At 32.3% G+C, this 230,686-nt stretch carries 207 protein-coding genes, 36 tRNA genes, 3 rRNA genes, 7 pseudogenes and 2 riboswitches (1 of these 255 running past the window's edge); of the genes and pseudogenes, 60 read left to right on the plus strand and 193 right to left on the minus strand.

Annotation, left to right across the window (positions count from 1 at the left end; genetic code table 11):
* Positions 1 to 238: 238 nt before the first annotated feature.
* The gene (locus tag JG553_RS05825) at positions 239 to 1,144 is read left to right on the plus strand and encodes a transglycosylase domain-containing protein (protein ID WP_000184370.1); all 906 of its coding nucleotides are present in this window, start codon (positions 239 to 241) and stop codon (positions 1,142 to 1,144) included.
* On the opposite strand, the gene JG553_RS05830 is transcribed toward JG553_RS05825, so the two are convergent.
* Both JG553_RS05830 and harA read right to left on the minus strand, forming a co-directional pair.
* Positions 1,124 to 1,216, minus strand: coding sequence for a hypothetical protein (locus JG553_RS05830; RefSeq protein WP_001789987.1), 93 nt, complete (start codon positions 1,214 to 1,216; stop codon positions 1,124 to 1,126). The two genes, JG553_RS05825 and JG553_RS05830, sit on opposite strands and share 21 nt — an antisense overlap.
* 130 nt (positions 1,217 to 1,346) lie before the next feature.
* On the minus strand, positions 1,347 to 4,034 hold the full coding sequence (gene harA / locus JG553_RS05835; protein ID WP_001032766.1) for a haptoglobin-binding heme uptake protein HarA: 2,688 nt from the start codon (positions 4,032 to 4,034) through the stop codon (positions 1,347 to 1,349).
* Between harA and JG553_RS05840 the strand changes: the two genes are divergently transcribed.
* The gene (locus JG553_RS05840; protein ID WP_000927785.1) at positions 4,033 to 4,122 is read left to right on the plus strand and encodes a hypothetical protein; all 90 of its coding nucleotides are present in this window, start codon (positions 4,033 to 4,035) and stop codon (positions 4,120 to 4,122) included. The two genes, harA and JG553_RS05840, sit on opposite strands and share 2 nt — an antisense overlap.
* Positions 4,123 to 4,367: 245 nt before the next feature.
* Here JG553_RS05840 and JG553_RS05845 read toward each other — a convergent pair whose 3' ends face one another.
* Together JG553_RS05845 and acsA are read right to left on the minus strand one after the other, a co-directional pair.
* Positions 4,368 to 6,035, minus strand: a complete 1,668-nt coding sequence (locus tag JG553_RS05845) for a formate--tetrahydrofolate ligase (protein ID WP_000149403.1) — start codon at positions 6,033 to 6,035, stop codon at positions 4,368 to 4,370.
* 439 nt (positions 6,036 to 6,474) lie between these two features.
* Positions 6,475 to 8,181, minus strand: a complete 1,707-nt coding sequence (gene acsA / locus JG553_RS05850) for an acetate--CoA ligase (protein WP_000862083.1) — start codon at positions 8,179 to 8,181, stop codon at positions 6,475 to 6,477.
* Positions 8,182 to 8,349: 168 nt separating this feature from the next.
* Between acsA and JG553_RS05855 the strand changes: the two genes are divergently transcribed.
* Positions 8,350 to 8,982: a hypothetical protein gene (locus JG553_RS05855; RefSeq protein WP_001015996.1), complete on the plus strand. Its 633-nt coding sequence runs from the start codon at positions 8,350 to 8,352 to the stop codon at positions 8,980 to 8,982.
* A gap of 24 nt (positions 8,983 to 9,006) precedes the next feature.
* The gene (locus tag JG553_RS05860) at positions 9,007 to 10,176 is read left to right on the plus strand and encodes an acetoin utilization protein AcuC (RefSeq protein ID WP_001184005.1); all 1,170 of its coding nucleotides are present in this window, start codon (positions 9,007 to 9,009) and stop codon (positions 10,174 to 10,176) included.
* 97 nt (positions 10,177 to 10,273) lie between these two features.
* On the opposite strand, the gene ccpA is transcribed toward JG553_RS05860, so the two are convergent.
* The 12 genes from ccpA to JG553_RS05920 all read right to left on the minus strand — a co-directional run bounded on the left by ccpA (position 10,274) and on the right by JG553_RS05920 (position 23,966).
* Positions 10,274 to 11,263, minus strand: coding sequence for a catabolite control protein A (gene ccpA / locus JG553_RS05865; RefSeq protein WP_000219066.1), 990 nt, complete (start codon positions 11,261 to 11,263; stop codon positions 10,274 to 10,276).
* 72 nt (positions 11,264 to 11,335) lie between these two features.
* Positions 11,336 to 11,449, minus strand: coding sequence for a hypothetical protein (locus JG553_RS05870; RefSeq protein ID WP_001788994.1), 114 nt, complete (start codon positions 11,447 to 11,449; stop codon positions 11,336 to 11,338).
* A gap of 353 nt (positions 11,450 to 11,802) precedes the next feature.
* Positions 11,803 to 12,894 carry a bifunctional 3-deoxy-7-phosphoheptulonate synthase/chorismate mutase gene (locus JG553_RS05875; RefSeq protein ID WP_000066378.1) on the minus strand — a complete coding sequence of 364 codons (1,092 nt, stop codon included), beginning with the start codon at positions 12,892 to 12,894 and terminating at the stop codon, positions 11,803 to 11,805.
* A 460-nt stretch (positions 12,895 to 13,354) separates the two neighbouring features.
* A complete protein-coding gene (locus tag JG553_RS05880; RefSeq protein WP_001791758.1) occupies positions 13,355 to 13,459 on the minus strand; it encodes a hypothetical protein in 105 nt (34 codons plus the stop codon).
* A gap of 134 nt (positions 13,460 to 13,593) precedes the next feature.
* Positions 13,594 to 15,111 carry a coiled-coil domain-containing protein gene (locus JG553_RS05885; protein ID WP_000193919.1) on the minus strand — a complete coding sequence of 506 codons (1,518 nt, stop codon included), beginning with the start codon at positions 15,109 to 15,111 and terminating at the stop codon, positions 13,594 to 13,596.
* 73 nt (positions 15,112 to 15,184) lie between these two features.
* Complete coding sequence (locus tag JG553_RS05890) at positions 15,185 to 15,676, minus strand: DUF948 domain-containing protein (RefSeq protein ID WP_000383814.1); 492 nt, start codon at positions 15,674 to 15,676, stop codon at positions 15,185 to 15,187.
* Positions 15,677 to 15,749: 73 nt separating this feature from the next.
* Positions 15,750 to 17,063, minus strand: a complete 1,314-nt coding sequence (murC, locus tag JG553_RS05895) for a UDP-N-acetylmuramate--L-alanine ligase (protein WP_000150168.1) — start codon at positions 17,061 to 17,063, stop codon at positions 15,750 to 15,752.
* A gap of 23 nt (positions 17,064 to 17,086) precedes the next feature.
* Positions 17,087 to 20,911, minus strand: a complete 3,825-nt coding sequence (locus JG553_RS05900; protein ID WP_000118293.1) for a DNA translocase FtsK — start codon at positions 20,909 to 20,911, stop codon at positions 17,087 to 17,089.
* Between the two features lie 20 nt (positions 20,912 to 20,931).
* Positions 20,932 to 21,528 (minus strand): YtpR family tRNA-binding protein, encoded by a 597-nt coding sequence (ytpR, locus tag JG553_RS05905; RefSeq protein ID WP_001048368.1) that lies wholly within the window; start codon positions 21,526 to 21,528, stop codon positions 20,932 to 20,934.
* A gap of 28 nt (positions 21,529 to 21,556) precedes the next feature.
* On the minus strand, positions 21,557 to 22,414 hold the full coding sequence (locus JG553_RS05910; RefSeq protein ID WP_001091387.1) for a DUF1444 domain-containing protein: 858 nt from the start codon (positions 22,412 to 22,414) through the stop codon (positions 21,557 to 21,559).
* A 99-nt stretch (positions 22,415 to 22,513) separates the two neighbouring features.
* Positions 22,514 to 22,825 (minus strand): thioredoxin family protein, encoded by a 312-nt coding sequence (locus JG553_RS05915; RefSeq protein WP_000811163.1) that lies wholly within the window; start codon positions 22,823 to 22,825, stop codon positions 22,514 to 22,516.
* 64 nt (positions 22,826 to 22,889) lie between these two features.
* Positions 22,890 to 23,966, minus strand: coding sequence for a M42 family metallopeptidase (locus JG553_RS05920; protein WP_001024576.1), 1,077 nt, complete (start codon positions 23,964 to 23,966; stop codon positions 22,890 to 22,892).
* Between the two features lie 86 nt (positions 23,967 to 24,052).
* On the opposite strand from JG553_RS05920, the gene JG553_RS05925 reads away from it, so the two are divergent.
* Positions 24,053 to 24,364 carry a PepSY domain-containing protein gene (locus JG553_RS05925; RefSeq protein ID WP_000163826.1) on the plus strand — a complete coding sequence of 104 codons (312 nt, stop codon included), beginning with the start codon at positions 24,053 to 24,055 and terminating at the stop codon, positions 24,362 to 24,364.
* Positions 24,365 to 24,488: 124 nt separating this feature from the next.
* Here the strand turns inward: JG553_RS05925 and JG553_RS05930 are convergent, their stop codons facing one another.
* From JG553_RS05930 to JG553_RS05965, 8 genes are all read right to left on the minus strand, one after another.
* A complete protein-coding gene (locus JG553_RS05930; protein WP_000689580.1) occupies positions 24,489 to 25,331 on the minus strand; it encodes a YtnP family quorum-quenching lactonase in 843 nt (280 codons plus the stop codon).
* Between the two features lie 469 nt (positions 25,332 to 25,800).
* Positions 25,801 to 26,445: a tRNA (guanosine(46)-N7)-methyltransferase TrmB gene (gene trmB / locus JG553_RS05935; protein WP_001266157.1), complete on the minus strand. Its 645-nt coding sequence runs from the start codon at positions 26,443 to 26,445 to the stop codon at positions 25,801 to 25,803.
* 14 nt (positions 26,446 to 26,459) lie between these two features.
* Positions 26,460 to 27,251: a phosphotransferase family protein gene (locus JG553_RS05940; protein ID WP_000434765.1), complete on the minus strand. Its 792-nt coding sequence runs from the start codon at positions 27,249 to 27,251 to the stop codon at positions 26,460 to 26,462.
* A 549-nt stretch (positions 27,252 to 27,800) separates the two neighbouring features.
* Positions 27,801 to 28,649 carry a D-amino-acid transaminase gene (dat, locus tag JG553_RS05945; RefSeq protein WP_000411085.1) on the minus strand — a complete coding sequence of 283 codons (849 nt, stop codon included), beginning with the start codon at positions 28,647 to 28,649 and terminating at the stop codon, positions 27,801 to 27,803.
* A gap of 3 nt (positions 28,650 to 28,652) precedes the next feature.
* A complete protein-coding gene (gene sapep / locus JG553_RS05950) occupies positions 28,653 to 30,062 on the minus strand; it encodes an Mn(2+)-dependent dipeptidase Sapep (protein WP_000265417.1) in 1,410 nt (469 codons plus the stop codon).
* Between the two features lie 863 nt (positions 30,063 to 30,925).
* Positions 30,926 to 31,348 (minus strand): YtxH domain-containing protein, encoded by a 423-nt coding sequence (locus tag JG553_RS05955; protein ID WP_001051860.1) that lies wholly within the window; start codon positions 31,346 to 31,348, stop codon positions 30,926 to 30,928.
* A gap of 16 nt (positions 31,349 to 31,364) precedes the next feature.
* Entirely contained in the window at positions 31,365 to 32,060 is a 696-nt protein-coding gene (locus JG553_RS05960) for a pseudouridine synthase (protein ID WP_001217125.1), read from the minus strand.
* Complete coding sequence (locus tag JG553_RS05965) at positions 32,057 to 33,718, minus strand: putative polysaccharide biosynthesis protein (RefSeq protein ID WP_000004335.1); 1,662 nt, start codon at positions 33,716 to 33,718, stop codon at positions 32,057 to 32,059. The genes JG553_RS05960 and JG553_RS05965 overlap by 4 nt, the downstream gene beginning before the upstream one ends.
* A gap of 406 nt (positions 33,719 to 34,124) precedes the next feature.
* On the opposite strand from JG553_RS05965, the gene JG553_RS05970 reads away from it, so the two are divergent.
* Positions 34,125 to 35,393: a BaiN/RdsA family NAD(P)/FAD-dependent oxidoreductase gene (locus JG553_RS05970; RefSeq protein WP_000285019.1), complete on the plus strand. Its 1,269-nt coding sequence runs from the start codon at positions 34,125 to 34,127 to the stop codon at positions 35,391 to 35,393.
* 116 nt (positions 35,394 to 35,509) lie between these two features.
* On the opposite strand, the gene sasC is transcribed toward JG553_RS05970, so the two are convergent.
* The 4 genes from sasC to JG553_RS05990 form a co-directional block, all read right to left on the minus strand.
* Complete coding sequence (sasC, locus tag JG553_RS05975; RefSeq protein ID WP_001050546.1) at positions 35,510 to 42,070, minus strand: LPXTG-anchored aggregation protein SasC; 6,561 nt, start codon at positions 42,068 to 42,070, stop codon at positions 35,510 to 35,512.
* 342 nt (positions 42,071 to 42,412) lie between these two features.
* Complete coding sequence (locus JG553_RS05980; RefSeq protein WP_000836465.1) at positions 42,413 to 42,724, minus strand: rhodanese-like domain-containing protein; 312 nt, start codon at positions 42,722 to 42,724, stop codon at positions 42,413 to 42,415.
* 21 nt (positions 42,725 to 42,745) lie between these two features.
* The gene (gene leuS, locus JG553_RS05985) at positions 42,746 to 45,163 is read right to left on the minus strand and encodes a leucine--tRNA ligase (protein ID WP_001549041.1); all 2,418 of its coding nucleotides are present in this window, start codon (positions 45,161 to 45,163) and stop codon (positions 42,746 to 42,748) included.
* 287 nt (positions 45,164 to 45,450) lie between these two features.
* Positions 45,451 to 46,632 (minus strand): MDR family MFS transporter, encoded by a 1,182-nt coding sequence (locus JG553_RS05990; RefSeq protein WP_001025061.1) that lies wholly within the window; start codon positions 46,630 to 46,632, stop codon positions 45,451 to 45,453.
* 109 nt (positions 46,633 to 46,741) lie between these two features.
* On the opposite strand from JG553_RS05990, the gene mnmL reads away from it, so the two are divergent.
* Entirely contained in the window at positions 46,742 to 47,695 is a 954-nt protein-coding gene (gene mnmL / locus JG553_RS05995; protein WP_000526539.1) for a tRNA modification radical SAM protein MnmL/YtqA, read from the plus strand.
* On the plus strand, positions 47,692 to 48,255 hold the full coding sequence (mnmM, locus tag JG553_RS06000; RefSeq protein WP_000764419.1) for a tRNA 5-(aminomethyl)-2-thiouridylate-methyltransferase MnmM: 564 nt from the start codon (positions 47,692 to 47,694) through the stop codon (positions 48,253 to 48,255). The genes mnmL and mnmM overlap by 4 nt, the downstream gene beginning before the upstream one ends.
* A gap of 119 nt (positions 48,256 to 48,374) precedes the next feature.
* On the opposite strand, the gene JG553_RS06005 is transcribed toward mnmM, so the two are convergent.
* The 4 genes and pseudogenes from JG553_RS06005 to JG553_RS06020 form a co-directional block, all read right to left on the minus strand.
* Positions 48,375 to 48,776 (minus strand): transcriptional regulator, SarA/Rot family, encoded by a 402-nt coding sequence (locus JG553_RS06005; protein ID WP_000757543.1) that lies wholly within the window; start codon positions 48,774 to 48,776, stop codon positions 48,375 to 48,377.
* Between the two features lie 570 nt (positions 48,777 to 49,346).
* A pseudogene (locus JG553_RS06010) lies at positions 49,347 to 50,008 on the minus strand (transposase); the annotation flags it as partial.
* Between the two features lie 346 nt (positions 50,009 to 50,354).
* Positions 50,355 to 51,182, minus strand: coding sequence for an alpha/beta fold hydrolase (locus JG553_RS06015; RefSeq protein WP_000266096.1), 828 nt, complete (start codon positions 51,180 to 51,182; stop codon positions 50,355 to 50,357).
* Between the two features lie 2 nt (positions 51,183 to 51,184).
* A complete protein-coding gene (locus tag JG553_RS06020; RefSeq protein WP_001790712.1) occupies positions 51,185 to 51,304 on the minus strand; it encodes a hypothetical protein in 120 nt (39 codons plus the stop codon).
* Positions 51,305 to 51,415: 111 nt separating this feature from the next.
* Here JG553_RS06020 and JG553_RS06025 point away from each other — a divergent pair, with 111 nt between their 5' ends.
* The gene (locus JG553_RS06025) at positions 51,416 to 52,417 is read left to right on the plus strand and encodes a proline dehydrogenase family protein (protein ID WP_001196354.1); all 1,002 of its coding nucleotides are present in this window, start codon (positions 51,416 to 51,418) and stop codon (positions 52,415 to 52,417) included.
* Between the two features lie 121 nt (positions 52,418 to 52,538).
* On the opposite strand, the gene ribH is transcribed toward JG553_RS06025, so the two are convergent.
* The 5 genes from ribH to JG553_RS06050 form a co-directional block, all read right to left on the minus strand.
* Positions 52,539 to 53,003 carry a 6,7-dimethyl-8-ribityllumazine synthase gene (gene ribH, locus JG553_RS06030; RefSeq protein WP_001008551.1) on the minus strand — a complete coding sequence of 155 codons (465 nt, stop codon included), beginning with the start codon at positions 53,001 to 53,003 and terminating at the stop codon, positions 52,539 to 52,541.
* A 12-nt stretch (positions 53,004 to 53,015) separates the two neighbouring features.
* Positions 53,016 to 54,197 (minus strand): 3,4-dihydroxy-2-butanone-4-phosphate synthase, encoded by a 1,182-nt coding sequence (gene ribB / locus JG553_RS06035; RefSeq protein ID WP_001159022.1) that lies wholly within the window; start codon positions 54,195 to 54,197, stop codon positions 53,016 to 53,018.
* Between the two features lie 10 nt (positions 54,198 to 54,207).
* Entirely contained in the window at positions 54,208 to 54,840 is a 633-nt protein-coding gene (locus JG553_RS06040) for a riboflavin synthase (protein WP_000493892.1), read from the minus strand.
* A gap of 6 nt (positions 54,841 to 54,846) precedes the next feature.
* Positions 54,847 to 55,890 carry a bifunctional diaminohydroxyphosphoribosylaminopyrimidine deaminase/5-amino-6-(5-phosphoribosylamino)uracil reductase RibD gene (gene ribD / locus JG553_RS06045; protein WP_000077344.1) on the minus strand — a complete coding sequence of 348 codons (1,044 nt, stop codon included), beginning with the start codon at positions 55,888 to 55,890 and terminating at the stop codon, positions 54,847 to 54,849.
* Between the two features lie 126 nt (positions 55,891 to 56,016).
* Positions 56,017 to 56,152: riboswitch (FMN riboswitch) on the minus strand.
* A 218-nt stretch (positions 56,153 to 56,370) separates the two neighbouring features.
* Positions 56,371 to 57,873 (minus strand): FAD/NAD(P)-binding protein, encoded by a 1,503-nt coding sequence (locus JG553_RS06050; protein ID WP_001261681.1) that lies wholly within the window; start codon positions 57,871 to 57,873, stop codon positions 56,371 to 56,373.
* Between the two features lie 522 nt (positions 57,874 to 58,395).
* On the opposite strand from JG553_RS06050, the gene JG553_RS06055 reads away from it, so the two are divergent.
* Genes JG553_RS06055 through arsC form a run of 3 tightly spaced genes read left to right on the plus strand, consistent with a single transcriptional unit; the run spans position 58,396 to position 60,415 of the window.
* Positions 58,396 to 58,710, plus strand: a complete 315-nt coding sequence (locus JG553_RS06055) for an ArsR/SmtB family transcription factor (protein WP_000221179.1) — start codon at positions 58,396 to 58,398, stop codon at positions 58,708 to 58,710.
* Positions 58,710 to 60,002 carry an arsenite efflux transporter membrane subunit ArsB gene (gene arsB / locus JG553_RS06060; protein ID WP_000989123.1) on the plus strand — a complete coding sequence of 431 codons (1,293 nt, stop codon included), beginning with the start codon at positions 58,710 to 58,712 and terminating at the stop codon, positions 60,000 to 60,002. The genes JG553_RS06055 and arsB overlap by 1 nt, the downstream gene beginning before the upstream one ends.
* A 17-nt stretch (positions 60,003 to 60,019) precedes the next feature.
* Positions 60,020 to 60,415, plus strand: a complete 396-nt coding sequence (gene arsC / locus JG553_RS06065) for an arsenate reductase (thioredoxin) (RefSeq protein ID WP_000163235.1) — start codon at positions 60,020 to 60,022, stop codon at positions 60,413 to 60,415.
* 294 nt (positions 60,416 to 60,709) lie between these two features.
* Here the strand turns inward: arsC and sagB are convergent, their stop codons facing one another.
* Both sagB and JG553_RS06075 read right to left on the minus strand, forming a co-directional pair.
* Entirely contained in the window at positions 60,710 to 61,564 is an 855-nt protein-coding gene (gene sagB / locus JG553_RS06070; protein WP_001032833.1) for a peptidoglycan release complex glucosaminidase SagB, read from the minus strand.
* A gap of 275 nt (positions 61,565 to 61,839) precedes the next feature.
* Positions 61,840 to 62,064 carry a hypothetical protein gene (locus JG553_RS06075; RefSeq protein ID WP_000384171.1) on the minus strand — a complete coding sequence of 75 codons (225 nt, stop codon included), beginning with the start codon at positions 62,062 to 62,064 and terminating at the stop codon, positions 61,840 to 61,842.
* Positions 62,065 to 62,262: 198 nt separating this feature from the next.
* Here JG553_RS06075 and sigS point away from each other — a divergent pair, with 198 nt between their 5' ends.
* Positions 62,263 to 62,733 carry an RNA polymerase sigma factor SigS gene (gene sigS, locus JG553_RS06080; protein ID WP_000671063.1) on the plus strand — a complete coding sequence of 157 codons (471 nt, stop codon included), beginning with the start codon at positions 62,263 to 62,265 and terminating at the stop codon, positions 62,731 to 62,733.
* Between the two features lie 112 nt (positions 62,734 to 62,845).
* Positions 62,846 to 63,289, plus strand: a complete 444-nt coding sequence (locus tag JG553_RS06085) for a competence protein ComK (RefSeq protein WP_001153742.1) — start codon at positions 62,846 to 62,848, stop codon at positions 63,287 to 63,289.
* On the opposite strand, the gene JG553_RS06090 is transcribed toward JG553_RS06085, so the two are convergent.
* The gene (locus JG553_RS06090; RefSeq protein WP_001030465.1) at positions 63,276 to 63,719 is read right to left on the minus strand and encodes a hypothetical protein; all 444 of its coding nucleotides are present in this window, start codon (positions 63,717 to 63,719) and stop codon (positions 63,276 to 63,278) included. The genes JG553_RS06085 and JG553_RS06090 overlap by 14 nt on opposite strands.
* 295 nt (positions 63,720 to 64,014) lie before the next feature.
* Here JG553_RS06090 and sdpA point away from each other — a divergent pair, with 295 nt between their 5' ends.
* Positions 64,015 to 64,650: a CPBP family intramembrane glutamic endopeptidase SdpA gene (gene sdpA / locus JG553_RS06095; RefSeq protein WP_001168904.1), complete on the plus strand. Its 636-nt coding sequence runs from the start codon at positions 64,015 to 64,017 to the stop codon at positions 64,648 to 64,650.
* Between the two features lie 439 nt (positions 64,651 to 65,089).
* Here sdpA and JG553_RS06100 read toward each other — a convergent pair whose 3' ends face one another.
* Positions 65,090 to 65,803 (minus strand): transaldolase, encoded by a 714-nt coding sequence (locus JG553_RS06100; protein WP_001096494.1) that lies wholly within the window; start codon positions 65,801 to 65,803, stop codon positions 65,090 to 65,092.
* 259 nt (positions 65,804 to 66,062) lie between these two features.
* Between JG553_RS06100 and JG553_RS06105 the strand changes: the two genes are divergently transcribed.
* The 4 genes and pseudogenes from JG553_RS06105 (at position 66,063) to JG553_RS06120 (ending at position 69,357) form a co-directional block, all read left to right on the plus strand.
* Positions 66,063 to 66,365 carry a hypothetical protein gene (locus JG553_RS06105; protein WP_000091445.1) on the plus strand — a complete coding sequence of 101 codons (303 nt, stop codon included), beginning with the start codon at positions 66,063 to 66,065 and terminating at the stop codon, positions 66,363 to 66,365.
* Between the two features lie 255 nt (positions 66,366 to 66,620).
* Entirely contained in the window at positions 66,621 to 66,986 is a 366-nt protein-coding gene (gene crcB, locus JG553_RS06110) for a fluoride efflux transporter CrcB (RefSeq protein ID WP_001200542.1), read from the plus strand.
* A complete protein-coding gene (locus JG553_RS06115; protein ID WP_000623471.1) occupies positions 66,983 to 67,336 on the plus strand; it encodes a fluoride efflux transporter FluC in 354 nt (117 codons plus the stop codon). The genes crcB and JG553_RS06115 overlap by 4 nt, the downstream gene beginning before the upstream one ends.
* Positions 67,337 to 67,732: 396 nt before the next feature.
* Positions 67,733 to 69,357 (plus strand): annotated as a pseudogene (locus JG553_RS06120) (IS1182 family transposase).
* A gap of 62 nt (positions 69,358 to 69,419) precedes the next feature.
* Here the strand turns inward: JG553_RS06120 and JG553_RS06125 are convergent.
* The 3 genes from JG553_RS06125 to metK all read right to left on the minus strand — a co-directional run bounded on the left by JG553_RS06125 (position 69,420) and on the right by metK (position 72,691).
* Positions 69,420 to 70,253 carry an aldo/keto reductase gene (locus JG553_RS06125; protein WP_000453320.1) on the minus strand — a complete coding sequence of 278 codons (834 nt, stop codon included), beginning with the start codon at positions 70,251 to 70,253 and terminating at the stop codon, positions 69,420 to 69,422.
* Between the two features lie 211 nt (positions 70,254 to 70,464).
* Positions 70,465 to 71,373 (minus strand): nuclease-related domain-containing protein, encoded by a 909-nt coding sequence (locus JG553_RS06130; protein WP_000366154.1) that lies wholly within the window; start codon positions 71,371 to 71,373, stop codon positions 70,465 to 70,467.
* Between the two features lie 124 nt (positions 71,374 to 71,497).
* Complete coding sequence (gene metK / locus JG553_RS06135; protein ID WP_000933822.1) at positions 71,498 to 72,691, minus strand: methionine adenosyltransferase; 1,194 nt, start codon at positions 72,689 to 72,691, stop codon at positions 71,498 to 71,500.
* Positions 72,692 to 72,796: 105 nt separating this feature from the next.
* Positions 72,797 to 72,907, minus strand: a riboswitch (SAM riboswitch).
* 154 nt (positions 72,908 to 73,061) lie between these two features.
* Here metK and pckA point away from each other — a divergent pair.
* A complete protein-coding gene (gene pckA / locus JG553_RS06140; RefSeq protein WP_000109906.1) occupies positions 73,062 to 74,654 on the plus strand; it encodes a phosphoenolpyruvate carboxykinase (ATP) in 1,593 nt (530 codons plus the stop codon).
* Between the two features lie 135 nt (positions 74,655 to 74,789).
* Here pckA and tnpA read toward each other — a convergent pair whose 3' ends face one another.
* The 3 genes from tnpA to ytkD all read right to left on the minus strand — a co-directional run bounded on the left by tnpA (position 74,790) and on the right by ytkD (position 76,874).
* On the minus strand, positions 74,790 to 75,275 hold the full coding sequence (gene tnpA, locus JG553_RS06145) for an IS200/IS605 family transposase (protein ID WP_000093392.1): 486 nt from the start codon (positions 75,273 to 75,275) through the stop codon (positions 74,790 to 74,792).
* A gap of 374 nt (positions 75,276 to 75,649) precedes the next feature.
* Complete coding sequence (locus JG553_RS06150; protein ID WP_002868962.1) at positions 75,650 to 76,396, minus strand: alpha/beta hydrolase family protein; 747 nt, start codon at positions 76,394 to 76,396, stop codon at positions 75,650 to 75,652.
* Positions 76,397 to 76,400: 4 nt separating this feature from the next.
* Complete coding sequence (ytkD, locus tag JG553_RS06155; protein ID WP_000672014.1) at positions 76,401 to 76,874, minus strand: RNA deprotection pyrophosphohydrolase; 474 nt, start codon at positions 76,872 to 76,874, stop codon at positions 76,401 to 76,403.
* A 65-nt stretch (positions 76,875 to 76,939) separates the two neighbouring features.
* Between ytkD and yidD the strand changes: the two genes are divergently transcribed.
* Complete coding sequence (gene yidD, locus JG553_RS06160) at positions 76,940 to 77,197, plus strand: membrane protein insertion efficiency factor YidD (protein WP_000718107.1); 258 nt, start codon at positions 76,940 to 76,942, stop codon at positions 77,195 to 77,197.
* On the opposite strand, the gene menC is transcribed toward yidD, so the two are convergent.
* The 3 genes from menC to JG553_RS06175 all read right to left on the minus strand — a co-directional run bounded on the left by menC (position 77,194) and on the right by JG553_RS06175 (position 80,292).
* Positions 77,194 to 78,195 carry an o-succinylbenzoate synthase gene (menC, locus tag JG553_RS06165; RefSeq protein WP_000778523.1) on the minus strand — a complete coding sequence of 334 codons (1,002 nt, stop codon included), beginning with the start codon at positions 78,193 to 78,195 and terminating at the stop codon, positions 77,194 to 77,196. The genes yidD and menC overlap by 4 nt on opposite strands.
* Positions 78,196 to 78,199: 4 nt before the next feature.
* Positions 78,200 to 79,678: an o-succinylbenzoate--CoA ligase gene (gene menE, locus JG553_RS06170; protein ID WP_000348360.1), complete on the minus strand. Its 1,479-nt coding sequence runs from the start codon at positions 79,676 to 79,678 to the stop codon at positions 78,200 to 78,202.
* A gap of 158 nt (positions 79,679 to 79,836) precedes the next feature.
* Positions 79,837 to 80,292, minus strand: a complete 456-nt coding sequence (locus JG553_RS06175; protein ID WP_011443643.1) for a DUF4909 domain-containing protein — start codon at positions 80,290 to 80,292, stop codon at positions 79,837 to 79,839.
* A 302-nt stretch (positions 80,293 to 80,594) separates the two neighbouring features.
* Here JG553_RS06175 and JG553_RS06180 point away from each other — a divergent pair, with 302 nt between their 5' ends.
* The 5 genes from JG553_RS06180 (at position 80,595) to JG553_RS06200 (ending at position 84,057) form a co-directional block, all read left to right on the plus strand.
* A complete protein-coding gene (locus tag JG553_RS06180) occupies positions 80,595 to 81,245 on the plus strand; it encodes an excalibur calcium-binding domain-containing protein (protein ID WP_001795535.1) in 651 nt (216 codons plus the stop codon).
* An 80-nt stretch (positions 81,246 to 81,325) separates the two neighbouring features.
* On the plus strand, positions 81,326 to 82,321 hold the full coding sequence (locus JG553_RS06185) for a DUF4352 domain-containing protein (RefSeq protein WP_000070653.1): 996 nt from the start codon (positions 81,326 to 81,328) through the stop codon (positions 82,319 to 82,321).
* A gap of 75 nt (positions 82,322 to 82,396) precedes the next feature.
* Positions 82,397 to 83,023 carry a hypothetical protein gene (locus JG553_RS06190; RefSeq protein WP_000669046.1) on the plus strand — a complete coding sequence of 209 codons (627 nt, stop codon included), beginning with the start codon at positions 82,397 to 82,399 and terminating at the stop codon, positions 83,021 to 83,023.
* 40 nt (positions 83,024 to 83,063) lie between these two features.
* Positions 83,064 to 83,408: a DUF3969 family protein gene (locus JG553_RS06195; RefSeq protein WP_000627551.1), complete on the plus strand. Its 345-nt coding sequence runs from the start codon at positions 83,064 to 83,066 to the stop codon at positions 83,406 to 83,408.
* A gap of 97 nt (positions 83,409 to 83,505) precedes the next feature.
* Positions 83,506 to 84,057, plus strand: coding sequence for an SAV1803-related protein (locus JG553_RS06200; protein WP_000414205.1), 552 nt, complete (start codon positions 83,506 to 83,508; stop codon positions 84,055 to 84,057).
* Between the two features lie 217 nt (positions 84,058 to 84,274).
* Here JG553_RS06200 and JG553_RS06205 read toward each other — a convergent pair whose 3' ends face one another.
* The 5 genes and pseudogenes from JG553_RS06205 to JG553_RS06225 form a co-directional block, all read right to left on the minus strand.
* Positions 84,275 to 84,916: an ImmA/IrrE family metallo-endopeptidase gene (locus tag JG553_RS06205; protein ID WP_000494956.1), complete on the minus strand. Its 642-nt coding sequence runs from the start codon at positions 84,914 to 84,916 to the stop codon at positions 84,275 to 84,277.
* Positions 84,917 to 85,029: 113 nt separating this feature from the next.
* Positions 85,030 to 85,209, minus strand: a pseudogene (locus tag JG553_RS06210) (DUF1433 domain-containing protein); the annotation flags it as partial.
* A gap of 7 nt (positions 85,210 to 85,216) precedes the next feature.
* Positions 85,217 to 85,393: a hypothetical protein gene (locus tag JG553_RS06215; RefSeq protein WP_000375476.1), complete on the minus strand. Its 177-nt coding sequence runs from the start codon at positions 85,391 to 85,393 to the stop codon at positions 85,217 to 85,219.
* 10 nt (positions 85,394 to 85,403) lie between these two features.
* Entirely contained in the window at positions 85,404 to 85,787 is a 384-nt protein-coding gene (locus JG553_RS06220) for a hypothetical protein (protein ID WP_000070812.1), read from the minus strand.
* Positions 85,788 to 86,390: 603 nt separating this feature from the next.
* The gene (locus JG553_RS06225; RefSeq protein ID WP_001549059.1) at positions 86,391 to 86,534 is read right to left on the minus strand and encodes a transposase; all 144 of its coding nucleotides are present in this window, start codon (positions 86,532 to 86,534) and stop codon (positions 86,391 to 86,393) included.
* 202 nt (positions 86,535 to 86,736) lie between these two features.
* Here JG553_RS06225 and sprA1 point away from each other — a divergent pair, with 202 nt between their 5' ends.
* Together sprA1 and JG553_RS06235 are read left to right on the plus strand one after the other, a co-directional pair.
* The gene (gene sprA1 / locus JG553_RS06230) at positions 86,737 to 86,832 is read left to right on the plus strand and encodes a type I toxin-antitoxin system Fst family toxin SprA1/PepA1 (RefSeq protein WP_001801861.1); all 96 of its coding nucleotides are present in this window, start codon (positions 86,737 to 86,739) and stop codon (positions 86,830 to 86,832) included.
* A 122-nt stretch (positions 86,833 to 86,954) separates the two neighbouring features.
* Entirely contained in the window at positions 86,955 to 87,056 is a 102-nt protein-coding gene (locus tag JG553_RS06235; protein WP_001791893.1) for a hypothetical protein, read from the plus strand.
* On the opposite strand, the pseudogene JG553_RS06240 reads toward JG553_RS06235, so the two are convergent.
* The 12 genes and pseudogenes from JG553_RS06240 to splA form a co-directional block, all read right to left on the minus strand.
* Positions 87,034 to 87,216 (minus strand): annotated as a pseudogene (locus tag JG553_RS06240) (transposase); the annotation flags it as partial. The gene JG553_RS06235 and the pseudogene JG553_RS06240 sit on opposite strands and share 23 nt — an antisense overlap.
* Before the next feature lie 187 nt (positions 87,217 to 87,403).
* Positions 87,404 to 87,781 carry a DUF1433 domain-containing protein gene (locus tag JG553_RS06245; protein ID WP_001037045.1) on the minus strand — a complete coding sequence of 126 codons (378 nt, stop codon included), beginning with the start codon at positions 87,779 to 87,781 and terminating at the stop codon, positions 87,404 to 87,406.
* Positions 87,782 to 88,300: 519 nt separating this feature from the next.
* Complete coding sequence (locus JG553_RS06250) at positions 88,301 to 92,413, minus strand: SMEK domain-containing protein (protein ID WP_000831218.1); 4,113 nt, start codon at positions 92,411 to 92,413, stop codon at positions 88,301 to 88,303.
* A gap of 849 nt (positions 92,414 to 93,262) precedes the next feature.
* Positions 93,263 to 94,462: a restriction endonuclease subunit S gene (locus JG553_RS06255; protein ID WP_000072624.1), complete on the minus strand. Its 1,200-nt coding sequence runs from the start codon at positions 94,460 to 94,462 to the stop codon at positions 93,263 to 93,265.
* Complete coding sequence (locus tag JG553_RS06260; RefSeq protein ID WP_000028669.1) at positions 94,455 to 96,011, minus strand: type I restriction-modification system subunit M; 1,557 nt, start codon at positions 96,009 to 96,011, stop codon at positions 94,455 to 94,457. Before JG553_RS06260 ends, JG553_RS06255 begins: the two co-directional genes overlap by 8 nt.
* Before the next feature lie 163 nt (positions 96,012 to 96,174).
* Positions 96,175 to 96,309, minus strand: coding sequence for a hypothetical protein (locus JG553_RS06265; RefSeq protein WP_001791797.1), 135 nt, complete (start codon positions 96,307 to 96,309; stop codon positions 96,175 to 96,177).
* A 64-nt stretch (positions 96,310 to 96,373) separates the two neighbouring features.
* Complete coding sequence (splF, locus tag JG553_RS06270) at positions 96,374 to 97,093, minus strand: serine protease SplF (RefSeq protein ID WP_001038688.1); 720 nt, start codon at positions 97,091 to 97,093, stop codon at positions 96,374 to 96,376.
* Positions 97,094 to 97,243: 150 nt separating this feature from the next.
* A complete protein-coding gene (splE, locus tag JG553_RS06275) occupies positions 97,244 to 97,960 on the minus strand; it encodes a serine protease SplE (RefSeq protein ID WP_001038759.1) in 717 nt (238 codons plus the stop codon).
* 157 nt (positions 97,961 to 98,117) lie between these two features.
* Positions 98,118 to 98,837: a serine protease SplD gene (gene splD / locus JG553_RS06285; protein WP_001038704.1), complete on the minus strand. Its 720-nt coding sequence runs from the start codon at positions 98,835 to 98,837 to the stop codon at positions 98,118 to 98,120.
* Positions 98,838 to 98,957: 120 nt separating this feature from the next.
* Positions 98,958 to 99,677 carry a serine protease SplC gene (gene splC, locus JG553_RS06290; RefSeq protein WP_001038867.1) on the minus strand — a complete coding sequence of 240 codons (720 nt, stop codon included), beginning with the start codon at positions 99,675 to 99,677 and terminating at the stop codon, positions 98,958 to 98,960.
* 57 nt (positions 99,678 to 99,734) lie between these two features.
* A complete protein-coding gene (splB, locus tag JG553_RS06295) occupies positions 99,735 to 100,457 on the minus strand; it encodes a serine protease SplB (protein ID WP_001039447.1) in 723 nt (240 codons plus the stop codon).
* Positions 100,458 to 100,581: 124 nt separating this feature from the next.
* Positions 100,582 to 101,289, minus strand: a complete 708-nt coding sequence (gene splA / locus JG553_RS06300; protein WP_001039435.1) for a serine protease SplA — start codon at positions 101,287 to 101,289, stop codon at positions 100,582 to 100,584.
* A 963-nt stretch (positions 101,290 to 102,252) separates the two neighbouring features.
* Between splA and JG553_RS06305 the strand changes: the two genes are divergently transcribed.
* Complete coding sequence (locus tag JG553_RS06305; protein WP_001092763.1) at positions 102,253 to 102,819, plus strand: DUF4888 domain-containing protein; 567 nt, start codon at positions 102,253 to 102,255, stop codon at positions 102,817 to 102,819.
* A 473-nt stretch (positions 102,820 to 103,292) separates the two neighbouring features.
* Here JG553_RS06305 and JG553_RS06310 read toward each other — a convergent pair whose 3' ends face one another.
* From JG553_RS06310 to lukE, 11 genes are all read right to left on the minus strand, one after another.
* On the minus strand, positions 103,293 to 103,991 hold the full coding sequence (locus JG553_RS06310; RefSeq protein WP_000586140.1) for a BsaG family lantibiotic immunity ABC transporter permease subunit: 699 nt from the start codon (positions 103,989 to 103,991) through the stop codon (positions 103,293 to 103,295).
* The gene (locus tag JG553_RS06315; protein ID WP_000581552.1) at positions 103,988 to 104,749 is read right to left on the minus strand and encodes a lantibiotic immunity ABC transporter MutE/EpiE family permease subunit; all 762 of its coding nucleotides are present in this window, start codon (positions 104,747 to 104,749) and stop codon (positions 103,988 to 103,990) included. The genes JG553_RS06310 and JG553_RS06315 overlap by 4 nt, the downstream gene beginning before the upstream one ends.
* Positions 104,746 to 105,438, minus strand: coding sequence for a lantibiotic protection ABC transporter ATP-binding subunit (locus JG553_RS06320; protein WP_001096791.1), 693 nt, complete (start codon positions 105,436 to 105,438; stop codon positions 104,746 to 104,748). The genes JG553_RS06315 and JG553_RS06320 overlap by 4 nt, the downstream gene beginning before the upstream one ends.
* A 22-nt stretch (positions 105,439 to 105,460) precedes the next feature.
* Positions 105,461 to 106,834 carry a S8 family peptidase gene (locus tag JG553_RS06325; protein ID WP_000691541.1) on the minus strand — a complete coding sequence of 458 codons (1,374 nt, stop codon included), beginning with the start codon at positions 106,832 to 106,834 and terminating at the stop codon, positions 105,461 to 105,463.
* A 9-nt stretch (positions 106,835 to 106,843) separates the two neighbouring features.
* Positions 106,844 to 107,362: a flavoprotein gene (locus JG553_RS06330; protein WP_000504439.1), complete on the minus strand. Its 519-nt coding sequence runs from the start codon at positions 107,360 to 107,362 to the stop codon at positions 106,844 to 106,846.
* Between the two features lie 15 nt (positions 107,363 to 107,377).
* Positions 107,378 to 108,622 (minus strand): lanthionine synthetase C family protein, encoded by a 1,245-nt coding sequence (locus JG553_RS06335; RefSeq protein WP_000566596.1) that lies wholly within the window; start codon positions 108,620 to 108,622, stop codon positions 107,378 to 107,380.
* Positions 108,615 to 111,608 carry a lantibiotic dehydratase gene (locus JG553_RS06340; protein WP_001092605.1) on the minus strand — a complete coding sequence of 998 codons (2,994 nt, stop codon included), beginning with the start codon at positions 111,606 to 111,608 and terminating at the stop codon, positions 108,615 to 108,617. Before JG553_RS06340 ends, JG553_RS06335 begins: the two co-directional genes overlap by 8 nt.
* 64 nt (positions 111,609 to 111,672) lie before the next feature.
* Positions 111,673 to 111,816 carry a gallidermin/nisin family lantibiotic gene (locus JG553_RS06345; protein WP_000416756.1) on the minus strand — a complete coding sequence of 48 codons (144 nt, stop codon included), beginning with the start codon at positions 111,814 to 111,816 and terminating at the stop codon, positions 111,673 to 111,675.
* A 736-nt stretch (positions 111,817 to 112,552) separates the two neighbouring features.
* Positions 112,553 to 112,696: a gallidermin/nisin family lantibiotic gene (locus JG553_RS06350; protein WP_000416759.1), complete on the minus strand. Its 144-nt coding sequence runs from the start codon at positions 112,694 to 112,696 to the stop codon at positions 112,553 to 112,555.
* Positions 112,697 to 112,937: 241 nt separating this feature from the next.
* Positions 112,938 to 113,921 carry a bi-component leukocidin LukED subunit D gene (gene lukD / locus JG553_RS06355; RefSeq protein WP_000782464.1) on the minus strand — a complete coding sequence of 328 codons (984 nt, stop codon included), beginning with the start codon at positions 113,919 to 113,921 and terminating at the stop codon, positions 112,938 to 112,940.
* A 1-nt stretch (position 113,922) separates the two neighbouring features.
* Positions 113,923 to 114,843: a bi-component leukocidin LukED subunit E gene (gene lukE / locus JG553_RS06360; protein ID WP_000878802.1), complete on the minus strand. Its 921-nt coding sequence runs from the start codon at positions 114,841 to 114,843 to the stop codon at positions 113,923 to 113,925.
* Positions 114,844 to 115,740: 897 nt separating this feature from the next.
* On the opposite strand from lukE, the gene JG553_RS06365 reads away from it, so the two are divergent.
* The 3 genes and pseudogenes from JG553_RS06365 to JG553_RS13330 form a co-directional block, all read left to right on the plus strand.
* Positions 115,741 to 116,196 carry a DUF6978 family protein gene (locus tag JG553_RS06365; RefSeq protein ID WP_001086053.1) on the plus strand — a complete coding sequence of 152 codons (456 nt, stop codon included), beginning with the start codon at positions 115,741 to 115,743 and terminating at the stop codon, positions 116,194 to 116,196.
* 12 nt (positions 116,197 to 116,208) lie between these two features.
* Positions 116,209 to 116,997 carry a DUF1828 domain-containing protein gene (locus JG553_RS06370; RefSeq protein ID WP_000206350.1) on the plus strand — a complete coding sequence of 263 codons (789 nt, stop codon included), beginning with the start codon at positions 116,209 to 116,211 and terminating at the stop codon, positions 116,995 to 116,997.
* A 460-nt stretch (positions 116,998 to 117,457) separates the two neighbouring features.
* Positions 117,458 to 117,666 (plus strand): annotated as a pseudogene (locus JG553_RS13330) (DUF1828 domain-containing protein); the annotation flags it as partial.
* Between the two features lie 573 nt (positions 117,667 to 118,239).
* Here JG553_RS13330 and JG553_RS06375 read toward each other — a convergent pair.
* The 13 genes from JG553_RS06375 to JG553_RS06435 all read right to left on the minus strand — a co-directional run bounded on the left by JG553_RS06375 (position 118,240) and on the right by JG553_RS06435 (position 123,873).
* A tRNA-Ser gene (locus tag JG553_RS06375) sits at positions 118,240 to 118,328 on the minus strand.
* 54 nt (positions 118,329 to 118,382) lie between these two features.
* Positions 118,383 to 118,454 (minus strand) — tRNA-Glu (locus tag JG553_RS06380).
* Position 118,455: 1 nt separating this feature from the next.
* Positions 118,456 to 118,530: transfer RNA gene (locus JG553_RS06385), tRNA-Asn, on the minus strand.
* A 14-nt stretch (positions 118,531 to 118,544) separates the two neighbouring features.
* Positions 118,545 to 118,618, minus strand: a tRNA-Gly gene (locus tag JG553_RS06390).
* A gap of 15 nt (positions 118,619 to 118,633) precedes the next feature.
* Positions 118,634 to 118,709: transfer RNA gene (locus JG553_RS06395), tRNA-His, on the minus strand.
* A gap of 13 nt (positions 118,710 to 118,722) precedes the next feature.
* Positions 118,723 to 118,795, minus strand: a tRNA-Phe gene (locus tag JG553_RS06400).
* Between the two features lie 16 nt (positions 118,796 to 118,811).
* A tRNA-Asp gene (locus JG553_RS06405) sits at positions 118,812 to 118,887 on the minus strand.
* 21 nt (positions 118,888 to 118,908) lie between these two features.
* Positions 118,909 to 118,982, minus strand: a tRNA-Met gene (locus JG553_RS06410).
* Between the two features lie 471 nt (positions 118,983 to 119,453).
* On the minus strand, positions 119,454 to 120,008 hold the full coding sequence (locus tag JG553_RS06415; protein ID WP_000132889.1) for an RBBP9/YdeN family alpha/beta hydrolase: 555 nt from the start codon (positions 120,006 to 120,008) through the stop codon (positions 119,454 to 119,456).
* 322 nt (positions 120,009 to 120,330) lie between these two features.
* Positions 120,331 to 121,731 carry a protoporphyrinogen oxidase gene (gene hemY / locus JG553_RS06420; RefSeq protein WP_000167538.1) on the minus strand — a complete coding sequence of 467 codons (1,401 nt, stop codon included), beginning with the start codon at positions 121,729 to 121,731 and terminating at the stop codon, positions 120,331 to 120,333.
* 23 nt (positions 121,732 to 121,754) lie between these two features.
* Positions 121,755 to 122,678: a ferrochelatase gene (gene hemH, locus JG553_RS06425; protein ID WP_000162880.1), complete on the minus strand. Its 924-nt coding sequence runs from the start codon at positions 122,676 to 122,678 to the stop codon at positions 121,755 to 121,757.
* Between the two features lie 57 nt (positions 122,679 to 122,735).
* Complete coding sequence (gene hemE, locus JG553_RS06430; protein WP_000233526.1) at positions 122,736 to 123,773, minus strand: uroporphyrinogen decarboxylase; 1,038 nt, start codon at positions 123,771 to 123,773, stop codon at positions 122,736 to 122,738.
* Positions 123,763 to 123,873, minus strand: a complete 111-nt coding sequence (locus tag JG553_RS06435) for a hypothetical protein (protein ID WP_001790154.1) — start codon at positions 123,871 to 123,873, stop codon at positions 123,763 to 123,765. The genes hemE and JG553_RS06435 overlap by 11 nt, the downstream gene beginning before the upstream one ends.
* Positions 123,874 to 124,035: 162 nt before the next feature.
* Between JG553_RS06435 and traP the strand changes: the two genes are divergently transcribed.
* Complete coding sequence (gene traP / locus JG553_RS06440; protein ID WP_000737976.1) at positions 124,036 to 124,539, plus strand: signal transduction protein TRAP; 504 nt, start codon at positions 124,036 to 124,038, stop codon at positions 124,537 to 124,539.
* A gap of 123 nt (positions 124,540 to 124,662) precedes the next feature.
* Here traP and ecsB read toward each other — a convergent pair whose 3' ends face one another.
* On the minus strand, positions 124,663 to 125,886 hold the full coding sequence (gene ecsB, locus JG553_RS06445; RefSeq protein WP_001245769.1) for an ABC transporter permease EcsB: 1,224 nt from the start codon (positions 125,884 to 125,886) through the stop codon (positions 124,663 to 124,665).
* Positions 125,879 to 126,619 carry an ABC transporter ATP-binding protein EcsA gene (gene ecsA / locus JG553_RS06450; protein ID WP_000216878.1) on the minus strand — a complete coding sequence of 247 codons (741 nt, stop codon included), beginning with the start codon at positions 126,617 to 126,619 and terminating at the stop codon, positions 125,879 to 125,881. The genes ecsB and ecsA overlap by 8 nt, the downstream gene beginning before the upstream one ends.
* A gap of 133 nt (positions 126,620 to 126,752) precedes the next feature.
* On the opposite strand from ecsA, the gene JG553_RS06455 reads away from it, so the two are divergent.
* The 4 genes from JG553_RS06455 (at position 126,753) to prsA (ending at position 130,139) form a co-directional block, all read left to right on the plus strand.
* Positions 126,753 to 127,175 (plus strand): HIT family protein, encoded by a 423-nt coding sequence (locus JG553_RS06455; RefSeq protein ID WP_000004981.1) that lies wholly within the window; start codon positions 126,753 to 126,755, stop codon positions 127,173 to 127,175.
* 141 nt (positions 127,176 to 127,316) lie between these two features.
* The gene (locus JG553_RS06460; protein WP_000648118.1) at positions 127,317 to 127,682 is read left to right on the plus strand and encodes a YtxH domain-containing protein; all 366 of its coding nucleotides are present in this window, start codon (positions 127,317 to 127,319) and stop codon (positions 127,680 to 127,682) included.
* Between the two features lie 732 nt (positions 127,683 to 128,414).
* The gene (locus JG553_RS06465) at positions 128,415 to 128,972 is read left to right on the plus strand and encodes a DUF3267 domain-containing protein (RefSeq protein ID WP_000477959.1); all 558 of its coding nucleotides are present in this window, start codon (positions 128,415 to 128,417) and stop codon (positions 128,970 to 128,972) included.
* Positions 128,973 to 129,176: 204 nt separating this feature from the next.
* Positions 129,177 to 130,139, plus strand: a complete 963-nt coding sequence (gene prsA / locus JG553_RS06470) for a peptidylprolyl isomerase PrsA (protein WP_000782121.1) — start codon at positions 129,177 to 129,179, stop codon at positions 130,137 to 130,139.
* 120 nt (positions 130,140 to 130,259) lie between these two features.
* On the opposite strand, the gene yhaM is transcribed toward prsA, so the two are convergent.
* The 9 genes from yhaM to JG553_RS06515 form a co-directional block, all read right to left on the minus strand.
* Positions 130,260 to 131,201 (minus strand): 3'-5' exoribonuclease YhaM, encoded by a 942-nt coding sequence (gene yhaM, locus JG553_RS06475; RefSeq protein ID WP_001244175.1) that lies wholly within the window; start codon positions 131,199 to 131,201, stop codon positions 130,260 to 130,262.
* Entirely contained in the window at positions 131,198 to 134,134 is a 2,937-nt protein-coding gene (locus tag JG553_RS06480) for an ATP-binding protein (protein WP_000584648.1), read from the minus strand. The genes yhaM and JG553_RS06480 overlap by 4 nt, the downstream gene beginning before the upstream one ends.
* Complete coding sequence (locus JG553_RS06485) at positions 134,124 to 135,320, minus strand: metallophosphoesterase family protein (RefSeq protein ID WP_000238227.1); 1,197 nt, start codon at positions 135,318 to 135,320, stop codon at positions 134,124 to 134,126. Before JG553_RS06485 ends, JG553_RS06480 begins: the two co-directional genes overlap by 11 nt.
* Before the next feature lie 290 nt (positions 135,321 to 135,610).
* Complete coding sequence (locus JG553_RS06490; RefSeq protein ID WP_001791795.1) at positions 135,611 to 135,709, minus strand: hypothetical protein; 99 nt, start codon at positions 135,707 to 135,709, stop codon at positions 135,611 to 135,613.
* A gap of 382 nt (positions 135,710 to 136,091) precedes the next feature.
* Positions 136,092 to 136,436 (minus strand): YlbF/YmcA family competence regulator, encoded by a 345-nt coding sequence (locus tag JG553_RS06495; RefSeq protein WP_000290301.1) that lies wholly within the window; start codon positions 136,434 to 136,436, stop codon positions 136,092 to 136,094.
* Between the two features lie 68 nt (positions 136,437 to 136,504).
* Positions 136,505 to 137,629 carry a DUF445 domain-containing protein gene (locus tag JG553_RS06500; RefSeq protein WP_000992527.1) on the minus strand — a complete coding sequence of 375 codons (1,125 nt, stop codon included), beginning with the start codon at positions 137,627 to 137,629 and terminating at the stop codon, positions 136,505 to 136,507.
* A 178-nt stretch (positions 137,630 to 137,807) separates the two neighbouring features.
* Positions 137,808 to 138,272 carry an XRE family transcriptional regulator XdrA gene (xdrA, locus tag JG553_RS06505; protein ID WP_000375864.1) on the minus strand — a complete coding sequence of 155 codons (465 nt, stop codon included), beginning with the start codon at positions 138,270 to 138,272 and terminating at the stop codon, positions 137,808 to 137,810.
* 355 nt (positions 138,273 to 138,627) lie between these two features.
* On the minus strand, positions 138,628 to 139,251 hold the full coding sequence (locus JG553_RS06510) for a response regulator (RefSeq protein ID WP_001045133.1): 624 nt from the start codon (positions 139,249 to 139,251) through the stop codon (positions 138,628 to 138,630).
* Positions 139,252 to 139,272: 21 nt separating this feature from the next.
* The gene (locus JG553_RS06515) at positions 139,273 to 140,385 is read right to left on the minus strand and encodes a GAF domain-containing sensor histidine kinase (protein ID WP_000437967.1); all 1,113 of its coding nucleotides are present in this window, start codon (positions 140,383 to 140,385) and stop codon (positions 139,273 to 139,275) included.
* Positions 140,386 to 140,547: 162 nt separating this feature from the next.
* Between JG553_RS06515 and JG553_RS06520 the strand changes: the two genes are divergently transcribed.
* Positions 140,548 to 141,369: an RluA family pseudouridine synthase gene (locus JG553_RS06520; protein ID WP_000669376.1), complete on the plus strand. Its 822-nt coding sequence runs from the start codon at positions 140,548 to 140,550 to the stop codon at positions 141,367 to 141,369.
* Positions 141,370 to 141,831: 462 nt separating this feature from the next.
* Here JG553_RS06520 and fumC read toward each other — a convergent pair whose 3' ends face one another.
* The 9 genes from fumC to JG553_RS06565 all read right to left on the minus strand — a co-directional run bounded on the left by fumC (position 141,832) and on the right by JG553_RS06565 (position 150,764).
* The gene (gene fumC, locus JG553_RS06525; protein WP_000116224.1) at positions 141,832 to 143,217 is read right to left on the minus strand and encodes a class II fumarate hydratase; all 1,386 of its coding nucleotides are present in this window, start codon (positions 143,215 to 143,217) and stop codon (positions 141,832 to 141,834) included.
* Positions 143,218 to 143,412: 195 nt separating this feature from the next.
* On the minus strand, positions 143,413 to 143,808 hold the full coding sequence (locus JG553_RS06530) for a hypothetical protein (protein WP_000901021.1): 396 nt from the start codon (positions 143,806 to 143,808) through the stop codon (positions 143,413 to 143,415).
* Between the two features lie 776 nt (positions 143,809 to 144,584).
* Positions 144,585 to 144,737, minus strand: a complete 153-nt coding sequence (locus JG553_RS06535; RefSeq protein ID WP_000031108.1) for an SAS053 family DNA gyrase inhibitor — start codon at positions 144,735 to 144,737, stop codon at positions 144,585 to 144,587.
* Between the two features lie 24 nt (positions 144,738 to 144,761).
* Entirely contained in the window at positions 144,762 to 145,361 is a 600-nt protein-coding gene (locus JG553_RS06540; RefSeq protein ID WP_001251224.1) for a 6-phosphogluconolactonase, read from the minus strand.
* Between the two features lie 158 nt (positions 145,362 to 145,519).
* Positions 145,520 to 145,990: a tRNA (uridine(34)/cytosine(34)/5-carboxymethylaminomethyluridine(34)-2'-O)-methyltransferase TrmL gene (trmL, locus tag JG553_RS06545; protein WP_000181398.1), complete on the minus strand. Its 471-nt coding sequence runs from the start codon at positions 145,988 to 145,990 to the stop codon at positions 145,520 to 145,522.
* Positions 145,991 to 145,994: 4 nt separating this feature from the next.
* Positions 145,995 to 147,122: a tRNA epoxyqueuosine(34) reductase QueG gene (queG, locus tag JG553_RS06550; protein WP_000379978.1), complete on the minus strand. Its 1,128-nt coding sequence runs from the start codon at positions 147,120 to 147,122 to the stop codon at positions 145,995 to 145,997.
* Between the two features lie 150 nt (positions 147,123 to 147,272).
* Positions 147,273 to 147,995 (minus strand): amino acid ABC transporter ATP-binding protein, encoded by a 723-nt coding sequence (locus tag JG553_RS06555; protein WP_000590809.1) that lies wholly within the window; start codon positions 147,993 to 147,995, stop codon positions 147,273 to 147,275.
* Positions 147,988 to 149,445 carry an ABC transporter substrate-binding protein/permease gene (locus JG553_RS06560; protein WP_000649907.1) on the minus strand — a complete coding sequence of 486 codons (1,458 nt, stop codon included), beginning with the start codon at positions 149,443 to 149,445 and terminating at the stop codon, positions 147,988 to 147,990. The genes JG553_RS06555 and JG553_RS06560 overlap by 8 nt, the downstream gene beginning before the upstream one ends.
* A 257-nt stretch (positions 149,446 to 149,702) precedes the next feature.
* Positions 149,703 to 150,764: a PTS sugar transporter subunit IIC gene (locus tag JG553_RS06565; RefSeq protein ID WP_000063582.1), complete on the minus strand. Its 1,062-nt coding sequence runs from the start codon at positions 150,762 to 150,764 to the stop codon at positions 149,703 to 149,705.
* A gap of 492 nt (positions 150,765 to 151,256) precedes the next feature.
* On the opposite strand from JG553_RS06565, the pseudogene JG553_RS06570 reads away from it, so the two are divergent.
* Positions 151,257 to 152,576: pseudogene (locus JG553_RS06570) on the plus strand (ISL3-like element IS1181 family transposase).
* A 256-nt stretch (positions 152,577 to 152,832) separates the two neighbouring features.
* Here the strand turns inward: JG553_RS06570 and JG553_RS06575 are convergent.
* From JG553_RS06575 to bcp, 34 genes are all read right to left on the minus strand, one after another.
* A tRNA-Leu gene (locus JG553_RS06575) sits at positions 152,833 to 152,916 on the minus strand.
* A 38-nt stretch (positions 152,917 to 152,954) separates the two neighbouring features.
* Positions 152,955 to 153,029 (minus strand) — tRNA-Gly (locus JG553_RS06580).
* Between the two features lie 103 nt (positions 153,030 to 153,132).
* Positions 153,133 to 153,207, minus strand: a tRNA-Gly gene (locus JG553_RS06585).
* Positions 153,208 to 153,214: 7 nt separating this feature from the next.
* Positions 153,215 to 153,288, minus strand: a tRNA-Cys gene (locus JG553_RS06590).
* A 5-nt stretch (positions 153,289 to 153,293) separates the two neighbouring features.
* Positions 153,294 to 153,365 (minus strand) — tRNA-His (locus JG553_RS06595).
* Between the two features lie 11 nt (positions 153,366 to 153,376).
* Positions 153,377 to 153,449, minus strand: a tRNA-His gene (locus JG553_RS06600).
* 2 nt (positions 153,450 to 153,451) lie between these two features.
* Positions 153,452 to 153,525 (minus strand) — tRNA-Trp (locus JG553_RS06605).
* Between the two features lie 15 nt (positions 153,526 to 153,540).
* Positions 153,541 to 153,621: transfer RNA gene (locus tag JG553_RS06610), tRNA-Tyr, on the minus strand.
* A 5-nt stretch (positions 153,622 to 153,626) separates the two neighbouring features.
* A tRNA-Thr gene (locus JG553_RS06615) sits at positions 153,627 to 153,702 on the minus strand.
* Between the two features lie 7 nt (positions 153,703 to 153,709).
* A tRNA-Phe gene (locus JG553_RS06620) sits at positions 153,710 to 153,782 on the minus strand.
* 18 nt (positions 153,783 to 153,800) lie between these two features.
* Positions 153,801 to 153,876: transfer RNA gene (locus JG553_RS06625), tRNA-Asp, on the minus strand.
* A gap of 9 nt (positions 153,877 to 153,885) precedes the next feature.
* Positions 153,886 to 153,959, minus strand: a tRNA-Met gene (locus JG553_RS06630).
* 14 nt (positions 153,960 to 153,973) lie between these two features.
* Positions 153,974 to 154,066 (minus strand) — tRNA-Ser (locus JG553_RS06635).
* A 38-nt stretch (positions 154,067 to 154,104) separates the two neighbouring features.
* Positions 154,105 to 154,180 (minus strand) — tRNA-Asp (locus tag JG553_RS06640).
* Between the two features lie 10 nt (positions 154,181 to 154,190).
* Positions 154,191 to 154,280, minus strand: a tRNA-Ser gene (locus tag JG553_RS06645).
* 9 nt (positions 154,281 to 154,289) lie between these two features.
* Positions 154,290 to 154,363 (minus strand) — tRNA-Ile (locus JG553_RS06650).
* A gap of 28 nt (positions 154,364 to 154,391) precedes the next feature.
* A tRNA-Met gene (locus JG553_RS06655) sits at positions 154,392 to 154,465 on the minus strand.
* Between the two features lie 21 nt (positions 154,466 to 154,486).
* Positions 154,487 to 154,562, minus strand: a tRNA-Ala gene (locus tag JG553_RS06660).
* A gap of 17 nt (positions 154,563 to 154,579) precedes the next feature.
* A tRNA-Pro gene (locus JG553_RS06665) sits at positions 154,580 to 154,653 on the minus strand.
* A 9-nt stretch (positions 154,654 to 154,662) separates the two neighbouring features.
* Positions 154,663 to 154,736, minus strand: a tRNA-Arg gene (locus JG553_RS06670).
* An 18-nt stretch (positions 154,737 to 154,754) separates the two neighbouring features.
* Positions 154,755 to 154,843, minus strand: a tRNA-Leu gene (locus JG553_RS06675).
* Between the two features lie 10 nt (positions 154,844 to 154,853).
* A tRNA-Gly gene (locus tag JG553_RS06680) sits at positions 154,854 to 154,928 on the minus strand.
* 3 nt (positions 154,929 to 154,931) lie between these two features.
* A tRNA-Leu gene (locus JG553_RS06685) sits at positions 154,932 to 155,013 on the minus strand.
* Between the two features lie 3 nt (positions 155,014 to 155,016).
* Positions 155,017 to 155,092 (minus strand) — tRNA-Lys (locus JG553_RS06690).
* 5 nt (positions 155,093 to 155,097) lie between these two features.
* Positions 155,098 to 155,173, minus strand: a tRNA-Thr gene (locus tag JG553_RS06695).
* A gap of 16 nt (positions 155,174 to 155,189) precedes the next feature.
* Positions 155,190 to 155,265: transfer RNA gene (locus tag JG553_RS06700), tRNA-Val, on the minus strand.
* Between the two features lie 11 nt (positions 155,266 to 155,276).
* A 5S ribosomal RNA gene (gene rrf, locus JG553_RS06705) occupies positions 155,277 to 155,391 on the minus strand.
* Positions 155,392 to 155,463: 72 nt separating this feature from the next.
* Positions 155,464 to 158,398, minus strand: a 23S ribosomal RNA gene (locus JG553_RS06710).
* Between the two features lie 213 nt (positions 158,399 to 158,611).
* A tRNA-Ala gene (locus tag JG553_RS06715) sits at positions 158,612 to 158,687 on the minus strand.
* Positions 158,688 to 158,705: 18 nt separating this feature from the next.
* A tRNA-Ile gene (locus JG553_RS06720) sits at positions 158,706 to 158,782 on the minus strand.
* 91 nt (positions 158,783 to 158,873) lie between these two features.
* Positions 158,874 to 160,425, minus strand: a 16S ribosomal RNA gene (locus tag JG553_RS06725).
* The 16S, 23S and 5S rRNA genes sit together here with 28 tRNA genes alongside, the layout of an rRNA operon.
* Before the next feature lie 739 nt (positions 160,426 to 161,164).
* On the minus strand, positions 161,165 to 161,611 hold the full coding sequence (gene perR / locus JG553_RS06730; protein ID WP_000110011.1) for a peroxide-responsive transcriptional repressor PerR: 447 nt from the start codon (positions 161,609 to 161,611) through the stop codon (positions 161,165 to 161,167).
* Between the two features lie 96 nt (positions 161,612 to 161,707).
* Positions 161,708 to 162,658: a phosphoglycerate dehydrogenase gene (locus JG553_RS06735; RefSeq protein ID WP_000869455.1), complete on the minus strand. Its 951-nt coding sequence runs from the start codon at positions 162,656 to 162,658 to the stop codon at positions 161,708 to 161,710.
* A 5-nt stretch (positions 162,659 to 162,663) separates the two neighbouring features.
* Positions 162,664 to 163,119: a thioredoxin-dependent thiol peroxidase gene (bcp, locus tag JG553_RS06740; protein ID WP_000939521.1), complete on the minus strand. Its 456-nt coding sequence runs from the start codon at positions 163,117 to 163,119 to the stop codon at positions 162,664 to 162,666.
* An 80-nt stretch (positions 163,120 to 163,199) separates the two neighbouring features.
* Here bcp and JG553_RS06745 point away from each other — a divergent pair, with 80 nt between their 5' ends.
* Together JG553_RS06745 and JG553_RS06750 are read left to right on the plus strand one after the other, a co-directional pair.
* Positions 163,200 to 164,489: a glutamate-1-semialdehyde 2,1-aminomutase gene (locus tag JG553_RS06745; RefSeq protein ID WP_001011598.1), complete on the plus strand. Its 1,290-nt coding sequence runs from the start codon at positions 163,200 to 163,202 to the stop codon at positions 164,487 to 164,489.
* Positions 164,490 to 164,781: 292 nt separating this feature from the next.
* Entirely contained in the window at positions 164,782 to 165,876 is a 1,095-nt protein-coding gene (locus JG553_RS06750) for an FUSC family protein (protein ID WP_001236371.1), read from the plus strand.
* A gap of 89 nt (positions 165,877 to 165,965) precedes the next feature.
* Here JG553_RS06750 and JG553_RS06755 read toward each other — a convergent pair whose 3' ends face one another.
* From JG553_RS06755 to mutY, 4 genes are all read right to left on the minus strand, one after another.
* Positions 165,966 to 166,058: a hypothetical protein gene (locus tag JG553_RS06755; RefSeq protein WP_001791878.1), complete on the minus strand. Its 93-nt coding sequence runs from the start codon at positions 166,056 to 166,058 to the stop codon at positions 165,966 to 165,968.
* Positions 166,059 to 166,066: 8 nt separating this feature from the next.
* Positions 166,067 to 167,803: an SAV1866 family putative multidrug efflux ABC transporter gene (locus tag JG553_RS06760; RefSeq protein WP_000597238.1), complete on the minus strand. Its 1,737-nt coding sequence runs from the start codon at positions 167,801 to 167,803 to the stop codon at positions 166,067 to 166,069.
* A gap of 290 nt (positions 167,804 to 168,093) precedes the next feature.
* Positions 168,094 to 168,636 (minus strand): nucleoside tri-diphosphate phosphatase, encoded by a 543-nt coding sequence (gene ntdP, locus JG553_RS06765; RefSeq protein WP_000251253.1) that lies wholly within the window; start codon positions 168,634 to 168,636, stop codon positions 168,094 to 168,096.
* A 301-nt stretch (positions 168,637 to 168,937) separates the two neighbouring features.
* On the minus strand, positions 168,938 to 169,975 hold the full coding sequence (gene mutY, locus JG553_RS06770) for an A/G-specific adenine glycosylase (RefSeq protein WP_000284752.1): 1,038 nt from the start codon (positions 169,973 to 169,975) through the stop codon (positions 168,938 to 168,940).
* Positions 169,976 to 170,126: 151 nt separating this feature from the next.
* Here mutY and JG553_RS06775 point away from each other — a divergent pair, with 151 nt between their 5' ends.
* Positions 170,127 to 171,104: a metal-dependent hydrolase gene (locus tag JG553_RS06775; protein WP_000379098.1), complete on the plus strand. Its 978-nt coding sequence runs from the start codon at positions 170,127 to 170,129 to the stop codon at positions 171,102 to 171,104.
* A gap of 260 nt (positions 171,105 to 171,364) precedes the next feature.
* Here JG553_RS06775 and JG553_RS06780 read toward each other — a convergent pair whose 3' ends face one another.
* The 7 genes from JG553_RS06780 to JG553_RS06810 form a co-directional block, all read right to left on the minus strand.
* Positions 171,365 to 172,201 (minus strand): membrane protein, encoded by an 837-nt coding sequence (locus JG553_RS06780; RefSeq protein ID WP_000886468.1) that lies wholly within the window; start codon positions 172,199 to 172,201, stop codon positions 171,365 to 171,367.
* Between the two features lie 8 nt (positions 172,202 to 172,209).
* On the minus strand, positions 172,210 to 173,727 hold the full coding sequence (locus JG553_RS06785) for an ABC transporter ATP-binding protein (RefSeq protein ID WP_000535834.1): 1,518 nt from the start codon (positions 173,725 to 173,727) through the stop codon (positions 172,210 to 172,212).
* 14 nt (positions 173,728 to 173,741) lie between these two features.
* Positions 173,742 to 174,056 (minus strand): YfhH family protein, encoded by a 315-nt coding sequence (locus JG553_RS06790; RefSeq protein ID WP_000435806.1) that lies wholly within the window; start codon positions 174,054 to 174,056, stop codon positions 173,742 to 173,744.
* Positions 174,034 to 174,852 carry a recombination regulator RecX gene (gene recX, locus JG553_RS06795; protein WP_001124419.1) on the minus strand — a complete coding sequence of 273 codons (819 nt, stop codon included), beginning with the start codon at positions 174,850 to 174,852 and terminating at the stop codon, positions 174,034 to 174,036. Before recX ends, JG553_RS06790 begins: the two co-directional genes overlap by 23 nt.
* 260 nt (positions 174,853 to 175,112) lie before the next feature.
* Positions 175,113 to 175,922, minus strand: a complete 810-nt coding sequence (gene sgtB / locus JG553_RS06800; protein WP_000830380.1) for a monofunctional peptidoglycan glycosyltransferase SgtB — start codon at positions 175,920 to 175,922, stop codon at positions 175,113 to 175,115.
* 340 nt (positions 175,923 to 176,262) lie between these two features.
* Positions 176,263 to 176,778: a type 1 glutamine amidotransferase domain-containing protein gene (locus JG553_RS06805; protein ID WP_000163283.1), complete on the minus strand. Its 516-nt coding sequence runs from the start codon at positions 176,776 to 176,778 to the stop codon at positions 176,263 to 176,265.
* A gap of 130 nt (positions 176,779 to 176,908) precedes the next feature.
* Positions 176,909 to 177,070, minus strand: coding sequence for an SE1561 family protein (locus JG553_RS06810; RefSeq protein ID WP_001005407.1), 162 nt, complete (start codon positions 177,068 to 177,070; stop codon positions 176,909 to 176,911).
* A 223-nt stretch (positions 177,071 to 177,293) separates the two neighbouring features.
* Between JG553_RS06810 and yfkAB the strand changes: the two genes are divergently transcribed.
* Positions 177,294 to 178,445, plus strand: coding sequence for a radical SAM/CxCxxxxC motif protein YfkAB (gene yfkAB, locus JG553_RS06815; RefSeq protein ID WP_001089613.1), 1,152 nt, complete (start codon positions 177,294 to 177,296; stop codon positions 178,443 to 178,445).
* Between the two features lie 259 nt (positions 178,446 to 178,704).
* Here the strand turns inward: yfkAB and JG553_RS06820 are convergent, their stop codons facing one another.
* From JG553_RS06820 to JG553_RS06830, 3 genes are all read right to left on the minus strand, one after another.
* Complete coding sequence (locus JG553_RS06820) at positions 178,705 to 179,235, minus strand: acyl-CoA thioesterase (RefSeq protein WP_000184383.1); 531 nt, start codon at positions 179,233 to 179,235, stop codon at positions 178,705 to 178,707.
* Between the two features lie 89 nt (positions 179,236 to 179,324).
* Positions 179,325 to 180,581, minus strand: a complete 1,257-nt coding sequence (locus tag JG553_RS06825; protein ID WP_001795438.1) for an aminopeptidase — start codon at positions 180,579 to 180,581, stop codon at positions 179,325 to 179,327.
* A gap of 2 nt (positions 180,582 to 180,583) precedes the next feature.
* Positions 180,584 to 180,784 (minus strand): DUF1128 family protein, encoded by a 201-nt coding sequence (locus tag JG553_RS06830; RefSeq protein WP_000180461.1) that lies wholly within the window; start codon positions 180,782 to 180,784, stop codon positions 180,584 to 180,586.
* Positions 180,785 to 180,930: 146 nt separating this feature from the next.
* On the opposite strand from JG553_RS06830, the gene JG553_RS06835 reads away from it, so the two are divergent.
* The 3 genes from JG553_RS06835 (at position 180,931) to JG553_RS06845 (ending at position 183,172) form a co-directional block, all read left to right on the plus strand.
* Entirely contained in the window at positions 180,931 to 181,395 is a 465-nt protein-coding gene (locus JG553_RS06835) for a low molecular weight protein-tyrosine-phosphatase (protein ID WP_000228666.1), read from the plus strand.
* A gap of 6 nt (positions 181,396 to 181,401) precedes the next feature.
* On the plus strand, positions 181,402 to 181,677 hold the full coding sequence (locus tag JG553_RS06840) for a YtxH domain-containing protein (RefSeq protein ID WP_000428172.1): 276 nt from the start codon (positions 181,402 to 181,404) through the stop codon (positions 181,675 to 181,677).
* Positions 181,678 to 181,954: 277 nt separating this feature from the next.
* Positions 181,955 to 183,172 (plus strand): YihY/virulence factor BrkB family protein, encoded by a 1,218-nt coding sequence (locus JG553_RS06845; protein WP_000037075.1) that lies wholly within the window; start codon positions 181,955 to 181,957, stop codon positions 183,170 to 183,172.
* A gap of 115 nt (positions 183,173 to 183,287) precedes the next feature.
* Here the strand turns inward: JG553_RS06845 and vraR are convergent, their stop codons facing one another.
* The 5 genes from vraR to map form a co-directional block, all read right to left on the minus strand.
* Positions 183,288 to 183,917, minus strand: coding sequence for a response regulator transcription factor VraR (gene vraR, locus JG553_RS06850; RefSeq protein WP_000153530.1), 630 nt, complete (start codon positions 183,915 to 183,917; stop codon positions 183,288 to 183,290).
* Entirely contained in the window at positions 183,907 to 184,950 is a 1,044-nt protein-coding gene (gene vraS / locus JG553_RS06855) for a sensor histidine kinase VraS (protein ID WP_001017131.1), read from the minus strand. The genes vraR and vraS overlap by 11 nt, the downstream gene beginning before the upstream one ends.
* Positions 184,947 to 185,648, minus strand: coding sequence for a cell wall-active antibiotics response protein VraT (gene vraT / locus JG553_RS06860; RefSeq protein ID WP_000149064.1), 702 nt, complete (start codon positions 185,646 to 185,648; stop codon positions 184,947 to 184,949). The genes vraS and vraT overlap by 4 nt, the downstream gene beginning before the upstream one ends.
* A gap of 14 nt (positions 185,649 to 185,662) precedes the next feature.
* Complete coding sequence (locus tag JG553_RS06865) at positions 185,663 to 186,049, minus strand: hypothetical protein (protein WP_001110179.1); 387 nt, start codon at positions 186,047 to 186,049, stop codon at positions 185,663 to 185,665.
* Positions 186,050 to 186,265: 216 nt separating this feature from the next.
* Entirely contained in the window at positions 186,266 to 187,024 is a 759-nt protein-coding gene (gene map / locus JG553_RS06870) for a type I methionyl aminopeptidase (RefSeq protein WP_000636142.1), read from the minus strand.
* 527 nt (positions 187,025 to 187,551) lie between these two features.
* Between map and JG553_RS06875 the strand changes: the two genes are divergently transcribed.
* A complete protein-coding gene (locus JG553_RS06875) occupies positions 187,552 to 188,538 on the plus strand; it encodes an FUSC family protein (RefSeq protein WP_000999713.1) in 987 nt (328 codons plus the stop codon).
* Between the two features lie 430 nt (positions 188,539 to 188,968).
* Here JG553_RS06875 and JG553_RS06880 read toward each other — a convergent pair whose 3' ends face one another.
* From JG553_RS06880 to murT, 4 genes are all read right to left on the minus strand, one after another.
* Positions 188,969 to 189,382 (minus strand): hypothetical protein, encoded by a 414-nt coding sequence (locus JG553_RS06880; protein WP_001549145.1) that lies wholly within the window; start codon positions 189,380 to 189,382, stop codon positions 188,969 to 188,971.
* Positions 189,383 to 189,410: 28 nt separating this feature from the next.
* Complete coding sequence (locus JG553_RS06885) at positions 189,411 to 189,521, minus strand: hypothetical protein (RefSeq protein ID WP_001790257.1); 111 nt, start codon at positions 189,519 to 189,521, stop codon at positions 189,411 to 189,413.
* 85 nt (positions 189,522 to 189,606) lie between these two features.
* Positions 189,607 to 190,338, minus strand: a complete 732-nt coding sequence (gene gatD / locus JG553_RS06890) for a lipid II isoglutaminyl synthase subunit GatD (protein WP_000544969.1) — start codon at positions 190,336 to 190,338, stop codon at positions 189,607 to 189,609.
* Between the two features lies 1 nt (position 190,339).
* Positions 190,340 to 191,653, minus strand: coding sequence for a lipid II isoglutaminyl synthase subunit MurT (gene murT, locus JG553_RS06895; RefSeq protein ID WP_001250336.1), 1,314 nt, complete (start codon positions 191,651 to 191,653; stop codon positions 190,340 to 190,342).
* 291 nt (positions 191,654 to 191,944) lie between these two features.
* Between murT and ftnA the strand changes: the two genes are divergently transcribed.
* Entirely contained in the window at positions 191,945 to 192,445 is a 501-nt protein-coding gene (gene ftnA, locus JG553_RS06900) for an H-type ferritin FtnA (protein WP_000949467.1), read from the plus strand.
* Positions 192,446 to 192,526: 81 nt separating this feature from the next.
* Here the strand turns inward: ftnA and JG553_RS06905 are convergent, their stop codons facing one another.
* Positions 192,527 to 192,619, minus strand: a complete 93-nt coding sequence (locus JG553_RS06905) for a hypothetical protein (RefSeq protein WP_001790679.1) — start codon at positions 192,617 to 192,619, stop codon at positions 192,527 to 192,529.
* Positions 192,620 to 192,833: 214 nt separating this feature from the next.
* Between JG553_RS06905 and JG553_RS06910 the strand changes: the two genes are divergently transcribed.
* Complete coding sequence (locus JG553_RS06910) at positions 192,834 to 193,388, plus strand: 3'-5' exonuclease (protein ID WP_000613733.1); 555 nt, start codon at positions 192,834 to 192,836, stop codon at positions 193,386 to 193,388.
* A gap of 67 nt (positions 193,389 to 193,455) precedes the next feature.
* Here the strand turns inward: JG553_RS06910 and dinB are convergent, their stop codons facing one another.
* From dinB to gatC, 8 genes are all read right to left on the minus strand, one after another.
* Positions 193,456 to 194,526, minus strand: coding sequence for a DNA polymerase IV (gene dinB / locus JG553_RS06915; protein ID WP_000140176.1), 1,071 nt, complete (start codon positions 194,524 to 194,526; stop codon positions 193,456 to 193,458).
* Positions 194,527 to 194,772: 246 nt separating this feature from the next.
* Positions 194,773 to 195,303, minus strand: coding sequence for a DUF3267 domain-containing protein (locus JG553_RS06920; RefSeq protein WP_000548781.1), 531 nt, complete (start codon positions 195,301 to 195,303; stop codon positions 194,773 to 194,775).
* 169 nt (positions 195,304 to 195,472) lie between these two features.
* Positions 195,473 to 196,834: a 23S rRNA (uracil(1939)-C(5))-methyltransferase RlmD gene (gene rlmD, locus JG553_RS06925; RefSeq protein WP_001147868.1), complete on the minus strand. Its 1,362-nt coding sequence runs from the start codon at positions 196,832 to 196,834 to the stop codon at positions 195,473 to 195,475.
* A gap of 80 nt (positions 196,835 to 196,914) precedes the next feature.
* A complete protein-coding gene (locus JG553_RS06930; protein WP_001231451.1) occupies positions 196,915 to 197,862 on the minus strand; it encodes a diacylglycerol kinase in 948 nt (315 codons plus the stop codon).
* A 582-nt stretch (positions 197,863 to 198,444) separates the two neighbouring features.
* Positions 198,445 to 198,591 carry a hypothetical protein gene (locus tag JG553_RS06935; RefSeq protein WP_001797372.1) on the minus strand — a complete coding sequence of 49 codons (147 nt, stop codon included), beginning with the start codon at positions 198,589 to 198,591 and terminating at the stop codon, positions 198,445 to 198,447.
* A 39-nt stretch (positions 198,592 to 198,630) separates the two neighbouring features.
* The gene (gene gatB / locus JG553_RS06940; protein ID WP_000545371.1) at positions 198,631 to 200,058 is read right to left on the minus strand and encodes an Asp-tRNA(Asn)/Glu-tRNA(Gln) amidotransferase subunit GatB; all 1,428 of its coding nucleotides are present in this window, start codon (positions 200,056 to 200,058) and stop codon (positions 198,631 to 198,633) included.
* 12 nt (positions 200,059 to 200,070) lie between these two features.
* Positions 200,071 to 201,528, minus strand: a complete 1,458-nt coding sequence (gene gatA, locus JG553_RS06945; protein ID WP_000027928.1) for an Asp-tRNA(Asn)/Glu-tRNA(Gln) amidotransferase subunit GatA — start codon at positions 201,526 to 201,528, stop codon at positions 200,071 to 200,073.
* 1 nt (position 201,529) lies between these two features.
* A complete protein-coding gene (gene gatC / locus JG553_RS06950) occupies positions 201,530 to 201,832 on the minus strand; it encodes an Asp-tRNA(Asn)/Glu-tRNA(Gln) amidotransferase subunit GatC (protein WP_000170162.1) in 303 nt (100 codons plus the stop codon).
* Positions 201,833 to 202,198: 366 nt separating this feature from the next.
* Between gatC and putP the strand changes: the two genes are divergently transcribed.
* Positions 202,199 to 203,737 carry a sodium/proline symporter PutP gene (gene putP, locus JG553_RS06955; RefSeq protein WP_000957020.1) on the plus strand — a complete coding sequence of 513 codons (1,539 nt, stop codon included), beginning with the start codon at positions 202,199 to 202,201 and terminating at the stop codon, positions 203,735 to 203,737.
* Positions 203,738 to 203,825: 88 nt separating this feature from the next.
* Here putP and JG553_RS06960 read toward each other — a convergent pair whose 3' ends face one another.
* The 6 genes from JG553_RS06960 to purB form a co-directional block, all read right to left on the minus strand.
* Positions 203,826 to 205,025 carry a CamS family sex pheromone protein gene (locus JG553_RS06960; protein ID WP_000831698.1) on the minus strand — a complete coding sequence of 400 codons (1,200 nt, stop codon included), beginning with the start codon at positions 205,023 to 205,025 and terminating at the stop codon, positions 203,826 to 203,828.
* Positions 205,026 to 205,037: 12 nt separating this feature from the next.
* Entirely contained in the window at positions 205,038 to 207,041 is a 2,004-nt protein-coding gene (gene ligA / locus JG553_RS06965; protein WP_000774565.1) for an NAD-dependent DNA ligase LigA, read from the minus strand.
* Between the two features lie 3 nt (positions 207,042 to 207,044).
* A complete protein-coding gene (gene pcrA / locus JG553_RS06970) occupies positions 207,045 to 209,237 on the minus strand; it encodes a DNA helicase PcrA (protein ID WP_000992921.1) in 2,193 nt (730 codons plus the stop codon).
* Entirely contained in the window at positions 209,234 to 209,926 is a 693-nt protein-coding gene (gene pcrB / locus JG553_RS06975; protein WP_000272070.1) for a heptaprenylglyceryl phosphate synthase, read from the minus strand. Before pcrB ends, pcrA begins: the two co-directional genes overlap by 4 nt.
* Positions 209,927 to 210,097: 171 nt before the next feature.
* Positions 210,098 to 210,400, minus strand: a complete 303-nt coding sequence (locus tag JG553_RS06980; RefSeq protein WP_001165363.1) for a YerC/YecD family TrpR-related protein — start codon at positions 210,398 to 210,400, stop codon at positions 210,098 to 210,100.
* A 108-nt stretch (positions 210,401 to 210,508) separates the two neighbouring features.
* Positions 210,509 to 211,804: an adenylosuccinate lyase gene (purB, locus tag JG553_RS06985; protein WP_000572878.1), complete on the minus strand. Its 1,296-nt coding sequence runs from the start codon at positions 211,802 to 211,804 to the stop codon at positions 210,509 to 210,511.
* Positions 211,805 to 212,664: 860 nt separating this feature from the next.
* Between purB and scpA the strand changes: the two genes are divergently transcribed.
* Both scpA and JG553_RS06995 read left to right on the plus strand, forming a co-directional pair.
* A complete protein-coding gene (gene scpA / locus JG553_RS06990) occupies positions 212,665 to 213,831 on the plus strand; it encodes a cysteine protease staphopain A (protein WP_000827748.1) in 1,167 nt (388 codons plus the stop codon).
* A gap of 30 nt (positions 213,832 to 213,861) precedes the next feature.
* Positions 213,862 to 214,188 (plus strand): staphostatin A, encoded by a 327-nt coding sequence (locus tag JG553_RS06995; protein ID WP_000434933.1) that lies wholly within the window; start codon positions 213,862 to 213,864, stop codon positions 214,186 to 214,188.
* Between the two features lie 291 nt (positions 214,189 to 214,479).
* Here the strand turns inward: JG553_RS06995 and JG553_RS07000 are convergent, their stop codons facing one another.
* The 4 genes from JG553_RS07000 to JG553_RS07015 form a co-directional block, all read right to left on the minus strand.
* A complete protein-coding gene (locus JG553_RS07000; protein ID WP_000669862.1) occupies positions 214,480 to 214,653 on the minus strand; it encodes an NETI motif-containing protein in 174 nt (57 codons plus the stop codon).
* A complete protein-coding gene (locus tag JG553_RS07005; RefSeq protein WP_000011542.1) occupies positions 214,634 to 215,236 on the minus strand; it encodes a DUF2179 domain-containing protein in 603 nt (200 codons plus the stop codon). The genes JG553_RS07000 and JG553_RS07005 overlap by 20 nt, the downstream gene beginning before the upstream one ends.
* Before the next feature lie 270 nt (positions 215,237 to 215,506).
* Positions 215,507 to 216,328, minus strand: coding sequence for an ammonia-dependent NAD(+) synthetase (gene nadE, locus JG553_RS07010; RefSeq protein ID WP_000040873.1), 822 nt, complete (start codon positions 216,326 to 216,328; stop codon positions 215,507 to 215,509).
* Positions 216,321 to 217,790, minus strand: coding sequence for a nicotinate phosphoribosyltransferase (locus tag JG553_RS07015; RefSeq protein ID WP_000284431.1), 1,470 nt, complete (start codon positions 217,788 to 217,790; stop codon positions 216,321 to 216,323). Before JG553_RS07015 ends, nadE begins: the two co-directional genes overlap by 8 nt.
* A 183-nt stretch (positions 217,791 to 217,973) precedes the next feature.
* On the opposite strand from JG553_RS07015, the gene JG553_RS07020 reads away from it, so the two are divergent.
* The 3 genes from JG553_RS07020 (at position 217,974) to JG553_RS07030 (ending at position 220,043) form a co-directional block, all read left to right on the plus strand.
* Positions 217,974 to 219,050, plus strand: a complete 1,077-nt coding sequence (locus tag JG553_RS07020; protein ID WP_000897635.1) for a nitric oxide synthase oxygenase — start codon at positions 217,974 to 217,976, stop codon at positions 219,048 to 219,050.
* A gap of 19 nt (positions 219,051 to 219,069) precedes the next feature.
* A complete protein-coding gene (locus JG553_RS07025; protein WP_001177828.1) occupies positions 219,070 to 219,864 on the plus strand; it encodes a prephenate dehydratase in 795 nt (264 codons plus the stop codon).
* Between the two features lie 71 nt (positions 219,865 to 219,935).
* On the plus strand, positions 219,936 to 220,043 hold the full coding sequence (locus tag JG553_RS07030; RefSeq protein ID WP_001802312.1) for a hypothetical protein: 108 nt from the start codon (positions 219,936 to 219,938) through the stop codon (positions 220,041 to 220,043).
* Between the two features lie 10 nt (positions 220,044 to 220,053).
* Here JG553_RS07030 and JG553_RS07035 read toward each other — a convergent pair whose 3' ends face one another.
* A complete protein-coding gene (locus tag JG553_RS07035) occupies positions 220,054 to 221,616 on the minus strand; it encodes an SLC13 family permease (RefSeq protein ID WP_000323161.1) in 1,563 nt (520 codons plus the stop codon).
* Positions 221,617 to 221,820: 204 nt separating this feature from the next.
* Entirely contained in the window at positions 221,821 to 222,918 is a 1,098-nt protein-coding gene (locus JG553_RS07040) for a glycosyl hydrolase family 28-related protein (protein ID WP_000275730.1), read from the minus strand.
* 371 nt (positions 222,919 to 223,289) lie between these two features.
* On the opposite strand from JG553_RS07040, the gene JG553_RS07045 reads away from it, so the two are divergent.
* Both JG553_RS07045 and JG553_RS07050 read left to right on the plus strand, forming a co-directional pair.
* Positions 223,290 to 223,850, plus strand: a complete 561-nt coding sequence (locus tag JG553_RS07045) for a cysteine hydrolase family protein (protein WP_000149686.1) — start codon at positions 223,290 to 223,292, stop codon at positions 223,848 to 223,850.
* A 52-nt stretch (positions 223,851 to 223,902) separates the two neighbouring features.
* A complete protein-coding gene (locus JG553_RS07050; RefSeq protein WP_001140871.1) occupies positions 223,903 to 224,832 on the plus strand; it encodes a manganese-dependent inorganic pyrophosphatase in 930 nt (309 codons plus the stop codon).
* 194 nt (positions 224,833 to 225,026) lie between these two features.
* Here the strand turns inward: JG553_RS07050 and JG553_RS07055 are convergent, their stop codons facing one another.
* Positions 225,027 to 225,200 carry a hypothetical protein gene (locus JG553_RS07055; RefSeq protein ID WP_001790680.1) on the minus strand — a complete coding sequence of 58 codons (174 nt, stop codon included), beginning with the start codon at positions 225,198 to 225,200 and terminating at the stop codon, positions 225,027 to 225,029.
* Positions 225,201 to 225,251: 51 nt separating this feature from the next.
* Here JG553_RS07055 and JG553_RS07060 point away from each other — a divergent pair, with 51 nt between their 5' ends.
* Positions 225,252 to 226,631, plus strand: coding sequence for an aldehyde dehydrogenase (locus JG553_RS07060; protein WP_001021214.1), 1,380 nt, complete (start codon positions 225,252 to 225,254; stop codon positions 226,629 to 226,631).
* A gap of 119 nt (positions 226,632 to 226,750) precedes the next feature.
* Here JG553_RS07060 and pglS read toward each other — a convergent pair whose 3' ends face one another.
* Positions 226,751 to 227,779 (minus strand): 6-phosphogluconolactonase, encoded by a 1,029-nt coding sequence (gene pglS, locus JG553_RS07065; protein ID WP_000181322.1) that lies wholly within the window; start codon positions 227,777 to 227,779, stop codon positions 226,751 to 226,753.
* Between the two features lie 269 nt (positions 227,780 to 228,048).
* Between pglS and JG553_RS07070 the strand changes: the two genes are divergently transcribed.
* Entirely contained in the window at positions 228,049 to 228,450 is a 402-nt protein-coding gene (locus JG553_RS07070; protein WP_000205106.1) for a YolD-like family protein, read from the plus strand.
* Positions 228,451 to 228,467: 17 nt separating this feature from the next.
* On the opposite strand, the pseudogene JG553_RS07075 reads toward JG553_RS07070, so the two are convergent.
* Both JG553_RS07075 and JG553_RS07080 read right to left on the minus strand, forming a co-directional pair.
* Positions 228,468 to 228,676 (minus strand): annotated as a pseudogene (locus JG553_RS07075) (transposase); the annotation flags it as partial.
* 346 nt (positions 228,677 to 229,022) lie between these two features.
* A complete protein-coding gene (locus tag JG553_RS07080) occupies positions 229,023 to 229,196 on the minus strand; it encodes a hypothetical protein (RefSeq protein ID WP_000267034.1) in 174 nt (57 codons plus the stop codon).
* Positions 229,197 to 229,646: 450 nt separating this feature from the next.
* Between JG553_RS07080 and JG553_RS07085 the strand changes: the two genes are divergently transcribed.
* Positions 229,647 to 230,686 carry the 5' portion of a C45 family autoproteolytic acyltransferase/hydrolase gene (locus JG553_RS07085; protein ID WP_001188077.1) on the plus strand. It continues 1 nt past the right edge of the window, so only the first 1,040 of its 1,041 coding nucleotides appear in the window; the start codon lies at positions 229,647 to 229,649; its stop codon straddles the right edge of the window (only 2 of its three bases are visible, at positions 230,685 to 230,686).

Consider the following 230,686-nt stretch of genomic DNA (forward strand, 5'->3'; position numbering starts at 1 on the left):
ATGTTCACTCTATTAATGATACGTTCATTAATAAACGTAGGACATGTTAGTTATAAAGGTGTATTCATATTATTAAAAACACTAGTTCACAGCGACCACTAGCTCTCTGATGATTTCAAATAATATTACTTGTCCTTTTATCCTATTCTTTATGCATTTTCCCTAATTATAATTAACGTTAAAATAAAAGTCAAATTGCTTAAATATGGTATACTATACGTAATTTAGGAGGTTAAAGATGACGAATCAAGACAACAATCATCAATTGAATCATCGTATATATCATTTTGAAAAGATATATAAAGCTATCAAACATGTCATTGTTTTTATATTTATGATTTTCATTGCCATCGTTGCTATCGCTGTGATTGCGATGTCTTTATATTTTCATCATTTAACTAAAACGTCCGACTCATTATCAGATGATGCTTTAATAAAAAAAGTTCGACAAATACCTGGCGATGAATTATTAGATCATAATAACAAAAATTTATTATATGAGTATAACCATTCTCAAAACTCACTCATTATAGGCCCTAAAACATCAAGTCCAAATGTCATTAAAGCATTAACGTCATCTGAAGACACTTTATTTTATAAACATGATGGCATCTTACCAAAGGCGATTTTAAGAGCAATGATACAAGATATTTTTAATACTGATCAAAGTTCAGGTGGTAGCACAATTACACAACAACTTGTTAAAAATCAAGTTCTTACCAACGAAAAAACATATAGTAGAAAAGCAAATGAACTTCGCCTAGCAATTAGATTAGAACACCTACTCTCAAAAGATGAAATTATATATACATATTTAAATATAGTTCCCTTCGGTAGAGATTATAATGGCGCTAATATTTCCGGAATTGCATCCGCTTCATATAGTCTATTTGGTATTCCACCAAAAGATTTATCAATTGCACAATCTGCATACCTTATCGGTTTGTTGCAAAGCCCATATGGCTATACACCCTACGAAAAAGATGGAACGTTAAAATCGGATAAAGATTTGAAATATAGTATTCAAAGACAACATTATGTATTAAAGCGTATGTTAATCGAAGATCAAATCACTGAAAAAGAATACAACGACGCATTAAAATATGATATTAAATCACATTTGTTAAATCGAAAAAAGCGTTAATTGATGCTCACTTTTTAAAGTAACCACAACAATGAATCCAAATATTAAAAACAGCAGTAAGATTATTTTCAATTAGAAAATTTCTCACTGCTGTTCTTTTTATTTACTCTAAAGGAAAGCCATTAAACCAATCAATAGTTTATAAATTAATTGCTTTCACATTGTCTACAAAGTTAATCATACATATGCTATATTTAGTTAATTATTTAGATTCTTTTCTGAATTTAGGAATGAATAAAGCTAACATACCTAATAACGCATATAAGCCCCACCATGATTGGCTTGAAGTTGTTTCTCCAGTTTTTGGTAGCATTTTAGATTGACTAAGTTTGTTTTCTTTCGATGGTGTGCCGGCTTTTTCTTTTGTTTTCACTGTTTTATCTACAGTTTTATGAATATCACTCGGCAGATGTTCAGTTGTTTTTTTGTCAGTAACTTTGTCTGTATTATTATAATTTTGTTTCACTACGTCAAGCTTTGCTGCTTTTCCAGTATGATTATTTTTATCGGCAATATGATTCAGCTGTATGACTTTGTCTTTATTTTTATTAGAGTCTTTATCAGTATCGACATTAGATGACATACCAACGCTATTATCGGCATCTTTATCCACATTTCTATCAGTATCTTTGGCAATTTGAGTATCCATTTCTTTTAAATCATATTTATCGAAGTGATTATTATCCGACATATCGGATAAATGATCAACATCATGTTGCACATCTTTATCAATATTATTATCAGCATCTTTAACCACGTCAGACTCTGGTTCTATCACATCTGCTTTATCAGACGCATCTTTAGGATTTGTTGCAGTGCTGCTATTTTCAGCTACATCTGTATCAGCAACCTTACCTTCTTGTCCTGTTTGTACATTTAGCGGTTCACTCGTGTTATTTTGTGATGTATCATCATCTTTTGTATTGATATCCTGATTTATAATTCTGACATGATATTGACCTTCATAACCAATGTTTGCCACAACGACTTTAACAATCGCATTGTAAACTGCTTTGTCAGGTATATATGGGAAAATCAGCGTTCTAGAATTATTTTTAGGATCTTTAGAAACAGTAGTGACACGTTTACCTTCTACAATTAAATCTTTCCAGTAACTGTCATCCTTTGTTTTCATCACTACATATTTTTGACCATTTAAAGTTGCTGTATAGAATGGATGTTCAACAAAGCCGTCCATAACTGACTCACTATTTTCTTCACTTTCAAAAACAACAAAATGCGCTTCTTGTAAATCTGTTAATTGATCATTTGTAGGTGTAACATTTTCAAATTCCGTCACTGCTGATTTAACTTGATCAGCTAACTCTACTCTAGTTTGATCTAATTTCTTTTTATATTCCGCCTTATATTTTTCTGGCAATTTCTCTTGTAATTTTTCTAATTCATAAACTTGTCTTTCTAACGTTTTAGCTTTGTGATACGGAGCTAATAATTTTTGTAAATTGTATGTTTCTTCATCCACATAGTCGTCTGGGTTATTAGTAATAGGCTGTGCAAAGACCATTAGCGTATAATCATAGTCTTCATGGATGTTCTCACCATATTCAATAGATGACACAATTTTAACTTCTCTCGTACCATTAGATACTGGGAAACGAATATAGGCATAATCTTTATCAGAATCATATGATACTAATTCGACTGGTAACTTTTTGTCACCTTCATAAACTTCAAATTTCTTCCATGTTGAAGCTGTCTTTAAACCTAATTCAATTATTGGTCCTGTTTTTGTAAAAATGACAGTTGCTGGTTCAACAGTACTAGCATAATGATAGAACTGTCTTTCACCTTTATCATTTTTCATTTGAAAATCAATTGGTCGCCAATTATCAGCTGTATGTTCTTTATCGATGATAGCCGGGTTTTTAATTGCATCTTGTAGTGATTCATCTGCTGGTGGATACTGTTGATTAACATCCGACTGATTACTTGACTCATTCGTTTTATCGTTAGTATTACCATTAGAATTTGTTTCATGAGCTGGTTGGCTTGACGCTTGATCTGCATTCGTTGACGATTTTGGTTGTGCAGGTTGACTCATATTGGTCGTTGCCTGCGGTTGATTATTAGCATTGTTGATCGTTGATATATTTTGATTAGATGTATTCGTGTTTGTTTGATTACTTGCGACTGAACTTGATTGATCATTCGTTACTACTGCATCATTTGTATCTGATTTTACAAGTGAAGGATCGTTATAAATAGGTTTAGCAAATACTAATTTAGTATAATCATAATTTGTTTCTTCTCCATCATCAATTTGAGTCGAAGAAACAATTTTCAATTCTTGTGTGCCATCTGAAACTGGGAATCGAATATAGGCATGGTCTTCTGGTACAGGACTATATGATACAAGTCTCACTGGCAATTTTTGATTGTTTTCATAGACTTCAAACTTCTTCCATGTTGAAGCAGTATTGATGTCTAATTCAACTTCTGCTTTCTTTTTAGTGTAATACACATCTGCTGGATCTTTGATGCTGAAAAAGTGATAGTACTGCGTTTCATTGTTTTTATCTAATAACTGGAAATTGACTTGTTCTCTTGGACCTATATCATGTTCTTTATTTTCTAATGCAGGATCTTTAATTGCATCTTTAAGTGATTCATCCGCTGCAGGATAGTTTTTCGCAGTGTTTGCTGGTTGCGTAGCAGGTTGTGTTTGATTTGTATCCTTAGGTGGCTGAGTTGTAGTTGCATTATTATTTTGATTTTCCGAGATTTTATCTGAAGTATTTGTATTTTCTGCTGCTTGTGCTTGATGTTGAGAAGTAATTAAAAATAGTGTACTGACAATGACCGATGCAACGCCTAGAGTTGATTTTCTAATAGAATAGAAAGACCTTAATTTTGGGTGATGTTTGTTCATGTTGTTAACAACTCCTATAAGATTATATTTAATTGATAATAATTATCAATATCAATTATTAGTGTTAATTGTAGCGCATCCCAATTAAATATTGCAACCTATTTTATTAATTTTTTTTAATATGGAATATTCATTGCATCGCTTTCCTATTCTTCAAGCCCACTTTTTATCTTCATATACATTAATTAACCACCTTCAAACATTGTCGTTAGATTCGCCAAATTGAATCTATTTTTAGCACAGCAAAAAACCGAACTGCTGAAATAATGCATCTCCAACAGTCCGGTCTATTAAACTATTTACTTATCTTTATTAAACAATTGACATGATTTATTAGAATAACCCAATTGCATGACCATCATCAGTAACATCCATGTTTAATGCTGCTGGTTTTTTAGGTAAACCAGGCATAGTCATGATTGCACCTGTCAACGCTACGATAAATCCTGCACCTGTTTTCGCTTCTAATTCACGAATTGTAATTTCAAATCCTGATGGTGCACCTAACAACGTTTGATCATCTGAGAATGAATATTGTGTTTTCGCCATACATACTGGGTAATTATCCCAACCATTTTCTTTAAATTGTTTTAATTGTTTTTGCGCTTTACTGCTAAACGTTACTTTTGAACCGCCATAGATTTCAGTCACAATCTTTTCAATCTTTTGCTCTAATGGTAATTCTAATTCATATAAAGGTTTAAATGAATTAGGTTGATCAATGACTTCTAATACTTCATTTGCTAAGTCAACGCCACCTTTACCACCTTTTTCCCAAACTTCAGTTAAGGCAATTCGTACGTTATTTTCTTTAGCCCAAGATTTTACATATTCTACTTCTGCATCGGTATCATGTATAAATGCATTAATTGCAACAACCGGTTCTACACCGAATTTTTTAATATTATTAACATGACGCTCTAAATTAACAATTCCTGCTTTTACTGCTTCTACATTTTCTTCTTTTAAATTATCTTTCGCTACACCACCATGCATTTTTAACGCACGAATTGTCGCAACAACAACGACAGCTGCCGGATCAAATCCTGCTTCACGCGCTTTAATGTCCATGAATTTTTCAGCGCCTAAGTCTGAACCAAATCCAGCTTCCGTTACAACGATATCAGCTAAATCACGTGCTGTTTCAGTTGCTAAAATTGAGTTACAACCGTGTGCGATATTCGCAAATGGTCCACCATGAACTAATGCAGGTGTCCCTTCAATTGATTGTACTAAGTTTGGTTTTATTGCATCTTTTAAAATCATTGCAAGTGCACCTTCCACTTTTAAATCTGCAACTGTAACTGGCTTGCGATCTCTAGTGTAACCAATAGTAATACGACTAATTTTATCTTTTAAGTCTTTAATACTTCTACTTAAACATAAAATCGCCATAATTTCAGACGCTACTGTAATATTAAAGCCATCTTCACGTGGTACACCATTTGTAGGTCCACCTAACCCAACGTTTACATGTCTAAGTGCACGATCATTCATATCTAATACACGTTTCCACTCAATACGTCTTTGATCGATTCCTAATTCGTTACCTTGGTGAATATGATTATCGATAAACGCAGACAATGCATTATTTGCAGTTGTAATCGCATGGAAATCTCCGTTGAAATGTAAGTTGATATCTTCCATAGGTAAGACTTGCGCATAACCACCACCAGTCGCACCACCTTTGATACCAAATGTTGGTCCTAAAGCAGGCTCTCTTAATGCAACCATAACGTTTTTATTTAACTCATGGAATGCATCAGCTAAACCAACTGTAACCGTTGATTTACCTTCACCAGCTGGTGTTGGGCTCATCGCAGTTACTAAAACAACTTTCCCTTTGTTTTCTCTTGGCGTAATTTTATTAATGTCGATTTTAGCTTTGTAATGACCATAAGGTTCTAATGCATCCTCTGAAATACCTACTGATGCAGCAATATCCTTAATTGGTTGTAGTGTTGATTGATTCGCAATATCTAAATCTGATAAATGAGTCAACTTTTTTCGCCCCTTTTTGTTTAATTTATGCATTTATAATATGTAAGTTGTAGCTAAGAAATTTTTACTTACATTCATATAATAACGAACTGTTAAAAACTTGTCGACTAAATCGGGTTAGCGCTTTCATTTTTGCAATAAATTCACTTATTAAAGTTTTGTATTATACAACTTTTAGCGCTTGATACTATTGATAACTATATTTTTCTATTATTTAAAATAATCATCTTCCAAAGATCATATTAAAAATAAAAAGCAATATAAAGATATGCCATTATTGTTATGTCATCATTTTCAAATGCTTTCTACGAAATGATATGACACAAGTTAACAGTTCTTTATATTGCTTATCGTAAAGTAAACGATTATTTAAACATTGACATGAAATATGTTGTCACCCTTTATTCTTCGAAAAAAATCTTCAATAACATTCATGTCATTATTCCATTGTACTTAAATCCCCAGCATCTAAATTTAATTCCCAAGCTTTTAATACACGTCTCATAATTTTACCTGACCGTGTTTTAGGTAATTTATCTTTAAATTCGATTTCACGTGGTGCTGCATGTGCCGACAAACCTTCTTTAACAAATATACGAATTTCTTCTTTTAATTCGTCTGTTGGTTCATATCCTTTTCTCAGTGCAACAAACGCCTTAATTATTTCACCGCGAACCGGATCAGGTTTACCAATAATTCCTGCTTCGGCAACTGCTTCGTGTTCAACCAATTTAGACTCAACCTCAAATGGTCCAACTCGTTCACCAGCTGTCATAATTACATCATCAACACGTCCTTGGAACCAGAAGTAACCATCTTCATCTTTATATGCCGAATCACCAGATACATACCAGTCTCCAATAAAATATGATTTATATTTTTCTGGATTCTTCCAGATACGATACATCATTGATGGCCAGCCTTTTTTTATAGCAAGGTTGCCCATTCGATTTGGTGGTAATTCATTCCCTGCATCATCGATAATTGCAGCTTGAATACCAGGTAATGGTTTGCCCATTGAGCCAAGCTTGACGTCCATCGTTGGATAGTTAACAATCATATGTCCACCTGTTTCTGTCATCCACCAAGTATCTAACACCGTTAAACCGTATACTTTTTTCGCCCATTTTATAACTTCAGGATTTAAAGGCTCACCTACTGATAGAATCGAACGTAACGATGACAAGTCATATTTCTCAACAATATCGTCACCAGCACTCATTAACATTCTTAAAGCTGTTGGTGCCGTATACCAAATCGTCACTTTAAAATCTTCAATCATACTATACCACTGTTCTGGCGAAAAGCGACCACCAGCTATACAATTTGTAGCGCCATTTAACCATGGTGCAAAAATACCATAAGATGTTCCTGTAACCCAACCTGGATCTGCTGTACACCAATAAACATCATCTTCTTGTAAATCTAATACATATTTTCCAGAAATATAGTGCACTAACATTGCTTGTTGAACATGCAATACACCTTTAGGTTGCCCAGTAGAACCTGATGTATAATGTAAAATCAAACCATCATCCGACTTTAACCATTCAATGTCAAATTCATCGCTAGCAGTTTCCATCAAACTAATGAAGTCTATGTAATTGTCTTCTACATCCTCATCTACGACAACAATTTTTTTCAAGTTTGGTAATTTATCTACAGGTACTCGAGGTAACAATGCCTTATTAGTAATTAACACTTTAGCTTCACTGTTCTCTAATCTATCCGCAACTGCCTTTTCCATAAATGCTTCAAATAACGGCCCAACAATTGCACCAATTTTTAAAACACCTAACAACGCAAAATATAGTTCAGGTGTACGCGACATAAATATAAATACTCTGTCACCTTTGTCAACTTCTGCATGTTCAGACAAAACATTCGCTGCTTTATTAGATAACCGTTGCATATCTTTATAAGTATACGATTCTTTTCTGTGCTCATCTTTGTAATTTAACGCTATTTTATCCCCTAATCCTTGATCTACATGGCGATCTATGCATTCATATGCCATGTTCATTTTTCCAGTTTCACTCCAAGAAAATGCTTGTTCTACGTCTTTCCAATCAAAAGTATTATATGTTTCTTCATAATCTTTAAGGTTATGTTTACCTTGCGCTCCTTTATAAACTTCGACTTTCATTTGAAACTCCCCCTTTGTTATGTGAAAACGCTTTCTTTCTCAATATTATACATAACATTTCTAATTATTCAAAATTTTTACTTTTATCCTTTTTCTAGTATTAATTATTGTAAATTTTCTATATAATGAATTTAATACAATCACGACGTCGATTGAGGAGTTGAAAATATGAATCATTTAAAGACGTATCAATCCGAAGATTATTACATTCATGACAAGCAATTTGTTATTGAAGGTCCTTTAACACACGAAGATTTGAAAGCGCTTACTTTCGATGCGCATTTAACCGCATTTAGAGATGCTGAAGATCAGTATAAAGCTTTGTTAGAAATTACAACATTACCAGAAGGTAGAATTTATGTTGCTCGCCAAGATCAACTCATTGTGGGTTATGTCACTTTCCACTATCCTGATGAAATTGAGCGCTGGTCTACAGGTAAGCTTCCATATTTAATCGAATTGGGGGCAATTGAAGTCAGCATCAATTTTAGGCAATTACAACTTGCAGAAAAGCTGATACAACTTAGCCTTTCTACACCAGAATTCGAGAATTATATCGTTATAACTACAGAATATTACTGGCATTGGGATTTAAAAAATTCAAAGTTAGATGTATTTGACTATAAAAAATTAATGCAGCGGTTAATGGCAACTGGTGGACTTGAAATATTCGCTACAGATGATCCAGAAATAACAAGTCATCCAGCTAATTGTTTAATGGCAAGAATTGGCAAAAACATTACATTAGAACAGCAACAAGCGTTTGATGATATTCGTTATATGAATCGGTTTTTCTTTTAATTTTTGGAATATCGGAGGGATTATATGCAACAACATTCATCAAAAACTGCATATGTTTATTCAGATAAGTTATTACAATATCGATTTCATGACCAACATCCCTTCAATCAAATGCGTTTAAAATTAACAACAGAGCTACTTTTGAATGCAAATTTATTGTCTCCAGAACAAATAGTACAACCTAGAATTGCAACAGATGACGAATTAATGTTAATTCATAAATATGATTACGTCGAAGCTATTAAGCATGCTTCACATGGCATTATCAGTGAAGATGAGGCTAAGAAATATGGATTAAATGATGAAGAGAATGGTCAATTTAAGCATATGCACCGCCATAGTGCCACAATTGTTGGAGGCGCTTTAACTTTAGCAGATCTTATTATGTCAGGCAAAGTATTAAATGGTTGTCACTTAGGTGGTGGTTTGCATCACGCTCAACCTGGTCGAGCAAGTGGTTTTTGTATATACAATGATATTGCAATTACCGCACAATACTTAGCTAAAGAATACAATCAACGCGTTTTAATCATAGATACCGATGCACATCATGGAGATGGTACACAATGGAGTTTCTATGCCGATAACCATGTTACTACTTATTCTATCCATGAAACCGGAAAATTTCTTTTCCCAGGCTCTGGTCACTATACTGAGCGCGGTGAAGATATCGGCTATGGACACACTGTAAATGTCCCACTTGAACCGTATACAGAAGATGCATCATTTTTGGAGTGTTTTAAATTAACAGTTGAGCCTGTCGTAAAGAGTTTTAAACCTGATATTATTCTAAGCGTAAATGGTGTCGATATACATTATCGTGATCCACTAACTCATCTAAATTGTACGTTACATTCATTATATGAAATTCCATATTTTGTAAAATATTTAGCTGATTCTTATACGAATGGAAAGGTAATTATGTTTGGTGGCGGAGGCTACAATATTTGGAGAGTCGTACCACGTGCATGGAGTCATGTATTCTTAAGTTTAATTGATCAACCAATTCAAAGTGGTTATTTACCGTTAGAATGGATTAATAAATGGAAACATTATTCATCTGAATTATTACCTAAAAGATGGGAAGATCGTTTAAATGATTATACCTATGTCCCCCGCACAAAAGAAATTAGTGAAAAAAATAAAAAATTAGCTTTACATATAGCGAGTTGGTACGAATCTACTCGTCAATAAGTAACCTAATCTGCAACGATTTTAAAAGATAAATAAAAGGCATTCTTCCAACACCCATATAATTTGGGTCGTTAGATGAATGCCTAATTTTGTGAATTTATTTTGTAGTTCCTCGGTATTCAATTCTGTGAGGTAAAACTACATTTGGTTCTTCTATCTTTTCATCGTTCATATATTTTGTTAATAAGCGCATCCCTACTGCACCGATATCATATAATGGTTGAATAACACTAGAAAGTTGTGGTCTAACCATCTCAACTAATCGTGTATTATTGAAACTAATAATTTGTAATTCCTCTGGAACTTTAATACCAGCATCCATTGCACTATGCATAATACCAATTGCTTCTTCGTCGCTGATACATAAAATGGCATCTGGCAAATTGCCTTTCATTTTGGCAAAAGCTTTTACGCCTTCTTTATAACTTTCAGCACCAGAACAATTCAATGTATCACCTAATTGAAGGCCATTTTTATTTAACACTTCAGTTAAACCTTCTAAAACATCTTCTTGAGCTTTTTTAGAATGTTCTCCACCTACTAAAGCAAATGATTTAGCGCCTTTTTCAATTAATTCTCCCGTAATTTCTTTCGCAGCTTCAGTAAAATCAATATTAACTGATGCTATATGTGCATCCTTACCATTTGTTCCTGATACTACTACAGGTACAGATGATTGATTTATCAATTCTTTCATTTCTTCAGTAATTGTACCACCAAGGAAAATAATACCATCAACCTGTTTACTTAATAAGTTATTAAAAATTTCTTTTTCCTTTTCAGGATCGTTATCTGAATTTGAAATAATTGAGTGATATTTATACATTGTTGCAATATCTTCAAGTCCACGAGCAAGTTGTGAATAATAGATATTAGATATATCTGGAATGATCACACCTACTGTTGTTGTCTTTTTACTAGCTAAACCTCTAGCAACAGCATTTGGACGATAATTCAAACGCTTAATGACTTCGTTAACTTTATTTTTAGTTTCTGCTTTAACATTTTGGTTCCCATTAACAACACGCGACACTGTGGCCATAGAGACACGCGCTTCTCTTGCTACATCATATATAGTAACTGTCATAATTTCCTCCTTGTAAACGTTTTATTCATTATAATAACATGTTTTCATTTCATTTTCATAGTTTACCATATTTTAATTTACAGTAACATATTTTTGTTTGGAAAAATTTAGCGAAAAGCTTGAAATAAAAACAAACGCTAAATGATAACGAACGATATATTTTAATTTTATATAAACTTTTTTCATTTTTAATTGTAATGTTTTGAGAAAGCCTTTTCAAATATCAATTGCATTTGTTGAAAAATGTTCACATTTCAGCAACAAATGTGTGAATCTATTATATTTTACAGATAATTCATAGTTATAATTTTAATTACTGCTATCAGTCATAATCTTTAATAATTGTGAAATTGAACAAGTGTCGAAGTATTATAACAATCGTTAAGTGCAGTATACCTTTATTTCTATACAAAAAATAATAGCCACTCTAAAAGTAATATACTCTTAGAATGGCTGTAAGTTTAAAATTGTCGATTCAAAGATAATATTCTACTTCAACATGACATATTAGTTAAGTAGTCTATAGTTTCCTTGGAATATTATTTTAACTTTTTAGCGTTATATAAATCAGCTAAAGGCTTTAATTCATCATAAAATGCTTGGAATTCATCTAAATCCATTTGTTGACCCGCATCACTAAGTGCAACAGATGGATCTGGATGCACCTCAGCCATAACTCCATCAGCACCAACTGCTAATGCTGCTTTCGCAGTTGGTAACATGATATCTTTACGACCTGTACTATGCGTAACATCTACCATGACTGGTAAGTGTGTACCTTGTTTTAAAATTGGTACTGCTGAAATATCTAAAGTGTTACGTGTCGCCTTTTCATAAGTTCGGATTCCACGTTCACATAAAATAATGTTTTGATTACCTTGTGAAGCAATGTATTCAGCTGCATAAACAAACTCTTCGATTGTAGCAGATAAACCACGTTTTAATAGAATAGGCTTTTTCGTACGGCCAGCTTCTTTTAATAACTCGAAGTTTTGCATATTACGTGCACCAATTTGGAATACGTCTAAATACTCATCAGCCACTTCAAAATCATTTGGATTTACGATTTCGCTGACAACATTTAAATCATATTTATCTTTAATCTGTTTAAGTATTTTAAGTCCTTCAACACCTAGGCCTTGGAAATCATATGGTGATGTACGTGGTTTAAATGCACCGCCACGAATAAATTTTTCACCTTTAGCATGTAAGTTTTTAGCAACAGCTTCAACTTGTTCAAATGATTCAACTGAACATGGCCCAAATACAAATGATTTATTGCCGTCTCCTATAATGCCCCCATTATCAAATGTTACAATCGTATCTTCAGGTTTCAACTTACGTGATACATATAAATGTTTTTCATTTTCAGATTTTTGTAAATCTGTAGAGGCTTTGAAAATTTCTTTAAATAATTGCTTAATAGTATTATCGTTGAATGGTCCTTTGTTACTATCGATTAAGTCGTTAAGCATTTCTTTTTCACGTTGTGGATCATAAATACGTGTACCTTGTTTTAATTTTTCTTCCCCAATTTTTTGTGCTAGTTCACCACGTTTAGATAATAAGTCTAAAATTTGATGATTCAGTGATACAATCTCACTTCTGTATGATTCTAATTTATTACTCATCCTTACTCACCTCTACTAATTATTTCAAGTATATTCCACTTTAAAGCAATAAAATATAATGTTAAAAAATATTCTAACAATATCATATGTATAGTTCAACCCTAAATTGACAGAAAATAATCAATTTTCTAATTATATGATTCGAGACTGACATTTCGATTTTCTCAGTCATTATTGGAAAGTTATATTCTATATTGATATTTATTAGCAAATGTTAATCAATTAAATAAGTGTCATTATTATAGCTTATTTTGAGTCAACATTACTGCTTTTAAGAAAAATTTTCGTTTCTATCTTCTATTATAAATCTAAAATTCTCATACATTCAACCTAACGCTTAATAAAAATTAACAACCTTTGTCTTTGTATATTAATATAAATCTATAGTGAACATCACTCACCAACACATTCAGCTATATTTAAATTAGTGAACGTCATTGTACCTTCTAAAATTCATTGTTTATTTGATTATCGAATATTTTTCCATCTTCAGCTTAAAATGTGCAATATCACTATTGTTATCTAACGATGTTTCAAACAACATAAATACATGAAATGATCGCATTGCCTTTCAAAATAAACTGATGATATCAAAAAAGGTAAGCACCTGAATGCCTACCTTTTATTTTGAAATTCAATTTTTAAAAATATATTACATAGCTTACTGCTATGATTGATTATTCAACGATTTTAGTAATCTTAGTCATTGAATGTACGTTTCTCTATTTTACTTTTAGCTTTCTCAACTTTAGCATTTGGCGTTTTTGATGCATTGGATGATTTAGCATTTGTTGTTTTTGAATTCTTATTACTAGTTTGATTATTCTTTTGAGTTGACTTACTTGAACTACTTTGTTTCTTTGCACCTTGTGATGATTTCTTATTATGTTGCTTTTTCTGACCTGAAGTTTTATTTGTAGATGCTTTTGATGCATTTCGTTTATTTGAAGGTGTTGTTTTTTTAGATTGTTTACCTGATTTCTTGTCAACAGCTGTATTATTAGTTGTTTTTTCATCAGCTTTACGTGTAATAACACCATTTTCAAATTTAGCTTCTTTTTGTTTAACAGTGTCTTTATTATCTATATTAACCGTCTCTGTCTCTGATACATCATTCTTTTTAGTAACTAATTGAGGAATTTCTTTCAAGTCATTTTTAGCAACTGGTTTTTCTGCAAATAACGCTTCAGTTAATTGACTCTCTTTTGAACCTGGTGTTAATTTAGCTTGCTTCTGTTTTGCAGCGTTTGCTAATCTTTCAGCTTGTGACTCTGGTTTTGATACTTCTACCTTTGCTGCACTTGCATCTTTAGTTAATGTGTCACTGTCTTTCTCTGCTTGTGCTTCTTTTTTAGCTTCTTGAACCTCTTGTGCCTCTTGTGATATATCACTTAAATTATTTGCACTTGCTTCTTCTTTTATCGCTGCTTGTTGTGCTTTCAATGCCACTGCTTTTGGTTCTTCATTTGATACAGCTGCACTTTTATCTGTTTCTGCTTGTGCTTCTTTTTTAGCTTCTTGAACCTCTTGTGCCTCTTGTGATGTATCACTTAAATTATTTGCACTTGCTTCTTCTTTTATCGCTGCTTGTTGTGCTTTCAATGCCACTGCTTTTGGTTCTTCATTTGATACAGCTGCACTTTTATCTGTTTCTGCTTGTGCTTCTTTTTTAGCTTCTTGAATCTCTTGTGCCTCTTGTGATGTATCACTCAAATTATTTGCACTTGCTTCTTCTTTTATCGCTGCTTGTTGTGCTTTCAATGCCACTGCTTTTGATTCTTTATTTGATACAGCCACACTTTTATCCGCTTCTGCTTGTGCTTCTCTTTTAGCTTCTTGAATCTCTTGTGCTTCTTGTGATGTATCACTTAAATTATTTGCACTTGCTTCTTCTTTTATCGCTGCTTGTTGTGCCTTTAATGCCGCTTGCTCATTTTTAGATTTGTTTAAAAATCCTTCAACACGTTCTTTTGTATAGGCAACCGTTTCTTCAAGTTGCGTTTTTCTTTCTTCAAACTTTTGCGACAGTTCTTGTTCTTTGACTTTTAAATCATCTGCTTTTTGATAAACTTTATTTTTAAAATACAAACCTAAAGCTGAACCAACAAGCGCGCCAGTTATAAAACTAACAACAAAATCTTTACGGTTTGGTAGTGGTTCATTTTGATAAGTGTGTTTATTTTTTAATGTTCTTTTATCATTTTGTTGCTGCGTCATTTGTATATCCTCCTATAACAAATGCACTTAAATAAGTAACAACCTCATTTAAGTGCATTTGTTTAATTATTAATTATTTATCTACTCTAGAAGTATAGCTATGATTTGCATCAGTTGCTACATTATTAGCTTTGTAATTTGCACTTCCACGACGGTAGTGTCTATTTTGCCATTTGTCTGCAATTTCCATTGCAACATTTGACCATTGAACAACTTGTGAGATTTTATCTTCATTTTGAGAAATATTATGTGTAATTGAATTTGTTACACGATCTACAGAGCTGTTTAACGTTTGTACTGAGTCACCGATACCTTTAACAGCATCTACAACTGAGTTTAAACGATCTACTTTACCTTGGATATCCTCAGTTAAACGGTTTACTTTATGAAGTAAATCTGTTGTTTCACGAGTAATACCTTGAACTTGACCTTCTACACCGTCAAGTGTTTTTGCAACATAATCTAAGTTTTTCTTAACAGAATTTAATACAGCTACGATACCGATACATAAAATTAAGAATGCAATCGCAGCGATAATTCCAGCAATTGGTAAAATCCAATCCATTAAAAACGCCTCCTAATTAACATGTAATAATGTCATTAATAATAAATACCCATACTACTCTATTATAAACATATTAAAACGCATTTTTCATGCCTAATTTATCTAAATATGCATTTTGTAATTTTTGAATATCACCTGCACCCATAAATAAAATAACAGCATTATCAAATTGTTCTAATACATTAATAGAATCTTCATTAATTAACGATGCACCTTCAATTTTATCAATTAAATCTTGTATCGTTAATGCGCCAGTATTTTCTCTAATTGATCCAAAAATTTCACATAAGAATACACGATCTGCTTTACTTAAACTTTCTGCAAATTCATTTAAAAATGCCTGTGTTCTAGAGAAAGTGTGTGGTTGAAATACTGCAACAACTTCTTTATGTGGATATTTCTTTCGTGCTGTTTCAATTGTAGCACTAATTTCTCTTGGATGGTGTGCATAATCATCTACAATAACTTGATTTGCAATTGTAGTTTCATTGAAACGACGTTTAACACCACCAAACGTTTCTAATGCTTCTTTAATATTTGTAACATCTAGCTTCTCTAAATAACTAATCGCAATTACAGCTAATGCATTTAAAACTGTATGGTCACCATATTGTGGAGACAGGAAGTGATCATAAAACTCACCATCCACATACACATCAAAAGCAGTACCTTTATCCGTAATTTGAATATTTTGAGCATAAATGTCATCCGAATCTTTAAATCCATAATAATAAATTGGAACATCTGCTTCAATTTTACGTAGATGTTCATCATCACCCCAAGCAATAATACCTTTTTTAACATTATGTGCCATTTCTTGGAATGCATCAAAAACATCATTAATATCTTTAAAATAATCAGGATGATCGAAATCAATATTTGTCATAATTGCGTAATCAGGTTTATAACTTAAAAAGTGACGTCTATATTCACATGCCTCAAAAGCGAAATAATCACTTTCAGGCAATCCCATACCTGTGCCATCACCAATTAAAAATGAAGTCTTTTTATCACCATTCATAACATGTGATAATAAACCTGTTGTAGAAGTTTTACCATGTGCACCAGTTACAGCTACTGAAGTATATTGATCAATAATCTGTCCTAAAAAATCATTATAACTTACAACATCTAATTTCAATTGATGTGCACGTACTATTTCTTCATGGCTACTCGCGAATGCATTACCTTGTATAACTACCATATCTTCTTTTATGTTATTAGCATCAAATGGTAATATTTTTATCCCCTTATTTCTAAGAGCAACTTCTGTAAATACGTAGTTCTCAATATCCGATCCTTGAACTTCATGTCCTAAATCATGCATGATTTGTGCTAATGAACTCATGCCAGAACCTTTAATTCCGACAAAATGATAGTGTGTCATTATATAAAACTCCTTACTCATAATTATTCTTTATTTAAATCTGCTTCCGTAACATAAACATCCCTTGGTTTTGAACCATTAGCACTCGAAACATAACCGAGTTGCTCTAATTGATCGATAATTCTTGCTGCTCTATTATAGCCAATTTGGAAATGTCTTTGGATTAATGATGTTGAAATATGTCCTTCATTAACCATAAATGCACAAACATCATCAAATAATTCATCTTGTGATTGTGTTTGTGTTTTTTTCAACAATTCTTTTTCTTCAAATAGATAGTCCGGTTCTCTTTGTTGTTTGATAAAATCAACAACATCATCAATTTCGTCATCAGAAACAAATGTACCTTGAACTCTAATCGGTTTATTCATACCGCTACCAAGATATAACATATCGCCATATCCTAACAAGCGTTCTGCTCCACCACTGTCTAATATCGTTCTCGAATCTACACTTGATGATACCATAAATGCAATTCTTGTTGGTATGTTGGCTTTAATTAAACCTGTAATTACATTGACAGATGGTCTTTGCGTAGCTACTAACATATGAATACCACATGCTCTCGCTTTTTGAGCAATTCTAGCAATAGACTGTTCAACTTCTTGCGGAGCCATCATCATTAAATCAGCCAACTCATCAATTACAATGACAATTTTTGGCATTCTTTCATCATATGGTGCTTTTTTGTTAAATGCTGTTATATTACGTACATGGTAATGTGCAAATAACTTATAACGTCGTTCCATTTCTTCTACGGCCCATTTTAAACTCTGTGTAGCTGCTTTGACATCTGTAATTACCGGTGCAACTAAATGTGGCAAACCATTATAAGGAGCTAATTCAACCATTTTTGGATCGATAAGTAATAATCTTAATTCCTCAGGATGATTTTTATATAGTAAAGACATCAAAATACTATTGATACAAACTGATTTCCCTGATCCAGTTGCACCTGCAATTAGTGCGTGTGGCGTTTTAGCAATATCCATAAGTAATGGTTCATTATTAATTCTATACCCCATCGCAACTGTTAATTTAGATTCAGCATTTTTAAAACTTGGAGATTCAATAATAGAACGTAAGTTGACTGTCGTTGGATTTTGGTTCGGAACTTCAATACCAACACGACTAGTTCCTGGAATAGGCGCTTCTATACGAATATCTTTCGCTGCCAATGCCATTTTAATGTCATCTTGTAATGCCGTAATTCTTGAAACTTTAACACCTTTTTCAACTGATAATTCAAATCTTGTAACACTTGGACCTTCAGTTACATCTTGTACTTCTGCAGGTACATTAAAGTAAAATAATGCGTCATTCAGTTCTTTCTTTTTATCTGTAATCCAGTCCTCGTCCGACTCAATAACTTGTGGTTCTTCTAGTAATGAAACACTTGGCAATTTAATATTTGGGCCTTTACGAATCATCGGCTTAGATGTTTGTACAGCTTGATTTGTTGCAACATCTTGTTGGTTCGTCCGAGGTCTATTTTCATTAGCTGTATCTTCATTTTTATTTGAAAATGATGACTGTAAATCTTTTTGTTGATCATCATTATCTTGTTGTCCACTAGTATTGTTTGGATGTGTTGTTTCTTCGCTTTCTTCAGTTATGTCGCTTACTTCTGAAACTGAAGACGAAGTTGATTGATCAACTTGCTCATTTTCCAATTGATTATCATCTTGACTTTCTTCAAATATTTCCGTTTGAGTTGAATCAACAGAAGGTTTCTGCTCTGAATATTGTTGTGCATTTTGATAATCATTTTCTGTTTCTGCATGACCAATAAGTTGATTGTTCTCAACATTGTTTGATGTCATATTATTTGTTTTATATGCATTTGTATTTGACTCTTGTGAATCAGATCTTGATGATGGTGTGGCTTGACTCGCAGGCATTCTTTCACTCACAGCTTGCTTACTTTGTACAGGCTTTAATTCAGGCACATTGACTTTTGAATGCTTTTTACGATCCATCATACGCTTTTTATCAGATGGCGTCATGACAACATTAAATGGTCTTTTACTTAAAGTTGAAACCTTTTCAGTCTGTTTCTTTGGATTTACGTTTTCAATAGTTTTCTCTTCGACATTTTGTTCACTTTCAGCTGCTTCGTTTTGCACATTTTCTGTAATTTCTGCGTTATTCTTTTCTATTTCATTCATGCTTGAATCTTCCACAACATGATTATCATTCACATCATTCGTTTTCAATGAGTTGACACTTAAGTTTGTTTGGTCATCTTTTTTATGACGCGGTGCTAATTCAATTTCATTATCAACCGTTTTATCGATATTATTTACTTGAGATTCAGTTACTGCGTACTCTTGCGTTTTAGGAGCGTCTACATGCATTTCAGACGCGTTTCTATTGGTATTATCTTCGATATTTGAAGTAGTATCCTCATCTACTTCTGTATCATTTAATTCATAAAATTCTGCATCATCGATTTGACTTCCTGAATATTCTTCTTTATTCGTTGCTCCATCTTCTTCTGAATCAGCAATTAATCTGGATTGATTTTTTAGTTCATCTTTATCATTTACTTCAACGTTATGTTGTAGTGCTGATTGATGTTGAGACGTTACATTCGAAACCGTAACTTCATCATCTGACAATTGTTTTGTTGTCGATACTTGATTCAAACTAACTTCCTCATAATTGTATGGACTTTCATCTACATGAGTGTCATTAGTGTCTTCATTTTGTATTGACGCTTGTTTATTTTCATCATTTGATACAGTTTCATTCTCTATGCCATTTGTATGAAGCTGACTAGCATCTGTACTATTATCTGTTAAGTCACTATCATCATTTAATGAACTATCACCAACATAGCGTTCCGCTTGTTTAGCATACATTTCATCAATTGCACGTTGTATTGCATCTTGCTCTTCGTTTTTATGTTCTTCACGCTTTTGTTGCAACGCTTTTTTAAATCGACGCTTTTGAAGCACTTTACGTTCTCGTTCACGTCTAATTTCTTCAACAATTTGTGAAGCATAAATATTTTCAATTTTGATAGTATTATCAACTTTTGAATAATTAGGCATTGATTTTGTTGTTGATGATACATTTTCATCAGATGATTTAGATGCAGTTCCTTGTTTGACAACACTATCATTTTGTTTTTCTTGTTCTAATTGTTTATTTTGAGACGTTTGCGTCTTAGCTACATATTTATCATATTTTTGTTTATCTGACTCAACTTTTTCTGAAGGTTTACTTACAGGGATACGACCATTTTCTAACTTTTTAGGTTTCATTGTGCCAAAAATAGCTGACGGTACCTCTGAAGTCTTGAAACTTTCTTTGTGATAATCTGGAGTTGAATCTTTAGCACGATGATTTGTATTATTAGAATACATATTATGTGTTTTTGGCTTGTGCGTTTCCTTCTCAATACCATTAATTGCAGAAACATATGTACCTGGCTTATTCGTATGGTAATGTGAATGATCTTTATATTTTATACTTTGCTGTGATATTTTAGAATTCCCACGTTGTTCACTATAATTTTGTTCTTCAGTTGTTTGATTTCTTCTACGGCGATGTCGTTTTTGTGAACGAGAATCGTGGCTTTGTTTGCGATAGTCTCGATGGTATTGTTCTTTTTCATCTGAAATAGTATCTGCAGATTGTTCAACATTTTCATTTTCATAAGCTACGCTCATAGGAAAACGGAATTTTCCCCTCGGACGACTATAAATATCATTATTTTGAGGCAGTAATGAGTCATGATCGTTATCTATATTTTGTGATTCTTGACGTCTTTTTTTCTTTCTATGAATCAAGTCATCATTTGAATCATTATCTTCGCCGAATAATTTATCAAACCAGCTCATATTTTCACTACCTTCCTTAATTATTCAAAAAATGCTTGTCCAATTTCATAGCTGTCATTTAATACCATAATACCTTTTTCTTCAGGTGCATTAGGTAAATTCAATTCTTTCATTGAACAAATCATACCGCTTGAGGCAACACCACGTAATTCAGCATCTTTAATTACCATACCGCTAGGCATCACTGCACCTACTTTAGCAACAACAACTTTCTGTCCAGCTTCAACGTTAGGCGCGCCACATACAATTTGTAATGTGTCATTTCCAACGTTTACATTTAGTACACTTAATTTATCTGCATCAGGATGTTTGTCTTTAGTTTCAACGTAGCCAACTACAAATTTCGGTGATAGATCAGCATTTAATTTATAATCAAAACCAGCTTCTGAAATACGCTTTTGGAATACATTTACAAGTTCATCAGTTAATTTAATATGACCTTTTTCTTCAATTGTTATATCTTTTGAAATTTCAAAAATATTATAACCTACAACATTACCTTCATTAGTAATTTCAACAACATTACCTTTTTTATTGTAGTTTAATTCACCTTCAACTGGTTCAATTTGTAAAAATGCGACATCTCCTACATATTTAGGATTGTAAAATAAATTCATTATGACAAAACTCCTTATCCAATTATTTCTATTTATCTTTATTAAATTTACGACGATTTGCTTCTAAACGCTGAATCACGTTTGGATCTCTTTTTTGTTTATTATTTTTACCTAAAATAAATATCGGTTCAAGATGACCCTGTTTATATCCAAAGGATAATGATGTAATTGGAACTAGACCTTTAGTGAAAAATTCCATTGTTAAATGTGCCATCACATCATATCCTGTTTTATTGCGTATATCTGCAATAATTAACACATCTTGGTGTGGCACTGCTACGAGCATTTCGCCTTGACATTGTGCCTCAATTTCATTTAAAAATGCAGTATTTAGTATCCTACTTGCATCATACCCGTCATTTGAGTTAATAAAATAAAAAATATTACCTTTTACTTCATCAGTCGTATATGAATTTGACAATTTTCTAACATTAAACAGAGACATTTCTCTTATTTGTTGTTCAGTTAACTTCAAATCCTCTAACATGCTTTCGTCAATTAGACGATATGATTTCCCTAAATCGACTGCATAATAAACTGCTGTTTCTGCAGTATGCTCATCATAGATAAAAGGAACACCTTGTTTAGTTTTTTTATCAAAGCTAGTCGCTCTAATGACAGGCATAATTTGACTAGATGATATACTCTCAAGGGTTTTATCTGCCATTTGTGCAATAGCTTCATCAACGTAATAAACAATTTCATCTACAATTTTTTCTTTTTTATCTTCATATTTTGCGACTATAGCGTTAAGTTTAATCGTGATACCTTTGTTATTATCTGTTCGATAAATACGCAAAGTTTCTTCTTCACGATTAAATTTAAAATCAACGTCTAAATGGCTTAAACGTTCCTTTAATTTATCTCTCATTTGAAAGGTATTCATATGTAACACTCCTAATTTCGCACCTTATAATAGTTTACAATAAATCAACACATAGTAACAGAGAAAAACGAGTATTACCCCGTTTTTCTCTAGTCTAAATTACACGTATTGAGCTAAAAATGCATCTATCTGTTCAATTGATTTTCGTTCTTTTCCAATATAACTTCCAAGCAGTTCTCCATTTTTATATACTAGAAAACTTGGAATACCCATAATACCATTTTCAATACAAATATCCATAAATTTATCACGGTCTACTGATACGAAGTCAAACATAGGATATCTCGCTTCTAATTCCGGTAAATCTGGTTCTATCACTCTACAATCTGGACACCAGCCTGCAGTGAATTCAAATACTGTAGCACCTTGTTTTAAAGATTCAAATTGTTGTTCTGATTCAAGTTGTTTCATTTTTATGTCTCCTTAATTAATGATTATATATAACTATTTAGAGATAATAGTTGTTATTACCCGATTATTTATATTGTAATGTTTCTATTTGATTATTATCTAAATTACAAATGGCTTCTGAAAGTAAAGATCTAGCTGCAAAATAGTCTCTTATATCAAATACTGAGTCTGTACTATGAATATATCGTGCACATACACCAATAACTGCAGTCGGAATACCAATATTAGCTTTATGAATTTCTCCACCATCTGTTCCACCTGGTGACATATAGTATTGATGTTCAATGTCATGTGCTTCTACTAACTTTAATAAATAGTCTCTAAATACAGGCTTTAAAATCATTGTACCGTCTTTTATGCGAATTAACGTCCCTTTACCAAGTTCACCAGATAATGGTTGGTTTCCTTTAACGTCATTGGCAGGTGAACAATCAACTACAAATGCAACGTCTGGGTCTATCATCTCTGCAGATGCTTTCGCACCTCGTAATCCAACCTCTTCTTGAACATTTGCGCCAACATACAAGTCTACATCTAATTCTATATCTTTTAATAATTCTAGTATTTCAATTGCCAAGACACAACCATAACGATTATCCCATGCTTTAGCACTATATCGATGTTCAGATAACTGTGTGAATGGCGTGTGAGGTACAATTGTATCTCCTATATCTATTCCGCGCTCACGCACCTCATCTTCATTTTGAGCACCTATATCTAATGTTAAATCTTTAATTTCCGGTGCACCTTCACTACCAGTACGAAAATGTTTAGGTATATTAGAAACAACACCGATAATTTTATCGCCATTTCTATTTTTAATTACTAAGCGTTGTCCTTGCCAAATATCATTTGCAACACCACCTAAATTTGTGAATTGAATCATTCCATTTTTAGTGATATTTGTAATCATAAATCCGATTTCATCCATATGTGCTGCAATCATTACACGTTTTGCATTTGGATTTTTAGATTTTTTCACACCAAAAAATCCACCCATACGATTTTCAATAAATTCATCTACGTACGGCGCCATTTGCTGAGTCATATAATTTTTTACTTCTTCTTCAAAACCTGGTGCCCCATGAAGCTCAGTTAAAGTTTGAATTCGTTGTAATGTTACTTTTTTATTTATGTTCATAAAAGTTCTCACTCCTTATAAGTTATTATATCATCTTCAATATGGTAAACTAATGATATGAATTTGAAATCAAGGGAGCATAAATGATGACTAAACTGAAATATATAATTCCAACAATAATTGCAGTAGCCATTGTAATTATTTCTACCATTTCAATCATCCAATTTATTAATCGTAAACGCTATAATCCCGTTAAAGTACTTAATGAAGTAAAATCATATTTTATGAATGTCAAAGGCTCATATATCGTTTATGAACCATTCGTTCATCCTGAAACTGATAAATACCGTTTAGTTTATCAAGGTGGAATTACAACTATTAAAAATGGTCAAAATATTCATTATGATTTTTATGCAGATGCATATACTGGTGAAGTCATTAACATTGTAGAGCGTTAATACGAATTTTATCCATATTTGATTTGGATCGTAAAACTTAAAAATGAGCCACACCCTAATTAGTAAGATTGGATGTGGCTCAATTTTTTATTTTTGAAAATTTGTTTAGTAATACATCTTTATTTTAGTTATTATCAACTAATGTTTCACGTAAAATATATGCATCTATGTTTTCACCATTATCGCTGTATTTTACAGCAAAGTAGTTTTCATCATGATAAAACAAGAACCAATATTGTTGCTGAATAAAATATGGTATCATGCGTTCTTTTTCACGAATCGATTGCATAGGATAATCATCATATGCCGTTACCCATAGAGGATTTTTATGTGCAGTAGTTGGGAATATATCACCCATATGAACTGCTTTATCTCCTTGACTTTCAATCGTAATAATCGTGTGGCCAAAGCTATGACCTCCACTATGTTGCATCTTGATACCCAGAACCGGTTCAAAATGTTTTTCGAATAAAATCAACTTGTTACTATAATCGCCTTTATTCTTATCCCAGTAAGTTGATTTACTTCTTATATTAGGTGCAATAAACTCATGCCACTCATCTTGTTGCACAACATGAATCGCATTTTCAAAAATTGCATGTCCTGCTTGATCAGTCAAACCGGCAGCATGATCAAAATGCATATGTGTCATTAGCACATAATCAATATCCTTTGGCGTTAAATTATAATTTGCCAAATCAGCAATTATATGACTTTCTTCATCTACTCCAAAATTACGTAATTGCTTTTCAGATAATTTACCATTACCAATACCTGCATCTATAATCAAATTATATTGAGCCGTTTGAATCAAAATTGGATGTGTCGGTAAATTGATTTGATTTCGTTCATTTGCATTGTATTGCTTTGACCACAACGGCTTCGGAACAACACCAAACATTGCACCGCCATCCATTTTTGTATTGCCACCATTTAGATAATGAATAGATATATCCCCGATTTTCATAACATCACCTATTCTTTCTGTATTCGTTATTACAATTAGCATGTGTTTATTACATCATATCACTATTCATAAATGCGAACAAAAACGAAACGCCCCACACTAATACACTTCTAACTACTTATAAAGATTAATGCAATCATATTATATGTAAATGCATCATAACCATCGGCCTGTAATTTTAAATTAATAATTAAAATTTACAAGTAAAATGCAAGCTTTATTCTTTTAAATCAAAGGTATTTAGTATAACATTGTTCATAGGCGCATTATCTCCTTTAGTTATTTGTTTAGTCACTTTTAATTATAGAGATAATTGCGCTTTTTTTATATTCAAAATCAAAAAATCGGACAGATGAAAAGTTAAAAACTTTTTCCATCAGTCCGATTTATTATAGAACCTTTATCTATAGAACCATTATAGTACGAAAAAACACTTATGATTGTATGTGTACATACCCTCATAAGTGCTCTATTTTTGTGAATGGAATTTCGCTTCCATACGATAAATACGTGACCCTTTATCCGAAAATTTCTTTTCATATTCTGTTAAAATATTACTGCCATCGTCTTCTTGATGTAAATTTAGATTTATTTTTGTAAAATACATTCCAAATTGAGACATACTTTCTAAACTGTAGGCAAATAGTCCTCTGTTATCAGTTTTAAAATGTAAATCTCCTTCATCATTTAAGATTTGTTGATACAACGCTAAAAACGTATGATACGTTAAACGTCGTTTTGCATGACGATTTTTTGGCCATGGATCTGAAAAGTTCAAATAAATACGCGAAACTTCGCCGTCTTTAAAATATTCATTTAATTCAATGGCGTCATTACAAATAATCTTTAAATTTGTTAAACCCATCTCTTTAACTTTATCCAATACTTTATAAACGATACTTTTCTCACGTTCCATTGAAATATAGTTAATATGAGGATTTTGAGCAGCTAATGTTGTAATAAACTGCCCCATACCCGAACCAATTTCAATGTGTATCGGTTGCGTTTTATCAAACCATTCAGTCATTTTCCCTGCATGTTGACCGTCCATGTCAACCAATTCAGGATGATCTTTTAAATAATCTTCAGCCCATGGTTTGTATCGAACTCTCATATTTTATTCTCCTCTTAAATAAACATGTTACTATTCATAACTTCATTTAGGAATTTAAGCCAAGTGTTCATATCCTTATATCTTTTTTGCTCTTCATACCATTGAACAAGACCTATAGATTGAATTACCGTATACCATTTCATACGTTTATTTAAATTCAAGCTCTCTTGAACACCATATGTTTCAAGCCATTCAGACCATTGTTGTTGTGGAACATAGTTGTAAAGCAGCATTCCGATATCAATTGCCGGGTCTGCAATCATTGCACCTTCCCAATCAACTAAAAATAGTTCATCTCGATCGGATAATAACCAATTATTATGATTCACATCACCATGTACAACAGTGAAAAAACGCGAATCTAAACTCGGTATATGCTCTTCTAAATAGGTTAATGATTTTCTCACAATATGATGTGTTAAAACTTCTCTTGATAAAGAGGCATTAATTTTATTAAGCATAATCTCAGGAGTAATAGGTTCCATTTCCATACGCTTTAACATACTTAATAAAGGTCTAGAATTGTGTATCTTCTTTAATAAATGTGCAACTCTTGTTTGCTTCATTTCGTTTGAAGATAGTTCACGCCCATTTTTCCAATGTTGTGCTGTAACAACCTCGCCTGTTTCTATGCGTTTCGTCCATACTAATTTGGGCACAATACCTTCTGCTGATAATGCCGCAATAAATGGATTTGAATTTCGTTTTAAAAACAACTTTTGTCCATCTTGTTCAGCCATATATGCTTCACCAGATGCACCACCTGCTGAATCAAGTGTCCACCCTAATTGATAAAACTGCTCCAACTCGTCCACCTCACTTTCAATTAGAAAATGGCTCTAGAAATAGGTTTTTCAAGAGCCATATATTCTAATTTATAACACCATACTGGTACAAATATTATGTCCAGATAATTATTGTAAATCCTCAACCAATGCCTACATTACACGACTAAATTTAAATCGTAATGTCTGTCATTGACACCATACATTCTATAGTCACTTACTTGACATATAATGTTACCGTGTCTAAAACTACATGTTTTTGAATCTCTGTAGGCGATAAACTCTAGTTTTCAAAATAATTGCTATCCCATTTTCATGGTTAGCATAAATTTATGAACTGTAACATTTACGTACTTAGTAAAATATGATGCACATCATATTTGTAACTCATAGAAAATTTTATAATTTTTATCATTATATTTCAACTGAAAATGAGAAACAAAATGGCACTTTTTACTAATATGTGTTTTCTAAACAACACTTTTAAGCTTCGTTTTAAATTATAACATAATTCACTTACGAAAGTTGATAAATTTAAGTAATTTAATCTAAAAATATGATGAAAGAATTTTAAATACTGTGTGACTCTATATACTTTTCAAATCCTTCTTGTAGTTGACGTGTAATTGGGCCAACTTTACCATCATTAACTGGTTCACCATCTAATTTAATAACAGGTGTAACCTCAGCTGAAGTACTTGAAACAATAACTTCATCTGCGTTTTTCAAGAAATCTACAGTAAACGTTTCTTCTTTAAATGGGATGTTATAGTCTTCGGCAATTTTTTTAATTACAATTCGTGTAATACCATTAAGAATATAGTTGTTAATCGGATGTGTATAAATCACACCGTCTTTAATTGCATAAGCATTACTTGAAGATCCTTCAGTTACAGTTTCACCTCGATGTTGAATTGCTTCAACTGCATTATATTTCACAGCATATTCTTTTGCTAATACATTTCCTAATAAGTTCAAGCTTTTAATGTCGCAACGTAACCATCGGATATCTTCAACGGTAACACCATTCACACCATTTTCTAAATGATCATAAGGACGATCATAACTCTTTGTATAAGCAACAATTGCTGGTTCTACTTCAGGTGTCGGGAAGCTATGATTCCTTTCAGCTACACCACGCGTTGCTTGAATATAAATTGCCCCAGTTTCAATTTGATTCATATCAACTAATTTACGAGATAGTTCAATTAATTCTTCTACAGAATAATTTAAATCTAAACCAATCTCATTGGCACTACGTAAAAATCTTTCATAATGTTCTGTTACTGTAAATAACTTACCATTATATACTCGAATGTATTCATAAATACCATCGCCAAATACGTATCCTCTGTCGTTGTATGAAACCTTTGCTTCACTTGGACTTACAAACTCACCATTTAAAAAAATTTTTTCCATATATTATTCCTCCACGCATAATGAATAAATTGCTTCTAAGTAAATACTAGTTGCGTTAAATAACTGTTTTTTAGTGATATATTCATTTTTCTGATGCATTAAATCTTCAGAATCACTAAACATTGCGCCAAATGCTACACCCTTGTCTAAGTTTCTCGCATAAGTACCGCCACCTATAGTATAAGGTTCAGTCATATCATTTGTTTGATTTCTATATGCAGTAACTAACTTTTGTACAAAAGGATCATTTTTATCAACATAATGTGGTGGTTGGACTTTACCTAATTTCACTTCAAAGCCATATTGTTGAATCTCATTTGCAAAACGATCCATAGCTTTTTCAAATTCAAATCCTTCTGGGTAGCGTAAGTTGATACCGAAAAGACCTGCGTTTTCATTATCATATGTAATAACACCAATGTTAGTTGTCACGTCACCCATGACATCTGTATGGAATTTCATTCCCATCTTTTCACCAAAATCTGAATTAAATAAGTAGCGATTACTAAATGCTACAAACGCTTGTGCATTATTATCAAGATTTAATGATGCTAAGAATTTTAGTAAGTAAAGACCCGCATTCACACCGATAGATGGATCCATACCATGAACCGCTTTACCTTCAACTGTTAAAACTAGAATGCCACTATCAACAGTACTATCACCTTGTAAATGATTTTGTTCTAAAAAGTACTCAAAGTCTTGAATAACATCTGTCATATTTTCTTTAACAAGCACTCTTGCTTCTGCATGATCAGGTACCATGTTGTAACGTTCACCAGATTTAAAAGTTATTAATTCATAATCAGGTTCATCTTGATCTTCAGTAAGTTTATTTTGAACTAAATCAAATGTTGTAATGCCTTTTTCACCATGAATACATGGAAATTCTGCATCTGGTGCAAAACCTAATGTTGGCATTTCTTCTGTTTTAAAATAGCGATCCGTACATTTCCAATCAGATTCTTCATCCGTACCAATAATCATATGAATACGTTTCTTCCAATCCACATTCATATCTTCTAATATCTTAATTGCATAATAAGCAGCAATTGTTGGACCTTTGTCATCAAGTGTACCTCTAGCTATGATAGCATCTTCTGTTACAACCGGCTCGAACGGATTACTATCCCATCCATCACCAGCAGGAACAACGTCAACATGACATAAGATACCTAATACGTCATTTCCTTTACCTGCCTCAATTCTTCCTGCAATATGATCCACATCATGTGTTGTAAATCCATCTCTATGTGCAATTTCATACATGTAGTCTAATGCCTTACGAGGACCTGGACCAACTGGTGCGTCTTCTGATGCTTTTGCATCATCTCTCACACTTTCAATTGCTAATAATCCTTTTAAGTCATTAATGATTTGATCTTCGTATTGTTGAACTTTTTCTTTCCACATTCGAAATCGACTTCCTTTTTTCTATAAGTTAAATTCTATTTTACATGAAAAGATATAAAAACTACAATAAGATGTCAGAAAATAATAAAAAGGAACAAAACGATGCTATTGATATGACACAAATCATAAATAGCTGCTTTGTTCCTTTTTTAATTTATATATTTAAAATACACATATTCAAGAGCTCGAGATATAAGTCAATGTACTAGGCACACAATTTAATATTGACAGTAATTAACCGAACGAAAATGCGCCCCGGGGCCCCAACATAGAGAATTTCGAAAAGAAATTCTACAGACAATGCAAGTTGGCGGGGCCCCAACATAGAAGCTGGCCAATAGTTAGCTTTCAATAATGTGCAAGTTGGGGTAAGGGCCCCAACACAGAAGCTGGCCAATAGTCAGCTTTCAATAATGTGCAAGTTGGGGTAAGGGCCCCAACACAGAGAATTTCGAAAAGAAATTCTACAGACAATGCAAGTTGGCGGGGCCCCAACACAGAAGCTGGCCAATAGTCAGCTTTCAATAATGTGCAAGTTGGGGTAAGGGCCCCAACACAGAGAATTTCGAAAAGATAAAGAAATACGTTTTCTTTAGATATTAGTATTTCTTATGAATGAGTTTCACGCATGTATTCTTCTTTCTATATGCATATTAGCTATGACTAACGATAAAGAACCTGAAACACTAATAAATGTCCTATAGTTTACAATATTATATTGGCAGTAGTTGACTGAATGAAAATACGCTTGTAACAAGCTTTTTTCAATTCTAGTCAACCTTGCCGGGGTGGGACGACGAAATAAATTTTGCTAAAATATGATTTCTGTCCCACTCCCTTATCATTTCTGTCCTACTCACATCTTATTCTTTATCAGATAATGCATTTTTATTCTTTTTTAAATCTTCTTCAGTGACGATACGTAAATTATTATTTGGTGCTGCGCCACCTTCATCATCAAATTTACCTTTTTCAATACTTTCGTCAGTCTTATTGTCATATTCGGTAAATTTTGATTTTTCTTCTTTGAAAAATGCTTTTGGATTATTTTTTAATCTATTAGCATATTCTTTCGGATTTGTTTTTACTTCTTTAATTGTTTCATTAGCAATTGTTCCTAATTGCGTCGCTTTATCCTTAGCATTATCTTTATAGCTTTGAGGATCTTGTTTATATTTATTATATTCTGCTTTCAGCTTGTCACGACTATCTTTACGTGTAACAAGTACAGCTGCTACAGCGCCACCTATACCTAAAATCGCTTTAAATAAATTACCTTTTGCCATATCAATCGTCTCCCTTTTATTTATAATTTAATTTGTCAAAATCATTTTCAGTTAATAAACGATATTCTCCTGAATCTAAATTGCTGTCCAATTCTAAATCAGCAATTTTGATACGTCTTAAATGTAATACCTCATTTTGAATGCTATGAAACATTCGTTTAACTTGATGATATTTTCCTTCATAAATTGTTACGTGTGACGTTTGATTATCAATATAAGTTAATATTGCAGGCTTAACCTTGCCATCAGTCAGTGTTACACCCTCTTTAAAAGCTTGAATGTCGTCTTCAGTGATAGGATTTGCTGAAATAACTTCATATTTTTTAGAAACATGTTTGTTTGGACTCATTAATTCATGATTAAAATCACCATCATTCGTTATCAATAAAAGCCCTTCTGTATCTTTATCAAGACGACCAACCGGAAAAATATTTAGATGTTGGTATTCAGGTATTAAATCAATAACGGTTTTTGAATGATGATCTTCAGTTGCTGATATATAACCTTTTGGCTTATTTAACATAATATAGACATTTTCAATGTATTCTATTAATTCTCCACGAACTGTTATCTTATCGTTTTCTGGTTCTATATGTGTTTTTGGTGATTTAATTACTTGTTCGTTGACATTTACAAGGCCTTTTTTAAGTAACTGTTTGACCTCATTACGTGTACCGACGCCCATATTTGCTAAAAATTTATCTATTCTCATCGTAAAAACCTAACTCTACGTCTTAATTTTTCAGGAATTTCACCTAAGAATTCGTCCGCAAGACGCGTTTTAATTGTGATTGTACCGTAAATTAGAATACCTACTGTAACACCTAAAATAATAATGATTAAGTAACCAAGTTTAGTAGGTTCTAAGAATAGATTTGCAAGGAAAAATACTAATTCTACACCTAGCATCATAATAAATGAATACAAGAATATTTTTGCAAAATGAATCCAACTATAGCTGAATTTAAACTTCGCATATTTTTTAAGAATATAGAAATTACATCCAATTGCAAATAATAATGCGATACTAGTACTTAAAATTGCACCAGGTGTATGGAATAACATAATTAATGGATAGTTTAACGCTAACTTGATAACTACAGAAGCTAAAATAACATAAACTGTTAATTTCTGTTTATCTATACCTTGTAACATTGATGCCGTTACACTTAATAGTGAAATTAGTATTGCTACAGGCGCATAATAGAATAATAAGCGACTACCATCATGGTTAGGGTCATGACCTAAAACAATTGGATCGTAACCATAGAAAACTGTGAATAATGGTTGTGCCAAGGCCATAATTCCAATACTAGCTGGAACAGTTATAAACATTAATACACCAATAGATGTTCTAATTTGATGATGCATTTCATGTAAGCGACCTTCTGCAAATGTTTTTGTAATATAAGGAATTAAACTCACTGCAAAACCAGCACTTAATGATGTCGGAATCATTACAATTTTATTAGTTGACATATTTAGCATATTAAAGAATATATCTTGTAACTGTGAAGGTATACCAACTAAAGATAAAGCACCGTTATGTGTAAATTGATCTACTAAGTTAAATAATGGATAATTCAAACTTACAATAACGAACGGTATACTATAAGCAATAATTTCTTTATACATCTTGCCATATGACACATCTATATCTGTGTAATCAGATTCGACCATACGATCAATATTATGCTTACGCTTTCTCCAGTAATACCAGAGTGTGAATATACCAATAATCGCACCAACTGCTGCTGCAAAAGTAGCAATACCATTGGCTAATAAAATAGAGCCATCAAAGACATTTAGTACTAAATAACTTCCGATTAATATGAAAATCACGCGTGCAATTTGCTCAGTTACTTCTGACACTGCTGTTGGCCCCATAGATTTATAACCTTGGAATATCCCTCTCCATGTCGCTAATACAGGAATAAAGATAACAACCATACTAATGATTCTTATAATCCAAGTAATATCATCGACTGACCAACCGTTTTTATCATGAATGTTTCTAGCTAATGTTAATTCAGAAATATAAGGTGCTAAGAAATACAGTACCAAGAAACCTAAAACACCGGTAATACTCATTACAATAAAACTCGATTTATAAAATTTCTGACTTACTTTATATGCCCCAATAGCATTATATTTCGCAACATATTTCGAAGCTGCTAATGGTACACCTGCTGTCGCAACTGCAATTGCAATATTATATGGTGCATAAGCGTATGTGAACGGCGCCATATTTTCTTGTCCACCAATTAAATAGTTGAATGGAATGATAAAAAGTACGCCCAATACCTTGGTAATTAATATACTAATGGTAATTAAAAAGGTTCCACGCACCATTTCTTTACTTTCACTCATTACGAATCTCCCTATCTCATGTTTATTAAAGTTTTGTAAACTAAAAGCTGTTTCTCTGTAAAATCATTTTTCATTATTATGAATATATCACAAAACTTTATTTCATTGTCGTATATTCAATGAATTATCATAACAAAATTATCAACACATTGTCATTGAATACTAGATTTTGATTAGAATATTACGAAATTTCATATAAACATTATACTACTATTTGAGATGAACATCGCATAACAGTAGAAAAATCATTCTTATCATACACATACATCTTCATTTTTTATGAAGTTCACATTATAAATATATTCAACATAATTGTCATCTCATAACACAAGAGATATAGCAAAGTTTAAAAAAGTACTATAAAATAGCAATTGAATGTCCAGTAACAAATTTGGAGGAAGCGTATATGTATCAAACAATTATTATCGGAGGCGGACCTAGCGGCTTAATGGCGGCAGTAGCTGCAAGCGAACAAAGTAGCAGTGTGTTACTCATTGAAAAAAAGAAAGGTCTAGGTCGTAAACTCAAAATATCTGGTGGCGGTAGATGTAACGTAACTAATCGATTACCATATGCTGAAATTATTAAGAACATTCCTGGAAATGGGAAATTTTTATATAGTCCCTTTTCAATTTTTGATAATGAATCCATCATAGATTTTTTTGAGTCTAGGGGTGTTAAATTAAAAGAAGAAGATCACGGGCGTATGTTTCCAGTTTCCAACAAAGCACAAGACGTGGTTGATACATTAGTGACAACTATCGAACGCCAACATGTAACGATTAAAGAAGAAGAAGCTGTTAGTAGAATCGAAGTTAATACAGACCAAACTTTCACTGTACATACTCAAAATAATAGTTATGAAAGCCATTCGCTAGTGATTGCTACAGGTGGTACAAGTGTCCCTCAAACTGGTTCAACTGGTGATGGTTATAAGTTCGCACAAGATTTAGGTCATACCATTACTGAGTTATTCCCGACCGAAGTTCCAATTACATCAGCTGAACCTTTCATCAAATCCAATCGTCTAAAAGGTTTAAGTTTAAAAGATGTTGAATTGTCAGTACTTAAGAAAAATGGTAAAAAACGCATCAGTCATCAAATGGATATGTTATTTACTCATTTTGGTATCAGTGGTCCAGCTGCATTAAGATGTAGTCAGTTTGTTTATAAAGAACAAAAAAATCAAAAGACACAGCACATTTCTATGGCAATCGATGCATTTCCTGAATTAAACCATGAACAATTAAAACAACACATCACATCATTATTATCGGACACACCAGATAAAATCATTAAAAACAGTTTGCATGGTCTAATTGAAGAGCGCTACTTACTGTTCATGCTGGAACAAGCAGGAATCGATGAAAATACCACATCACATCACTTATCAAATCAACAATTGAACGACTTAGTAAATATGTTTAAAGGGTTTGTATTTAAGGTGAACGGGACATTACCTATAGATAAGGCATTTGTCACAGGTGGTGGTGTGTCACTTAAAGAAATTCAACCTAAAACAATGATGTCTAAATTAGTTCCGGGATTATTTTTATGTGGTGAAGTATTAGATATACATGGTTATACTGGTGGTTATAATATTACAAGTGCACTCGTAACAGGACATGTCGCTGGATTATATGCCGGACATTACTCACATGCATCAATGGAATAATAGTATAAAATTTGGTTCGATTCTCTTTAGTAGATCAACTTTTTCATTCAAATAAAAATGACCTTAATATAACTGAGTCACTAAAAAGTGTCGTTATATTAAGGTCATTTCGTTAATTATGATTCTTTTTCGTTTTTAGTACGTCTTCTAGCTAACAAAGCCGCACCTGTAATCAGTGCAAATTCTTTCAATGGTAAATCCATTCCTTCAGAACCTGTATTTGGAAGTTCTTTTTCAACTTTGCGCGATTCATGTGTCTCTTCTTTTTTAATAGGCGTACAAACTTTTGGAGCTGGCTGAATTTCTTTTGGTGATACTTTCGTCGCTTCAGCTGGTAATTTAATTGCTAAAATTTCATCAACAATGAATTGCGTGTGTTGTTTGATGTCATTTAATGTCGCATCTTCATCAATCATTCTATTGCCATCTGCAACATATTGATCAATTAATACTTTTACTTTAGCTAATTGTTCTGGTGTTGCGATCGCTTTGAATTTCGCATATGTTTGTTGAGCAATGTTATCAATTCGCAGTAAGCTATTTTCTTTTTCAGTAATTACTGCTTCTATATCGCTTAATGCAACATTAAATCGTTTTAAAACTGCATCAACATCAGCATTAGTGCGTGCTGTTTTTAATTCTTCATCCATTTGTAATTTTAAAGCAGTTATAGCTTTTAATGCATCAGCCTTATTACGATTACTTACTTTTCGATAATTTTGCACTAAAGCAGTGACGCGTGCAAGATCATCATTAATCGTTTTTTCAGCATCTGGCTTTTTAATAGGATGTACATCTAAATCATGTATTGTTTGTAGATTTAATGATGCTGTTTTATCAACTTGTGCATTGCTACGATCTTGATCAATTTGTCCAATAGCAGTGTCATAAATATTTTGTAACTGTGCTAATATACTATTTCTTTCTTCTACCGTTGCTTGAATATTCGCTTCAATTGCTTGTTTTTTATCGTTGAATAATGTTGTCAATTGTTCTCGAGCAGACGCCTTTCTGTTAATAACAGGTTCGATTTCACGAATTTCGTTTTTCTCATCATGCAATAAATATGCCACATCTGCATTAGTCACTGCACTAGCAATTTGTTGTTTAGCTTTAATTAACTCTTTTTCAACTTGTGCTATTGCAATATTTTGTTCTTCATCTGTCGCTTCGTTATTTGCTTTAATTAAATTAATTTTATTTGTAGCGATATTTTGAATTTGTTGTAATGCTGTTGCTTTAACTGTTGTCGCTGGTTTAATTTTTGAAATAATATTTTGAGCATTTATACTATCTTGATTAACTTGGGCAGTCTTATCTGCATGATTGATCTGATCAATAGCCTGATTAAGTGCTTGTTCTACTAAATGTTTAGCAGCTAGTCTTTCTTCTTCAGTTGATAAATCGCTTTGATCGATTAGTGCATTTTGAGCTTCGGCTTTTACACCAACAGATTGACGCGCTGCTGGTTTAACTTGAACTTTAGGTAAAATCACTTTGATGTTGTCGTTGCCATCAGTCTCAGTTCGATCCACTTCTGCATTCGTTTTGTTTTGTGCAATGTCATTTTTAATTGTATTTACAATTTTATTTAAAGTATCAATAGCAACATCTCTTTCATCTTGAGTAGTATCCAACGTATTTCGGATTGCATCGAGTTGATTTTTATTATTTTCTTCAATGCTATCAAGCGCAGCTCGTTTACGTCTTACTTTAGGTTTTATTTGCTCTATTGCCTTGATTGTTTGATTTCTAACATCAGTAACAGCAGCATCTTGATTTGTATTTTCTATTTCTTGTTGCGCTTGTTTGAGTGTGTCGCTAATTAATTGATTCGCTTCATCTAATTCATCAACTGTTGCATGTGGTGTATCTTTTATTGATTCTACTTGATTTTCTGCACTTGCTTTTATTGCTTGTTGTGCTTCAGGCTTAATTACAATATGAGGTTGTACACCTTTTAGTGTAGCAATGCCATTTGTTTCAACACGTTTCACATCATTATTCGCTATTGCTTGATCGATGTTTTGTAATGCACGTTTTTCATTATTCGCTAATTGATTTAAAGCAACTTGTTTTTCTTCATCAGTCGCATGTTCCGCTTGCTCAATTTCGCGCTTTTTAGCTTCATATTGTTGCTTAACTGCATCTCTAGCAGCTGCTCTAACAATATGGTCAGGCGTCACTAAAGCAATGCTATCAAGCGCTTGACTTGTTGTATCATCAACTTGTTGATTTGTTCTATTATTCGTAATATCTGTCATGGCTTGATTTACAAATTCATTGATTTTATCTAGTGCTACTTGTCTTTCTTCTGCTGTTGCTTCTTTATCCTGATTAATCTTAGCACGTAATTCATTCGCTTTTTGATTGATTTTTTCACGTGCAGCTGGTTTAACTTTTGTTTCAGGTTGAATAATTTTAATCGCTGATACACCATTTGTTGCTGCTTGATTCACCTGACTATTCGTTTGAGCTTGGTCAATAGCTGCAAGTGCTTTTTCTTTTTCTTTAGCTAATGCTTGTGAAGCAACTTCTTTCTCATTATCTGTTGAATCAAGACTATTATCAATTTGCTGTTGCTTTTCTTTAACAGCTTTTTCAATATCTGCAATTGCCTTTGTTTTAATTACTACTTCAGCTTCAACATTATCTATAGCATTTACCGCTTGATTTGTAGTTGTGTCTACCTGATCATTTGTTTGGTTTTGATTAATTTGATTAATTGCTTGATCTTTAAGTTGATTGATTTGATTAACAGCAGCCTGCTTTTCTTCGTCAGTTGCATTAGGTGTTTGTTTAACCGCTTCAATACGCTTCGCCACTTCAGCAGTGATTTTATCTCGCGCTGCTTGTTTTTTTACTACATCAACTTGAACAGCATCGATATTATTCTCTGCTACTGTCGCAGCTTGGTCTACTTCTGCATTTGTGTTAGCTTGTTTAATACTTTCAATAGCTTGTTGTCTGTCTTGATTTAAAGTATTGATCGCAGCATTTTTCTCATCATTCGTTGCATCTGGTGTAGCATTGATTTCAGCTAATTTAGCATTATAATGCTGATTGATTTGTGCTAATGCTGCAGGTTTTTTAACAATATTTGGCTGAATCGCATTAATTGCTTTTGTACCTAATTGTTGCGCTTGATCTACTTCCGCATTTGTATCAGCTTGATTTATATTATTAATTGCCGTTGCTAACTCTTGATCCACTTGATTTAAAGCCACTTGCTTTTCTTCAGTTGTTGCATTTGTGTTTTGATTAATTTCTTGCTTTTTAGCAGTTGCTAAATCATTTAATACACCTGTAGCAGTTTGTTTCTTCGTTACATGCGGTTGAACTGCGCCGATTTGATTGACTGCATCGTCTCTAATACTATTGACCATCGCAGTAGTAGACGTCACACCAATATCAGTTAATGCTCTATTTTTAAGTGTATTGACACGATTTATCGCTTCTTGTTTCTCTTCTCGAGTCGCGCCAGTTGTAGCATTGATATTTGTTATCGCCTCTCGCGCTTTATCATTTACAACATTGCGAGTATCCGTTTTAACTTGTGTTGCCGGTTGAATCACTACTATATTTTGTGTGCCCTGATCTTTTGCTTGTGCAACTTCTTGATTCGTATCTGCTGCATTAATATTTTGCTTCGCTGTGGCTACAGCTTGATCAAGTAATTGTTGTGCTGCTTGTTGTTCTTCGAGCGTCGCATCATTATTATTAAATATCGTATTATGTTGCGTTTCCGCACTTTTATCGATGGCATTTTTTGCATCTGTTTTTACTTTTGTAGCTGGTGTAATTGCTTGTATTCCTTGAATCGCATTTGTCTTTACTTGTTCAACATCAGCATTGGTATTAGCGTTTAAAATGTTTGTGTTTGCTGCAGTTACAGCAGCATTCACTTTGTCAATTGCTGCTTGTCTTTCTTCTTGAGTCGCATCAGGATTAGCATTGATCTCTGCGATATGTTGTTGTGCATCATGTGATACGGCATCCCTTGCAGCTTGCTTAACAACAGTTACAGGAGCAATTGGATTAATGGCATTTAGACCATCTCCTTTGGCGTTATCAACATTAGCATTTGTTGTTGCTTGATTGATTTGTTCTAAAGCATGGTTGGTTGCTTGAGTTAATTCGTTCAATGCTGCATTTTTCTCTTCCTGAGTTGCTTCTCTATTACTATTTATTTGTTGTCTTTTCGTTGCTGTTGCTTGGTTAATTGCATCTCTTGCAGCTTTTTTATGAGTTACTTGAGGAACAACTGCTCCAATAGTATTGATGCCATTATTTTTAGCTGTTTCAACGTCAGCATTTGTAGTAGCATTCGTAACATTATCAATAGCATCTGTTTCATCCGTAGCTAATTGATTTAGTGCATCTTGAATCTCGTCTTCAGTAGCATCTGGTGTTGCATTGATAATTTCCCTTTGTTTCGTTGCTTTATCACGTATTGCTTTTTTAGCATTTGGTTTAACAACCGGTGTTGCAGTATCCCCACTTAAGGTCTGTATACCTTGATCTTTGATTCTAGTAACGCCATCATCAGTCGTTTGGTCACCAATATTACCAATTATTTCATTTTTATGTTCCTCGATAACTTGTATTGCTGCTTGTTTTTCTTCATCTGTCAATTCATCATTTTGATTAACTAAATCTTCCATTTGGTCAACTTTTTTATTAACTGCATTTTCAGCATCAACACTTCGAATTAACGTATGTTGCATTTGATTAGTTAATGAATCAATATATGCTTGAGAAACTCTTTTATTTAATGGTACATTGTTACGATTTTCATCTAAAATCGTTTGTGCGCGTCGTTTCAGACCATTAAAGATATCTAATGACGCAAATGTATAATCAGCTTGTTGAATACGTCTGTCAACTTCGGCTTGTAATGCATCTTTATTCATGATGATATCGATAGTATATGGATTTGTACTTACAGTATGACTTTCTGCAGCTGAATTAATGAAATCTTGTGTATATGTTTTATACGTTAATGTCTCGTTAAATGTTACTGTTCTTGGTGTCGGCACATTATTTACACGTAATTTATATCTTAAATCGAGTATTTTATCAGGCATAAGTCGTGCCGGAGAGTTTGCTGTACCTCCTCCAGTACTTTTAATTGTTATCACACGATTTGCTGCATCATATGTAACATTCATATCATTAACATCAACGCCTGAATTGTTACTTGGAAAATCTTTAGTCAATGAATTGTTCACATATTCAACACCTTCAGGTAATTGAACTTGATATACAAAGTCATTTGTATCTAGAGAAGCACCAGAATTACCATTATTCTTTAATGATGTTGTTACAGTAAACTCTTTATTATTTGTTGCTGTTGGATCCATTGTTCGTCTTTCAACAAAAACATGTGACCCAGAATGAAGTCCGATAGAGTCAACAAAGCTATAGTATTTGTAACCATCTTTTAGTTGATAAATGCCACGCGCATCTGTTATTGCGTCATTTTTAGGTACAAATTGAATTTTGAGATTTCTCACATTATCAGGTACTTTAAATAAACGCAAAGTTGGACCGCCTTCAACAGTCTTTTCAGCAATCGTATCATTAGTATCAGCATTTTTGATAATAACATTTGTTGCGCCTTGACCGTTTTTAGTAGTCATTGTATTAAATTCAAAGATTAATTCAGAATTCGGATTTACTGTTAATGCTTTCTCGATACCATTAAAATCGCCATGGTCATTCGTATCAGTTCCATGTATACGACCTAATGCAATTACATTTCCTTGTGCTTGATAGTTCTTATTATCTCCTGAATCAAACATGCTCGTTCTTACCATTGCATGACTAAACACCCCTACTTTGCCACCATTGATTAGTGTGAAGCCCGGCAAGTTATTAACAACGTTTACTGTTGGCACAGAACGGTTGGTACTTGGTCTAATACCATTGTCATCAAATGACAGCACTTCGTTAGGTGCATTTTGTCCTGCATTATTGGCATTAGGATCAGTTGTTGGCGTATATGGCGCTGTAATTGCAACTGGTGCACCACCGTTTCCTACCGCTGCAGCCGCTGGATCTGCTGGAGTTGCATTAGGATCTGCCGGTGCCGCACGTCTACTTCTCTTTTTCGGTCTATTAGATGCTGGTTCAGCAATTGCAACTAGCTCTGGTTTATTTGAAGAATGACGAACATCTTCTTGAATTTCCTTTAAAGTTAGATGTCCTCCTGAACCATTTTCATTTGTTTTAGTTGGTACATTTAATGCGGTATTATTCGACACTACATCATTATTATTAGCGTTTGACACTGTCTCAGTTGCTGTTGTATTGCCATCTGTATGATTATTGTTTTGTGCTGAAGGCGTACTTGATTGCACTGATGTTGGCGTAGCTTGATTTACTATACTACCATTATTATGATTAACCAATGCTTGATTCGTTGCTTGATTGGTTGTTGCAGATTGATTAGGTGTATTCTGCGCACTATTTGCTAAACCTCTATTATTAGCAACATCTTTATCTTGTGAATTTACAGGTGTTGCTTGATTAGTATCGCTTTGTACATTATTATCCGTAGTTAAGGCTTGTGCACCATTTGGGTTTGAAAGTAATAAAACTGTTCCGATTAAAGTAGAGAATATGCCTACTTTATACTTCCTAATACTATATTTATTTTTCTTTAACAAATTCATTTCATTTTCCTCCTGGTTGTCTGTTCTCTGCTGTGTTGTTAAGAATTATGCTAAAAATATACGCTCCCTCATATTATATTTATAGCTATATTATATTTATAGCTATATTATTTTGTACAATATTTTAAGTTCACTCAATTTTATCATCATCATTTTATAAAATAAAGTTTTATTTTATTACAATTTAGTTTCCGTTTTGTAATTAAAATCTTAATAAAACATAACAAGAACGCTTTAGATTGTTTTGTAACAGAAAGTAATTCATACCAAAAAACACCAAGCAACCGAAACGTTACTTGGTGTCATTACAAATGTAATATTATTTTAAATTATGTCACTACTTTAAATACTTTTTATTTCCAAACCTTCATCGCCCCATGCGTGCATGCCGCCTTCGACATTTACGGCATCAATGCCATTTGCCTCTAAATATTCTACAACTTTAGCGCTTCGAACTCCACCAGCACATACAATATAATATATTTCATTTTTATTAAATGAATTTAAATTATCCGGAATGGTATCCATTGGAATTAACTTTGCATTAGGAATATATCCCATTGCTGTTTCTTCATCAGTACGAACATCAACAATTTGAACTGGTTTAGATTCTAAAAGTTTATTTTTTAATTCATCTGTAGTAATTGACTTCATTTCAAAGTCCTCCTTAAAACATTATTTAGCTACAATATTGACTAATTTTTGAGGAACAGCGATGACTTTCATGATGTCTTTACCTTCAATACTCGCTTTAACATTGTCATTAGATAAGGCAATTTCTTGCATTTCTTCTTTTGATGTATCTTTAGCAATTTTAATTTTAGCTCTCAATTTACCATTCACTTGAACAACGATTTCTACTTCATCATCTACAAGTAGTGCTTCGTCATAAGTTGGCCAAGGTTGGTACGTAATAGACTCTTCATGTCCTAATTTTGACCATAATTCTTCACCGATATGTGGTGCAATAGGTGCTAACATTTTAACGAAGCCTTCAATGTAAGGTTTATAAACTTCATCAACTTTATAACACTCATTAATAAATACCATTAATTGACTAATAGCAGTATTAAATCCTAATGTTTCAAAGTCTTCTGTTACCTTTTTAACAGTTTGGTTATAAACTTTATCTAAAGATTTATTATTTGTAGTTACAATTTTTGAACTCAATGTCCCATCTTCATTTACCATTAAACGCCATACGCGATCTAAGAATCGACGAGACCCATCTAATCCTTTTTCACTCCATGCAATTGCAGCATCTAAAGGTCCCATAAACATTTCGTAAAGACGCAAAGTATCTGCACCATGAGACTGTACTATATCATCAGGATTGATTACATTTCCTTTAGATTTACTCATCTTCTCATTACCTTCTCCTAAAATCATACCTTGGTTAAATAATTTTTGGAAAGGTTCTTTAGTAGGTACGATAGCCAAATCATAAAGGACTTTATGCCAAAATCTTGCATATAATAAGTGAAGAACCGCATGTTCTACTCCACCGATATATAAATCAACAGGTAACCAATGTTTTAATTTTTCAGGATCTGCTAACATATTTTCATTTTTAGGATCGATGTAACGTAAATAATACCAACAACTACCTGCCCATTGTGGCATTGTATTTGTTTCACGACGTCCTTTCATACCTGTTTTTTCATCTACAACATTTACAAATGAATCAATATTAGCTAGTGGAGACTCACCAGTCCCTGATGGCTTGATTTCATCTGTTTCAGGTAACAACAATGGTAGCTCTTCTTCAGGAACAGTTGTCATTGTTCCATCTTCCCAATGAATGACAGGAATTGGTTCGCCCCAATAACGCTGACGACTGAATAACCAATCTCTTAATTTGTAATTAACTTTCTTTTCGCCAGCACCTTTTTGCTCTAATAATTGAATAGCTTTAGTAATTGCCGCTTCATTTTCTAAACCATCAAGTTCACCAGAATTAATATGTTTACCTTCACCAGTGTATGCTGCTTCTTCAACATTTCCACCTTCGATGACTTCAATGATTGGCAAATCAAACTTTTTAGCAAATTCATAATCTCTGTCATCATGCGCTGGTACTGCCATAATTGCTCCAGTACCATATGTTGATAATACATAATCAGCAATCCAAATTTGTACTTTTTCACCAGATAAAGGATTAGTTGCATATGCACCAGTAAATACACCTGATTTATCTTTTGCTAAATCTGTACGTTCTAAATCTGACTTTTTAGAAGCTTCTGTTTGATAAGCTTTTACTTTTTCTTTATATTCATCTGTTGTAATTGAATTAACTAATGCATGTTCAGGACTTAAGACTAAGAATGATGCACCATAGATTGTATCTGGTCTAGTCGTAAATACTTCTACTTTTCCTTCCGTATTATCTACATCAAATGAAACTTTGGCCCCTTCAGAACGTCCAATCCAATTGCGCTGCATATCTTTTAAAGACTCAGGCCAATCTAAATCATCTAAATCTGCTAATAATTGATCTGCATATTCTGTGATTTTAAGTACCCATTGTTTCATCGGCTTACGATAAACTGGATGTCCACCACGTTCAGAGACACCATCAATCACTTCTTCGTTAGATAAAACAGTGCCTAATGCTGGACACCAGTTAACTGCAACTTCATCAACGTATGCTAAACCTTTGTTATATAACTGTATGAAAATCCACTGTGTCCATTTATAGTATTCTGGATCTGTTGTATTAACTTCACGATCCCAATCATAACTGAACCCTAATTCTTTAATTTGTCGTTTAAAAGTTTGGATATTTTTCTTTGTAAATTCACGTGGGTCGTTGCCAGTGTCTAAAGCATATTGCTCTGCTGGTAATCCGAATGCATCCCACCCCATCGGATGTAATACATTATATCCTTGCATTCTTTTATATCTTGAAATGATATCTGTTGCTGTATAGCCCTCAGGATGTCCAACATGTAAACCAGCACCTGATGGATATGGAAACATGTCTAAAGCATAAAATTTCTTTTGACCTAAGTTATCATTTGTTTTAAATGTTTTATTTTCGTCCCAATAGTCTTGCCATTTCTTTTCAATTTGATTGTGGTTGTAATTCAACACATTTCCTCCTATTCAATAAAAAAGACACCTCTAACTATTCTATTTACATAGGGACGACATTTGCCGCGTTACCACCCTATTTCACAAAAATTGTGCACTCATTTTAATAGTAAGAGATGTCATTCATTCAATTTAAAATTAATACGATTTACATTTAGTCCTTAACACTAGCTCTCAGCATCACTAGCTTTCTGTAGAAAAGCTCCAAACGAAATTAAATTATACAAATTAATATTATGTTATAACGACATTTATTTCAAGTCTATAACGTTAATTCTATTTACTCATTATGCATCTATTTTTTTAGGTTGCGTATTATTCTCCTTGAAAACCATTAATAATATTAATGCAAATACAAGTAGTAGCATCATACCGATAAACATCATGCGCATATTAAACGCATCAACTAATACACCACCAAGAAATGGACCAAATGCTTTTCCTACTGTAGCAGCTGAATTCACAAAACCTTGGTACTGTCCTTGCTTACCATCTGGCGCTAACTGATTGGCTATAGTTGGAACTGCTGGCCATACAAACATTTCTCCAAAAGTTAAAATAATCATACCGACAACAAATATTGTAAAGTTTTCGGCAAAACTCGTGACAAAGAACGACAACATAAAAATGATGATGCCGACAAACATTTGCTTCTTTAAGTTTCCTTTTAACAGATAGAGAATCGGTTTAATTAATGGTTGTGCTACTAAAATCATTATTCCGTTAATTGTCCATAAAACACTATATTGTGCCATTGAAATATTAATAGATTGTGTAAATGAAGCGATTGTAGACTCCCATTGAATATATGCAACCCAACAAATTGCAAACATTGCACAAATTAGTACTAATGAAATAAATCTTGCTTTATTCTTTTTACCAGTAATATCTAAATGAGTTGGATATTTAACTTTCGCATTAATTTCAATATTAAATTGCGTTACCGCGACAAGCGCAAACACAACATACATAATAAGATTGGCTAAAAAGATATAGTTAAAGCTAAATTCTGCGACAAAGCCGCCCATTGCAGCACCGACAGCCACACCAATATTTTGCGCTAAGTATATCGCATTAAACGTTTGTCTTCCGCCATTTGGCCACACTGCTCCAGCCATAGCGTATATCGCAGGAATAATCATTCCGCCACCAAACCCTAACATTACAAGCCATACAGCATACCAAGGCCACCCGTGAAAGAAATTAAGTAGCGTTGTACTACAAAGACAAGTGAAAGTTCCAATTAAAATCGTCTTGTATCCACCTAATTTATCAAATAGTGAACCACCTAATAAGTTTCCAATAACCATGCCAAATGAATTTATCATTAGCACTAAACCAGCAACAGTTAAACTTTTTCCAAGTTCTTGTTTCATATAAATTGTATTTAAAGGCCACAAAAAACTGGAACCAGTAATATTTAACGCCATGCCAATTACTAGCCACCAGACTGATTTAGGTATATTCATATTTCATAGTTCCTCTCTCTTTTTTGTCAAACTATAATAAACACTATAACATTAAAATATGTTAAAATCTGTACTTAGAACTCTTTTTTTATAGAAAGGAAAATGACATATGGGCAATCATTTCCAATACGCTTTTGAAAACAAACGTTATCACACATGGAATTACCATTTAAAAAATAAATTTGGACAAAAAATATTTAAAGTTGCATTGGATGGCGGGTTTGACTGTCCTAACCGCGATGGCACTGTAGCACATGGTGGATGTACATTTTGTTCTGCTGCAGGTAGCGGAGACTTTGCAGGTAATCGTGCAGATTCAATCGCAGTACAATTTAAAGAAATTAAAGAAAAGATGCATGAGAAATGGCACGAAGGAAAATATATTGCTTATTTTCAGGCATTTACAAATACACATGCACCGGTTGAAGTATTAAAAGAAAAATTCGAACCTGTACTTAAAGAACCGGGTGTTGTGGGATTATCTATTGGTACGCGTCCTGACTGTCTACCAGACGATGTTGTCGAATATTTAGCAGATTTGAATCAACGAACATACTTATGGGTTGAATTAGGACTACAAACAATCCATCAGTCAACATCTGATTTAATCAATCGTGCCCATGATATGAAAACTTATTATGATGGTGTGGCAAAATTACGTAAGCATAATATCAATGTATGTACACACATCATTAATGGCTTACCTGGCGAAGACTATGACATGATGATGGCTACTGCCAAAGAAGTTGCACAAATGGATGTACAAGGTATTAAAATTCATTTACTTCATTTGTTAAAAGGTACACCGATGGTAAAACAATACGATAAAGGTTTATTAACTTTTATGACTCAAGAAGAGTACACAAACCTAGTTGTGGACCAATTAGAAGTGATTCCCCCTGAAATGATCGTTCACCGAATTACCGGTGATGGTCCAATAGATATCATGGTAGGTCCAATGTGGAGTGTTAATAAATGGGAAGTATTAAATGGCATCGATGCTGAATTAGCACGTAGAAATTCTTATCAAGGCTTGCGTTACAAGTCTAAGGTGAAGCAATGAAATTAGAACGTATACTCCCTTTTTCAAAAACACTTATTAAACAACATATAACACCAGAAAGTATTGTTGTAGACGCAACTTGCGGTAACGGCAATGACACTTTATTTTTAGCCGAACAAGTACCAGAAGGACATGTTTATGGTTTCGACATTCAAGATTTAGCTTTGGAAAATACACGTGATAAAGTTAAGGATTTCAATCATGTTTCTTTAATAAAAGATGGACATGAAAATATTGAACATCATATAAATGATGCACATAAAGGTCATATTGATGCAGCCATCTTTAACCTAGGTTATTTGCCTAAAGGTGATAAATCTATCGTGACAAAGCCTGACACGACAATCCAAGCTATTAATTCATTGCTATCATTAATGTCAATTGAAGGTATTATTGTACTTGTTATATATCATGGTCATAGCGAAGGACAAATTGAGAAGCATGCATTGCTTGATTACTTGAGTACTTTGGATCAAAAGCATGCGCAAGTTTTGCAATATCAATTTTTAAACCAACGTAATCATGCTCCATTCATTTGTGCCATAGAAAAAATTTCTTAAGCATTTGCTGCGCTATACTATTTATAATTTAGGATTGAGTAGTCAACATTTGAAAAATTAATGCCAACAACAAAAAGAGGTTTTCAACTTAATGAAAACCTCTTTTTATGCTATTAAACTTACACAGCAATAATTGCGTTTAAACTATTTTGCATTGCTGTTGCTCTACTTGCAATCGCATCACTGATGAAATTCAACAACTCTACTTTCTCTTGTTGTAACTTTTCATTGAAATGAATAATAACTGTTCTTTCATCGTCAACAGGACGCTCTTTGTAAATCCATTCTAATTCAACTAAATTATTATACGTTCTCGTACGCTTATACGGTTTAACTTCAACAAATCTGTCCATTTCTTTAAGCGTCATAGAACCTTTTTGCCATAAAGTTAGTAAAATTAAAATTTCTTCTCTAGACATTTTGTATTCGCTTTCAATCTCGCTGAAAATTGAGTTAATGTCACCCAAAAGTGTTTCTAATTGCAAAATTCCAAATACAGTGTCGTTATTTACTTTTTTCATGCTAAACATCTCCCAATTAATAATCACATATTTAGCTACTATACAAGTATTAACAAACATCCCAACAATCCCAAAACTTGTATGTGCTAACTTATGCATAAAACTACAAGTGTAAATAAACTTGCTTTCTATTCAATTGTCAAAGTTGAATAAAATTAAATAAGTATAAAAACCAATAATCAATAGAGTTAATATTTAGAAATAAGATAATAGTACATAAAACAAATCACTCTATTACATATTAATTTTATAATTTATATACAAAGAAAATATATCAATATTACCATTAAATTGCAACAATTCTACATATATTTCTTCAAAAAAGATACGCATTGAATTTTTATTACATATAACTCTCATGAAAATTGATTAAACTAAATTAATTAGTTAGCCTTAAATTTAACAAATTAAATCAAACCGAATGAGGCTAAATTGGTTATTTTTCAAGATATGATTTGTATAAATCAAAACATTTCTTACAAATCAAATGTGTATAAAATGTGATATACATTTTCAACCTTAAAAAAGTTCTAAAAAAAGATGAGCATCTACTGTCTCATCTTTCAGTTCTTTTTTACGGGTCTGTTTTCTAATTTGAGCACAATCTTCGATTTCTTTATCTAAATGACTACCAATTAAATCTATTTCTTCTATTGTTAAATCGCTATCTCCATCTTCTTTTATCTCTGGTATTATTTTTTCTTCAACTAAGTCACGATATAGTGTTTTTGAATTCTCGTTCAATTTCGATTCGTGATTTTGAATACTTTCTTCCGCACCAATGTATATCTATTGGCACTAGCTTCTACTTTTGTACCATCAATAAAAATTGAATTATCATCAATAAGATTTTGCTTTAAACATTGACTATAGAACTGAATAAATAAAGATTCAATTAACGCATCAGTATTAGGATTCACTCTAAAACGATTAATAGTTTTATAAGAAAGTGTTTGATCTTGGGCTAACCACATCATTCGAATACTGTCATGAAGTAATTTCTCTATTCTACGACCAGAAAATACAGATTGAGTATATGCATATAAGATGATTTTTAACATCATTTTTGGATGATAGGATGTTGCACCACGATGATGTCTGAATTCATCGAATTCGCTATCAGGTATCGTTTCAACAATTTCATTAACATATCGCGAAATATCATTTTGAGGAATTCTAACGAAGTTTCTATTGGTAGTGTAAGTTGGGGTCATGTTATAATTTTTATACATAAGGCACCTCTTTAATTTAGTTTAGTAGTATTTATTAAATTATACGAAGGGACCCAACACAGAAAATTCATTTTATTGAATTTTACATTTATGTGCAAGTTGGGAAAAATGTCTTATTTTTTCAAAGTATTTAAAAGTAAAATTACATGTTAATACGTAGTATTAATGGCGAGACTCCTGAGGGAGCAGTGCCAGTCGAAGACCGAGGCTGAGACGGCACCCTAGGAAAGCGAAGCCATTCAATACGAAGTATTGTATAAATAGAGAACAGCAGTAAGATATTTTCTAATTGAAAATTATCTTACTGCTGTTTTTTAGGGATTTATGTCCCAACCTTTTTAGAATATTAAATTTCTACAATTTCGTCATCTTCAACAATAAAGCCCATTGTATTGACGCTGTTATTTAAGAAAGTCAGAATATAACGCATTACTTCATCACGTTCTGGCTCATTGTGAACCTCGTGGTAAAAACCTTGCCAAGCTTTAAAATATAATTCAGGTGTTTGATATTTTTCTTTAAACTCATCAATTGCCCTAGTATCAACAATTAAATCCTTCGTTCCATACATTAATAGCGTTGGCATTGGTTGAATGTCATGAATATGAGCCATCGTATCTTTCATCGTCTCATTAATTGTATTATACCAATGATACGTTGCTTTTTTTAACATTAAACCATCGTTAACTGTTTCTTCAACAATTTCTAAATTACGTGTTAAATCTTTTGGTTCTACACCAACATTAAAACGTGTGTCTTTTGAAATTTTACCTATATTTGAAACAAGTTTATCTTTACGATTTTTTCCATTCTTTTGAAGTTCTAGCATAGGAGAAATTAACATCATCCCCTCGATTGGCAATTCTACTTTTTCAAGTAAATTTAATAAAATCAAACCGCCAAGTCCTACCCCTAATACATAAGTAGGAATTTTATATTCATTAGCTATCTTTAACCAGTCTAGCAAACTTTCGTGATACGTTTGAAAGTTTTCAATTTGTCCTTTATTAGCTCTTGAAGTTTGACCTTGACCAGGCAAATCTCCCATAATCACATGATAGCCATTTCTTCTTAACATCGTAATAACATATGCATATCTTCCCGTATGTTCTAATATATTATGAGCAATAACAACGACGCCTTTCGCATCATTTTCAGCTTCCCACTTCCACATTATTATACTGCCCCTTTTTCATTAATCTTCAATAACATAATTATAGCAAATTCACTATGTAGATTTCTATTTATAGTATTATTGTTGTCCATATTATTATATATAAATGAAATCAACATCAATAATAGTGTAATTATACATAATTATTTTTGATTGTTTTTGATGAAAACGCTTTCTCGAATATTTTTTTCATGCTAAACTTATTGTAAACACAAGGGTTTGGAGGAGTAGCAATGGCACTATTAAAGAATTTTTTTATCGGATTATCTAATAATAGTTTTTTAAACAACGCAGCAAAAAAAGTGGGCCCACGTTTGGGCGCCAATAAAGTCGTTGCCGGAAATACAATTCCAGAGTTAATTAATACAATCGAATACTTAAATGACAAGAATATCGCTGTTACGGTAGACAATTTAGGGGAATTTGTCGGTACAGTTGAAGAAAGTAATCATGCTAAAGAACAAATTTTAACAATTATGGACGCGCTTCATCAACATGGCGTAAAGGCACATATGTCTGTTAAATTGAGTCAGTTAGGTGCAGAATTCGACTTAGAATTAGCTTACCAAAATTTAAGAGAGATTTTACTTAAAGCAAATACTTACAACAATATGCATATAAATATTGATACTGAAAAATATGCTAGCCTGCAACAAATTGTTCAAGTTTTAGATCGCTTAAAAGGCGAATTTAGAAATGTTGGTACTGTAATTCAAGCATATTTATACGATAGCCACGAATTAGTTGATAAGTACCAAGATTTACGATTACGTTTGGTTAAAGGTGCATATAAAGAAAACGAATCAATTGCATTTCAATCTAAGGAAGACGTAGATGCAAATTACATCAAAATAATTGAACAACGTTTGTTAAACGCACGCAATTTCACTTCAATTGCAACACATGACCATCGCATCATTAATCATGTAAAACAATTTATGAAAGAAAATCACATTGAAAAAGATCGTATGGAATTCCAAATGCTCTATGGTTTTAGATCAGAGTTAGCAGAAGAAATCGCAAATGAAGGCTATAATTTCACTATTTATGTACCTTATGGCGATGATTGGTTTGCGTATTTTATGAGAAGATTAGCAGAACGCCCACAAAACCTATCTCTTGCTGTAAAAGAATTTGTGAAACCTGCTGGCTTAAAACGTGTTGGCATAATTGCAGCTTTAGGAGCTACAGTTATGTTAGGTTTAAGTACAATTAAAAAATTATGCCGTAAATAGAGCAAGACATAAACAATAATTTAGGAGTCTGGAACAATAATCAATGTTCTAGGCTCCTAAATGTTATATTGGCAGTTCTGAAACATTTATAAATCTTTGATTATGAACTCACAACAGTGCTCTATGCTTTTATAGATTTTAATAAATTAGCCATTTCAATTGCACTTACTGCTGCTTCAGCACCTTTATTGCCAGCTTTCGTACCTGCTCTTTCCACAGCTTGTTCAATACTTTCAGTCGTTAAAATACCAAATATGACTGGTACATTAGTTTGATCATTCACTTTAGAAACACCTTTCGCGACTTCATTACAAACATAATCATAATGAGACGTAGCACCGCGAATTACGCATCCTAATGTAATTACTGCATCATAATTTCCTGATGAGGCTAATTTTTTAGCTACTAAAGGAATTTCAAACGCACCTGGCACAAATGCTACATCAATATTGTCTTCATTAACATCATGTCGAATCAAAGTATCTTTTGCACCTTCAAGTAATCTTCCAGTGATAAAATCATTAAATCGACTAACTACGATTGCAACTTTCAAATCTTTTCCAATTAATTTACCTTCAAAATTCATGTTAAAATCCTCCTATATTAAATGACCCATTTTTATTTTTTTCGTTTCCATATAATCATGATTATGTACCGTTTCTGGTACGATAACTTCAATTCTTTCTGCAATATCAATGCCATATTGTTTTAATCCCTCAAATTTACTTGGATTATTACTTAATAAATTGATATGTTCGATGTTAAAATATTTTAAAATCTGTGCAGCAATATGATAATCTCGCAAATCTTCATCAAAACCTAATGCTAAATTTGCAGTTACTGTATCATATCCTTGCTCAATTAATTCATATGCGCGTAATTTGTTTAACAATCCTATGCCACGACCTTCTTGAGGTAGATAAATAATCATGCCACCATGTTCATTGATATACTTCATAGACGATTCAAGTTGAGCACCACAATCACAACGTTGACTATGGAAAATATCGCCTGTAAGGCACGCAGAATGTAAGCGTACATTTTCATGTTGTCGAATTGCACCTTTTGTCAGTACAACTATCTCTTCATCTGTGTATGTCGCTTTAAAACCATACATATCAAATGTTCCGAAATCTGTAGGCATTTTCACTTTTGCCTTAAATTCAATTTCTGGTTCTAATTTTTTACGATATTCAATTAAATCATCAATCGTAATCATCTTTAATTGATGTTTTTCTTTAAACTTTTGTAAATCTTGTCCTTTCGCCATCGTGCCGTCATCATTCATAATCTCACAAATGACACCAGCGGGCTTGGCACCAGTAAGTTTAGCTAAATCAACAGCCGCTTCTGTGTGTCCATTTCTAGCTAATACGCCTTTATCTTGTGCTACTAATGGAAATAAATGACCAGGACGATTAAAATCTTTAGCTTCACTACTAGGATCAATGAGCTTTTTGGCAGTCAATGTACGTTCATAAGCACTAATTCCTGTTGTTGTATCTACATGATCAATACTCACTGTAAATTGCGTACCAAAGATGTCGGAGTTATCATCAACCATTTGTACCAAATCCAAACGTTGTGCAATATCTTTAGACACTGGTGCGCATATTAATCCCCTTGCTTCTTTCGCCATAAAATTAATGGTATTATCGTTCATCCATTCAGTAACCGCTACTAAATCACCTTCATTTTCACGATTCTCATCATCTACTACAATAATTGGTTCTCCATTTTTTAAAGCCATTAAAGCACTGTCAATATTATCGAATTGCATGCTACCCCTCCTAAAAACCAAATGCTCTTAATTTATCTACAGATAATTGGTCTTTATCTTTATTTAAAATATTTTCAACATATTTAAACAAAACGTCTGTTTCTAAATGTACTTTATCTCCTAATTTTTTGGATGATAAAATCGTTGAACGCCTCGTTTCTGGAATAAGATGAATGTCAAAACTGTTATCATGCTTATCAAATACCGTTAGACTAACACCATCCACAGTAATAGACCCTTGCTTAACTAACTGATTATTAATATGTTGGCTACATTGAATCGTAATAATTTTTGCATTGGCTGTTTCATTTATTTTTGAAACTGTTCCTAGTTCATCTACATGACCGAGGACAAAATGTCCACCAAACCTACCGTTACCACTCATGGCACGCTCTAAATTTACTTCTGATTGTCGCTTAACATCTGCTAAATAGGTTTTATTTTCAGTGCCTTTAATTACTTGAACAGTAAAAGATGTCTGATTAAAATCAATCACTGTTAAACATGCACCATTAACACTGATGGAATCACCAATATGCATATCTGCCGTAATCTTATGTGCTTCAATTTCAATCGTCCTGACTGATTGACGAATTTGAACACTTTTAACGACACCTATTTCTTCAACGATGCCAGTAAACATGCATCATCACTTCTTTCGTAAAGTTAATTTAACATTTTGATTTAATAACTCGGAATGAACAATTTCAAATTGGTTCGCATCTGGTATCTCAATCACATCATTTGTTTGATAAAATTGATAATTTCCAGATCCGCCAATTAATTTCGGGGCATAATAGAGAATAAATTCATCTATATAATTAGATTGGAGAAATTCTGAAGTAGTGGTTGGACCTGCCTCGACTAGCAAAGTTCCAACTCCTCTTTTATATAAATTGTGAAGAATTGTTGTTAAATCGCAAGACTTCAAGTAAATAATTTCAATATGTGTTTGATTGGTTGTTAAATTTGGATTTTCAGTATATATCCAAATTGGTGTTGATTCATCTTGATAAATTTGCTGATTAAAATGAATATTCCCAGACTTAGACAATATTACTTTTATAGGGTTTTTTCCATCTTGAATACGTGTAGTATATTGTGGATCATCTAATTCAACTGTACGTCTTCCAGTTAACACTGCGTCGTGTCGATGTCTTAACTTATAGACATCTTGTTTAACCTCTTTGTTAGTAATCCATTGACTTTGTCCATTATCATTCGCTTGTTTACCATCTAAACTTGCAGATACTTTCACTGTAATTTGTGGCAGTTGCTTTGCTTTTGCTTTAAAAAAGTCTTGGTATAATTGTGATGCCCGTTCATCATCAACGCATTCAACCTCAATACCGTGAGCCCGTAACGTCTCATCACCATGTGTGTCTAACGAATTGTCTTTTGTTGCGTATACTACTTTTGCTATCTTACAATCAATTATTTTGTTAACACAGGGTGGTGTTGAACCAAAATGACTACATGGCTCTAACGTAATATAAATCGTCGCACCTTCAGCATTTTGTTGTGCCATATCAAGTGCTTGAACCTCCGCATGCTTGTCACCTTTTCTCAAGTGTGCACCAATACCAACAATCCTACCTTCTTTAACTACAACAGCGCCAACGGGTGGATTAACACCTGTTTGACCTTGTACCATATTTGCAAGTTGAATCGCATAATCCATAAATTGACTCAAATGATCACCTCTATAAACAAAAATCCTCACATCATGAATTAAGATGCAAGGAGAAAAATTTATCGTTAAATAAGCCTATTTGTACACATTTTTACAAATACGCTACATTATCTTTGTCGATAATTAACATTCTTTCTCCCATCCAGACTTTAACTGTCGGCTCTAGAATCTCACTAGATCAGCCACTAATATGAAACATATTAGCAGGTCGCAGGCTTTATTTACTGCCGGTTGGGAATTTCACCCTGCCCCGAAAGAATTATATATGAAATTGTTATAGATTATTTGAGTACGTAGTATGTCAACTACATTTAAAATGATACTATATGTTTTCTGAAAAAACAATTAATGACGGTTTTAATTTAATATAATCTGAGTACTATAGGCATCTCATTGATATGATTCTTACTAACAGACATTAAAATCAAACCTTCAATTCGTCTCTATAGAGCGTTCTCTTTATTATCTTCTAGTTACAAATTATTGATTGTCACTGCGCTGTTGTTGCTCATTCGATTCTAAAGCATCATATAATTGAGATACTGTATGCGCAACTTGTTCTACAATCATTTTCACACCGTTTCGTAGTTTATTAACACCGTTTGTCATTTGACCTATCGCAATCATATTTGTTAATGTTCCAAACCTTGGACTAATAACTTGATTGGTTTCCGGAATGATTTGTATGCCTCCCATTGGGTGTGCTTGTACAATTTGTCTATTTTCAAGATTTCTAATTAATTGATCATCTTGATCCAATTCATTTAAATGACTTTTTGCACCTGTCGCGTTAATGACAACATTATATATGTCTACTGATTCTTGGTTTTTGTATGAAAAATAATACAACTTGCCATCATGTTTCACATCTTCTAAATCTTTTTTCAAAATTAAAGACTTATTTTCTATTAATTCAATAATTAGTTCAGCAGTTCTTGGAGGCATTGGATTTGAATTTAATTGAATCATCTTTGAGTATTTTTGATTAAATTGATGTTGGTCTTCAATACTTAAGCTATTCCATATCCAATTTAAATTCTCTTTCAAATGTTCAATCATACTTTGGAAAATGCCCATTTCTGTTGGACGCGCTAAATCATACTTCAAATCTGCAATATGATTTCCTGTACGTCTATGTACTAATTTTTTAAAATCAATGTCATATTCAGCACATTCTTTTAAAAATAAAGAAACTAAAGTATCAAGCGGTGCATTGCCGAAATGATGTTTTTTAATGTCATTTAATTTGTCTTTAGTTAAGTACTTGAATGTCACGTCTATCATTGTACCTCTTACACTTGGTAAATGAGCAGAACGACTCGTCATAGTAATTGGTAATTTTGGATGATGAGCAGCAACATAACGGACAACATCTAAACTGGCAAGGCCTGTACCAATAATCGCAATATCGTCCAGTTCATTTACTTCGTCTAACGTATTATATGTTGGATAAGGCGTAGCGATATATCCTTTTTTACCCTTTAAGTTATATGGATCATGGTAGGCAAATGTACCACATGTTAAAAATACATAATCGTACGCTTGCCATGATTGTCCTGAATTTGTAGTACATATGTAATAAGTTAAATTCGTTTCATCGATATTAGAATTTGTATAAATCTCTTGAACTTTATTATAATTAGTTGATATATTTGGATATTTTTTCGTGAACATAGATAAATAAGATTTCATATAATGTCCGAATACAAATCTCGGTAAATATGCAGGTTCATCAAAATTAAAATCAGTTTGTTGTTTATACCACTTCCAAAATTCAGTCTCATCATCTAAATTTAAACTCATCTTTTTCGAAGGCATATTAATTAGCAGCTCAGAACTATCATTTTGAAATGGTACGCCCTGTCCCATATTTACTTTATCATCGTATAAATCTATATCTAATTGATTAAACTTCGGGTGCTTAACTAACTCTCTCAATACACTTACACCAGCAGTTCCCATGCCTATTATTGCTACACGCATATATCATCCATCCTTTTGTAATTCAAAATATTATATTTAAACTATTACCTATAATTATAGCAATTTGGTATTTCCAATAAAATTTATTAAGGTAAGCTATTATTTCACTTTCACAACCATTAAACCATTTAAAACTTTTCATTTAATATCAACCTTAGTGTTTGTGTTAAAATATTTTTAACGAGGTGAATTAAATTGAAATTTATAGCAAAGATATTAATCTCATTAGTAATTCTATTTATGATTTTTAGTCGTAAAAACAAAGCTTCTTAATCAATACCCTTGATTACAAAATAAATTCAACTAAGGTGATTGGCCATACACTCAAGATATGGCTAATCACCTTTTTCAATGCAGAACAAAGAGTATATTTTGCAAAATCAATATCTATAATTTATCTTTAATACCCTTTTAATACTAAAACCAAATTTAAATTACATAGTCATATCGTGTAATATACCAAAGGAACATAGACATTCATCTATATAGATGATAATCTATTTAACGTCTAGGAGGTATGTTATGACGTATAAAGAACTAGCAACATTTTTAAAAGTTTTATCAGATTCAAGCAGATTAGAAATACTAGATTTACTTTCTTGTGGAGAGTTATGCGCTTGTGATTTGTTAGCACATTTTCAATTCTCTCAACCTACACTTAGCTATCATATGAAAGCATTAGTAAAAACCAACTTAGTTACGACACGAAAAATCGGAAATAAACATTTATACCAGCTCAATCATAATATTTTTGAGTCCGTAATTAATAACTTGTCTAAGGTTCATACCTCTAACCAACGATGTATTTGTCATAACCTTAAGACTGGTGAATGCTAATGATGACAACTTTAGCGACACTCATTTTTCTAGTAACTTTATTATTTGTATTATGGCAACCTAAAGGCCTAGATATTGGCATTACCGCACTAACTGGTGCCTTTATTGCTGTTATTACTGGTGTTGTAAGTTTTTCCGATGTTTTCGAAGTAACAGGTATTGTTTGGAATGCTACTTTGACTTTTGTCTCAGTCATTCTTATTTCATTAATATTAGATAAAGTTGGATTATTCGAATGGTCAGCTATTCACATGCTTCATGCTTCAAAAGGCAATGGTTTAAAAATGTTCGTTTATATCATATTATTGGGTGCCATTGTTGCTGCATTTTTCGCAAATGATGGCGCAGCGTTAATCTTAACGCCTATTGTATTAGCGATGGTTAAAAATATAGGTTTTAGTAAGCGGGCCATATTCCCTTTTATTATTGCGAGTGGTTTTATAGCTGACACAACTTCTTTACCTTTAATCGTGAGCAATCTAGTGAATATTATATCTGCTGATTATTTTCATGTAGGATTCGTTCGATATTTTAGTAGAATGATTATACCTAATTTATTCTCGCTTTTAGCAAGTATTATAGTATTGTGGTTATATTTTAGAAAAGCGATACCTAAAACGTTTGATGATAATAATATAAAGCATCCTAAAGATGCCATTAATGATTTAAAGCTATTTAAAATTTCATGGATTGTTCTAGTTATATTACTTTTCGGCTATCTAATCAGTAAATTTACTAAAATTCCGGTATCAATTTTCACTGGAATCATTGCTTTTATTTTTCTAATGTTGGCTCGTAAATCAAATGCTGTAAATATTAAGCAAGTCATTAAGGGCGCACCTTGGAATATAGTATTATTTTCAATTGGTATGTATATCGTCGTATTCGGCTTAAGAAATGCTGGCATTACTTTAATATTGGCTAAAATATTAGAATATATTTCCAATTACGGTCTATTTAGCACTATTTTGGGAATGGGCTTCATTTCAGCGTTTTTATCATCAATAATGAATAATATGCCTACAGTTTTAATAGATGCGATTGCTATTGGTCAATCAAATGTCCATGGCATGTTAAAAGAAGGCCTAATTTATGCGAATGTTATCGGTTCTGATTTAGGTCCAAAAATTACACCGATAGGCTCTTTAGCTACATTACTGTGGTTACACGTCTTAACACAAAAAGATGTTAAGATTTCTTGGGGCACATACTTTAAAACTGGTATCATCATTACAATTCCAGTACTATTTATAACCCTCATAGGGTTGTATCTAACACTTATCATATTTTAATTAATTAGGAGATTGTTATGACTAAAAAAACAATTTATTTTATATGTACAGGCAACTCATGTCGAAGTCAAATGGCTGAAGGTTGGGCTAAACAAATCTTAGCGGATGATTGGAATGTATATTCTGCTGGTATCGAAACACACGGTGTTAATCCCAAAGCGATAGAAGCTATGAAAGAAGTAGGCATTGATATATCAAATCATACATCAGATTTAATCGATAATAATATTATTAAAAATTCAAATTTAGTTGTTACATTATGTAGTGATGCAGACGTAAATTGCCCTTCTTTACCAACAAATGTTAAGAAAGAACATTGGGGATTTGATGATCCTGCAGGCAAGCCTTGGTCAGAGTTCCAACGTGTAAGAGATGAAATTAAAATCGCAATTGAAAATTTCAAATCACGATGAGAGTGGGACAGAAATGATAAAAAAACACTAATGATTTATTATGTAGTGGTTCTTTATCATTAGCTATAACTAATGTGTACTTAAAAATAGGAATACATGAGTAAAACTCATGCATAAGAAATACTAATTTCTAAAGAAAAAGTAATTCTTTATCGATGTCCTGCCCCACTTGCATTGGTGGGATTATCAATCAATGTGTTTTCTCTAATGCAAAAAGACGCTTTCTATCAAAACAAGATAGAAAGCGTCTTTTTAGTATGTCCGAGTCATAAAAACAACTCGTAGCTTATCAAATTACTTATTCAAATGTTTACTGTCATCTTTATACACAAAGTATTTGAAGTATTTTCCTTCAGTCTTCATGTTCTTATAAAAGTCAGCGATAATTGTTGCATTACTTTCTGCCCACTTAATATCTGTAGCATATTGATGTTCTCCTGGATTTTTTGGATTCCATCTCATACTATACAATGTATTTTGATCTGTGCTTGATAAGAAGTGCTTATGAATGAAATCAGCACCGCCTGAAATAGCTTTTTCAGGTGTATCCCAACCATGCTTTTTAGCATATTCTGCACCTGTTTTAATTGGGTCTTTATCAAGGGCTCCTACTCCATAGAAATTGTAGTACTTTTTGCCATCAATTTCGACTCCATTAGCTAATTCACTTTTAACTGCGCCAGTTTCTAATAATGCATGTGAAATTAAATAAACTTCGTTAACGTGCTTATCTTTAGCAGCTTTTAAGAAATCATCCGTATGTTTCAATAACGTTGGTCTATCTACTAACATACGTTTAATTCTATTTTTATCAATCCCTTGATACTTTGATAAATCTAAAAATTGATATTTTTGCTTTTCATTATCGATAAAAGTACCGCTATCCATTGCACTTTTAATTTCAGTTGCAGATGCATCTCTCCATGCATCATTCTTTTTATTTGATACCTGTTGACTCGTATAATTATTTATTTGTTTCTTTGCTGCATCGTTTAATGTAACATTTAACTTTTCAATCTTAATGTCGGATTTAACATGTTTGAAAAATATCTGATCGGATATCATTGAGAAAAATAAAAATGAGACAACAGCAAATATGACAACAAGTCCTATTATTCCAAAAATAGAACCTTTCTTGTGTTTATTCATATCCACACCTCTTAGGTCATTGTTGTTATACATTCAGTTTGACTACGATAATAAAGTTTAACATTATTAAAACCGTTTAACAATTTTATCTATGCATTGTTACATATTCATAAATAAACAGTAATGTAAATGAAACGTTTTAAACCATTTATCAACATTACTTTACGTTGATCTACGAATCATAAATGTTTTATCTTTTTGTATAACCTTTGAAAACCTTTATATCAATAATCTTATTATTCACGTATTAAAAAACAAAAAATTCTTTTGTTCGTTTACTTAGTTTCTTTTTTATAATCCATCATAATAAAACTTGCTGCATTTGATCTATTTTTATAATAGTACTGATTTAAATCAATCGTGCCTTCAATTTGACCATCACGATACATCATTTCATTAGTGAAGTTATTTATCATCACGAAATCAGCGCGATCTCTTATAACATCTAAATCGTCGTTTCGTGCAAAAAAATGTTCTAAATTTAAATGTGCGTAATCCATTGTTACCTCCCGATTACAAATTTTGTTCTATCTACTATTTAGCAAAGTAATAATACATCATATCACATTAAATTAATTACTTATGTCTTATATTTAACACTTAATTTAGCGATTACGCAAATGAATGATTTTTCTAAATATTTTATTCTAACTTTATCCGGAAATATTTGTTATACGTATAACTTGGAGAATGACTACTTGAAATTTAATGACGTATACAACAAACACCAGAAAATCATACACTATCTTTTAAAAAAATATAATATTAGCTATAATTATGATGAGTATTATCAACTACTCTTGATAAAAATGTGGCAATTGAGTCAGATATATAAACCCTCAAGCAAGCAATCTTTATCCTCTTTTTTATTCACTCGATTAAATTTTTACCTTATCGATTTATTCAGACAACAAAATCAATTAAAAGATGTCATTTTATGTGAGAATAATTCACCAACATTAACTGAACAACCAACATACTTTAATGAACATGACCTTCGTTTACAAGATATCTTCAAGCTTTTAAATCAAAGAGAAAGACTATGGCTCAAACTATACCTTGAAGGATACAAGCAATTTGAAATTGCTGAAATCATGTCATTATCGCTTTCAACGATTAAATTAATTAAGATGTCCGTTAAGCGTAAATGCCAACATAATTTTAATTAGTTTATTGTGAAATTTCGGTCGATGTGTTAATGATGTTGAAACACCCTAACATCTTCATATAAATTTATTTTAACCATTAAATTAACAACTTATTAAACGAGGAGTACTATATTTGCAAGACAATTCTACTAAATATCTACTTTATATCCAAACTGCTACTTCAAACCATCTCGAAACAAATTGTGTCTTTTTACATTGCGATTACATTCTTAAAGTTCCAATTAACAAACTCGTTTCATATTATGCGAAATTGCATTTATCATCACAAAGTGTGCTAATTGAGACTGCAAAAAACATACTAAATATTAATAAACTGGTTCCTATTTACATCAACCCAAAAACTATACTTTTTCCGTTAAAACATAAACGTGCACCGATACAAATTTATATCAATGCACATTATATTGTTGGTATGACTGCCATAGAGAATTCAACATTAATACATTTTCAAGAAGGCATTCAGCTAGAAGTTGATGAGCCATTTTCTCTAGTTTCAAAAAAATGTCATGAAAGTTTAGCTTTGAAGCACTTCATTGAAAATACTATTTCGAATTAAATTTAATTTCTAAAAGTTTCTTAGTAAAGTATGATGTCACAATTTTTATAAAATATATGCTAGCAAACATTAATAAAATCGCTCCAATAATTGTTAAAATAACAACAGTTGTAGATAAATCTACCTTAGGACTAACGAAAAATTGTACGCCAGATAGACTTGTAATTAGCCCAAATAAAAACAAACCTAATAAAGCAACATAAGCAAACATCATCACTACTAATGTAACAAACATACTATAACTTTTTGTTTCTTTATTTCGAAATACATTTTGTCTTAAGTAAGCATTAGCAAAGGTAACAGGCTTATTTAAGTTAACGCTGTCATCATCAGATATAGAAGACAATCGTTGATCTAATGCTTGTTTCTCCTTCTTGTTCAAAAACCATAATTGCTTTTTAACTTTTTTATCAAATGATGCTTTATTCATAATTAAGGATTTCTCTCCTTTATAATATTGACGTAATTTTAAACATTAGCGTCAATTGAAAGTGTATTTTATATATTTTACAGAAATATATGTATCAAATCTACAAAAATCCATATTACAATTTCATTTATGGTGATTTGACGCTAAAATACAGTCTGCTAATTTTTCAAACTAATGCTTTTTAGGTAGGTACAATGATAAATTTTAATCGTAAATATGTTTCATATATTATGAATCTAGCCTTAATCATATTGCATTCAAAATAATTTTAAAAAATGAAAAGAAAGGATTTAGCATGCAAAAATTCAAAGACTTTTTTTACGATGATTTATCGGTTACACGAGGAAATTATTTTTTAACTTTAATGGCAGCATTTTTTATTACTATCATTTTATTTATCGGCATAGTTGTCAGTGAAGTACATTTACTTTATAGCATGCTAATTGTATTAGTAGGTTTAATTCTATTGAGGCTATTCAAAATCAATTTATTCTCTTTTAAAAAATTAACATTGTCTCAAGTTATTTATATTATAGGCGGTGCACTATTAATTTATGGGTTAGATAATCTTTATTTATATTTTCATGACGTACCGGCAAATGAACAACAATTAGAGCAAGCAATACGAAATACACCATTCTATATTTCTATTTTCACTGTTACCATCATCCCCGCTATTGTGGAAGAAATTGTTTTTCGCGGTATGATAATAAGGGTTATCTTCAGAAAACACTTGTTTTTAGGGTTAATTGTGTCTAGTTTAGTTTTTGCATCATTACACGAATCTGACACTTGGATTGGTTATTTACCTTACTTATATTCTGGTTTGATTTTTGGCCTAATTTATATAAAAACAAAACGATTAGAAGTTGTAATATTCATGCACTTCTTAAATAACTTGTTAGCTCTGCTCTTTATAATATGGAGATAATTTTGAGATAACCTTTCATATTATTTTCAAATTATCTATCTGATATTTATTTTATTGAACTTGAGTCACCACTTAAACTCAAAAATACGTGTCATCAAGTGCAAAATAATTTAGAACTAATACAAACATAAAAACTTTTACTTTACGCTTAAAATCAAAAGTCACATACCTAGATATAAGTACAACTTGTATATTTTGTACTCTAATAGGTATGTGGCTTAAATAATATTTAATTCTTGAGTTGCATATAGTAACTGTTTTTATTCATTTTCTAAAATATGCAAGACTAATTTCCTTTTCTACTCCTGTTGAATCAATTTAGACTTTTTTATAACTCGAGCTTTTACTTAGCTGAATTTTGACTTCTTCTTCATTAATAACTATGATGGAAAAACCCCCATAAGCACAATGCCTATGAGGGTTTAAATATATTTATATATTATAGAATAGAAAGACCTGAAGATTGAATATCTTTCGCAAAGCCTTTAACTGTATCTACTGATAATTCGTTAATATCGCGACCTAAGTTTGTATTCACTTTTTTCACAACATCTGCTGGGCATGTAATAATATCTGCACCAATTTCATCAGCTTGAATCACATTGAATAATTCGCGGCAACTTGCCCATAATAATTTAACGCCGTCTTTACTATGCGTAACTTTTACAGCCTCTTTCATTAATGGTAATGGATCTACGCCTGTATCTGCAATACGTCCTGCAAATACTGAAACATATGTTGGCACACCTTCAGTTACTGCTTCAGTTATTTCTTTAACTTGTTCAATTGTGTAAACAGCCGTAACGTTTAATCTCACATTGTCAGCTGAAAGTTTTTTAATTAAAGGAATCGTTGATTCACCTTTTGTATTTACAATAGGAATTTTAACAAATACATTTTCGCCATATTGTTTTAAAATTGCTGCTTCTTTTTCCATAGTTTCTAAATCGTCTGCAAATACTTCAAATGAAATTGAAGCATCTGGAATTTCTTTCACAGCTTCTTCAGCAAAAGCTTTGTAATCTGTTACGCCCGCTTTAGCCATTAAACTAGGATTTGTTGTAAAACCATCCACTTGTTTGTTTTTATAAGCTGCTTTCATTTCTTCAATATCTGCACCGTCCGCAAATACTTCTACATTTAGTTTAGCCATATAATATAGCCTCCTTGATTCTTATTAAAATTTTAACAACATCTGCATGTCTTTTTCTTACAACCATTTGTAAAAAATGATTTTTATTTCTTTGTTATATAAAACATTTATATCACGCTTTTATAATATATAGCTAATTTTTTGCCTATATTTTTTAAAAATGACTTTAGCAAACATTGTGTCTACAAGTTAATAAAACTATTGTTTTATGATTGTTTATGATACGATATGTAAATGATAATCATCCAGGAGGTCTAGCATGTCTCGTTCAAAAAAATACTTTTACTTATCTAGCTTAATGATTATTTTAAGCTTTTTCTTTAATACAAATAACGTTTTCCTAAGTGGACTTTTTAATTCTTTTATTAAATTAATACTTTTCTGCAGTGTTATTAACTCAATTGTACTAATTTTGTCTATAATTTTTGCAGATCGTTCAATTAAATCACTAAAGCCTGATGCAGATTGGATTAGAATTGCGAGTAAAAGTTTGCCTTGGATTATTCTAATTGTTATTTTAGTACATATCTTTTCAATTGTTCGTACATTCGGTTTTATTTAAAAAAGTTAATATGTCATTGTAGCCTTAATACAAAACAATACAATGTATCATGCTATAATGAGTAAAACAATTTGATAACGTTGTTGCGTATAAAAAATATTAGATTTTCGAAATCATAACTATGCATCTAATCGCTATAGTTATACAACAAGATATAACATATAATGAGGTTTGATAATGCATCGACAATTTTTGTCGTCGCGTTGCCAAAACCTCTTTTTTAAATTCAAACTACTTCTTTTCGAGGTGAACCAAATGCAATATGTATATATTTTTATCGGTGGTGCTTTAGGCGCTTTATTACGTTACCTCATTTCTTTTCTGAATACTGACGGAGGTTTTCCAATCGGAACACTGATAGCCAATTTGACTGGTGCCTTTGTAATGGGATTGCTAACAGCCTTAACAATTGCATTTTTTTCAAACCATCCGACCCTAAAAAAAGCTATTACGACTGGTTTTCTTGGTGCTTTAACGACTTTTTCAACATTTCAATTAGAATTAATACATATGTTTGATCATCAACAATTTATAACTTTACTACTATATGCTGTAACAAGTTATGTCTTTGGTATTTTGTTATGTTACGTCGGTATAAAACTAGGTGGTGGTTTATCATGATATCAATCATTTTAGTCATGATTGGCGGCGGTTTTGGCGCAATTGCTAGAAGTGCCATTACTGATTATTTTAATCATAAATTTACTTCAAAGTTACCTATCGCAACATTGATAGTAAATCTAGTTGGTAGTTTTTTAATTGGATTAACTATAGGCTTATCAATTTCAATCTCATGGTTCCCTGCGTTCTTTGTTACCGGTTTTTTAGGTGGCTTAACAACTTTCTCAACGTTAGCCAAAGAACTTACACTAATGATGACGCCAAAATTTAATATTAACCTTTTTCTCAATTATTCACTTTTACAATTCATCATTGGATTTATAGCTTGTTATATTGGCTATCATATTTAAAAATAAAATGCTTCATTCAGCAAATAGGTAAATTACGACACCTTCCTGAACGAAGCATTTTTTAATTTTCATGCAAATTTTTAAGCACCATATAATGCCTACCAAATTTCAATAATCTTTGTTGCCGTTTAAATAATGTGAATGTCAATAAATTCTCCAAACTAGTCGAAAATAAAGGGAGTGGGACATAAATCCCTAAAAAAACAGCAGTAAGATAATTTTCAATTAGAAAATATCTTACTGCTGTTCTCTATTTATACAATACTTCGTATTGAATGGCTTCGCTTTCCTAGGGTGCCGTCTCAGCCTCGGTCTTCGACTGGCACTGCTCCCTCAGGAGTCTCGCCATTAATACTACGTATTAACATGTAATTTTACTTTTACATACTTTAAAAAATAAGACACTTTGCCCAACTTACACTACCAATAGAAACCTCTGTTAGAATTCCTCAAAATGATATTTCGCGATATGTTAATGAAATTGTTGAAACGATACCTGATAGCGAATTCGATGAATTCAGACATCATCGTGGCGCAACATCCTATCATCCAAAAATGATGTTAAAAATCATCTTATATGCATATACTCAATCTGTATTTTCTGGTCGAAGAATAGAGAAATTACTTCATGACAGTATTCGAATGATGTGGTTAGCTCAAAATCAAACACCTTCTTATAAAACTATTAATCGTTTTAGAGTGAATCCTAATACTGATGCGTTAATTGAATCTTTATTTATTCAGTTCCATAGTCAATGTTTAAAGCAAAATCTTATTGATAATAATTCAATTTTTATTGATGGTACAAAAGTAGAAGCTAATGCCAATAGATATACATTTGTGTGGAAGAAAAGTATTCAAAATCACGAATCGAAATTGAACGAAAATTCAAAAGCATTATATCGTGACTTAGTTGAAGAAAAAATAATACCAGAGATAAAAGAAGATGGAGATAGCGATTTAACAATAGAAGAAATAGATTTAATTGGTAGTCATTTAGATAAAGAAATCGAAGATTTAAATCATTCTATTGAGAACGAAGATTGTGCTCAAATTAGAAAACAGACCCGTAAAAAAAGAACTGAGATTAAGAAGTTCAAAAAGAAATTTGATGATTATTCCGAAAGAAAAAATAAATATGAAGAACAAAAATCGATTCTTAAAGATAGAAATAGTTTTTCTAAAACTGATCATGATGCAACTTTTATGAGAATGAAGGAAGACCATATGAAAAATGGCCAACTTAAGCCAGGATACAATTTACAAATAGCGACAAATTCTCAATTTGTTTTATCCTATGACCTATTTCAAAACCCGACAGATACTAGAACTTTAATTCCATTTTTAACAATGATTCAAAATACCTTCGGTTATTTGTAGCTGATGCAGGTTATGGTAGTGAGCAAAACTATATGGCCATTATAGATGATTTTAATAAAACGCCACTTATTACGTATGGCATGTTTATTAAAGATAAAACTAGAAAGTTTAAAAGTGACATTTTCGACACTCAAAATTGGAAATATGACGAACTTAATGATGAATTTATATGTCCTAATAACAAAAGAATAGGTTTTAAAAGATATGCATACCGTAATGATAGATATGGTTTTAAACGAGACTTCAAACTATATGAATGCGATGACTGTTCAGCATGTTCTTTGAGGCAACAATGCATGAAACCAAATTCAAAATCCAATAAGAAAATCATGAAGAATTATAATTGGGAATACTTTAAAGTCCAAATTAATCAAAAGCTTTCTGAACCAGAAACGAAAAAAATCTATAGTCAAAGAAAAATTGATGTAGAGCCTGTTTTTGGATTTATGAAGGCTATTTTGGGTTTAACTCGAACGTCAGTTCGAGGAATAAATAAAGTTAAACGAGAGCTAGGTTTTGTATTAATGGCACTTAATATAAGGAAAATAGCAGCTCAACGAGCTGTACATTATAAAATACATATCAAAAAAGCTGATTTCTATCAAATAATTAATAGAAATCAGCTTTTTTACATTGCCTAAGAACTTAATGTCCCAAGCCCTGACAATTCATCTAACCTTTTCATCAGTTGAGCGATTTTAATCTAGCCTTCAAATTTTTTTGGATCAGGTCCAATTCTCTTATCTTGATTTAAACCATCAATTCGCGTCATTTGTTCATCTGATAATTCGAAATCAAATATTTGGAAATTTTCAGAGATTCTGTTTGGTGTCACCGATTTAGGGATTGTAACCACAGCATGCTGCACATTCCATCTTAAAACAACTTGGGCAGGTGACTTTCCTAATTCTTGAGCAATGTCTTTAATTGTCTCATCATTTAAAATTTGTGCATTCATCAATGGTGACCAAGATTCCATCACGATACGTTGTGCTGCCAAATATAATTTCAATTTATGTTGGGTTAAATATGGATGATATTCAACTTGATTAATTACAGGTTTAATTGACACTTGTGCCAACAAAGCTTCCAAATGTTCAGGTTCAAAATTGCTGACACCTATATTTTTAACATTATTATTTTTATATAAATCTTCCATACCTTTCCATGTATCAACCATTACGGCTTCGTTCGTACCTGGCCAATGTACTAGATACAAATCTAAGTATTTTAAACCTAATCTAGATAAACTAGCTTCGTAAGCAGCTGCTACATTTTCACGACCGAAATCCTCAAAATATAATTTTGAAGTAATAAATAAGTCTTCTCTAGCAATACCAGTTGACTCCAATCCGGCACGAATGCCAGCACCTACTTGTTCTTCATTCCCATAAACTTTTGCGGTATCAATACTACGATATCCTTGTTCAATGGCATACTTAACACTTTCCATGCAATTTTCATCATTTTCCACACGAAATGTCCCTAAACCAATTTGTGGCATCGTGTTTCCATTATAAAATGTTTTAACCTCCATAAATATCGCCTCACCTTTTTGATGTATTATACCCTGTTATCATAACAAATCTGAGTTGAATACATGAGAAAAAACACTTAGAGCAATCAACCACTAAAATTCTAGTAATATCTCTCAAATATTAATCAAATTGTAAAAGTAATTCTGTTTAATTTATGACAAACTAAAAAAGCCGAAGTAACAACATATAGTCATCACTTCAGCCTAACATTTAATTGAATGATTCAATTTTATCCATCATTTGTTGTAAGTCTTCCACGTTGTATTGAATACGACCATGGAATACAAATTTGTTAAAGAACTCGTCTAATTGTTCAGCACCGACAAGCACTTTGACAGCACTATTTTGATTATAATTTGAAATCGTTACATCGCCTTCATTTTTAAGATTAAAGTATAAAATTGAAGTTGGTGTATATTTGGCACCTAATTCTTTTTGTAAGTCTTCAGCCAATTGTTTAATCGCCTCAATTTGATCTGAATAATTTACAAATGATAATGAACGTTTGTCATCATTTTGATCCATCACAATAGTTTGCGGTCTAGATTTATCTAAATCCAATGTATCAAATACTTGTTCCATTGGTGGTAAATCTTTAAATTGACCGCCACTAATACCATTATAAACATGACCTTTTAACAATTGAGAATCAATAATATAAAGACCAGTTCTTGTTAATACTAAATGACTAATTCGTTCAATATTATTAAAGCCATCCTTTGGTAAAAAGATATTTGCCATAATGTGCATATCTTCTGGTCGAATTCGTTTTTCTTTAACTAATCTTTCACGAATACCAATTAATCTCATGTCCGTTACATATTCACTATGATTTTTCGAGAACAATTTTAATGCGTCAATCTCACGATCTTTTGTACTAACCATGTGATTATAATCTTCTTGTTGTTTTGTAATTGTCTTTTTATTTTGAATACGCTCTTTCTCTAAAGCTTCTTCATGAGACTTTTTAATGTTTTGTTCTTGTTGTTCATACTTTTCTTCTGTTTGTCGCTTAACTTTTTTCTTACTACCTAAGGCAACTAAAAAAAGGACAAAAAAGATTAATGCAATGACTACTGCAATAATGAGTCCAATGACTATCGGTGAAGATAAATCCATCACAACAACGCTCCTTTTTAATATATGAATAACTTTAATTATAATAGAAAAGCTAAAGATTTTCGATACATATTATCATTTATATACCGAAAATCTTTTATTTAGCTATATTCAATTCATCTTATTATTTTACTGCGTCTTTTAATTCTTCCACTTTGTCTAATTTTTCCCATGGGAATAAGACATCTGTACGTCCAAAATGACCATAAGCAGCAGTTTGTTTGTAAATCGGTTGTTTCAAATCAAGCATTTTAATAATACCTGCAGGTCTTAGGTCAAAGTGTTTTCTAACTGCTTCGACAAGTTGCCCTTCAGAAACTTTACCTGTTCCAAATGTATCAATTGCAATTGACACTGGTTCTGCAACACCAATCGCATATGCCAATTGTACTTCACATTGATCTGCTAAACCTGCTGCAACAATATTTTTAGCCACATAACGTGCAGCGTATGCAGCTGAACGGTCTACTTTTGTAGGATCCTTACCACTGAAGCATCCGCCACCATGACGTGCATAGCCACCGTACGTATCAACAATGATTTTACGTCCTGTTAATCCTGCATCACCTTGAGGTCCACCGATTACAAAGCGTCCTGTAGGATTGATGTAGAATTTAGTTTGTTCATTAATCAAGTTTTCTGGAACAGTTGGATAAATGACATGTGCTTTAATGTCTTCTTGAATTTGTTCAAGTGTCACATCCTCAGCATGTTGTGTTGATACGACAATCGTATCAATACGTACTGGGTTATCATTTTCATCATATTCAACAGTGACCTGAACTTTACCGTCTGGTCGTAAATAATTTAACGTACCATCTTTACGCACATCTGATAAACGTTTTGCCAATTGATGTGATAAATAAATTGCTAGAGGCATATACGTCTCTGTTTCATTCGTTGCGTAACCAAACATTAAACCTTGGTCACCTGCACCTGTTGCTTCAATTTCTTCTTCGCTATCTTTATCACGATACTCTAATGCTTTATCCACGCCTTGTGCAATGTCAGGTGATTGTTCATCAATCGCAGTTAAAATTGCCATTGTTTCATAATCATAACCATATTTTGCTCTTGTGTATCCAATTTCTTTAATTGTTTCTCTAACAACTTTCGGAATATCAACATATGTTGTTGTAGAAATTTCGCCGGCGATCAATGCCATACCTGTTGTAACAGTTGTTTCACAAGCTACACGTGCATTTGGATCGTCTTTTAAAATAGCATCTAATATTGCATCTGACACTTGGTCAGCGATTTTATCTGGGTGTCCTTCTGTAACAGACTCTGAAGTAAATAATCGTTTGTTATTTAACATAGTTTGCTCCTTTAAATTTATATTACGAAAATTCTCTCTCTGTGAGCTAAATAAAAAAGACCTTCTAACTATTAATATAGAGAGAAGGCCTAATACGTCCATTCGCTCTTATCGTTCAGACCTATTTGTCTGCAAACGGTTTGGCACCTTTCTTTTATAAAAAAGAGGTTGCTGGGTTTCATTGGGTCCATGTCCCTCCACCACTCAGGATAAGAGAATCCGTTAAAAATAATAGTACCTAATTAATGAATTAATGTCAATTTTTCACAAATAAATTTACAGTAAAATATTGTAGATTAATTATGTTAATGTGTTATACTAATTAAATGTAAAGGCTTACATTTAAATTATCGCTTTGGAGGGATTTAGGATGTCAGTAGACACATACACTGAAACAACTAAAATTGACAAATTACTGAAAAAACCAACGTCACATTTTCAACTTTCGACGACACAACTTTATAATAAAATCTTAGACAATAACGAAGGGGTATTAACAGAACTTGGTGCTGTTAATGCAAGTACTGGAAAATATACTGGTCGTTCGCCTAAAGACAAATTTTTTGTCTCTGAACCTTCATATAGAGATAACATTGATTGGGGAGAAATTAATCAACCTATCGATGAAGAAACTTTCTTGAAGTTATACCATAAAGTACTAGACTATTTAGATAAAAAAGATGAACTATACGTATTTAAAGGCTACGCTGGTAGCGATAAAGATACAATGTTAAAACTTACAGTCATCAATGAATTAGCATGGCATAATTTATTTGCTAAAAATATGTTTATTAGACCTGAATCAAAAGAAGAAGCTACAAAGATTAAACCTAACTTCACTATCGTTTCTGCACCACATTTTAAAGCAGATCCAGAAGTTGATGGTACTAAATCTGAAACCTTTGTCATTATTTCATTTAAACACAAAGTCATTTTAATCGGCGGTACTGAATACGCTGGTGAAATGAAAAAAGGTATCTTCTCTGTAATGAATTATCTCTTACCGATGCAAGATATTATGAGCATGCATTGCTCAGCAAACGTTGGTGAAAAAGGCGATGTTGCATTATTCTTTGGTCTATCTGGCACTGGTAAAACAACCTTATCGGCTGACCCACACCGTAAACTAATCGGTGATGATGAACACGGCTGGAATAAAAACGGGGTCTTTAATATCGAAGGTGGCTGCTATGCAAAAGCAATTAATCTTTCCAAAGAAAAAGAACCACAGATTTTTGACGCAATCAAATATGGTGCAATTTTAGAGAACACTGTAGTTGCAGAAGATGGTTCAGTGGACTTTGAAGACAATCGTTATACAGAAAACACGCGTGCCGCTTATCCAATTAATCACATTGACAATATTGTAGTACCATCTAAAGCAGCACATCCAAATACAATTATTTTCTTAACTGCGGATGCATTTGGTGTTATTCCACCGATTTCAAAGTTAAATAAAGACCAAGCAATGTATCATTTCTTGAGTGGTTTCACTTCTAAATTAGCTGGTACAGAGCGTGGTGTGACAGAACCTGAACCATCATTCTCAACATGTTTCGGAGCACCGTTCTTCCCGTTACACCCTACTGTTTACGCTGATCTATTAGGTGAACTTATCGATTTACATGATGTTGATGTTTATCTTGTTAATACTGGATGGACTGGCGGAAAATATGGTGTAGGACGTAGAATCAGCTTACATTACACACGTCAAATGGTAAACCAAGCGATTTCTGGCAAATTGAAAAATGCAGAATATACAAAAGATAGTACGTTTGGTTTAAGCATTCCTGTAGAAATTGAAGATGTACCGAAAACAATTTTAAATCCAATTAATGCTTGGAGCGACAAAGAGAAATATAAAGCACAAGCAGAAGATTTAATTCAACGTTTTGAAAAGAACTTCGAAAAATTTGGTGAAAAAGTTGAACATATTGCTGAAAAAGGTAGCTTCAACAAATAAATTTGAATACTAAATCAAAACCACCCGTGTGAACGGGTGGTTTGTTCTGCGGCTATAAGCCTTCCTTACTGGCCAGCCCTAAAAGGGCACTGACAAGTCAGCCAACTGCACTACTATTCCAGCAACCCTAAAGGGTTACTCTTTTTTCTTTCTTTTTTTATTTTTCTCTCCAGTGAAAGGATCTAAATATTCTTCCATTGAGATTTGGTCTGCAACGATATCCTCTTGTAATTGATTACGAATATAATTTTCAATCACTTTTTTATTTCTACCTACTGTATCCACATAAAATCCTTTACACCAAAACTTTCTATTTCCATATCTATACTTTAAGTTAGCATGTCTATCAAATATCATTAAACTACTTTTTCCTTTTAAATAGCCAACAAATGATGATACCCCAAGTTTGGGTGGTATACTAACTAACATATGGATATGATCTTTACATGCCTCTGCTTCAATTATCTCTACACCTTTTCTTTCACATAATTGACGCAATATAATCCCTATATCTTTTTTTATTTTTCCATATATCACTTGTCTTCTGTATTTAGGTGCAAAGACAATATGATACTTACAATTCCATTTTGTATGTGCTAAACTGTTTGTGTCAGATGACATTAAATAGCATCTCCTCGTGTTGATTATTTTGGTTGGCTGACCAATATTTATTCTAGCACGTAGAGATGCATTTTTTGTGACAATGGTAGAACCTTTTCTGAACCATACGCATAGCGTATGGTTTTCTTTTTACAATTAAAGAGCCAACCGTTGTTATAGTCTAACAATGGTTGGCTCCTCTTATTTTATGTGCTAAAAATTTATAGGCAATTTTATTACAACAATGTACATTTAAGGTGACCTTCATGCCAAAATCGCATCACTCATTTAATGGAAGCAGCACGTCTTCATATAAAGTACCGATCCCTAATTCAACGCATGTAGTACCACATCTTCAAAGCTTGATAGTTCCCATGCGCACACCACGTTTCATACTAGCTATGCGACTCAACTTGGTTCATAAACTCTTTAATATAAGTCAATGTTTCAACCATCGCTGGTGGTCTTGGCACATGTCCTTCTGCCATTTGATAAAATGTTTCATGCGTGGCACCTTTTAACTCTAGTTGGTCCGCTAAATAATACGCATGATGAATACCAACTTGCTGGTCTTTCCCTCCATGTACAATTAATATTGGCGGACTGTTTTCATTAATGTTTGGAATCGCTTGGCGTGCCTCATATGCCGCTCGATCTTTTTTCGGATGACCAATCATTCTTCGTAGCATGCCTCTTAAATCGACACGTTCTTCATACATTAAATCAATATCTGAGACACCACCCCAGATTGTATAACTTGTTACTGGTAAGTCTTGAAATGTCAACAATCCTTGTAAACCACCTCGCGAAAAACCAACCATGTGGATAAATGCATGTGGATATTTATCATGTAGCAACCTTAATAATTGCGTCACATCATTTAAATCGCCACGGTAAAATTCGTCTTTGCCTTCACTCCCATTGTTACCTCGGTAGTATGGCCCAATCACTAAAGTTTGACTATCTGAAAATTGCATTAATCTACCTGCGCGCACACGTCCTACTTGACCTTTGCCACCTCGCAAATAAACTACAATGCGATTTACTTCATGATGTGGTGTCATCATTAAAGCTTTTACTTGTAAGTCATCTGACAAATATGTAATTTCTTCGAATTGATGCGTAAAATATTCAATTGGCATTCGTTTACGTTTGATAAAACCCAAGTGATTGCACCCTCTCTACGCATTTTAAAATGGTACTATCTTGCAGTAAGAAACTCCGTTGTGCGAGTTCAATATCATTGATACAGTTAAACAACACTGGCCCTGCTGTTTCTAAATAATCGTTCTTGCTTACCAATGATTCAACTTCGATAAAATATACATCTTTTACAAAATCAGTTTGATCATGTGTTTCAATGGTATATTGTGCTATGTAATAAATATTTTTAACTTTGGCGCCTGTTTCTTCATATAATTCACGTGTAACTGCTTCAGCACTACTTTCCCCGCGTTCCCTTTTACCACCAGGAAATTCAATCCCCCGTAAATTATGTTTGGTAAAAAGCAATTGATTTTTAAACGTTGGAATAGCTAGCACATGATTGCCATCTGCTATCTCATTATCCTTTTTAAATGTCAAATTAACTTGACGATTATCTTTATCCCTAAACTTCACGCGCATCACATCCCTACATTGTATGTTAATATAATAGTTAATTACTATCGTTGGAGGCATTAATTATGAAAAAGATATTCTTGGCGATGATTCATTTTTATCAACGTTTCATTTCGCCACTCACTCCACCAACTTGTCGTTTTTATCCAACATGTTCAGAGTACACTAGAGAAGCGATTCAATACCACGGTGCTTTCAAAGGCCTTTATTTAGGTATCCGTCGTATTTTAAAATGTCATCCGCTTCATAAAGGCGGCTTTGACCCTGTTCCGTTAAAAAAAGACAAGTCAGCAAGCAAGCATTCACATAAACATAACCATTAATATGGTTGTAATTGAGTTATATCCACTAAAGGGGGGCGAAATTCGAGTCGCCCCTCTTTTAATATGCCTGAATGCGCCACCACATCTTGTTCAAAATAATAACCTGCTGGTGTAACATCTCCTGGATAATCACCTTTACGAGCAAGCATCGCTGTAAAATAGCGGCTTAAACCATATTCGTACATGCCGCCAATAACCACTTTTGCACCATGACTTTTCAAAGTATCAATTGCCGTTTGCACTTTATCAATGCCACCTAGACGAAATGGTTTTAATACAACAACTTTCACATTGTATAATTCTATCAAATTAATTATGTCCAACAACGATGTTGCCTTTTCATCAAGGGCTATTGGAGGTATTGTTCCATCCGCTACTTCATCAAGCATGGAGATATCTTTAAATGGCTCTTCGATATAAAGAACCTGTTCACGCGCTAATAACTGTAACTGTGTGAAATCTTGACGATCCAAGGACTCATTTGCATCTATAACCAATTGAAAGTGAAAGTCTAATTCCCGTAACACTCTAATTTGATGCATGATTTGAGGCGTCCATTTTAATTTAATTCTGGTCGGCTTTGTTGCTTTTAATGACTCTAGTTGTTTATTTGATAAGCCGCTCGCTGTCGCTCCATATGCTACTGAAAATGAAGGCAGTACATGAAACATTTGATACAATGCCATGACAATAGTTGCCCTTGCAGCAGGCGTATTTTCCAATGAATCTACTAATTTTAGTGCTGCTTCATACGTTTCAAATGATTTATTTCTATTATCTTCGAACCATTGCTCAATTACATGTTTCACTGAGGCAATTGTTTCATGATCATACCAATCTGTTTGAAAAGCGTTACATTCCCCGAAATATGCATTTCCTTTGTCATCAATCAATTCGATAAACAAACAATCACGATGCGTTAAAGTGACTTTCGGTGTTACAATTTGTGACTTAAATGGCTCACTATATTTATAAAAATGCAAAGCTGTCAACTTCATCAAATCATCCTCTATACAACTTATTTCTTTGTAATTTACCTGTTGATGTATAAGGTAAAGTATCAACCTTTTCAAAGTGTTTCGGTACTTTATATTTCGCTAAATGTTGTGATAAATATGCAATCAATTGTGCCTTTGAAATGTCACTTTCACTGACAAAATATAATTTAGGCACTTGGCCCCAAGTATCATCAGGATGCCCTACACATACTGCGTCACTGATACCTGGAAATTGCTTCGCTACCGTTTCAATTTGATATGGATAAATATTTTCACCGCCACTAATAATTAAATCTTTACGTCGGTCATAAATCATGACATAACCTTCATGATCTATTTCAGCAATGTCACCCGTATTAAAATAACCATTTTCAAACGTACCCGTTAAATCTGTTGGATACAAATATACATTCATCACATTGGCGCCTTTAATCATTAATTCTCCATGACCTTCTTTATTAGGATTTTTAATTTTTACGTCAACATTGGCACTTGGCATCCCTACAGTGTCAGGACGTGCATGCAACATTTCCGGTGTTGCTGTTAAAAATTGCGAACATGTCTCAGTCATACCAAATGAATTATAAATTGGCAGGTTATATTGTAATGCCGTCTCTATCATAGTGGCAGATAATTTAGCACCGCCGAGTAATATTTTTTGTAAATTATAAGGTTCATGTAAACCTTGTTGCATAAGCCAATTTAAAGTTTGTGGCACAAGCGAAATGTGCGTGATTCGTTCATTTTTAATCATCGTTAAAATTTGTTCGGCATTGAATTTATCAACAATGCGCACAGTAAAACCTTCAATAACAGCTCTTAAAAGTACACTGAGACCCGAAATATGATAAATCGGCAAGACAGATAGCCAATTAGTGTCACGATCAAATCCCAAGCTCTCTTTACATCCGATTGCACTGGCATAATGATTACGAAACGTTTGTGGCACCGCTTTTTGAGGGCCCGTTGTCCCTGATGTAAACATAATCGATGCAATGTCATCTAAATTAAATGATGTATTTAATATGTTGGACGGCGACTCTTTCGGCACCACAGTTTCATTCGATGTTTCATATTGGATACCCATTGTGTTGTCCAACAAACTGTTCGTTGTAATATCCCTTCCAGCGAATTCAATATCATCCAGCGATACAATTTGAAACCCTCGTAATTCCAGTGGCAAGGTACAAAAAATCAATTGTACATCGATTGACTTCATCTGATTCGTCATCTCATTAGGTGTCAACCTTGTATTAATCATCGCAATTTCAATATTTGCCAACCAACATGCATGTATTAAAATGATCGATTGAATCGAATTATCTATGTATAGCCCAACACGAGATTGTTGATAAGCCTTGAGTCTTTTAGCCAATAGACTCGCTTCACAGTATAAATTTTGATAAGTATAAGATTCTTGACCGTCTGTTATCGCAATATGATGTCCATTTTGTTGTGCTTGTTTATATAACCAAAAGTCCATGCGTTATTCCTCCAAAATCATTTACATTATAATTATAACGATTTTATGACATTCTAGCAGTGGTTATGTTTAAAAATATAAAAAAGTAGACGAATTGATGCATTGATATGATTGTTATAATGCTCAATACATATCGTTATATCATTCGTCTACTATTATCAGTTATTTTTATTTAATTTTAGTGTCATTCTGTCATTTTGATGTGGTGATTTACCCATTGTTGCCACATCATCTGCAATGTCAATTGGTATACGGTTCATGTCTTGTAATGCACTTAAATGGAATACTTCATCATCTAAATTTTCAATGAGATATACATAATATGTTACCTTGTCCTTTTTATATTTTAACGTTTTCCAAAAGTCCGGCTTGCAATTCAATACATTATCCGGAATATATTCAATAAATAAGTAACGTTTGCTGCCTACTTTGTCTATGAAATATTTTGCAGTGCCTTTTTCTATACCTCTTATATGTGCATAGTCTGCTGAAAAGTAAATACTACCTATTGTTTCATTATGTTGTTGTATTTCAAATCGTTGGCCTACTATTTTATTATTTGTGCTACAACTACTTAAAAAAATCAGTAGATATAGCATTAAACATATTTTCATCCCCTTGAATTTTAAAAACTTTTTCAAAAGCAACACCTCTAAAAATAAATACAATATATTATAGCAAATAGAAATTATTATTTTGTTAAATTATGTTGTCATGTTCGTGTCATTTTGAGTCGTAATACAACTTTACAATTATTAAATTAACACTTCTACAATCCAAAAATATTTTTAAAGTTTTGAAAAAAATTAAAGTATTTCCACTACTAATTTGGTAAAATATGATTATGTGATATAGTGAAAGCGTTTTACACTTAATAACTCCCTCTTAAATGCATCCAGGTTTTATGTAGTAAATCATGAAAATAACATATAAATATAGAGGAGATTTACCTTTGAATACAGAGAACAACAAGAATCAAAACCAATCTGTTAAAAATTCTGAAAGACGCGGCATGTTAAAAGGATGCGGCGGTTGCCTTATTTCTTTTATTTTATTAATAATCTTATTATCAGCCTGTTCAATGATGTTTAGTAATAATGACAATTCCACTAATAATCAATCATCAAAAACGCAATTAACTCAAAAAGATGAAAATAAAAATGAAGATAAGCCTGAGGAAAAATCAGAAACAGCAACAGATGAGGATTTACAATCAACCGAAGAAGTACCTGCAAATGAAAATACTGAAAATAATCAACATGAAATTGATGAAATAACAACAAAAGATCAATCAGACGATGATATTAACACACCAAACGTTGCAGAAGATAAATCACAAGACGACTTGAAAGATGATTTAAAAGAAAAGCAACAATCAAGTAACCATCATCAATCCACGCAACCTAAGACCTCACCATCAACTGAAACAAACACGCAACAATCATTTGCTAATTGTAAGCAACTTAGACAAGTATATCCGAATGGTGTCACTGCCGATCATCCAGCATATCGACCACATTTAGATAGAGATAAAGATAAACGTGCATGTGAACCTGATAAATATTAAACAACAAGCGAATTGAATTCAAATTGTATTTAGCTTTATGCACTAATCACATAGTAAATAATGAGGGAGATTTTTTAGGCATGAGCAATCAATTCAAAAGCGAAGAAGAGCGAAGACAATGGGAACAATTCCAAGCTTTCCAAAATCAACAAAACCAACAGAACCAGCAATACGGACAAAAGAAATCTAAAAAAGGATGGTTCTGGGGCTGTGGTGGTTGTCTAGTATTATTTATTTTAATTATCATCGGTATTTCAGCTTGTACAGCTGGTATTACAGGTAACCTTGGCGGAAATAGTTCTAAAGAAACGAACAAAACCCATAAAATCGGTGAAACTGTTAAAAATGGCGACCTTGAAGTCACTGTAAATTCAGTGGAAACTATGAAATCTGTAGGACCATCTCTTGCACCAACAAACGCTAAAGGTATATTTGTCGTTGCTGATGTGACGATTAAAAACAAAGGTAAAGAAGCGTTAACAATTGATAGTTCAATGTTTAAGCTAAAATCCGGTGATAAAACATTTGAAGCAGATAATACAGGTTCAATGTCTGCTAATCAAAGTGACAATGGTAGTATAGAAAATTCATTTTTCTTACAGCGTATAAATCCAGATAGCACTGCTCAAGGTAAAATTGTTTTCGATGTGTCAGAAAACATAGCCAACGCAAAAGATAAAAAATTAGAAGTTATTTCTAGTTTATTTAGCGTCAAGAAGATTACATTTGATTTATCCGATGCTAAAAAAACATCAAAAGCTAAAAAAGACAAGCAAGATACAGAAGTAGCTGTTGCGAGTTCAAATAGCGATAATGTAAGTTATGAAGCTTCGGCTACTACACCTGCTACAACTTCTAGTGCGGATACTGATTCTGAAGATAGCGAAAAGTCTAGTAAAGATGAGGATAAGCAGAATGCGTCTAAAAGTGATAAATCTAGTGTAGAAAAAAGTGAATCTAATGAGGAAACTGCTCCTGTAGAGCCCATGCCCCATAGCAAACCTACCACTAGTGAAGCACCACCTAGCCAAAATATTCACAATGAAGATAGCATGTACGACGCTTCAACAGAATAAAATTTCAGGGTAGCTCGGCTACCCTTCTTTTACGGAAAAATTAATTATACATAATCAAATCAAGGAGATAAAAAAATGAAATTCAAAGCTATCGTTGCAATCACATTATCATTGTCACTATTAACTGCCTGTGGTGCTAATCAACATAAAGAAAATAGTAGTAAATCAAATGACACTAATAAAAAGACGCAACAAACTGACAACACTACACAGTCAAATACAGAAAAGCAAATGACACCACAAGAAGCCGAAGATATAGTTCGAAACGATTACAAAGCAAGAGGCGTTAATGAATATCAAACATTAAATTATAAAACAAATCTTGAACGAAGCAATGAACATGAATATTATGTTGAACATCTAGTCCGCGATGCAGTTGGCACACCATTAAAACGTTGTGCTATTGTTAATCGACACAATGGCACAATTATTAATATTTTTGATGATATGTCAGAAAAAGACAAAGAAGAATTTGAAGCATTTAAAAAGAGAAGCCCTAAATACAATCCAGGTATGAACAATCATGATGAAACAGATGGTGAGTCAGAAGACATTCAACATCATGACATTGATAATAACAAAGCAATTCAAAATGACATACCAGATCAAAAAGTCGACGATAAAAATGATAAAAATGCTGTTAATAAAGAAGAAAAACATGATAATGGGGCAAATAATTCTGAAGAAACTAAAGTTAAATAATGGCATACTTTGATTAATCGTAATTTTTAGGAGAAACGCTATGATAACATTTGAGAATATACAACAACTTGAGAAATACACCTTAATGACTATGCATGGTCTTTTTAATCAACTTAAACTCGGCATTATTTCAATCGAAAACGCAGAGCATACGCTTTTTACACCTTATATGTTGGAAACGCTCTCTTCCCTAGGCGTGAAAGACAGCATTGTCGATTTAATTCATAAAGGGACTGAATTAGAAGACTTTGCGGCATTTAATTTATCAATTGAAGACACAGTTACAGTCTGTTTACAAAGAACTGAAGAACTATTAAAACAATACAAAAATGTGGAATTCAATGACAAAATATTAATCAATTGGCGTATTATACAAGAGAAATAGACATATAAAAGTCGAATGTAACTACGTGAGTATTGATTTTATTCTTTGTAAATTACAAGCATTTCATATTATAAAGTTTGAAAAGAGGTATATTGAAATGGAGAAAAATGAATATATAGCTAAATATAATGAATATAGTCAATTATTAGACGCTACATACTCGCAAGCTGTAGCATACCTTTTAAGTAAATATGGCGCTGTAACCGATGATTATTATAAAGAAAAATCATACACGCGATTTTTAAATGGAGAAATCAAAAGTATTTCAAAAGGAAAATACACTAGAGCTAGCGAAGGATTATATTGCCATCATATAAGCGAGGACAAATTCCAAAATCTATCTGATCTAAGATTCATTTCCAAATTTAAGTACTCATACGACGTTCAAAAGAAAGAAAACTTAGTGTACTGTGATCTAATCGAGCATTTAATTTTACATGCAATTATTACAAAAGAATCCCATGGCCAATTTGGTGTAGCTGGATTATGTCAAATGATCAAACCAACAGTCATTGATTGGTACATTGGCGAATATAATCCAAAACCAGCATGGATGCAAGCCACCAAAGCACGTGCCTATTTGCCTGGAATATTAGTAGAGAAATTACTCATTAAAATTGACGATATGTTAAAAGGAATAGAAATATAAGATTTCCTTGAGTCTAGATAAATGATTAATGTAGATTTATTTTTTGCTGTTGAGATTTTGTTATAGATGTTTAAACCTGTAATTAAATATATTTTATAAAATAGACCACGCATACCTATCTATAAACGGACAATGTTTATAAATGAGTTTGCATGGTCTTGAATTGTATTAAATTTCTTTTGGTTTTAATAAATCGACTAGATTTTCACAATATTTATCAAATATGTATTCCTAAATTATACAGCCTTAATCCAGCAGCTACTTTCGAAACTTCCAACTTAGTTGATATAAGGTTCAATAGTTTGTTTCGTTCTTTTTCAGATAAACCAGAACTTAAATTGATATTATTGACTTCATAAAAATTATAGACTAATGCCTCTATTTGCTTTTTAGGCATAAGTAAGTCGACTGAAAACTGATTTACGTCGCTTTCATAAATCATTTCATGTAAATTCTTTAGACTATTATCGTTACTATCTCTCATTAAGTCTGTATTTTTAAATAAATAACGGCCCAATTCACGAGCTATTGAAAATCTTGTATTATTAATCGAGTGATTATTATTAATATAGATTGTTCTTCCACTTAAATAACCCGAAGTATTACCCTCCATTTTAATATATCTAACATTTAAATTAAGTTGAAATAATAGCTTGTCTATGTCAATAGCAAAGTGTTCAGAAGTAATAAAAAGTTGATCCATTTTGTCCTTTATAAATGCCTGAAATAATCGAACTATTTTTGATTCTAAAATATCTTCATAATGAACTTTCTCAATAACTTTCAATTGATTCCCCACCCTAACTAAAAAAATCGAACCTACATCATTTAATAAATTTATAACTATAGGTGTAAACATTATTAAAATAAAACCCCTCTACTACTATATGTAACGAAGGGACATGATTTCAAAATAAAATACCTTTTTTATAAATTTATTATAATATTTTTCATTATACTATACAACCGAATCTAATCTAACGATCCTGAAAAGAAAAATAACGGCGGTTCCGCTTCATATTCATTTTTGTCCAAGTGTTCTTTTTCAATTATTTGATTGACGGTTTTCCAATTTTTTACTTCATGCTCTTTTAAAAAATGGCTATGAAAAATTCTATCCCCATAGATTTCTTCATAGCCAATGCTAATTTGTTTCATGTCATTTCTTTAAAATTCCTAAAAATATATAAACTAAAAGCATAAGTAACACAGCAAAAATTGCCGAATATATAATTATTGAAAAAGCATTGCTTTGCATTGGAACTAAATAATTTAAAGTACAAAATAATAATAATGCTAAAATTCCAACTTTAAGTGAATATTTTAATCTATCCATAAAATCACCCTTACTGATATCCCCATTTTTCTCCTGTCAGAACGTATTCCCCGGCTGCATACTTTTTAGTTTTTAATTTTATATATATTCCCTTACTAGTATCAATATTCGATGCAGCTATAGATCCAAGGAAACCACCAACACCTGCGCCAACTAAACCTCCTGTTAGTGCAGAAATAACGCTAATAGCCCCCGCACCTAAAGCAGCTATTGTTTTTGTATATGCAGAAGAAAGATATAATGTTGCAGTATCTTTACCTGTTTCTACATATTGAGTTTTACCCGCTCTCAATTGGTCTTCAGCTTTATATTTTTTTATTTCTTCTTTTGTAAATATATCTTCCAGTTTATAACCTTTTTTCTCAAGTTCATCAAATAAATTTTGGTTACTCAAATATATTACCTTTGCTTGAGAATGGTCTAACTTATCTTCAGCATGAGCTACATCTGAATTATAAGATAATGAAATTGGACTAACAAATAATACACCAGCAGCTAATAATAAAGATTTTTAATTCGTTTTTCATTAGTTTCTTTTAGATGATTTTTGTATTTAGATTTCGTATAAACAGAAACTAGATTTTTTCATGATCGACCTATCTTTTGTCCAGATACAGTGAGACCCTTGTCATTTAAATGATTTTTAATTCGTCTTGTACCAAAGACTTTTCTATTAGAATTAAAAATATTTATGACGGCATGTTCTATGTTTGAATCATCTTTAGTGATTTTATTATCTTTTCTTTTTATAGAATCATAATAGGTACTTCTTAGTATTATCAGGACTTTACACATTGCTGATACTGAATATTGATGTGCATTCTTTTGAATGACTTCTATTTTTGCCCCATAATCAGCGCTACTTGCTTTAAAATATCGTTCTCCATTTTTAAATGTTGAACTTCTTTGCGTAATTTAATCAGCTCTTTTTCTTCATCCGATAAGTTATCTTGGTGATTGAATGTACCCGTGTTTTGATGTTGCTTTATCCATTTTCCTACATTTTATAACCGCCATTTACAAACGTCGAAGGTGTGAAATCATACTCGCGTATAATTTCATTCCTAGGCTTACCATTTTTATATAATCTAACCATTTGTAACTTAAACTCTGAACTAAATGATCTTCTTTCTCTTGTCATAATAAAATCGCCTACTTTCTTAAATTAACAATATCTATTCTCATAGAATTTGTCCAATTAAGTGTAGACGATTCAATCTATCAGCTAGAATCATATAACTTATCAGAAGCAAGTGACTGTGCTTGTATATTTGCCGATGATATAATAGTAGAGTCGCCTATCTCTCAGGCGTCAATTTAGACGCAGAGAGGAGGTGTATAAGGTGATGCTTATTTTCGTTCACATCATAGCACCAGTCATCAGTGGCTGTGCCATTGCGTTTTTTTCTTATTGGCTAAGTAGACGCAATACAAAATAGGTGACATATAGCCGCACCAATAAAAATCCCCTCACTACCGCAAATAGTGAGGGGATTGGTGTATAAGTAAATACTTATTTTCGTTGTCTTAATTATACTGCTAATTTTTCTTTTTGTAAAATATGCAAGGTTTTAAAGAGAAACATCAAGAACTAAAAAAGGCTCTATGTCAAATTGGACTGATGCGTTCAATATCCGAAGTTAAGCAACTAAACATTGCTTAACTTCCTTTTTACTTTTTGGAGCGTAAAGTTTTGAACATAATAATATTCGATTGCGCAAATGATTGTAACTTCCATAACCAAAAGATGTACGTTTAATTAATTTTATTTTGTTATTTATACCTTCTAAAGGACCATTTGATAAATTGTAATAATCAATGGTTACACTATTAAAAGTGTCACAAATTCTTATGAATCTGGCATAAACTTTGAATTAACTAAATAAGTAAGAAAACCTCGGCACTTTATCATTTTAATAGTGTCGAGATTTTTATAGATACTACAAATATTTATAACATAGTTAAACTCATCTAATGACTTATATTTTTGTTTCATCACAATATGAACAATTATTTATTGGACGTATTTTGCTCTTTTTTTATTTCAGAAACTGACTTAGGATTTTTATTAAATTTTCTACCCAATTCATCTGTATAAGAAATATCGGTATCAAATTGAAAATCATCAACAGATCTTATACCAGCTGTAAATGATAACTTTTTATCATTATTTATATAACCACTAATAGAATAACCATCCATTGGGTTTTCTTTAAAATTAGCGAAGCTTATATTTTTATAACCTTTCACATTGTACTTCATATAAATCGTTATTCTTTCTTTTTGTTCATCATAATATTTCTTTTCGTCATATTTCATCTTCAAAAAGATTCCGCCTAGAATCAATATTAAAATTATAATTACAATCATAAGATATTTTTTATTCAAAAATCAATCTCCTTTTCATTGTACTTATTGACGAACATTTTGAATAAATTAAGCATATTGAGTTTTACGATGATTGTATAAACGTTACAACCCATATGATTGTTGGTTTTAACATTAGTCAATTTTTCTTTCTTATAATCTTAAATCATGATTTGGTTTACTTTAACACTTAAATAATTATATTTTTATCCATTCTATTCATAACATTTATTCAATTGGACCTGAAAAGAAAAACAACGGTGGTTCCGCTTCATATTTGTCAATAGCGGTTTAAGATTGGCGTGTTTTAAATACTTAATCACTTTCAAAATCTTTTTAGTCAGTATGATTCTTCTATAATCTTAAAGATTTTCATATTATAATATTACACATTTTTTCGAAATCTTATTTAAACTTATTTACTAGTTTCCTTGTGGATTGTTGGTTGTGTTTTAGAAATTCACGTCACAAGTTCAATATAAATATTGTTTTTTTACTTTTTATAAAAGTTTGAGCGGTGGCATAAATATATAGATAAATCTAAAAATTACGCCTAATTTTTGACATGTCATTCTTAATTATTTTCTTATTATATTTGCCATCGTCATAAAAAACATTGTACCACCATTCTTGTCTATCTCGAAGAGAAATTTTTTCTAGATATATTTTCCATCCAATAGACAATTTTTTAGTATTAAGAAAGTTTAATAAACTTTCTTTTTTAATAAGTAAACATTCATTATCAAATTCGAGTAATTTAGAATTAATACATATTGTTTCACCAAATTTAGTTTTCCATACTCCTTCTTCCGTTTGTATTAATGAAAAATAATCTACTATTTCTTTACACGGAATATAAAAACTTATTGATTTGTCCTTAACAGAATAATCTAACTCCCAAAAATATTCATAAATAGCTGGACATAATTTACCATCTGATTCAGTTAAATATCCCTCTTTATAATTTTTATAAGCTTCGCTCCAATAATATTCATATAAATATATACTATGTGCTCGAGGAATATTAATACCTCTATCATAATTATTTTCATAACCTTTGATAATTTCATTACTATCTTCTTTATTATAAAAATATCCCATCGCTAAGAAATAACATGAGTCTCTATCTTCAAATGGTATTTCTTTCTCTCTCTTTTCAAAATTAAACTTTGAGCTTAAACATATATATCTATGATTGTCTATATCTATTTCTAAAAATAATTTTGTTTCATCAAAAACTTTGGTATTTTTTACCCATTCATTCGATTGATGCGAAGGAAGTGGTGAGGGTACTAGTATTTTTGATTCTTTATCAATTTCAAGTAATAGTAAAGTAGGATCAATATCTCTAATATAATCATCCCATAGTCCAGAATATTGAACATCAGGAAATTTATCTACAAGTTTAGCTAAAATTTCATAGTAAGCAATCCATTGATATTTTTTGCTAATTCTTTCAATTGAATTATTAAAGTTATCATAACGATTAACCCACATATCAAATTCACCATGTAATTTTGCATCATAACCCATTTCAAAAATCCTCATTAATGCTATATTACTTAAGTCTTGATCACTTTTAAAACCCTTTACCCAGTTTCGTACAGCATAACCAAATACATATCTGCCAAAATCGCCATATGCCCCAGTTCCTCTTCCATATTCCGTTGTCATTGAGTTTTTAATTTTATCGATAGAAAAATGTAAATGGCTATCTAATTTGTTTTTTAAAGATTTTATGTAATCGTCTATATTTAAATTCGAATATTCTTTTTTATACCAATTACTTTTATAAGGTGGCCTAATTTTTTCTAAATTTATATTAGATATATCTTTTGATAAACTAATATATTCAATTGTTTGCCTAGCATAATCTCTCATTAAAATATGAGGATATACCATTTCTTTATCAAATATTTCTTCATAAATATAATTAGCAATCTCTATATGTATTTCACAAATGTCGATTCGAAGTGTCGCCCCTAAAACAGAAGCATATAATCTTTCGACTATATATGGATCATTGTTATTTTCAAATAATTTTAATAAACCAATAATTTTAGTTGGAAATGTTTTGAATAATTTTACTAAAGATTTAGTACCGAGATCTCTTAATTTATTATTAGTTGCAGAAAATATCCACGTTAAAAAAATCATATATTTTTCCGCAGTTTCTTCATCTAATTTCTTATAGTTACTAAATAGCCAATTAATAATTTCAAAAACCTTTTCATTATTTATAGATATATATTGAGTCCATAAAAAATCTCTTTTTCCTAAATTGCATTGTTTCAATAATTTATGTAAAGCCCAAATATTTAACGGATGGTTTTTTTGAGGCATTTTTATTAATAAGACATCTAAAAAATTATTTCTAAATGCATCATAAGGAATAACATTATCGGATATATAGCATTTAGTATGTTTACTTATGCTACCATCTTTTCTCCATACTAAACTATTTATAAAAGAATATATCATGTTATAATTGTTTTTAAACTGTGGAAATACTTCAAATAGCTCTATATTAAATTCATTTGCTAATTTAATAAAAAGTTCATTAATAAGACCTCTATTATAAGATAAATCGTCTTCCTTTTGAAAATACCTTGTCACTTTTTCATCTGACTGTAATTTAGTTACTAAATCTCTTTTATCAACATTTCTATATTTCTCTAAAAGGTATTCTGATAAAAAGTAATCTCCCATACGCTCATACGAAAAATAAATAATCATTTCACCTTTATAGCCAGTATTTTTAATTAATATATTTTCATCTATTAGCGCTTCTAAAAATCTATTTGACTTTTGAACATACTCTTTAGCTATATTATTAACAACAGTATAGGATTCCTCATAATTTAGTTGATTAAATTCTGAGTCGTTCATTAATTCAACTAATCCTTTTATTACTTTTTGTACAACATTAATATTTTTATCAAAATCAAATTTATCTTCCTTAGATAAATTAATATTTACTGTCTTAAGAACATTTGTAAATAGCTCTGCAACACTTATAGTTTGGTCAAATTCCTTAAATTTATTTACACAGTACTCACACATTAGTTTTAAAAATAATGGATTGTTGAATTCTGGATTTAATATAGGTAACTTAGGTAGCTCTAATCCATAAAAATCACAAAAAGATACAATTGGATTATAGTTTTCTTCCTTACTAAAACCTTCATGCTGAAATACTACAATATTGTTATCTTGTATTGCGTTTTTGGGTAATATAACATCTTCAAAAGGGGTTCTAATAGAAAATATTAAAGCTATATTAGAATACTTCTTTATATGGTTGATAAAGCTTTGAAAATAATTTCCCCATAACCTTTTACCTTCACCTTCATTAAGCGCATCAATAATAATAAAAGCTCTTTTTTTTGTTTCTTTGGCCTTATTACTTATTGACCTTAAAAAATTATCAACAGAATTTGTAACTTCTAAATCATTAAGTATTTGATGCCATGGATCTTCATTTTTAGTAAAAAATTGTCCCAAAAACAGATAAATAATATGATTTTCATCTCTAAGTTTTTTAGATAGATGCGCTAAAAGGTGTGATTTTCCTATGCCAGCTTCACCTTGAACTAGCAAATAAGGATAAAACAAGCATTCTTTACATGTTTCTTTTAAATACGTTTGATATTTTAATAATACTTTTTCGATTTTACTCATATAAGTTTGAAGTTCTAATTTTTCATTCTCACTTATTTTGTATATATTACATTCATTATGTTCTGTCAGAAAAATATAAGGGTCAATATTAATTTCGTCTATCAATTCATAAATTTCACTTAAGTATTTTTTCTTTTCTTCAAACTCTTCTTCCAGTTCCAAATAATTATTGACTGATTGTTCTAAATTAGAGAATATTTTTTTGAAATTCAAATAAATATTCTTTGCGTATTTTGATTTCATCTTATCTAAAATATCATTTTCGATATAACCTTTTAATTCTTTTAGATATGAAATATTAGTATATTTAAAATTATTGGTAATAGAAATACCTTCTATAATTTTATTATTAATAGTATCGACATCATTATTCGCAGTATATCGTGAAGCTAAATTCGATATATTAAATTCTAATTTTTCATTAATAAATTCTTCTTTTAAATATGACAAAGAATCTTCAAATAAAAGCGGAGATAATTCTTTTTTTAATAATTCAATAGCGTGATCTTGCTTATTTATGTTTAAATTCAAAAACTCTTCGCATAAGTCTTGAGTTAAAATAATATCTTTTTTACTATCGAATAATATATTATGTGGATTTGAAAAATTCTTATTTTTAATATTATTATTTTGATTTCCAATAAATATAAACTTTAATCGATAACCTTCTTCCATTTTATTTGTTAAATACTCTTTTTTTAGAGTGTCCTCTATTTTTTGCTTTTTACACGTTGCGGTAACTTGAATAATAATTTTATTCGTATTATCTATAAGATCAAATGCTGGTGCATTTTTTTGTTTTTTATTATGATTCTCAAGTGAATACCCATATACAATATTTAACAGGTCTCTAAAAAAATATTCGGAATATATATGATTATTTAAAATATTTATCTTTCCTAGTTCTTCAATCTTAGTATTAAGTCTAATTAGTGTATCAAGAAATTTTTCTTGATTCGTTGATCGTTTCAAGTTTTAAGTCTCCTTTTAAAATGAATATTTCACTTCTTATAACTAATATTTAAACAAAATGATCACATAATAATATTTAATTTACAATATGCCACTACAGTGTCAACATTTTATAAACACTATTCATTTGAACATGGTCTAAAACGAATAGGACATTGTAAATGATTAAATAGTCTGTCTCTAGTTGATGTATATGGTCATTTGTTATGCAGATAATAATTAATCTAATTAATTTTTACGTTTTAGTTACTTGGTTGTGATTGAGGCTTTTTGTATCTAGTTGTAATATTCTCCTTTTTTAGAATCATAATAGGTACTTCTTGAAATTTTTAGAACTTTGCACATTGCTGATACTGAATATTGATACGCATTTTGTTGAAAGACTTCATTTTTTGTCTCAAAATTAGCACTGCTTGCTTTAAATCATCATTTTACATTATCAATCGATGTTTTTCTTTGCGTAATTTTATTAACTCTTTTTCATCACTTGTTAAAATGTCTTGATGATTGAATGACTCAGTATTTTGGTTTTGTTTTATCTAATTTGAGAAAGTTAATGATGTTAGATCATATTCTCGTATAATTTCGTTTCTAAGCTTACCATTTTCATAAAGTTTAATTATTTTAATTTAAATTATTTACTAAAAGCTCTTCAGTCTCTTGTCATAATAAAATCGCCTACCCTCTTAGTTTAACAATGTCTATTCTCATAGAATTTGTCCAACTAAATGTAGACGATTCACTAAACTTCTAAAAAAATAAACCCCAAATTATAATAGTCTCAATATTAATATATTACAATTTATTCATAGGATTTTTATCATTTCAATTAATAGGTTGTTATCAGGGTTAAATAAACATTTTTTGTAATAGTCCTTTTTTACGTTCTTTTAATAACTCAATTCTATTCATTTGATTATTCATTTTATTGTCTATAGATTTTAACAATGCACTTACTTTATCTTGTTCAGTGAGACAAGGTATTTTAAGATTTATATTGCATAAGTTCGCATGAGTTAATTTAGCTGGTGCATTACCTGTGACAAATGCTCGTAGTTCTTTAAAATTTAAATAATAATTCATAAAAAACAAATTATGATCATTACTTTTAACTACATGCGCATGATTATTTACCCAGTATTGCCCATTAGCAATAAAGCTACTCGTCTCAAACTGCCCCCATTTTGCACCATCTTCTCCTATTAGTAATCGTTCTTCATTATTGAATAAATAATCTTTTACGTAATCAATAATTCCAGTTGCACCATAGTAAGGGTATAACCCCTTTTCTCTTAATGAAGAAGTAATTGGTTTTCTTCTATTATTTTCAAAGATAAAGATGTCTTTTATGAATTTGTTTTCCCACTCTGGATATTCTTCACCATTCTCATCTTTGAATCGCAATTCTTGTGTGAAGATTTTCTGCATATAGCCTTTTTTCTGTTGTTGAAGCAATTCAAGTTTTTGTTCTTCTAATTCAATTTGTCGGTCGAGTTTGCTGAAGAACTTGCCTATTTTTTGCTGTTCTTCAAATATAGTTGGGGTGAAGATTTTTAAATTAGCAATTTCTTTGAAGTTTAGACCTTCTCGACTACCTCCACTTTGTGCAAGGAAAATTTTCCTTTTACCTTTTCTTGATAATAGATACTGTCCAAAAAAATTATAATAATACTCTTTTTTCAATCTAATAATACATACATGTTGATTTAAATTAGCATGCGTTTCAACTATCGAATTAATGGCTGTTCTACCTATTGATGCTCCTGTAATATTTAAAAGAACATCACCATAGTACGTTCTACTATTTTTCATCTCATCATCTATATCTTTACTAATATAAACTAAGTCATTAAGATTTAATTTACCATTTCTAATATTTTGACTCCTTAAAAATGGTATGCCTTTGTTTGTATAGTTTTCACTTCCACCTTTGGGAGTCTTTCCACTACCTATTTTGGTAGTAAGATTCCCTAACTTCTTCTCTTCCCATTCGCCTTCAAATCCTGGGAATCTCAACTCTGGCACATTTTTCGTTTGTGTATTACTCATCTTTCAACACCCCAAGTTCTTTCAGGTATGCATTGATTTCTTGTTCAATTTCTGCGATTTCTTTGTCGATATTTTTCAAATCTTGTTGGACTTGATCTAAATCAATTGGTGCTTCTTCTTCGAATGTATCAACATATCGCGGTATGTTTAAGTTGTAATCGTTATCGGCGATCTCTTGTAATGTCGCGCTGTAGCTATATTTATCAATCGTTGCTTTACGCTTATATGTGTCTATAATACGTTCGACTTGGGCATCGCTTAAATGGTTTTGATTTTTTCCTTTTTCAAAATCATTGGATGCATCGATAAATAGTACGTTGTCGTCTTGTTGGCGACATTTTTTAAATACTAAAATACATGTTGGAATACTTGTCCCATAGAAAATATTGGCTGGTAACCCAATCACGGCTTCTAAGTAGTTCTTTTCTTCTATTAAATAGCGACGAATCACACCTTCTGCGGCACCACGGAATAATACACCATGTGGGAGTACGACTGCCATGGTACCTTCATCGTCTAGGTAATGTACCATGTGTTGAATAAAGGCAAAGTCTGCTTTGGATTTTGGCGCAAGCTTGCCGTAACCACTGAATCGTTCATCATTTTCAAATTTTGAATCTGCTGTCCATTTCGCACTGTATGGTGGGTTCGCAATAACCGCATCAAATGTATTGCCTAAAAAGGCTGGATTTTCCAATGTGTCATCATTACGGATCTCGAAGTTCTCATAACGCACATCATGTAATAACATATTCATGCGTGCTAAGTTGTATGTAGTATTGTTACGTTCTTGTCCGAAATAACGATACACTTGCGTTTCTTTACCAACACGTAACAACAATGAACCGGAACCACATGTTGGGTCGTACACGTGACGTAATTTATCTTTACCGTCTGTGACAATCTTCGCCAGTATCTTAGATACTTGTTGTGGTGTATAGAACTCGCCTGCTTTTTTACCCGCTGTCGCCGCAAAGCGCCCGATTAGGAATTCATATGCATCACCTAACATATCAATTTCCATGTCACTGTGAACGAATGGTAAGTCGTCAAGATTAACCATGACTTTAGAGATTAAAGCAGTACGTTCTTTGACATTGTTACCTAGTCGCGTTGAACTCAAATCCATATCGCTGAACAGCCCGATAAAGTCATTTTCACTTTCTTCACCTAATGTAGATGTTTCAACTTTGCGAATCGCCGTCGCTAGATGTTCTATATCGAAATCTTGCGTTTCAATTTCACGAATCATCGCACTGAATAAATCTTGTGGCTCAATGAAGTAACCGACTTGATCAATTAATTCTGCTTTTAAGTCTTCACGATATTCTTCATCTGCCCATGCTTCTTGATACGTGATGTCTTCACCTGACAAGGCATCTGCATATTCTTGTTCGGCTTTTTCAGATAAGAAGCGATAGAAAATCAAGCCTAAAATGTAATTACGGAATTCACTCGCATCCATGTTCCCTCTTAAATCATTCGCAATCGACCATAATTTTTTATGTAATTCAGCTTGTTGCTGACGTTGTTTTTCAGTAATAGACATGTGATTCCTCCGCCTTTGCATAAGTAATTTATCTCTTTGTGTAATAGATTTATTATAACATTTGGTTATGTTGCGATGTTGATAATTTGGATGTTGGTGGTGGAAATTTTGAGTTTTAGTGGCGCAATTGTTATTGAAAAATTTTATAGAAATGTTGTAGCTTTCAAATGCTTTCAAAATCATTTATATTCTTAATGATGTCAAAAAGTTGTTCATTCATACATAAATAAAACCAATCAACAATTGAGTTGGTGAAAATCAATCGTTGATTGGCTTTGATGCATATTAAATAATGCAATATATATTAATAAATGTTAGTTATAGTATATTTTGTCAGGATTGGGTGAATGTCTAAGTTTTAATTATTTATCTAAATTATCTGCAATGAATTTCTTAATTTCAGGAGAGAAATAAACAGCAAATCCTCTTGTGCTTTCACCTGATGGCTTATTACCGGCATAGATTACACCAATAGCTTCGTGTTTACTATTTAATATAGGTGAACCAGAGCTACCAGGCTGAATAATTGCATCCGATGACACTATATTCCCATTCACTGATAATACTTTACCAGTTGATTCATACATTTGTAGTTTATTTCCATTAGGATTTGGATAACCAATGACTGATATAGGTTCATTTTCTTTAGCTTCTGATGCTATATTAAATTTACTAGTGAAATCTTTGAATTTTCTACCTTTTGGTTGTGTTGATTTTTCTTCAACTTGTACAACCGCAATATCTTCTTTACCAGGATAATCTACAATCTTAGTAACTTTATAAAGTCCACCACCGTTATTATAAAAACCATTAGGATGTGCTTTGATTTCATCACCGACTTTCATGTGATAGGTAACATGTTTATTGGTAATGATTGTATGATTTCCAACTACAAATCCTGTTCCAGCGCCCATCCATGTAACACCACTGTATGGTGCAACATTTGTATTTGTAATTTGTTTAACAGTATTTTCGGCTTTGGCTGTTTGTTGAATACCTTCAACCATTGTTGTGCCGACACCAGTTATTGATGTTAAAATCGTCAATGCTGCAATACTTTTGATGATTATATTTTTATTCATTTTTCTGCTCCTCTAAGTATTTGTATAATTATAATGTTAGCTTTTTGAAGTTTTATTTTTTTTAATCATTTCGAATAAATGGAATCACAGAGATGATTTGAATTGTTGAGTTTGTTGTTAATTTTTAAAATCATTTATCTATGTAAGGATTTATTTATCTGTGTTATCTGCAATGAATTTCTTAATTTCAGGAGAGAAATAAACACCATATCCTTTTGTACTTTTATTTCCAGGGCCGTTTCCACCAAAGTGAACACCTACAACTTCGTATTTACTGTTAAATACAGCTGAACCTGAGTTGCCTGGTTCTACGAAAGCATCAGTAATAATCATGTTGCCTTTAACTGACAGCACTTTTCCTGTTGACTCATACATTTGAAATTTATTTATATATGGTTCTGGATAGCCAACAATTGAAATGCGTTCATTTTCTTTAGCTTCTGATGCTATTTTTAAAATGCCTGTGTAATCTTTAAAATTCCTGTTTTTTGGATGAACAGCTTTATCTTCCACATGTAGAATGGCAATATCTTCTTGACCTGAATAACGGACAATTTTTTTAACTTTATAAAATCCGCCATTATTATATTCACCATTGGGATGCGCTATAATATGTGCACCAATTTCCATACCTGCAACGACATGCTTGTTGGTAACAATTGTATTTTTACCGACAATGAAACCTGTTCCAGATCCTATCGAAACGACACCATTGTATGGTGCTACATTAGTATTTTTGATTAGTTTCACATTATGTTCAGCTTTAGCCGTTTGTTGAATACCCTCAACCACTGTTGTGCCGACGCCAGTCACTGATGTTAAAATCGTCAATGCTGCAATACTTTTGATGATTATATTTTTATTCATTTTTGTGCTCCTCTAAGTATTCGTATAAATATAAGGTTAGGTTTTTGAAGTTTTATTTTTTAAATCATTTCGAATAAATAGAATCACAGAGATGTTTAAAATTGTTGATTTTGTTGTTAATTTCTAAAAATCATTTATCAATGTATGGATGGATGATTTATTTATCTAAATTATCTGCAATAAATTTCTTAATTTCAGGAGAGAAATAAACAGCAAATGACCTTGTACTTTCACCTGTTGGTTTATCACTAGCATACATAACACCAATTGCTTCTCGCTTACTATTTAATATAGGTGAACCAGAGCTGCCAGGTTGGACAACCGCATCAGATGTCACTATATTTCCATTCACTGATAGTACTTTACCAGTTGATTCATACATTTGTAGTTTATTTCCATTAGGATTTGGATAACCAATGACTGATATAGGTTCATTTTCTTTAGCTTCTGATGCTATATTAAATTTGCTAGTGAAATCTTTGAATTTTCTACCTTTTGGTTGCGTTGATTTTTCTTCAACTTGTACGACCGCAATATCTTCTTTACCAGGATAATCTACAATCTTAGTAACTTTATAAAGTCCACCACCGTTATTATAAAAACCATTAGGATGTGCTTTGATTTCATCACCGACTTTCATGTGATAAGTAACATGTTTATTGGTAATGATTGTATGATTCCCAACTACAAATCCTGTTCCAGCGCCCATCCATGTAACACCACTGTATGGTGCAACATTCGTGTTGGTAATTAATTTCACACTATTTTCTGCTTTGGCTGTTTGTTGAATACCATCAACCACTGTTGTGCCGACACCAGTTATTGATGTTAAAATCGTCAATGCCGCAATACTTTTGATGATTATATTTTTATTCATTTTTGTGCTCCTCTGTTTATTCATGATGCTTTTGATATAGACGTTTTTTTATGTTATATTCGACCGATGTTTTTCATTAAAATTATTGAACACATGCTCATGGTGTATATTTAAATTTGTTTATTGTTCAATGTGCTTTTGAATAAAATCTTTGATTTGAGGCGTAAAGTATACGGCACCATTATATTCAGAACCAATTTTTCCAATACCGCCATACACCACACCTATGACCTCATTGTTAGAATTTAGAACTGGTGATCCTGAATTCCCGGGTTCAATGTATGCATCAAAATTTAAAATATTGTCTTTGATTCTTTTTATAGTTCCTGTAGATTCAAACTGTTTAAAACTATTTTGAGCAGGTAATGGGTAACCAATAACTTTAATTTTGTCATCAACTTTAGCATCTTTCGCAAAATTGAATGCTTGGACATTTTCATTAAAATTAAAGCCTTTTGGTCCACGTTCGACTGCTTGTTCTTCAATATTCATGACAGAGATGTCTTCATCACCCGGATAATCAGAAATGCTTTTAATTTTATATATACCACCATTTCCTTTGTCACCGTTTGGATGGGCAGTAATTCTATCGCCAACTTTATAATCTTTTGATACATGTTTATTGGTGATAATTGTATTTTTTCCAATTACAAAACCTGTCGCATCTTTAAATGAAACGACGCCATTATATGGAAAAATATTTGTATCTTTAACTTGCGTAACATTCTTCTCTGCATTTGCTATTTGTTGTGTCTCTTCAACGACTGCAGCATTTATTCCAGTTACTGAGGTTAGAATGGCTAATGCTGCCATGCTTTTAATGACTATATTTTTATTCATTTTCAAGCTCCTTTACAATTCGAGATATGTTGCAACGCTCGTTTAAAGTCAATTTGTTTATTTATCTATGTTTTCTGCAATGAATTTTTTAATTTCTGGTGTAAAGTAGACGCCATATGCATTTCTGTTATCATCATTTTTTACATCAGAAGCAAAATGAATACCAACTAATTCGTTGTTGCTGTTTAATACAGGTGATCCAGAGTTTCCGCTTTCAGTATGCGCTGAATATACAATACTGCTACCTTCTACTGACATCACAGGGCCAGTTGACTCATATAAAACATATTTATTTTTGTATGGGTGTGGATAACCAATCACTTTAATTCGCTCACCAGCTTTAGCCCCTGCCGCATATTTGAATGGCGTTACATTATCATTAAAATTAAAGCCTTTTGGTCCACGTTCTATTGCACGCTCTTCAACTTGAATGACTGATACATCTTCTTTACCTGGATAATTAATAATCTTTTTAATCGAATAAATACCACCATTACCTTTATCACTATTTGGATGTGCAGTAATACGATCGCCCACTTTGTAATTTTTCGACACATGTTTATTTGTTAAAATAGTATTCTTTCCAACTACAAATCCAGTTGCACTTTTAAAAGCAACTACACCAGTATATGGAAAAATATTAGTATCTTTAACTTTTGTGACATTATTTTCTGCTTTGGCAGTTTGTTGTACTTCCTCAACCAATGTTGTTCCAATACCTGTTACAGATGTTAAAATTGTTAATGCTGCTAAACTCTTGATGACTACGTTTTTGTTCATTTTAAGTTCCTCTCTTTTAATTATTTTGATATCTAGATACATAATTCAGTATATTTAGTTAATTATGTAACCGTTTTCTTAATCACTCTTTAAAAAATCAACTTCACGAATGAATTGATGATACTTATTTTTCAATATTATTTTGAATAAATTCTTTTAATTGTGGTGTGAAATAAACACCGAAATTCTTTTCAGATTCATCTTTTCCACTACCTGCATATAAAATACCAATCAGTTCATGTTTAGAATTCAATACAGGAGATCCTGAATTACCTGGTTGTGCATACGCATCAAATTCCATAAACGTTCCACTGATATGGTTAATCGTTCCTGTCGATTCAAACATTTTATATTTTGTTTGTGCACCCTTTGGATAACCAATAACAGAAATTCTATCTTTCACTTTTGCTCCGTCTGCAAATTTTGTATAACTAACGTTCTTATTAAAATTCAAACCTTCTGTACTTGTTTCATGAACATGAACTATCGCAAGGTCTTCTTTTCCGGGATATTCTACAATGTCTTTAACGTCGTAGTTTCCTCCGCCTTTACCTTTACTCGAATGATGTGCTGATACTCTATTTTTAAAAATATCATTACTTTTAGCGATATGTTTGTTAGTTACGATTGTATTTTTACCAACAACTACACCAGTACCACCCACAAATGCTACCACTGAATTGTATGGTTCCTTAGTTGCATCGGTAATTTCTTTGACATTCTTTTCTGCTTTGGCAATTGAATGAGGCTGATTAGAAATATTTTCAGCAAAACCAAGAGATGTTAAAATAGTTAAAGCAGTTAAACCTTTAACCATTACATTTTTATTCATATTTTACCTCCTTCCAAATTTATTTTTATAGTTAATGTATCTAGATACACATTTACTATATACATTTTAAATAAAAATATTAATTAAATATTAATTAACCACTTATTAACGTTTTATTAAATTATTTTACATGAATTGACTCATTTATTTAAATATGCTTAAAACTCAATATCACGCAATTAAAATTGACTTTTTAGGATTATTTTGGTCTTAAATATTAATTATTGAATTAAAATTGTAATATTTATTCGGAAATTAGGTGATTGAAAATATATGGCGGAATGGTGAACAATTCATGTATTTATAATCTTTCACTTTACTATGTATTGTGTTTAACAACATTATTAGCGATTAGTTCCCCTATTATTTATGACAATATGCAGTCAATCAATGAAACATGTATGTATGAGTATATTTGGAACTAGTAATGTATTGTTAAATATTGAAGATGATTGAATTATGGAATTTTTTTCGAGATATGTTATTTCGGGGATCAGATTTTGCGATTTTGCCTTGGATAGAGTAGTTGCGATTTGTAAATACGTTTTTCAGGTTCGATTCAATTTCGTTGTTAAGATAATATGGATTAGTTTCACTGACATGTTGATGCATGTCTTTTTTGTTCTGATAAAGTATAAAATGTTTACTTAACATTACTTAGTATGACACCTGCTAATTCAAACATTATTTGAGACATTCTTTTCAAATTAATTATAAATTTTTACCTATAGACTAGTTTGATATTTATCTACATCTCAAAATTCTCATCAACAATCTTTCACATCCAACATTTTTACTTTAGTTTTTATAATTCAAAACAACAAAACTATGTTAAAAAATTATTCTATTTTTTAGTTAATAGATAGTTAATACATTTTTGATATTTAGTTAATTGTTCTTTTAAAAAATTATTATTATATTTTCATTGTAAACGTTTACAATATAAAAAAAGGAGCAATAAAAATGAATACAAAATTTTTAGGTAAAACATTAGTAGCAAGTGCTTTAGTATTAACAACATTAGGAACAGGCTTACATTCTTCATACTTAGGATTAGATACAAATAAAGTTGTTAAAACGGCTAAAGCAGAAGAAAAAATGACAGATGGTCAATTATGGAAAAAAGTTAAAGATTCATTACATGATTCTGATATTATTTTAAGTAACGAGTACGAAACAATCAACGTTACTTATTTATTAAGCAATGGATATTCTAGCAGCGTTTCTGCTCCTGGAAATGATGATGGAGGCCATCTAACACAATCTATAGACTTTAAAGGATTAAAACAAATTGATTTAACTAAGGAAAATGTCTACGATGACTTTAACAAAAAGCTAGATGCTAAAAATACATGGAATTCTCTAACCGAGAAGTTAAAAGGTCTTGGTTTACTACAAAATGGCCAAAAAGTATCTATTTATTCTTCAGATAGCTCTTCTCCAGTCTCGGGTAAAGTGGGAGAAGGAGTAACTAGTGGTGGCGAAAATACTCTAACTAAACGCTTCATCAACAAAATCACAATTGATTAAACCTTAAACTCAAATTTCCTTAATTCATAAAACATTAATAACTAACCCTTTCTTACAAACCACCTAGCCCATAATATATTAAAACGTCATTTTTATTTCAATTAGCGGAAAATAAAAAAACCATTCCGCATTAACTTTGGCAAGTTGGAATGGTTAAAAAAATATTTTAGAAGCCAGCGTTTGGCTTGCTTAGACGACATGTTCGCGCATGTCGTCTTATTTTTACATTTATATAATAACACGCAATTCAATAAAATGTCTAATCAATAAACCTCAATTACATTCAAATTCAAAAACTTTTCACCTAATATTCATCGCTTAAATAAACATTACGTTTAATTAAACAGACATTGTCAATCGCGTCTAATACCCCTGCTGTCCGAAAACAAAATTATTTTGTATTCATATTTAACTGTTCTCTTTCCTCCCTTTTCAACGCAACTAAATTTCTTTTACCGTTAGAGCCCCAATCTTTAATCTTTAATTGTTCTACCGCTCCATTTATTAAATCCTTTAAAGAGTAAAACTGCTAATAGCAACGTGATAATAATATAGATTGCCAATGTTAATGTAACTGGTATACTCCCTTCGATAAACATATAAACGTAACGTGTAGCATATGTGATTGGTAAATAGAACCACGAATGATCTCCAAGCACTTCTAATCCAAAATAAACGTTAAAAATAAACATTAAAACTCCGACAACAATAGCCATTACATCTTTAATGAAAATACTAAAAATAAAAAGTAGCAGTAATATAATTACATTGAAAAACAATGATACGCCTATAAACATAAGTGTTATTTTCATATCATGTGAATGCCACAATAAATTAATTGATGCTAATAGAATACATATGGCTGTAATAGTATAAGTAAAAATCATTGATGCATTTAACCAATTTAGCCTATTAGCTTTTCCTAAAATATGATTAAAGTGACCAATATTTTCTTCAAAATTGATAACTTGATAGACGTTTATAGAAATTAATAGCGATGTAATTGCATTAAAACTCGCTGTAAACAAACTTATTTGTCGACCATTCCATAAATTTACGTTTAAATACCAATTTATAAATAATATAAACAATATGGTTACAATAATGGGTACAAATGTGAGCGCTTGCTTAGAAAATTTCAACTTACATGACTTTAATTCGTTAATTATCATTTTAATCGCCAACTTTTCTTATTATTTAAAAATGTTACTATCGCGAAAATAATGATGCTAACAATAATCGAAATATATAAGGCATTGAGATCATTAAAGTATTTTGAATTATGGTTTACAACTAAACCATTAGGTAGTATACCAAGCGTAATAAGCGGGATTCTCTGCATTATCCCCCACGGCAACACCCAAAATAAACTCTTCAATGTTAAAAACAAGACACAAATGACTGATAATACTAAGTTTATTAATATTGATACGAACACACCAAAGTATCGAGTTAATAAAAAGTTGAGCGGTATCAATGGTAGAGATACTACATACATCAACAATATTGTCACCAATAACAACATAGCATTAACCGGATGTGGATTAATAATTAGGTCACCTATATAAGCAATAATAAATACTAAAAAGCAATGTACCAAAAATGCTATTGATAAAATGAAAATCTTTGCTCTTATTTCTTTTGTAATCGACCAATTATTACTTAAGTAATAATTAAATGATTTATTTCTCATTTCAATTTTAAATAACGAATTACAAGCCATACATAATACAATCGGGATGAAAGCAATTGGCCAAATATTAAATAGTAAAGTTATATATGGTGACACACTATTCGCTGTTCCCGTATTACTTTTGGCGAATAAGACTGTGAAAATAGCAAAACAAAGAAATACCAGCGGACTTATTAATAAAACATACATACTGAAAGAATTTTTAAATTTGATACCTTCTATCTTTAAATGTATCATTTGTAATCACCTTTCGTTATTTTGAAGAATATCTCTTCTAAGTTTTCATCTTTGTTATTTCTTTGCTGATATTTTAGCTCACCCTCATGAATAATACCGATATGATCTGCTAAAACTTGGATTTCAGATAAAATGTGACTTGAAATAATAATACTAGTACCTTGTTCTGTTAATAATTTTAGAAGTTCTCTAAGTTCTTGGATTCCATATGGGTCTAAACCATTAGATGGTTCGTCTAATACTAAAATTTCTGGCTTTTTAATTAATGCCATTGCAATTCCAAGTCTTTGTTTCATACCTAAAGAAAAGTCCTTAACCTTTTTCTTTTTATCGACATTTAAATTGACTAAGCTTAAAACACTATTAATTTCGCTGAAATCAACGCTTTCATTTAAACACACAATTTTCAAATTATCTTGTGCACTTAAATGATTATATGTCGCAGGTGTTTCAATAAGCGAACCAACTTTGTGCAAATCATTTCGTGTCATTGGTCTATTATCTAATTTAATTTCCCCTGAATCTTGTTGAAGTATGCCACATATAATTTTCATAAGTGTCGTTTTACCGGCTCCATTAATACCAAGTAATCCATAAACTTCGTTATTTTCTAAAGTGATATTAATATGCTTTAATACATCTTGATTTTTAAACCGCTTCGAAATGTTTTCAGTAACTAATTTTGCCATAATCAAAAACTCCTTTGATTTATTAACTTGCTTTTTGATTTGCTACATTTAATGCTTTATACACATCAAGCTCACCATGCCCATATCTACTAAATGGTTTATTATTCTTAGATGTCCCATGCTGATATAACAATTCAATCGCTTTATCTGGATGTTTTTCAAGATGATATTTATCAATGATTAAAGCTAGTGCTCCCGAAACTTTAGGTGTGGCTAATGAAGTTCCAGCTTGATAAATATATCTTCCGTTATTGGCAGTAGTTAAAATGTTCTCCTTATGCATATACCCTTCATTCATCCATTTATCCACACCGAATTGATTTAAATAAGCAAATGATCCTCCGGGCGCAGCAATATCTGTATAATTCATACCAAAATTGGAAAACTCAGATAGATTACTCTTTTGATCTGTAGATCCTACTGTAACGACATTGTCCATAGATGCAGGAACATCTTTCACTTCGCCATTACCTTGATATTCACGCTGTAATTTTAGTTTCTGTTTGTCATTGACATCAATACCATCATTACCAGCTGCAGCAACAACGATAGATTTTTTCTTCTTGGCGTAATTGATTGCTTTCTGTAACGCATCGTATTCTACTTTTTCATCTTTTCTAAATGTTTGATGGTCATTTTTGTCCAAAATAATATAACTACCAACACTAATATTAATGACTTGATTTCCATCATTTGCAGCTTGAACAATCGCTTTTGATACCCAAAGCAGTTCTGTTTTTTTACTACCAAACACGCGATACATTGTAAATTTGTTATTCGGTGCAACACCTATTAACTTACCATTAGCACTCGTTTGACCCGACACCATCGTGCCATGTCCTTTCCTATCATTGACATCGTGAACATCACCTGTTTCCTCCGGTTCAGTACCTCTAAAACCGTTTAAAGGTACTAAATTTTTAGAATCAGTCGAGAAATTATTTTTCAAATCGTCATGGTTTTTCATCACACCTGTATCTATGATTGCTATTTTGGTGTTAGCATGTTTTGGCAAATCATCATACGATGCACCATTATTGGTTATTTTATTCATATCCCATTGTCTTGAAAATAATGACTCATTTGATGTTCTGTCTATTGTTTTCTCGCTAGTAATACAAGTTGAACATGTGGCATTGATATATTTAATATCATTTTTATAGTTTGCTAAAGCATTAGCATGCATTTTCGTCATTTTAATCTGTGCCACATGTAATTCCGGTATATTATAGACAACGTTTAAGGACTTCTTTTTAACTAACTTGTTAAATGTTGCTGTATTTTTGTATTCAACACTGTAATATAGTTCTTCTGACGCTGATGCATTACTCATTGTAATAGATATTAAAAGACTCAATATTATTAAACTAATAATAGCGCGCTTTATGATTTTCATATTCTAATCTCAAATGAATTCCAGAACTTTATATGGTTCAGGTGCGACAACATTCTTTTTAAATGTTTTTGACGCTAATTCATAACTTTCTGAAATATTTGCTGGATATATTGATACACCATAATCTTTTAATAATCGAATATTATTTTGAGTAACTGGATTTTCCCACATTCGTAAATTCATATTTGGAAATATAGAAAGTTTTTCAAAAGCTGTATGACAAATAGTTAATAATAAATTGTCACATATACCATTTGCAATTTTATTAATCGTATTAGAAGTCGCAGGTAAAATAATAATCTTGTCATGTTTATTTGCTATATCTACATGATTTAAAAAAGGGTCTTCAAATTCGTCATAATAGTTATCGCAAAATTGCTTTAATATTTCACCATTAATAAACTTTCTACCGTTTGTTGACGCGATTACATTTACTTCATCAAATTTTGATTTTAATTCAATAATATAGTGGCTAATATTGATACTATTAACTGAGCCACACAAACAAATCAATACATTTTCTCCCATGATATACGCCTCCATTCAGCTAATTAAAAACGCATTGGTCCAATTTTTTTCATTGAGAATTTTTGTATTTTTCAGTGTCATCAATGTTAGATAGACCCCTAATTCACCTTCTAAAAGGCCAACTTTCCTACTTTTAAATACATCTTGCTTATTTTCATTAATGTCTATAAAATTCACCAGATAATCTTCCTTATAATGAGAAATCAGTTTATTTATTAATACAGTGATATAATCAGACACTTCATTTAATTCAAAATTCAAATTCATAATTGTTAACATTAATATTTGTGATGACAATCCATGACAAATAGTTGGACTTATTAAATTTTCATCTTTATCATTTACTACTTGTAGCATCACTTTTTTAGACATTTTAATTATTTCATCATCTTGTAATGCTTGGCCGATTAAAAACAACGTCGTCATTACACCCGTATTGCCATAACACCAACCATTCCGAATAAAATTGAAATGATTACGTTCAGAAATTAAATCGTAACGCTGCAACCATCTTTCGTGGTTACAAAATTTTTCGTCCATGATAAATTTGTACATGTCTTTTAATATGTGCTGATGATTTTCAATCGTAATTCCTTTAATCACGCATAATGCAAATAAAGACATCGGTCCTAGCACTCCATGTGCAAGGCCAAGATTGATATTACCTTCAGTAAAATAATTTTTATCAGACTCTAAAAATTGACTTTCTTGTGGGACTACCCAGCTATTTTTAGAATATTGAATATCTTTAAAGTATACTAATATGCTTTTTAATGCTTTAACATTAAATTCATTCTCATCTACTCTATTTAGCAAATATCTCCCTATCCCAGCTAATCCACTGACAGTATCATAATTTAATGGATTTAATGGTTCTTGTAATATTTGATCAAATTTATTTTCTATTTCATTTACAATGTGACCATCAATATTATTTAAAATATTTTGATAATTTTTGCCATTTTGCGATGCTAAATCCATTGAAAATGCAATACCTGAAAGTCCACCAAACAAAGAATTGTTATATTGACCACTCTGTAAATATGGTGCTAATTTCATGATGTACTTATGCACAATTTGCTCAGTATTAATATCGAAAACTTTTTGATAAGCATCTAAAAACAAAATGATACCTGGTATACCATGTGATAAAGTTGAAGGTTCAAAATAATCGGTTTCAGTAGATGCTTTTGAAATGAAATCATCTACTTCTGAAATCTCTTGAAACTTCTTCTTCAATATTAGATTCATATCAATCATTTTTGTCACCACACCAATGCTTTTGAGTTTTAACAATTTCTTTTACAATAGATAAAACAAATGTTTCTTGATCCTTATCAATGCCAAATATTCGATTGCAGCGCATATGAATTAAGCTGCCAATAATCCTTGACCTTTTAGTAGTTAAAGTTTTTTTAAGCCCTTCATTTAATTTGCTCAAAATTTGGTTGCCATCTTTTAAAATTCGATAAATACCACTATAGTGTTTAGCCATATATTCAAAATTATTAGCAGGATTACATATAGTTACAAGTTCATTTTTAAAAGGTCTAATATCTTTACTTTTAAATGATGTAGGTACATAGTTATTAACAATTTCCATACGCTCTTCATTAGAAATTGAAAACATCTCAAATAAATACATTATTGAAATAGCAACAATATATGGTCGATCAAACTTAAAATCATTTTCAATAATATTGACAGCTAAATTCGTGTCATATTCAAAGAAGGCTTCTATTTCATTAATCGTGTTCTTTCCACCATATCTAAAAAATTCTGGCTCGTATGATACAAATTCATAATCTGAAACTTCTGTCGTTTGTCGAACATGTGGTAACCAATTCTTCAAGATGCTGTATATTTCTGCGTAATTTTCGTCATTCCTGAATAACCTCAACTTTAAAATGTCACCTTGTTTGATATAACGCATTAAAAAATATTGATCTATATCTCCCTTATCTTTAAGATGTTTTACAAATGGATACAAATTGTCGATGATAAATGTATCTTGCGATGGCTTATCGATATGAATATGTAATGCAAACCAGTCTTTGTCATATTCAATATCTGTATTTTTATATTTTGGAATTTCGATTTCGGGTCCTCGATAAGATGATTTTTTATAAATTGGTGTAACAATTTCATACACATGATCATTCTTTGATTGAGGTAAAAATGATTCTACTAAACGTACACGTTTATGCTTCTTATATTCTTTCATCAATAAATATCTATGATTAGCTAATGATAAATTTAGTAGAAGCTTGTTATCTCCATAAACTAAATTCACGATATTAGGTATATTGAATTGTTCTTGATATTTCAAAAATTGTTGATCCCATTCTTCATTTTTAGGTAAAGGTAATACCATCTCGTTAATTTTCCAATATGCTGGTTTAAGAATGACATTTTTATATCTGATTCGTGGTGAATAACTAAATGAATCAATACTCACATCATTCATAGGTTCAATGCATTTCACAGATTCCATTGAAATTTCTCGTAACAATCGATATAAATTACATTCTTTTAAAAAGTTATACATATTGTTTGATTCAAATAGTACCCTTTTATTTAGTTGGCTAGAATATAAATATAATTTGTTAAAGGTAGCACCAACATAAATATCATCTAAGGTAAGCTCATACTTTGAATAACTATTACTACTTCCTAAATTCAATGAATATTCGTATGAGTCATGATTAGTTAATACATTATGATTTCTCGGATATTTCGGTATGTTATTTATAGAAATCATTTCTACATTGTCATCACATATCATCTTCTGATAATAATGTCCTTTTTCATGTTCTAATTTTGCTAAAGTTTCAGTATCAATTAAATGATGAAATCGCCCAAATGTAGCGCCAGCATTAAAAGACGCCGTTAAAGGACTAATAACAATGAGCTCATTGTACTGATTGTAAAAACGTCCTAAATAAAGTTCAGCATAAACATCTGCACTCATTGGCGCATGATAATGATTGATTTCATTATCGTTAATCAATGACTCTACATCTTTTTCATTTATGACTATCTCATCGTTATTTCTCAAGGCATGTAAAAATTTTTGCTTAAGCATTACAATATTATTTCCATCGGTTTCTTCTTCTTGAAAAATTGTTGTCCCGAAACCTGTTATATCTGAAATCAAATCTTTAATATTCACGAGTTGTTCAAATCCATACTTTTCAATAAAACGGTTGTGAAGAACTTTCAAATCTGTGAATCCAATATTATTTCTTGATAAAAGCCACAATAAGTACGCTGCTTCAGATATATTTGTTGCTATATCTTGATGTAAATAATTGTTAATCATGTCAATTTTGGTATCAATTTGAAGATAGTTTTTACATTTGAATAGTGCCTTCATATGATGAATAATGTCTTTATATAATTCCTCGCCAAATCCAATTTCAGTTTTTTCATAAGCTAATATCAATTTCTGGATTTCTCTAATTTTTTTCACAAAATCATCATTATGTAAAGAAAGTTTATTTAAAATATAATTTAAATTATCGCTATATGATAACGGTGGTCTGATTGTTGAATATATAATTTCCTTTGAGACAAGATTATGGATATATACTTTCACTTTAGTAATATCATTAATTTCAAATTCTTGATTTATCTTTTCAGCTAAATTTGAAAAAGTAATATTATTATTCGTCACAGTGGTTTTGATGAATACGAGTAATTCGCTATTTTTAATGGAAAAAGATGTATCTTTATTGTTGTTTAAATAAATAGCACTTTGTTCATTTAAATATATTCGATCATTGATAATATGTGCTTTACTATTCCAAATAACTTTCAAATTTTGATAATATTCATCAATACTCTCAATATAACTAACCAGTTTATACAACCATTCGCCATCGACTTTCACATATTTTTGAATACTATTTCCAACTTTAAGACGTGTTGGTTCATTTACAAAATGCCCCAAATTAATACCACTTAATAATCCAAATGGAGTTGGACGTGTTGACATTCTAATTAAATATTTTAATAAACTTTCTTTAGCATCTCTAACCTTCTTGTTATCGCCATCAAAATTTATTTCTTGTAAAGTACAATATAAGTTAAATGTTGTTGTTAGGATTGATTCTTTCATCTGAGCATTTAATTGTAAGTCGCTATATTTAATTTGTTCAGTATTTAAAAATAAATTGAAAAATTCAACTGATAATAAAGGTGTTCTAATCATACAAATACTTGACGGTTCGTAAATAGTGTTCATTTGTAAGCACCTCACATATTTGAATAGACAAATAGAGCCCTTTCAGGCTCTATTTGCTGTAATCTTAACAGCAGAAGCTATTAAAACTACCAGTCTTAGCACAACCAGGAGTACATAAACTATGACTTGTAATACGTTCGTCACCTGCTGAATCATTTGAGTTATTGTTTGCTTTAACTTGCACGTCTAAATCAAGAACTTTTTCCATAGATAAAACCTCCTATTATTAGTTGAAGTTAAGGCCTACTTCAATTGTCATATTATCCCTTTTCACACAACAAATCAATAAATTATATAATTATATTTTGTGAATTTTTTGTAAACACTTATTAATTTAGTAATACTATTTTGATAATTAGATTTTTGTGTTTTTTTATTACTATTTATTTTCACTAATAATTTTGCATCTAAGTTCATAATTTTAAATTTATTGATGAATTTTTTAATAGATTAATCAATTCATTTATACAAATACTTAGATATTTTTATCTATCAATACTATTACGAATTTGGAGATGGCTGCTTGAGATTAATTAATAGATATTTATGCAGTTTTGTTCTATTTATACAAAATTTAGCAAATAATAATTGAAGTTATTTTAAAGATGAGGATATAAACATATAATTTCAATGACTTGATTATTTTCTTAAATGACATGTTCTAAGAGGGTCAATATAATAACCAAAGCTTGTCATTACTTATATGTAAAGATAGAGGCTAATTACATAATCCTAACTTATTTAACAGGAAGTCATGAAAACTATATTACAACTAAAAGTATAACTTTCCATCACCAAAGTCAGAATTTATTGAAACACTCAACTGATAATATAGAAGGCTAATTATAAAAATACCTGGCGATTAATAAACTGTTTCCGTTTTTTAGCACTTAATATATTTAAAAAGACAAATAGAGCCCTTTCAGGCTCTATTTGCTGTATCCTTAACAACAGAAGCTGTTAAAACTACCCGTCTTTTCACAACCAAAGCTACAAAAAAGATGGCTAGTTATTCTTTCGTCACCCGCTGAATCATTAGTGTTGTTATTTCCTTTAACTTGCACGTCTAAATCAAGAACTTTTTCCAAAGATAAAACCCCCTATTTAAAAGTTGAAGTTAAGACCCACTTCAATTGTCATATTAATCATTACCACACAATAAATCAATGAATTTAATAATAATTATTTGTTATTAATTTGTAAATCGTCATTAATTTTATGGTACTATTGTTAGTTTAAACAAATAATGTAACTTCTTTTTTTAATATGTTGTGAATATTTTTTGTTTAACTCTTAAATTTCGGGTTTAACTTCCTCTATTTCTAACAGTTATACTCCAGGATTAGTTTCTTTAGAATCCGTACCGATTAATTTAACAGTATGGTTTTGCCAGTCAACTTCATAAGTAGATGTAAACGTTACTGTATTTTGATTTTTGTAGTTATTTCCAACCCAGTGTAGTCGATTCCATTGATTAGTATATCTATCCATTTCTCTTTGGTAAGTTACTTTGATTTTAGATTTTTTTGTATCATTTTGTTTATGAGAAAGTACGCTTATAAATTCTGGGTTAAAGTTACCACGCGCCAATAAAGGCATTTGATGTGTTGGCAAGAAATTTTGACCAGCATTTGAACTACTTTGTCTACCACCTAAAAACAGTTCATTACCATATGTTGGGTCATAACTATCTCTACCATATGGTCCCCAACCATTATTCATAATTTTGTGCGCCTCAACACCCCAGCCAATTGATTTATGATTTGTTTTTCTATCAATCGTAGTTCTGTAACTTTCTTGTTTATAATTTATCGTTTCTGAAAATGATTTTGATCCATTTAATCCACCTGATAAGCCATTAGATATATTAATATCTCCGCCATAAGAATAACCTAATGTTTGTTGAACTTGGAATTCTTCATTTTGATTTTTAGGTGCATAGTCAACAACATTTACAGCATCATTTGATTCTGAACTAACCGAAACATTATACTTACCGCCCCAATAAAACTGTGAGTAATTGTAATCTTTTGGATTAGGCTTTTTATAACCTGAATTAATGTTTCCGGCTGCCTTAAGTACTAACGTATCTTTGTCATAACTTTTATCCTTAATGAAATTAAACGTTAAAATTTGAGAAATATTCAATTTATCATTATCAGATGTTGCTGTTGTTTTGTATAAAGTGATTTTGTCATCTACTTTTTTCTCGCTTACAGGTGTGATATGTTGAGCTGCATCAACTGTATTCGATAGCAAAAGCAGTGCAATTGATGAAGCAACTGATGATTTGACTAATTTTTTCATTTTCATATTAATTATGTCCTTTCACTTTAATTTCGTGTGTTTTCCAATTAACTTCATATCTAACTACAAAGTTTCTATTTACAAATGCATTATGCTTTCTTTCTGCGTAAATACCAGTTCTAGGGAATAAAGTCGCATATGTAATATCTAAGTTTCTACCATATGAAATTTCAAATTCACTCGTATCACTTGAACCTTTTTCATGTGATAGTGTAGTGATAAACGATGGATTAAAGCCACTTTGAACTAAAGGTGGCAATTGATTATCAGGAGCAAAATATTCTCTTGCTGAACCTGTTGGACCATTTGGACTTTGTACGAATAAATATCTATCATGCGCAGATTTTTTTCCATCAGGCGTAACAAATTCGTTTGCTTTAACACCCCATTTAACAGATTTTGAGTTTTGCTTGTCTACTTCACTGACATAACTCTTTTGGGTATAACTAATTGTTTTAGAATAATTAAATGAGCCATTGCCACCTATAGATGGTGCTGACTGGAAATTACCTCCAATGTTATATCCTAATGTTTGACCAACATCAGTAGTTTCTATTTTGTTTTTAGGAAGGTAATTGATTAAGCTAACATTTGGATCTTTAGTCGTCAGTCCTATATTATATTGGAATGGCCAAATCATTCGTTTAGTTAATTCATATCCACTACCCTTCACATCTGAAAATGAAGTTCTGGAATTAATAAAACCTTGCATTTTAACAATTAAAGCGTCTTTGTTATATTTTTTATCTTTTACAAAGTCGAATTGGACATTTTGAGTAACGCCCCATTTCTTACTACTTACATCCTCCGTACGTTTGATTACTTCAGCACCATCACCAATATTTTCAATATTAGTATTTGCTCTAGATTCTTGAATCGGAGATGCTAAAGGTGCAATCAGTCCTACTGACAAAGTTGCAGCTAACATTTTTTCTTAAACATAAGTTTCACTTTCTTTCTATATAAATTTTTAATACAAATTTATTCTAGATTATTTCACTTATTTATAAAATTAACTGTTCATTAAAAAATAAAATGCTATAAAATATTAAAAATGACACAATTTATTCATTTATGCTGCTGAAAACCGGTCATTTTGGCGCAACCTTCATTACCTTTAAATAGTTCCCTTTATATTCGAACAATATGATAAAATTACCGATACTCAATCTTTTCTCTGTAAAAATAAAAACGAACTTTAATCAAATCTTCAAAAATAATGTTTGTATTATCACAAATAATCTATAATTGAATTTAAAATTAACTGATTATTAACTATTGTCCGTTAAACGAAGATGATTACTTCGTATACTGTTATAACTGAAATGTTCTATATATCATTTCGTAATATCGCTTACTTCATCTAAAAAAATTTAATGCTATGATTTAGTCTAATTAAAAACATATATATATTTACTATGAACTAAAATTTCACTTTAAAAATAAAAAACCATGATTTCGAAGTCTTCATAAACTGAAGCTTCTACTCTCATGGCAATTTATACTATGATATTCAATTATAATGCCTAGTCTCATAGTAAACGGCTACTACATTCGCATGTACTTCGTTTTACTGTCCACGCATGGTCGTTGACTTATTTATATTATAATATAAATATTTTATTTTTCAATACTTAATTTTAAAAATCCCCTATGAAAATGTTGATGAGCTACATCTTTAAATCTTATTATACATTGTATAAAATTATATTGCGAGGTAGTAAATTGATATTATACACTTTTGGTTGTGTATGCATCTCACCTATCTTTTTTGCTTTTTTCAAATAAGAAAGTATTAAAAATTAATGCCTATACAGGAACAGACATGGCTAAACTTGATTTAAATAGTCTTGACGACGAGCACGTAAAATTATTAATAAATGAATTAAAATATCCAGAAACTCATATCGATGTAAATGAATTAAAAACAATAGTTGCTAGTCGAATAAATGAAAGGCAAGAAATAATAAGTTTTAAGTTAGGAATAAAGTACTTATTAACAATAAAAAGAGGGAACATAGAAAAAGATAGGTTTTCAATTTCAATCATTTTCAAAGATACCTATCACACCCTAGTTAGAATAGATATTAACGGTGGTACTCACGATAATCCAGATGGAACAATCGCTCCGAAAAGTCATATTCACATATATAATGATAAGTATGATAAAAAGGATAGGTTTGCTTATGAAATTAACTTGAAAGATTTCCCCGACATCTATAACTTGTATAATGTGTATATGTCGTTTTTAGAGTATAATAATATAAAAGACCTTGAATAAAGGAGGGATAATATGACTACATTTGATGCTAAAAAATTAAAAAAAGAATATCTTGATTGGTATAATCAGACCTTAGAGTTTTCTAATTTATCAAACAATGTAGTAAGAATAGATACTCCTTTTAAAGATAATTCTTTAGATAATTTAATAATTTACGCTTTATACGATCAGTCCAGAGACATGATTACACTGACAGATGACGGCTATACTATATTTGATTTAGAAAATAATGGTATTTCTTTAAATAAATCAAAAAAACGTAAAAAGATTTTTGAAGAGCACCTTTCAGCTTACGGTATTAAATATAACGATAAAACTCACGAAATTTTTGTTCAAACTAACTTTAAAAATTTTAATAAATCGAAACATAATTTATTACAGTGCCTTATATTTGTTAATGATATGTACTTACTTTCTAATCCTAAGTCACAGAACATATTTACAGAAGATGTTGCAAACAAATTGGATGAACATAACATTTATTACGGAAGAGATTTACCTATTATAGGAAGCAGTGGTGTTGTTCATAATTTCGACTTTTTTATTAGCGCTAAGAAAAATCAAAAAGAAAAATTTATCAATGCTATTTCTAACCCTAATAATTCTATGATTATTAAGTCGAAAATAACGGATGCTATGCAAGCAAAAAAAATAAAAAGACACAGGCAAAATGAGTTTATTTTTATTTTAAATGACTCAAAAAAAGAAATAAATGAACATAATAAAAATCTTCTTCATGAAAACTATATTAGTACAATAGATTATAGCGAATTAGATGAAAAGATAGGTTTATTGATTTAATATATATAGACGTGATAATATCAATGTTTATATTAAATGAAACGAATTTGAAAATTTCGAAACAGCTTAAGATAGCAAATTGAATAGCCTTATTGATAATGCAGAATCGTCTACACTTAGTTGAACAAATTCTATGAGAATAGATATTGTTAAACTATTTGGGTAGGCGATTTTATTTTGACAAGAGTCAGAAGATTATTTAGTTCATAGTTTAAGTTACAAATGGCTAAACTTTATGAAAATGGTATGACTAGAATCGAAATTATACTCGAATACGATTTAACACTCTCAATCTTCTCGAACTGAATAAATACTGGGTCATTCAATCATCAAGACAACTTAATAAGTGATGATAAATGTTCATACCATTTTGCAAATATAACCAGATACTCTCAACAAAATGTAGAGTTCAAAATTAAAAATGTCCCTAATTGGCACATTGCTGTATGATAATAAATTCAACTTAGATTTCAACAATATAACTAATGATGCTTATATTTACCGCGATATCAAACCAAACAGCCCATCCACAAACAAATTAGAATATATCATGTTAATAATAGTAAATGATATATCTTCCAAAGACCGCAAACTGTAGCAGAACATGAGAACCTTGCGCTTTTGAAATGGTCTAATAAATCAAATATCATTGAAACTTTAATCACATAAATTAACAGTAGTCACCTGTTCGCAGTTCTATAAATTACAAATGCAATAAAGGCTAAAGTAAACTAATTACTTTAGCCTTTATTAATAATTTAGTCGAATTTATTAAAAATCGACTAACTCCTGGTTATGCTACGCTTTACTTTATAATCCGCACGTAGATGCCGATTGATTATATTATAATATTATTATTTTATTTTTTCAAGCGTATATATAATATTTGATTTTCTTTAAGTAACAGCTAAACATTACATTTCAAAACGATTAGGTCATGCAGATGTACATACAACGCTTAAAACATATTCACATTTGATTAAAGAATTTGAAGATAATGAAACTAAATTTATAGAAAAAAATCTGAATGATTTGTTTTGTGACTAAACTTCAAAATCTTGTGACTAAAATTAGGATTATTCATCAAAAATTAGTCACATTGTGGCTAAAAAATTTTAAATGGATATAAATAAATAAGAAGTGTAAAAATGAGGATAATAGCTCAAATGCAGATATATCAAGGGATTGAGTCCAAAATAAAAATAGCGCTTAAAATGGGTAAAACCAATTTAAGCGCCTTTACGGAAGGTAAGGGATTCGAACCCTTGAGACGCTTGTGACGCCTACACACTTTCCAGGCGTGCTCCTTCGGCCAGCTCGGACAACCTTCCTCAACAATAAATATGTAATAAAAAAACAGAAGCGATATTTCACTTCTGCTTGTATGACTCCTACGGGACTCGAACCCGTGTTACCGCCGTGAAAGGGCGGTGTCTTAACCGCTTGACCAAGGAGCCATGGCTCCACAGGTAGGACTCGAACCTACGACCGATCGGTTAACAGCCGATAGCTCTACCACTGAGCTACTGTGGAATAATAGAAAATAATGGAGCGGGTGATGGGAATCGAACCCACAACATCAGCTTGGAAGGCTGAGGTTTTGCCATTAAACTACACCCGCTAATGTAAACGATTATGGGGCGGCTGAAGGGGATCGAACCCTCGAATGTCGGAACCACAATCCGATGTGTTAACCACTTCACCACAACCGCCATGAATTAAGAATGGTTCAGGACAGAGTCGAACTGCCGACACATGGAGCTTCAATCCATTGCTCTACCAACTGAGCTACTGAACCGTAATGGTAATAATAATGGCGGTCTCGACGGGAATCGAACCCGCGATCTCCTGCGTGACAGGCAGGCGTGTTAACCGCTACACTACGAGACCTATTAAATTAAAAACTATGTATTGCGGGAGGCGGATTTGAACCACCGACCTTCGGGTTATGAGCCCGACGAGCTACCGAACTGCTCCATCCCGCGCTAATATTATTTTGAATTACCTAATTAATATACCATAATCAAAAATCTAAAGTCAAGAACTTTTTGAATTTAATTTAAATGTTATCTCTTAAATAATTACTTAAATATCGTAGCAACATGTTCTCTGTTGAACACAAATATTAGTATATTCATTTTTGTAGTGTACGTCAACGACATTTTCAAAGTTTTTTGTGTAAAAAAACGCTTCTTATTCCCTTTTATCATATAAGTGTCTAATAGTTGTCATAAATAGTGTTAAAGCATTTAAAAAGGTATAGGAGTTATAAAGTTTACAACGCCTATACCTTCTGAAAAAGAAATTATAAAAGCTTGTTACACCGCATATTCTTTCAGTCAGCGACTACCAATATAACATTGTAGCCCTAAGACATTGCTTGACGCCTCAATTACAACAATTTTTCAAAATCAGCAGCTACCTACTGACACAACATAACACAACCCATACACTAACTATCGTGTCATGTAATCTTGCATCCGATCTTGCAACGCTGTAAATGTTTCGAAGCCATCCTCTTCTAAGAAGTGCCCTCCATCTTCCACGATTTGCAAGTTCCCCTCTAATGCATTCATTAAACGCTGGGTCTCTTTATATGAAACGTATTTGTCATTTTTAGAACTCAATCCGTAAAAATTGTCAACTTTCTTTTTAATATTATCGTAATCAATGGTTACATTACTTAAATCAATATCTAAATCTATATTTTCTGCATCTTCTTTAAAGCCCGCTATACTGAAAAAGCCTTCAATCGGCTGATCAATCATTTCAATATATTTTAAAGCTGTGATTGAACCTAAACCATGTGTTACAAAATATGTATCCTTTTTGCGTACATTAATTTGTTTCGTCATAGCTTCAATCCACTGATCCACTGTCTTCGCTTCAGGGGATTCAAAATTAAATAATGTTACGTCATATCCTTCTAAAGTTAAGTTATGCTCCAACCACTGATACCAATGATTTCTACTATTTCCATGCATAGAATGTACAATAATTACATCTGTCATCTCATTCTCTCCTTTCAACTTACTACTTCTTTTCTATTTTTAAAAAAATGACTGATTACCTATAATTGTAAAATAAAAACACCTTAATTAGAAATGTTATATCGCAAAGTGACATTTCTAATTAAAGTGTATTGTCATCATTTCAATATCATTCAAAAACAGCTAAACCTTTGTCTCTGCTTCAATTTCACAAAAATAATTCCCGCTGAAAGTATCTATATTTACACATTACTTCCACCATTATATAACTTAAAAATGACTATATTTCATCAAACATTATCTAAAGGCGTCGCACCTACACCAACACCATCCAACAATTAACTTACAACTCTGCGATTACTTCTTCAGCAGCAACTTTACCTTGCGTAATACAATCAGGTAGTCCAACCGCTTCAAAAGATGCACCAGTTACTCTAAGTCGTGGATATGTTTGTTTAATATGTGCTTGAATCTGTCTAATTTGTTGAATATGACCGACATGGTACTGTGGCATACTTTTCGGCAAACGATTGACAATTGTAAATTCAGGATCACCTTTAAATGTCATCATTTGACTTAAATCTCTACGTACAATCGATACTAATTCATTATCTGTATGATCATCAACCACAGTATCACCTGGTTTACCTACATACGCACGAATCAAAACCTTACCTTCCGGTGTAGTAAATGGCCATTTTTTCGATGTCCAAGTACATGCGGTAATGTCTGTATCACTCGTTCTCGCAATTACGAAGCCAGTACCATCATGGGTATTTTCAATGTCTTTTTCATCAAATGCCAATACAACAGTTGCAACAGTCGTACTATCCATCGTTTTAAAGTAATCAAATGCTGGATCTTGTCCGAACCAATTTAAAAACACTTGATGTGGTGTCGTTACTAATACGCCATCATACACTTCTTCTAGTTGATCATTGTAAACAATTTTATATTGTTTTTGAGATGTAATTATATCATCCACTGACGTATTGTAGCGTATTGTCACACCTTTATTTTTAACATCTTGTTCTAATGCTTCAATAAATGAGCTTAAACCATGCTTAAATTGTTTGAATTGTCCTTTCGGTGCGCCAGGATATAATTGTCTTTGTTTCAGACGCTTATTTTTCTCATCCTTCATACCTTTTATCAGACTTCCGAATGCCTCTTCTTTTTCTTTAAAATTAGGAAACGTACTCATCAAACTTAATTTATCAATATCGGTACCATAAATACCACCCATTAAAGGCTCTATTAAATTCTCAAGTACCTCATTACCTAATCTTGCTCTGAAAAATGCACCAACAGAAATGTCACCATCCTGCATTTGAGTAGGTTTTTTTAATAAATCAAACCCTGCTCTTAATTTACCAAGTGGCGATATTAATTTTGTAGTAACAAATGGTTTAATATCTGTTGGAATACCCATAATTGAACCACCTGGAATCGGATATAATTTATTTTTCGCAAAAATATATGATTGTCCAGTCGTATTTGTAACAATATCTTGTTCTAATCCAATATCTTTCGCTAATTCTGTCATAATCGTTTTTCTACCTAAATAAGATTCAGGCCCTAGTTCAATCATATAACCATCTTTACGATACGATTGAATCTTTCCCCCCGGACGATTCGATGCTTCAAAGATGGTTACATCAATATTAGGATCTTGCTGTTTTAAAAAATATGCACTTGATAAACCTGTTATCCCCGCTCCTATAATAGCCACTGATTTAGTCACAACGTTTCACGCTTCTTTCGTCATTAAAATATAGACTTGATTTCATCAATAATTGCACCGATAAATAATGGATGTGTATTCGGCATTTTTGGACGATAATAATTCGCACCAATATCATCGCAAACTACTTTACATTCATAATCATTGTCATAAAGCACCTCTAAATGCTCACATACAAAACCTACTGGCGTATATATAAAGTTTTTATACTGATGTTTTTCATATAAATCACGTGTTAAATCTTGTACATCTGGCCCTAACCAAGGTGTACCTGTATTACCTTCAGATTGCCAACCAATCGCGATATGTTCAATATTAGATTGTTCTTTAATTAAAAGCGCAGTATGTTCTAGTTCTTGTGGATATGGATCATTATTCTTTTCGATTAAACCTTTTGGCAAACTATGTGCCGAAACAACTAATACCGTGTCTTTATGTTCCTCTTCCGGTATTTGAGCTAATGTTTCGTTGACTTTATTCGTCCAATATTCAATAAATTTAGGTTGTTCATAATAATGTTTCACATGTGTAAGTTGAATACCATATTTTGCAGCTTCTTCATCAGCACGTTTGTCATATGATCCTACTGAAAATGAAGAATAATGTGGTGCTAGTACTACCGTGATTGCTTCAGTAATGCCATCATTGTGCATTTGTTCAACCGCATCTTCGATAAATGGTGAAATGTGTTTTAATCCTAAGTATAGTTTAAATTCAACATCTGCATATGCTTTATTTAATGCTGAAACTAGCGCATCAGCCTGGTCATCTGTTGTACCTGCTAATGGTGATAAACCACCTATAAATTCATATCTATCTTTCAAATCTTGAAGTTCTTCTTCAGATGGACGTTTACCATGTCTAATATCTGTATAATATGGCTCTATGTCACTTTCTTTATAAGGTGTGCCATAAGCCATAACTAATAATCCCATTTTTTTAGTCATTGATAATACCTTCCTTTAAATGAATTATCTTTCATGTGCTTCAATGTAAAACTATGATTATCTTTGTGTATATGTGTGTACGAATTCGCTTACTTTACGTAACGTCTCTGGTTGCACTTCTGGGAATACACCGTGTCCTAAATTAAAGATGTGTTTACCGTTCTCCATACCTTGATCTAATATTGGTTTCAATCTCTCTTCAATGACATTCCATGGTGCTAATAAAATTGATGGATCTAAATTCCCTTGTAATGTTTTAGTAACGCCTAATTGTTGAGCCTGATTAATAGACGTTCTCCAATCTAGGCCTAATACATCAATCGGTAAATCATTCCATTCATTGATTAAATGACTGGCACCTACACCGAATAAAATTACCGGCACATCATGTTTTTCTTTAACCTCACTGATTAATCGAATCATATGTGGTTTAATGTAACGTCTGTAATCCTCGACATTTAATGCACCTACCCATGAATCGAAAATTTGAATCAATTCGGCACCTGCTTCGACTTGAGCTGTTACATATTTAACAGATACATCAACTAAATGATTCATTAAAGCAAACCATGTTGCTTCATCTCTATACATCATCGCTTTTGTAAAATTGTAATTTTTCGATGGTCCGCCTTCAATCATATATGACGCTAATGTAAATGGTGCCCCAGTAAATCCTATTAGCGGCACATTTAACTTTTCTTCTGTTAAAAGTTTAATTGTATCTAATACATATGGTACATCTCGTTCGGGGTCTATTTGAGAAAGTTTCTCAACATCTTGAATTGTTTTGATTGGATTATGAATCACTGGACCAATACCCGATTTAATTTCTACATCGACACCAATTGGCTTTAATGGTGTCATAATATCTTTGTATAAAATTGCTGCATCTGTATGATAATTATCAACTGGTAAATGTGTTACATAAGCGCACAACTCCGGCTGATGTGTAATATCGAATAGTGAATATTTTTCTTTCAATTTTCGATATTCTGGTTGCGAACGGCCAGCTTGTCGCATAAACCAAACAGGTGTATGTGATGTTTCTTCACCTTTGATCATTTTTAAAATTGTATTGTTTTTATTATGCACCATAAAGGCCTCCTAAATTAAAATCATTCTTATCTATATTATCATATCGCTCATTCGTTCGTATTTTCAATAAATAAATGTCATAAAACTGACATTTAATCATAGAACTATTTATTGTAAATTTAAATTCTAAAGTCCATTATTTTGTATCATTACTTCTAAATATCTCGCAAGATTCATTATAGTAATTTTAATCAATTATTAATAGTGGTAATGACTAGTTTATCATCGTATAATAAATAAAAACATAAGGGGGACCTTTCATATGAAGAAACTATATACATCTTATGGCACTTATGGATTTTTACATCAGATAAAAATCAATAACCCGACCCATCAACTATTCCAATTTTCAGCATCAGATACTTCAGTTATTTTTGAAGAAACTGATGGTGAGACTGTTTTAAAATCACCTTCAATATATGAAGTTATTAAAGAAATTGGTGAATTCAGTGAACATCATTTCTATTGTGCAATCTTCATTCCATCAACAGAAGATCATGCATATCAACTTGAAAAGAAACTGATTAGTGTAGACGATAATTTCAGAAACTTTGGTGGCTTTAAAAGCTATCGTTTGTTAAGACCTGCTAAAGGTACAACATACAAAATTTATTTCGGATTTGCTGATCGACATGCATACGAAGACTTTAAGCAATCTGATGCCTTTAATGACCATTTTTCAAAAGACGCATTAAGTCATTACTTTGGTTCAAGCGGACAACATTCAAGTTATTTTGAAAGATATCTATACCCAATAAAAGAATAGATTCGAAGAAAACTTCCATTGGTTATGCTGTTAACGTATAGATGCTAATGTAATCTGAACGCCGTATCATTTGGCGTTCAACATTACATGCACCTTTACAACATACATGCCAATGGAAGTTTTTTAGTCTCGTAATAATGTTTCCTGATATTTCAACTTTTTAATAATACTTCTAATCGTTAATAAACCTACAATATAGAAAATGAGTACAACATAGAATAACGTCATATGTTTTATAATAAATGTCACTGCAAACACAGTACAAATAACAAACATTAATCTATATAAAAACTGTTCATACCCTTTGATTACCTTCTCTTCAGGTACAGGCCACACTTGAGGCCATAAGCCATATGCTTGCTGTGAATAAAATTGTGCCATTTGTAACAATATAATATATACAAATAAACACCCAATAATTGCTGTCACTAATGGATATGATAACCAAACCATTAATAAAACTGCAATAATTACTAACCTAAAGATAATATTAAATGCGTCTCTCCCTCTTATAAAGCTTCTAATAAATAAGAATAAATACATCGCATTAGAGTTAAATTTACTACCCTTTGGAACTGGTAAAAGTATATCTAGATAACTTCTTCTGACTGCAGATTCTTTCAAATGTTTTACATCGGTGAACATATTAACAAATTTATAATAATTCATATGATGTCGATGTTCGATTGCAATCATTTTCTCCCAAGGATACAAAAAGCCTGGTTTATATTTTTTAACTAAAAATTCTATTAACACAGGCAAAGCAACCATCACAAATGCGATGTACCATTTTGGAGCTAATAGTAAGTAATATGTTAGAGCAAAGGTGATGAATGATATTAAATTAACTTGCCATGTTTTAAGTCCCGATTGATACCATTGCCATCTTAAGCGTAAACCAACATATGGAAAAATTAATGCACTGACTCCAAAACAAATATAAAATGCCACATTATGTTGATTAATATTGTAAAACAACGGGAACATTACAATAACAATAATGAGTTGGATTAATATGCGCGCAAAGTAACTATATAAAATCGCATGACGCATAAATTGAGACATGTGTTTTTCAAATGGTAATAAAAAGATTTTATCCGCTTCTTTTAACAGTGGTCGCATTGGAAAAATAGATGTCAACGCAACAATCACTGCTGCTATTAATGAAAAATTGATATTCGTTGGAATATGTTTTAACCATTCACCATATCCAAAAATAAATGCACCCAGCAAAATAAGTAAAAAGACCATGAAATGACCATTAAATATAAACTTATTATAATAATTTTTCTCTTTACGAAGGGCATGTAATCTTTTATTAAATAATGTGGTAGCTTGGTTACGCATGTACATCTCCACCTTGCGTCACATGAATATATATATCGTCTAATGTTTGATTATGTAAGCCAGTTTGTTGTCTCAATGCTTCTAAATCTCCAAATGCAACGACTTCACCTTCGTCTAGTATGATAAAACGATCACAGTAACGTTCAGCTGTTGCTAAAATATGTGTACTCATTAGAACGGTTCTACCTTCGTTTTTCTTTTCAACCATTAAATCTAACATGGATTGAATTCCTAATGGATCTAGGCCAAGGAATGGTTCGTCTATAATATACAATTCGGGATTAACGATAAACGCACAAATAATCATGACTTTTTGTTTCATCCCCTTAGAAAAATGACTCGGAAAAACTTTCAACTCATTTTCTAAACGGAATGTCTTTAATAATGGCATTGCTCGATTCATCGTTTCATCACGATCAATATCATATGCCATTGCTGTCATCTCAATGTGTTCCTCTAATGTGAGTTCTTCATAAATAACCGGTGATTCCGGAATATAAGATAACTTTCTTCTATAAGCCTCTATGTCATCATTAATGTTGATATCTGAAATTGATAGAGATCCTTCCATAGGTGTAAGCAATCCTAGCATATGTTTAATCGTTGTACTCTTACCAGCGCCATTAAGGCCAATAAGTCCAACAATTTCGCCTTTGTTTAATTCAAAATTTATATCTTTAATTACAGGGCGTTTTCCATATCCACCTGTAAGCTGTTCTACTTTAACTGTCATAAGGCACCTCCATGACTTATATTGTACCAAAAATTATAAAATGCTCATATTAAATACACATGTCCTAATATCGAATTTTTAGCGACAATGTTATAATGAATGGTAATACTAGTTGAAAAGGAGTGTAGTCATCATGTCAGAAACAATTTTCGGCAAAATTTTAACTGGAGAAATTCCTAGCTTTAAAGTATATGAAGACGATTATGTCTATGCCTTTTTAGATATATCACAAGTTACTAAAGGACATACGTTATTAATTCCTAAAAAAGCTTCTGCTAATATCTTTGAAACTGATGAAGAAACAATGAAACATATCGGTGCAGCATTACCTAAAGTAGCAAATGCTATTAAGCGTGCATTTAATCCTGATGGTTTAAACATTATTCAAAATAATGGTGAGTTTGCAGATCAATCTGTATTTCATATTCATTTCCACTTAATTCCTCGATACGAAAATGATATTGATGGATTTGGTTATAAGTGGGAAACACATGAAGACATTTTAGATAACGATGCAAAACAACAAATTGCTGAACAAATTCAAGCACAATTTTAAATGTATGCTTAATCTAAGCTCGAACGGGTATAATATGATTAATATTATAACAATTGCGTTTGAAGTGATAACATCAAGGTTAGCAATTTTAAACAAAATGAGTTATCAAGATAACAGATGTTAAAAGTGAGGAGAATATAAATGAAAGCATCACGCATTCTATTCGGTATCGGTGTTGGCGTAGCAGCTGGTTTTGTAGTTGCACTTCAAGGACGTGACGACAAAAGTGTCAAGAACAACACGATCGATCGTACTGCCCCTACTGGTTCAAAATCAGAACTACAACGTGAATTTGAAACGATTAAACAAAGTTTTAATGACATTTTAAACTATGGTGTTCAAATTAAAAACGAAAGTGCGGAATTTGGTAGTTCAATTGGTGGTGAAATTAAGTCATTACTTGGAAACTTCAAATCTGACATTAATCCTAATATTGAACGTTTACAGTCACACATCGAAAATTTACAAAATCGTGGCGAGGATATTGGAAACGAAATTTCTAAGTAGCAGGTTACGTTCTCGATCACAACTATTTTTATTAGTAACAGCATATTTATTTTTTAAAATTAAATGCCAAATAAACGAGATGACATTAGAAATTAGATATTTCTTGTCATCTCTTTTTTAAAACTCAAATGAACTTATGTTTACAAATTATAGGAAGACATTGTTTGTAGTGATTTTCGCTTAAATCATATTTATGAATTGATTGAAAACATTGCTTAGGATTCATTGTGTTATCCTTGCACTTTGATTACGCTTTACTTAAATCATTATCGACAAACAACATACTTATATTTTCATTGAGCCGAACCTTATATACACATTACATATACCTTACTTGCACAAATTATTAATCTGGTGTTTATTATAATTACATATCACTATATTTTTAGCATTTGTATAACTTAGTTGGTCAAAAGATGCTTTTGCATATGCCCTGCCATATCCATTTTTTATATTATTCAAGTTTTCAAATACTCATGTCACACGCGCCTTTTTCATAAGTGATGCTTTATTAGCAAGAATATGTGTTCGCAGAAATTTGTTCTGCATTCTACTTCTACGCTAGTCAATCAGACAATTTTACCAATCCCCACTTTCGCGTTTCAAATCAAACAATACGTCGCTCCTTTCTTCTTATATAACAATTCTTCTAACATGATATGTTACTATTGAATTACTGAACCTGAGTTAGTTATAATCTAACTTATATTGAAAAGAGATGAGGCGTAAGATATGTTTTTATGTAAAAGACAAATTGATATCAATGCACGATTTGGTTTGCCTAGAATTGCATTTATGAGTGCAGTTGCAACCATCATTATGTTTTTAGTTAGTTATGAAGTAATGTATTTTTTATCTAATACGCCATTATCAGATAGACATTTTCTCATCTTTTTATTACTTGTATTTATGACGTATCCATTACATAAAAGTATACATTTATTATTTTTCTTACCATATAGAAAATCGTTTAAAGTTCATAAGTTAACTAAAAGAAAATGGCTTATATTCTATAATACCTACGTCAATCAACCTGTACACAAATTTTATTTTTGCATTAACTTAATATTGCCGTTAATTATCTTATCTGCAATGTTCGTTTATCTAACAATTTCATTCCCGCAATATGGACATTATTTTATGTTCTTATTGGCATTGAATTTCGGTATTTCCATTACAGATTTATTATATTTAAAAATAATTATATTTTCTAATTATGGACAATATATAGAAGAACATAGTACAGGTATTAATATTTTGAAAAAAATTAAAAATCCATATCATTTATAACAAAATAATTATAGCAAGGTGTTATTATTTGTTTTTAGGCTATGTAATAGCTTACAATCAAATGTATATAGACCTTGTTTTTTTATTTTCATCAATTTCTACCCCTAAACCTAATGCTCTAGTCTGATGTCATGGGTTATTGATTGGTGATAATATAAAACTATGTTATATTCACGATGATTAACTTACAAAGGAGTTTCAACTATGAAGATGATAAACAAATTAATCGTTCCGGTAACAGCTAGTGCTTTATTATTAGGCGCTTGTGGCGCTAGTGCCACAGACTCTAAAGAAAATACATTAATTTCTTCTAAAGCTGGAGACGTAACAGTTGCAGATACAATGAAAAAAATCGGTAAAGATCAAATTGCAAATGCATCATTTACTGAAATGTTAAATAAAATTTTAGCTGATAAATATAAAAATAAAGTTAATGATAAGAAGATTGACGAACAAATTGAAAAAATGCAAAAGCAATACGGCGGTAAAGATAAATTTGAAAAGGCCCTTCAACAGCAAGGTTTAACAGCCGATAAATATAAAGAAAATTTACGTACTGCTGCTTATCATAAAGAATTACTATCAGATAAAATTAAAATCTCTGATTCTGAAATTAAAGAAGACAGCAAGAAAGCTTCACACATTTTAATTAAAGTTAAATCTAAGAAAAGCGACAAAGAAGGCTTAGATGATAAAGAAGCGAAACAAAAAGCTGAAGAAATTCAAAAAGAAGTTTCAAAAGATCCAAGTAAATTTGGTGAAATCGCTAAAAAAGAATCAATGGATACTGGTTCAGCTAAAAAAGATGGCGAATTAGGTTATGTTCTTAAAGGACAAACTGATAAAGATTTTGAAAAAGCACTATTTAAGCTTAAAGATGGTGAAGTATCAGAGGTTGTTAAATCAAGCTTTGGATATCATATTATTAAAGCTGATAAACCAACAGACTTTAACAGTGAAAAACAAAGCCTGAAAGAAAAATTAGTCGATCAGAAAGTACAAAAAAATCCAAAATTATTGACTGATGCATACAAAGATCTATTAAAAGAATACGATGTTGACTTTAAAGATCGTGATATTAAATCAGTTGTCGAAGATAAAATCTTAAACCCTGAAAAACTTAAACAAGGTGGCGCACAAGGCGGACAATCCGGCATGAGCCAATAACACAAAACCGAGCGACCGTGGTTCAAAAATCATACCACGGCCGCTCGGTTTTTTCGCATTAAAAATCGGACAGATGAGCTCATGTTTCAGTATACTCATCTGTCCGATATCTTTTAATTCTTAATCGAGTGATTCAGGATTGTAGAATCTACGATTTTCAAGACCAAATATTTTATCTGTAAACTGACCCTTGTCAGTTTTTTTATATGCCTTTTCAAACATATTCATTCTAGCATCGATATTATCGATATAGCATAAAATTTCTGCTTCTTTTAAGTATGGCAGTTTTGGAGAACCATACTCTAACTTACCATGATGAGATAAAATCATATGTCTTAACAACATGATTTCTTCTCCTTCAATGTTCAATTCACGAGCTGCTTCAACTACTTCATCACTCGCAATCGAGATGTGTCCTAATAAGTTACCTTCGACTGTATACGACGTCGCAACAGGACCACTCAATTCTCTAACTTTACCAATATCATGCAAAATAATACCACTATATAACAAACTTTTGTTTAACAATGGATAAATGTCACAAATTGATTTTGCAATACGTAACATCGTTAATACATGATAGCTTAAGCCACTCGCAAAGTTATGATGATGAGAACTAGCAGCTGGATATGTGTAAAATCGTTCTTGATATTTTTTCAATAAATGACGTGTGATACGTTGTAAATTAGCATTTTCAATATCTAGCAAATAATGAGAAATCTCTTCTTGTATTTCTGCCGGTGATAAAGGTGCACCATCTACAAATTGTTCTGTTTTTAATTGATCTTCAGTTGTCGCTAGTCTAATTTGGTTGACTTTCATCTGTTTATTTCCGCGATAGTTTATGATGTCACCTTTAACATGTACAATTTCTTCAGGCTTGATTGTTGCCATATCATTTTTTGTAGCCGTCCAAAATTTCGCTTCAATTTCACCACTTTTATCTTGCAAATGTAATGTCATATAATCTTTACCTTGTGCTGTTACACCCTGTGTAGCTTTATGCACTAAGAAAAAGTGATCAACTGAATCTCCGGGATTTAGATTCTCTATATTTCTCATCGTTTCCCGCCTTCCTCTATTTTGTTTAATGTAATCACTTCTTTTGATGGAACAATATTATCTTTTACACATGTAAAGTATAGTACTTGATAGTGTTCTGATAATGATCGTAAATAATTCAACATTTTTTCAGTACGTTTTTTATCAAAATGAACAAATGCATCATCAACAATTAATGGGAACGGATAATATGGTCTTAGTACCTTAATTAAACTGATACGTAAAGCTACATAAAGTAATTCTTTTGTAGATTGACTTAGTTCAACAGGATCATATAATTGACCATTAACATGTTTAACCGTAATTGAATCTTCATTATAGTTAATCATCGTATATCTGCCATCTGTTAAATGCTTCAATATTTCTACCGCTTCATTAATAACTTGAGGCAAACGTTTATCTTTAATTTGTTTAATGTGTTCATCAACTAAACTTTGTAAATAACTTAAACTTGCCCAATCTTTTGCGATATCATTAAGTTGATTTTTAAGACTGTGATATTCATGTCTTAAATTAGCAAGCGTTGTATCAGTTTCCATGTGATTGATTTGTGCACTTAAATCACTGACTTGTGCTTGCATTTCAAGATATTGCTCATTATATTCGTCAACTTGAGTAGCCAATAAATGATCTTCTTCTTCAAGTTGTGCAGTTGTTTTTTCACTTAAACTAGAACTTAATTCATAAGAATAGTTTTGGTTCTCAAGATATTTAGTTAAATCATTAAAACGACTCAAATTACTAGTATAAGTTTGGTAATCTTCATGATGTTGGTAAAAATCTTCTTCAGTACCAACATTGATAAAATCGAATAGTGCTGTAATTTCTTTATTATTTTCTTCTAATTGAGCATTTAAATGATTTAATTCATTTGTAACAAGTTTGGTATTTTCAGCATTAATACGCCATTTTTCATTCGTGTCTTCAGCTGATTTCAACCATTGTTGCACATCGTGGAATAAAGATAATTTGTTGAAATAAACAAATTGTGATTTTGTAACAGCTTCAGCATGATTGTAGAATGTATCTAATTCTTGAACCAATTGCTGGCGTTGTTGATTTAAATCACTGATATGTTGATCTAATGCTTTAATATTCGCCATTGTAGAAATACTATCAACAATTAAATCATTTGAAATTTTAGATGATAAGTATAATTCATCCTTAACGTTCTCAACTGTCGATTGTAATTCATCATGACGCCCTTTCGCATCATTTAAACGACCTTCAATATACTGACGTTTCTCTTCTAAAATATCTTTATTTTTCAAAGCTTGTTGCCAGTGATCACGAATGCGATATTGCTCATCAAGATCAAAATCTAAGTCATAATTTTCATCTAAAATGGCTAGTTGTGCTTTAATTTCTTCGATTTCATCTGTGATGGCCTCGCTATAATCTACTTCTTTTGATTTAGACATGATGATACCGATAACAAATACTAAAGTTAATACTGCGAAAATAATACCAAACAACATGTTGTTTGAAATAAATGAGAAGGCAGTTAAACCAATACCTACTAATGTTAAAAGAATAAACGTTGTTCGTAACAATTTTTGACGTTTTTGTTTTTCTTGTTGCTCAATTTCGAAACGTTCTTTCAATTTGCTATACAAGTTCTCTTTTTCGTTTAATTCAATGACTTGTTGTGAGTATTCTTTTTTCTTTTCAAAAGTCTCTTCAGGAACTATTTTTTCTTCAACAGAATCTAGTTCGCTATGAACCGCATTATCTTCGATTTTATTTTCTTCTAAACTACGTTCTAATTGTTTAATGTATGCAGCTTGTTCTTGTTTATTCTTGATTTGCTCACTGACATAACTTTTCATTGCCTCTGAACTATCTACGTCATGATGCGTTTCAGACCAACCAATATTTGATTGCAATTCATCTTTATCACGTTGTTTATTCGCAATATCCTTTTCGATTGCAGTAAGTTCAAATTCTTTATTTTTAATTTCATTTTCTTGTTGATTCAAACTAATGAAGGCGTCAATATCAGATTGTTTAACTGGCTCTAATTGAGTCGCTTCTTCTTTAAGTTGAGCTAAACGCTCATTTCTTAAACCAATATCTCTTTCTAACGATTGCTTATGCGCTCGTGCTTTTTCGTAACGATCCACACCTTTTTCTGGGAATGTGATTGGCTCAATATTTAACTGTTGTTCTAGAGACTTCCATTCTTGTGAATGATCATGTAAAGCAACCTCTTTTTGTTTTTCTTCATGCATTTTTGATAATTGATTTAAATTATGCTTTAAATTCTCTAATCGACGTGATGATTTATCTCGATCATCTACTAAGCGATGATATGTTTCTAGCTTTGCTTCTTCTTCACGAATTTGACTTTCTAGTTGTTTTAATTGCTCAATTTGTTGATTAATGATCGGATTTTTACCTGATTTTTTATATAATTCATCTTTTTTACGATTAATCACTTCGCGCATTGACGTGAATTCAGTTGATCCTAAAGCCCCTGCTTGTAATAAATAATCTTGCAATTGTTTTTCATTTAGATTTCTATGAATGTCTTGAAGCCCTAGTACATCAAATGAAAAGATACCTTGATATGTCTTTTTAGAAATATAATTAAGTTTCTTTTGTAACCAAGCATCATCACGCACAGCACCATTAGGTAAATATACTTTCACATCACCTTGAGCACTGCCTTTAATTCGTTCAACTTCAATCTCTAAGCCATCATCAAGAATAAGTACTAATTTACCACCGTATTGGTTACCTAGACGTGGTTCTAGTCTTGGCTCTTTAGACTTTTTAGTTGGAAATCCAAATAATATCGAATGGATGAATGCTTGAATCGTCGATTTACCCGCTTCATTTTCACCAAAAATTTCAGTGAAGTTTTTATTAAATTCAATTTTACGTTGAACAAATTGACCGTAACCATAAATTTCAAGTGATTTAATTATCATTTTGTTCACCTCTCATTTCAGCTTTTAATATTTCTTCAGCACGATTAACTAATGCTGTATGGTCGAATGTTCCATAATCGTCTAGGAACTTAGATGCCCTTGGATTTAAATATAAATCTGACATCGCTTTATCAAAAACAGTTTGATCGACTAATAATTCCGCTGAAAATTCATTAACTAAAGGTGACTCATCATTTTGTGCATATTGTATTTTTAACTCATCAATATATACAAATTGATTTTCGTTTTCTTCATAATCTGTAATCATTTCTTCAACTTGTAATAAATCTTGAGGTGAAATTAATGTCTCACTATTAATAACAAGCGTTAAACGATAAAAGGCTTTTCCTTCTTCTCTCACTTGTTCTTTAAAGTTTTGAATGACCTCGTATAAACCTTGCTTAGATGTCTTATCCGTTTCAATAGTTGCTTCTTCAAATCTAATATACTGTGTAGGATAAAATTTAGTCTTTAATTTTAAGTGGTCACCCTCGATTAATAAGCAACCTTTTTCACCTTGCTCATTAAAATGTCTACCTTGAATATTACCTGAATAGTTAATTACAGGCATATCACTTAATTGTTGACGTTCATGTATATGACCTAAAGCCCAATAATGATACAATTTACTGTTTAAATCTTCTAAAATGAACTCGGTATATCTTTCGTTAACTGAAGATTTACTATACGTACCATGCAAGACACCAATATGTATGCCTTTTTGGCCTTGACTTGATGGATATTCATCAATCTTGTTCTCATAACTTGCTCTATTTTCATAACTAAATCCGTGAATATAAATTGTTTCACCAGATTTAGTAATTGCTTCATACGTCTCAACTTTATTTGAAAATACAGAAACATTATCTGGCCAGTTTGATGAAATCTTTGATGATAAAGGATCGTGATTACCATGACAAACATAAACAAAGATTTGTTCATTTTGTAAACGTTCAAATTGCTGTTTTAAGAAAATTTCAGCACGTAATGTTCTGTTTTCACTATCAAATAAATCACCCGCGATAATTACAAAATCAACATCTTGTTGTAATGCAATATCTACAATATTTTTAAAACTTTCATAAGCACTTTTTTGAACATCCTCAAAAATTTTAGGGCTTATATGACTCTTAGATTTGAAAGGACTATCTAAATGTAAATCCGAACAATGAATAAATTTAACCATACATCCATATCTCCTTAATTAAAGGTTCTAACATCAATTTTGCAAAATCCAACTATACAAAGCATTCTAATCACTATATTCATACTTATAGGTGTAGTGATTCATTAGCTGATTTATTAAAACCAGTCGCCATTTTTATTTCGTTAAAAAACTATTATCTACACAATAATAAAGTGCTTTAGTCAAATCGTGATGTTTTATTTATTAACAAGTTTATTATTTCTTCATTTTACCATAATACGCTTCATATCGTCGATGAACATATGAAATTGAGACACATTTATAACAGTTTAAAATTTTATTTGTAGCGTACGTTGATATTTTTCAAAAATTTCAGTCGGAAATGCAATTTCCGTAGTTATTAACACCGCTAGTGAATCAAATGGCACATTAAAGATTTACATGATTACTCTACTAGATTTGCTCGGCAGTAATGACCAATTAGAAACTAAATGTCAAAACTATCATTGCACTTAATACGCCAAACATTTTCAGGCCGTTCTTAATGAGTCATTAAAAGTGAAACGCTTTTCCATCAGTCCGATACATGACCGAACTAATAGTATTATGTTGAAAACTTTACACTTCAAAATGCAAAAAGGAAGTTAGGACACGTTTACTAGCCTAACTTCCGTTACTGAATGCATCTGCCCAATTTGACAGAGAGCCTCTAACTTCCGTTATCAAAACTAAAAAAACTACCCACAAAGTCTCGGACTCTGTCGGCAGTCTATTCCTCTATTTAAAGGATTGAAAAATATTATTTTAATATTAGTCAGCGTAAATTTCGTCTAATGGTTTAACGATAATTTGGTTGATTTCTTGGAATACTTGACTCATTTTTTGTTCAGCATTCATTAATGCAGAGATGTTTTCATCTTTTTCAATTGCTTGCGCTTGTTCTTGCGCTTTTTGTAAATCTTCTTCAGCAATTTCTTCACCTTGCATTTGTTTTTGTTGGAAGTTAATTTGAGTTTCACGGAACTCGTCGAATAACTTTTTAGATTCTTCGTTAGCTTTTACATTAGCGAATGCTTCTTTGATTGCTTTGTATTCTTCGCTTTCTCTTAAAGCTTGTTCTAATTGATTTGCATAATCATATAAATTTACTGCCATGGTTATAGCACTCCTTTGTTGTGATGTTTATTAAAACGTTCGATATTACTTTACCACATCTCGCTTTTTTAGACAAAGATTGCAACCAAACCTTGGAAAAATCCAATAATACCACCTAAAATGAAACCTAATGACATAATCAACTTTAGTTCTTTGTTAGCAATTTCTATAATTAATTTTTCAATATAATCTAAGTCAAACGTATTAATTTGTTCTTCAATTAATCCTCGTAAATCCACTTTTTTCATAATTGTAGATAAGTGAATCGATAATTTTTCAATGATTAAATTTGCTAATTTGCTAGAGAGTTGACCTTCTAAATAATCAACGAATTGAGGCATTAACGTAACCACTGGCTTATTCGCTTGTTTGCTTGCATATGTTGTTACATACACTGATAGATTTTCAGCGATTTCATTAAACTGCGATGCATCTAACAGTTCATTCAATGGTTTATCTTTAAAAGTTTGATATTCATTGGTAATTAACGATGTCACAATTGTTCTTGCTTTAGGATGAGATGTTAAACGTATAAGTTCTTGTTGAATGCGATCTGCAATACTCTCTTTTGTCATAAACATTTGCAACATACCAATTAACTTACCTTTCTCATTGAAAAAAGTATCCAACATATCATTAATATCTTGTGTGCCTTTTGCAGATGATAAATAATTCCTTGCACGATCACATAATAAGTCTGTTGCGTTATCTACATGCTGATTTAAAAATGTTACAAGTTGATTTGGCAATAAAGATGCTATTGTTTGGTTTTGATGCTTTGTATAATAATTATTCAATTGTGATTCAATATATTGATTTCCATTAGTTTGTAATACTTGTTCTAAATCAATATCGATTTGAGAAGTAATTTGTTTTATTGACAATTGATCTTTCGTCAACTTTTGTAACTGCTGTTGAATCATAGATTCTATTGCTTGCTGTGATTGCTCGCTTTTCAATTTTTCATTAATTAAAGTTTCTGTAAGCAAATGCTCTTCAATCACTTGGCCAATTTTAGTTGCAATTTCTTCGCGTCTTTTCGGTATTAAACCTGGTGTAAATGGGACTCTAAATTTAAATATATAGTATGGTTTAAAGGGGTGAAACAGCATTCTAATTGCAATTACATTAGTAATGCCACCAATTATCGCCCCTACTACAATCATAAATATGATAATAAATAGTGCATTCATAATTTTGACTCCTTTGTGACAACATAGTTATTCATTATACCACTATTTTTATTTTTTAATTCATTAATCATTTCACTTTCTGCTCAATTTATTATTAGTTTACATACAAAAAGCGATGCCTCACCTCTCGAAACAGGTGTGTTACATCGCTTTTATTATTTATTAAAAGTATATAGGCCTAGATATGTACTAATTCTTCTTTAGCATTTCTGTTAAAGTATGTTTCAGCTTCTCTCATTTTAGAAGTACCGAAAATTGGTTGGTTATCTGGATTTAATACACGATAAATATTGCTTACTTTGTTACTTTGTAAAATGTACCCATTACGAGTCTCAATGTTATTCCAATAAATATCACTTGTTGGTGCATGGTTTGGATATGCACAATGATTTCTTGAAATTGTTTGAACGATTTCTAATGGATCACAGCCAAATGTACTGTTTAATACTTCAGAGTCTCTGAATAATGCACAAATTGAAATACAAGTTGTCCAGTTTGGTAATACTCTCTCTTTTTCGATTTGTACTAAAGTCTTTTTAGAAAGTCCAATTGTTTGCGCCATAGTATCTTGCGTATAACCAGCCTCTATACGAACCATTTTAAATTTTGTTTGAATTAAATCTGTAAAACTCTGTCTATCCATTCTGTTATCTACCTTTCTGTTTGGGGAATTTTATCCGGACACAAGAAATTGCAATAATACACATTTCTTGAAACACAGATTACATCTTAATATATTTTTAATAAAATGAAAAGAGTCAATTTCACATTTGTATTAAATTTTGATCAAGTCAACAAGAGTTAAGTTTACTTTATAATGAAGCGAAAGTAAATGAAGTAAAATTTTATGCATAATCACTAGATTTGATAAAACTTACACTTTTATAATGATATCAAATTTACAAAGAAAACTGTATAATAAACCCTATCGCTATAAAAAATTCATCAAAATCAGATTAAAAATTGTCTATTTTTCGACAAATATTTAAAAGCTCATTCTAAATCAACTTATTTTCCATTGCATAAATTGCTGCTTGTGTACGATCGCTAACTTGTAATTTACTAAATATATGACTGACATGTGTTTTAATTGTTTTTTCAGATACAAATAAAGTTTCTGCAATCTCTTTATTTGTTTTACCTTTAACCATTTCACGTAACACTTCAATTTCTCTCTTTGACAACTTATTCGTGTAGTGTGGTTTTTGGCTAACTGTTTCGAATACATCTTGTGCCTTAGGATGTATCATTTTTTCACCGTTCATAACTCGTCTAATAGTTTCAATTAATTGCTGAGGCTCAACGTCTTTCATTTCATAACCATCAGCACCTTTATTGATTGCTGAAATTACATGTTCATCATCAACATAACTTGTTAATACCAAAACTTTAATATCCGGATAATGTGCCTTAATATATTCCGTAATTTCAATACCATTCATGCCAGGCATCACTAAATCTAATAGCACAATATCAGGGTGCTCATGCTCTTTTAAATATTCTAAAAATGTTTCTCCATCTGCAAAGTCTTGTAAAACTTCTATGTTTTCAATCGTGGATAATAAAAATCGCAATCCTTGTCGCACAATATAATGGTCATCTACTAATATTACTTTGTTCATGGGTTATCTCCTTAAATCAAGCTATTTTATAGGAATTGTGAATTGTATTTGTGTACCCTTTGTTGGCTGAGAATGAAAGGTCACTTTACCTCTTAATAATTTAACTCTTTGTTTTATGTTATTAATACCGTGTGATGAAGCTATCTGAACATTATCGATCTCAAATCCTTGACCATAATCAATCACGTCAATATATAGTATATCGTTCATTTGTTTTAATGTAAGATCCATTTTATTCGTATCAGCATGTTTCTTAACATTATTAATACACTCTTGTAATGCTCTGTATATGTTTTCTTCGATTTCATTAGATAAATCGATTAAACCTTCTACATTTACATTTAATTGTATATGCATTAATTTACTATATGCTGTCAAAGCATGAATTAAACCTTGCTCAAGTCCAACTGGCTTAAGTTGCCAAATCAATGCACGCATTTCATTAACGGCATTTTGACTCGTTTCCTCAATCGTCTTGAATGCTTGTTTAGCGATGGATTCGTTTGACATGCCATACGCAGCATGTGCTGTTAGTTTTACAGAAAATAACATTTGATTTACTGAATCATGTAAATCTCTAGCTAAACGATTACGTTCATTAATTTTTGCCGCTTCTTTTTCACGGTCTGTTAAATAAATACGTTTGATGGCTGACCCTAATTGAAATGCGACAGACTCTAGCAACTCTAAATCTTCATCGCTATATATTTCAGTATTTGGAGACGCTACATTTAAAATGCCGAATTGTTCTTGACCCGATTTAAGTGGTACCGTTGCATGATGTGTAATATTGTCATTTTGGCTAGGAAATGCTTTAGAGGCTAAGTTAATACGAGAACAATTGACGATATTCGACGCTTTCATTAGCCTACGTTGATTAAATGCTTTCACACACCAACAAGACCCATCTTTAATATAGTGACAGTGGTCTGCTGTCAAAGATTGTGGTAGAGCCACATGTGATACAAGTTCATGTTCACCTACGCTATTGATGAAAAATATCCAGCCTGTCGTGAAATTACTGCCCTCAATTAAATATTTTAACGCACCTTGGGTCATGCTATACATTTCAGTTTCTTCGTTTAAAAATTCGGCAATCTCTTTTAATAAAGCTAGTCGCGTCCTTTGTTCCATCAAATCGCTCCAATTCATTTTTACGTGTATTAACTATTATACATTGAGTTATTATATTTTTAAATCTTAGACGTAAACATGATAAAATGGCCTTGATTACTCAATAGTTATATTTCGGAGAACTGATTTGTGATATGATATTAAAGACTATAGGAGGATTTTATGAAATTTAAAATACCAGAAAACTTTAATGACTTAAGTTTACGAGATATTTTCCAACAACTTAAGGTACCTAAAAAAGATTTACATCATTTAAATATGTCTAAAGATATTACTATTAATGATAAACCTGCGCGATTAATGGATAAAGTGCATACTGGCGACGATGTATTTGTTCCAACCATCGATGAAAAAAGTAATTATGTTCCAAGTTATCGTTATGCACAAATTAAATACGAAGACGATGATATGGCAATCGTAATGAAACCTAAAGGTGTTAAGACTCACCCTAATGATTTAAAAGAAAGCAATACTTTAATGAATCATGTGATTTACACTATTGATAGTGACTATGTCGAACCAATTCATCGACTGGACCAGGAAACAGTAGGATTATTAATTGTTGCTAAAAATCCTTTAATGAAAAAAATTCTTGATCGCATGTTAGAAGACAATGATATTACGCGGATATACAAAGCAAATGTTAAGGCACTTTTACCTTTAAAACCACAAACGATTGATATGCCAATTGGTAAAGATAAATTCCATTCGAATAAACGACGTGTGTCTCCTACTGGACAGCGTGCAATTACACACATTTTAACTTCAAAAATGATAAAAGAAGCTGTGTGCCAACTTGAAATCAAGTTGGATACTGGACGTACTCATCAAATTCGTGTGCATTTAGCTGAAATTGGTCACCCTGTTATTGGTGATCCTTTATATGGTGATTCAACGTTAAGACAATTAGAACTTGAAAGTTACAAAATAGAGTTTGTGCATCCCTTGACTAAGGAAGTCATTTCCGTTTCTTTGGATGACTAATTTGATTAGTTTTGCATGATATTTAAACATGCAATACCGCATTGTAACTAAATCAAGTATCAACTTAAATCGGATAGATGGAAAATTATTAATTTTTTCAGATGTTCGGTTTTTTTGTTTTTTACGATGCTTAGGATTTTATATTTTGATATTTTAGTAATTATTCATTTTATAACATCCTTGGATAATGACTTGTAGTCTTTTTCAACTGCGTTACGTGTATCTATGGACAATACATGACATCATAAGATTTTTATCACAGGTTGTTTGGCCAATACATGTACAACAATTCATCATATAAAAAATAGGTTCTATAATAAAACGGACTCCATGAAAAGTTTTTCCTTTTCATGGCTCTATATCAAATCAGACTTATAAGTTCAATTTGACATAGACAAAAAATAAAGCTTGAACACTACATCTACCTGTAATGCCCAAACTTTATTTTATATTAATATTTAATTAATGAGGATCTACCATATCTTCTGGTTTAATCCATGCTTCAAATTGTTCTTCTGTAACATATCCAGTTTGAATTGCAGATTCTTTTAAAGTTAAACCTTCTTTATGGGCTTTCTTAGCAATTTGAGCTGCTTTTTCATAACCAATATGTGGATTTAATGCAGTAACTAACATTAATGATTGATTTAAATAATTATCAATATTCTCTTCGATTGGTTCAATGCCCACTGCACAATTGTTATTAAATGTTTCCATACCATCAGCTAAAAGATAAATTGATTGTAGTGTATTATGCATAATAACTGGTTTATAAACATTCAATTCAAAGTTACCTTGTGAACTTGCGAAGCCAACAACTGTATCATTACCCATTACTTGGACTGCAACCATTGTTAACATTTCACATTGTGTAGGATTAACTTTACCAGGCATAATTGATGAACCTGGTTCATTTTCAGGGATAGAAATTTCTGCCAAACCAGCTCGTGGCCCTGAAGCCAACCATCTCACATCATTAGCAATTTTCATTAAGTCTCCTGCTAATGCCTTCAATGTTCCATGCAATTGAACAACTTCATCATGCGCTGTAAGTGCGTGGAATTTATTTTCAGAAGATACAAATGGATAACCCGTATTTTCTGAAATATAATGTGCCACTTTATCACCAAATTCAGGATGCGCATTAATACCAGTACCAACAGCCGTACCACCGATGGCAAGATTTAAAATGTGCTTCTTAGATTCAGATAACATTGTTTCACAACGGTCAAGCATATAACGCCAGCCACTAATCTCTTGTCCTAGTTTGATCGGCGTTGCATCTTGTAAATGTGTACGACCAATTTTAATAATTGAATCAAATTTATCTTCTTTTTCTTTCAAAGTATTTCTTAAAAGTTTTAATGCAGGTTCTAATTTTGTTTCAACCTCTTGATATAATGCAACGTGCATAGCAGTTGGGAATGTATCATTCGAACTTTGAGATTTATTTACATCATCATTTGGGTGGATACTTTCATCACTTTGATGATCTTTTAAATACATATTAGCAACATAACTTACTACTTCGTTCACATTCATATTACTTTGTGTACCGCTTCCTGTTTGCCATACAACTAGTGGGAAGTGTTCATCTAATTCACCTGATAAAATTTGATCACATGCGTATACAATGGCATCTTTCTTTGCCTCGCTTAATTTTCCTAAATCAAAATTAGCTATTGCTGCTGCACGCTTTAGTTGTGCAAAACCATAAACTACTTCGATTGGCATACGCTCTTTACCAACTGGGAAATTACGTTTACTTCTTTCTGTTTGAGCACCCCAATATTTATCTGCAGGTACTTCTATTTCTCCAAAAGTATCATGTTCAATTCTTACTGACATTCAATTTCTCCCCTTATCACTGTTTATTTAACTGTAGTATATCATTAAATAATTTAATTGAGCAATTTATGATTAAAACGTTTTCATAATTTGAAATAAAAATACACTAATCGCACGTGTTCACCCTTTATTACAGTGATACGGTCATACGATTAGTGTGTTATCTATCATTATTTAGTTATTATTGAACTAAGTTTAATTACGATACTTTGTTTTAGTAGCTTCAACCGTAGCAATAGCTGTAAGTATATATAATACAGCACTAACAATTGTCGTATATGGATTTAGAGCAACAAGCGTACCTAAAACTCCTGTTAAACTCGCATAAAACCCATCAAGTGTATAATACAATATTGCTGTTATTAATAAACAACAAATTACACTGATTACAATACCTGATTGATTACTTTTAATGAATGTTTGCGCATTAACATCATCAATTAATCCTTTTGATAAATTGAGTTGTAATTTTATTACTTTGAAAATAACAGGTAAATATAATGCCCCAATTGCCAATGGAAAAGCTTTAATTGATATTAAACTTATAATAACTGTTGCTATCAATAATTGAATCCAGTATTTTCCTAACATAAATATATAAATCTCCTCTAATTTCATTCTTCAATAGCATATCATAATCTTGGCATATTAAGAAACGCGGTTTAATGATTTCATTAAAAATATTACTGATAGATGACTTCTTTCAATTATGTCTGGAGTAATTAATTATCAATTCCGTTTAAATGGTGTTTTAATATTTAAAATTGAACTTTTGATATATTACTATGTCTGGTACACAAATCAATGTTTTATGCTTTACAAAGTTATATTGGCAGTAGTTGACTGCAGTCCACAACATAGAGGCTTCGGAATGTCAGCTTCTATTTCATGCAAGTTGGTGGAGCTCCAACATAGTGGAATTGGATTCCCAATTTCTACAGACATTGCAAATTGGGGAAACGGGCCACAAACTCAGAAACTGGTGGAAAGTCAGCTTAAAATAACATGCAAGTTGGCGAGGCCCCAAAATAGTGAGATCGGATTTCTAATTTCTACAGACATTGCAAATTAGGGAAACGGGCCACAAACTCAGAAGTTGGTGGAAAGTCAGCTTAAAATAACATGCAAGTTGGCGGGGCCACAACATAGAAAAATTGGATCCTCAATTTCTACAAACAATGTAAGTTGGGGAAACAGCCCCAACACTGAAACTAGCAGAAAGTCAGCTTCTATGAATATAATAAAAAAGCTAGGTAACAAAATGCTACCTAACTTCATATTCAAGATAATCAATCCTATTTGATATATGTTCTATACTATACATTATTTACATGATAAATAACTGAATATTACACAATTATAATACTTTACTGACTGTCTTCTTCAGAATTCTTTTCTTGATCATTTTGATCAGAGATTTGTTCCATTTCTTTACCTAATTCTTTTAAATCTTCAAAATCCGTTACCATACTGTTTTCTTCTTCATGATAATTTAATTTTGGATCTTTGTCTTTAGACATAATCAATACCTCACAGATTTTTAATTAAGCAAAGCGTGACGTAAAGTAAGCTTTAACATCTTCAGGTAAACCTGCAGCCGCTTCTTTATCAAGAATAACATTTACCATTCTATGTGCTTTTAAATCGGCTGGTTCGAAGCTTGTTTTACCATTTTCTTGATATAATTTTTCAACTACATCTCGTTTATTAGCACCTGTCACTACTAAGAAAATTTCTCTTGCTTCCATTAGTCCTTGACGAATACTAACATTTAACTTACCTTGCTCATCGATAGAAACAACTTGTAATGTTAATTTCCCTTTATTTTCTTTAGTTTTAATCTTATCAGCGATTAATTCGATTGCATCTTTTTCATAAGCAATTGGATAAACTTGACCTGCTGGTACACCTAACGCTTCGAAATATGATTTTTTATCGTCATAATCTAAAATATTTATTTGGCTAAAATCAACAGCATGTTTTTCAACATTTTTCTTTAATTCATCTAGAACTGGCGCTTGATCTGTATCTAAATGAAAACCTGCAATTGTAGTAGGATTATTGTTAAATTGCTTTCTAATAATATCAGCAGCATATTCTGCTACAAGTTGACTATTGTCAAAGACTTTAAAGTTCATTGCCATGATTTCTACACTCCTCTTAGTTTGCATTTTACATAAAAACGGCGATATTAATAATTATTATACCCTAACTTTCAATATATCAAACCATTTAACTTTAACATGCTTATACTCTAAATATAGCACTTAAGCATCATTTTTATAATGAAAATGAGTAAATTTTAATTCAATCCCGGAAAATCTTGTTGACGTAACGCTTCATAAATTAACAACGCAGCAGTATTTGATAAATTTAATGAACGAATATGTTCACTCATAGGAATTCTTAACGCTGTGTCTTGATATTTCTCTTTCACCCAGTCTGGTAATCCTGTCGTTTCTTTTCCAAAAATGAAGTAAAAATCTTTGTCATGATTTGAAAAATCAAAATCACTATAAGTCTTTTTACCAAATTTTGTTAATAAGTAATACTCGCCATTTGTGACTTCAAAAAATGCTTCAATACTATCATGATACGTAATATTCACAAATTCCCAATAATCTAAACCGGCTCTTTTTAACATTTTATCATCAGTTCTAAATCCAAGAGGTTTAATTAAATGTAAATGTGTGTTTGTACCTGCACACGTACGTGCAATGTTACCAGTATTAGCTGGGATTTCTGGTTGATATAAAACGATATGATTTGTCATATTACTATTCTCTCCTTGTGTCTAATCCTTTTATCATTTCATTCTGAACTTCTGCATCCTCTTGATCATAATTAGCATTGATAAAATCTCTTGCTTCTTCCCCAAGAATTTGACCAATGGCCCAATAAGCAGTTGCTCGAATCAACGGTCTTTCATCTGTTGTTGCAACTTTTTTCAATTCTGGAATTGCATCCACTTCATTAAAATGCGCCAATGCTAAAATAGCATTTCGTTGTATCGGCTTTTTACCACGCCAAGCACCTGCAAGGTGACCATATGTTTGTTTGAATTCTTTATTAGACATACGTAGTAAAGGTACTAATCTTGGCTTTAAAATTTCTGGTTCCAAAATGATGTCATCTTGTTCGGTATTAATACCTCTATTTTTCGGACAAACTTGTTGACACGTATCGCAACCATATAATCTATTCCCAATTTTATAACGATATTGGTCAGGCATATAGCCTTTTGTTTGCGTTAAAAAACTAATGCATTTCTGACTATTTAATTGGCCATTTCCAACTAATGCACTTGTTGGACAACGATCAACACAAATTGTACAATCACCACAGCTATCTAATAATGGATCATCAGGTTCAAAAGGTATACTGACTAACATTTCACCGAGGTATGTCCATGTTCCTAGTTTAGGATTGATGACAAAGCCATTACGACCAACAAATCCTAAACCTGCACGTTCTGCTACTGCCCTATCTGATAATACACCCGTATCTACCATAGATTTGATTTCAACATCTGGAACTTTAGATTCAATAAATGCAGCTAACATGTCTAATCGTTTACGCATAATTGTATGATAATCTTGACCCCACGATGCTCTAGCAAATAAGCCTCTGCGATCACCTCTAACACTCTTAGGTGCACCTTTCAGTTTGTTAGGATAACCAACTGCAATTGCTATGATTGACCTTGCTGTTGGTAAGGATAATTTAGGCTCCGTTCGTAAAGCAATATCAGATTCTTCAAATCCTGAGGCATAACCATTTGCATGATATGCTTCTAGCTTTTGCTTCAATTCATCAAAGGGATCGGCAGTAGTAAATCCAATACTGTCGATACCAATTGTATATGCATAGTCAATGATATCTTGCTTTAATTGCTTTGTATCCAATCGTATGCCCCCCATAAAATAATACTATGTTATTTTAACACAACCATTATTCATATTGAGGTTTCATTTCACATAATTTTAATAATAAAAAGCTTGAATATATGATATAACTTTGTGGTGCGTATCATATATTCAAGCTTCGTTAGGTTGTTATAATACTCTTGCTAAGAAATTTTGTGTTCTTTCATGTTGCGGTTGTTCAAATATTTCGACTGGTGTGCCTGACTCTACGACAACGCCATCTGCCATAAATATGACTTTGTCACTTACATCTTTGGCAAATCCCATTTCATGTGTCACAACCACCATGGTCATACCTTCTTTGGCTAGGTCTTTCATTACTTTTAATACATCACCAACTACCTCAGGATCTAATGCTGAAGTTGGTTCATCGAATAAAATAACATCTGGATGCATTGCTAAAGCTCTTGCAATTGCTACCCTTTGTTTTTGACCACCTGATAATTGATTCGGATATACATCTGCTTTTTCTTTTAATCCCACTTTATCTAATAACGACAATGCTTCCTTATGTAATTCATCGTTATTATCTTTCTTTAATAATTTAGGAGCTAAAATAATATTATCGACAACTTTTTTATGTGGAAATAGGTTGAAGTTTTGAAATACCATACCCATTTTTTGACGTAGTTTATCTACTTGTGTCCCTTTTTCCGTTAAGTCATTGCCTTCAAAAATCACTTGACCTTTAGTAGGTACTTCTAATAAATTCATACATCTTAACAATGTACTTTTACCACTACCAGATGGACCTATTATTGCTACTACTTCCCCTTGATTGATTTCAAGATTGATATCTTTTAAAACTTCATTATCTCCAAAAACTTTATTAAGATTGTTTATTTTAATCACTGGCATTCAATCTCCCTTCAATCATGTTCATAATGCGTGTAAGTACAAATGTTAAGACAAAGTATAATGCTGCTGCCACTATTAATGGTGTGAATGGGTCAAATGAAATACCTTGAACCACTTGTGCATTAAACATAATTTCGCCAACTCCAATTGTTGACACAATAGATGATTCTTTAATTAAAGTGACAAATTCATTACCTAAAGCTGGTAAAATATTTTTAATTGCTTGTGGCATAATTACACTTTTCATCGTTTGTCTATAATTCAAACCTAGACTACGTGCGGCTTCCATTTGGCCTTTATCAACAGCATTTATACCTGCACGAATAATTTCAGCAATGTAAGCTGAGGAATTAATAACTAATGCAATTGTTCCACAAACAAGAGCTGAAATGTCTAGTCCTAATGCAGCAGTTATACCAAAGAATACGATAAATACTTGAACTAACATTGGTGTTCCTCTTAATATTTCGATATAGATAGAAGCAATCCATGAAATAATTTTTATTTTACTTAATTTCATTAACGCAACGAATGCACCTAAAATAGAACCTAATGCAACACCGATAAGTGAAATTAATATTGTAATCTTAATTCCTTTCAAGAAAAAACTACCATACTTAGAAATAAAACCACTGTCATCATTCATCGCATTTGCAGCATTAGTCATATATTTATCGATTAATCCTTTATCTTTAACCTCCTTAATCGTTTTATTAATTTGTGACAATAATTTTGGTGAATCTTTTGGCACTGCTATCACTGTATCTTTTTCTTCTTCATTAAATTTCACATTGGAAATTCCTAATTTAGGATTTTGTTTTAAATATGCTTCTGCTACAGGTTTTTCAACTACAGCACCTTCAACCTTTCCACTTTTCAATGCTAATATAACGTCTGGTAAACGGCTTAATGAAGTAATAGATGCATTTTCAATTTCGGTTTGAGCGATTTTTTCTTGTTCAGTTCCCTTTTGTGCCCCTACTTTTTTATTATTAAAGTCTTTGATATCTTTATATTCATTAACTTTATCTTTCTTTACAAGCATGATATTTTTAGTCATCATATATGAATCTGAAAAATCAACTTGCTTCTTACGTTCAGGCGTTGAAGTCATTCCGGAAATAATAATATCAATTTTTCCAGTTTTAAGAGCTCCTAACAAACTATCAAATGACATATTGACGATTTTTAATTTTAAATTATTATCTTTCGCAATTTTTTTAGCTAAATCAATATCTACACCTGCATACTCAGTCTTACCATTAACTGTATGCTCAAATTCCATTGGTGCATAATCTGCAGAAAGACCCACTCTAAGTTCACCGCGTTCTTTAATCTTCTCCCATGTTTGATCTTGTTCAGCATGTGCTGTGGGATTGATATACACCATAGCACTGCTAATTAACAACCCTAATACTAATATAAACCTAATTAAACACTTCATTTATACAGCCCTCCCTAATTAATATTCATAATTATACATATTAATACATTTTGATGCAATAGTGTTTTATAAATGTATTTTTATCAATATAAAGAAAAGCTTCTTTTTAAAAGACTGTACATAAAAAATCCGCTATTATACGTGAACAAATCTCACATTTTAAAATCAATCAAAAAAGCGCTACTATCAATATCTTATTGACAGTAACGCCTATATTTATCATATATTAAAACTTATTCTTGTCATCAAGCTATAAATTATTGTTTTGGAACTTCAAATTTATAAATATCATTAGAATATATAGGAATGAATTTTTTACACAATTCATGAACAATAAATGCCGATACAAATGGTATGACAAAATAACCAAGTGCTAATAAAATAATATTCATTGTTGGATCACCTGACATTCGGTTAAATGCATTTATTGGGCCAACTAATCCTGTATATCCAAATCCAGCAGACAATGGTGTTCCTTTAACCTGAAGAACGTAAGCAATGATTCCAGTAATTATTCCATTTATAGTCAATGGTATCGAAATAATTAAATTTTTCAAGTAAACTGGGATCATCATTTTTGCAGCTCCTATGAGTAAAACTGCATTTACACCAATAGAATTGACACGCAATGAGCCAAATAAGAAAGTAACACAGGCAGCCACTATACCTAGGTTTGCTGCTCCACTTCCTAGTCCGTTTAAACTAATCGCAGTTGCAATCGCTACTAACGATATTGGTGTTACCATTAATAATGAAAATGCCACACTAATAAGTATAGACATTAACAACGGATTTAAGTCTGTAAAAGAATGAATTACATTTCCAATTGCTTGAGTAATTTTTCGAATGTAAGGTAATGTGATTAGACCGATACCCCCACTAACGATAGGTACTAAAACTGGTAATATAATTAATTCAAAAGATCCAAGTTTGTTTTGTAATACCATATATATAAGACATGCAATAATAACAACCAAACTCGTATTTATAATGTCACCTATACCTTTTAACATAAAACTATTATTGCTATATACAACAGCACCTGAACCAATCATAGCTGATGTACCTACTATAGCAGCACCTGCACCATTAAATTTAAATTGATGAGCAGCTAAAACCCCAATAATAAATGCCATAAATGATTGAATTAGTATCACTAACTGATACGTTAATTCTAAAATTTCATTACCACTTTTAAATATTTTTAATACTTCACCTAATAAAGCATTCGGAACAAGTGCAATAACAACACCAGCACCAATAGAATTTAAAATCTTACTGAAAAACTGTTTATTATCAGCATTATTTGCGTTACTCATAAACGACCTCCAATTTGAACATTAAACTCATCATATTATAGAAAATTAACTTTAACAATGATTAGTTGGCTAATTTAATCTAAATATAACAATCCACAAATTGAATAAAGCAAATTTAAACAATCTACTCACTAATCAATGTCATGTTAATTTTAAAATACTACTAATTACATCCTGTGACTAATAATGTAATAAATTGTAAATATTAAAATAGCCATATTACTATTAAGATAGATAAATTGAATCGACTTGGTATAAAGCACAATAAAATAGCACTTTTACAAATATATTATTAGAAAAGTTGAAACAAATATATAACCCCAGATAATATAATCATTATCATTAATGTAATACCAAAAAAAGAAGTTAAACAGGTTCTTCATCTTTTATGGTGGGAAGGTAAAACTTCCTGCTTTTTTTAATACACAAAAAGCGCAATTGCCTCTATAATTTAAAGTGACCAAACCCAAACTAAAGGAGACAAGTGCGCCTATGTGTAATGATACCTTAGAATTACTAAGAATAAAAGATGAAAATATAAAATATATAAACCAAGAAATTGACGTCATTATCAAAGGAAAAAAAGCAACAGTGGTTAATGCTGTACTAACGTATAAGCCTTCGGCCTGTTATTGTTGTGGAGTTAAAAATGAAGGACAAATTCATAAACATGGTAAGCGTGTTTCTCGTATTACTTTACTTAAAACTCAAGGGTATAACACATACCTCAACTTAGCTAAACAACGTTTTAAATGCTTAGAATGCAATGGCACTTTTACTGCTAAAACGTCAATTGTTGATGAGTCGTGTTTTATCTCAAGATGTGTTACTCAAAAAGTTATAGAAGAAGCTACTAAAGTTAAAACAGAGATTGATACTGCAGAAGATAACTGTATCTCTCCATCTACTGTAAGTCGTATTAGAACTAAAGCGGCTAATTCATTACGAATTAAACCCTTTAATTGTTTGCCAGAACACATCGCTATGGATGAATTTAAAAGCGTTAAAAATGTAACTGGATCAATGAGTTTCATTTTTATAGATAATGATACTCATGATGTTATAGATATTTTAGAAAATAGAACTACAAGATTCTTGCGTGCCTATTTCGAGCGATTCGATTTAAAAAATCGACAACAAGTTAAGACGGTTACTATTGACATGTATGAACCCTATGTCCGATTATTTCGCGACCTATTTCCTAATGCAGCTATTATTTTTGACAGATTCCATATCGTTCAACATTTAAATAGAGAACTTAATAAGTATCGTGTACAAGTTATGAATGAATACCGTAATAAAAAAGGACCTGATTATACAATTTTTAAGAATAACTGGAAAGTCCTATTGATGGATACTAGTAAAACCATATTTAGTAAATACAGATGGAATAAATCTTTTAAGGCTTATAAACGCTCATCTGACATTGTAGAATTCATGCTTTCAAAAGACGATATACTACGACACTCCTACGAACTTGTCCAAGGATTACGAAAAGACCTAAGGTTATGTAATTGGCCTAAATTTATTAATCGTTTAAATTCAGTTAGTAAAAAGTCTGTGAGTAAGGGTGTATGGAAAGTGGTTAAATATTATAGAAAACATCAAAGGATGTTAAGAAATACAATTTATTACCCAGCATTTAATAATGGTGCTATAGAAGGAATTAATAATAAGATAAAATTAATCAAGTGAATTTCTTTTGGTTACAGAAATTTCAACAACTTTAAAGCACGTATAATGATGATTTTCAGCTTGTACAAAGGAGAAAAAAAGAAGACAACCAAGCCCAATAATGGACTGGCCGCCTAATAATAAAAACTCTAAAAGTTGTATTTTAAAAATAGTTCTTTAAATTATATACCCACCACATTTGGTGGAGAACCGTTAAACAATGCATAGTTGCTTAACTTCCAATATTGAACTCATCATTACAATTTGACATAGAGTCTATTAAAGCGTGTGCCATTTGAGTCCACTTTTATTTGTATTGTATAGAGAGAAATAAAAAGAAACCTTGTTTTACAAGGTTTCTAATACGTTATGTTATGTAAATAACAGTTAATTATACCGGTGGTCGGGGTCGAACCGACACTCCACAAGTGGAACGGGATTTTGAGTCCCGCGCGTCTGCCAATTCCGCCACACCGGCTTAATGGTAAACAAAAAACTTCCCTTTGGAAGCAATTATGGAGCGGAAGATAGGATTTACACCTATACCTCGTTCCGGGAAGGAACGTGTTCTAAAAGTTGAACTACTCCCGCAAATATTAAATTATGGAGCGGAAGATAGGATTTACACCTATACCTCATTCCAGGAAGGAATGTATTCTAAGAGTTGAAATACTCCCGCATTATTATTAAATTATGGAGCGGAAGATAGGATTTGCACCTATACCTCGTTCCGGGAAGGAACGTGTTCTAAAAGTTGAACTACTCCCGCATAAACCTGGAGGCGGCAACCGGATTTGAACCGGTGATAAAGGTTTTGCAGACCTCTGCCTTACCACTTGGCTATGCCGCCAATAACTGGGCTAGCTGGATTCGAACCAACGAGTGACGGAGTCATAGTCCGTTGCCTTACCGCTTGGCTATAGCCCATTAATAATAAGGGCGGCTGAAGGGGATCGAACCCTCGAATGTCGGAACCACAATCCGATGTGTTAACCACTTCACCACAGCCGCCATGGCAGGGGCAGTAGGAATCGAACCCACACCAAAGGTTTTGGAGACCTCTATTCTACCGTTGAACTATGCCCCTATTAAAAATAATAAATGGAGGGGGGCAGATTCGAACTGCCGAACCCGAAGGAGCGGATTTACAGTCCGCCGCGTTTAGCCACTTCGCTACCCCTCCATAAATGGTGCCGGCCAGAGGACTTGAACCCCCAACCTACTGATTACAAGTCAGTTGCTCTACCAATTGAGCTAGGCCGGCTAAGAAATGGTTCAGGACAGAGTCGAACTGCCGACACATGGAGCTTCAATCCATTGCTCTACCAACTGAGCTACTGAACCATAATAAAAATGTAATGATGGCGGTCTCGACGGGAATCGAACCCGCGATCTCCTGCGTGACAGGCAGGCGTGTTAACCGCTACACTACGAGACCTATAAAATATTGCGGGAGGCGGATTTGAACCACCGACCTTCGGGTTATGAGCCCGACGAGCTACCGAACTGCTCCATCCCGCGATAATAAAAAATAATGGCGGAGGAAGAGGGATTCGAACCCCCGCGGCCCGTTAAGGCCCTGTCGGTTTTCAAGACCGATCCCTTCAGCCGGACTTGGGTATTCCTCCATTATTATAGGTAAATCGCTATTAATTATAAAATTAAATGGCGGTCTCGACGGGAATCGAACCCGCGATCTCCTGCGTGACAGGCAGGCGTGTTAACCGCTACACTACGAGACCATTAGTAAAACGGAGGAAGAGGGATTCGAACCCCCGCGAGCCGTTAAGCCCCTGTCGGTTTTCAAGACCGATCCCTTCAGCCGGACTTGGGTATTCCTCCAAAATTATATGGACCTTGCAGGACTCGAACCTGCGACCGAACGGTTATGAGCCGTTAGCTCTAACCAACTGAGCTAAAGGTCCTAAATATAATTTTACAACTAATAAATAGTGGCGGTGGAGGGGATCGAACCCCCGACCTCACGGGTATGAACCGTACGCTCTAGCCAGCTGAGCTACACCGCCTTATATAGTTTGTAAATAATATGGTGGAGACTAGCGGGATCGAACCGCTGACCTCCTGCGTGCAAAGCAGGCGCTCTCCCAGCTGAGCTAAGCCCCCATAATAATTACAGTATATCGGGAAGACAGGATTCGAACCTGCGACCCCTTGGTCCCAAACCAAGTGCTCTACCAAGCTGAGCTACTTCCCGTATAATTAACGCGCCCGATAGGAGTCGAACCCATAACCTCTTGATCCGTAGTCAAACGCTCTATCCAATTGAGCTACGGGCGCATATGTTTTTATTGAAAATGGTGCCGAGGACCGGAATCGAACCGGTACGGTGATCACTCACCGCAGGATTTTAAGTCCTGTGCGTCTGCCAGTTCCGCCACCCCGGCACTATAAAAATGGAGCAGAAGACGGGATTCGAACCCGCGACCCCAACCTTGGCAAGGTTGTATTCTACCGCTGAACTACTTCTGCATATGCGGGTGAAGGGAGTCGAACCCCCACGCCGTAAGGCGCTAGATCCTAAGTCTAGTGCGTCTGCCAATTCCGCCACACCCGCAAATGGTGAGCCATAGAGGATTCGAACCTCTGACCCTCTGATTAAAAGTCAGATGCTCTACCAACTGAGCTAATGGCTCTTCCATGGTGCCGGCCAGAGGACTTGAACCCCCAACCTACTGATTACAAGTCAGTTGCTCTACCAATTGAGCTAGGCCGGCAATATGTAAGAATAAATGGTGGAGAATGACGGGTTCGAACCGCCGACCCTCTGCTTGTAAGGCAGATGCTCTCCCAGCTGAGCTAATTCTCCGATTTAAAACTGCCTGGCAACGTTCTACTCTAGCGGAACGTAAGTTCGACTACCATCGACGCTAAGGAGCTTAACTTCTGTGTTCGGCATGGGAACAGGTGTGACCTCCTTGCTATAGTCACCAGACATATGAATGTAATTTATACATTCAAAACTAGATAGTAAGTAAAAGTGATTTTGCTTCGCAAAACATTTATTTTGATTAAGTCTTCGATCGATTAGTATTCGTCAGCTCCACATGTCACCATGCTTCCACCTCGAACCTATTAACCTCATCATCTTTGAGGGATCTTATAACCGAAGTTGGGAAATCTCATCTTGAGGGGGGCTTCATGCTTAGATGCTTTCAGCACTTATCCCGTCCACACATAGCTACCCAGCTATGCCGTTGGCACGACAACTGGTACACCAGAGGTATGTCCATCCCGGTCCTCTCGTACTAAGGACAGCTCCTCTCAAATTTCCTACGCCCACGACGGATAGGGACCGAACTGTCTCACGACGTTCTGAACCCAGCTCGCGTACCGCTTTAATGGGCGAACAGCCCAACCCCTTGGGACCGACTACAGCCCCAGGATGCGATGAGCCGACATCGAGGTGCCAAACCTCCCCCGTCGATGTGAACTCTTGGGGAGATAAGCCTGTTATCCCCGGGGTAGCTTTTTATCCGTTGAGCGATGGCCCTTCCATGCGGAACCACCGGATCACTAAGTCCGTCTTTCGACCCTGCTCGACTTGTAGGTCTCGCAGTCAAGCTCCCTTATGTCTTTACACTCTATGAATGATTTCCAACCATTCTGAGGGAACCTTTGAGCGCCTCCGTTACCTTTTAGGAGGCGACCGCCCCAGTCAAACTGCCCGCCTGACACTGTCTCCCACCACGATAAGTGGTGCGGGTTAGAAAGCCAACACAGCTAGGGTAGTATCCCACCAGCGCCTCCACGTAAGCTAGCGCTCACGTTTCAAAGGCTCCTACCTATCCTGTACAAGCTGTGCCGAATTTCAATATCAGGCTACAGTAAAGCTCCACGGGGTCTTTCCGTCCTGTCGCGGGTAACCTGCATCTTCACAGGTACTATGATTTCACCGAGTCTCTCGTTGAGACAGTGCCCAAATCGTTACGCCTTTCGTGCGGGTCGGAACTTACCCGACAAGGAATTTCGCTACCTTAGGACCGTTATAGTTACGGCCGCCGTTTACTGGGGCTTCGATTCGTAGCTTCGCAGAAGCTAACCACTCCTCTTAACCTTCCAGCACCGGGCAGGCGTCAGCCCCTATACATCACCTTACGGTTTAGCAGAGACCTGTGTTTTTTTGATAAACAGTCGCTTGGGCCTATTCACTGCGGCTCTTCTGGGCGTTAACCCTAAAGAGCACCCCTTCTCCCGAAGTTACGGGGTCATTTTTGCCGAGTTCCTTAACGAGAGTTCGCTCGCTCACCTTAGAATTCTCATCTTGACTACCTGTGTCGGTTTGCGGTACGGGCACCTATTTTCTATCTAGAGGCTTTTCTCGGCAGTGTGAAATCAACGACTCGAAGACTCAATGTCTTCTCCCCATCACAGCTCAGCCTTAACGAGTACCGGATTTGCCTAATACTCAGCCTTACTGCTTAGACGTGCAATCCAATCGCACGCTTCGCCTATCCTACTGCGTCCCCCCATCGATTAAAACGATTATAGGTGGTACAGGAATATCAACCTGTTATCCATCGCCTACGCCTGTCGGCCTCAGCTTAGGACCCGACTAACCCAGAGCGGACGAGCCTTCCTCTGGAAACCTTAGTCAATCGGTGGACGGGATTCTCACCCGTCTTTCGCTACTCACACCGGCATTCTCACTTCTAAGCGCTCCACATGTCCTTACGATCATGCTTCAACGCCCTTAGAACGCTCTCCTACCATTGTCCAAAGGACAATCCACAGCTTCGGTAATATGTTTAGCCCCGGTACATTTTCGGCGCAGTGTCACTCGACTAGTGAGCTATTACGCACTCTTTTAAATGATGGCTGCTTCTAAGCCAACATCCTAGTTGTCTGGGCAACGCCACATCCTTTTCCACTTAACATATATTTTTGGGACCTTAGCTGGTGGTCTGGGCTGTTTCCCTTTCGAACACGGACCTTATCACCCATGTTCTGACTCCCAAGTTAAATTAATTGGCATTCGGAGTTTGTCTGAATTCGGTAACCCGAGAGGGGCCCCTCGTCCAAACAGTGCTCTACCTCCAATAATCATCACTTGAGGCTAGCCCTAAAAGCTATTTCGGAGAGAACCAGCTATTTCCAGGTTCGATTGGAATTTCTCCGCTACCCTCAGTTCATCCGCTCACTTTTTCAACGTAAGTCGGTTCGGTCCTCCATTCAGTGTTACCTGAACTTCAACCTGACCAAGGGTAGATCACCTGGTTTCGGGTCTACGACCAAATACTAAACGCCCTATTCAGACTCGCTTTCGCTACGGCTCCACATTTACTGCTTAACCTTGCATCAAATCGTAACTCGCCGGTTCATTCTACAAAAGGCACGCCATCACCCATTAACGGGCTCTGACTACTTGTAAGCACACGGTTTCAGGTTCTATTTCACTCCCCTTCCGGGGTGCTTTTTCACCTTTCCCTCACGGTACTGGTTCACTATCGGTCACTAGAGAGTATTTAGCCTTAGGAGATGGTCCTCCCAGATTCCGACGGAATTTCACGTGTTCCGTCGTACTCAGGATCCACTCAAGAGAGACAACATTTTTCGACTACAGGATTATTACCTTCTTTGATTCATCTTTCCAGATGATTCGTCTAATGTCGTCCTTTGTAACTCCGTATAGAGTGTCCTACAACCCCAACAAGCAAGCTTGTTGGTTTGGGCTCTTCCCGTTTCGCTCGCCGCTACTAAGGGAATCGAATTTTTCTTTCTCTTCCTCCGGGTACTAAGATGTTTCAGTTCTCCGGGTGTGCCTTCTGATATGCTATGTATTCACATATCGATAACATGACATAACTCATGCTGGGTTTCCCCATTCGGAAATCTCTGGATCAAAGCTTACTTACAGCTCCCCAAAGCATATCGTCGTTAGTAACGTCCTTCATCGGCTTCTAGTGCCAAGGCATCCACCGTGCGCCCTTAATAACTTAATCTATGTTTCCACCATTTTTATAAGTCAAACGTTAACATGAAGTTACGTTCTTTTATAAAAAGATTTAAACGCGTTATTAATCTTGTGAGTGTTCTTTCGAACACTAGCGATTATTTCTTATGAATTCAAGCTTATTTAAAACTCTTTATTCACTCGGTTTTGCTTGGTAAAATCTATATTTTACTTACTTATCTAGTTTTCAATGTACAAATAATGGTGGAGACTAGCGGGATCGAACCGCTGACCTCCTGCGTGCAAAGCAGGCGCTCTCCCAGCTGAGCTAAGCCCCCAAATAGGTATTAAATTAATGGTGGGCCTAAGTGGACTCGAACCACCGACCTCACGCTTATCAGGCGTGCGCTCTAACCAGCTGAGCTATAGGCCCATTAATTTGAATGAACAAACATTCAAAACTGAATACAATATGTCACGTTATTCCGCATCTTCTGAAGAAGATGTTCCGAATATATCCTTAGAAAGGAGGTGATCCAGCCGCACCTTCCGATACGGCTACCTTGTTACGACTTCACCCCAATCATTTGTCCCACCTTCGACGGCTAGCTCCTAAAAGGTTACTCCACCGGCTTCGGGTGTTACAAACTCTCGTGGTGTGACGGGCGGTGTGTACAAGACCCGGGAACGTATTCACCGTAGCATGCTGATCTACGATTACTAGCGATTCCAGCTTCATGTAGTCGAGTTGCAGACTACAATCCGAACTGAGAACAACTTTATGGGATTTGCTTGACCTCACGGTTTCGCTGCCCTTTGTATTGTCCATTGTAGCACGTGTGTAGCCCAAATCATAAGGGGCATGATGATTTGACGTCATCCCCACCTTCCTCCGGTTTGTCACCGGCAGTCAACTTAGAGTGCCCAACTTAATGATGGCAACTAAGCTTAAGGGTTGCGCTCGTTGCGGGACTTAACCCAACATCTCACGACACGAGCTGACGACAACCATGCACCACCTGTCACTTTGTCCCCCGAAGGGGAAAGCTCTATCTCTAGAGTTGTCAAAGGATGTCAAGATTTGGTAAGGTTCTTCGCGTTGCTTCGAATTAAACCACATGCTCCACCGCTTGTGCGGGTCCCCGTCAATTCCTTTGAGTTTCAACCTTGCGGTCGTACTCCCCAGGCGGAGTGCTTAATGCGTTAGCTGCAGCACTAAGGGGCGGAAACCCCCTAACACTTAGCACTCATCGTTTACGGCGTGGACTACCAGGGTATCTAATCCTGTTTGATCCCCACGCTTTCGCACATCAGCGTCAGTTACAGACCAGAAAGTCGCCTTCGCCACTGGTGTTCCTCCATATCTCTGCGCATTTCACCGCTACACATGGAATTCCACTTTCCTCTTCTGCACTCAAGTTTTCCAGTTTCCAATGACCCTCCACGGTTGAGCCGTGGGCTTTCACATCAGACTTAAAAAACCGCCTACGCGCGCTTTACGCCCAATAATTCCGGATAACGCTTGCCACCTACGTATTACCGCGGCTGCTGGCACGTAGTTAGCCGTGGCTTTCTGATTAGGTACCGTCAAGATGTGCACAGTTACTTACACATATGTTCTTCCCTAATAACAGAGTTTTACGATCCGAAGACCTTCATCACTCACGCGGCGTTGCTCCGTCAGGCTTTCGCCCATTGCGGAAGATTCCCTACTGCTGCCTCCCGTAGGAGTCTGGACCGTGTCTCAGTTCCAGTGTGGCCGATCACCCTCTCAGGTCGGCTATGCATCGTTGCCTTGGTAAGCCGTTACCTTACCAACTAGCTAATGCAGCGCGGATCCATCTATAAGTGACAGCAAGACCGTCTTTCACTTTTGAACCATGCGGTTCAAAATATTATCCGGTATTAGCTCCGGTTTCCCGAAGTTATCCCAGTCTTATAGGTAGGTTATCCACGTGTTACTCACCCGTCCGCCGCTAACATCAGAGAAGCAAGCTTCTCGTCCGTTCGCTCGACTTGCATGTATTAGGCACGCCGCCAGCGTTCATCCTGAGCCAGGATCAAACTCTCCATAAAAATTATGATGTTTGATTAGCTCATAAATACTAAATAATGTTTGTAACTTATAGTTACGTTTTTGGAATTAACGTTGACATATTGTCATTCAGTTTTCAATGTTCGTTTGTCACTTACAAGATTTAATTATAACTCGTAAGTTTTTGTAAGTCAAGAATTATTTTTAATTATTTTATTTCTAAAAAATAAATTTCCTAACTCAATTAATTCAACAAATATTATTTTAATATGTATTTGTTCGAATTTCAATAGTCAAATTTACACTTTATTAATATTTTAAATCAACAACTTAAAACATTTGTTTTTTAAATATTAGTGCCGTTTGACGACTTTTATATAATATCAAGTTATTCTAGTAGAGTCAACATAAAACAACACTTATTTTTGTTTAAAAATTACTGTTGAAGGGATTATTTTCTATTCGTAAGTACTATATGTATTTAAAGTGTAATTCCTTATGCTTTTTACTTCAGTTTTACAAACAAACTTATACTCACTTTATGGATAGTTATTTAGTAGACCTTCGTTTGAATATTTTTATGTTTATTTATAAAGGATACTAGTTATTAGTTAATACCACTTCCGTAGTTAGAATATTCTTTTCTTCAATTTAAATATTTTTCAGAATAAGCATAAAAAAAGTTAAACAACTTTCATGTCGTTTAACTTCTTAAATATTACGCTTACTTATATGAAGTAAGCTAACGCTTTTTTAATTTGTCATACTACCAAAGTTAAATTATTTATCTTGGCATTCTTTACAAACTCCATAAATTTCCATTCGATGATGTGTTACGTCAAAGTCAGTCATATGCTGAGCTAATCTTTCAATTTCATTTAACTGTGGATATTGAAAATCAACAATCTTACCACATTGTTCACATATAATATGATAATGATTATGTGTATTAAAGTCGAATCGACTTGATGAGTCTCCATATGTTAATTCTTTTACAATTCCAATATCTTTAAACACTCTTAAGTTATTATATATTGTCGCAACACTTATATTTGGAAAATCAGGTGAAAGTGCTTGATAAATTTCATCAGCTGTTGGATGAGTATGTGAAGAAATTAAATAACGTAATATTGCTTGTCTTTGAGGTGTAATTCTTACGCCTGCTTGTCGCAATGATGCAATTGATTCTTCTAGTTCATGTTCAATTGATTCTATTTCAACACTCATCTATATCACCATCTTTCTTATATAATAATTATTATTACTTACTATAAATATAACTGTAGTATTGCGCGCGTGTCAATATTTACATGATGATTTCATTTAATAGCCTTTTTTAGCATCAACTTCATTCTCAATTAGACCATTCTTATTGAGAAAATTAACTAGATTGTTTTTAAAAATATCTAATAAGTCATACTTTGCTTCATAATCATTACCAGTTATATGCGCTGTTATAGTTACATTATCCAATTCATATAATTCATGATTAGGTTTCAAAGGTTCATTTTCAAACACATCTAAATATGCATGTCGAATAACTTTACTTTTTAATACTTCTATTAAGAGCGCTTCTTTAACTATGCTACCTCGTCCTATATTTATAAAAAGTGCTTCATCTTTCATTAATTCAAAATGTTTTTTCTTTAGTAAATGAATCGTTTCTTGCGTTTCTGGTAAAGCATTTATAATAATGTCAGCATTTGGTAATGTGCTTTCAAGTGATTCGATAGTATATATCTCGTCAAACTCATCTTTGTTCTGACCTGACTTGCTCAGACCAATTAAATTCATATTAAAAGCCTTTGCTAACTTCGCAGTTCTAGTAGCAATTGCACCTGTACCTAAAAATAAAACTGTTTGTCCTGATAGGCGTTTACCAGTTATTTTCGAATCATATATATGTTGTCGTTGGTTATCATATGATAGTTTCATCTTTTTATAATCATCTAAAATGAAAGCTAAAATGTATTCAGATAATTGTTTAGCTTGAACACCTTTTCCATTAGTTAAAAGTATGCCGTGATCTGCAATATAATCTAACGGCAATGTATTTACACCCGTTGCAAACCATGCAATCCATTTTAAATTCGGGCAACGTCGTAAAAATGCCTCATTGATACCGCCATCATAACCAACTAATATATCTAAATCAGCCAAGTCGCTCTCAGGTATTTCTGATGCTTTTTTATAAAATTTAAAATCTAAATCTGAAAAGCGTTGTTGTAATTCAGTTTCAACTTCACGCATACGATTTAACCCAACAACTTTCATATATGTCACCCCAAAATGTTTTTAAGTTCTTCTATTTGTGTTTTAACCTTAACCTTCTCGATAACATCTAATACTTTACCTTGTTCATCTATTATAAAAGTCGTTCTTACAATGCCCATACTTTCTTTGCCAAATGATTTTTTTAACTGATATACGCCAGTTTCTTTAGCTAATTTAAAATCTTCATCTACTAATAAATCGAAATTCAATCCGTGTTTCTCAATAAAATTTTGGTGTTTTTTCTTTGAATCACCGCTTATACCATATACTGCAACATCTAAATCATTGAACATTTCTAAATTGTCTCTAAAGTCACAAGCTTCTGTGGTACAAGTAGGTGTATTATCTCTAGGATAAAAATATATAATCGCCTTTTTACCTTTTAATGTATCATTTGTAATGACAGTTCCGTCTTGATTTTCTAATTTAAATATTGGAAATTGTTCTCCTTTTTGCAACATATAATCACCTTTTTCTTCATTATAATAATTTTATGATACGATATTAGATGAAAATATTAAATTAAAAGAGGTTGATATAAATGAATTTTAGTGAAAGTGAACGTTTACAACAACTTTCAAACGAATATATTCTAGGCGGTGTCAATTCCCCTTCTCGTTCTTATAAAGCTGTAGGAGGCGGTGCACCTGTTGTTATGAAAGAAGGACACGGTGCATATTTATATGATGTCGATGGCAATAAATTTATTGATTACCTTCAAGCATACGGTCCAATTATTACGGGGCATGCACATCCTCATATTACTAAAGCAATTCAAGAACAAGCTGCTAAAGGTGTTTTATTTGGTACACCGACTGAATTAGAAATTGAATTCAGCAAAAAATTACGTGATGCAATTCCATCTCTTGAGAAAATTCGCTTTGTAAATTCTGGAACAGAAGCAGTCATGACAACAATTCGTGTTGCACGTGCATATACTAAAAGAAATAAAATTATAAAATTTGCTGGATCTTATCATGGCCATTCTGATTTAGTATTGGTTGCAGCAGGTAGCGGCCCATCTCAGCTCGGTTCTCCAGACTCAGCTGGTGTTCCAGAAAGCGTCGCACGTGAAGTCATTACTGTACCTTTCAATGATATTAACGCCTATAAAGAAGCAATTGAATTTTGGGGTGATGAAATTGCCGCAGTATTAGTAGAACCAATTGTTGGTAACTTTGGAATGGTAATGCCTCAACCTGGATTTTTAGAAGAGGTTAATGAAATTTCACATAACAATGGGACCCTAGTGATTTATGATGAAGTAATTACTGCATTCCGTTTCCATTACGGTGCCGCTCAAGATTTATTAGGTGTTATCCCTGATTTAACTGCATTTGGTAAAATTGTTGGCGGTGGTTTACCAATTGGAGGCTATGGTGGACGTCAAGATATTATGGAACAAGTAGCACCTCTAGGACCTGCATATCAAGCTGGTACAATGGCTGGTAACCCGTTATCTATGAAAGCAGGTATTGCATTACTCGAAGTACTAGAACAAGACGGTGTTTATGAAAAATTAGACAGCTTAGGCCAACAACTAGAAGAAGGTTTACTTAAATTAATCGAAAAACATAATATCACAGCTACAATTAATCGTATTTATGGATCTTTAACATTGTACTTTACAGATGAAAAAGTCACACATTATGATCAAGTTGAACATTCTGACGGCGAAGCGTTCGGTAAATTTTTCAAATTAATGTTAAATCAAGGTATCAATTTAGCACCTTCTAAGTTTGAAGCTTGGTTCTTAACAACTGAACATACAGAAGAAGATATTAAACAAACTTTAAAAGCTGCAGACTATGCTTTTAGTCAAATGAAATAACTTTTAAGGAAGTATATTTTTAATTGAATTAAAATAAAGCAAATGCTCACATAGTAGATTCATTTTATATCGTTAACTATTAACGTTTAACTTGATATGTCACTATGTGAGTTTTTATTTTACAAATTTATACTATTTTAATCTCTGACTAAAGTTTTACATCGCTATCAGTATTATGTATGATTTATTTTAACAACTATAAATAAGCTTGAATTTTGTAACTAGTAAGTGTATAACAGTAATGAATACGAATATTAGATATTCAATAAACTTAAAAGGGGCGTCATTATTTTTGAGACTAGGAGCTCGGATTTTTAAAACTGGTATAGCCATTATTTTAGCTATGTCTATCGCTTCTTTACTACCGGATGATGTTGGTCTGAAAGCCTTAGCTGGTGTCAGTGCTGTTGTTGCAATGCAACCTAGTATTTATCGTTCATTTAAAACAGTTTCTGATCAAGCATTGGGTAACATTATAGGTGCCATACTATCTGTTACAATGGTAACAATTTTTAGTGATAATTTTATCATTATGGGTGTTACCGTCATAGTACTTATTGCTATTTTATTTAAATTTAATTTAGCACATGTTGCTACTTTGGCGAGTGTAACAGCATTAATCATTATGGGACAACATACCGGTTCTTTCTATATTACCGCCTTTTACAGGTTTGTACTTGTAATGATTGGTGTCATAAGTTCATCTCTAGTTAACTTTGTGTTTCTACCACCTAAATTTGAAACAAAAATTTACTATAATTCATTAAATATATCCTCAGATATTTTTATGTGGTTTAAATTAGTATTAAATGATACGACGGAGTTTAATAATATTAAACAAGATAGTCATAATTTAAAACAACGTGTCGAAAAGTTAGAGAAAATTTATGATTACTATAGCGAAGAACGTCCTATTACAAAAAAACATATTCACCAACAGAATAGAAAGAAAATACTTTTCAGAGAAGTAGTTCAGACGACTAGACAAGCTTATGAAGTATTAAACAAATTGTCGCGTTATCAAAACGACTTATATTTACTTAATAACAATTTCCTATTACAAATCAAATTAGATTTAGATTCATTAACTGCTTTTCACGAGCAAATTTTAGCTAGCCTTTCTAAAAAAGCACGTTATAATGTGACACATGTTGATTATGAGTTAGATAATCCGCAGAAAAAAGATTTATTGTCCACATTTCAGCATGAGTTAATAAATCATCCTTATCAAACGGAATATTCGTTTGCCAATGTTATGCAAATTGTTGCAGCCATCGAAGAGTATCGACACCATTTAGAGCATTTAGACCGCATAAGAATTAGCTTTTTCACATATCATAGATCTGATGCAGACATTGAAATTGTTGAAGAAGACTTTGATTTATAACATTAAAACAATTTTATCAATTAATGCCACAATGAGATAAACTAATATTGAATCTCGAAATTAAATTTAAAAAAGCAGTAAGATTATTTTCAATTAAGAAAATCTCTTACTGCTTTTTCTATGTTATGACCCCACCATCCTGTTACAAATTTTCTCTTCAAGATTGTACTGAAGTCAAACAACTAATACTTTATAAGTTTTGAATGCTATATAAATGCTCGTAAGCACCTTGTTTTGCAATCAATTCACGATGCGTACCTGTTTCAACAATATGTCCATTTTCAATTACGACAATTTTGTCAGCATGTGTAATAGTGGACAAGCGATGCGCTACGATAAGTGTCGTTCGATCTTTACTCAACACATCTAATGCTTCTTGAATAATGGATTCACTTTCTAAATCAAGTGCACTTGTTGCTTCATCCAAGATAAGAATTGGCGGATTATTTAAAAATATTCTAGCAATCGATAATCTTTGTTTTTGACCACCTGATAATTTAACACCTCGTTCACCTACTTCAGTGTCATATCCCTGTGGCAAGTTCATAATAAAGTCATGTGCATTAGCCATTTTCGCCGCTTCAACTACTTCTTCATCTGTTGCTGTTGGACGACCAAGTAAAATATTTTCCTTAACTGTATCAGAGAATAAAATATTATCCTGTTGCACCAATCCTATTTGATTTCTTAAACTTCCCGTTAAAAAATCTTTAATGTTGTGACCATCTATTAAAATTTGCCCAGAAGTTACATCGTAAAATCTCGGTATTAAGTTAATTAATGTTGATTTACCACCACCACTCATACCTACGAAAGCAACTGTTTCTCCTTTTTCAATACTCAAATTAATATCTTTTAAAATTGGAGCTTCGTTATCGTTATATTGAAAACTAACATGATCAATATCAATACGACCTTGTTTAATTTCAATAGGTTGAGCACCAACACCATTTTTGATGTCATAATCTTCATCAATTAATTGGAATACACGGTCCATTGAAGCAAAACTTTGCGTTAAAGTTGTAAATGATGCGACTAAACGACGTAAAGGCCCGAACAATAACTCTAAGTATCCAACAAATGCTGCAAGTGTACCTACTGTGATTGATCCAGAAATAGCAAGATATGCACCAACACCGATGACAATAATTGGTCCAATATCTGTAACTGTATTAATTGCGGCAAAGGAATAGGCATTCCATCTTGTATGTTTCAACGCACGTGTTAGGAAATTAGTATTCTTTTTATCAAAGTTTTTCGCTTCATTGTCTTCAATCGCAAAACTTTTAACGACTGAAATACCTTGAACACGTTCATGCAAGAATCCTTGAACCTCAGCTAATGCTTGAGATCTTTCACGTGTCAATTTTCTTAATCTTCCAAAGAAAACGTACACCGTTAAAATGTAAAATGGGAAGATAAACAGTGCTGCTAAAGTCAATTTCACATCTAAAAAGAACATTATGGATAGTGCAATAATAATTGTTATACAATCTAACCAAATATTCATTAACCCGGTTAAAATGAAATCTTTTGTTTGTTCAACATCATTAATCACTCTAGATATTACTTGACCTACTTGATTATTAGCATAAAATCTCGCACTTAAAGCTTGTAAATGGTTGTATAACTTTTTACGTATATCATACAATATTTTATTACTTGTCCATTGCGCCAAATATTGACGTATAAATTCAATTGGTGGTCTCACTATTACAAAAATAAATAATGCGATACCAATGGCAATAGTTAAATGATGAACTTTTTCATCAGTCGTTAGTGCGTGGTTATTAATCACGCCATCTATTGCATATTTAATTAATAGTGGTATAAGCATTGGTATACCAAACTTAATTATCCCAACAATAATCGTTGCAAAAATACGATATTTGTATGGCTTAACAAATTGCAAATATCGTTTAATCATACAATCCCCCCTAATCTATTGCCCTATCCTATTCATAAGCATAAAAATGAATAGAGGTTGGATACATAATTTGTAGATGTAAATTCTTCTTACAATTTACATTTTTAAAATTAAGATATCTCAACCTCTGTCATATTCATGTGATTAAATACGTTGTCTTATTCGTATGTTATATTCTATTCAATTTAATCTATGGATACTGTGTCCCCACACGACAGCAAAAGTTATCATACTTCTTTACATCACTAAGTCAATATAAATGATTTAATCAGTATTTACACTTTATTTGCTTAATACTGTCTAATTTTTTTGTAACGTTCTTTCCAAACTTTGATAAAATCTGGCGCGAATGGGCCCTTCTTCTGTTCTATCCATTGTTGAAGAATGTCCACGTTGCGTCTTAAAATAATATCAATATCATGCGGATAATTCATTTGATTCATATGTTGCTCATATTCATCTTCATCTAATAAATGATACTTTCCGTTTGGATATACTTTAATATCTAAATCATAGTCTATATATTTTAATGCCTCTTCATCACAAACAAATGGTGATGACAAATTGCAATAGTAATAAATTCCATCTTCTCTAAACATGCAGATAACATTAAACCAATATTCTGAGTGAAAGTAAACAATTGCCGGTTCACGTGTTATCCAAGTTCTTCCGTCACTTTCAGTCACTAACGTATGATCATTTCCACCAATGACAACATGATCAGTACCCTTTAATATTGTTGTTTCAGACCAAACGCGATGAATCTTACCATCATGTTTATAACTCTGAATTTTAATGTTTTCCCCTTCTTTAGGTATGGATTCTCTGACCATACTCCACACCACCTTCTGTTAATTTAACCATTATAAATTATAGCATATTTCAGAAATAGTATTATATAAATACATATTTTTACGAAATAAGATTTTACTACTTAATAATTAAACTCGGTAATATTGCTAAGTACTACAACAGAGATTTACATGTCCCATTTAAAGTATATAAAATCATCACTTTTATATATCAACACTTTAACTTTTTGACATTGTTATTCTATGAGATTTAAAGATATCATTTATACTTTTTAAAATTAATGTCACTATGTTTTCCGATAATATTACCAATCATCGAATGTTACCCATTTATAAATTGATAAATCTTTGACATAGGTACAGGGAATGTATATTGATCTCGATCACTTAAATCAAACCAAATCATGTCATCTGGTAATGTTTCAATGTTAATTGCTCCTGAAACGGCGTATACTTTAATCTTCCATGTTAAATGAGTAAATTGATGCTTCAACTCAAAAATAGGTGTTTCTACTGGTTGAATGTCATGACCGATTTTTTCAGTCATTTTACGTCTAGCATGCTCACTTTCAAACATAGGAAATTGCCACATACCATGCAATAATTTTTCGCTACGCTTTTGCAACAGATATTGACCTTGATTATTTCTAATTAAAAAGACGGATTGCTCAATTACTTTTTTACTTACATTTTTAGATTTAACAGGTAACTTTTCAAATGTACCTTTATCAAATGCCTCACAGTTTTCTTGAACTGGACAAAATAAGCATAATGGATTTTTTGGTGTACAAATTAACGCCCCTAATTCCATCATAGCTTGATTAAACGTTCCAGCTTCTGTAGTAACATACGGTAATAATTCTTGTTCGTACGATTTCCTCGTCGATTGTAATTTAATATCTCGATAGTCATCATTCAATCTAGACCATACTCGAAAAACATTTCCGTCTACAGTTGCTAGTGGTACATTATATGCAATGCTCATTACTGCAGCTTGTGTGTATGGGCCAACACCTTTTAACGCTTTAAATTGATCAGGATCTTTGGGAACTAAGCCTTCATATTTATCATGAACTTCTTTAATCGCCGTATGAAAATTTCGAGCTCTACTATAATATCCTAAGCCTTCCCAATACTTTAACACTTCATCTTCCGAAGCTTGACTCAAAACTTCCACAGTTGGAAATCGTTCAACAAAACGATGATAATAGTCAATAACTGTTTTAACTTGTGTCTGTTGTAACATGACCTCACTTAACCAAATATAGTACGGATTGGTCGTTTGTCGCCATGGCATTTCTCTTTGATTTTCATCAAACCAGTGTATCAAATTTTCTTTAAAACTAGACTGCTGATACATTTATAAAACCCTTTCCTCACCAAAATTAATTGTCTTTACTCATAATGTTTTTATTGTACATTAAAATCATGGTTAGTATGTAAGTTAATTTAGTTATTTGCGAAATTGGATTATAATAGTATATATAATATTATGAAATGAGTGAACTGATATGGACACTGCAACACATATCGCAATTGGGGTGGGCCTTACAGCACTTGCAACTCAAGATCCAGCAATGGCTTCTACGTTTGGTGCAACAGCTACAACCCTTATCGTTGGTTCATTAATTCCTGATGGGGATACTGTTCTTAAATTAAAGGACAATGCAACATATATTTCGCATCATAGAGGTATCACGCATTCCATCCCTTTCACAATACTATGGCCAATTTTAATTACATTTTTAATATTCACGTTCTTTAGTGGAACCAACCCATTTCATGTATGGATGTGGGCTCAGCTCGCAGTATTTTTACATGTCTTTGTAGATATATTCAATTCTTATGGTACACAAGCGCTTAGACCTATCACAAACAAATGGATTCAATTAAGTGTGATTAACACATTTGACCCTATTATTTTCACAGTTCTTTGTATTGGTATTGTATTATGGGTTATAGGCTTGCATCCATTTGCAGTCTTCTTTCCTATAATCGCTTTACTAATCATTTATTACATGATTCGTTTTAAAATGAGAGCCGTAATTAAGCAACAAGCTTTAAAAGCAATTCAACAAGAGCATCACCCTGTTAAAGTATTTGTTGCGCCAACAATAAAATTTATGGAATGGCGTGTCGCGATACAAACTGATGCACATGACTATGTTGGAAAAGCATATGGTAGGAATGTGGTGTTTAGTGATAAAGTGGAACGTCAAACATTATCAACAGACTCCATTTTATGGAAAGTCAAAGGTAATAAAGATATACGTACTTTTTTAAACTTTTCATCAATCTATCGTTGGCAAACAACAACGTTAGCAGATGGTTCTACTGAAATTCGTTTGATTGATTTGCGTTATTTAAAAAATGATCATTATTCATTTGTGGCAATTGCACATGTAACAAACGATAATGTCATAGACCACTCTTATATTGGCTGGGTATTTACAGAAGATAAGTTACAACGTAAACTGTATGCTAAATAATTTCAAGTTATTATTCACTAAAGTTAATCTATAAAAAATGAACAACCGGGCAGAATGAAAATCAAAACGATTTTTACTCTGTCCGGTTTTTTAATGTAAAACTATGAATGCTTTTACAAAATCTAAAATTTATATTGTTGCTAACAAACTACCTTTAATGACTCGAAATATCAAAATCAGTATAGGAAAACAATATCTAGATGATATTCTAATTGTTTCTGATTCTCACAGATTAATTTACACAACAGGTCAGCTAAACATCATGAAGAAGTATCCGCCTCGTCTGTACTATCATTTGAAACATCCTGTTGATTATCAGTTTGTGTCACTTTAGATGTTTTATTATAAATTGCGTGTGTCGTATACCTTGCTAATACGAAATTTACTGCAGCTATTAAACATAAGAATAAAATAAAGTAAAAATGATATGGAATGTTTTCCATACTTGATATACCAAATATGATAGATTGTGCTATACCATTAACAATGTAATACATTGGATTTAGCATTAGGATGTGATTGATAAATACATGATTTGGATTTGGTATGAAAATAATTGGTAACAATAAGAAACACAATACACAAACCCCATAAAATATGATATTTATTTTTTCAGTTAACAGTCGAATAAGACCAAAAGTAACGGATATTAATCCTACAAAAATAGTTGCCATCACAATAAAATAGAATAGCGCTATATATGATGTTTCGAAGTTTACTGGTTTAACCAATGCACTAATCATCGTCAAAATGACTAGCATAATAAAACTTAAAATAGACATAATAACTACTGGCGTCGCTGCGGAAATATTAAATAACTTAGTAACTAAAAAGTCATTCATATAATGATGATAAGAGATATAAATTGTGAACATCACTACCGCAAAAACAATCAATACAATGATTCTAAATAACCATCTCACCTCTTTAACATCGGTCAAATGACTAAAGGAAAATAGCGTTTCACTTGCAATAATAAGTATTAAACATGCAGCTAATACGATTAGAAAACTTTTCCAACTTTGTTTTAAACGTTCTGTTACATACCTTTTAGTATGCGGTAAGTTTTTAAAATATAAAATAATATTATCTAGCATCTTTACACCTACAATTCAATATAAATCCATTTGTCTTCTTTCAAATTGGCAATACAATATCCATTCCCAACTTTAGTAATCCAAATGTTATTGTTAATATTAAACTTATCTTTTAATTCTTTTTTATCTACAATTGGATAAACAAAACCGTATAACTGATTATTATCATTGAAAAGTAATTGTATCGGTTGTTGTGTAACGGATGCAACGAAACGGTTATCATCATCAGGAACTAAAGTTTTTATAACTGAACTATGCTTTTTATGTAATTGACTATTAAAGTATGCATAGTAATTACTATAATTTGATTTCATATATGGTGCTAATTTTTTAAAACTATGCGTTTGATATAAACCTGCCGGGTTAAAATATTCTAATTTATCTTTACTAACATAGTAAGTCTTATTATCGGCGGTAACACGATAATTTTTACTATTTTCGCCAGTAATTGTAACTACACTATATTTTGGAATTGTGACTTGTTTATCCCCTTGCATATCCACACTGCCATTAAAAGCAATTCCATAAGCTAACTTTTCGCCATATGGATCTTTATTTTCATTTTGCATCGTAGCACGATTCGTAAAATCTGTTATCGAAATAATTCCTATATTATTGAAAATGAGCAACATCATCAATGCTAAGCCTAAAATAGTACCTGAGGCTAAAGTCCAAAAACGCACTAAAAACTTAGGCGGTTTTGCATGATTATAGCGCTCAACACGTTTGAAATTATAGGTCATCTCTGGTATTCTTGTACGATTCTTTTTCCAATCTAAATCAAAGTTTTCAATTTCTTCTTTTGAGTTTAGACTTAATCGATCACGTTCATGTTCTTTAAAAGATGGAATAACTTGTTTAAGTGACCCTTCCATTCTTAATTGACCATGTGAAAACCAAGCTATGTAGTTACTCACTTGTGAAATTTTATCAATATCATCACCAATTGACACAATCGTTAAATTATTTTCAATATAATCATTTGTTAATTCAATCGCACGTTCCATAAATTGTGGTGTTAAATAGTCAATAACATGATTTAAAATAATAATATTTGATTTTGATGAGCGTGCAATACTTAATAGTAATTGAGCGTATGCCGCTTTCGAAATATGGTTAACCGGCTTCGTTTTATAATCACCTAAATGTGCATATTGAATAATCTGTTCAGCTTTATGATCATTAATTTCATATGGAAATAGTTGAACTAACTGCGCTGTATAAGCTTCAACAGTTTGATGAATTAACGATTGATCTTCAATATATCCGTAGAACAAATCTTCAGTACAAACTACTTTACCTTTATCAGGTTTAATTGCACCTGCCAACAATTGACCTACCAACGCTTTGGAAGATTCAGGTTCACCAATTATACCTAATGCTTCTCCTTGATAAATATGTAAACTAATATTGTTTAAATCGATATCTTCAGCATCATATCCAAAAGGTAAATACCATTTCTTATTCTGTTTATTCCTATAGTAGTGTGTTACTTTTAGTAACTTTAAAACAATTGAACTTCCCATCTATTTTCATCCTTCTATAATTGTAATAACGCTATAGGTAATCCTTCTTCGGGTTCATCGCTATTAAATCTAAACCCCCACGCAAAAATACCTTTTAATCTTTCTACTTTAAAATATTGATTACTGCCATCAGTCAGTTTATAAATTTTACCAATTTCTATCTTTTTTCTGTCTACTAAGTAACTTTCGGCAACAATTACTTTACTTTGATAAACGTCATATTCATTTAAAATACCATTCATCTCAGCTTTTCTCATTTTCTCTTTATAAAGTTGTATTTCGTGTCTTAATTCTGGCTCAGACATCTCACTCAATTTCTTCTGTTCCATCGGCAATACCACTTTCTTCTAATTTAGCTTTAATTTTATCATATTTATATCCTTTTCTCATAAGGCCTTCGATAGTTTTTGAAATTAATTTCTGTTGCGTGTACTTCTTTCGATTTTTATTATAAATTTTTTCTAAATCTCGTTGTAATAAATCGTCTAAAACCGCTTCATCTTGTGTAAAATCCATTTCATTCAATACAGCATGAATGGTTTCCATTTCAAACCCTTTTTGAATTAAAGATTGCATTACTTTTTCTTTAACTTTATTTTGTGGCCCTTTTTTTGTTTTAGATATTTTTTCAGCAATTTGGATAATATCATCAAGTTCCTGTTGTTCTCTATAAAGTTCTGTAAATATTTCAATGATATTTGGTTCTATACCAAGTTGATATAGTTTTTGTTGATAAATTTTAGGTCCTTTATCTGTCGTGCGAATCATTGTATTTTTTAAACTTTCCGCATAATCTTGATGGTCGATTAACTTTTCGCGATAACAATATTCAATCACTTCAGAAATCGCTTGCTCTGATATCTCTTCTTTTTGTAAATATTGTATAACTTCTTTTTCAGTTCTCTTTTTATATGATAAATATTGGATTGCTTTATTTAAACCTATGCGATAATGATCATACTTTTGAATCTCTGCCATGTCAGCAGCTTCAAGTTGTTGCCCTTTTTTTAAATTAAATTTGACTAATGTATCAATATCTATACCCATTTCAAATTGTTCGTCTAAAAAAAGATTAAACCGTTCTTTGTTTTTCTTTTGAACTTCTATTTTAGTAATCTTCGGCACTGGATCACCCCGTTACTTTCTTAAGTTTTAATACAATACTCTTTTATTATTCAATAAGCCACTTCCTATAGCAAATGTTTAACTTTAAATATTTTTCGATGCTAACAAAAAATCACACTATCATCTTTTAAAATGAAAGTGTGATTACAAGCAAATCTGTAAAATTTATAAAGCAGAAACAATTCAACTTTATCATTATGACATTTCAATTAAACCTTCTACATTATAGTTCCAAGCATCTTACACATGAATGCAAGTATTTAACGATTTAATTGTGACATAGCCTGTTGATATTGTGTTTCATTGATATAATTTTGTTGCTTCATTTTTTCTAAGTTCGTGCTTACACGTTGCGTAAAATTCTCTGACATATTATTGATATTATATACGCTAGGTGCATTGACTTTACTAGCTAAAATAGCGCTTTGTAAAACTGTTATGTGAGACATTGTTGTACTATTTTTATTCACGGTTGTTCCAAAGTAATGGTTTGCTGCGCCCTCAAGCGTATATTGATTATCCCCAAAGTAAATATTATTTAAATAAAAGCTTAAAATTTCGTTCTTATTATATTGTTTTTCAACTCGATGAGCTACAAATAATTCTTTTACTTTTCTAGTAAATGAACGATCATTATCATAAAAATAATTTTTGACAACTTGTTGTGTAATGGTACTACCACCTTGCACATCTCTGTCGCTAATCGTTGAAAATAAAGCTCTAGTTGTACCTTTCAAATCGAATCCATGATGATTGTAGAATCGTTCATCTTCCATTGAAATAAAGGCACCTTTAACATACTCTGGCATGTTATCAGCTGACACAAAACTACTTTTATTTTCAATTTTTCTTAGTTCATCCACATTATCGCGTGTAGATAAAAAATACATGATACCAATAAACAATGCGATAATGATTAGAATGGTTAATAATATTTTTAATAGTATTCGTTTACTTTTTTTCTTTTTCGGCGGTTTGCCAACTGGTTGATAATACGTATTATAGTGAGGTTCGTGTTTCATATGCTCAAAATGTTCATTTGAGTTTGAGTACCTATCGCTTCTTTTCATGCGTTTGCTCCTTCTTTTAAAACTCACTTAGTATATACCTTGAGTTTACCAGTACTATCACAAATAGGCTACACTTTTTGGGAAAATCAGTCCAAGGGCTTACAATCGTATACGCCATCATACTTACTTTTTTGTTTTTTGAAAAAATTATAGATAAATCATTGCAATTTTAAATATTAATCATGTCAAATATTGTTATATTTTATAAAAATAAAAGACCATCCCTATTAAATGCCAATAGAGACGACCTTTTATTTGTTATTCATTTATTAAAACTAAAATCCATATTTCATTTCAAACGAAAATATATAAATTTTAACAATCGATAACCACAATACTTCTATTGTAATTGTTTAACGATTTCTCGATTAAAATCATCTAAATCGTCTGGTACTCGACTTGTTACAATATTGTTGTCTACAACTACTGACTCATCAACTACATGTGCGCCTGCATTTGATAAATCTTTGCGTACATTTAATACTGCTGTTAACGTACGACCTTTTAAATCGTCTGTATCTATTAGTATTTGTGGCCCATGACAAATGGCAAATGTTGGTACATCATTTTTAGTAAAGTATTTAGCAAATGTGCCATATCGACCTTCTGTATCTCCACGTAAATGATCTGGTGAAAATCCTCCAGGAATTAATAATGCATCATAATCTTCTGGTTTAGCTTCTGCAATGCCTACATCGACAGTAACTTTTTCACCGTGTTTACCAACAACTTCACTATTTGCAGTATCTCCAATCACTACAGTATTAAAGCCTGCATTCTCTAATGCCTCTTTAGGGCTTGAATATTCTATATCTTCAAATTCGTTTGCTAGAATAATTGCTACTTTTTTAGTCATTGAAAATCACCTTTCTATATATCATTGATATAATTACTATAGACAAGTAAATCAGTGATTAAACATACAAGATATAAAAAATATTAAGCGACTGTCGCGATATCTAACCCTAACACATCTTATGTGGCATTTACTTAGATACTAATTTAACCTTTTCTTCAAGCTGATCTAACAATCCAATCCATTCATCTATATCTTCAACACGTACTTCATCAGGATTTACATGATCGATATCCTCAATAAACTTATTTAAACGCGCTTTTATCTGTTCGATTGTTTGCTGTTCATTCATAAAAAGTTAACTCCTTTTATTTTGTTTTCTTTTTCATTATTATCCTAACAGAAATTGCGTTAAAGCGATATAATCTTAGCTATATTTATGACATTCAAATTATTTTGACTTTTAAAAATCCCCTTTTCAATTAACTAAAATTAAGAGATAATTTGTTACGAGTGATAATACGAAGTGGTATCATACCGATATGAACCAAATAGAAAGAAGGAAGTTTAAGACGATGAATAGCGTCAAATTGAAGCAACCTGTTAGCATTTACAATGATCCATGGGAAGCATATAACGATGTTAAAGAACATGGCCAATTAACTTTAAGTAACATCGAATTTACAACTACAAATCTTTGTAATATGCGTTGTAGCCACTGTGCAGTTGGTTATACTTTACAAACTGTCGACCCCGAGCCTTTAGATATGGACTTAATTTATCGTAGACTTGATGAAATTCCAAATCTGCGAACGATGTCTATTACAGGTGGCGAACCAATGTTTTCTAAAAAGTCTATTAGAAATGTTGTTAAACCTCTATTAAAGTATGCACATCATCGAGGTATATATACACAAATGAATTCAAACCTAACATTGCCTCAAGATCGTTATTTAGATATTGCTGAATATATCGATGTTATGCATATCTCACACAACTGGGGAACAACTGATGAATTCGCAAATGTTGGCTTTGGCGCAATGAAGAAGCAACCACCGTTAAAAGCTAAGTTAAAATTATATGAACAAATGATTTCGAATGCACGTACATTATCAGAACAAGGAATGTTTGTATCTGCGGAAACAATGCTCAATCAAAGTACGCTACCACATTTACGAAAAATACATCAAGAAGTCGTTCATGATATGAAATGTAGCAGACACGAGATTCACCCTATGTATCCAGCTGACTTTGCAAGTCAATTAAATGTGTTAACTCTAGCGGAAATGAAAAAGACAATTCATGATATATTGGATTTCAGAGATGAAGATATTTGGATGTTATTTGGTACTTTGCCTGTGTTTCCATGCTTAAAGGATGATGAAGATCAAAAGTTACTATCACGTTTAAGAAATGCTAAAAATGTAACGACTAGAAATGACCCGGATGGCCGTAGTCGTTTAAATGTCAATGTATTTACAGGTAATGTAATCGTAACTGATTTCGGAGATGAAACAGGTACAATTTCGAATATACAAAAAGATAAATTAACAGATGTATTTGATAAATGGTTATCCTCTGATCTTGCTAAATCATTAAATTGTCATTGTTCCGAGTTTAGTTGTTTAGGGCCAAATGTTCTTGTTAAAAATATGTACTATCCGAATATGGATTTTAAAGATAATGAGCGTCATATGCACAAACAACCACAAATTATACAATTTTAAAAACTCTTAATTATGCGGAGAAGCACTTTATCGATAAGTAGTCTCCGCATATTTTAATGCTATTATAAAATAAAAAACAATTAATTGCTGGCAGTACTCTACTTAAATAATAAAGGGCATTTAATAGGACTAATAGTCTATAATAAAAGGGGTAAATTTTAACTAAAAGCATAAACGTGCATAATCAAAAAGACAGATTGTAGGTGGAATATTCGAACATAACAGTTCAATTCATCCTTAACAATCTGTCTTTATATTTTTAGTCTCTAATATGTTGCACTTGAGCTAAATATTCAATTGTTTGTTTACTTTCAATGCGACGTGCTTTTCTTCGTTCAACACGTTGTGGTGCTGTATCATAAAACCATTTTTCAACATCATCTTCTGGATATACACCAGGTACATGTTTAGGTTTGCCTTCATCATCTAACGCAACAAATGTTAAGTAACTTAATGCAGCTAAATCATGCTTGTTATTAAATACATCGTCAATTCTAATTTGAACGACCACTTCCATTGAACTAGTCCCAGCGTATGAAACCATCGCTACGTATTGTAATATGTCCCCTGTTTTAATCGGCTTTAAGAAATCTACTGAGTCTGTAGATGCGGTAACTACTTGCGCACCAGCATGTTTCATAGCTGTGATTGCTGCAATTTCATCAATATTAGCCATCAATGTACCACCAAACATTGTATGATGGTGATTCGTATCTTGAGGGAAAACTTGTCTATTTTTATAACATTTTGATTCTGACATAGATTTCATTGGTCTGTCCTGATTTGTCATTATTTTATCTCCCAATCTATACTTTAATCACGTATTTGACCTTTAAATACATGTTTCATTTCCTACTCAGCACCTCAAAATAACATTTATTAAAATGTTGATGCCCAATTTCCATTTTCAAATACTAGTTCTTTTGAACCATCTTCGAATATGCCATAAATAGTCAAATCACTACTACCAATCATGAAATCGACATGTACATTTGAATCATTTAATCCGCTTGCAATCTTTTCCTCAACAGTCATTTCCGTTCCACCTTGAATATTAAAGGCGTAAGCAGATCCAATCGCTAAATGACATGCTGCATTTTCATCAAATAAAGTATTGTAAAAAATGGTATTACGATTTGATATCGGTGAATCATCAGGTACTAATGCTACTTCACCTAATCTTCTTGAACCTTCATCAGTATTGATTAAATCTTTCAATACCGCTTCACCTTTTCCAGCTGAAAAATCAATAATCTCTCCATCTTTAAACATCAATTTAAATTGATCGATAATTGTGCCATTATAACTTAAAGGCAATTTATTAGTAACATATCCATCTACTCTATTTCGATCTGGTGCTGTAAATACTTCTTCAGTTGGTATATTAGCAATAAAAGCTTGTTCCTTGCCGTTAACATAACTTGTAGCATCTTCCCAGATATGATTTTTCGCTAAACCTACTGTTAAATCAGTACCTTCAGATACATAATGCAACGCATGGTAATTTTTTTGTTGTAACTTTTGAGCGTAAACACTTAAATTAGCGATGTGTTGACGCCAATTTTCAACTGGATCGTTACCATCAATTCGCACAATATCGAATACCTCGTCAATAAACTTAATATATGCTTCTTCTACAGATAGTTCAGGATACACTCTCTTCGCCCAAGCTTTAGATGGAAAAGCAGCTACGACCCATGGAAATTGATTTTTTTGTACACTTTCCATATATCCTTTAAATGCGCGTGCGTTTTGTTGTTGAAATGCTTGTAATTTTTGGCTATCGATACCATCCATTAAATCAGGATCTTCACTAATAAGTGCTAAATTAGCAGCGCCACGTTTAACGTAATCCATTCTCGCTTCAACATCATATGATTTTATCTCATGATTAGCAAAATGTTCCACAGATTCATTTTCAAATTTTAAGCGTTTTAAGGTTGGATCGCTATATACAACACGTACATCTGAAGCGCCACAATGATATGCTTCTTCTACAATTAAATGCGTTAATTCTAATGTTTCTACTGATGATCTAATAAATACTGGCTGTTTTGGTTGAACATTCATACCAACCTTAACTAATAGTTCAGCGTATTGTTGTAACTTTTCTTTGTAATTAGTCAAAATTCCCACTCCTATTCGTGTCGCAATTGTCCTAAAGCGTCAGCAATAGCTGTCACTTCACTTGGCGACAATCTTTCTCTTGATTGAACAAAATCATATATATCTGTTAATTCTTCTTCATTTGCATTTTTATATTTTTCAGGATCTAATAATCCTTGATTAACAATATTTAACTTCTCTCTAATAGCTAATACTTTCTCTTCATTTGTCATAGCCACAATGTTCACCTCTAATAATAGTTATGTTATCAAAGTATCACAATTTAATAAACTTTAATAGAATTTTATATAATCTGCTTTCTTATTGTTTAAAGTCGCTATAAAATGGGGATATAACTACATAGTTTGGAGGAATCAAAATGGTAGATGTAGCATTTGTCTGTCTTGGCAATATATGTCGTTCTCCAATGGCAGAAGCAATCATGCGACAAAGACTTAAAGACAGAAATATTCATGATATTAAAGTACATTCAAGAGGTACTGGTAGCTGGAATTTAGGAGAGCCACCTCATGAAGGTACACAAAAAATTCTCAACAAACACAATATTCCATTTGATGGCATGATTAGTGAATTATTCGAAGCGACAGATGATTTTGATTACATTGTGGCTATGGATCAAAGTAACGTTGATAATATTAAATCTATCAATCCTAATCTTAAGGGACAATTGTTCAAACTGTTAGAATTTAGTAATATGGAAGAGAGTGATGTACCAGATCCATACTACACGAATAATTTTGAAGGTGTATACGACATGGTATTATCATCTTGTGATAATTTAATAGACTACATCGTAAAAGATGCAAATTTGAAAGAGGGGTAGTTTTTTATGGAAAATAAATTTGTTCCTGGTATTTTAATTGGTGCCGTAATTGGTGGTGCAATTAGTTTAGCTGATAAATCTACACGTCAAGCTTTAGTTCAATCAGTTAAAGATGCAAAAAATGGTAACCGCACTCGTAAGCCTTCTAAAGTCAGCAAGATTAAAGACGAAGTTTTATACTGGAAAGATGTTGTTGAAGAAATTCGTCGTAATAATCCTGAATTAGAACGTTCATTAAAGGATGCGAAAGAAACATTTGTTAATAGAAAAAATCAACGCTAAGATGATTTTGTTTTTATAAGGCAATACTTAACAATTTGGTGTACGCCTTTCATAGTTATCATTATTAAATGATAATACAATGATTGGCCAAACTGCATTGTTTCAGTATTGCCTTTGTTTTAATTTTAAATCAAAATAGCCTATGAAAGATTTAAATCAATTAATTTCTATAATATTATCATTTTTAAAGCATATCATTGTTTAGTTTTTTTATAATTGGATAAATACTAATAGTTACTTTATAAAACATTACATAGAGAAAGGTTAAGGAGTGCACATGTCGAAAAAGGATCACTCTTCTTCAAAATACCTTAATTCTGTTAAGGAAGCGCAAGAGGAGTCAAAAAAGAAAAATAAAAGTAATCCCAAAATTGATGTTGATCGTACATATATTGAACCTCAACAATTCCAATCTAAGAAACCTAAAAAAGATGATCAGGTTTTCTTCTTATCAAGATTAAATAAACCTGCAAAATATAAGAAAGACTCTAATTTCTTATCATATCTCATCTATCGCATAGGAAAAGATGATGCCTCAGGACTAGCAGCACAAATGACTTACCATTTCGTACTTGCTATGTTCCCTATGTTGCTTTTCCTATTAACATTATTACCATTTTTCAATATTAAGCAGAGTCAAATTACTAATATGTTAAGCAATGCACCCGCTGAAACATCTACTCTAATTAAGAGTGTAATTGGTGATATAACTCAAAACTCCAGTGGTGGCTTATTATCTATCGGTTTGATTTTAGCAATTTGGTCAGCTTCAAATGGAATGACTGCAATTATGAATTCTTTCAATGTTGCTTACGATGTAGAAGATAGCCGTAATGGAATCGTATTAAAACTACTAAGTGTTGTCTTCACTGTAGTTATGGGCGTTGTGTTTGTAGTTGCTCTAGCATTACCAACGCTTGGTTCTGTAATTAGTCATTTCCTATTCGGTCCACTTGGATTTGACGAACAAGTGAAATGGATTTTTAACCTTATTAGAATTGTGTTACCAATCATTATTATATTTATCATATTTATCGTGTTATATTCGGTTGCACCTAACGTTAAAACGAAGCTTAAGTCAGTATTACCAGGTGCAGTATTTACTTCAATTATTTGGTTAGCTGGTTCATTTGGTTTTGGTTGGTATATTTCAAATTTTGGTAACTATTCTAAAACATATGGCAGTATCGCGGGTATCATCATTTTGTTACTATGGTTATATATCACAAGTTTTATTATAATTGTCGGTGCTGAAATCAATGCAATCATTCATCAGCGTAGTGTAATTAAAGGTAAAACACCTGAAGAAGCAGCATTAGAACATGATGACAATAATAAAAATCATTATAATGAGAACACTAGATACGAATATGATGAAGATAGTAATGCAACACATCAACGTACGTATCATGTTGATGAACATCCTAGTGATACCTATCCAGAAGATGATAAAAATATAAAAGACAAAATCGTTGATAAGCTTAAAAAAGACTAAACACCAACAAAACAGAGGTTTTCGCTAATGATTATTGCGAAAACCTCTGTTTTTTGGTGTCTATTTGATGTTATATTGTGATTGGCGTAAGTAACTTTTCTTAATTCGATATGAACTATTGAATTAAATTATGTTGGAATGCATAGATAACAGCTTGTGTTCTATCTTGCACTTCTAACTTACTTAAAATGTTACTCACATGTGTCTTAACCGTTTTAATAGTAATATGCGATGCACTAGCAATTTCTTGATTTGAGTAACCTTTCGCAATCAATAATAATATTTCCATTTCTCGTTCTGTAAGCATTTCATATAACTCTGCGCGCTTTTTCATACGGTTACGCATTTTCACTAAAACTTCCGGTTCAAAAACAGATTCTCCTCTAGAAGTTTTACGAACTGCATCGGCGATATCTTTTGCACTTGTTGTTTTTAAAATGTAACTATCGACACCTGCATCTAATGCACGATATACCTCTTTATCTTCAATAAAACTAGTTAACATTAATACTTTAATTTGCGGTAAATCTTTTTTAATCTGAGTCGTCGCTTCTACACCATCCATGTCATCCATAAGTAAATCCATTAAAATTAAATCTGGCTTCAACTCATGGGCTTTGGCAATTGCTTCTTTACCAGAAGCGCCTTCACCAACTACTTCAATATCACTTTGCGTTGATAGATAACTTGAAATTCCTATACGTACCATTTCATGATCATCCACAAACAATACTTTAATCGTCATACGAATCCTCCTTATTTAAAGGTGCTTTCACCTCGATACGTGTACCTGAATCTGGCAATGATACAATATGGAACGTTGCACCAATTTCCAAAGCTCTTTCACGCATATTTTTAAGTCCATAACTTTGTTCTAATTTTTCATCAACATTAAAACCTTTACCATTATCTTGAATTCTCAACAATAAATAATCGTCTTTATTAAACAATTCTACTGTCACTTTTGTACCGTTTGAATGACGCAATGTATTCGAAATTGCTTCCTGTGTAATTCTGAACAAATGATCTTCAATACCTTTAGGCACTTTAAAATCTTGTATTTCATGCACAACTTTCATTGGCACTTTTTTTTGTAAATCAATAACTAAATCTTTAATACCCTCACCTAAAGATTTGTCTTTTAAACCAAGCGGTCTTAAATGTAACAGCAAAGCACGCATTTCTAACTGCGAATCTTGAACCATTTTCTCTAAAATAGGAATTTGTTGGTCTAATGGTGGTTCTAACTTCGTTTCTTTGATAGCAGATAGCATCATACTTGCCGCAAAAAGTTGCTGACTAACAGAATCGTGAAGTTCTCGTGCTAGTCTTTGACGTTCATCTTCAATAATCTTTTTAACTTTCACATCATTAATATTATAATTTTCATTGGTTAAGTTTTGAGTTTTAAGTCGCAACTTATGCAATTCTTGATTTAAAGGTACGAGTGTATGGTATAAATCTAACGTTTCACTATATATTTCTATATTTTGATCATTAATGCCAACTGTTTCGCCTTCCATTGAACGCTCAATTTGCGTCTTAATCCAATCATTTTGCTGATTGATTTTGTAAGCGAGTACCGAACCAACAATAATACACAATAATATGATGATGAGATTTAAAAATAAAAAAACTGGTATTCCGAATATTTGTGTATAAAACATACCTTGAAAATAGATGATATTTACAAAAACTTTATCGATGAACAGAAATGCAGCTAGCATGCTATATACTAAGATGAGCATTGAACCAATTGTTCTAATGTAGTGGTTCATCGATAAATCACCTCTACGTCTCCGATAAACGTTGATACGTAGATATTAACTGTATAGTTATCCGGTTTCATCATTTCTTCAATATGAATATTGTTATTTTCAACTTTATATGATTTTTCATTCACGTAAGTACTTCCATAAAAAGCAGCTACATGTAAATTAATATTGTAATTAACCGGCAATATAACCTGCACTTTACCTAAAATGTGTCTAACAACAATGGTATTATTTTCCTTAATATTTGCAGCTTTTGTTAAGTCAATATGTAGGTCGCCAATTCCATGTTGAATTTGTACATCTTCCCACTTATATACATAAACTGGTGTACGTTGCTCACCAAACCACTTTTGTTTAATAAAAGATGGTGAAGTCATAACCTCATCCGTCGCAACTACTTTTTTTGGTTTAAACTTGTGTATTAAATAACGCACAATAAGTAATAATAAAAAGACGAACAAGATGATGATTGTATACTTATTAGACAATAATGTGAATGCAATTAATAGCGCGCCTATCCAAAACGCCAAAAGGCCACGTATTTTATGAAAATAAAGATATCCTACATAAACTAATACACATCCCAATAATAGAACGAGTAAAAAGCCAATTTTTTCAAAAAATATGTAGTAAAAATTGGCAATAATCATTAATGCAGTAAAAATGATCAACATTTGCGTTGATATATATTTGTGTGTCATGTTTCGCCGCCTTTCTATGCCACAGCGTTCATATAATTTATTAGATACGATGTTTTTTCTGTTGCTATTTTTTCAGTTGAAGTTTGTTGAATTTGAGTTTCAATTTGTGCATAATATGCTTCAACTTTATTCAACTCTGATTTAATATTTTCAATTTCTTGATTATTGATTTCTCTTGCACATTGAATTTGAAATGCTTCAGCAATATCAATATATTTATTTTCTAATGTTAGCATTAGACTGTCAATTAACTTGCTAAGTTGTTCTTTTTTAGTAATTAAATAACGCATATAATCATCTAAATTTTTCATTTTTTCATCTAGCATTAAAAGGTAGTGCTTGATATTATTTCTTACTGTTGCTCTCAAAAACTGTTCAATATAACGTTCAACATAGTTCATAACTATCACCTTTTATAATAAGTTTTAAAATACCAAATGCGCTATGTATCTTCGTTGATGTCGATGATATGTTTGCTTAAAAACTACTTTGTTACAACATATTTTTGAAATGACGCATTGATTGTGTTCTTAATTATTATAAAACAGTTCCGAAACCAATATGAATAGGCTCCGGAACTAAATGATGTTCATACTTTAGTCTTAGTATATGTTGAACTATTCTTCTTCAATCTTTGTCGTTAAAATCGGACCATCCTTAGTCACGATAACCGTATGCTCAATTTGAGCAACAAAACTTTTATCGCTCGTTTCAAAAGCCCATTCATTTTTACCTTCTGTAACAAATGATGCATTTGATGAGATAAACGGTTCAATAGCTAATACCATACCTTCAGTTAATAATGTTTTGTCTTTTGGATCAAAGTAATTAAGTACATGTGCTGGTGCTTCATGTAATGATAAACCAACACCATGACCTGTTAAGTTTTTAATGACTTTCAAATCATTTTGTCTAGCTGTATTATGCACCGCTTTACCAATGTTACTTAACTTAGTACCCGGTTTTACTTTTGCAATTGCATTCTCAAATGCCATCGTTGCTACGTCACATACTTTTTGTTTCATTGGATCATCTGATTCTCCAACGACAAATGAAATGCCTGTATCTGCATAATAGCCATTCTTCAAAGCCGATACATCAATATTTACTAAATCTCCTTCACGAATGACACGCTTACTTGGAATCCCATGTGCCACCTCTTCATTGACACTAATACACGTTTGACCAGGAAAATTTTCATCATGAATTGGCGCAGAAATAGCACCGTATTCTTCAAATAACTCTTTCGCAATATTATCAAGCTCTTTCGTAGTGATACCTGGTTTGGTTGCAGCTTGCATTGTATTGCGCACTTTAGCGCATATGTATCCAATTTCTTTTAACGCTTGTAATTCTTCTTCTGTTTTTACAATCATTTTATCCCGTTCCTTTTTTATATAATTATAACTTATTATAGCAAAAATTCTTTGATATACTAAAGATGTTACTTTAGTATTTTGGAAAGTGAGTGAGACATAGTGTGATAAAGAAAAAATATTTCTTTATCGTTGTACCCCAACTTGCATTGCCTGTAGAAATTGTAGATCCAATTTCTCTATGTTGGGGCCCCGCCAACCTGCACATTATCGTAAGCTGACTTTTCGTCAGCTTCTGTGTTGGGGCCCCGCCAACCTGCATTGCCTGTAGAATTTCTTTTTTGAAATTCTCTATGTTGGGGCCCCGGACTATAATTGAAAAATGCTTGTTACAAGTGCATTTTATTTCAGTCAACTACTAACAATATAACATTGTGGAGCCCAGAACTTTGATTAATGTATATGAAAATCAAAGTAATGCTTATGTATGATTATTTCAAATATTTTACATACATGAACTTTTCCAATGTACGATACTATTATTATAAAGCGCTCGCTAAGATTTTACGATGATTAGAGGTTAAAAAATGAACGATCAATGGTATAAACATTTAATTGGTGCCAGAACAATTAAAACTGGTATTGCCATTTTTTTAACAGCTGTCTTTTGTATGGCACTAGATTTAACACCCATCTATGCCATTTTAACAGCTGTAGTCACAATTGAACCAACTGCCAAGGCATCACTTATTAAAGGTTATCGTAGATTACCTGCTACGGTAATTGGTGCAGGCTTTGCAGTATTATTTACATATTTATTCGGCGATCAATCACCTTTTACATATGCATTGAGTGCAACGTTCACGATTTTATTCTGTACAAAACTCAAATTGCAAGTTGGTACGAATGTCGCTGTACTAACATCATTAGCTATGATTCCAGGTATTCATGATGCCTACATATTCAACTTTTTGTCTCGAACATTGACAGCAATTATTGGACTCGTGACATCAGGTTTAATTAACTTCATGGTGTTTCCACCTAAGTATTATGGTCAGGTCGAAGAAAAATTAAGTAAGACAGATGCCTTGATGTATAAATTATTTTACAATCGCTGCCAAGAACTTATCTTATCAAGACTGCAATCTGATAAAAGCGAAAAAGCATATAAAAATATTTTCAATTTAAATAATCAAGTTGAAACGTTAATAAGTTATCAACGTGATGAATTAAGCTATCATAAGAAAAAAGAATGTGATTGGAAATTACTCAATCAATTAACTAAACGTGCATATACGAATCGTTTGTTTATCACTCATTTATCAAATATCATTTACTTGCCTAAAAATACTCGTGTTAACTTTTCAGGTGACGAAAAAATGGCATTGCTAAAAATTAGTAGTAGCATCAAAGATATATTTTATGATGGTTCTTTTAAGAGAGAAGATGATTCTGTAGAAACTTTACGTTCGACTATAAAAGCACTTGAAATTAGTGGTGAAAATCAAATTAAAAGTCATATACTATACGAAGTTCTAATGATTTATCGACTGCTAGACAGCAGATATGCTTAATTTAAGTACCTTATGCTAATTGGCACCATGGGAGTGGGACAGAAATGATATTTTCATAAAATTTATTTCGTCGTCCCACCCCAACTCGCTTTGCCTGTAGAATTTCTTTTCGAAATTCTCTGTGTTGGGGCCCACACCCCAACTTGCATTGTCTGTAGAAATTGGGAATCCAATTTCTCTTTGTTGGGGCCCCTGACTAGAATTGAAAAAAGCTTGTTACAAGCGCATTTTCGTTCAGTCAACTACTGCCAATATAACTTCGTAGAGCATAGAACATTGATTTATGTCCCCGCCTCTTTTTATCGTATATAGCATGTCCCTTTTTAAAATTACAAGCATAAATATTCAGACTCAAATATAGCCACACGCCTAAACTACGGAGGGATGTGGCTGTCTTTTTTGATTGTAATTACATATCAGATTTAAATCATTAATGTAAAGAGGCTAATTCATTAATAAATTTAGTAAAATCTGATTTAGCAACATTTATCCTTAATGAAATACCAGATTCTGTTGCCATGTTTGAATGCCTTAAACCAGAATCAAAATCAATATAAATACAAAGCAGTTCTTGATTAAAATCAATAATTGTAAAATGTAAATCAGGTTCTATAAAATATATTTCAGTAACAGGATTGTCGCAATCCATATGTTTCAAATTGTCCATGTCACTATCAAAGAGTGCAAATTCAAATTTAACTTCTTGATCTTCGAAAGTTGCACTAGTGTCGAAATAATAAATTTTATTATCTTCTTCGATAACTACATCTTTTAAAATAAATGTTATCGATGTTTTGCTATGTAAATAAGATGCATCTTTTAATATCACTTTAGTAGGCTTCATCGTCAAATTCCTTTCATCATTCATTTTTTCATGTTGCATAATCACCATTACTATTGATAATTCTAGGATAGATACTCATTGTATAATAATTATTCACTAGAACAAAAAAACACACATCAATTTGGTTGTTTCCATCCAAAATAATGTGTGTGTTTATACATATATGATTAATTACTAAACTTCATCGTTTATCAATATTAAATCCATTGATGCGATGTTCAGAGTTAACGAGATTTCTTCTGTCTATTTGCTCTGTCTATTAATACTTGTTTCGCTTGTATTTCCGCTTCATTATCTATTTCTTTAGGCTCAAACGGAATACCCTTACGTTCACAAGCTTTTTCTAACAGATAATCAGTGATTTCGTAATTTTTAGGTAAAATTGGTCCATGTAAATAAGTACCTAATAAATTTTTATAATGAATGCCTTCTTTTTTATCTTCATCATTATTACCATAACCAAAAGTAACATGACCAAGTGTACCGAAATCATGATATGTTCTACCACCGTGATTTTCAAAACCTACAATAGTTCCAAAAGTATCACTTTCGATAACAATATCTCCTGTTAATCGGTTTGTCTTTGATTCAGTATAAAAATCTAAAATACCTAACCCTTCTAATTCTGTACCATCAGGCGTGATATATTTTTTCCCTAAAAATTGATAGCCTCCACAAATCGTTAATCCCGGCATACCATCTTCAATCGCTTCTTTAAGTGGTGTCTTAATTTTACTTAATTCTTTTGTTGCTAATGCTTGTTCTCTATCACTTCCACCACCGATAAAGAAAATATCACATTCATCAAAGGTAATACCTTCTGTTTCATTGATTTCTACGACATTAACTTTAATATTTCGTTTTTTAGCACGTTGTCTTAAAGCAATAATATTTCCTATATCACTGTATAAATTCAATTTATCTGACATAAAATGATAAATAGTCAATTCATGCATATTATGATTGACCTCCTTCAAACGAACGGTTTAATTGTTCAAGCATAGGCGCTAATGATGTATAGTTTGGTATTGCAACTGTGAAACCTTTATAATCCATAGTCTTTGCCGTTGCTTTATAAATATCACGCTCAACTATAATTGGTACTTCAACCTCTGCTAACTTCAATCGCAATTGAAGTTCTTCTGCTCGTGTACCTGTCACGATGATAGCTTCAATTTGTTGCTTAGATAATTTTTCAAAATCTGCATCATAAATCCATGAAGTATCTCGACCATCTGCAGCGTTATCATTTAGCGAAATAACATACACTTTTTCGCCTTCTAATTGTTCACCAACTGATAAACTTGCATTCATTCCTGCAGGATTTTTAGCTAAATTGATCATCGCTTCTTTTCGTTCTTTTTTAAAGTACTGCATACGACCATTGTCTGATGTATACGTTTCAAAGCCATTTTTAATTGTTTGTTCATTTAACCCTAGCTCTCTTAAAACAGTATATGCTGCTAACGCGTTATAAGCGTTAAAGTCACCTGCAATTTTCATATCATATTTTTCATCATTGATATTTAAATATAAAAACGGTGCCACATCAAAACTTGATATTTCATATTTTGCTTGCTCTCGTTTGAAACCACACTGACAGTGATAATGACCAATTTGATTATAATGAATATAATCGTATTGCAATAAGCGACCACAGTTTGGACAATATCTACTTTCATTCATCGTACTTTGTTCAAATTCATGGGCATGTGCTTTCATACCATAGTACACAATCGTATCACTTGCGATTTTCAAACGACTCACAAATGGATCATCAGCATTTAGCAATAATTTGATGCCTTTATTACTAATTGTCTCTGCAATGTTATTAACCATAATATCAATTTCACCGAAGCGATCCATTTGATCTCTAAAGAAATTAGTAAATACCATCATTGAAGGTGTAACTTCTTTTAACACACGTGGAATCGAACCTTCATCAATTTCGATTACCGCAATTTTAGTCTTAGGTGTTGATTGCATGATGAATGCAGAAGTTATACCTGCAGCCATATTAGCACCTTCATTATTGTGTATAATTTGAATATTATTTGCTTTTAAAGTATGTCCAATTAAGTTTGAAGTCGTTGTTTTACCATTTGTTCCACTGATAAATACAATATCATCAACTTGCTCTGCTAATTTTCTTAATATATCTGTATCCACTTTTCTAGCGATTTGTCCAGGTAAATCTGTTCCTCTTTTACCTACTGCTCTACTTGCTTTACGCGCCAATTTCGCTAGATGGATTGCCGTCCACTGTCTCATGTGTTTCCTCCTCAAATTTCCACTCGCATCATTATAACATGACAAGGCAACTTCAAAAAAGTTTCTCAATCACAAATTGATACAGTGTTTCTAAATTATAATCATTCTCATTTAGATAATTAAAAATGATATTTATTCTCAATTAAATATCGCTAAATGATACATTTTCTCAATTAGAGTGCTAAAATAAGGCATTAAATTATAATTATTATTATTTACAATTGAGAATGAGTTTGTTATACTAAGTTTAATTCATAGTAATTTTAATTTACAAATAAGAGGTGTATCAAAATGTTAAGTAAAAATTTATTAGAAGCATTAAATGATCAAATGAACCATGAGTACTTTGCAGCACACGCATATATGGCAATGGCAGCATACTGTGATAAAGAATCGTACGAAGGATTTGCAAACTTCTTCATTCAACAAGCTAAAGAAGAACGTTTCCATGGACAAAAGATTTATAACTATATTAACGACAGAGGTGCACATGCAGAATTCAGAGCAGTTTCAGCACCAAAAATTGACTTTTCAAGCATACTAGAAACTTTCAAAGACAGCTTATCTCAAGAACAAGAAGTAACAAGACGTTTCTATAACTTATCTGAAATCGCTCGTCAAGATAAAGATTATGCAACTATCTCATTCTTAAACTGGTTCTTAGATGAACAAGTCGAAGAAGAATCAATGTTTGAAACTCACATCAATTATTTAACTCGTATCGGCGATGACAGCAATGCATTATATCTTTACGAAAAAGAACTTGGCGCTCGTACATTCGACGAAGAATAATTAAACATCACTACAATAGACAGATAAATATCATACGACATGATAGGCATTTGGGTCACTTACAATAACCCAATGTCTATATTATTTTGCTTTACGGAGATCACTAGATTCATTTTCTGAATCATTGATCTGCGTTTTTTCATTTTCAAGGCTAATTATTGTATTTTTAGTCATTTATTTTTTAAACTACTAATGTTAATAACTCTAAATTTGATGTTGAATTAATTTGACGATTTTAAAGCATATCATCATTTACTTTTTAATCAGAGTTACATCCAAATGATAGATTTCACGTTATACCTTCACGTATAATATTATGTATCGTTTGTAAGCAAATGACTAAAAGTCTATTAATATATACATTTAATTAATTGAAAGGATTGACTACATGATACAAGATGCGTTTGTTGCACTTGATTTTGAAACAGCAAATGGTAAACGTACAAGTATTTGTTCTGTCGGAATGGTTAAAGTCATTGATAGTCAAATAACAGAAACATTTCATACTCTTGTGAATCCGCAAGACTATTTTTCACAACAAAATATTAAAATTCATGGCATACAACCAGAAGATGTTGAAAATGCACCTACGTTTGACTACGTATTTCCATATATGATGCAATTTATTGCAGATTTACCTGTTGTCGCACATAACGCGGCATTTGATATGAACGTCTTACATCAAAGCATTCAAAATATTGGTTTACCAACTCCAAATTTAACTTACTTTTGTAGTTATCAACTTGCTAAAAGAACCGTTGATTCGTATCGATACGGTTTAAAACATATGATGGAGTTTTATCAATTAGATTTTCATGGTCATCATGATGCATTGAATGATGCCAAAGCATGCGCAATGATTACTTTTAGGCTACTGAAAAATTATGAAAATTTAACATATGTAACTAATATTTATGGTAAAAATCTAAAAGATAAAGGCTAGGACTAAATAAAATACTCCCTTCAAAAGTAAGCATTGTAAAAATGTAAACTTTGCAGGGAGCTTTATTTTATATAAAGTCATATATCGTCATATTTTTATAAGTTGATTGTTCTAAATTACCTACAGTGACACCAATAAGTCGAATTGGTACATCAGGGTCTTTTAAATCGTTATAAAGTAAATATGCAATATTATAAATATCTTCTTCAGAACTAACCGAATCTCTTAAACTCATCTGTTTAGATAGCGTTTCAAATTGATAAGTTTTAATTTTAACCGTTACAGTTTTAGCTGACTTCTGTAATTTATTTAGACGTTCAGCTGTTTTACCTGACAATTCCCATACTTTTCTTAAAATCTCTTCATCATCATTCACGTCTGTTGCAAATGTGCGTTCAGTCCCTACTGATTTTCTTACTCTTGATGATTTCACTTCACTATGGTCAATACCGCGTGCCTTGTTATATAAACCCCGACCTCTTTTTCCAAACAAACGTATTAATTCAAATTCCGTTTTCTCATATAAATCTCTACCGTTAAAAATACCATTATCATGCATTACTTTTTTGGAAGCTTTACCTACGCCTGGAAAATCTCCAATATCCAATGTCATCAAAATATCATGGACATTTTGATAATCAATCACAGTCATACCATCAGGTTTATTCATACCACTCGCTAATTTAGCTAAAAATTTGTTATAAGAAACACCTGCAGATGCTGTTAAATGTGTCTGCTCTAGAATATCTTTTCTAATATACTGAGCAATTTTCGAAGCAGGAAGGTCTGGTCTCACTAATTCTGTAATATCTAAATACGCTTCATCCAATGACATCGGTTCTACCTTATCTGTATAACTTCGGAAAATAGACATAATCTGCGCAGATGTTTCTCGGTAAGCACCAAAATTACTTGTGACAAAGTATCCATTTGGACATAATTTATGCGCTTGTGACATAGGCATTGCTGAATGGACGCCGTATTTTCGTGCTTCATAGGATGCCGTAGAGACAACACCCCTACTGCTTGCTTTACCACCAACAATGACTGGTTTCCCTTTCAATTTGGGGTTATCTCTCATTTCGACTTGTGCAAAAAAATAGTCCATATCTATATGAATAATTCGTCTCTCAGTCAAGTGCTCACCTCCCTACTAATTTTTACTTTTATAACGCACAAAAATATCTCAACATAATTATACGCTGTGTACGATTTTTTTACATAAATCTTGCACTTAGCGATAACTATATTGAGATAACTACAAGTTGTTATAAAATCAATTGCTATTTAAGCATGATGATGAAGACGATTGAGTAAGAAAACATAGGTAATCTGAAATAATTCAAGCAAATTCATTTTGTTGGTATCATCATATTAAAATTTATTATTGAGTCGGCTTTTGATGATACAAATAAATACTATCTTCATCTTGTTGAACATATTTAAAACTACTAGATATTGTTAATGCAACAAGCAGAATATCTATAAAGCAATAAGCGGTATGCATACTAAACATAAAAATAAGTGATGAATAACCAAATACCTTAATTAAAATAAGCAAGCCAGTACTTAATAGGATTAGTGGTGACAGCATAATAATTGAGAATTGCCATTTGTTGAAGCAAGCATCTGCTGTTTGGAATAAGATTCTGTCTTTTTTTATATTAAACATAGGTTTGCTATCTTTTTTAAATAAAAGAAATAATGCTCTATGGATAAGTTCATGTAAAATCAATAAAATAATGAATCCAGCAAACCCATATACAAGATTGATGATGATATTTTGATCGACAACCGCTGTGACACCTAACGCCCACTTATACGTAAATAAAATCACGAATAACGCAATAACAAGTTGCAAGATAATAAACCTTCGCATTTGAAAATTATTTGTCGTTAAATCAATTTTATGCATTACCAACCCTCCCGATCATGACATTCTTATTCTTCTTTAAATATAGTATACAATGTCACATTTAATTTAAAAAGTTCATATCAAGAAAGTAAATTGGCTGTAATAAAATTTTAATATACGACTTCTTTCTTCACTTATTAAGGCGAAATTTTATCTCAAATCATGTGCGCTATTTCAAATTGAATAATGCCACTGTCTCAACATGTGTTGTTTGTGGAAACATATCTACCGGTGTTACCTCTTCAAGTTGATATTTTTCAGCTAATAATAATGCATCACGTTGCTGTGTTGCGGGATTACATGAAATATAGACAATACGCTTAGGTTCTAATGTAAGCAAAGTCTGAATAAACGTTTCGTCACAGCCCTTTCTTGGCGGATCAACCATTACAACATCTGGTTTAATCCCTTGTGCTTTCCATTGTAAAATAACTTCTTCAGCTTTCCCACAGACAAAAGTTGTATTATTGCATTGGTTTATAGTCGCATTTTGTTGTGCGTCTTCAATTGCAGAAGGTACTACTTCAACACCGTATACATGTTTTGCAAGTGGTGCCATATATAGCCCTATTGTTCCAATACCACAATAGGTATCTAATACAACTTCATTACCTGTCAATTGCGCATACTCAATTGCTTTATTATATAATTTCTCTGTTTGTTCAGAATTAATTTGGTAGAATGACTGATCACTTATTTTAAATGTACTATCTGTTAATTGATCAATAATTGTATCTTTACCATATAGCGTTATAGATTGACGTCCCATAATAACATTAGAGTGGCTATCATTAATGTTTTGTTTAATGCTTGTCACATTAGGAAATGCATCTAATATCTTCTCAACAACAGCATTTTTTTGTGGCCACTTTTTACCATTAGTTACAAAAATAATCATCATTTCGTCTGTATGATATCCTGTTCTTACAACCAAATGTCTCATTAAACCTTTTTTCAATTGTTCTTGATAAATACTTACATTTAAATCTTTTAAAATAGATTTAACTTCATTCATCACTTCTTGATGTTGTGAATCTTGTATTAAACAACTTTCCATGTCAATAATGTCATGGCTTCTTTGACGATAAAAGCCCATAATAACTTCATTCTGTTCATTCTTACCAACTGGAATCTGGGACTTGTTTCGATATCTCCAAGGATCTGTCATGCCAACTGTATCGTTAATCTTAGAATTATCAAAATGCGCTTTTCGCTGAAACAAATTAATCACTTGTTCCTTTTTCATTTCAAGTTGTGCTTCGTATGATAAGTGTTGAAGTTGGCACCCACCACAACGTTCATAATATATACATGGCGGTGCAACACGATTCTCACTTCTCGTATTTATATTAAGCAACTTACCTATCGCAAAGTTCTTTTTTACTTTGATAATTTTATATTCAATTTGTTCATTAATTAAAGCTTGTGGTATGAAAATAGGAAAGCGATCTATTTTTACGACACCATGGCCTTCATGCGTTAAATCAACAACTGTTCCCGTTTTTATGTCATTTTTAGCTATTGCTTGCAAAATTTTACCTCCAAAATGAACAGGTTAGGAACAAAATTATGCGCTTCCTAACCTGCCATTATATATTTCACTATTTCTGTTTATTCTTCGATTAAATTGTCATCAACATGATCATTATTTATTAACTCTTCATTTACAATATCATTAGGTGCAAAGACATCTATATGACGTTCTAGATTTAAGAAATTCGCTGGTAATTTACCACCATATTCTCCATCTACATTTAGTTGTAAGTCTGTGAATGATGAAATATTAATTGCCTTTGCTTTTTCATAAATAACTTTAGGATGCTTAGTATGTTCTCCTCTTGAAGCTAAAGTCATAATATGACCAAGTTCTGCAAGGTTTGATTTTTCAACTATAATTAACGTAAAATAGCCGTCATCTAACTTAGCGTCCGGCACTAATTTTTCAAATCCTGCCATTGAATTTGTTAAACCTAAAAAGAATAATAATGCTTCTCCTTGGAAAACATTACCATCATATTCAATTCTTAAATCTACAGCTTTCATTTGAGGTAACATTTCGAAACCTTTGATGTAATAAGCAAATGGACCAACAATAGATTTCAATTTACTCGGTGTTTCATAAGAGACTTGCGTCAATTGTCCGCCTGCAGCTAAATTAATAAAGTATCGATTATTCATTTTACCAATATCTACTTTAGTAGAATGACCTTCAATGATGACATCAAGTGCCCCCATGATGTCATTAGGTATATGCAATGCACGTCCAAAGTCATTAACAGTACCCATAGGAATGACACCTAGCTTAGGACGATTAGGCTTTTCTGCGATACCATTAACTACTTCATTTAATGTTCCATCACCACCTGCAGCGATTAATACATCATAATTTTCATGCATAGCTCTTTCTGCTTCAAGTGTGGCATCACCTATTTTCTCGGTTGCATATGCACTCGTTTCATATCCCGCTTTTTCTAATTTTATTAAGGCATCAGGTAATTCTCTTTTAAATAGCTCTTTACCTGATGTCGGGTTATAAATGATTCTAGCACGTTTCCTCATATCTTATCCCTCTACTTAAAATTCATATATTTTAACTTCATCTTTGTTTCGTCTAATAGGGAGTGGGACAGAAATAATATTTAACAAAATTTATTTCGTTCTACCCCAACTTGCATTGTCTGTAGAATTTCCTTTCGAAATTCTCTATGTTGGGGCCCCACCCCAACTTGCACATTATTGTAAGCTGACAGAAAGTCAGCTTCTTTGTTTGGGGGCCCCGCCAACTTGCACATTATTGTAAGCTGACAGAAAATCAGCTTCTATGTTGGGGCCCCACTAGAATTGAAAAAAGCTTGTTACAAGCGTATTTTCTTTCAGTCAACTACAGCCAATATAACATTGTAGTGCCTAGGACATTGAATTTATGACCCAGGCTCAGTCTTATTTCATCATTCTTAATATCGTTAAAGACCAACTTGTATCTTAAACAAATACTATCTCAATATGTACAAAGCTTGTTATTTATTCAGCATTTTTTGCCGTTCTTCATTATATAGACTTCGTCAGTTATGCTATTTTACCTTTAAAATGATGTTGTAAATATAATGTTGTCTTTATACAAAAATGTTTTATACCTTTTTATTATACAGTTTGCCTTAATATAATTAAAGCTAACGCATTAATAAAATTAATATTTTTACCATTAACATGTACAATGAATAAAGTTAAAAGTAATTTGACTTCTATAGATATAAATAAACCCTCGATTGCATCTAAGTCAGCAATCAAGGGTTTATTTTTTAAATCTTCATAGTTTGATGATTTAAATTATCTTTTATCTAATTCTTGTTTTAATAGTTGATTTACTAATTGTGGATTAGCTTGACCTTTAGACGCTTTCATAATTTGACCAACTAAGAAGCCCATAGCTTTGCCTTTACCATTTTTGTAATCTTCAACTGATTGTTCGTTATTGTCTAATGCTTCATTTACAAATTTTAGAAGTGTTGCTTCATCAGAAATTTGAACTAAGCCATTATCTTCCATAATCTGTTTAGCATTACCACCTTTAGCTGCTAACTCTGGGAAGACTTTCTTCGCAATTTTACTGCTCATTGTTCCGTCTTCGATAAGTTTAATCATACCTGCTAAATTTTCTGGTGTTAATTTAGTATCTAATAATTCTACTTGATTTTTATTTAAATATTCGTTTACGCCACCCATTAACCAGTTAGATGTTAATTTAACATCTGCACCGTGTTCAATTGTTGATTCAAAGAAATCTGACATTTTTTTAGTCAATGTTAATACGTGTGCATCGTATGCAGGTAAACCTAATTCATTTACATACTTAGCTTTACGTTCATCTGGTAATTCAGGAATTGTCTGACGAACACGCTCTTTCCAAGCATCATCAATATATAAAGGTACAATGTCAGGCTCTGGGAAGTAACGGTAATCATCAGAACCTTCTTTAACACGCATTAAAATTGTTTTACCTGTAGATTCATCAAATCGACGTGTTTCTTGTCCGATTTCTCCACCATTTAACAATTCTTCTTCTTGGCGTTTTTCTTCATATTCTAAACCTTTACGTACATAGTTAAATGAGTTTAAGTTTTTCAATTCGGCTTTAGTACCAAATTTTTCTTGACCATATGGACGTAAAGAGATGTTAGCATCACAACGTAAAGATCCCTCTTCCATCTTAACGTCTGATACACCAGTGTATTGAATAATTGAACGCAATTTTTCTAAATATGCATATGCTTCTTTAGGTGAACGAATATCTGGTTCAGATACGATTTCAATTAGCGGTGTACCTTGACGGTTCAAGTCAACTAATGAATACTCACCTTTATGTGTTGACTTACCAGCATCTTCTTCCATGTGAAGACGAGTAATACCGATTCGTTTTGTTTCACCGTCGACTTCGATATCGATATATCCATTTTCACCAATTGGTTGATCAAATTGAGAAATTTGATATGCTTTTGGATTATCTGGATAGAAATAGTTCTTACGGTCAAACTTAGATTCTGTTGCGATTTCCATATTTAGTGCCATTGCAGCACGCATTGCCCAGTCTACTGCACGCTTATTAACAACTGGTAAGACACCTGGATATGCTAAGTCGATAACATTTGTATTTGAGTTAGGTTCTGCTCCAAAATGCGCTGGTGATGGAGAAAACATTTTTGAGTCCGTTTTTAACTCTACGTGAACTTCAAGTCCTATAACTGTTTCAAAATGCATGATTTCCACTCCTTATAATTTTTCATAAACGTCATGTAAATTGTATTGTGTTTCATATTGATAAGCGACACGATATAACGTTTTTTCATCGAATGGTTTACCAATGAACTGTAAACCGATTGGTCGGCCATTTGATTGTCCACAAGGAACAGAAATACCAGGTAATCCAGCTAAGTTTACTGGTGTTGTTAATAAATCATTGGCATACATTGTTAATGGATCATCAATTTCTTCACCTAAATTAAACGCAGTTGTAGGCGCTGTTGGACCAACTACTACATCATAATTTTCGAATACTTTATCAAAGTCATTTTTAATCAATGTTCTAACTTTTTGAGATTTTTTATAGTAAGCATCATAGTAACCTGAACTTAATGCAAATGTACCTAAGAAAATACGACGTTTTACTTCTTTACCGAAACCTTCAGATCTTGACATTTTATATAATTCTTCTAATGAATGAGCTTCTTTAGAATGATAACCATAACGAATTCCGTCAAAACGAGAAAGGTTTGACGAAGCTTCTGATGATGCAATCACGTAATATGATGGAATACCAAATTTAGTATTTGGCAATGATACTTCCTCAACGACAGCACCTAAAGATTTTAAAGTTTCTACAGCGTTTTGAACTGCTTCTTTTACGTCATCAGCTACACCTTCACCTAAGTATTCTTTAGGTAATGCAACTTTTAATCCTTTAATATCTTTACCAATTTCAGATGTAAAGTCTACATCATCAACTGGTGCACTTGTAGAGTCATTAACATCTGCACCAGAAATAGCTTCTAATACGATTGCATTATCTTTTACATTTCGAGTCAATGGACCAATTTGGTCTAATGAAGATGCAAAAGCAACTAATCCAAATCGAGATACACGACCGTATGTTGGTTTCATACCGACAACGCCACAATATGCAGCCGGTTGTCTAATTGAACCACCTGTGTCTGAACCTAAGCTAAATGGTACTAAGCCAGCTGCAACTGCTGCTGCAGATCCACCTGATGAACCACCTGGCACTGCTTTATGGTCAAATGGGTTAACTGTTTTTTTGAAATAAGATGTTTCTGTTGAACCACCCATTGCAAACTCATCCATATTTAATTTACCGATTAAAACGGCATTTTCATTATGTAGTTTTTCCATTACAGTAGATTCGTAAATTGGCACAAAACCTTCTAACATTTTACTTGCACATGTTGTTTCTAATCCGTTTGTAATAATGTTATCTTTTATACCCATTGGAATACCAAATAATTTGCCATCCATTTGATCTTTTGCTTGTAATTCATCCAATTCTTGCGCTTTTTTGATTGCATTTTCTTTATCCAGCGCTAGAAAAGACTTAATTGTTGGATCAGTCTCTTCAATTGCATCATATATATCTTTAACAACATCAGATGGTTTGATTTTTTTGTCTTTTATTAAAGTTAATAAATTCTCAACCGATTCGTAGCGAATGCTCATCTTACGCGTCCTCCTCATTCATGATTGTAGGCACTTTAAATTGTCCATCTTCTGTTTCTTTGGCATTTTTCAAAGCTAATTCTTGTGGAATACCTTTAATTGCTTTATCTTCACGTAAAACGTTTTGTAAATCTAAAACGTGATATGTAGGTTCAACGCCTTCTGTATCAGCGCTATCATTTTGTTTTGCAAAATCTAAAATGCTTTCTAATGTGTTGGCCATTTCTTCCGTTTCTTCAGGAGAAATTTGAAGTCTTGCAAGATTCGCGATATGCTCAACTTCTTCACGTGTTACTTTTGTCATTAATAAAAGCCTCCTTTAAGTCATTCATCACTAAATTGTATCAAATTTCCAATTAAAAATCTAAGTATTTATGAGGTGCTACTTTAATTTCATATAAACTGTATAAACATTATCATTCGTTTATCAAATCATTTTTTATGAAAACAACACTCTTTTAATATTAGACAACCCAATTCAATATTATGATTATGCAATTTTAATTATAAAAATTTGCTCATATCCAAAAAATACGAAAGCGCTTTCTATATTGGTATGCAAGTATTTCAAAAAGAATAAATTTAATTTTCCTACTTTTCTAAACATTTATCTTTATGTATAATGTTTTCAAGTAACTAAATTATAAATTAAATAAAGGGAGTGTTTATCATGCTTACAATGGGGACAGCATTAAGTCAACAAGTAGATGCCAATTGGCAAACTTATATTATGATTGCCGTCTACTTCTTGATACTAATCGTTATTGGCTTTTACGGTTACAAGCAAGCAACTGGTAACCTAAGCGAGTACATGTTAGGTGGACGTAGTATTGGACCGTATATTACTGCATTATCAGCTGGAGCTTCAGATATGAGTGGATGGATGATTATGGGGCTACCTGGTTCTGTCTATAGCACTGGTCTATCAGCTATGTGGATTACAATCGGTTTAACATTAGGTGCTTATATAAATTACTTTGTTGTTGCTCCTAGACTTCGTGTTTATACCGAATTAGCTGGAGATGCAATTACATTACCAGATTTCTTTAAAAATCGTTTAAACGATAAAAATAATGTGTTAAAGATTATTTCTGGATTGATTATCGTAGTATTCTTTACATTATATACACATTCTGGTTTCGTATCTGGTGGTAAACTATTTGAAAGTGCTTTTGGATTAGATTATCATTTCGGTTTAATATTAGTTGCTTTCATTGTCATTTTCTATACTTTCTTTGGTGGATATTTAGCTGTATCAATTACAGATTTCTTCCAAGGTGTCATTATGTTAATTGCGATGGTTATGGTCCCTATTGTTGCTATGATGAATTTAAACGGCTGGGGAACGTTTCATGATGTAGCAGCTATGAAACCTACAAATTTAAATTTATTTAAAGGGTTATCATTTATAGGAATTATCTCTCTATTTTCATGGGGATTAGGTTATTTCGGTCAACCTCATATCATTGTAAGGTTTATGTCTATTAAATCACACAAGATGCTACCTAAAGCTAGACGTTTAGGTATTAGCTGGATGGCTGTTGGTTTATTAGGCGCTGTGGCTGTTGGTTTAACAGGTATTGCATTCGTACCTGCTTATCATATTAAACTAGAAGATCCTGAGACATTATTCATCGTGATGAGTCAAGTACTCTTCCATCCTCTTGTAGGTGGTTTCTTACTTGCTGCGATTCTAGCTGCAATTATGAGCACGATTTCTTCACAATTACTTGTAACATCTAGTTCACTAACGGAAGACTTTTATAAATTAATTCGTGGTGAAGAAAAAGCTAAAACGCACCAAAAAGAATTTGTTATGATTGGAAGATTATCTGTATTAGTTGTAGCAATTGTTGCCATCGCGATTGCATGGAATCCAAACGACACAATTCTAAACTTAGTAGGTAACGCTTGGGCCGGATTTGGTGCATCGTTCAGTCCACTTGTGCTATTTGCACTTTACTGGAAAGGTTTGACACGTGCCGGTGCTGTAAGTGGAATGGTTTCAGGTGCCTTAGTCGTTATCGTTTGGATTGCATGGATTAAACCATTGGCACATATCAACGAAATATTCGGCTTATATGAAATTATTCCTGGATTTATTGTAAGTGTAATCGTTACATATGTTGTAAGTAAACTTACTAAAAAACCTGGTGCATTTGTTGAAACTGACTTAAACAAAGTTCGTGACATCGTTAGAGAAAAATAATTCATAAGTCTTAACAAATTAAAAAGGTACTAATGTTAATCAAAATTATGACTAACATTGGTACCTTTTTATTATCTTTAATTTACAATTAATTACTGTAAATATGAACTTGCGGTTCTTTGTCATCTTTTGTCTTACTAATTAAAGCACGTGGTTGGTTACCATCTTTAATACGAATTTCATAGTTATCGATTTTATCGAAATATTTATTCGCTTGTTCAGTAACGTACTGTGTAATACCAATTGTTTCAGCTTGTCCATAGTAATCGATTGGTAAATCTACTACTAATCGTTGTGGCTTTTTATCAACAAATTTAACTTTCCCTACTGCTTGTGTGAAATTAGAAAAATATGATTGCAAATTATCATTAAATTGCTTGAAATTATTATTTAAATTTTCATCATAATCTGCTGCTGTTGAAGAAGGTAATAAAGCTGATTTTTCATTGATATTATGCCATTCATTAAGCTTTGTTTGACTCTTTTCTGCAGTCGCTTGAGTGATAAATTCACCTGGTGTGATTGAATCTTCACTTGATTGCTTATAAATTGCAAAATGAATTGGTATATCTTTTAAATCATCATTTTCACGTAACCTTGATAATATCTCACTAGCCATTTGTTTACCTTGCTTTTTAACTTCGCTATCATCTAGTTTTTTACTAAAAGTCGATCCATCTTTTTCTTTTTTATAGTAATAAACACTATTCATAGCTAAACCAATCGTCATACCTTTAATATTCTTACCTTTTGTATCTCCACCACCATAAAAATCTTGCTCTAAAATGTTAGATAAATAGGCTGGTGATTTTTCTGCAATCTTTTCAGGATCTGTTTCACCTTCGTGTGATGGATTAAGTCCTAAATTTTCATTCGCTTTCTTGTCTTTTTTATCTTTTTCAGACATTTTATCGATTTCACGTTTTGTATACTTAGGATTTAAATAGGCATTAATTGTTTTCTTGTCCAAAAATTGACCATCTTGATACAAATATTTATCTGTTGGAAATACTTCTTTACTTAAGTTCAATAAACCATCTTCAAAGTCGCCGCCATTATAACTATTTGCCATGTTATCTTGTAAAAGTCCTCTTGCCTGGCTTTCTTTAAATGGTAACAATGTACGATAGTTATCACCTTGTACATTTTTATCCGTTGCAATTTCTTTTACTTGATTTGAACTATTGTTATGTTTTTGATTATCTTTTCCAGCCTGGTCATCCTTATGGTTACCACAAGCAGCGAGTATAAAGATAGCTGTAATCAATAATACTAATGTACGCTTCATCGACATACCCCTCTAACTATTTAATTCATTTTGCTTATCTACAAATTGTTGCTCTGTCCAAATTTCAATACCTAAACTTTGTGCTTTTGTTAATTTTGAACCTGCATCTTCACCAGCAATAACGACATCTGTATTTTTAGTAACGCTACTTGTAACTTTAGCACCTTGTGATGCAAGCCATTTAGATGCTTCATTGCGTGTCATTTGATGTAGCTTACCAGTCAGTACTATCGTTTTACCACTAAATTCAGGATGTCCTTCAATATCTGATGTTTTGATACCTTTATAAATCATATTAACATGTTTATCTTTTAATTTTTGAATTAAAGCACGAATATCTTCATTTTCTAAATAAGTAACTACAGATTGTGCTACTTTATCACCTATATCATGAATTTCTACTAATTCCGCTTCAGTTACCGTTAGTAATCGATCTATCGTTTCATATTTTTCTGCTAACACTTGGCTCGCTTTAACACCTAAATGCCTAATACCTAGACCAAATAATAAATTTTCTAAAGAGTTGTCCTTAGCTTGTTGAATGGCAGCTAATAAATTATCAACTTTTTTCTGCCCCATTCTGTCTAAAGGTAATAAATCTTCTTCTGTTAAATAGAAAATATCAGCAACATCTTTAATTAATTCGCTTTGATAAAGCTGTTGAATAATTTTAGTGCCTAAACCATCAATATTCATGGCTTGTCTTGATACAAAGTGAATCAATCCTTCAACAAGTTGTGCTTGGCATTTTGGATTAATGCAACGAAGTGCTACTTCGCCTTCAATACGTACTAATTCATGTCCACAACTTGGACAATGGGTTGGCATATGATATGTGACAGCATCCTCAGGTCTACGTTCTGGAATACTACGTACAACTTCAGGTATGATGTCACCTGCTTTTTTCACTACAACACTATCACCAATTCGAATATCTCTGTCATGAATTAAATCCTCATTGTGCAAAGATGCTCTTGATACAGTTGTACCAGCTACTTTTACTGGTTCTAAAATAGCAGTAGGTGTGACTACACCTGTTCGTCCAATACTTAATTCAATATCTAATAATTTAGTTACTACTTCCTCAGCTGGAAATTTATAAGCAATGGCCCATCTAGGAGATTTTTGTGTGAATCCCATCTCATCCTGTTGATCTAAATCATTAACCTTAATAACAATCCCATCAATATCATAAGGTAATGACTCTCTTTGGCTTGTCCATTTTTCAATATACTCTAAAACACCATCGATATTATTTACACGCGCTCTATTTTTATTCGTTGTAAAACCTAATTTATCTAACTCATCTAATGCTTCACTTTGCGAACGCGCATTGAAATCAGTGAAATCATTGACACTATATATAAATACGCTTAGCTTTCGTTTTGCCGTTAATTTAGAATCTAACTGTCTTAATGATCCCGCAGCAGCGTTTCTTGGATTTGCAAATAACTGCTCATCATTTTTTTCTTTTTCTTCATTTAATCGTAAAAATGAACGTCTCGGCATATATGCTTCACCACGAACTTCTACATTTAATGGTTCTTTCATTTTCAAAGGTATCGCATGAATTGTTTTTAAATTTTCGGTAATATCTTCACCTGTTGTTCCATCACCACGTGTTAAACCTTGAACGAAGTATCCATCAACATATTTCAATGATACTGCTAAGCCATCAATTTTTAATTCGCACATATATTCAACGTTGCCAATTTGTTCACGTATGCGTTGGTCGAATTTTCTCAAATCATCCTCATTAAATGCATTCCCTAAACTTAACATTGGCGTGTCATGGTTGACTTTATTGAAAGAGGCTTGGGCTTCACCGCCAACTCTAACTGTTGGAGAATCTACAGTCTTATACTCAGGATGCTCCTCTTCTATTTTAATCAGTTCATGAAGTAATTTGTCATATTCACTATCTGGTACAGATGGATTATCCTCTACATAGTATTCATAACTGTATTGATTTAATAAATCATGTAACTCGTTCACACGAGACGATAAATCAGCCATCCCTTAATCCTCCTTTTTTTCAATTGGTGCAAATTGCGCTAACAAACGTTTTGGCCCTTGTGATTTAAAGATAATATCTAGTTCGATTGAGCCATTTTTCTCGTTTACATTACTCACCATGCCTTCTCCCCAGGCTTTATGCATCACTTTGTCACCTACATTCCAATCAGATGACAATACTTGTTTTTTCGTTGACGTTGTTCGTTGACTAAATCCGCGTTTAGCAAAAGGTTTTGCCTTAGGTTGTATCGTTTGTCGTTTGCCACTTGAATGATTTTCTAATAGTGATTCTGGAATTTCCTTTAAAAATCTGGATGGCATATTTGACTGAGGGCGACCAAATAACATTCTTGATGTCGCATGAGTGATATATAACACCTCTTCAGCCCTTGTAATTGCTACATAACAAATACGACGTTCTTCTTGCATTTCATGATCATCTTCACTCTTAATCGCTCTAATATGTGGGAATAAAGATTCTTCCATCCCCATTATAAAGACAATTGGAAATTCAAGGCCCTTAGCCGAGTGCATCGTCATTAGTGTTACGCCATTTTCAGTATCTGCCTCATCAATATCAGCTACTAACGATAAATCCGTTAAAAAGTTAATTAATGACTGTTCTTCTAATGGGGTATTTTCCTCATAGTCTTTTGGTACTGACATAAATTCATCGATGTTTTCTAATCTACTTCGAGATTCTAATGTATTTTCACGTTCAAGCATTTCTCGATAGCCAGACTTTTGTAATACTTCATCAACTATTTCATGAATTTCTAAAAATTCTTGTTCTTTTATCAAGCTTTGGATTAACTCGTAAAAATTAAGACACTCTTGTGTCACCTTTTTTGACAATCCGATAAAATCAGCTTCTCCAAGTGCATCAAACATACTGATATTGTTTTGAAGTGCATAGTTTTGAACTTTTTCAACAGATGAAGGACCTACACCTCTTTTTGGAACATTAATAATACGTTGCAAACTAATGTCATCATTACTATTGGCAATTATACGCAAATAACTTAATAAATCTTTGATTTCTTTACGGTCATAGAACTTTTGGCCACCAACCATTGTGTATGGCATATTAGATTTCATGAATGTTTCCTCAAGTACACGTGATTGTGCATTCGTTCTATATAAAATTGCCATATCTTGATATTTCTTACCATTACGTTGATGCTTCATAATTTCTCGTATTACAAATTCCGCTTCATCACGTTCCGTCATTGCTTCATAGTAATGAATTTTCTCACCATTCGTATTTGCAGTCCACAGTCCTTTTGGCTTACGTTCAGAATTATTTTTAATCACTTCGTTAGCCGCATTTAAAATCGTTTTCGTCGAACGATAATTTTGCTCTAAAAAGATTGTATTCGCTTCTGGATAGTCTTTTTCAAATGATAAGATATTTTGAATATCAGCACCACGCCAACCATAAATTGACTGATCTGAGTCACCTACAACACATAAGTTTTTAAACTTACTTGCTAATAATTTAACTAATGTGTATTGTGCTTTATTAGTATCTTGATACTCATCTACATGAATATATTGGAATTTGTTCTGATAATATTCTAGAACTTCTGGTACACGCTCAAATAAGTTAATCGTTGTCATAATAAGGTCATCAAAATCTAACGCTTCATTACGTGACAATTGGCGTTGATATCCACTATAAACCGTTGCTACCATTTGCGAGTGATAATCTGTGGCTTCTTTTTGAGCATCTGCAGGTGTTTTAAGTTCATTTTTCAAATTACTGATCGCACCGATAAACATACGAGGTTCAAACTTTTTACTATCAATATTTTCATTTTTTAAGACGTCTTTAATAACAGATTTTTGGTCTGTAGGATCAATTATCGTAAAATTGCGTTCTATACCAATTCGATCTGCATCACGACGTAAAATACGAACACACATTGAGTGGAATGTTGACATCCAAATAACTTCTGCTTGATCACCTACTAATTTTTGAACACGTTCTTTCATTTCTCTTGCAGCTTTATTTGTAAAAGTAATAGCCAAAACATTGTATGGTGAGACATCTTTTTCGTCTAATAAATAAGCAATTCTATGTGTTAAAACACGTGTCTTCCCTGAACCAGCACCTGCCATAATTAACAATGGTCCTTCTGTTGTCTTTACAGCTTCACTTTGCTCTGTATTCATATGATTTAATAACGCATTCATTTACTAGACTCCTTTATTTTTACTGTTTTTAAAGCTTTTTTAATATCTTTATAAATAATATCACCGACGATAATTGTATCTGCAATAGCTGCCATCTCTGTCGCTTGTTGTTCTGAGGAAATACCGCCACCATAAAAAAGTTGCGTTTCTGTTAGATGTTCTGAGACAGCTTGAACCTTTGATACGTCGCCATAAATGCCACTATACTCTATATACATAACCGGTAATCGATACATATGATTGACCATTTGGGCATATGCTTCTAAATCTTCTGTTGTTAAATCTGTATTTGCTTTGGTATGTTTTGCCACTTTGCTATCAGCATTGCACACGACATACCCTTCAAATATTACTTCCTCAAAATCTATACTATGTCCATATGTTTTAAGCGCTTCTAATAATGTACCATTGTGAAATACAACATCTGTACTGTTCAGTACTGTAGGTACAAAATAAAAATCAAAACCAGGCATTACACTTTCGATGTTTGATATTTCAAGTACTAAAGGCAATGGGTATCTTCTTACTCTGCTCATTAAATGAATGACATTATCTTCAGTAACGTCATCAGTTCCACCAATCATAATTGCATCTGTTTGAGACATACAAATCGCATCTAAATCATCATCTGAAATATGTTTAGCTGGGTCTAATTTAAAAATATGGCGCCATTTTTTAATGTCATACATTTTCCGAAACTCCTTTTTTAACATACATATGATTATAGCATTTTTAAGTGTCGAGTTCTAAAGACTTAATATGAAATTTAAGTTCTTTTACTCTGTAAATTTTTTCGTGAAAAAACAATGATTATCTACCTTATTAGTGCAGATAGATAACCATTGTTTATCGTTCATTTATTATTCATTTGTTTCAATATTCATACGATCTAAAATCATTGTATAAGCATCATTACCCCATTGTAATGAACGCTTCACTCTAGAAATCGTTGCAGTCGATGCTCCAGATTCTTGTTCAATCGTTGCATAGGTATAACCTTGCTTAATCATTTTAGCAACTTGTAATCTTTGAGACAGTGATTGAATTTCATTTACAGTACACAAATCATCGAAAAATTGGTAACATTCTTCTCTATTTTCTAACGTTAGTATTGCATCAAACAATTCATCTAACGCTGCACCTCGTAATTTTTCAATTTGCATATCGAAACAACCCCTATAATTTTATTCTTTATGTCATTTTAACGCATTAATCTATTAAAGTGTAGCGATTTATATTTTATTAAATCTGAATCGTTACTTTATTTAATTTTATGCTAATCCAGCGCGTTCGAAAATAGTGTCAACTTGATTCAAATGATGTTTAGGATCGAAACATTCATCCAATTCTTCTTTTGTTAAAACACTTGTAATAGACTCATCTTGTTCGATTAATTCACGGAACGGTGTTTTCGTTTCCCAAGATATCATCGCTTTTGGTTGTACTTTGTCGTATGCTTCTTCACGAACCATACCTTTATTAATTAATGCTAATAAGACACGTTGTGAGAAAATCAGACCAAATGTTTTATCTATGTTATTACGCATATTATCTTCAAATACAGTTAAACGGTCCACAATATTTGTGAAACGATTCAATGCATAATCTAGTGCTATTGTAACATCTGGTAACATAATACGCTCAGCAGAAGAATGAGAAATATCTCTTTCATGCCATAATGGCACATTCTCATAAGCTGTAGTAATATAACCACGAATGACTCTTGAAATACCTGTGATATTTTCAGAACCAATTGGATTTCGTTTATGAGGCATTGCAGATGAACCTTTTTGGCCTTTTGCAAATGCTTCTTCAACTTCTCTCGTTTCGGTTTTTTGAAGGTTACGTATTTCAACGGCAAATTTTTCTAGTGATGTCGCGATTAATGCTAATGTCGCAATATAGTATGCATGTCGATCGCGTTGCAATGTTTGCGTTGATACAGGCGCTGTGCCAATACCTAAATGTTTACACACATAACTTTCTATTTCAGGAGGAATGTTAGCAAAAGTACCTACTGCACCACTCATTTTCCCTACTTCAATTTCTTCTCTTACTTGTTTGAAACGTTGTAAGTTACGTTGCATTTCCGTGTACCACAATGCCATTTTGACACCAAATGTAGTTGGTTCTGCATGCACTCCATGTGTACGTCCCATCATCAATGTATATTTATAATTTTTTGCTTTTTCAGCTAAAACGTCGATAAATCTTTCTAAATCTTTTTCAATAATGTCATTTGCTTGTTTAATAACGAAACTTAAAGCTGTATCTACAACATCAGTAGAAGTTAAACCATAATGTACCCACTTACGTTCTTCACCTAGCGTTTCAGAAACTTGTCTAGTAAAGGCTACAACATCATGGCGCGTTTCTTGTTCAATTTCTTGTGCACGTTCGACATTTACCTTTGCGTTTTGACGAATTTTTTGTACGTCAGCTTTCGGTATATGTCCTAATTCACTCCATGCTTCACATGCTAAAATTTCCACTTCTAACCATGCTTCATAGCGATTTTGATCAGTCCAAATATTAGACATTTCTTCTCTAGAATAGCGTTCAATCATTTTTTTAACTCCTATCGTATGTATACTCGAATTTTCAAAAACAGAACATTTTTTAATAAAAATAAACAAAAAGTTCGTTTTTAACTCTACTCTTCACAGTTTAACAGAATTGGTTATAAATGTATAAAAAATTTCCGTATATTCTCATTCTATTTTATTTTTTACATTAATACAATTATCTATGGCAGATTAATACTGATTTCTAATTGTAAATGTTCGCAATACTTTAATCTAATTGGTATTTATAATGATCCATTGAGAATATATTTTTGCATTTTAGTTTTTCTCCCCTCAACTACACTATCCAACTTTTTATTACAATTAGGACAATCAATAGCTTTAGTAATACCAGAATTTATTCACTTTACTTCTCCTATTGTATGGAATTTTCAACAATCTACTTTTCCTAGTTTCATAATATTTCTTCTTACATTTCATAATATGTTTTAAAATTATTCGCTTCTAATATAACAAATTTTCTACTCACAAAAAGAATATATATTCTATTGCATAGGTGTGGCATTTTAAATATAAGACATTAATATTGAACTCCAGAATCGTATAAATACGAAACTGATTATAGAAAAATACGCAGAGATTTTTTTAATAGTAAATTTTTATAGAAAGACATAAATTGACTACGCTTCTTTCAAAATCGACTAATATATTTTCATGAAACTTTCGATCATATTAATTATTGAATGAGATGTTTGCAATTTAGTAAATAAGCTACTAAATTATTACATAAACTGATAATGTGTAAAAATTAATTATTTTTTAAACATAGATTAAAATTTTATATTGAAACTCTTAACTAAATTTAATATAATTATTTTATAATAAAATAAAGGAGTTTTTATATGAAAAGAAACTTTCCAAAATTAATAGCTTTAAGTTTAATATTTTCTTTAAGTGTTACCCCTATTGCAAACGCTGAGAGCAATTCAAATATCAAAGCAAAAGATAAGAAGCATGTGCAAGTTAATGTCGAGGACAAGAGTGTTCCTACTGACGTACGTAATTTAGCGCAAAAAGACTATCTTTCTTATGTTACTTCACTTGATAAAATCTATAATAAAGAGAAAGCCTCGTATACACTTGGTGAACCTTTTAAAATTTATAAATTCAACAAAAAGAGTGATGGTAATTATTATTTTCCAGTTTTGAACACTGAAGGTAATATCGATTATATAGTTACAATTTCACCAAAAATCACTAAGTATTCTAGTTCATCTTCTAAATACACAATCAATGTTTCTCCATTTTTATCTAAAGTCTTAAATCAATATAAAGATCAACAAATTACTATTTTGACAAACTCAAAAGGTTACTATGTGGTTACTCAAAATCATAAAGCTAAACTAGTACTAAAAACACCACGTCTAGAAGATAAAAAGTTAAAAAAGACTGAGAGTATACCTACTGGCAATAATGTAACGCAACTAAAGCAAAAAGCTTCTGTCACTATGCCAACTAGTCAATTTAAAAGTAATAATTATACTTACAACGAGCAATATATAAATAAACTTGAGAATTTCAAGATAAGAGAAACTCAAGGTAACAATGGTTGGTGTGCAGGCTATACGATGTCTGAATTACTAAATGCGACTTATAATACTAACAAATATCATGCAGAAGCTGTGATGAGATTTTTACACCCAAACTTACAAGGACAACGATTCCAATTTACTGGTTTAACGCCAAGAGAGATGATTTATTTTGGACAAACTCAGGGAAGAAGTCCACAACTTCTTAATAGAATGACTACATATAATGAAGTTGACAATCTTACTAAAAATAATAAAGGAATTGCTGTTTTAGGTAGTAGAGTAGAATCAAGAAATGGTATGCACGCAGGGCATGCCATGGCAGTTGTTGGGAACGCTAAATTAGATAATGGACAAGAGGTTATAATTATATGGAATCCATGGGATAATGGTTTTATGACTCAAGATGCTAAAAACAATGTTATTCCAGTATCCAATGGCGACCATTATCGATGGTATTCATCTATTTATGGTTATTAAAATTTGTATTTTAGAAAGGTAAATAATATTATGGAACAAATTGAATTATTTAGTATTGATAAATTCAAATGTAATTCAGAGGCTAAGTATTATCTTAATATTATTGAGGGAGAATGGCATCCTCAAGATTTAAATGATAGTCCTTTAAAATTTATTCTCAGTACCTCAGACGATTCTGATTACATTTGCAAATATATAAATACAGAACACAAACAACTCACATTATATAATAAAAATAATAGCTCAATTGTTATTGAAATATTTATACCAAATGATAATAAAATACTACTAACAATTATGAACACAGAAGCTTTGGGAACTTCTCCTAGAATGACTTTCATTAAGCATAAGTCATAAGACTATCTAGATATGATTAAGTAAACTATTAATCTTATTAAAGGTCTCTAGGAAGAAAAAATTTCATGCGATGAGATTGTTTTAGAAAAAGCGACGATATATATAATCTAACAATAATTTTTAAAATATTAAGAACCCCCAGCATATGCTTTATATAGCTTGCTGGGGGTTTCTCATACAATATGGATCGAGCATCTTGCATGTATAAACAAATAGGCTATTCAAAGTAAAATTACTCAAACTTTGAATAGCCTTTCCTCTTCAAATAGTCTTTATTTAAATTGGATTATGTTATTGGATTTTCTTACCTACAAAAACGATTTCTTGATGTGATACTTCAACCGTGCCATCTTTTTGCTCTTGAAACACGGGTTTTTCAATACGTTTTACCGGCATATACCCTTGCATTTTCATTCGTGACAAACAATCAGCAATTGTTTCATTCTCATTTACTTTGAATTTCATGTTCTACTACACTTTCCAGTTCTTCTGGTTCATAATCTTTAAGCTTTCTACGACGAATGCCTTTAGTCCAGAATCCACCATGTATGTTTCGAGGTTCATACGCAATGATAAATGCTTTCGGATCTAAATTTTTTATCGTATCCATCAATTTACGTTCATATTTTCTTGGTGTTAAAATTTGCATCACCATACGACTACCATCTCTACCAAACGCAGCATAGTGCGTAACGCCATATCCTAAATTTCGAAGTTCATTCGGTAAATCTAACTCATATTCTGCTGAAGTTACATTTACAACTGTATAACCTAATGCCAGTTTTTCTTCTATTTTCATACCAACAATGATACCTATTGAAAAACCAAATGCGTAGGCAATAATATTTTGAATATGGTCTAAATTAGACATAACCAAACCTAAACCAACGATATAAACTAATACTTCTAAAAAACTAACTGATGCAGCAATATAACGATAACCTTTCAACGTTAAAATTGTTCGCATCGTTAAAAACGTTACATAACAAACGTTAATGATAAATATAGTTAGTACCATTAACCATGGATTTTCTGTTACGAATGACATAAGGCGCCCCACTCTCTTTCAATTACACTTTAAATACCAAACTGCTTCAACCTAACCTTAATGAATGCATATTAATATAATATAGTACGAAAACTCTCATAAATAAATAGCGAATTTGTCATAAATAAAAATTTATTCTCAAATGAACATACTTACTTTAGTTCATACACTTTCAATTTATACACTGAAGTAGTCTAGCTGAATGTGGTTTAATGTTATTAATTCTAACTCATATTTAATTTAAGTCACACGTTAGAAGAAAAAATTAAATTAGGATTTTGGCCACGTGTATCTTGTATATGCAAGTTCACGTTTGTGTGCATTTCGTATATAATGATTTTCAATTACTTTTTGTTCTTCTGGCGTAACTGGCTTACCTTCTAAATAATTATCAATCGCCTCATAAGTTACACCTAATGCATCTTCATCTGGAAGCTGTGGTTTATCATCTTCTAAATCAGCAGTTGGCGTTTTTTCATATAATTCCTTTGGCGCACCAAGATACGCTAATAATTGACGACCTTGTCGTTTATTCAAACCAAATATAGGTGCGATATCTGCAGCACCATCACCGTACTTCGTATAAAACCCAGTTATATTTTCAGCTGAATGATCTGTTCCTACTACAATACCTTGTCGGTTTGAAGCAATTGAAAATTGTACTTTCATACGTTCACGCGCTTTTTCATTTCCTTTTTGGAAATCTGTAAGAACAATACCGGCTTCTTTTAATGATTGCACACTTTGATCAACTGCAGGCTTAATATTGACTGTTACTATTTCATCTGGTTCAATGAATCGCAAAGCTTGCTCAACTTCATCAGCATCTTTTTGAACTCCATAAGGTAATTTAACTGCAATAAACGTACAATCAATGCCTTCTTCACGTAATTCGTTAACAGACATTTGTACTAGTTTTCCAACTAATGTAGAATCCTGTCCTCCTGAAATACCTAACACTAAAGATTTTATAAATGAATGTGATTGTACATAATTTTTTATAAATTGCTTTAATTCCATAATTTCTTCAGCACTATCGATACGCTTTTTCACTTTCATTTCTTGTACAATAACGTCTTGTAATTTACTCATTATCTTCTTCCATCTCCTTAACGTGTTCCGCAACTTCAAAAATACGTTTATGTTTATTATCCCAACATGCCTTGCTTAAATCGACTGGATATTCTTGTGGATTCAGGAAACGCTTATTTTCATCCCAAATAGATTGTAATCCTAGTGCTAAATATTCACGTGATTCATCTTCTGTTGGCATTTGATATACTAATTTACCATTTTCATAAATATTATGATGCAAATCAATGGCTTCGAAAGATTTTATAAATTTCATTTTATAAGTATGCACTGGATGGAATAATTTTAAAGGTTGTTCATCGTATGGATTTTCATTTTCCAAAGTAATATAATCGCCTTCTGCCTTACCTGTTTTCTTGTTTATAATGCGATATACATTTTTCTTACCTGGCGTCGTAACCTTTTCAGCGTTATTTGATAATTTAATACGATCACTATATGAACCATCTTCATTTTCAATAGCTACAAGTTTATATACTGCACCTAATGCTGGTTGATCGTATCCTGTAATCAGCTTTGTACCAACGCCCCAAGAATCTACTTTTGCACCTTGTGCTTTCAAACTCGTAATCGTTTCTTCATCCAAATCATTAGACGCGATAATTTTAGTTTCAGTAAATCCTGCTTCATCAAGCATACGTCTTGCCTCTTTAGATAAATAAGCGATATCTCCAGAATCTAATCGAATACCTACAAAGTTAATTTTGTCACCTAATTCTTTTGCAACTTTTATTGCATTTGGCACGCCAGATTTTAAAGTATGGAATGTATCTACTAGGAACACACAATTTTTATGTCTTTCAGCATATTTTTTGAAGGCAACATATTCGTCTCCATAAGTTTGGACAAATGCATGTGCATGTGTACCAGACACAGGTATACCAAATAATTTCCCCGCCCTAACATTACTTGTAGAATCAAAGCCCCCGATGTAAGCAGCTCTAGCGCCCCACAATGCTGCATCAATTTCTTGCGCACGACGTGTACCAAACTCCATTAATTTATCATTTGATGCAATTTGACGAATTCTGCTAGCCTTTGTTGTAATTAATGTATGGAAATTTACAATGTTTAATAAAATTGTTTCTATTAATTGCGCTTGAATCAATGGTGCTTCTACGCGTAACAATGGTTCGTTACCAAAGCATAATTCGCCTTCTTGCATCGAACGGATGCTGCCTGTGAATTTTAAATCTTTTAAATATGATAAGAAATCATCCTTGTAGCCAATAGACTTTAAATATTCCAAATCAGATTCTGAAAATCCAAAATGTTCTATAAAATCAATGACGCGTTTTAAACCATTAAAAACAGCATAGCCACTATTAAATGGCATTTTTCTAAAATACAAATCAAATACAGCCATTTTTTCATGAATATTATCATTCCAATAACTTTCAGCCATATTTATTTGATATAAGTCATTATGTAACATTAAACTGTCGTCTTCTAATTGGTACACTTGTATCTCTCCAATCGACCTAAATATTTTCTTACATTTTATCATAATTCATTTTTTTATATACATAAGAGCCCCTTAATTTCCATACTTTTAATTAAAATCAACCAACAATTTAATGACATATACATAATTTTTAAGAGTATTTTAATAATGTAGACTATAATATAAAGCGAGGTGTTGTTAATGTTATTTAAAGAGGCTCAAGCTTTCATAGAAAACATGTATAAAGAGTGTCATTATGAAACGCAAATTATCAATAAACGTTTACATGACATTGAACTAGAAATAAAAGAAACTGGGACATATACACATACAGAAGAAGAACTTATTTATGGTGCTAAAATGGCTTGGCGTAATTCAAATCGTTGCATTGGTCGTTTATTTTGGGATTCGTTAAATGTCATTGATGCAAGAGATGTTACTGACGAAGCATCGTTCTTATCATCAATTACTTATCATATTACACAGGCTACAAATGAAGGTAAATTAAAGCCGTATATTACTATATATGCTCCAAAGGATGGACCTAAAATTTTCAACAATCAATTAATTCGCTATGCTGGCTATGACAATTGTGGTGATCCTGCTGAAAAAGAAGTTACACGCTTAGCAAATCACTTAGGTTGGAAAGGAAAAGGTACTAATTTTGACGTGTTACCACTGATTTACCAATTACCTAATGAGTCAGTTAAATTTTACGAATATCCTACTTCATTAATTAAAGAAGTACCTATTGAACATAATCATTATCCAAAATTAAGAAAATTGAACTTAAAATGGTATGCAGTCCCTATCATTTCCAATATGGACTTAAAAATCGGTGGCATTGTATATCCAACTGCACCCTTTAACGGTTGGTATATGGTAACTGAAATTGGCGTACGTAACTTTATTGATGATTACCGTTACAATTTACTAGAAAAAGTTGCAGATGCGTTTGAATTTGATACACTTAAAAATAATTCATTTAATAAAGATCGAGCACTTGTTGAATTGAACTATGCTGTGTATCATTCCTTTAAAAAAGAAGGCGTATCAATTGTCGATCATTTGACCGCTGCAAAGCAATTCGAACTATTCGAACGTAACGAAGCACAACAAGGTCGTCAAGTTACCGGAAAATGGTCTTGGCTAGCACCGCCATTATCTCCAACATTGACGTCAAATTATCATCACGGATATGACAATACAGTAAAAGATCCAAACTTTTTCTATAAAAAGAAAGAATCAAATGCTAACCAGTGCCCTTTCCATCATTAAGTTAGTAGAGGTGTAGCATATGCAATTATATTATTTAGGCCCTAAAGGTACATTTTCATATTTGGCTTGTCGTCAGTATTTTTCTGAAAATGAAGCAACTTTTCAACCAAAGTCAAATTTATTTGAAGTCATCAAGGCAGTTGCAGATGATGACACATCGATTGGTGTTGTCCCTATTGAAAATTCTATAGAAGGAACAATCAACATTGTGGCAGATGCACTTGCACAGCAAGATGTCTTTGCACACGGTGAAATACGTTTAGATATTAACTTTGCATTATATGGTAATGGAACAGATTCCATTTCTGATATTAAAAAAGTGTATTCTATTGCACCAGCAATCAGTCAAACAACAAATTACATACATCAACATCAATTTGACTATGATTATGTCGACAGTACAATTCAAAGTTTGACTAAAATTGAAAATGGCGTTGCAGCAATTGCACCTTTAGGTAGTGGCGAAGCTTATGGTTTTACACCTATTGATACACATATTGAAGACTATCCACATAACGTGACACGTTTTTTAGTTATAAAAAATCAGCAGCAATTTGATCAAAATGCGACATCATTGATGTTTTTAATTACACCAATGCATGATAAACCTGGGTTGTTAGCAAGTGTGCTTAATACATTTGCTTTGTTTAATATTAATTTATCCTGGATTGAGTCTCGTCCTTTAAAAACACAATTAGGTATGTATCGATTTTTCGTTCAGGCTGATTCTGCAATTACAACCGATATAAAGAAAGTCATTGCTATTTTAGAAACCTTAGATTTCAAAGTAGAAATGATTGGTGCTTTTAATTAAACTTTATTTTCTAGGTTCTACAATTTAAATAAAATAAAGAGTCAACCAAGGATTAAAATAGGAATCCATCCTTGGTTGACTTTCTTTTGTTTGTATTGTTTTTACACGATGCTGCGGTATACGTTTCGTTACCACTCGTCCAAGCAATTGCTAATGTAACCTTTTATTTTTCGTTCTAATCTGCAATTACTATTTCAATGGCAGTGGTTGATTTATATCAATACCTAAAACTATAGGCATTACATAATACACGACTAAAATAATAATTATTGCACTGATTAAGTTTACCCAGAATCCTACTGATGCCATTTGTTTGATAGATATTTTACCAGAACCAAAGATAATTGCATTCGGTGGTGTCCCTACTGGTAACATGTATGCACAGTTAGCCGCCATAGCTGCAGGTGCCATAAGTAGTAATGGATGCACTCCAACAGCAACAGACAACGTTGCTAAAATCGGTAAAATCATCGTTGCAGTTGCAGTATTAGATGTCACTTCAGTTAAAAATAAGACAAAGATTGTTATGACAATTACAATAAGAATCGGACTAACACCATTTAATGATTTCAACTGTTCGCCTAACCATTTTGCTAAACCACTTTCAGAAATACCTTTCGCTAATGCTAAACCGCCACCAAATAAAATTAATACACCCCAAGGGAGCTCTTTTGCAACTTCCCAGTCAATGATACGGCGATGTTTTTCAGTATTTTTAGCTGGAATAATAAATAATAATATTGATATAAAAATAGCAATCGTACCATCTGCAACAGATGACGTAACTTCCCATTTTTTCAGAAGAAACTCTCTTGTAATCCATAATAAGCTAGCAAGTACAAAGATAGTTTGTACTACCTTTTCTTCATACTTCATTTTGCCAAGCTCGTCTAACTTTTGTTTAATTAACGTCTGACCACCAGGTAAATATTTCAAATCATGTCTAAACGCAACATATCTTAAATAGAGCCAAGTAATACCTAACAAAACAATGACCGTTGGAATCCCTACAATCATCCATTTAGCAAAACTAATTTCATGTCCAAAATGTTGCATGTATTGTCCTTTTAAAATAATTAATGGCGGGGTTCCGATTAATGTACCCAAGCCACCAATCGTACCTGCATAGCCAATTGCTAAAACTAGAGATTTTTCAAACTTTTGAATACTTGTTTGATTCGTATTGGCTTCTTGTAAATCATGTGCTTCCTTAATAATTGCTAAACCAATCGGAATCATAATCATTACAGCTGCAGTGTTCGATACAAACATAGATAAGAATCCTGTTGCCACCATGAATCCAAGTAATATTTTTGAAGTGCTTGCACCAATCAAATTAATAATTGTCAACGCTACTCTCGTATGTAAATTCCATCTTTCCATTGCAATTGCCAAAATAAATCCACCTAAAAACAAAAAGATAATATCATTGCCATATTCGGATGATACTTGTTCTGGTGTAAGTATATGACCTAATGGTAATAACACAATTGGTAATAAGCTCGTTGCTGCAATAGGAATTGCTTCAGTAATCCACCAAGTCGCAATCCATAAAGTAATCGCTAAAACATAGACGCCTTTCCAAGGTAAGTCTTGTGGATGAAAGAATAATAATGTTAATAGGAAAAGTAATGGACCTAATATTAGTCCAATAAGTTGTCCCGCACTAAACGGTTTCTTTTTCTTTGATTTTGAAAAGAATGTTAAATACCTTTTCGATATCATTGATTGATGTTGATTGAAATAAGCCATAAATTTCCCCCTCATGATGATTATGACAAGCTACTTCAACTCACTATATTAGAGTATAGAAAGTTGTCTATCTTGTATTATCATTACCGTCAAAATACCCCTTTTATCAGATAATTGGGTTTATTATAGCATATTTATACCGTTTTATGAATGCGCTTTCAAAAATTATCTACTATTCTTAATCCTAATGTCATGCGAAACTTTTTACTTTTTTATTTCATCTACATTGATTGTAGTAACTTGAATACCCGCTTCAACAGGACTTAAAAACACTGTATCAATATCTTCTAAATGAATTGATTGAGTCGAATTATTGAATGTATTCCCAACGATTAATACATCTTTATGTTTAACATTATTATAATTACGTACATGTATCGCATCTTTAGACATTGATCCTTTAAATTCATTTCCAATTATATTCATATTTATGCCTGCTTGGGAACCTAAGTCTTTTCCTGTCATCACATCTGCTGCATTTTTACCATCTCTAACTCCTAAATATCTAATGCCACCCTCACAGTTAATAAACTTATTATTAATAATGAAAGCATCTTTATACTTCAAGGGAGTTAATGCATAACCTTGTATATCTTCAAATATATTATTTCTAATATGAATATTCTCATAGTATCGATTATGTCTACTTGCATGTGAGCCAATAGCACGATTCCAACTTCCCATTTCGGGCAATTCTGAAGGTCCAAAATAACAATCTTCGATAATGACATTTTTCGTTATCGTACCATCTGTCGTTCCGAATTTTGGAAAAGCACCAGGTACTTGAATGTCTAATTGTATTGCTTCAGAATAAAAGCGTTCGCCACTATAGTCTATGAATCCTTCAAATGAACAGCTTTTAATATAGAGTCCGTTAATCCCACAAGCATCAATTGCATGACCACTCACTACATTCTTAATGGTCACACCTATTAATTGAATATCTTCAGCATGCCCAATGCACATAGCTGTATTGTTATAAGGATACGATACACCATTCATATCAAACTTGCCGCCTTTAATATGAATATGACTGTGTCCATTATAACCACGATAAAAACCAAAGCGACGACCATTTTTTAATAAAGGACCAGAATGACATCGGCGTAAAATAGTTTCATTATCTAACAAAAGTGTTGTATTGCCATATATCGTTAATGGTTTGCAAATATCATACGTCCCTTTCGGTATATAAACTGTCGTTGGTTTACATCTTCCACGATTTAACGCACGTTGTATTGCTCGAGTATCTTTAGTTTTGTTTATGCCTGTTAACCCATAATCTTTCATATTGATATACATAAATCGTCATCCTTTGTCTATTTTCTAATTACTCATATATTAACCAATTATTCAAATTATAATCGTGTTAGGTTGATTTAACAGATAGTCATAAATCTCGTGATGCCATCTATTAGCATTTTTATATTCAAAACATCAACACTTGATATTAGTTCTAAGTTTGTCACATTTAGTATTCTATTACAGCTATTTTAAAACTATCGCAAAAATTTCTTATATTATTTGTTGATTGCGTGATTTGCTCTTCCAAAAAAGTTGATTAATCTATATACTTAATCTATATTTATATATTAACCATTAGGGTTAAAAATTACTCTAGCATTTATGAATAGATGGGAGTTTATTTTATTATTATATAGGAGAGATGTTGAATGACACATCGCGCACTATTAGTTGTTGACTATTCATATGACTTTATCGCAGACGACGGCTTACTAACATGCGGTAAACCTGGACAAAATATTGAAGATTTTATTGTTTCTCGTATCAATGACTTTAATTATTATCAAGACCATATATTCTTTTTAATGGATTTACATTATTTACATGACATTCATCATCCTGAAAGTAAATTATTCCCACCACACAATATCGTAGATACAAGTGGTAGAGAATTATACGGTAAAGTAGGTAAATTATACGAAACAATTAAAGCGCAACCTAATGTACATTTCATTGATAAAACGCGCTATGATTCGTTCTTTGGTACCCCGCTTGATAGTTTATTGAGAGAAAGAAGTATTAATCAAGTCGAAATCGTTGGTGTATGTACCGATATTTGCGTGTTACATACAGCAATTTCTGCATACAACTTAGGTTATAAAATTTCAGTACCTGCTGAGGGAGTGGCTTCATTTAATCAAAAAGGGCATGAATGGGCACTTGCACATTTCAAAAACTCATTAGGTGCAGAGGTAGAACAACACGTTTAAATCGTGCTAAAATAATTATAAAGAATACAATTTACAAGGGAGATATTTGACAATGGCTAAAACATATATTTTCGGACATAAGAATCCAGACACTGATGCAATTTCATCTGCGATTATTATGGCAGAATTTGAACAACTTCGAGGTAATTCAGGAGCCAAAGCATACCGTTTAGGTGATGTGAGTGCAGAAACTCAATTCGCGTTAGATACATTTAATGTACCTGCTCCGGAATTATTAACAGATGATTTAGATGGTCAAGATGTTATCTTAGTTGATCATAACGAATTCCAACAAAGTTCTGATACGATTGCCTCTGCTACAATTAAGCATGTAATTGATCATCACAGAATTGCAAATTTCGAAACTGCTGGTCCTTTATGTTATCGTGCTGAACCAGTTGGTTGTACAGCTACAATTTTATACAAAATGTTTAGAGAACGTGGCTTTGAAATTAAACCTGAAATTGCCGGTTTAATGTTATCAGCAATTATCTCAGATAGCTTACTTTTCAAATCACCAACATGTACACAACAAGATGTTAAAGCAGCTGAAGAATTAAAAGATATTGCTAAAGTTGATATTCAAAAGTACGGCTTAGATATGTTAAAAGCAGGTGCTTCAACAACTGATAAATCAGTTGAATTCTTATTAAACATGGATGCTAAATCATTTACTATGGGTGACTATGTGACTCGTATTGCACAAGTTAATGCTGTTGACCTTGACGAAGTGTTAAATCGTAAAGAAGATTTAGAAAAAGAAATGTTAGCTGTAAGTGCACAAGAAAAATATGACTTATTTGTACTTGTTGTTACTGACATCATTAATAGTGATTCTAAAATTTTAGTTGTAGGTGCTGAAAAAGATAAAGTTGGCGAAGCATTCAATGTTCAATTAGAAGATGACATGGCCTTCTTATCTGGTGTCGTTTCTCGAAAAAAACAAATCGTACCTCAAATCACTGAAGCATTAACAAAATAATACTATATTACTGTCTAATTATAGACATGTTGTATTTAACTAACAGTTCATTAAAGTAGAATTTATTTCACTTTCAATGAACTGTTTTTTATTTACGTTTGACTAATTTACAACCCTTTTTCAATAGTAGTTTTTATTCCTTTAGCTACCCTAACCCACAGATTAGTGATTTCTATACAATTCCCCTTTTGTCTTTACATTTTCTTAAAATATTTGCGATGTTGAGTATAAATTTTTGTTTTCTTCCTACCTTTTTCGTTATGATTAAAGTTATAAATATTATTATGTACACGATTCATCGCTCTATTTTCAACTTTCAACATATATAATTCGAAAGACCATTTAAAATTAACGGCCACAACATTCAAATCAATTAATCGCTTTTTCCAAAATAATCATATAAGGAGGTTCTTTTCATTATGAATATCATTGAGCAAAAATTTTATGACAGTAAAGCTTTTTTCAATACACAACAAACTAAAGATATTAGTTTTAGAAAAGAGCAATTAAAGAAGTTAAGCAAAGCTATTAAATCATACGAGAGCGATATTTTAGAAGCACTATATACAGATTTAGGAAAAAATAAAGTCGAAGCTTATGCTACTGAAATTGGCATAACTTTGAAAAGTATCAAAATTGCCCGTAAGGAACTTAAAAACTGGACTAAAACAAAAAATGTAGACACACCTTTATATTTATTTCCAACAAAAAGCTATATCAAAAAAGAACCTTATGGAACAGTTTTGATCATTGCACCATTTAACTATCCTTTTCAACTAGTGTTCGAACCTTTAATCGGTGCTATTGCAGCAGGTAATACGGCAATTATTAAACCATCTGAGTTGACGCCTAATGTTGCACGAGTGATTAAACGGTTAATCAATGAAACATTTGATGCAAATTACATTGAAGTTATTGAGGGAGGAATTGAAGAAACGCAAACGTTAATTCACTTACCTTTTGACTATGTCTTCTTTACAGGAAGTGAAAATGTAGGCAAAATCGTTTATCAAGCTGCCAGCGAAAATTTAGTTCCTGTGACATTAGAAATGGGCGGTAAATCTCCAGTCATCGTTGATGAAACAGCGAATATTAAAGTTGCTAGTGAGCGCATTTGTTTTGGGAAATTCACTAATGCCGGCCAAACATGTGTTGCACCAGATTACATTTTAGTACACGAATCTGTAAAAGATGATTTAATCACAGCCCTATCAAAAACGTTGCGTGAATTTTATGGTCAAAATATACAACAAAGTCCAGATTATGGCCGCATTGTAAACCTTAAACATTATCATCGTCTGACTTCATTACTTAACAGTGCACAAATGAATATTGTATTTGGTGGTCATAGTGATGAGGATGAACGTTATATAGAACCAACATTGTTAGATCACGTTACAAGTGATTCAGCAATTATGCAAGAAGAAATTTTTGGTCCTATCTTACCGATTTTAACGTATCAGTCATTGGATGAAGCAATAGCCTTTATTCACCAAAGACCAAAACCTTTGAGTTTATATTTATTTAGCGAAGATGAAAATGCTACACAACGTGTAATAAACGAGCTATCATTTGGCGGCGGCGCTATTAATGATACATTGATGCACCTAGCGAATCCTAAATTACCATTTGGTGGTGTTGGTGCCTCAGGTATGGGACGCTATCATGGTAAATATTCATTCGACACTTTTACACATGAAAAAAGCTACATTTTCAAATCTACACGATTAGAATCAGGTGTCCATTTACCACCATATAAAGGTAAATTTAAATACATCAAAGCTTTCTTTAAAAATTAATTTTTGAGACAAAAATAAACCATGCTTCCATAATTTGATGTTCTTGAAAACAATAAATTTCAAGGTATACACAAATTTTTTGGAAACATGGTTTTCTTTTTATCATGATTAATTAAAGATTAAAATATGACACATACACCTTCAGATGCTACACGAGTGTTATCACATAGCGTAATTTTACCTGTTTCTTTATTTCTTTCGAAAACAGTTACAACTGAATCTCCTTGCTCATGAGCACAAACTAAAAGGTCATCTGATGAGGCAATATTAAAATCTCTTGGGAATTGACCACCACTTTCAGTAATTGTTACTAGTTCTAAGTGTTGACCATTATCAAGAACTTTAAAAATTGCAATGCTATCATGCCCTCTATTAGATACATATAAGAATTGTTGATCATGAGATAAACGCACTGCTGCAAGTTTAGTATCTCCATCAAAGTTTTCAGGAATTGTTAAATGACGCTCGAGCTCTTCAAATTTACCGTCATTATATTCTGCAACACTCACAGTATTTGATAATTCGTGTACGACATAAGCAAATTTTCCATTATCATGAAATTCAATATGTCTTGTCCCATCACTATCTTTAAATAAAGATTCTTTATAAAATTCAAACCCGTTGTCATCAAATTTATAAGTAACGATACGATCAGCACCTAAATCTGTTACTGCAACGTACTTACCATCTGGAGTTTGATTAATATAATGTGCGTGTGGATGATCTTGTCTTTCATGTGTACCTGTTGGAAAATCATGTGCAAGTTCTTGAATTAGACGTATAATTTCACCTGTGTGCGTATTTAATTCATACATACGTATGATGCCAGCACCATATACCGCTTCAAATAAATATCGTTTATCTTCTGAAATCGATACATAACAACCTGTACCAGCTTTTGAAGACAAACATTTATTTAATAAATGCAATTCACCATTGTCATCAATTTTCAAACTTGCAACACCGCATTGTTCTCCTTCTTTGTTGATTCCATATAAAACTTCATTATTACGCACCAAATATGTAGACGCTTCTAATTCAAATCCTGTTTCTAATAAATCAATACGTGACTGATTTTCGTTTAATTCAAAACGATAAATCCCTTTACCATTCTTTTTAGTGTAAGAACCAATATATCCATTTGTCATTACTTTTACCCCTCCATGTTAGTCTTATTTTCATTTTATTAAATTTTAGCTAGAATTAACAATCATTTATCATTTCCTTAAAGCTAAAACTATTTAACTACTTTAAAAGAACTATTTGCTGTGATATGTCATTATTCGATTTTAATTAATCCCTCTTTTTTACTTACACGAGCATTAATTATTAACGCGTTTATGCTTCCACAAAATTTTTGTTGCAAAATAGAACACATGTTCGTATAATGTAATTATCAGATTGGGGTGAATTAAGGATGACAAGTTATGAAGAAGAAACTGATTATCGTAACGTTCCAAGAGAATTACTAGATAACAATATACCTATGGGAAGAGGCATGATTAAATGGGCTCCTTTTGCAACATTACCCGAACAATTCGAAACGATTCAACAATACATTATCGACCAAAACAAAATTACACGTCCTGTATTATCAGATGATCAATTGGCTGAGCTAAACATTCGGCTACACGAGGCGCTACAATATGCCCAACCTGTAGAAGTTAAATTTTATAATAATGGCTTTGTAGATTCAGTACGCTTAACCATTTATCGTATTGATGCTATTAATTATGAAATTGATGGTTATGTTTACAATCAGCAACAACGTCAAAAAATTTCTATCTTTGATATCTTAGATATTGTCTTGTTACCTTAATGCTTTGAACATAATTAAACAGATTGAGTATATGCATATAAGATGATTTTTAACATCATTTTTGGATGATAGGATGTTGCGCCACGATGATGTCTGAATTCATCGAATTCGCTATCAGGTATTGTTTCAACAATTTCATTAACATATCGTGAAATATCATTTTGAGGGATTCTAACAGAAGTTTCTATTGGTAGTGTAGTTGGGGCATGTTATAATTTTTATACATAAGGCACCTCGTTAATTTAGTTTAGTGGTATTTATTAAATTATAAGAAGGGACCCAACACAGAAAATTCATTTTATTGAATTTTACATTTATGTGCAAGTTGGGCAAAGTGTCTTATTTTTTAAAAGTATTTCAAAGTAAAATTACATGTTAATACGTAGTATTAATGGCGAGACTCCTGAGGGAGCAGTGCCAGTCGAAGACCAAGGCTGAGACGGCACCCTAGGAAAGCGAAGCCATTCAATACGAAGTATTGTATAAATAGAGAACAGCAGTAAGATATTTTCTAATTGAAAATTATCTTACTGCTGTTTTTTAGGGATTTATGTCCCAGCCTCTAAATGTTATTAGTTATTTTTACTTTCAATATCAGAAATAATTTCTTTAGTTTTTCTTTCAATATCTTCAAAATCTTTTTTAAAGATATAAGCAAATGCTACTACACCAACACCAGCAACTAATGTTGTAATAGCAACTAAGCTAAATACGAATTTAAACACACATTTAATAAAATTCCACATCTCAATTTCACCTCTGTTAAATTAAATACCTATCTACATTTCATTATACTATCATATATAGAATAATCATTAAATAAATACCCACTTTCACGAAATATATTCATCAAATTATATAGTGAGCAAGCTAATGATTATTTTCAAAAATGCCGAGGAACCTCTGTTTCAACGTGACATGACCTTATATGCTAATGTTAACAATGACTATTATCGTGAATGCTAACTTAAGATTGATATTTATGATAAGATGATTTTAAGTTTTTAACTCAATATCCCCACCATCTATAAAAATATGTTTTAACTGATTGATAAGTCTTATACACCGAGAAATCACCTCAAACAATTTTATATTTCATTTAGTAAAATATAACTTTATTTAACATGACATTCAATATACATACGATTACTATTTATTTACAATATATTACAACTAAAAAGAAAGGGGCCGATGATATGCAACAAGTGACATCAGATATCATGACTTTTAGAGGTTCACATTTCGAGTTAGGTGTTAAAACTGGTAAATGGCTTCAACAAACACCTCTTCTAAAAAATCGAGAAAAAGAATGGAAAAAACGTGTCCCACGTTTCGATATAGATGTAAATGAAACTTATCAAATATTCCAAACATACGCACCTCAAATATGGGAAGAATTAATGGGACTACAAAGTATACTCAAAATGCCAACACGCCAAATTATTTTAAACTTTGGACATTATCGTTTTACCGATTTAAAAGAAAGTGGTTGCACGGTCTTTCAAGGCAAAGACTTCATGGTTAGAAATTATGATTACCACCCTGCAACTTATGATGGTCGCTACTTACTTTATCAACCTACAGATAGCGGTTTAGCTCAAATTGGTCCTGTATCAAGGGTAACTGGAAGAATGGATGGTATGAATGAGTCAGGATTAACTATGGGCTATAACTTTATGCACCGGAAGAAACCAGCAAATGGTTTTGTATGTTATATGATTGGTCGTCTAATTCTTGAAAATTGCCGAAATGTAACAGAAGCAATCCAATTATTGAAAGAAATACCACACAGAAGCTCATTTAGCTACATACTGATGGACAAATCATTGAACCATGCAATTGTTGAAGTGACACCGAGATCAATAGATGTTCGTTATGATAATATATGTACAAATCATTTTGAAATATTAACACATGAAAATCGTAATTATACAAAAGAATCTAAAGAAAGACTGGCGCGTACCATTTCACAAACTAATGATAATTTAGATATGACTACAGCATTTAAGTTATTCAATAATCCTCAGTATGAAATTTACAGTAAACTATTCAAAAGCTGGTCTGGCACCATCCATACATCAATGTATCAACCTGAAACATTAACTGCATATTTTACATTGGGAGAAAATGCGCCACCAGAAATAATAGATTTCAAATCATGGTTAGATGGTCAAGACCTTAATATCACTCACTTTACTGGCAATATAGATACCGACTTAACTTTTGCCAACAAATA

It is taken from the genome of Staphylococcus sp. T93, from assembly GCF_016743875.1.
GTDB lineage: Bacteria > Bacillota > Bacilli > Staphylococcales > Staphylococcaceae > Staphylococcus > Staphylococcus aureus.

Coding starts and splice junctions, on each gene's coding strand:
- JG553_RS05915 (WP_000811163.1), bottom strand. CDS start 22,825: ATGAAACAACTTGAATCAGAACAACAATTTGAATCTTTAAAACAAGGT.
- JG553_RS06100 (WP_001096494.1), bottom strand. CDS start 65,803: ATGGCTAAACTAAATGTAGAAGTATTTGCGGACGGTGCAGATATTGAA.
- JG553_RS06760 (WP_000597238.1), bottom strand. CDS start 167,803: ATGATTAAACGATATTTGCAATTTGTTAAGCCATACAAATATCGTATT.
- mnmL (WP_000526539.1), top strand. CDS start 46,742: ATGGGCAATCATTTCCAATACGCTTTTGAAAACAAACGTTATCACACA.
- JG553_RS06365 (WP_001086053.1), top strand. CDS start 115,741: ATGGCTAAACTTGATTTAAATAGTCTTGACGACGAGCACGTAAAATTA.
- sasC (WP_001050546.1), bottom strand. CDS start 42,070: ATGAATTTGTTAAAGAAAAATAAATATAGTATTAGGAAGTATAAAGTA.
- ftnA (WP_000949467.1), top strand. CDS start 191,945: ATGTTAAGTAAAAATTTATTAGAAGCATTAAATGATCAAATGAACCAT.
- JG553_RS06370 (WP_000206350.1), top strand. CDS start 116,209: ATGACTACATTTGATGCTAAAAAATTAAAAAAAGAATATCTTGATTGG.
- harA (WP_001032766.1), bottom strand. CDS start 4,034: ATGAACAAACATCACCCAAAATTAAGGTCTTTCTATTCTATTAGAAAA.
- purB (WP_000572878.1), bottom strand. CDS start 211,804: ATGATTGAACGCTATTCTAGAGAAGAAATGTCTAATATTTGGACTGAT.
- JG553_RS06130 (WP_000366154.1), bottom strand. CDS start 71,373: ATGGATTTATCTTCACCGATAGTCATTGGACTCATTATTGCAGTAGTC.
- JG553_RS06310 (WP_000586140.1), bottom strand. CDS start 103,991: ATGATAATTAACGAATTAAAGTCATGTAAGTTGAAATTTTCTAAGCAA.
- yidD (WP_000718107.1), top strand. CDS start 76,940: ATGAAAAAGATATTCTTGGCGATGATTCATTTTTATCAACGTTTCATT.
- JG553_RS06565 (WP_000063582.1), bottom strand. CDS start 150,764: ATGAGTAACGCAAATAATGCTGATAATAAACAGTTTTTCAGTAAGATT.
- JG553_RS06865 (WP_001110179.1), bottom strand. CDS start 186,049: ATGAACTATGTTGAACGTTATATTGAACAGTTTTTGAGAGCAACAGTA.
- ligA (WP_000774565.1), bottom strand. CDS start 207,041: ATGGCTGATTTATCGTCTCGTGTGAACGAGTTACATGATTTATTAAAT.
- JG553_RS06480 (WP_000584648.1), bottom strand. CDS start 134,134: ATGATAATTAAATCACTTGAAATTTATGGTTACGGTCAATTTGTTCAA.
- JG553_RS07000 (WP_000669862.1), bottom strand. CDS start 214,653: ATGAAATTCAAAGTAAATGAGAATGAAACAATTGCTGATTGTTTGTCA.
- JG553_RS06115 (WP_000623471.1), top strand. CDS start 66,983: ATGATATCAATCATTTTAGTCATGATTGGCGGCGGTTTTGGCGCAATT.
- hemE (WP_000233526.1), bottom strand. CDS start 123,773: ATGGTGCATAATAAAAACAATACAATTTTAAAAATGATCAAAGGTGAA.
- JG553_RS05930 (WP_000689580.1), bottom strand. CDS start 25,331: ATGAAAATCGGGGATATATCTATTCATTATCTAAATGGTGGCAATACA.
- putP (WP_000957020.1), top strand. CDS start 202,199: ATGCTTACAATGGGGACAGCATTAAGTCAACAAGTAGATGCCAATTGG.
- yhaM (WP_001244175.1), bottom strand. CDS start 131,201: ATGAGAAATATAGAGAATCTAAATCCCGGAGATTCAGTTGATCACTTT.
- JG553_RS06745 (WP_001011598.1), top strand. CDS start 163,200: ATGAATTTTAGTGAAAGTGAACGTTTACAACAACTTTCAAACGAATAT.
- JG553_RS07040 (WP_000275730.1), bottom strand. CDS start 222,918: ATGTATATCAATATGAAAGATTATGGGTTAACAGGCATAAACAAAACT.
- ntdP (WP_000251253.1), bottom strand. CDS start 168,636: ATGGTCAGAGAATCCATACCTAAAGAAGGGGAAAACATTAAAATTCAG.
- JG553_RS07045 (WP_000149686.1), top strand. CDS start 223,290: ATGACACATCGCGCACTATTAGTTGTTGACTATTCATATGACTTTATC.
- JG553_RS06260 (WP_000028669.1), bottom strand. CDS start 96,011: ATGTCTATTACTGAAAAACAACGTCAGCAACAAGCTGAATTACATAAA.
- pcrA (WP_000992921.1), bottom strand. CDS start 209,237: ATGAATGCGTTATTAAATCATATGAATACAGAGCAAAGTGAAGCTGTA.
- JG553_RS06050 (WP_001261681.1), bottom strand. CDS start 57,873: ATGCGTGTAGCAATAATAGGCATGGGAACTGCTGGTGTAAGTGTATTG.
- JG553_RS06880 (WP_001549145.1), bottom strand. CDS start 189,382: ATGAAGCCTACTAAAGTGATATTAAAAGATGCATCTTATTTACATAGC.
- ytpR (WP_001048368.1), bottom strand. CDS start 21,528: ATGAATTTATTTTACAATCCTAAATATGTAGGAGATGTCGCATTTTTA.
- gatC (WP_000170162.1), bottom strand. CDS start 201,832: ATGACAAAAGTAACACGTGAAGAAGTTGAGCATATCGCGAATCTTGCA.
- JG553_RS06930 (WP_001231451.1), bottom strand. CDS start 197,862: ATGAGGAAACGTGCTAGAATCATTTATAACCCGACATCAGGTAAAGAG.
- vraR (WP_000153530.1), bottom strand. CDS start 183,917: ATGACGATTAAAGTATTGTTTGTGGATGATCATGAAATGGTACGTATA.
- lukE (WP_000878802.1), bottom strand. CDS start 114,843: ATGTTAGCTGCAACTTTGTCAGTAGGACTGATTGCACCTTTAGCATCT.
- JG553_RS06845 (WP_000037075.1), top strand. CDS start 181,955: ATGTCGAAAAAGGATCACTCTTCTTCAAAATACCTTAATTCTGTTAAG.
- JG553_RS05855 (WP_001015996.1), top strand. CDS start 8,350: ATGAATCATTTAAAGACGTATCAATCCGAAGATTATTACATTCATGAC.
- gatB (WP_000545371.1), bottom strand. CDS start 200,058: ATGCATTTTGAAACAGTTATAGGACTTGAAGTTCACGTAGAGTTAAAA.
- JG553_RS05965 (WP_000004335.1), bottom strand. CDS start 33,718: ATGAGTGAAAGTAAAGAAATGGTGCGTGGAACCTTTTTAATTACCATT.
- pcrB (WP_000272070.1), bottom strand. CDS start 209,926: ATGTATGACATTAAAAAATGGCGCCATATTTTTAAATTAGACCCAGCT.
- JG553_RS06320 (WP_001096791.1), bottom strand. CDS start 105,438: ATGGCAAAATTAGTTACTGAAAACATTTCGAAGCGGTTTAAAAATCAA.
- JG553_RS06335 (WP_000566596.1), bottom strand. CDS start 108,622: ATGATTGATATGAATCTAATATTGAAGAAGAAGTTTCAAGAGATTTCA.
- JG553_RS06515 (WP_000437967.1), bottom strand. CDS start 140,385: ATGGAACAAAGGACGCGACTAGCTTTATTAAAAGAGATTGCCGAATTT.
- splA (WP_001039435.1), bottom strand. CDS start 101,289: ATGAATAAAAATGTAATGGTTAAAGGTTTAACTGCTTTAACTATTTTA.
- ribB (WP_001159022.1), bottom strand. CDS start 54,197: ATGCAATTCGATAATATTGACAGTGCTTTAATGGCTTTAAAAAATGGA.
- trmB (WP_001266157.1), bottom strand. CDS start 26,445: ATGAGAGTTCGATACAAACCATGGGCTGAAGATTATTTAAAAGATCAT.
- JG553_RS07060 (WP_001021214.1), top strand. CDS start 225,252: ATGAATATCATTGAGCAAAAATTTTATGACAGTAAAGCTTTTTTCAAT.
- JG553_RS07035 (WP_000323161.1), bottom strand. CDS start 221,616: ATGGCTTATTTCAATCAACATCAATCAATGATATCGAAAAGGTATTTA.
- JG553_RS06910 (WP_000613733.1), top strand. CDS start 192,834: ATGATACAAGATGCGTTTGTTGCACTTGATTTTGAAACAGCAAATGGT.
- JG553_RS06510 (WP_001045133.1), bottom strand. CDS start 139,251: ATGAACAAAGTAATATTAGTAGATGACCATTATATTGTGCGACAAGGA.
- JG553_RS06185 (WP_000070653.1), top strand. CDS start 81,326: ATGAGCAATCAATTCAAAAGCGAAGAAGAGCGAAGACAATGGGAACAA.
- JG553_RS06195 (WP_000627551.1), top strand. CDS start 83,064: ATGATAACATTTGAGAATATACAACAACTTGAGAAATACACCTTAATG.
- JG553_RS06875 (WP_000999713.1), top strand. CDS start 187,552: ATGAACGATCAATGGTATAAACATTTAATTGGTGCCAGAACAATTAAA.
- sapep (WP_000265417.1), bottom strand. CDS start 30,062: ATGTGGAAAGAAAAAGTTCAACAATACGAAGATCAAATCATTAATGAC.
- JG553_RS06090 (WP_001030465.1), bottom strand. CDS start 63,719: ATGAATAAAGCATCATTTGATAAAAAAGTTAAAAAGCAATTATGGTTT.
- JG553_RS05955 (WP_001051860.1), bottom strand. CDS start 31,348: ATGGCAAAAGGTAATTTATTTAAAGCGATTTTAGGTATAGGTGGCGCT.
- JG553_RS05880 (WP_001791758.1), bottom strand. CDS start 13,459: ATGCGATCATTTCATGTATTTATGTTGTTTGAAACATCGTTAGATAAC.
- JG553_RS05885 (WP_000193919.1), bottom strand. CDS start 15,111: ATGACGCAGCAACAAAATGATAAAAGAACATTAAAAAATAAACACACT.
- JG553_RS06535 (WP_000031108.1), bottom strand. CDS start 144,737: ATGTCTAAAGACAAAGATCCAAAATTAAATTATCATGAAGAAGAAAAC.
- JG553_RS06995 (WP_000434933.1), top strand. CDS start 213,862: ATGGAACAAATTGAATTATTTAGTATTGATAAATTCAAATGTAATTCA.
- JG553_RS05960 (WP_001217125.1), bottom strand. CDS start 32,060: ATGAGAATAGATAAATTTTTAGCAAATATGGGCGTCGGTACACGTAAT.
- vraT (WP_000149064.1), bottom strand. CDS start 185,648: ATGACACACAAATATATATCAACGCAAATGTTGATCATTTTTACTGCA.
- hemH (WP_000162880.1), bottom strand. CDS start 122,678: ATGACTAAAAAAATGGGATTATTAGTTATGGCTTATGGCACACCTTAT.
- lukD (WP_000782464.1), bottom strand. CDS start 113,921: ATGAAAATGAAAAAATTAGTCAAATCATCAGTTGCTTCATCAATTGCA.
- menC (WP_000778523.1), bottom strand. CDS start 78,195: ATGAAGTTGACAGCTTTGCATTTTTATAAATATAGTGAGCCATTTAAG.
- traP (WP_000737976.1), top strand. CDS start 124,036: ATGAAGAAACTATATACATCTTATGGCACTTATGGATTTTTACATCAG.
- JG553_RS06255 (WP_000072624.1), bottom strand. CDS start 94,462: ATGAGTAATACACAAACGAAAAATGTGCCAGAGTTGAGATTCCCAGGA.
- fumC (WP_000116224.1), bottom strand. CDS start 143,217: ATGTCAGTAAGAATTGAACATGATACTTTTGGAGAAATAGAAGTACCT.
- JG553_RS06315 (WP_000581552.1), bottom strand. CDS start 104,749: ATGATACATTTAAAGATAGAAGGTATCAAATTTAAAAATTCTTTCAGT.
- splB (WP_001039447.1), bottom strand. CDS start 100,457: ATGAACAAAAACGTAGTCATCAAGAGTTTAGCAGCATTAACAATTTTA.
- JG553_RS06325 (WP_000691541.1), bottom strand. CDS start 106,834: ATGAAAATCATAAAGCGCGCTATTATTAGTTTAATAATATTGAGTCTT.
- splF (WP_001038688.1), bottom strand. CDS start 97,093: ATGAATAAAAATATAATCATCAAAAGTATTGCAGCATTGACGATTTTA.
- JG553_RS06460 (WP_000648118.1), top strand. CDS start 127,317: ATGAAAGCATCACGCATTCTATTCGGTATCGGTGTTGGCGTAGCAGCT.
- JG553_RS06540 (WP_001251224.1), bottom strand. CDS start 145,361: ATGGCAATGAACTTTAAAGTCTTTGACAATAGTCAACTTGTAGCAGAA.
- JG553_RS07025 (WP_001177828.1), top strand. CDS start 219,070: ATGCAATTATATTATTTAGGCCCTAAAGGTACATTTTCATATTTGGCT.
- JG553_RS06485 (WP_000238227.1), bottom strand. CDS start 135,320: ATGGTTAAATTTATTCATTGTTCGGATTTACATTTAGATAGTCCTTTC.
- JG553_RS06025 (WP_001196354.1), top strand. CDS start 51,416: ATGGCACTATTAAAGAATTTTTTTATCGGATTATCTAATAATAGTTTT.
- prsA (WP_000782121.1), top strand. CDS start 129,177: ATGAAGATGATAAACAAATTAATCGTTCCGGTAACAGCTAGTGCTTTA.
- JG553_RS06840 (WP_000428172.1), top strand. CDS start 181,402: ATGGAAAATAAATTTGTTCCTGGTATTTTAATTGGTGCCGTAATTGGT.
- sagB (WP_001032833.1), bottom strand. CDS start 61,564: ATGAATAAACACAAGAAAGGTTCTATTTTTGGAATAATAGGACTTGTT.
- JG553_RS05925 (WP_000163826.1), top strand. CDS start 24,053: ATGACTAAACTGAAATATATAATTCCAACAATAATTGCAGTAGCCATT.
- JG553_RS05980 (WP_000836465.1), bottom strand. CDS start 42,724: ATGAAGTCAATTACTACAGATGAATTAAAAAATAAACTTTTAGAATCT.
- splE (WP_001038759.1), bottom strand. CDS start 97,960: ATGAATAAAAATATAATCATCAAAAGTATTGCAGCATTGACGATTTTA.
- JG553_RS06830 (WP_000180461.1), bottom strand. CDS start 180,784: ATGACAAATGAAGAGAAAGTATTAGCTATTAGAGAGAAGTTAAATATT.
- xdrA (WP_000375864.1), bottom strand. CDS start 138,272: ATGGATAGACAGAGTTTTACAGATTTAATTCAAACAAAATTTAAAATG.
- sdpA (WP_001168904.1), top strand. CDS start 64,015: ATGCAAAAATTCAAAGACTTTTTTTACGATGATTTATCGGTTACACGA.
- JG553_RS06500 (WP_000992527.1), bottom strand. CDS start 137,629: ATGAATGCACTATTTATTATCATATTTATGATTGTAGTAGGGGCGATA.
- JG553_RS06015 (WP_000266096.1), bottom strand. CDS start 51,182: ATGTGGAAGTGGGAAGCTGAAAATGATGCGAAAGGCGTCGTTGTTATT.
- JG553_RS06785 (WP_000535834.1), bottom strand. CDS start 173,727: ATGGGAAGTTCAATTGTTTTAAAGTTACTAAAAGTAACACACTACTAT.
- ecsA (WP_000216878.1), bottom strand. CDS start 126,619: ATGACAGTTAAAGTAGAACAGCTTACAGGTGGATATGGAAAACGCCCT.
- menE (WP_000348360.1), bottom strand. CDS start 79,678: ATGGACTTTTGGTTATATAAACAAGCACAACAAAATGGACATCATATT.
- JG553_RS05990 (WP_001025061.1), bottom strand. CDS start 46,632: ATGAATATACCTAAATCAGTCTGGTGGCTAGTAATTGGCATGGCGTTA.
- JG553_RS06225 (WP_001549059.1), bottom strand. CDS start 86,534: ATGACAAGAGAAAGAAGATCATTTAGTTCAGAGTTTAAGTTACAAATG.
- JG553_RS06415 (WP_000132889.1), bottom strand. CDS start 120,008: ATGACAGATGTAATTATTGTACATTCTATGCATGGAAATAGTAGAAAT.
- JG553_RS05875 (WP_000066378.1), bottom strand. CDS start 12,894: ATGAGTAATAAATTAGAATCATACAGAAGTGAGATTGTATCACTGAAT.
- JG553_RS06810 (WP_001005407.1), bottom strand. CDS start 177,070: ATGAATGAACAGCAAACAATCGAACAGATAAAAGCGCGTTTAAATAAG.
- tnpA (WP_000093392.1), bottom strand. CDS start 75,275: ATGTCATCTGACACAAACAGTTTAGCACATACAAAATGGAATTGTAAG.
- JG553_RS06835 (WP_000228666.1), top strand. CDS start 180,931: ATGGTAGATGTAGCATTTGTCTGTCTTGGCAATATATGTCGTTCTCCA.
- scpA (WP_000827748.1), top strand. CDS start 212,665: ATGAAAAGAAACTTTCCAAAATTAATAGCTTTAAGTTTAATATTTTCT.
- arsB (WP_000989123.1), top strand. CDS start 58,710: ATGATGACAACTTTAGCGACACTCATTTTTCTAGTAACTTTATTATTT.
- JG553_RS06980 (WP_001165363.1), bottom strand. CDS start 210,400: ATGCAAATTGAAAAATTACGAGGTGCAGCGTTAGATGAATTGTTTGAT.
- JG553_RS06530 (WP_000901021.1), bottom strand. CDS start 143,808: ATGTTAGGAAAATACTGGATTCAATTATTGATAGCAACAGTTATTATA.
- JG553_RS06435 (WP_001790154.1), bottom strand. CDS start 123,873: ATGATTAAATGTCAGTTTTATGACATTTATTTATTGAAAATACGAACG.
- sgtB (WP_000830380.1), bottom strand. CDS start 175,922: ATGAAAAGAAGCGATAGGTACTCAAACTCAAATGAACATTTTGAGCAT.
- JG553_RS06055 (WP_000221179.1), top strand. CDS start 58,396: ATGACGTATAAAGAACTAGCAACATTTTTAAAAGTTTTATCAGATTCA.
- JG553_RS05870 (WP_001788994.1), bottom strand. CDS start 11,449: ATGAAAAAAGTTTATATAAAATTAAAATATATCGTTCGTTATCATTTA.
- trmL (WP_000181398.1), bottom strand. CDS start 145,990: ATGACAAATCATATCGTTTTATATCAACCAGAAATCCCAGCTAATACT.
- JG553_RS06520 (WP_000669376.1), top strand. CDS start 140,548: ATGAAATTTAAAATACCAGAAAACTTTAATGACTTAAGTTTACGAGAT.
- JG553_RS06455 (WP_000004981.1), top strand. CDS start 126,753: ATGTCAGAAACAATTTTCGGCAAAATTTTAACTGGAGAAATTCCTAGC.
- JG553_RS06905 (WP_001790679.1), bottom strand. CDS start 192,619: ATGACTAAAAATACAATAATTAGCCTTGAAAATGAAAAAACGCAGATC.
- JG553_RS06075 (WP_000384171.1), bottom strand. CDS start 62,064: ATGGATTACGCACATTTAAATTTAGAACATTTTTTTGCACGAAACGAC.
- JG553_RS06775 (WP_000379098.1), top strand. CDS start 170,127: ATGGACACTGCAACACATATCGCAATTGGGGTGGGCCTTACAGCACTT.
- JG553_RS06340 (WP_001092605.1), bottom strand. CDS start 111,608: ATGAACACTATTTACGAACCGTCAAGTATTTGTATGATTAGAACACCT.
- JG553_RS07005 (WP_000011542.1), bottom strand. CDS start 215,236: ATGTCATTCGTAACAGAAAATCCATGGTTAATGGTACTAACTATATTT.
- bcp (WP_000939521.1), bottom strand. CDS start 163,119: ATGTTGCAAAAAGGAGAACAATTTCCAATATTTAAATTAGAAAATCAA.
- ecsB (WP_001245769.1), bottom strand. CDS start 125,886: ATGCGTAACCAAGCTACCACATTATTTAATAAAAGATTACATGCCCTT.
- JG553_RS06805 (WP_000163283.1), bottom strand. CDS start 176,778: ATGACTAAAAAAGTAGCAATTATTCTAGCAAACGAATTTGAAGATATA.
- JG553_RS06305 (WP_001092763.1), top strand. CDS start 102,253: ATGAATACAAAATTTTTAGGTAAAACATTAGTAGCAAGTGCTTTAGTA.
- dat (WP_000411085.1), bottom strand. CDS start 28,649: ATGGAAAAAATTTTTTTAAATGGTGAGTTTGTAAGTCCAAGTGAAGCA.
- acsA (WP_000862083.1), bottom strand. CDS start 8,181: ATGAAAGTCGAAGTTTATAAAGGAGCGCAAGGTAAACATAACCTTAAA.
- JG553_RS06790 (WP_000435806.1), bottom strand. CDS start 174,056: ATGGAACAGAAGAAATTGAGTGAGATGTCTGAGCCAGAATTAAGACAC.
- JG553_RS06040 (WP_000493892.1), bottom strand. CDS start 54,840: ATGTTTACTGGCATCGTTGAAGAAATAGGTGTCGTTAAAAGTGTTCAA.
- murC (WP_000150168.1), bottom strand. CDS start 17,063: ATGACACACTATCATTTTGTCGGAATTAAAGGTTCTGGCATGAGTTCA.
- yfkAB (WP_001089613.1), top strand. CDS start 177,294: ATGAATAGCGTCAAATTGAAGCAACCTGTTAGCATTTACAATGATCCA.
- metK (WP_000933822.1), bottom strand. CDS start 72,691: ATGTTAAATAACAAACGATTATTTACTTCAGAGTCTGTTACAGAAGGA.
- JG553_RS05970 (WP_000285019.1), top strand. CDS start 34,125: ATGTATCAAACAATTATTATCGGAGGCGGACCTAGCGGCTTAATGGCG.
- JG553_RS06345 (WP_000416756.1), bottom strand. CDS start 111,816: ATGGAAAAAGTTCTTGATTTAGACGTGCAAGTTAAAGCAAACAATAAC.
- JG553_RS07020 (WP_000897635.1), top strand. CDS start 217,974: ATGTTATTTAAAGAGGCTCAAGCTTTCATAGAAAACATGTATAAAGAG.
- map (WP_000636142.1), bottom strand. CDS start 187,024: ATGATTGTAAAAACAGAAGAAGAATTACAAGCGTTAAAAGAAATTGGA.
- mnmM (WP_000764419.1), top strand. CDS start 47,692: ATGAAATTAGAACGTATACTCCCTTTTTCAAAAACACTTATTAAACAA.
- JG553_RS06235 (WP_001791893.1), top strand. CDS start 86,955: ATGCAAGGTTTTAAAGAGAAACATCAAGAACTAAAAAAGGCTCTATGT.
- mutY (WP_000284752.1), bottom strand. CDS start 169,975: ATGTATCAGCAGTCTAGTTTTAAAGAAAATTTGATACACTGGTTTGAT.
- splC (WP_001038867.1), bottom strand. CDS start 99,677: ATGAATAAAAATATAGTCATTAAAAGCATGGCAGCATTAGCCATTCTA.
- JG553_RS06005 (WP_000757543.1), bottom strand. CDS start 48,776: ATGAAAAAAGTAAATAACGACACTGTATTTGGAATTTTGCAATTAGAA.
- JG553_RS06105 (WP_000091445.1), top strand. CDS start 66,063: ATGTCTCGTTCAAAAAAATACTTTTACTTATCTAGCTTAATGATTATT.
- JG553_RS06330 (WP_000504439.1), bottom strand. CDS start 107,362: ATGGGAGAAAATGTATTGATTTGTTTGTGTGGCTCAGTTAATAGTATC.
- JG553_RS05860 (WP_001184005.1), top strand. CDS start 9,007: ATGCAACAACATTCATCAAAAACTGCATATGTTTATTCAGATAAGTTA.
- JG553_RS05840 (WP_000927785.1), top strand. CDS start 4,033: ATGTTGTTAACAACTCCTATAAGATTATATTTAATTGATAATAATTAT.
- JG553_RS06200 (WP_000414205.1), top strand. CDS start 83,506: ATGGAGAAAAATGAATATATAGCTAAATATAATGAATATAGTCAATTA.
- JG553_RS07050 (WP_001140871.1), top strand. CDS start 223,903: ATGGCTAAAACATATATTTTCGGACATAAGAATCCAGACACTGATGCA.
- JG553_RS06125 (WP_000453320.1), bottom strand. CDS start 70,253: ATGGAGGTTAAAACATTTTATAATGGAAACACGATGCCACAAATTGGT.
- JG553_RS05910 (WP_001091387.1), bottom strand. CDS start 22,414: ATGAATACCTTTCAAATGAGAGATAAATTAAAGGAACGTTTAAGCCAT.
- perR (WP_000110011.1), bottom strand. CDS start 161,611: ATGAGTGTTGAAATAGAATCAATTGAACATGAACTAGAAGAATCAATT.
- arsC (WP_000163235.1), top strand. CDS start 60,020: ATGACTAAAAAAACAATTTATTTTATATGTACAGGCAACTCATGTCGA.
- JG553_RS06820 (WP_000184383.1), bottom strand. CDS start 179,235: ATGACAAATCAGGACAGACCAATGAAATCTATGTCAGAATCAAAATGT.
- JG553_RS06495 (WP_000290301.1), bottom strand. CDS start 136,436: ATGGCAGTAAATTTATATGATTATGCAAATCAATTAGAACAAGCTTTA.
- murT (WP_001250336.1), bottom strand. CDS start 191,653: ATGAGACAGTGGACGGCAATCCATCTAGCGAAATTGGCGCGTAAAGCA.
- JG553_RS06190 (WP_000669046.1), top strand. CDS start 82,397: ATGAAATTCAAAGCTATCGTTGCAATCACATTATCATTGTCACTATTA.
- pckA (WP_000109906.1), top strand. CDS start 73,062: ATGTCAGTAGACACATACACTGAAACAACTAAAATTGACAAATTACTG.
- crcB (WP_001200542.1), top strand. CDS start 66,621: ATGCAATATGTATATATTTTTATCGGTGGTGCTTTAGGCGCTTTATTA.
- JG553_RS06465 (WP_000477959.1), top strand. CDS start 128,415: ATGTTTTTATGTAAAAGACAAATTGATATCAATGCACGATTTGGTTTG.
- JG553_RS06780 (WP_000886468.1), bottom strand. CDS start 172,201: ATGCTAGATAATATTATTTTATATTTTAAAAACTTACCGCATACTAAA.
- JG553_RS05890 (WP_000383814.1), bottom strand. CDS start 15,676: ATGGATTGGATTTTACCAATTGCTGGAATTATCGCTGCGATTGCATTC.
- JG553_RS06180 (WP_001795535.1), top strand. CDS start 80,595: ATGAAAATAACATATAAATATAGAGGAGATTTACCTTTGAATACAGAG.
- splD (WP_001038704.1), bottom strand. CDS start 98,837: ATGAATAAAAATATAATCATCAAAAGTATTGCGGCATTGACGATTTTA.
- JG553_RS06150 (WP_002868962.1), bottom strand. CDS start 76,396: ATGCCAATTGAATATTTTACGCATCAATTCGAAGAAATTACATATTTG.
- ccpA (WP_000219066.1), bottom strand. CDS start 11,263: ATGACAGTTACTATATATGATGTAGCAAGAGAAGCGCGTGTCTCTATG.
- JG553_RS05920 (WP_001024576.1), bottom strand. CDS start 23,966: ATGAACATAAATAAAAAAGTAACATTACAACGAATTCAAACTTTAACT.
- JG553_RS06920 (WP_000548781.1), bottom strand. CDS start 195,303: ATGCATAAAATTGATTTAACGACAAATAATTTTCAAATGCGAAGGTTT.
- JG553_RS06215 (WP_000375476.1), bottom strand. CDS start 85,393: ATGGATAGATTAAAATATTCACTTAAAGTTGGAATTTTAGCATTATTA.
- pglS (WP_000181322.1), bottom strand. CDS start 227,779: ATGACAAATGGATATATTGGTTCTTACACTAAAAAGAATGGTAAAGGG.
- gatD (WP_000544969.1), bottom strand. CDS start 190,338: ATGCATGAATTGACTATTTATCATTTTATGTCAGATAAATTGAATTTA.
- JG553_RS06175 (WP_011443643.1), bottom strand. CDS start 80,292: ATGAAAATATGTTTAATGCTATATCTACTGATTTTTTTAAGTAGTTGT.
- JG553_RS06205 (WP_000494956.1), bottom strand. CDS start 84,916: ATGTTTACACCTATAGTTATAAATTTATTAAATGATGTAGGTTCGATT.
- JG553_RS05900 (WP_000118293.1), bottom strand. CDS start 20,911: ATGAGCTGGTTTGATAAATTATTCGGCGAAGATAATGATTCAAATGAT.
- JG553_RS06735 (WP_000869455.1), bottom strand. CDS start 162,658: ATGAAAGTTGTTGGGTTAAATCGTATGCGTGAAGTTGAAACTGAATTA.
- JG553_RS06560 (WP_000649907.1), bottom strand. CDS start 149,445: ATGAAGTGTTTAATTAGGTTTATATTAGTATTAGGGTTGTTAATTAGC.
- JG553_RS05825 (WP_000184370.1), top strand. CDS start 239: ATGACGAATCAAGACAACAATCATCAATTGAATCATCGTATATATCAT.
- ribH (WP_001008551.1), bottom strand. CDS start 53,003: ATGAATTTTGAAGGTAAATTAATTGGAAAAGATTTGAAAGTTGCAATC.
- JG553_RS07080 (WP_000267034.1), bottom strand. CDS start 229,196: ATGTGGAATTTTATTAAATGTGTGTTTAAATTCGTATTTAGCTTAGTT.
- JG553_RS06960 (WP_000831698.1), bottom strand. CDS start 205,025: ATGAAGCGTACATTAGTATTATTGATTACAGCTATCTTTATACTCGCT.
- nadE (WP_000040873.1), bottom strand. CDS start 216,328: ATGAGTAAATTACAAGACGTTATTGTACAAGAAATGAAAGTGAAAAAG.
- JG553_RS07070 (WP_000205106.1), top strand. CDS start 228,049: ATGACAAGTTATGAAGAAGAAACTGATTATCGTAACGTTCCAAGAGAA.
- gatA (WP_000027928.1), bottom strand. CDS start 201,528: ATGAGCATTCGCTACGAATCGGTTGAGAATTTATTAACTTTAATAAAA.
- vraS (WP_001017131.1), bottom strand. CDS start 184,950: ATGAACCACTACATTAGAACAATTGGTTCAATGCTCATCTTAGTATAT.